The organism is Bacillus sp. LQ01 (assembly GCF_057624735.1).
The window spans coordinates 1,386,483-1,617,168 of record NZ_JBYEZL010000001.1; the positions used below are offsets into that span (position 1 = coordinate 1,386,483).

Sequence of the window (230,686 nt, forward strand, 5' to 3'; positions counted from 1 at the left end):
GAAGCATTAGGGTTACAGTATGGGGAAGAGTTGGTTTGGATTCCGATTTCGCCATCGTATCAAGAACCACATGATTTACTTGGTTACCTTCATCCAAATGGTACTTTTATTGAAAGTGAAACGAAGTTAGTTAGGACGTTAATGAAGGCGAAAGAAAATCCAAATCAACTGTATATAATCGTTTTTGATGAAATGAACATGTCTCATATTGAACATTGGTTTACTCCGTTTCTATCTGTTCTTGAACTTGAAACAAAAAATCGTATTTTAAACTTGTATGAGGGTGTACAGGATATAGAGAATTCAATTCCATCAACAATTGAAATTGGAGAAAATATTATATTTGTAGGTACTGTGAATTTTGATGAAACAACAAAAGAGCTCTCTGATCGATTATTAGATCGAACGAACCTAATAACGTTACAGAAAATTCCGTTTTGTGAGATGGACATGGAACAGGGGAAAGTCGTATTACATCCACCTTTGAAAGTAACAGCGGGAGAATTTCGGATAAATTGGATGAGAAATAAAGCGATGATTGAAGTGTTTTCTGAAGAAGAATTAGAGCTATTAGATAAGTTGCATGTCGTATTGTCATCACATGACGCGTCTAAGGGAATTTCTTTCCGATGTGCAAATGCCATTGCGACTTATTTGCAAAACATACCGTTCCAAAATAATCATACCTATATGATCAGTAGAGAAGAGGGGTTTGATTTACAAATAAAGCAGCGTGTATTGACGAAAATCAGAGGGACCGAAATGATGGTTGGGCCTTTACTTTCTGAAGAAGCAAAAAGGGGAGCGACCTTAGTACCTCTTTTGCAATCTGCACTTGCAAACAGAGTATCTACATTTGAACACTCTTTAGCATATATACGAGAAAAACGTAGAGAACTGGAGCTGTATGGATATGCAAAATGAAGGGCGTTACGAAACAAAAATCGTTGATACGAATGAAACGCTCCCTTTTGTATTAAAGTTAATCATTGGAAATGAGGGGAAAGGAGATTATATTTTATTAAATCGTCTTTGTACATCTACTACAGCATTAGTTCAATGTATTTATAAAGTACAAGAATTAAAACCAATAAGATTGCAGTACAATTATGAAATTCCAATGAATATTACTTTTATATGGAATAAAGTATATGAGGGGCAGAAAAATATAAAAGAGGCTCAATATGAAATAAATGAAAAAAAACAAAGAGTATTAATATATGAACATGGGAAAACAGAATTCTTTTATCCATGGCGCTGTGGTTTATACCATTTTGAAGTGCGTATAGAAGATACAACGTATTATGGCGCATTTCAAATCGTACCGAAAAACTTTTTTGATGATCAATTTGAAATGATTCAAGACTATGTGAAGTCAATTTTAAATGAGTTGATTTTGGATAGAGGTTACTATAAAAAGACCTTCTCTGCACTTAGCGATATTGAGGATTCTTCTTATTTAGTGTTACTTAGAAAGTTACCCCAAAAAATGAAAATGATAAAGCAAATCTTTAAGAAAATAGAATCAAGCTCAAAATTTATAAATGAATATAAATGGGAAGGAAAAGAGCGAAGGCCAACAAGAAAAGGAACTATAGTGGCAGAACGAAAACCTTATGCCAAACATTATAATCGTAAGTTTATGGAACAAAAAAATAGTAAGGAAAATGCATTTCTTAAATATAAAGCGATGCAATTCTATCATTATTTAATTGAAGCAAAAAGTTTTTTACGTCAAACAATTGAAATCTTAGAAAGAGAAAAAAAGAAAAAATCAGAAGAGTTTCAAGCCGTAAAAACGATTATACAAACAATTGAGCGTAATGGATCGGTAACTGATAGAGAGAAGCAAAAATATAAAAATATACATTTACTAAAAGAAGCCGATTTACGAAAGAGCTCAATGAAAATACAAGAATATAAAATATTGGCGCATATTGTGCGTGAAAATGTACAATACTTTCAAATGTTAATGCATTCTTCGTTTTGGAGGGAAGTTACTGAAACAAGTAACATGAACTTACATGATTTACCGATACCACATCAACAATTACTACATCATTTAGAAGTACTCCCGCAATATACGGATCAATCTCCATCGTTATTATTTGTTTATAAGCCAACGTTTTTAGTGTATGAATATTACGCTTTTTTTATCGTTATTTCAATTTTAGAGCAAATTGGTTTTGAAGCTAGAAACTCTATCCGTGAACAAATACAAGAACATTTTTATGTAGATGGATTACAAGATGGAACGACAGTAGTTTTAGAACGAGATGATATAAAGGTGCATGTTGCATTTAATGACTTAATTGAAACACATCCTCTTATTGCATTAAGTAAAGGTAGTAATTTTTACAATGGTGAGGATACGAAGAAGCCAGATATTCGCTTAGACTGTTATGTAAAAGAAGATGGGAAATACGTATATAAATCTTCTATTATTATTGAAGTGAAGTATAGTCCAATGTACAATATTTTTCAGCACGTCGGAAATACGAAAGCAACTGAGCAAATGTATAAGTACTGGTCTATAAAGTATGTAGAAGAACAGGATGGAAAGCGAGTCTATTATCGAAGGTCAATTTATGAAGTCATTTGTGTATATCCAGGAAGCCATATGCATAGTAAAAAAATTGAGTCTGGATGCGGTGTTTTCTTGCAGTTATATCCATATAAGACGAAACAAGGGGAAGAGAAATTAGCTGGAAAACATGGGATGGTACAAATTTTTGAAAAATGGTTAAAAAGCATTAAGAAGTAAAAGAAATCCTTTTTCATAAAGGATTTCTTTAGATTAAGAAGAATTATATGCTGTATGGAAAGAAACATAATGTAATTTAGATTTGAAAAGTGATACAAATGTGTTATTAAAAGGAATGTGAGCGCGGGATAAAAGTCGATTAAATTGGAATCTAATTCATTTTGCAGAATATAATAAGTCATAAATATTTTTAGTTGCATACGAAGATTTGTTCTTATATGATAGATAGTGAAAGCGTTATCAAAAACAGAGCGACGATGGGAAAGGCGGTTAAATATGTTCCAGCGTGTTCAAACAAAGGAAGAACATTTTGGGTTCGAGCAACTATGGGGAGATTTTTGTGAAGAAAGAAACTTAATGTTCGTAGAACGTAATTTAAATCCATCACGATTTTTATTAATAGAAGATGAACATCCTATTGGTACAGTGGAATGTATTAAGTATACGGTACCTGAACAATCAAATTCTGAGTTTTTCTATCCGTTTTCTAAAAATGATTTAGTAAAAGATTTGAAGAATGTATATGAAATAGGCAAGTTAAGTATTTCGAAAACGTCTCGTGGGAGAGGACATTTCAAAAGGCTAACAGCTATTTTATTTATACATGCGTTAGAAACAAAAGCTGAATGGTACATTGCAGCAGTAACAAAAAGAATGTATATGTATTTACTTACACTTGGTTTTCCAATTGAGCCAATAGATAATCCATTTCAGTTTCATGATACTTTACAAGGTGTACCAGTAAGAATTCATGCTCGAAAAGGGGTTACGCATTTGTATTCTTTAAAAGAATTTCGTGATGTGATTCAAGGGAATGCTCATGCACAGGCATTAATTGCAGAATACAGTAAAAATATTATGTTAACGAAATAAAGCGAAGTGAATATGTATAATAAAGAGAATAATATTTGTATAGGATATAACTCTTCATTAAAAAAGACCCTTATTATTTTAATAAGGGTCTAAAAATTATAATCCAAATATACTAAAAATCATTTTGCGGCGCTTCGGTTTCTTTTCTCGTTCATATGTTGGTTTTGAATCAGGAGTAATATAAATGGGTTCTTCTTTCGTTAGGGCAGCTTCTAACTTTTGAATTCGCTCTAACATTTCCTCCATTTCACGACGGTGTTGTAAAAGTTGGTACGTGACGACATCATTTGCCTTATCTTGCATTTGTTCTTCCATTCGATCAAGTCTTCTCGTAATAGTGTTTAATTGATCAGCTAATTGCTCAAAATCATTGGGTAATATGTTTTGAACAATTGTATTAACTTGAGTTTTTAATTCCTCAACTTCATTTGAGGAAGCCTTTTGAGTAGATTGAGAATTTTGAGATTGCTCTATTTGAAATCGATGGTGTTCTAACATTTGATCGACATCCTCTTGTGTGAAAATAAAGTGGCCATATTTGTTTTTCTCTATCGTAAGATTTAATTGTTGTGCGATCCGGACAACAGCCTTTGGGCTAACACCTAATTTCTTTGCGATAAATGGTGTTTTATATTCCAAAATAATCCCTCCTATATATATCCTGTTGAATGATTTCGAGCTATGAAGTAAGTTCCCTTCTAGTGCGACAAAAGAAGTGTGGAATCGGCAAAGAAAGTGTTTTTTCACGAAATTGAGTTGAGAAGAATAGTTCGTTTAAATAAAAATGTTTTATCGTAACATTTAGAATAATTTGACGAGTGTAAATGAATTAGATTATCATAATGATAAATATCTTTTTTATGTATGCATATAATATATAAAAAGGTGGTTGCTAATGTAGAATTTTGTTAGAGTATTAGAATGCTTACTTCACTTGAATAAAATTAAGTAGGAGGTGGCTTCCTTGCTTACAAAGTAAGTAAGGAAAAGTATTTGGACATATATAGTATAAGTATAGTGATTGTTTTAATTGCTTTAACGGCATTTTTCGTTGCAGCAGAATTTGCAATTGTTAAAGTGAGAAGTTCACGAATTGACTATTTAATTGCAGAAGGAAATAATCGTGCAACATCGGTCAAAACAGTCATTACAAACTTAGACGAATATTTATCTGCTTGTCAGCTGGGAATTACTGTTACAGCTTTAGGAATTGGGTGGTTTGGTAAACCTGCGTTAAAGCAAATGTTTGATACGCTTTTTGCAAATTGGAATATCTCTACTCAACTAGCAGACATTTTTGCTGTAATTTTAGTGTTTTTGTTAATTACTTTTTTACATGTTGTAATAGGTGAATTGGCCCCAAAAACATTTGCAATTCAAAAATCTGAACAAGTGAGTTTACTTGTTTCTAAGCCGTTAATTTTCTTTTCTCGTATTGCATTCCCATTCATTTGGCTATTAAATGGTTCAGCTCGAATCATTACGAAGCTGCTAGGGCTGAAACCGCCGAAGGGACATGATGAGGTTCATTCAGAAGAAGAATTACGGTTGTTAGTTTCAGAAAGTTATAAAAATGGTGAGATTAATCAATCTGAATATAAATATGTGAATAAAATTTTTGAATTTGATGATCGCATTGCAAAAGAAATAATGGTACCTCGAACTGAAATGAATATTATAAGTAAAGAGATGCCTGCTGAAGAAGCTTTGCAAAAAATGTCTCGTGAAAAATATACAAGGTATCCAGTTGTTGATGGCGACAAAGACCACGTAATAGGTTTTGTGAATTTTAAAGATATTTTTACTGAATTTGTACAACATAAAGCTGTTAATAAGAAGACAGTAGAGCAATATATGAGACCAATTATTTTAGTTATCGATTCTATTCCAATTCATGATTTGTTTTTAAAAATGCAAAAAGAAAGAACGCATATTGCTATATTGATAGATGAATATGGTGGAACATCTGGACTTGTTACTGTTGAAGATATTCTGGAAGAAATTGTTGGAGATATTCAGGATGAGTTTGATACGGATGAGCAGCCAGAAATTCAAAAGGTTAGTGAAACGAAGACGATACTAGAGGGAAAAGTACTTGTTAGTGAAGTGAATATGTTATTTGGTTTAGGGATTGATGATGATGGTGTTGATACAATCGGTGGTTGGATTTTAACGAAGAATATAGAGATTGCTGAAGAGGATTCCATTGAAATTGAAAATTATAAGTTTTGTGTGAAAGAATTAGATGGACATTATATAAAAAGATTAGAAGTTACAAAGATAGTAGAATCGATTGTTATTTTAGAAGATGAAAAACAAATTTCGTTACAAGAGCAAATTAGCTCGTAAACTCTGCTATATAGCAGAGTTTTTTTGAGCATAATGTTTTTTGAGGGATAAGGGCTATGATACAATGACATAAGTCAAACCTTTCACTAGGTGAAGTATTGTTGTATACATATATTTGGAAGGAGAAGAAGTATGAAAAAGCATTTATATATAAATGGAGATTGGAAATCTGTAAACACGTATAAACCATTATATGCACCATATTCTGAAGAAACATTAGCGGAAATTGCACAAGGCACGGAAGAAGATGTAAAAGAGGCTGTTACCGCTGCAAAAAATGCAATGACAAAAATGAATACATTATCTGCATATGATCGTGCGACTATTTTAGAGAAAGTTGCACAAAAAATGGATGAAAGAAGAGAAGAATTTGCAGAGATTATTGCAAAAGAAGCTGCAAAACCAATACGTGCTGCAAGGGGAGAAGTAGATCGTACTGTTCAAACATACAAATTTGCAGCTGAAGAAGCGAAGCGTATATATGGTGAGACATTGCCATTAGACGCCGCACCTGGTGCAGATGGGCGTATTGCATATACAATCCGAAAGCCGATTGGGGTTATAGGGGCTATTACACCATTTAATTTCCCATTAAATTTAGTAGCGCATAAAGTTGGACCAGCAATCGCTGCCGGAAATACAGTTGTATTAAAGCCAGCTGATCAAACGCCATTATCATCTTATGCATTAGTTGAGTTATTTGAAGAGGCAGGATTGCCAAATGGAGCTTTAAATATCATTTCTGGTCCTGGCTCCACGGTTGGTGAGGCAATCGTCAAAAATGATTACGTTGCTTCTATTACTTTTACCGGAAGTCCAAAAGTTGGAATCGGAATAAAACAAAAGGCTGGGCTAAAACGAGTTACGTTAGAACTAGGCTCAAATGCTGCTGTTATCATTGATGAAGATGTAGAGTTAACAGATGAAATAATTGAACGTGTAAAATGGGGAGCATTTGTTAATAATGGGCAAGTTTGTATTTCAGTACAACGTGTTTTTGTACATGAAACGAAAATGCATGAATTTCTTTCGAAGCTAAAGAAAGCGATGGAATCAGTTGTTGTTGGTGATCCACTGCTTGAGGAAACGGATGTATCAGCTTTAATTTCAAAAAGAGATGTAGAGCGAATTGATATGTGGGTTCAAGAAGCAATTAAGGAAGGAGCAACTGTTTTATGCGGTGGTAAGAAGCGGGATGCACGAATTTTTGAACCGACTGTATTAAAAAATGTTCCAAATCATGTATCTGTGCAGTGCCAAGAAGTATTCGGTCCACTCATGACAGTAAATACATTTAAAGAATTTGATGAAGCGATTGAGCAAGTAAATAATTCGCGTTACGGCTTACAGGCAGGAGTATTTACAAATAATTTATTTAAAGCAATGCGTGCAATTGATGAGCTAGAGGTTGGTGGTGTCATGATTAATGATATTCCAACGTTCAGAGTAGATCATATGCCTTATGGTGGCGTGAAAGAAAGTGGCACGGGGCGTGAAGGAATTAAATATGCAATAGAAGAAATGACAGAAATGAAATTAGTATGTATTAAAAAATAAAGTAGAAAAACTTAAAACTTGCACTAAAAAACGAGTAGGAAATGTTTACGATTCCATACTCGTTTTTTACGCTTCTAGTAACTATTTAATTAAGTGTAACTTTTACTTCATTTCTTGTTTGAAAATAGTATCTTCTACATAAATTTGTTCTTTATCTACAGCAGTAGCATGAGTTAATACTAAACCGATTGGTGTTTTTGTATCTTTATTCTGAACAATTGTAAAAGGAACATTTTTTTCGTTTGCTAATTTAATGTATTTTGATAAATGTGGGTAAGCAATGCCACCATTTAGGAGGAGTTGTAATGATTGAGAAGGGCGCATGCTACCCGCCACTTCAGAGTATACATTACTTTGCATTACTTGACCGATCGTTAAAGCGATTTCCACACGCTCACGTAATGTAGTTAAATACATATTACGTTCTTCTGGTTTGTTTTGCTTTTGGCCGTAAATGCCTTCTTGGAGATAATCTTCCACATTTTTATTTACCATATTTTTCACACCTTTCATTTTCTATTGTACGCAAGAATTAAAAATGATGCAAAAAAAGTCGTTTTGACTACGGAAATAATGAAAATATGTGAAGGAAAAAGGGGATTTGCATACAATTAGTTAAATAAGAAAGAAAAAATAATTTTATCAACAGAAATTAACAAAATGTGACAAAAATCTATTAACGAATCGTATTTTTTGTGTTAATATTCAAAATATAAAGGGTATTCGTCGTATGGAAATGGAGGGAATGGAGGTTTTTCCAATCGATAAGGATATTAAAGAAATATTTTGTTCACACTTGAAAAACAATAGGCACCAATTCGTAGAGAACTGGAAAAACAAAATGATAATTTCCGAAAAAGATCCATTTAAACTAGAAGTAGTTCAAAATGGAGAGGATTTACTAGAGTTAATTATCGAACTTACTATGGAAGATAAAGATATAAATTATCTTCAACCGTTATGTGAGAAAATTGCTATTGAACGTGCTGGAGCAGATGCGAATATTGGAGATTTTGTTTATAACGCAAACGTGGGAAGAAATGAACTTTTCGAAGCGATGTGTGAATTAGATGTTAGCGCTCGTGAATTGAAACCAATTATGGCAAAAATACATACTTGTTTTGACAAATTAATTTATTATACCGTTTTAAAATACTCGGAAATTATATCGAAGAATTTAGAGGAAAAACAGCAATATATTAACGAAACACATAAAGAAAGACTGACGATTTTAGGACAAATGTCAGCTAGTTTTGTACATGAATTTCGTAATCCGCTTACTTCCATTATGGGGTTTGTCAAATTATTAAAGGCAGATCATCCGAGTTTATCGTATTTAGATATTATTTCGCATGAATTAGATCAATTAAATTTTCGTATTTCGCAATTTTTACTCGTATCAAAAAAAGAAATGTGGAATGAATCGGAACGGTTTTGGCTTAATGACTTGTTTCAAGACATTATACAATTCTTATATCCGAGTTTGGTCAATGCGAATGTTTTGATTGAAAAGAATTTACCGTATCCAATTCCGCTTGTTGGTTATCGGAGTGAAGTGAGACAAGTATTTTTAAACATATTAATGAATTCAATTGATGCTCTTGAATCAATGAAAGAAGAACGAAAAATTATCATTGATGTATTTGAAGAAGATCAAGCTATTCGAATTGTGATAAAAAATAATGGACCAATGATTCCAGCTGAAAATGTAGAAACGATTTTTGAACCATTTGTAACTACTAAAAAGTTAGGAACTGGTATTGGATTATTTGTATGTAAACAAATTGTGGAAAAACATAATGGATCCATTATGTGTCGATCAGATAACGATTGGACAGAATTTCAAATTGCATTTCAAAAATAAACAGTCTACACCAAATGAATGGTGTAGACTGTTTTAATTTGTGAGTATAACGGCTTCTAATTTATGATCTTTAGTTGAATAACCTACTATTGAAATTGTATAAATAACATTTGGTTCAACATTAAATTTCGGTATAGTCAATAAAACGTTTTTATTATCTGCGAGTGAAATTTCAATATCTGCTGTACCAGGGCTAACTTGCAAAAAATCGGTTATTTGTTTAAAGAGTACATTTTCAAATAAATGATCTCCATCTTTTAAATCTACATTTACAACAGGGGTATCTGGAGAGAAATGTGCAAAGCGTATTTTTGCTTGACCAGCTGGTAAATGTGTATTATCAAGTATAGGTTGTAATTGTAGGTGATTATCACTATTTATTGCAGCAAGAGTATAAGTATGATTTCCCATTATTGGTACCAATGCTGAAAAGATTGGAGTTTCATTTCCGACAGGAACAATATCTATACGGTATTTACCTTGCACTAATGATAAATAAGGGCTGAATTGCTTAAATGAAATATTTTTAATAACCTTTTGTCCGTTTACTAAAATGTCAACCGCCGGTATATTTGGATCGGCATGAAAAATTCTTATATGTGATGGTAAAGCAGCTTCTTGTGAGTCTCTTGTTTCATACGCCTGTACAAGTTTTGATAGTGCATCGTAATATTTCATATATAATTCTATATATTTTTTAGGGTTACGAAACTGATAGTAACGTGCGAGCTGTTCGTATTGCGTAACTTCTTGTCCATATTTTTCGATTTCAGATTGAGACATGAACATTCCTCCTTTGTCATCATTAAAACTATATGCGAAGCAAGAAAGCGGTTATGCAAAAAAAATGATTTTATAAAGGGAAAATTAAAAAGTCACAACAAATATGTTTTCATAAAGAGGTGCTGGTGCTTACGAGAATTTCACAGAGTAAAGCAGTACATATGACTGTACGAAAGTAAAATAAATGCCAAATTGAAAGTGCATTTCAATTAACATATTGAATACATGTCCAAAAATCGCTAGAAAACTAGGGATTTTTTTAATTATAGGCAAATACACATACAAAGTGATAATTGTCCTACATAAATTATAAAGGAAAGATACTTTGAATCTGAGGAAAGGAGTGCCACTTCGGGATAGGGATATCCCGATAGTAATTGTGAATGAAGTTATGAAAAGGTTTTGTGTTATAGACTGTAGGATGAATTTGTAAACTTCATTTTTCTATTTATTTTAGCAATTGACAGTATTAACCCATAAGAGAGCGTCATGACGAACTGATTAGTGTGGTTAATCGGTTCTTTTTTTATAGTTTAAAAATGAAAAGTTTACATAATGAATAGGAATCTGAATTGATTAGTAAGGTGGGTGTCGAAATTTGTTTTAAAATATGCAATTTAAAGTAGGATAATAGGAAGGAGTTTAACGGGAGTTCCGTCGAAGTGTACAGAATGTCGGTATTTAAGGACAGCTGGCATTATGCTATAAAAACATTTGGTGATGCAGTCATTTCATATAAAAAGGAGGGTCATTTGGGCGTATAGAAAAGGGTTGGTCTTCGGTTTTTTAGTTCTGAATTTTCTGTTTTATAAAATTTTTTAAGCACTCATTTGTATATTTTATAATAGTTTTTTGATAAATTCACTGCTTTTGCAGAGGATTCTTTTTTATGAAAGAAACGTCAATTTTCTTCATATATATATACAAATTGGAGAAATGGGGGAGCGCTATGCGCGATTACTTAATTAAACCACTTGTTGGTCAGCCGTATCCAATGATTTCACATGGAAAAGGTGTTTATTTGTATGATCAAAATGGCAATAAATATTTTGATGGTTCGTCAGGAGCAATTACGGCAGGTATTGGGCATGGCGTAAAGGAGATTGCAGACGTTATTAAAAAGCAAGCTGAGGAGATTGCTTTCGTTTATAGATCACAGTTTACGAGTGAACCAGCTGAAAAATTAGCGAAGAAGTTAAGTGATTTAAGTGTAGGAGATTTGAACTGGAGTTTTTTTGTAAATAGTGGTACGGAAGCGAATGAAACAGCTATGAAAATTGCAATTCAGCATTTTCAAGAGCGAGGTATTCAAGGGAAACATAAAATTTTATCAAGATGGATGAGTTATCACGGTATTACGATGGGTGCTTTATCAATGTCTGGGCATCCACTACGTAGACAACGTTTCGTATCTATTTTGGAAGATTATCCGACTATACCAGCTCCATATTGTTTCAGATGTCCTGTTCAAAAGGTATATCCAACTTGTCAGCTGGCATGTGCGACTGAACTAGAAAGATCAATTGAAAGAATTGGTGCAGAGCATATTGCTGCTTTTATTGCTGAGCCGATTATCGGAGCAGCTGGAGGCGCGGTTGTTCCGCCGAAAGACTATTATAAAGTCATTAAAGATATTTGTAATCATTACGATATTTTATTTATTGCGGATGAAGTAATGACTGGGCTTGGTCGTACTGGAGCATGGTTTGCGATGGAGCATTGGGGCGTAGAGCCGGATATTATGACACTTGGTAAAGGGTTAGGAGCGGGATATACACCGATGGCAGCGACAGTTGTAAGTGATCGTGTTATGGAACCAATATTACGTGGATCACGTTCAGTAATGAGCGGTCATACGTTAAGTGCAAATCCATTGTCTGCAGCAACGGCTTTAGCTGTTATTGAATATATGGAGAAACATAATCTTCCTGAAAAAACAGCAGAAAAGGGAGAGTATTTAATAAAAGGCTTACAGAAAGTTCAGCAACAATCGACAATCATTGCTGATGTGCGCGGAAAAGGGTTGCTAATCGGAGTAGAATTGCAACCGTTTACAAAAGCGTCAGAGCTTATTTCAGTTGCAGCTAAAAATGGTCTGCTTTTATACCAAGCAGTTTCAGGGCAAGCAGGAAAAGAAGATAGTGCACTGCTTGTAGCACCGCCAATGACAACTACATATTCCGAGTTAGATGAATTACTTTCAATTTTCTCTAAAAGTGTGGAAGAGATGATGCAAAAAGGAGGGCATAGTATCGCATGACAACTATTACAAATACATTCGGTAAATTAAAAGAAATTGAGGAAGTAATTTCTTTGTTCCATGATGATATGACATTGATGTTTGGGGGATTTGGAGGGATTGGATCCCCTCCATCTTTAATACAGGCAATTTTAGAAAAAGGCGTTACAAATTTAAATTTAATTGGAAATGACACTGGATTTCCTGATGTAGGTATCGGTCGTCTTGTTACAAATGAAAGAGTTAAATCAATAATTACTTCTCACATTGGCTCCAATCCAAATGCAGGAAGGCAACTAAACGAGGGAAGATTACAAATTGAGTTTTCTCCGCAGGGAACATTAGCAGAGCGTATTCGCGCTGGTGGCGTTGGTCTTGGTGGTGTTTTAGTTGATGTTGGTGTTGATACGATTGTGGAAGAGGGAAAACGAACAGTTGAAATGAATGGTAAGACCTACTTAGTTGAAACAGCATTAACTGCTGAAGTTTCAATTGTATATGCAAAAAAGGCAGATCCGTTTGGTAACCTTGTATTTGACAAAAGTGCACGAAATATGAATCCTCACGTAGCGATGGCTGGGGATATAACAATTGTAGAAGCGGAAGAAATAGTCCCGCTTGGAAGTTTAGATCCAGAGGAAATTGTCGTTCCAGGTGTTTTCGTAAATTATATTGTACCGTCGGAAGGAGTGAACTGGAAATGGGTATGGGCGTAGAAGTGAGGGATAAGATTGCTAGGCGTGCGGCGAAAGAAATACAAAATGGTATGATTGTAAATTTAGGTATTGGCATACCATCGCTTGTACCAAATCATTTGCCTGACGATATAAATGTTATGTTTCATGCGGAAAATGGAATCGTGGGCATGGGACCAACGCCAAGTAAAGGGAATGAAGACGAAAATTTGTGTAATGCAGCAGGTTTACCAACTTCTCTTATAACAGGAGCGAGTTATTTCGATAGCTGCACAGCGTTTGGGATGATTCGAAAAGGTTTGCTAGACATAACGATTCTTGGTTCATTACAAGTAAGTGAAAATGGCGATTTAGCAAACTGGATTGTACCTGGAAAACGTGTTCCAGGTATTGGTGGAGCAATGGATTTAGCACAAAAAGCGAAGCGGGTCGTTGTTGTGATGAATCATGTTGATAAGTACGGAAATGCAAAAATTGTTTCAGAGTGTACATTGCCATTAACTTCAAAGAAATGTGTAGATTTAATTATTACTGATATGGCAGTCATGGAGGTAACTCCGAGTGGACTTATATTACAAGAATTAATGAGCCCATACACAGTAGAAGATGTAAAACGACATACAGAAGCTGATTTTCAAATTAGTTCTAACTTACTAGTAATTGAATGAAGGGAGATGTAATATATGGAGCAATTAAAAAAGCAAGTTTGTGATTATATTGAGAGCCATGAAGAGGAAAGTGTGAAATTTTTAAAACGATTAATTCAAGAAAAGAGCGTATCTGGTGATGAAAGCGGTGCGCAGGCAATTGTGATTGAAAAATTACGTGAATTAGGTTTAGATCTCGATATATGGGAGCCCTCTTTTTCTAAAATGAAAGATCATTCTTATTTTGTATCACCCCGTACAAGTTTTTCAGATAGCCCAAATATTGTAGCAACTTTAAAAGGAAGTGGCGATGGGAAATCTATGATATTAAATGGGCATATTGATGTAGTTCCAGAAGGGGATGTGAATCAGTGGGAACATCACCCTTATAGCGGTGAGAAAATAGGGAATCGTATATATGGCCGTGGAACGACGGATATGAAGGGCGGAAATGTCGCACTTATGCTTGCGATGGAAGCGATCATTGAATCTAGTATTGAATTAAAAGGAGACATCTATTTTCAAAGTGTAATAGAAGAGGAAAGTGGTGGAGCAGGGACATTAGCAACTATATTACGAGGATATAAAGCAGATGGTGTCATTATTCCAGAGCCTACTAATATGAAGTTTTTCCCGAAACAACAAGGTTCCATGTGGTTTCGTCTACGTGTAAAAGGGAAAGCTGCACACGGTGGAACGCGCTATGAAGGGGTTAGTGCAATTGAAAAAAGCATGTTTGTTATAGAACATGTAAGAAAGCTAGAGGAGAAAAGAAATAGTCGAATTACAGATCCGTTATTTAAAGGAATTCCAATTCCAATTCCAATTAACATTGGCAAAATTGAAGGAGGGAGTTGGCCAAGTTCTGTTCCCGATGAATTAATTTTAGAAGGAAGATGCGGTGTTGCGCCGAATGAGACTATAGAGGCGGCAAAAGAAGAGTTTGAGAATTGGATTGTTGAATTAAATGATGTGGACAATTGGTTTGTTGAAAATCCGGTAGAAGTAGAATGGTTTGGAGCGAGATGGGTTCCTGGTGAATTAGAAGAAAATCATGAACTCATTACAACACTTCATCATAACTTTGTTGAAATCGAAGGGAACGAACCAATTATTGAAGCATCTCCGTGGGGGACTGATGGAGGTTTATTTACACAAATTGCAAACGTACCAACAATAGTATTTGGTCCAGGAGAGACGAAAGTAGCACACTATCCAAACGAATATATAGAAGTTGATAAAATGATAGCTGCCGCAAAAATTATTGCATGTACATTACTAGATTGGTGTGAGGTGAAAAAATGAAATACTATGAATCTTTTAGAGAACAGACGAATTGTTATACAGTAGAAGGCGTTTTAGATTATTTTAATAAACGTATCCGGGTAGATCACTATACAGGAAATGTTGAAAGCATTATACAGACAATTGACGAACTAGCAGAGAAACATTCTTTCACTAAATGTATTATTAAAGGAAAGGGAGAGCATGTTTCAACATGGCTCTCTTTCGGTTTTTTGTTGGAAGCAACGATACCTCATTATTTTCAAGGACACGATGCATACTTTTTTGTGAAATATAATAATGATGAAAGACGAAATAGTATGCATTGGACTGAGGAAGATACTATATTAAGCGGTGTAAAAGGAAAAGAAATAAAAGAAAAAGTAGTTCCAGAGAAATTTTTGCTGAGAAAAGCGACTGAAGAAGATGCAGAAGAATTAGCAATTGTCTTCGGAAAAGTATTTGAAGTGTATCCGACACCTTTAAATGAAGCGAGTTATGTATTACAGACGATGAAAGAAGACGATACAATTTACTACGTGTATGAATTTGAGGGGAAAATTATTAGTACAGCATCTGCAGAAATGAACATAAAGGAAGGGAATGCAGAATTAACGAATTGTGCTACTTTACCTGAATATCGTAAACATGGATTTATGAAAAGTTTACTAATTAAATTAGAGGAAGAGCTTCGAGAAAGATCTATTTTCTGCTCCTATACAATTGCTCGATCGCTTTCTTTCGGAATGAATGCTGCCTTTCATCAATTAGGCTATACGTATACAGGAAGACTGGCGAATAATTGCTACATTTTCGATAAGTTGGAAGATATGAATATATGGGTGAAAGATCTATCTAGTTATTCGAAAGCAGTAAAACTTCCGTCTCAAAATTTGGTTGTAAAGCAAAACAGTTAGGTGGAGCTGGGTGTTCGAAAAGCTGTACTAATTAGAGTTTCGAGTTATCTAATTAAAATATAAAATTGGTCAAAATTATAGAACGGAATCGTCATGCTTACAATCGCACATAGGTGTGCCGAAAATTCGGCATGTAATTGCCGGATTTTCGGCAAGAGGGGGGATGACATTGCTAGCAGTTTCGACACAAGAAGTCATTGAAGCGATTTTGGGCAGTATTGATGAGGCTATACACGCTGTAGATGAAAATGGAATTACAATATTTTATAATTCTGTAGCTGCAAAACACGATGGATCCAAGATTGAAAAAGTGTTAGGGAAACATCTCTTAGAAGCGTTCCCGTCTTTATCAAGGGAAACGAGTACATTGATGAAAGTACTAGATACAAAAAAACCTATCGTACATCAGGTACAACATTATCAAAATTTAAATGGTGAAGATGTTTGTACAGTAAATACGACGTTACCTATTTTTATAGATGGGAATATTGCTGGGGCTGTTGAAATTGCAAAGGATTACTCTACAATTCAAAAACTTACTGACACAATTGTTGACTTACAGTCGAAAATAAAGCGATCATCTAGAAAAAAAGTGATTAAAAAGCACGCTGCATTTGAGACGATAGTGACAAATGATACGCGGTTTAAACAGACGAAAGAGTTAGCACAAAAAGTAGCACCAACAGACGCGAATGTTTTAATATATGGTGAAACAGGAACAGGAAAAGAACTGTTCGTACAAGCAATTCATGAAGCTTCTAAAAGAAAAAACAAGCCATTTATTGCACAAAACTGTGCAGCTTTACCAGAGTCGCTATTAGAAAGTTTATTGTTTGGAACGACAAAAGGAAGCTATACGGGAGCGATTGAAAGAGCTGGGCTATTTGAACTTGTTGATGGTGGTACATTATTTTTAGATGAACTGAATTCAATGCCACTTGATTTGCAGGCAAAAATGTTACGAGTGTTAGAAGATGGAGTCATTAGAAGAATTGGTGATAATAAGACGAGAAAAGTAGATGTTCGTGTTATTACCGCAATGAACCAGCCTCCAGAAATATGTTTACGAGAGAATAAAATTCGCACTGATTTATATTATCGCTTAAACGTATTTTCATTATATATCCCACCGCTTCGTGAAAGAACTGAGGATGTACTATTATTAGCATCTTATTTTTTGAAAGAATATAATAAAAGTTATAAAAAAGGTGTACTTCAAATTGATGAGGAAGCGAAAGATAGACTGCAAGCTTATCAGTGGCCTGGAAATGTCCGGGAGTTAAAACATACGATTGAACATGCTGTTATTATTGCAGAAGGGAATACATTGACAGCCAATTGTTTACCACGTACATTCCGGAAAGAGAAGTTTTCGAAGAAGAAGGGTATAATGCCACTTAGAGAAGCACTTCATCAAACAGAAAAAGAATTAATAGATCAAGCGTTGATTGAAACGGAAGGGAATATATTACAAGCCGCAAAAATGTTGGGTATCCCTCGTCAAACGCTTCAATATAAACTGAGCAAGTACGACAAAACCGCCGAATAATCGGCGGTTTTTGTGTGTTTGCACCAATAAAAGAGCGTTTACATATATAAAAAGTAATGAATATGATGTTAAGTATTGATTTCATACAACGCTTAAAAATATTTTTTCGCTTATGTAATAGGGTTCTCCGCACATTTACTTATCAACAATGTAAAGTTGGCATAACTATTGCTTATATAAAGGATGAGCGTATAAAAAGGGGGAATAGCAATGTTACATGATGTATACAAACCAAATCGTCACTGGAAGGATATCGAATTATGGAAAGATGTTACTGAAGAGCAATGGAATGATTGGGTTTGGCAATTAACGAATACGATCAAAACGTTAGATGACTTAAGAAAAGTGATTAACTTAACACCTGAAGAAGAAGAGGGCGTTAAAATTTCAACGAAAACGATCCCGTTAAACATTACACCGTACTATGCTTGGCTAATGAATCCTGATGATCCACGCTGTCCGATTCGGATGCAATCAGTACCGATTTCGGAAGAGTTATATAAAACAAAATATGATTTAGAAGACCCACTTCACGAAGACGAAGATTCACCAGTTCCAGGGCTAACACATCGTTATCCGGACCGTGTACTATTCTTAGTAACAAATCAATGTTCTATGTATTGTCGTTACTGTACACGTCGTCGTTTTAGTGGACAAATTGGAATGGGTGTACCAAAGAAACAATTAGATGATGCAATTGCTTATATTCGTGAAACGCCACAAGTACGAGATGTATTAATCTCCGGTGGTGACGGACTTCTAATTAACGATAAAATTTTAGAATATGTATTAAAAAATTTACGAGAGATTCCGCATGTTGAGATTATTCGTATCGGAACGAGAGCACCAGTAGTATTCCCACAACGTATTACAGAAAACTTATGTAACATTATTAAAAAATACCATCCAGTATGGTTAAATACACATTTCAATACATCTATTGAAATTACTGAAGAATCGAAAAAGGCATGTGAAATGTTAGCGAATGCTGGTGTTCCAGTCGGAAACCAAGCAGTAATTTTAGCTGGTATTAACGACAGCGTTCCAATTATGAAAAAACTTATGCATGACTTAGTAAAAATCCGTGTACGTCCATACTACATTTATCAATGTGACTTATCTGAAGGTATCGGTCACTTCCGTGCACCAGTATCTAAAGGTCTTGAAATTATTGAAGGTTTACGTGGACACACATCTGGTTATGCTGTTCCGACATTCGTTGTTGATGCGCCAGGCGGAGGCGGTAAAATTGCACTTCAACCAAACTATTTAATCTCACAAAGTGCAGATAAAGTTGTACTTCGTAACTTTGAAGGTGTTATTACGACGTATCCAGAGCCAGAGAGCTATATTCCAGGAAGAGCGGAAGGATACTTTAAAGAGATTTATCCGAACTACGAAGAAAAACGTTCAGATGTTGGTATCGCAGGTCTTATGAGCGATAAGAAATTTAACCTCGTTCCAGACGACTTACAGCGTATGAACCGTCGTAAAGACTACGAAGATAATGATACTCATGCATCTTTAAAAGATAAACGTGATAAGCGCGATCAATTAAAAGATAAAAAATATCAAGCACAAATGGCTAAGTTAGAAGAAAACGACAAAAAAACTGAGGGTGATGCAGTATGAATTGTATGTGGTGTGACAGTACAGAAGCGAAAGAAAGCTTGAATACTGTATATTGGGAATTACCAGATGGTACGAAAGCCATTGAAATCCAAGAGACACCATGTATTTCTTGTTCCTCGTGCGGGATGGACTATCAATCAGACCATACAGTAAAAGAAATTGAAGATCAATTATTCTTAATTTACACGAAAGATTTACCAAAACAACTAACATATGAAGAATTAATGGGAAGACCGCGTCTATTAAAAAGAAATTATTTCGACTTTTAACCAGCTTTTATGCTGGTTTTTTTCTTTTTTGCCTTGTATAATGTACCCAAGTTAGAAAGGTAGGGAATATTTTTGAAAAAGACATTTTACCATTATATGATGAAGCATCGTGCAGCTTTATTTAGAAATGAAATTTCAGATTTAGCAGAGGCGATGTATGATGATTTAAGTTTTCCGAAGCAATCTGAAGACTATGATGAAATTAGTTCATACTTAGAGTTGAGCGGAATGCTAGAAAGTATGTCTATATTTGATGAAGCCTGGGATTTATACATACAAGATAGATAAAAACTATTTGAAAACATACAGAATACATTACTTTATTTAAAGTGAAGTATTCTGTATGTTTTTTTATTATGAAATTTGTTGATTTGAAGCTAGTCTAGTTACTAGCTTTTGTTTGAGTGTAATTTAAATTTTATAAGATTATATTTTTTATTGAAAAAATTTATGAATATAAGCTTCTGTGATAAGCGTTTTTATGTAGGTTGCATATACTGATATCAAAATCACGACGTCAAAAAAAGGAGAGATAGAGATGGCAAGAAAAAAACAACCTAAATACAACGTAGGGGACATAGTCGTGATTACGCTATATGGAACCGTTGGGAAAATCACAAATATGAAGGTTTTAGATGGAGTTTATGTATACGAAGTCAATAATCACGATGGATTTTACGTAGAGCAAACTTTGCAGCACGTTACAGAGCAAGATATGAAAAAGGGCGATACGGAGTGGATTGAATTAAATTATAATTTCACGTTTGGTGATCTTGTGCAAGTAACTGGATATGATAAAGATGTTTTCCGTATTGTTGGTTTTCGTACAGAAGTATGGAGATATAAGAATGACGCATGGGAAGATACAATTTATGAATTGTCACGGATTACGGATGGTGAATGGTTAGAAGCGGATGAATCAGATTTAACGTTACTCGCCAATGCTCAAACGGCAAATGCAATTTTGAAGAAAATGAAACAAGATAAAGCAGGTATGAATAAATTAGATTTAGGAAAGTTAAAGTCAATTAACAACTCGAAAAAAGTGAGTGTTAAGACGAATCGTCAAGAAATCATTGATGGATTACTTGACATTTATAACGATTATCAATTATTGTTCGATACATTTAAAGATGAAGAATATAAAATTGTAATGGATGTTGTTCATAATTATTTAGTTAAATTGACAGAGAAAAAATAGTTAACTAGAAAGAGAGAATAAATTGAACAACAACATATGCAGTATAAGGTATGCCTACAACTATTAAAAAAATAAAAAGCCACTTTATAAGAGAGTCTGCCCATTGATCCTCATGCATGAACTCTTCTTTTGTTTGTCCTACTTCATATTGATTTTCCATTATTATTTCCCCCTTTGAATAGCTTGTACTACAATCGTATGCATCTCGTCCAAAGCTTATGACCTATAAAAAAATAAAATCTATTTTTCTAATCTCATATACATAATTTTGAGATTTTTTCATAAAACAGAAATAAAGGAGTGATGCTCATGAAGGAAATTGAAGTCGTGATTGATACGGAAGAGATTGCGGAGTTTTTTTATGAGCAACTAATTGAAAGAGGGTACGTCCCAAAACGAGAAGAAATTGAAGATCTCGCAGATATTACATTTGAGTATTTATTAGAGAAATGCATGATTGATGAAGTTTTTGATGAAGAGGATGAATGAAAGTAACGACGGGCATAACTCGTCGTTTTTTACTCTTTACAAACCTGTCACAAGTATAGTCAATAATTATTGATATAATGAAAAGGAAATTTTACTCAAGAGGTGAAGGAATGTTCAAAAAAATTATTGATTCTTTATTAGGAAAGAAAAAATATCGTTCGTATTCAAGTAGTGATTATCGTCGTAGAGGGCGCTCGTATTCAAGTAGCGATTATAAACGACGTTCATCTGGTTATGGACATCAACATTATAAAAGAAAACGTAAAAGCCGTAGCTTCTTTTCAAGTAGCTGATGAAATGGCGTCGTGTACTAGCATTATTTGATAGACCACTGCGAAAAAATACAATTGTTGCAGAGCATTATAAAATTGAATCAGTAATTGGAATGGGCAGTTATGGGGTTACATATGTCGTTAATGATTTGCAAATAAATAGATATAAAGTCTTAAAACAATTAAGACAAAGTAAACAAAGATATGAGTCTGGTAGAAAATCATTTGAACAAGAGAAAATGATTTTACAAACATTAAATCATCATGCAATTCCTAGTCTATATGATCATTTCATATGGGAGAAAAAGAGCTTCTTTGTGATGGAGTACATGTCTGGTAAAAATTTTGAAGATTATATTTTCATAGATGGGTATGTATATACAGAACGTGAAGTTTTTGAGATTTTATATGAAATATTAGAAATTGTATCGGTGTTTCATAGTGAAGGCATTATTCACCGAGATTTACGCATTCCAAACATATTAATGAAAGAAAATCAAATTAGTATTATTGATTTTGGATTAGCTAAATGGAAAGGTGAGGATGATGAGCGAGCTACAACTTACGAAGGTGAACAAGCTTTGATGCGAGAAGTTCAATTTCGTAGCGACTTTTATGCGCTCGGTCATTTCTCATTATTTTTATTATATGCAGGATATGAATCTAATGAAAAACAGGAAAAACCATGGTACGAAGAATTAACTTTGGAAAATTATAATCGCGAAATGCTTATGCGAATGTTACAAATAAAAACGCCGTACTATGAGAATGTACAAGATTTAAAACAAGATGTAGCTTCTGCTTTAGAAAGGATGGAGACTCCATGTTTCAAAAGTTTTTAGCAAGCGTTGGTATTGGAAGTGCAAAGGTAGATACTGTTCTTGAAAAAGATGAGTATATTGTTGGGGAAGAAATAGTTGGAAAGGTTCATATAACTGGAGGTTCAGTTAGCCAACAAATTGAAAGCATTTACTTAACATTATCGACGTCGTATGTACGAGAAGTGGATGATAAAAAAGTAACAGCAACATATGATTTAGAGCGAGTACGCTTAACCGAACCTTTTTCTGTAGAACCAAATGAAACAGTTGACATTCCATTTTCTTTTCCAATGCCAATTGAAGCACCACTTACACTTGGTATGAAAACGGTATGGATTCATACAGGTCTTGATATTAAACGTAGTATAGACCCAAGTGACCGCGACTACGTTCAAGTGTTACCTAATGCATTATTAAGTAGTGTTTTAGATAGTGTAAATGAATTAGGGTTTAAAGCACGTCATATAGAATGTGAAGAATTACCGCACCGATTACGTAAACAAGTTCCATTCGCACAAGAATTTGAGTTTATTCCGGTTTCTGGAGAGTACTACGGCAGATTAGATGAATTAGAATTATTAATTTTGCCACGTGCATACGACCGATTAGAAATAATTATGGAAGTAGATAGAAAATCACGTGGATTAGCTGGTTTATTCGCTGAGGCACTTGATCTTGATGAGAAGGTTATTCGCTTCACTGTAACAAGAGAAGATATCCCTGAGATGAAGCAAAAAATTAATAATTATATTTTTTAATAAACTATGCATAAAAAAGAAATGGAGAGGAAAACTAAAACAACCGCTCCATTTTTTTGCATAGTGAGGTTATGTATGTGAAACGATATCGACATTTATACTTGCTAAGTTTTACGTTACTCATTTGTTTTGTCGTATTATCACTTTCGTATCATACCGCTTGTATTGAGAACTTTGACAATATAGTCGCACATTTTATTCAAAGCTTTCGAAACGATTATTTGACGACCTATTTTACTTGGGTGTCTTTTATCGGTTCCAAAAGAATATATTTTCCATTACTCATTATTCTTGTAATGTATTTTCTCGTTAGAAAAAAGTTGCTTAGTGCGTTACTTCTAACAATTAATTACTACGGATCTCGTTATTTAAACAGTATGCTTAAACTATGGTACGAACGAGCAAGACCTGATGTCACGCAGCTTGTTACTGCAACTGGATATAGTTTTCCGAGCGGTCATACGATGAATGCTACTGCTTTTTTAGGATTTATTGCATACGTCACAATTACTGAAGAGCGTATTTCGTTGCATAAAAAATTGTTAATTATTCTTATAGCAAGCTTTGTTGTATTATCTATTTCAGTTAGCCGAATATATCTTGGCGTGCACTATCCATCTGACATATTAGCAGGATGGGCAGCTGGTGGTAGCTGGCTCGTTTTATGTGTTATATTCCATAAAACGTTCATAAAAAAAGAACCTATGTCATAATAGGTTCTTTTTTCATTGGCTCAACATGAATGTGTGCATGGTAAATTCCAAACTTTTTGCGAAGCATAGCTTCGATGTTGTCGGTAATACAGTGACTTTCTCCAACATCCATGCGAGCATCTACTTCAATTGTAATATCAACGTACGTTTGATTCCCATACATACGTGCTCTAATATCTACAATGTTTTCCACACCGCCAATATGCTCAATAGCATCAGCGTATTCTTCCATTTTATCAGGATCAATTCCATCTGTAAGCATATGAGAAGATTCTACGAAAATCTCCCATGCAGTTTTACAAATAATAAGACCGACAATTAAAGCGGCAATAGGGTCTAAAATAGGCATTTGGAACTGAGAACCGACAATACCTACTACGGTACCAATACTTACGAGTGCATCTGATAAATTATCCTTTGCAGCGGCTTCTAATGATTTACTTTTTGTTCGTGCTGCAATTTTTTTCGTATACAAATACACGCAGTACATAACGACAGCAGAAAATAAAGCAACCCATGCAGCGAGTATATTAGGCGCTGCTTGTTTCGGATTTAAGAAAGATTGAATGGCACTAATAACAACTTCTAATCCGACTGTTGCCATAATGAAGGACGCAACAAGTGATGCGATTTGTTCGGCCCGCGAATGCCCATACGGATGATCTGGGTCACGAGGTTTACGAGATATTTTTAGACCAATTAATATCGCTAAAGAAGCACCGATATCCGTTAAGTTATTTAAACCGTCAGCACGTAATGCGCTAGAGAGGGTAATATAACTGATGATGATTTTCATAGAGGATAAAAATATGTAGGCCATAATGCTGACAATAGCACCTTTATCAGCTTCTTTATGAGAAAGAGTATCCATTTTAATCACTCACCTTTCTTTAAAGGAATTTCTTTCTATAAATAGAGTATCAAACGAAAGTCGTGTGGGTCTATACAAACATTGTTGACGTTTTATAGCTTTTTAAGAAGGGGATAACAAAGTTTCGTGAAGGAAAAATATGTTGAAAAGTACAAAGTTAGGGTGTGAACCTAATTAGAGTTTATTTACTAAAGAGATAGGAGGGTAGATGGATGAGGAAACGAGTACTTTTCTTACTACGTATTATTCTTATCATGACAAGGTGTAATTCATTAAACGATGAAAAACGTCAAAAGATAATTATGAAAACAGATGAAAGCCCTCTGAAAAATATTTTCCAGAGGGCTTTCAACTTAGTATGCTTCTAAAAACTCAGTAACTTGCTCTTCAGTTTTTGCATTAGCACTATGTAAGTGGCCTAGCTTCTCACCGTTTTGGTATACAAGTAAACTTGGAATACCCATTACTTGATACTCTTCAGCGATACTTGGAAACTCATCTTTATTAATAGAATACCATTCAAATTTATTGAACTCTTCCATTACATCTCCGATAAAGTTGTCCATACGTACGCAATCTGGGCACCATGTAGTAAAGAACTTAACAACTACTGGCTCCTCGCTTGCGATGATGTCTTTGAATTCTTGTTCTGTTTTAATTTCTTTCATAAGTAAAACTCCTTTCAATATCACACGAATTTATATGCAAAATTCGTATTTGCAAACATGTTGCAAACTTATTATTTGTTTTTTAGTTTTGTAGTTCGTTCACACTTATAAAATTGTATGTAACATGACTGCGCTACTAAGTGTGAAAATAACGGAACCTCACTTTTCTTTATAAGCTTTTTCCAGGATTGTGTCAAACTTTTGAATTTTATACAGAAATTAAAGAAGCCCAAACTTTGATTGAGTATGGGCAGAGTGACTAAAATTAATTGCTTATTAATTTCGAATAAATATTTAAATCGATAAGCTTTCCAGCTGATTTTTCGCTTTTTCTCAGAGTACCTTCAAAAGTAAAGTTTAATTTTTCTAATACTTTTATGGAATTTACATTTGCTGGTTTAACTTTTACAAAAATTGAATTAGGTTAGAAATTATATGGTTGTAATGGGAATTGAGGGATATGAATAAAAAAATTGTATCCCGCATTAACGGGCAGTAAGACCCCCACTGATTAAAGTTTCACTTTATTAGGGATTTGCCTTAAACATTTATTACAGTCAAGAATATTTATAATAATATGAACTAAAAAAGGTCCAATTTTTGTAATGTTGGAGGGGAGTATTGTGGACATAACTCAAAGCGTGGCAAGAATAGTGGTTAATGGGAAAGACCTTTCTTTCACTTCAGTTCAAACCTCTGCATGGAATCATGGACCTGTAAATGATCTAATCATTACGACGAATCAGAGGGTGAATGAGCTTTTTCAATTCATGTGGTCACAAGTACCGGTTACGATGTCGATATATTTTCTTCAAGGGGCGGATTTACTTAGGTTCGTTAGGGTTGCTGGAATCGATGAGCGTGTAACCGGAGAATATGTATATCATTTCATTTGGTAATAAGAAGAATTCAAAGTAGTCTAGCAGCTACTGTTTTATTTTGTCATTTGAATATAAGCGAGCGGACTAGCTTATAGTACCTACTGAAATAAAGAATCATAATATAATTTGTAATAAATTATACGGAAGTGAGTTGAAGATCATGTTTTATTCATATTTTAATTCTGAAGCTGGCATACGACCAGCGTATGGTACGTCTATAACGTATAGTGGAGCACAAAGTACAGTCCAAGCTATTCAACAAGCATTGCAAATGCAACAACAAATGCAAATGCAGCAGCAAGGAGTACAACCATATTACTCATCCGTAGAGTATTTTTATCCAGTACATCATGTTACACCGTACGGAAGTTCTTTTCTTACTATTCCATATGGAACTATATACAACTTATAACTAGTAAGGAATGAAGTGGTTTATATAAATAAGGGTGTAGATTAATAGCGCCCTTATGAATAAGAAAAATAGCTAGTCCAAACCTTATAAATCAATCTTACATAATATGTAGTAATAAGTTTGAAAGGGGAATTAGTATGTCTTGTTATTACTACTGTAAGTATTGTAAGGAGTATAAAAAGAAGCATCATGATTGTTGTAAGAACACTAGTAAGTGTCATGATAATAAGGACAATCTTGTTAGAGCATCGGCATTTAGAGCTAGAAATACTGTGAATCAAAATGTTCCTGCTAATACTTTTGTGAAAGTGTTATTTCAAAATGAACAATTTGATTTAGCGAATGAGTATAATCCAGCAACATCTATTTTTACGCCGAAGACTAAAGGTGTATATTCTATTATTGGAACGATTGGTTTCTTTCCAAACGATCCAACTTTAAATTATAGAGCGCGTGTAGAAATTCGTGTGAATGGAAACGCAGCGATAGCTATAGATAATGACTTTTTTGGTCCAATAAGTTTTGGAAATGTCGTAAGTGTTTCGACGATTGTTCAATTGAATGCAGGGGATGAAGTTGAGATTTATGCACAAAGTAGTATAGATGGGGTTTTAAGTCCTTTAGAAGATGGGGCACATTTTGAAGCAGCAAGATTTCCTTCTCCAATTAAATAAAACAGACTATTAAATGCTTTTTAGTAGGTTTAGTTAATCCCCTTACCAAATGGTGGGGGATTATTATTGTTTTTCTAAAATATATAAGTAAATAGGTAAAGCGTAGTTTAATTTGTAGGGGCTTCAACCTTCTTCAGATAATAAACAGAATAATAAGTAACATGCTTGTGAAAACTCATTGTTAGTAAGTTTACTAGTTTTCTTATAGAACAAGAAAGACGGAATACATAAAAGATCGTATCATTACGTTTTTTCTTTACTATATAGAAATTATATATTGAACATAGATTTGTGTAGGGAATGCTAATACACTGAAAAGAATAGCGTAAAGGCGATTACACTATATAAAAACAAAATCAATCCTAAGATGAGTAGTATCGGATGCAGCTTGAACATATTTGACCTCCTTGAGTATATAAAGAATTTTAATATATTGTTGGCCAATTTAGAAGGGGGACGGTTACATAAAAAAAGAGCATACATAATAAGTACGCTCCAAAGAAAGATAGGTTTTATGAGTGGATAATCTCCATACGATAATATATGTTCTTTTAATAAAAACGTGTAAAAAATCAATGAATTATCAATGGAATATCATAAAATGAGTAATTTTAGTCTAGGAATGCAGTTATTTTCTTTCTCAGTTATTTTTAGGTAACAAAGTTGTGAAAATCGTGCATTATGCGGACTAACAACGGGATAACGATCGTACTTCAGTTACATATTTCTTAAAGTCTGGATATTGCGTGATAGTTTGACATTTAGGGGTGCATAGTTGATTAATTATAGACACATTTGTAATTACTTCGTTACAAGGACCGAAAAATGTAACTTTTAGTTTTGAATTTGGTGGAATTTTAAACACGATAGGTTTTTTTTCCATGAAATCAGCTCCTAATATTGAGTATTATAATTTAAAGGATATAGAGTCGTATTAGTATAATATGAAATTTCAGTGGATTTGCTTATAATAAAGAATTTCATAGTAGTAAAAGTGCTTAAAGATGTAAAGGGGAAATTGAGAATGTGAAATAAAATGTTTAATTAATATAACTAATGCATTTTTTAGTTTGTTACATATTATGTTAGTAAGAATGGTATAAGGAGGTAGTATAAAATATTGGAAGAAAATGTACAAGTTCAGCTTTCACCACCTTGGATCACAAATTTTAATGAATTAAAAAATTCAACATTTGACTTAATAATATATAGAAAATGAGTAGTGATTTTTATTAACTGAAAGGGAATTGATACTGGAAGTTTTAAGTTAATAATATAAGAGGATTTTTTCTAATATCTATAAAAATGTTCAATACCTAAATTGATAGGATGAGACTACATAACAAATAGTAAGGTATATTTCGAATATGAGAATATTTTTTGTGACATACATGTTAAAGCTAATAGAAATATTTCTGAAAGAGAATATATTTTGAAAAACAGTAAAGATTCTTTTTACTTATATTATAGATAGCTAGTTTTAGAGAGAGGAGGCTTACAATAAAACTAGCTATGAATAGGACATTCAAAAGGAGCTGGAATGTATGGGGTATATTGTAGATATTTCAAAATGGAATGGAACTATCAATTGGGATATTGCAGCATCTCAGCTAGATTTAGTGATTGCTAGAGTTCAAGATGGCTCTAATACGGTGGATTTTATGTATCAAAATTATGTTAGTGAAATGAAAAAGCATAGTATCCCATTCGGTAATTATGCTTTTTGTCGTTTTATATCTATTGCTGATGCAAAGAAAGAGGCACAAGATTTTTGGAATCGTGGTGATCAATCTGCTAAGTTTTGGGTAGCGGACGTAGAAGTTCAAACGATGGTAGATATGCAAGGCGGGACACAGGCGTTTATTGATGAATTACGCCGTTTAGGTGCGGAAAAAGTAGGATTATATGTAGGGCATCACACGTATCTATCATTTGGAGCACGTAATATTGAAGCTGATTTCGTATGGATCCCTCGTTATGGAGGGAATAAGCCAGCATATCCATGCGATATGTGGCAATATACGGATTCAGGGAATGTTCCTGGGATTGGGAAATGTGATCTGAATCGATTAGTAGGAAATAAGTCACTTTCTTGGTTTATAAATTCGAACAAAGCAAATCAATCTAACATAGTGTATACACAGCAACCGAATGGCATTGGTATTGCAGTTTCGAAATATCCTGATGGATATGGAATAAATTTATATGAAAACCCCATGAATCCTCAATTTACAGGTACACTCACTCAAAAAATTCCATATTTAATCTTAGCAGGTTATTGGGGAGGCGGTGAGCAAGATATGATTTGTTTAGGGAACGATAAGCAGTGGGTATATTTAAAACATTTTAATGTGAAATGGTTTTATGCAACTTCAAAATATCCTGTCGGTTACGGAGTAAATTATTATGAAGAGCCTGAATGTATGAATTATAAAGGAAACATAGATGGATCGACATCTTTTCGAGTGTGGGGTAGAGTGGGAAATGCGGTAGATATCGGACAGAATAGTTGGATACCTGAAAAACATGTAATTATTAAGCAACTATAGAAGCTATATTTTTTTGAGAATTATATAAAGAGCCTTCTTACTATGCATAGTAAGAAGGCTCTTTATATTTAAAAATGAAAATACATGATACATAGTCAACTCATATGAAATGAATTACATGTAGAAAACACACTGTTTTCACAATGACTGTGTATAGTTAATTTGCATAATGATAAAAGTGAGGTATTTGAATTGAAAAAGAAGAAAATATTTATTGGAACAATTATTTCATGCATGATGCTAGCATTATCTGCATGTGGTTCCTCAGACAACGTAGTAACATCAAAAGTAGGAAATGTTACAGAGAAAGAATTAAGTAAAGAATTACGACAACAATATGGAGAAAGTACTTTATATCAAATGATGTTAAGTAAGGCATTGCTAGATAAATATAAAGTTTCAGATGAGGAAGCAAAAAAGAAAGTAGAAGAAGCAAAAGATAAAATGGGTGAAAACTTTAAATCGACTTTAGAACAACTTGGGTTGAAAAATGAAGATGAATTAAAAGAAAAAATGAAGCCAGAAATTGCATTTGAGAAAGCAATTAAAGCAACAGTTACAGATAAAGATGTGAAAGATAACTATAAACCAGAAATGAAAGTAAGTCACATTTTAGTGAAAGATGAAAAAACGGCTAAAGAAATAAAGGAGAAAGTAAATAATGGTGAAGATTTTGCTGCCTTAGCAAAACAGTATTCAGAAGATACTGGTTCAAAGGAACAGGGCGGGGAAATATCTGGTTTTGCCCCTGGACAAACAGTGAAAGAATTTGAGGAAGCTGCGTATAAATTAGATGCAGGCCAAGTAAGTGAGCCGGTTAAAACAACTTACGGTTACCATATTATTAAAGTGACGGATAAAAAAGAATTGAAGCCATTTGATGAAGTAAAGGATAAAATTCGTAAAGATATAGAACAACAAAGACTACAAGATACGACAGGTAAATGGAAACAACAAGTAGTCAATGATTTATTGAAAGATGCTGATATTAAAGTGAATAATAAAGAATTTAAAGATACATTTAAATTTCTAGAAAAGAAATAATGACTGTAATCATAATTAGAAAAGGGAACTCATATAGAGTTCCCTTTTCTAATTAGTGTGTGAGTTATAAATAGATAGTAAGACAATACAATATTACATTTAAATATTAAGAATTACAATGGAAAATTATGGATTATAATTTTTTCAACGAAAGTGGATATTCTACGGTTTTCATTATGCAAGTTTATTACATATATTTACTCTTTAATAATGGATATCGAACATAATTTAAAAAATAATACATATAATGTCTTTGAATAAATATTTAACATGGATAATTAGTAAAAAGCTGAGCATTCGATTGGAAAGGATGTTCTTTTTCATATGAAAATTTTAGGATAAAGAATGAATCGTTTTAAACGCGTCATTTACCACATCAATAAATTAAGGTGGTGGAGAATATATGAAAGTAATCTTTCAAGGAGAGGGCGGCGCGAAAATTTTTGAGTCATATGATGAAAATGTAAGTGATTTATTAGCTATATTAAAAGAAACGAAAGGGATTAAAATCGGGATGGTTGAGTATAAAGTGTTAAAGTACGAACTTAATTATTTTCGTCATCCGAAAAAAGCGGATACAGAGAGAGAGTTACATATAATAGTACAACCTAAGTATATGTAATAAAATATAATAATAAAAATCATTGATTCAGTTTTGTAAAGTTCCATAGAGTATGTAAGAAAAGAGAGTGTTGTAAATGCTCTCTTTTCTTATGCTTTGTGAGTTCGTTCATCATAGTATATGTTTTCAGTTATAGATGGTTAATAAACGATAAAAATTTAAAACTTTTTCGTTTAGGCAGGGATTTTATATTTAAATAAATAAATATACTATGAAGTATTTTTTATACGAATACTGGAGGAGTATAAAATGAGTTTAGCAAGTTACACAGGCTGTAATGTAGAAATTCCGTTAACGGATCCGGATTCTAATAATCTAATTGTTTTTGGACCGTGTTTTTCAGATGAAAGTATGCTTGAAATTGTACAAGATTATCAATTCCAAACAAATTACACATATGAGGTTTCAACTAGTTGGGGAATTGAACTTGTCGAGTGGCAAAATGTAAAGGAAAAAAAGAAGCGAAAGAAAAACTTTTAACTTTATGGAAGGTTATTTGGAAGATAGAGACTATTTCGAATTATTTAGTTGTTGGGTTGGTGATGAAGATAAGGAACGAGTAGGGGAATTGAACTTAAAAATAAATCATTTTAATATAGATGAATTATGTATTCCAGAAAGAACATTAGTTAGGATAGAAAAATAAGCTTTGAAATATTTTTTAGAAAAAGGCGATTTCACTTTGGGTGAAGTCGCCTTTTAGTTGTTATATGCATGTTATATAAGAAATGAGAAATTTATTTGATAAAGGAAAAAAGTATGGAGATAAATAAAATTATGTTTTTTGTTAAGAAATAATAAGTATGGCTCTTCTCAAAAGAACGTAAGTTCGTGTATAATAGGAACGAATGTTCTTTTAAGAAGTAACCTAATTATAGTTTAGAAGTAAATCCGAGTTTAGTGAGTATTAAAAATAACTAAGGGATAGTATGGCTAAATAAATGTATAAATGATCAAGGAGATAAAAAATGAACGATGTAAAGATACAAAAAGAAGAAAGAGAGTGGGTTCCGTTTACAGTAATGTCCGAACAACTTTTAAATATGAGAAAGATTATTGGAGAGAAATTAAAAGTACAAAAACCGCTTTTAACAAATGAAGCAAAAGAGAGAATTTCTGATAAATTATTAACGTCATTACTGTCTGAGAAAGAAATATTGGTAACATATTTTGAAGATGGTTACATACTAACAAGCTACATGACTGTTGTACATATCAATCCGGTAAAACAAATTGTAATTTGTACAGACGCCTTTTATAAAACTTACGTATTTAACGCTATGGATATTATTGAAATAACGTAAAAGAAGCTGAATATTAAATGGCAGCTTCTTTTATTTCTGATTTATGAGACAAATAATACAAGAAAAAGCAGCTAGCTTCGTGCTAGCTGCTGAGCCCCAGGGAAAGGGAGAAAAAGATAGGGTACTCCAAAATCAACAAGAGCTGTCAAACAGCCTGATTATAGTATAGACAAATTAAAATTTTCTATACAGAAAGTTGAACATAAGATTAGGCTGTACCCACTTGGTTTTGATCTGCAAGGTCAGAATCAAATGTATTGGTCGCGCTAACACCGTTAAAAGTATTAACAACAAAACCAACGTTTGATGCGCCGGAACCATTATAAGCTTTCGTATTTTCTTTCGGAGATACGTTGTAGAAATCACCTAAGTTAAATGATCCATTGCTATTTTGTACAACTAAATTTCCTACAACTGATGGCATAATTTTCACCTGCTTTATAATAAGTTGTTAACATTACTATATGGAGTTATAGTCCAGATGGTTCATACAATAAAAATTGTGGAATAGTAAAACGTTTGGAGCGTGGATTTCAATAAAAGTGTGTTAAAATTAATATAATAAAGTTGAGTAATTTTTTTAAAAAATTTGTATAATTGATATATATGAAAATAAAGGAGGCAAAATGTAATGAAAGATATTATGAAAAAAGTTGATTTAACAGATGCCAAATCAAGTAATCTTGTTGCATTAATTTATAGTAATGAAGTTATATTAGTTGAAGACGCATTTTGTCCAAATGAAATAAAATTAAAGTTTAATGAAATTGCAATTTTATCTGCAATTAAAACAGCTCATATTGCGAAAGTGTCTATTAGGAAAGAACTTGAAGCGCTTTTTCATGACACGGGTGTTATATTAGTGAAACAAAATGTTGATTATGGCAGTAGCCAATCTATTACCATGCATTTTGAGCAATTTAAAAAATTGCAAGATGAGATTGAACATTTAAATAAAAGTATGTAATAAAGCAGCTAAATAAAGGTTCTATCATAAAGGTGGAATGTGTTGTGTTGAAAAAGTGGTTTAAAAATTATTTGGGTGAATCGCATTGTAAACATAAATATATTTTTATTAAGATGCAGGATAATGAGGATTTTAAAAAAGGTATATTAGGTGTAGTTTATATTTACCAGTGTGAGAAATGTGGAAAAGAGAAGTTGAAATGTAAAAACAATAATGAAATAAACAATGAATTTTTAGATATATAGCAAAAAGTAACCATGATGGTTACTTTTTTTGCTTATGTATGCAATATCAAAACCATTACTAAAGTATGAGTTGAGTTGATACTATAGTAAATCGCTGAATAAAAATGAAGAGAGTAAGATATAGGGAAGGAGGATGAGAGAAATGAAGCGAAAAGAAATTAGTAAATCTGTAATTATTACAGGTGTGACACAAGGGTTAGGACGTGCGATGGTTGATCGATTTCATGAATTAGGGTGGAACATATATGGTTGTGGACGTTCAAAAGATAAAATTGAAGAACTAAAAAAACAGTACAGTAAAATACATGATTTCCAAGTAATTGATGTTTCAGATTCTCAGCAAGTTAATAACTGGGCAAATTATATATTTAATAGACATACGGCTCCCGATCTGATAATAAATAATGCATCGATTGTAAATCAAAATGCACAACTTTGGAAAATTACGGCTCAAGAATTCGAAAATGTAATGAATGTAAACGTGAATGGTGTAGTAAATGTAATAAGAGCGTTTGTTCCCGCAATGGTAGCTAGGAAAGAAGGAATTATCATTAATATGAGTTCTAGTTGGGGGAGAGAAGGTGAAGCTGAGCTTGCGCCATATTGTGCCTCGAAATTTGCAATTGAAGGTATCACTAAATCTATGGCCCTGGAATTACCCCATGGCATGGCTGTAGTTGCTTTAGATCCTGGGGGGAGTATTAGTACTCCAATGCTGAAGTCATGTGCGCCACAATATATAAATGAATCGCCTACACCTGAAACTTGGTCACATAACGCAATTGAATATATATTGAATATAACAATAGATAAAAATGGAGATTCATTGACATGCCCAGCATGCGTATAAAAAGCACCTTTAAGGTGCTTTTTATATTAGTAGCACATTAGATCATTCACAAAATTACATCTGAAAAATAAAATAAAAGATTAAGGGTGAGATTTGTTTGTTTTGAAAGCTTTAGAAAATATTTGAATAGGTGATAAAAATGAATCCAAGCAGTTTAAAAGTGACAGGGGCATGGTTTCAAGTAGGGGGGAATCTTACAGCTGCTATTGGAACGACAAGAGGATTTATTGGAGAAGAGAAAGTTGAATCGGAACTTGTTATTGTAGGAAGCTCATTACAAGCCCTCGGGTATATATTACAAATCATTGCGAGCAATTATGATGATGGGGAAGAAAAAAGAGAGAATCAAAGTAAATTACTTGATCAAATAGGAATTGAGTTATTAGCATTAGGAAATATATCAAATGTAATAGGAATATATTTTAATATAAATGAACAATTGAAAGAAAATGATTATCTTATCATTACAGGGAACAGTTTACAATCGATTGGTGCTTTTTTAGGAGTAGAAGCAGCTTTGGTGGATATAAATGTATTACAGAAAATTATTATACTGGGTAACTCCATGCAAAGTTTAGGAGCTGGATTACAAGCGTATCAAGGTGTTTTAAATGTATTGAAAGATGAGAAAGAAAATAAAGATAGTATTTTTGATAAGAAGGATGAGAGAATCATTGCACTCATTGGTATTTGGATACAAGCGATAGGAACGTTAATTTCCGCAATTGGAATAACTGCAATAGAGGAAGAAAATAGGCTAGAAAACAATGAAAAGTCTGAAATACTTATATAAATAGAAGGAGATACATTGATTTTAGAGGCAGGTTAAGATTAAAATGGTAGTAGGTTTTTTTGCGTATATTTTGAAAAGTGATATATAAAATACAAAATAAGGAGTTTTCAAGGGATGATGTATTTATTAGCAATTTTTCTTCCACCTGTTGCTGTATTATTTTGTGGAAAACCAATTCAGGCAATCATAAATTTCATATTAACATTAATATTTTGGGTTCCAGGAGTTATACACGCAATTCTTGTAGTGCATGATAAAAAAGCTGATCAGCGTTTGAAAAAACAAATTCAAGCATATGATGAAATTAATAAGAGAAATCGAAGATAATTCATCTGCCAAATGTTTTTAAAAGAAAGGAGGATTAACCTCCTTTCTTTTTTTAGTGGGTGTTAAGTTTAAATTTTTGTGTGGCGGAAAGAATTTTTAATGTAAGTATTATGATAATAACTTTTAGATTGTGCATGTAATAGGCCAGTATAAATGCTTTCTGGTACATTAAAGAAATCATACATACCATGCTTTAATTGGATTCGCAAAATCATAGAAAAAGGATTATAACCAACAGCAACTATATTTTTTGAGGTAACCGGAGATAGCTTCATTATTATGCAACTCCTTATTTTTCATTTTTAATAATTCTTTGTAGGTAACGGTATTGTGGTGTTGAAATCTTTATAATTAAAGAGGTATTATACCTATATTCAATATATTTAATATTGGTTATACGTAATTATAAGTAAGTTCACACGAAGTTCATATCGATATGCTATTTTTATTTCACCTTTGATTTATTAATAAGAAAATATTGACCATTTGAAAAAAAGGTATATTATTTATACGAGGTAATAAAAATTCACTTCTTTCATTATTATGCTAAAAGGGGCAGCATTATTAGAAAATTAGAAGTGAAAATAGTATGTATAAGAGCCATTCTAAAATTTGTAATCTGTGAATTAGGAAAATATTGAATGCTCCAGGTCAGTACACTTTCTTGCCTAAACGTATTTACGAAAGTGACCTCAATATTTTTAATTAAATCAACGGGAGAATTGAAAGGCAGGAGAAAGTAACATGTCAGAAAATTATCGTTCTCGCGAGGAGCGACGACAAGTTAAAAAGAAAAAACAACCAGCTTCTAAAACACAAAAACCAAAAGGTAAAACATCATTTTTCCGCAAGTTTTTAATTACTTGTTTATTACTTGGTATTGTAGGTTTAGTGGCGGGGGTTGCTACCTTTTTCGTAATGATTAAGGACGCACCAAAACTGGAAAAAGCAAAACTTGTTAATCCGTTATCCTCAAAAATTTATGATAAAAACGGGGATTTGGTATATGAATATGGAAAAGAAAAAAGGACGAATGTTACGTATGATCAAATACCTAAATTAGTAGAAAATGCATTTTTAGCGACAGAAGATTCACGTTTTTATGAGCATAGCGGAGTAGACTTTAAAGGTACTGCCCGTGCTGTTTTAGTGAGTCTTAAAGGAGATTATGGCTCTCAAGGTGGAAGTACGATAACGCAGCAAGTTATTAAAAACTACTTCTTATCTATGGATAAAACACCAAAGCGTAAGGCGCAAGAAATATATTTAGCTTATAAGCTAGAACAACAGTATTCAAAACATGAAATATTAGAGATGTACTTAAATAAAATTAACTTAGGTAATCGTTCATATGGTATCGCAACAGCAGCACAAAACTACTATGGTAAAGAATTGAAGGACTTAACATTACCAGAAGTTGCGATGCTTGCAGGTTTACCGAAAGCACCGAATAACTATGATCCAACGAAAAAAGAAAATGTTCAAAAAGCAACAGAAAGAAGAAATGTTGTTCTAAACTTAATGAATCGACATGGATATATAACAAAACAGGAAATGGAAGAAGCAATAAAAGTTGACGTAGAAAAGGGACTCAAGCCTGCAGCTCAACTACAAACAATGCCATACCCTGCATTTATGGATGCAGTTGTGAAAGAAGTAGAAAAAGAATTGCCAGATGCTAATATTGGTTCTGACGGTTTAGAAATTTATACAACGTTAGATCCGAAAGCACAGAAACTTGCTGATAATATTTTAAATAATAATATCATTGATTATCCAAACGATAAATTCCAAGGTGCATTCACATTTATGGATACGAAAACAGGAGAAGTTCGTGCTATAGGTAGTGGCCGTGGAGAAAATAAAGCTGTATTTAAAGGGCATAATATGGCAATTGAATTAGATCGTGCAGCTGGTTCAACGATGAAGCCAATTTTCGACTATGCTCCTGCAATTGAATATTTAAAATGGGCTACGTATCATCAAATCGATGACTCTCCATTTAAGTATTCAACGGGTCAAGAAGTTCGAAATGCAGATAGAAGTCATATGGGTCCAATTACGATGCGTGAAGCATTAAAAATGTCGCGTAATATTCCTGCAATTAAAACTGCAAAAGAAGTAGGGATTAGTAAATCAAAAGAATTCTCTGAGAAACTAGGTATTACATTTAATACAGCACCGACGGAATCGACAGCGATTGGTACAAATGAAGTATCGCCAACTGAAATAGCGGGTGCTTATGCAGCATTTGGTAATGAAGGTAAATATACGAAACCGCATTTTGTTAAGAAAGTCGTTTATCCAGACGGTAAGTCACAAAGTTTTGGACAAAAACCAAAACAAGTTATGACAGATTCTACCGCATACATGATTACTGATATGCTTCGTTCTGTAGTTACATCGGGTACTGGTACATCGGCAAATGTAGGCTCTTTAGATGTAGCTGGTAAAACGGGTACGACAAACTATTCATCAAAGCAATTAGCTCAATATAAAATTCCAGAAAGTGCAACTCGTGATAGTTGGTTTGCTGGATATACACCGCAATATACGATGGCAGTATGGACTGGGTATATGAAAGATGGTAAAGACGAGTATATTAGTAGTAAAAATACGAAAATTGCACAGTTGATCTTTAAAGAAATGATGAGCGAAATGGCTACAGATAAATCACGCTTTAAAATGCCAAGTAGTGTTATTCAAGAAGGTAGTGAGCTACGTATAAAAGGTGAAAAACGTGATTCATCGCCAAATACTAGCGTACCGGATACAACGGAGCAACCAAAACAAGATCAACAGCAAAAAACTGAAGAAGAGAAAAAGCAAGAAGAATTAAAGAAACAAGAAGAACTGAAAAAACAAGAAGAACAAAAGAAACAAGAGGAACTTAAGAAGCAAGAAGAACAAAAGAAACTAGAAGAGCAAAAGAAACAAGAAGAAGAAAAGAAACAAAATGAACAAAATAACGGAAATGGTCAAGGAACGACACCTCCAGCAAATAACGGAGGAGGCCAAGGAACGACACCTCCAGCGAATAACGGAGGAGGCCAAGGAACGACACCTCCAGCGAATAACGGAGGAGGCCAAGGAACGACACCTCCAGCAAATAACGGAGGAGGTCAAGGAACGACACCTCCAGCGAATAATAATGGAGGTCAAGGAACTCCAACCCCACCTGCAACAGTACAACCAAATAATGGTGGAAATGCAGGAGAGGTTCCTGCCAATAATGGACAATAAGAAAAATTTATAAAAAATATTAAAAAGCACTTAAGATTTGTGAAAATTACAATCTTAAGTGCTTTTTTCATTTTGCTACAGAAAATGTAATGTTAAGGGCTAGATAGAAGAAAAAGAGTGAATTAACGTAAAGAGAGAAAAGTCTACTTGCAAATGATGGTATGTGTTGGTTATCCCGCAAAGGGACTAACTATGATGAATCATATAAAGTATTAAATAAGTAAAAATTATATTCAAATCTTTAATAAATGTCTTTCTTTAACGGTTACTTTAGTTTGGAAAACAATTAAAAAGTCGAATTTCTTATTTAAGGAATTCGACTTTGTTATGTTGAAACTGGATTAAAGGTTCGCCTTATTAAAATGTAGGGGTAATACAGTGATAGCTATTAAATGTTAAACGTACCATGAAAATTTTGGAAAAAAATTGAAGGGAAATGATAAAAGACTTGAGTCGGAGGTAGTGGAGGATAACTATGGCTATGAATGGGAGTACTACTGGGGTGTGTACCATGATGCCAAAATGATGGGGTAACTTGACCGGGAATTTGATATTGCTGCCAAGTTGCGGGAAGTTCAATTCCTACATCGGAGCTAGCTGTATGAACTGCAGGAACATGTATCCCAGGAGTCGAAGGAACTACGGCAGTTACTCTTAATAATACCCACATGAAATATTCACTCCTAAGTTGAGTTAATAAATTAGTATATTCTTTTCACACGTATAAAGGTACATATATAGGACTTTCGTTTAAAACATGCGTACAAAGTCTTAAGACTAATGTAAGCTGATGGTGGACTATTTAATATGAAAAGATACGTCTATTTGCGGAGGGAAAAGAGATAAAAAAAATATACAATGAGGGTGTTAATCGTAATATTTTACGAGTGTATGGAGGTATTTTTATGGAACGATTATGGACGAAATCATTTATTCAAATGACTTTCGCAATGTTATTTTTATTTACAGGATTTTATTTACTTGTTCCAACGCTCCCGCTCTTTATTAAAGAGATAGGTGGCAATGAATCGCAAGTTGGACTTATGATGGGGATGTTTACAATAGCTGCTGTTGTAATACGACCGATTATTGGAGGAATGTTAGATCAATATGGTAGAAGATCCTTTATTATTTTCGGACTCATCTTTTTTGGCTTAACGATGTACTCCTATAATATAGCATCGACTATTGTCCTTTTAGCTGTTTTACGTGTTATTCACGGAGTAACATGGGCTGTTTCTACAACAGCTGTTGGAACAGCAATAACGGATATTATTCCAGATTCACGCCGCGGTGAAGGTATGGGTTGGTATGGGATGGCGATGACAATTGCAATGGCGATTGGACCTATGATTGGATTATGGGTTGTGCAAAATTATTCATTTGATGGTCTATTTTTATTAGCGACGTTGTTATCTTTTATGGCAGTTGTATTATCATTAATAACGAAGATCCCATTTACGCCACAAAAAGAAAAAGGGAAAATTCAGCTATTTGAGAAATCCGTATTAACAATCACGATTGTAGTATTCTTTTTATCGTTTGCATATGGAGGAATAACAACCTTTTTACCGTTATTTGCATCATCAATTCATGTAAACCCGGGAACTTTCTTTCTTGTATATGCAATTGCATTAACAATTGTAAGACCAATTTCAGGGAAACTATTAGATAAGTATGGAGAAGTATTCATCATACTTCCAGCATTATGTATTACTATTTTAGCTATAGTTGTTTTAACTATCTCAAATGGTTTGATAGGTGTAATTATCGCAGCAACATTATACGGTATTGGATTTGGTTCAGCGCAGCCAGCTTTGCAAGCGGCAATGCTTACAATTGTCGATCCGAGTAAAAGAGGAGTTGCAAATGCTTCATTTTTTACAGCGTTTGATTTAGGAATCGGGTTAGGTGCTATTTTACTTGGAGTTGTTTCACAAATGTTTGGTTATCGTATTTTATTTTCAGGGAGTGCAATTTCAGCATTGATAGCCTTAATTATTTTCGTCTTCTTTGTAAAACAACGATTAGGAAAAAAAGAGTTTGCGTAAACTGGAGGAATAAAGATGAGAATTTCAATTGATCGTAAAGCTCTGCAATGGTTCCAGGAAGAATTACGTATAAAGCACGGTGAATCTGTACGTTTTACTGTAAGGTACGGAGGGGATAGTTCAATTCAGCCCGGATATTCTTTAGGGGTTGTTGCTGAGAAACCCGATGGCGAAATAGTGTCAGTTGAGAAGGAAGGTATTATATTTTTTGTAGATTCTGATGATCTTTGGTATTTTCAAAACTATGATTTATTTGTAAGTTATCATGAGGAAATGGAAGAAATTCAATTTAATTATGTAAAATAATAACTTTATTAAAAATGAATAAGTTTTATATAAAAATTATATTTAAGAGATAGTGAAATAAATATCATATAGTAACGAGCTGTATTTATGTACAGCTCGTTTTTTCTATTTCTCAAATAAAATTAGAATAATTGTATATTTGGCGGTGTTATATGAAAAATCTTTATATTTTGTTTTTGAAAATACGCAAAGAAGTCTATCCTTTCTTTATAAAATATAAGAATTATTTTCAAAAAATTGTATTGTTACAGTAAGAAAAGTGTAGGAAACTTATCATTATAAAATAAATTGAAATCTTCTAAAAACTCTGATACATTGAAATAGAAATGTAGTTTCACAATATTGTAAAGGCTTACAGTTATGTGCACGAAGATCTATTAGGATTGGAGGAAATAATGATGAAAGCTGAAGAGAAATTTTCCCCGGGATTAGATGGTATAGTGGCAGCGGAGACGAAAATCTCGTTTCTTGACACAGTAAAAGGTGAAATTGTAATTCAAGGGTATGACTTAATCGAACTCTCAAAAACAAAAGAGTATTTAGACATTGTGCACCTTTTATTGGAGGAACATCTACCGAATGAAGATGAAAAAGCAACACTTGAAAAGAAATTAAAAGAAGAATATGCAGTACCAGAAGGTGTGTTCAACGTACTAAAGGCATTGCCTAAAGAGACGCATCCCATGGATGGATTACGTACAGGTGTGTCAGCGTTAGCTGGTTACGATAATGATATCGAAAACCGCTCGTTAGAAGTGAATAAAAGCCGAGGGTACAAGCTGTTAAGTAAAGTGCCAAACATTGTAGCGAATAGCTATCATATTTTAAATAATGAGGAGCCAATTGAACCTCTTAAAGAATTATCTTATAGTGCGAATTTCTTCTATATGTTAACTGGTAAAAAACCAACTGAACTTGAGGAAAAGATCTTTGATCGTTCCCTTGTTTTATATAGTGAGCATGAAATGCCAAACTCTACATTTACAGCTCGCGTTATTGCATCAACACAATCAGATTTATACGGTGCTTTAACAGGTGCAGTTGCATCTTTAAAAGGAAGTTTACATGGCGGTGCAAATGAAGCGGTTATGTACATGCTTTTAGAAGCTGGTAATGTTGAGAAATTTGAAGAGTTATTACAGAAGAAACTATATAACAAAGAAAAAATTATGGGCTTTGGACACCGTGTTTATATGAAGAAGATGGATCCAAGAGCACTTATGATGAAGGAAGCTTTAAAACAGTTATGTGATGTAAAAGGTGATTATACACTATATGAAATGTGTGAAGCTGGAGAAAAGATTATGGAGAAGGAAAAAGGAATTTATCCAAATCTTGATTATTATGCAGCTCCAGTATATTGGATGCTAGGTATTCCAATTCAACTTTACACCCCAATCTTCTTTAGCTCTAGAACAGTGGGGTTATGTGCGCACGTTATTGAGCAACATGCAAATAATCGTTTGTTCCGTCCACGTGTAAATTATATTGGCGAGCGACATGTACTTAGTAAATAAGAACAACTGGGGAGTTGTTAGCGCCGCCCGCCAGATGGGTGTTTGACCGACACCCATCATTAATAATAACGAATTTTCGACAGAAAGGGAAGGATAGCATGATTAAAACAAATGAAATTAAGCAAAAAGATGCATTATTAGAAGAGATTACCGATTATGTATTAAATAAAGAGGTTACTAGTGCAGAAGCATTCAGTACAGCCCGTTACGTATTACTTGATACACTTGGATGTGGAATTTTAGCACTGCAATATCCAGAATGTACGAAATTACTAGGACCAGTTGTGCCAGGAACAATCGTGCCAAATGGTACACGTGTACCAGGTACGTCTTATGTACTAGATCCAGTAAAAGGTGCATTTAATATCGGATGTATGATCCGTTGGTTAGACTATAACGATACTTGGCTTGCAGCAGAGTGGGGACATCCATCTGATAACCTAGGCGGAATTTTAGCAGTTGCAGATTATATTAGCCGTGTTCGTATTTCAGAAGGAAAAGAAGCTTTAAAAGTACGTGAAGTATTAGAAATGATGATTAAAGCACATGAAATTCAAGGCGTGCTTGCTTTAGAAAACAGCTTAAACAGAGTTGGTCTTGACCATGTATTATATGTAAAAGTAGCAACAACTGCAGTAGTTGCGAAAATGCTTGGCGGAACACGTGAAGAAATCTTTAATGCATTATCACATGCGTGGATTGATAATTCTAGTCTTCGTACATATCGTCATGCTCCAAATACGGGCTCACGTAAATCATGGGCTGCAGGTGACGCAACGAGCCGCGGTGTTCATCTTGCAATGACTGCTCTAAAAGGTGAAATGGGTTATCCAACAGCATTATCTGCGCCAGGATGGGGATTCCAAGATGTATTATTCAATAAACAAGAATTAAAATTAGCAAGACCACTAGAGTCATATGTAATGGAAAATGTATTATTTAAAGTGTCATATCCAGCAGAATTCCATGCACAAACGGCTGCAGAATGTGCAGTGAAGTTGCATCCGGAAATTAAAGAGAGATTAGATGAAATTGACCGTATTACAATTACAACTCATGAATCAGCAATTCGTATTATTGATAAAGAAGGTCCATTAAATAACCCAGCTGATCGTGATCATTGCTTACAATACATTACGGCAATTGGTTTATTAAAAGGAGATATCGTTGCAGACGATTATGAAGATGCAGTAGCAAACGATCCACGTGTAGATGAATTACGTAATAAGATGGTTGTTGTTGAAAACAAACAGTACAGTTTAGATTACCTTGACCCGAACAAGCGCTCAATCGCCAACGCTGTTCAAGTTCACTTTAAAGATGGCACAGTAACAGAAAATGTGGAATGTGAATATCCACTTGGTCACCGCTTCCGTAGAGACGAAGCAATTCCAAAAGTTGTTCAAAAATTCACTGCAAATATGGCAGGTCATTATTCTAGTAAGCAACAAGAACAAATTCATGAAGTTTGTTTAAATGAAGAAAAACTAGAAAATATGAATGTAAACGAATTTGTAGATCTATTCTTAATTTAATAATAGGGGGAATTTAGAATGGCTTGGGTTGTGAAAAAGCAGTCAACACAAGAGGAGCTTGCGAATCGATTCCGAGCTTTAGTAGAAGCAAATGAAATTTTGCAAATTCCAGGTGCTCATGATGCAATGGCAGCTCTTGTTGCAAAAAATACAGGTTTTTCAGCTCTTTATTTATCAGGAGCTGCTTATACTGCAAGTAAAGGCTTACCAGATTTAGGTATCGTGACGTCTACTGAAGTGGCTGAGAGAGCAAGAGATTTAGTAAGAGCTACAGACTTACCTGTTCTTGTTGACATTGATACAGGATTTGGTGGTGTACTAAATGTGGCGAGAACAGCTGTAGAAATGGTGGAAGCGAAAGTAGCAGCTGTCCAAATTGAAGATCAGCAATTACCAAAAAAATGTGGACATTTAAATGGTAAGAAACTTGTTACTACAGAAGAATTGGTTCAAAAAATTAAAGCGATTAAAGAAGTTGCACCGAGCTTATACATTGTAGCACGTACTGATGCTCGCGGCGTTGAAGGATTAGATGAAGCAATTGAAAGAGCAAATGCATATGTAAAAGCAGGTGCAGACGCAATTTTCCCTGAAGCGCTTCAATCAGAGGAAGAATTCCGTCTATTTAATAGTAAGGTAAATGCACCTTTGCTTGCGAATATGACTGAATTCGGAAAAACTCCATATTATAGTGCAGAGGAATTTGCGAATATGGGCTTCCAAATGGTTATTTATCCTGTAACTTCACTTCGCGTTGCAGCGAAAGCATATGAAAATGTGTTTGCTTTAATTAAAGAAACAGGTTCTCAAAAAGATGCACTTTCTAATATGCAAACGAGAAGTGAATTATACGAAACAATTTCATATCATGACTTTGAAGAGTTAGATACTGGTATTGCAAAAACAGTATTATCAGAAGATCAATAGATAAAGCAGCGAAGGCGATGAAAATACATCTTTGGCAAAATAAAATGCTTGATGTGAAAAATCATCGCCTTCTATTTTCAAAAAAGATATTCCACTCATCGTAGACCGAGCATAAGCAAAAAGCTATGACAGCCGAATGATAGGGGGATACATATGGAGAAAACGAAGTTACCATGGGATGAATTTTTTTCACTTAATAAAGATATAAATCATACTTACTTTACACCAGAAGATTTTTCAGGTGATGAAGATTTAATCGCAAAAACGACAGAACAATTCGTTAAACAAGAAATTGTTCCACAAATGGAGAATATTGAACAACATAACTATAAAGTTTCTCGTCAATTATTTGAGAAAGCTGGGGAACTTGGATTATTAGGCATTGAGGTACCAGAAGATTATGGCGGGTTCGAGTTAGGAAAGGCTGTCTCAGGTCTTGTAGCAGAGAAAATGGGTTACGCTGGTGCGTTTAGCGTTTCTTTTAATATACACGCTGGTGTCGGTACATTGCCTTACATATATTATGGAACGAAAGAGCAAAAAGAAAAATATTTACCGAAAATCGCATCGGGAGAATGGATTGGGGCTTATGCTTTAACGGAGCCAAATGCTGGTTCGGATGCATTAAGTGCAAAAACAAGCGCCGTATTGAATGAAGAGGGAACAGCTTGGAAGTTAAATGGTGAGAAGCAATGGATTACAAATGCTCATATGGCAGATGTATACGTTGTTTTTGCGAAGACAAATAAAGGAATGACAGCGTTTATTGTCGAAAGAACATGTGAAGGTGTATCTATTGGATTAGAAGAAAAGAAAATGGGGATTAAAGGTTCTTCAACAGCGACTCTTATTTTAGAAGATGTTGTCATCCCTGCTGAAAATGTTTTAGGGGAAGTTGGGAAAGGGCATCACGTAGCCCTTAATATTCTTAACTTTGCTAGACTTAAACTTGCTTTTGGAAATATTGGAACAGCAAAACAAGCAATTGGTTTGTCGGTTCAATATGGAAAAGAGCGAAAACAGTTCCAAACGGAATTAGTAGACTTTACGATGATTCAAGAGAAAATTGCAAATATGATTATTGCTACATATGGAGCCGAAAGTGCAGCTTATCGTACAGCAGGTGTAATCGATGAAGCAATTCATGAGAGCGATGAAGATCTTATGAAGAAAATGTCCCAATTTGCAATTGAATGTGCACTGAATAAAGTAAATGCTTCTGAAACACTTGCTTATATCGTAGATGAAGCTGTACAAATTCATGGTGGTTACGGTTATATGCAAGAGTATGAGGTAGAACGATTATATCGTGATGCAAGAATTAGTCGTATTTTTGAAGGAACGAACGAAATTAATAGATTAACAGTTGCTAAAATGTTAATGAAGCAAATCGAACAATTAGAAGACACTGAAGTAGAAAGTGATGTAGCAAATGTAGAAAGAAACCATCGTTACATTTTATTAGCGAAAAAATTGTTGAAACAATCTTTGAAAACGCTCTCTAAAACTCCAGGTCTAAAAATTGACCAAGAACAAGAATATTCACGTGTAATATCAAATATGTTGACGGACGTGTACATCATGGAATCAGCGTTTTTACGTACGAGAAAAGCAGTACGTAAAAATGGAGAGGAAAAAGAACGTACGAAGCAACTCATAACGGATGTTATTTGTGAAGAAGGATACCGTAAAGTAGAAGAAGCGGCGATTTCTGTACTTTCAGCAGCTGTCACAGAAGAACAAGATAGAAATGTGATTTTAGCTGAAATCCGTCAATTATTAGTACCTTTATACACGAACGTATTTACGAAGAAGAGAGAAATTGCGAAAGCTATTATAAATCGTGGGAAATATATTGTGTAAATAGGAGGAAAGCGATATGAAAAAGATTGGTTTTATCGGTTTAGGTAACATGGGTCTTCCAATGTCAAAAAATCTAGTTAAATCAGGTTACACAGTATATGGCGTGGACTTAAATAAAGAGGCGGAAGCGTCCTTTGAAAAAGAAGGCGGAATTATCGGTCTATCAATCTCAAAACTAGCAGAAACATGTGATGTAGTTTTTACAAGTTTACCTTCACCTCGCGCTGTTGAAGCGGTATATTTTGGAGCAGAAGGATTATTTGAAAATGGTCACTCGAATATAGTTTTCATTGATACAAGTACGGTATCGCCGCAGTTAAACAAACAATTAGAGGAAGCTGCAAAGGAAAAGAAAGTAGACTTTTTAGCAGCACCTGTGAGCGGTGGTGTAATCGGAGCCGAAAACCGAACATTAACGTTTATGGTTGGTGGATCAAAAGAAGTATATGAGAAAACGGAATCTATCATGGGCGTACTAGGCGCGAACATTTTCCACGTTAGTGAGCAGATTGATAGTGGTACAACTGTTAAGTTAATTAATAACTTATTAATTGGTTTTTATACAGCTGGTGTGAGTGAAGCTTTAACATTAGCGAAAAAGAACAATATGGATTTAGATAAAATGTTTGATATTTTAAATGTAAGTTACGGTCAAAGTAGAATTTATGAACGTAATTATAAAAGTTTTATAGCACCTGAAAACTACGAGCCAGGATTTACTGTGAACTTATTGAAGAAAGATTTAGGATTTGCAGTTGACTTAGCTAAGGAAAGCGAACTCCATTTACCGGTAAGCGAAATGTTATTAAACGTATATGACGAAGCGAGTCAAGCTGGATATGGTGAAAACGATATGGCTGCTTTATATAAGAAAGTTAGCGAGCAATTAATTTCTAATCAAAAATAAATTATACAAAGGAGAGAATACAATGATTACAACTGAAATTAAACGAGTAAAAAATCACATTAACGGTGAGTGGGTTGAATCGACAGGTACGGAAGTAGAAGCAGTTCCAAATCCAGCGACTGGAAAAATTATCGCTTACGTTCCACTATCTCCAAAAGAAGATGTTGAAAAAGCTGTTGAAGCGGCAAAATCAGCATTCGAAACATGGTCTAAAGTACCAGTTCCAAATCGTTCAAGAAATTTATATAAATATTTACAGCTATTACAAGAAAACAAAGATGAGCTTGCAAAAATCATTACGCTAGAAAATGGTAAGACGCTAACGGATGCAACAGGTGAAGTACAGCGTGGTATTGAAGCGGTAGAACTTGCAACATCTACGCCAAATTTAATGATGGGTCAAGCACTTCCGAATATCGCTAGCGGAATTGATGGATCGATTTGGCGCTACCCAATCGGAGTTGTTGCTGGTATTACGCCATTTAACTTCCCGATGATGATTCCGTTATGGATGTTCCCACTTGCAATTGCTTGCGGTAATACATTCGTATTAAAAACATCTGAAAGAACGCCACTTTTAGCGGAGCGACTTGTAGAATTATTCTATGAAGCAGGTTTCCCAAAAGGCGTATTAAATTTAGTACAAGGCGGAAAAGATGTTGTAAATAGCATTTTAGAAAATAAAGATATTCAGGCTGTTTCGTTCGTTGGCTCTGAGCCGGTAGCTCGTTACGTATATGAAACAGGTACGAAACACGGAAAACGTGTACAAGCGTTAGCAGGTGCGAAAAACCATGCGATTGTAATGCCAGATTGCAATCTTGAGAAAACAGTACAAGGTGTAATTGGATCTGCATTTGCAAGTAGTGGAGAGCGCTGCATGGCATGCTCAGTAGTAGCAGTAGTGGATGAAATTGCTGATGAATTCATTGATGTATTAGTAGCAGAAACGAAAAAATTAAAAGTAGGCGATGGCTTTAACGAAGAGAACTATGTTGGACCATTAATCCGTGAATCTCATAAAGAGCGCGTTTTAGGCTACATTAATAGCGGTGTAGCAGATGGGGCAACTTTATTAGTAGATGGCCGTAAAATTAATGAAGAAGTTGGAGAAGGTTACTTTGTAGGTGCGACAATCTTTGATGGCGTAAATCAAGAAATGAAAATTTGGCAAGATGAGATTTTTGCTCCAGTATTAAGCATTGTACGAGTTAAAGATTTAGAAGAAGGTATTAAACTAACAAATCAATCTAAATTTGCAAATGGTGCAGTTATTTATACGTCAAACGGTAAACATGCACAAACGTTCCGTGATAATATCGATGCTGGTATGATCGGTGTAAACGTAAATGTTCCAGCACCAATGGCATTCTTCGCATTTGCAGGAAATAAAGCGTCATTCTTTGGTGATTTAGGTACAAATGGCACAGATGGCGTTCAATTCTATACACGTAAAAAAGTTGTAACTGAGCGCTGGTTTTAATATAAAATAAACAGCCAAATTAGTTATTAAATGAAAACCACCACTATTAATAGTGGTGGTTTTCATCTTGTTAATTACTTTTTTCAAAAGCAAGTTTAATACCAAAACCAATTAAGACGACTCCCGTTAACCCTTGAATATAACGCTGCGTCTTCGGTTTTTTCATAAAAGCACTAATTTTATCAATTAAAAATATATAAAAAGCGAACCAAATGGCTGTTAAAACGAGGTAAGTAAGGCCCATTACGAGTAGTTGGATAAACGTATTATGATTTGGATTTAAAAATTGCGGTAAAAACGTTAAAAAGAATACTGCAACTTTAGGGTTTAATAAATTCGTAAGAAACCCTTGTCGAAAGCAAGAGGTGTGTTCATCTTCATTATTTAAAGATATATCGTTCGTATCAATGCCTTCTTTATTTCTTACTGCTAAAAGGGCTTTAATACCAATATAAATTAAATATAGAGCCCCAACGTACTTGAAAATAGAAAATAAAAGAGCTGACTTTACAATAAGTGCAGAAAGACCAATTACAGCAGCTAAAGTATGAATTAATAGTGCAATACATGTACCAAACACTGTTTTCACTCCACCGACTTTACCAGCAACCAATGTATTTTTCGTAGCCATTGCTGTATCTGGACCAGGTAAAATGATAAGGCAAATAGACATAATGATGAAAAGAAGATAATTTTCTATCATAGCCGCCCCTCCTTTTTATTTTTAGAATATTTGATTAAAATCAGCGTAGCACAAAAATGGATTTAATAAAATTAAATTTTGTTAAAAATAATTAAATAAAAAAGGCTATATAGTAGCTGTAATTACACTACTATATAGCTTCGATTTTATCCCGCTATTTGCGGGTAGTAAGATTTTCACCGCACAAGATTTAGCTGAAGCAAAGAAGTTAGGTAGGGGATGAACGAAACACCCCCTCATGACAATTTCATTTTATGCATTAAGTAAGTTAAAGAAACGATTCACATCTTCTTCTGAAACGTCACTTAACTGTTTATATTTATAATTCGGATTTTGATCTTTATCAACGACAACGGAGCGTACTCCTTCGAAGAAATCTTCATGTCTCATGAAATTTTTAGCAAGTATAAGGTCCGTAGCGAAACATTCTTCAACGGATTTATCTTTTCCATCAATAAACTGTTTTAATGTTACTTTTAGTGAAATAGGGGATTTTGATAACAGTGTTTCTTTCGTTTTTAGAGCAAAGGAACTTTCATCTTTCTCCAATGAATGGATAATTTCTTCAATTGTATCGAAAGCAAAATGTGAATTGATTACTTCTAATGAAGGAGCGAGCTCGCTTTCTAAGTTTGGAGCAGTTGCAAATGTACGAATAACTTCTTTTAAATTAGTATGTACATCATCTTCTTTATGCCAATTTACACTTTCAAGTTCAGTAAGAAACTCTGGTAATGAATCAGATGTCATAAAGTAATCAGCAGCATTAATAAATAATACGTCAGAAGCTTTTAAAATAGATGCTGTTAAAGCAACGAATCGTCCTGTATATCCAGGCGCTTTATTTAAGAAATATGCAGCTCCGACGTCTGGGAAGAAGCCAATATTCATCTCTGGCATTGCCCATTTCGTACGCTCAGTTACAATGCGATACTTCGCACCATTTGTAAGACCGACACCACCGCCCATTACAATTCCATCTAAACAAGCAATAATCGGTTTTGTATATTGATAAATATATGTATCAATTTCATACTCTTCTTCAAAAAAACGTTCTGCATGTTGCAATGCCACTTCATTGGAACGCGCTTCATAAAGAGTTTTAATGTCGCCGCCTGCACAAAAACCTTTTGTGCCAGCTCCTTTTAACACGATAAGTGCAATACGCTCATCGTGTTCCCACTCTTTAAGTTTTTGTCCGATAGGTTGTAACATGTCATAAGATAAAGAATTAAGTGCTTTTGGACGGTTTAAAGTAATTGTCGCAACGCCGTTTTCACTAACAGAAAATAAAACTTGTTCAGTCATAATGCATCCTCCCTTACATATCTTCTTATTCTTAATTCTTGATATGTACTGAAATGTCCTTTATAAATTTTGTCAAAAGTTGACGGTAAATATTAATTTGGTCACTGCATATTTTGACGAGTTATCTTTGCAGGATTTCAGAGACTGAGGGGGAATATTACAACATTACTGTAAGTGTAATTATTTGAAGTTATAATGATAAAAGCGCTATTATATAGGTGTGAAATGTTCATTATCAATTCTAAAAGTGTGTTTGAAGAAAAAATAAATCGTACAATTGTAATAAAAAATTTTACACTGAATTAGAAATAGAGAAAGGAGAAATCGGAATGCCAGGACCTTTACTATTGTCGGTTATTATTTTGTCTTTTTTAATGATAGGAATAACGCAGTATTTTCATCATACAGATACGACAGAAGAAGTGAAGGATAAAGTACGTCTCGTATTTCCGATTTTTATAATATCTATTTCATTCTGTATTTTATTAAATAAAGATGGCTACATTGTCGCAGTGTTCTCATTTTTCGTCGCAATCGTCTTAATTACCGTTTTATATTATGTAATGAAAGACTTTATACAAAAATAAAGATGTCATAATAGACATTTTTATTTTGGGGAAAATATAAAATTTCACATACCGTATTTTATATAAAATACATAAAACATATAACAATAGAAAAGTGTGTACTTTGCTGTGTATGTACTTGTCAATCTTGCATAGCCACTATACTATTAAAATGTAGAGATTATAAAAAGGGGTTGTATCTATCATGAAATTTGAGATGCACACAAAAATTATTTCAAATGAAAAAGAAGTAAGATTACATATTGAAGAAAATATATTTCAATTAATATTGGATGGTTATCACTTATTTACAGTTCAAGAAATATTGCCTTTATATAAATCAAATGAAGAAAGAATTGGAAGTGCAACGATATTGAAGCTAGAGTGGGAGAACGGAAAAACTACAATAAACTATCAACTCGTTTCACTAAAATCAGTAAATTAAAAGGAGTAGAAAAATATGAAGTTATTTCATACAGCGGATTGGCATTTAGGTAAGCTTGTTCATGGCGTGTATATGACTGAAGACCAAAAGATTGTATTAGATCAGTTTGTACAGGCTGTTGAAGAAGAAAAACCAGATGCTGTAATTATTGCAGGGGATTTATATGACCGAGCAATTCCACCTACAGAAGCAGTAGACTTATTAAATGATGTGCTGCAAAAAATAGTTATTGATTTGCAAACACCAGTTATTGCGGTAGCTGGTAATCATGATAGTCCGGATCGTATCCATTTTGGAAGTAGTTTAATGAAAAAACAAGGATTACATATTGCAGGTCAATTTCAATTCCCGTATGAACCTGTTGTACTAAATGATGAATATGGAGAGGTTCACTTCCATCTAATACCGTATGCAGACCCAAGCATAGTGAGGCACGTGTTGAAAAATGAAGACATACGTTCTCATGATGATGCGATGCGCATTTTTATGAATGAGCTCTCTGAAACGATGGATAAAGAAGCTAGACATGTATTTGTTGGACATGCATTTGTAACTTCTTCAGGAGAAGCGGAGGAGAATACAAGTGATGCAGAACGACCACTTTCAATTGGTGGTGCTGAATATGTAAATAGTCATTATTTTGATAAGTTTCATTACACAGCGCTTGGACATTTACATCAAGCGCATTTCGTACGTAATGAGACGATTCGATATTCTGGTTCACCACTTGCCTATTCAATTTCTGAAGAGAAACATAAAAAAGGCTATTACATTGTACAACTGAATGAAACTGGTGAAGTAGCAATTGAAAAAAGGTTACTTTCACCACGTCGTAAAATGCGAACAGTAGAAGCGAAAATAGATGAATTATTACAGCACCCAGTAAGTGAAGATTACGTATTTGTAAAATTATTAGACGAAAACCCTGTCTTACAGCCAATGGAGAAAATACGATCTGTATATCCAAATGCAATGCACGTTGAAAGAGCGATGCAAAGGCGAGAACTCACAGATACAAATGAAGTAACTGTTTCAAGACATAAAACGGATGATTTATCTCTTTTAAAGGCTTTCTATAAAGAAATGAAGGGGTTAGATTTATCAGAAGAGAAAGAACGCCTATTTATAGATGTATTACAAACAGTGCAAGAACGGGAAGGTGAACGAGGATGAGACCGATTCAGCTTATTATGACAGCATTCGGGCCATATAAACAGAAAGAAATAATCGATTTTGAAGATCTTGGAGAACATCGTATTTTCGCTATTTCTGGGAATACAGGAGCTGGAAAAACAACGATTTTTGATGCGATTTGTTATGTGTTATATGGTGAGGCTAGTGGCGAAGAACGTAGTGATACGAGCATGCTTCGAAGTCAATTTGCTGATGATAATGTTTATACAAGTGTTGAATTAACCTTTCAGTTAAAAGGGAAACGCTATGAAATAAAACGACAACTTGGACATAAAAAACAAGGGAATAAGACTATTACAGGACATGCAGTAGAATTATATGAAGTTATTGATGGAGAAAACGTTCCAGCCGTCGATCGTTTTCATGTAACAGACGTAAACAAAAAAGTGGAAGATTTAATTGGGTTAAGTAAACATCAATTTAGCCAAATTGTTATGTTACCCCAAGGGGAATTCCGAAAACTATTAACATCTGAGACGGAAAACAAAGAAGAGATTTTACGTCGTATTTTTAAAACGGATCGTTATAAATTAATGCGTGAGTTACTTGATCAAAAGAGAAAACAATGGAAAGACGTCTTACAAGAAAAACAAAAAGAGAGAGAGCTCTATTTCCGTAATGTTTTTAAATTACCAATCCGTGATGGAGCATTATTAGAGACATTAGTGGCACAAGAACATGTAAATACGCATCAAGTAGTAGAAGCGTTAGAACAAGAAACAACCGTGTATAAGGCAGAGGTTGAGCAATTACAAGTAGAACAAGATGTTCAAACGAAGCAATTAAAGGATGCAGAAATACGTTTTCATGCAGCAAAATCTGTAAATGAGAAATTTATAGATTTACAACAAAAGAATGAGAAATATAACACTTTACAAGAGAACCGTGCAGCAATTGAAAGGAAAGAAAAATTCTTTAAACGTGCGGAACAAGCAAAGCACTTATTACCATTTGAACAATGGTATGAAGAAGCGATGGAAAATGAGCAGAAAGCTGAAAGTTTGTTAAAACAGATAATCGTCAAACAAGAACAGATAATGAATAGCTTTGAACTTGCTCAGGAGAAGTATGAAGTAGTAAAGAATAAAGAAGCTGAACGAGAAGAGGCTAAAAAACTTGTTCAAAGATTAGAAGAGTTACAAGCGATTATTGAATCATTAGCTGAGAGAAAGCTGAATTTACAAAATGCCGAAATTCAAATAGGGAAATTAAAAGAAAGTATGCAAAAGTTAGATCAACAACTAGAAGAGCATACAAACCAAAAACAGAGAATGTCTGATGAATTGCAGCAATTAGAACAAGCACTTGAGCAATATGTAGCTAAAGTGGAAGAACTAACGAATATGCGAGAAGATGCAAAAGTTTTAAAACAAGCATATGATGTTTGGCAAGAAAAACAAAAATTCGAGCAAGAAAAAGAAGCGGCAAATAATAAAATGCAAGTGGCAGTTCGTGCATATGAAAACATGGAGCGCCGCTGGTTAAGTGAACAAGCTGGTATATTAGCTCTTCATTTACATGACGGTGAATCTTGTCCGGTATGTGGTAGTACGAGTCATCCACAAAAAGCTACAGAGCAAAGTAATGCGATCGATGAAAAAGAGTTAAACGATTTAAGAGATAAGAAGAACATTGCTGAAAAATTCCATGTGCAAGTAGAGGAGAAATGGAATTTCTATCGACTACAATATGAACAAGTGATAGAAGAAGTTGTGAAGCGCGGCTACAATTCGGAAAAATTAGCTGAAACATATAGTGCACTTGTTCAAAAAGGAAAACAATTAGCTGCAGATGTTAATACGTTAAAAGCAAGTGAAGAAACACGTAAGCAGATTGCTGCGAACATGAAAAGCGTAGAAGAAAAAATAGAAGAACTTCAGAAACAAAAACGAGAATTGGAAACAATGCAGCACCGTACAGAAATGGAGTGTATGCAACTTCGTACGTCATATGAACATGATAAACGAAATATTCCAGAAAACTTACAAACAGTACAAGCTTGGAAAGCACAGTTTGACCAAGCTATGCAGGAACTTAGGTTAATGGAGGACGAATGGAAGAAAGTGCAGGAAGCGTATCAGCATTGGCAAAATGAAAATATACGTATTCAAGCAGAACAAAAAGGTGCTTCTAATCAATTTGAAAGTGCAAAATTAAAGAAAGAAGAGACTTTCGCACGCTTTATGAAAGAGCTAGAACAAAGCGGGTTTACAGATGAATTCACGTATAAAAAAGCCAAATTAAGCGATCCCGAGGTGGAGATGTTACAAAAAGAAATTCAAGGTTATTATTCATCGCTTGAAGTGCTTGCAAAACAAATTGAAGAGTTAAACTCAGAATTAAAAGATAAAGAGTATATGGATATTACATCTTTAGGTGAACACATAAAAGAACTAGAAATTAATCTCGATATCATTAAAGAAAAACGTCAACGTGCGCAAAATGCGGTAACATATATTTCTGATTTACATGAAAACATTAGACGTATTGACGAACAAATTCACGAGGAAGAAAAAGCCTTCCAAGAACTTGTTGATTTATATGAAGTAATGAAAGGTGATAACGAAAGTCGTATATCATTTGAACGTTACATCTTAATTGAGTATTTAGAACAAATTGTTCAAATCGCAAACGAACGACTACGTAAATTATCAAATGGACAATTTTATTTAAAACGAAGTGAGCGAGTTGAAAAAAGAAACCGTCAAAGTGGATTAGGTTTAGATGTGTACGATGCATACACTGGCCAAACACGCGATGTAAAAACACTATCCGGTGGAGAGAAATTTAACGCATCACTTTGCCTAGCGCTAGGAATGGCAGATGTCATTCAAGCATATGAAGGCGGTATTTCCATCGAAACGATGTTCATCGATGAAGGGTTCGGTTCATTAGATGAAGAATCGTTAACGAAAGCGGTAGATGCCTTAATTGACTTACAAAAATCAGGCCGATTTATCGGTGTCATCTCACACGTTCAAGAGCTGAAAAACGCAATGCCAGCTGTATTAGAAGTAACGAAGCAGAAGGATGGGTGTAGTCAGACTAGGTTTGTGGTGAAGTAAGCTTAGAAAATGGAGTAGGGAATCTACCGATACTTTTAGTGTCATATGTATGAATAATAAAACGTCGTCTCTTCATATTGGAGGCGACGTTTTATTTTATAAAATATCTATGAATTATCTGTAGAAGGCGGCGTATTCTCCAAACGATTATAAGTTTTAAAGGCTGAAATTGCTGAGATAACCCCGCCTACTAAAAATAAAGCGGATCCTCCAACTAAGATGATACGACTGACATATGTTTCCCGTGCTTCTTCGACTTCTTCTTGTAACGCTGTAGGCATATGAATCCCCCCTTTATAAAAGTTGTTTTATAAATAGTATATACAAACGCCTAAAATGTGTTAAAATAACTGATGATTTTATGCAGTGGGTAATTAGATGAGTAGGATGCGAGTGGCTAAGTAAATCTTCATCATAAATTTATGTGAACTTCACATAGAGCACATATTAACATTGTATTATGTATATGTACCAAATAAATAAATAAATAAAGTGAATGTAAGTTCTGTTTTCAAAAATTTAAAATCCTTTTATTTCTATATGAAAGTTTTAATCAAGGGTTTTAAAAAATTTGGAAATAGATCTTATGAATATGGAATTCATATAAAAGGGGAATGTCTTATGACAACATATACGAGTGAAATGAGAAAAACTTTAGTTTCAGAAGAAGATGTAGATATTTTAAAAATTATGGCGCATCCAATCCGACTGCAAATTGTAAATGAATTAAGTACGAGAAAAACTTGTAATGTAACACAATTAACAGAGTTACTGAATATTCCGCAATCTACTGTTTCACAACATTTATCAAAAATGAAGGGTAAAGTGTTACGAGCAGAGAGAAGAGGTTTAGAAATTTATTATCATATTAACAATTTAAAAGCGAGTAAGATTGTTAATGTTTTAGGGTATATAAACTAGTGAAATATTTTTATATAAAATAGCCCCTGCTGTTGAGCAGGGGCTATTTTGTGTTGTTTTATGTATTTGTATTTAAAACTTTATAGTTTTTATGATTTACAATTGTTCGATCAAATTCAAAAGTACCACCGCTTACATTTGTAATTTCAACTAAGACCGATTCAGTATAAAGTTTTAATACAGATCCTGTAATCTTTAAATTATTTCGTTGAAAAAGTATAGTATCCCCTACGTTTGCTTTCATAGTACCTCCTCATTAAAGACAGAAATATTTTTTTATTATATATATTAAACCACGGATAGATATATTAGTGAATATTTAGTTTTATTTATTGGAAAAAAATTTGTGATTTTATAAAAAATAAGGTGGATTGAAGTATAAAAAATTTTTCTATTGTATCTAATCAGTAGTTTTTTGTATTTCATCCTTCGTTTTTTGTAACTGATTCCATGTTTTTGACGCTCTATCTTGTAAGTGCTTACATAAACAAAAACATCTTATACAATGAAGGTGTCAAATCAAAAGAGGTGACCAAAATGAACATAAAAAAAGTAAATTTAGCGAATAGCATTGAAATAGAAAGAGGAGGCGGAAAGGTATGAAAAAATCAACTGTTAATCCATGGCTTGTTGTCCTTGGCACAGTTATAGTACAAATGGGGCTTGGGACGATATATACATGGAGTTTATTCAATCAGCCTTTAGTTAGTAAATATGGTTGGAGTCTTAACGCTGTTGCGATAACTTTCTCAATTACTAGTCTTTCTTTAGCATTTTCAACTTTATTTGCGAGTAAATTGCAAGAAAAATGGGGACTTCGTAAACTTATTATGATAGCTGGATTAGCATTAGGACTAGGATTAATACTTAGTTCACAAGCATCCTCACTAATATTACTTTATGTACTAGCGGGAGTTGTTGTAGGTTATGCAGATGGTACAGCATATATCACTTCACTATCAAATTTAATAAAGTGGTTTCCAGAGCGTAAAGGTTTAATTGCTGGTATTTCTGTCTCTGCATATGGTTCAGGTAGCTTAATCTTTAAATACGTTAACGCACAGTTGATTGAATCAGTTGGTGTATCCCAAGCATTTATATACTGGGGTTTAATTGTTACAGCTATGATTGTAATTGGTGCTTGTTTAATCCATCAAGCTGCAGATCAAGGAGCAGTTCATGAAACAAAAACTGAGGAATACACAACGAAAGAAATGTTAGGCACAAAACAAGTATACTTATTATTTATCATGTTATTTACATCATGTATGAGTGGCTTATACTTAATTGGTATGGTAAAAGACATTGGTGTTCAACTTGTAGGACTTAGCGCAGCAACAGCAGCTAATGCGGTGGCTATGGTTGCAATCTTCAATACATTAGGTCGTATCATTTTAGGACCGTTATCGGATAAAATTGGGCGTTTAAAAATCGTTACTGGTACTTTTGTTGTTATGGCGAGTTCAGTCTTAGTTCTAAGTTTTGTAGATTTAAATTATGGTATTTACTTCGTATGTGTAGCAAGTGTAGCGTTTTGCTTTGGTGGAAATATCACTATTTTCCCAGCTATTGTTGGTGATTTCTTCGGTATGAAAAACCATAGTAAGAACTACGGAATTGTGTATCAAGGATTTGGATTTGGGGCGCTTGCAGGTTCCTTTATCGGTGCACTTCTAGGTGGATTCAAACCAACGTTCATGGTAATAGGTGTATTATGTGTCGTGTCATTCATTATCGCAATTTTAATTCAAGCACCTAAGCAGAAAAAAGAAAAAGAAGAAGAGTATCGCAGCGTAGCATAAGTATATAAATCTTCTATAACAATATGATTACGAAAAAGCATCCTATTCTATTAATTAGGATGCTTTTTTTATGAGTTATTTTAACAAGGTTAAATTACTTTTATGATTTTCATAGATGTAAAAGTGAGTGAAATGCCTATTTGGATTATATTGAAATACAATAAATTGATACATCGTATTCGAAATATATATTAAATCTTAAATGACAAAAAAGACATTCATTAGTATTTGTAAGATATATTTTCAGAAAAATATTGAGAAAATATATACTTGAGTTTTTCATAAAGCATTGTAAATGAACGTATCTCTAGTTTAGTTTCTTCAATTTTAAAAAGAGGACTTTGAATTTTATTTATAATATAAGTACTTTTAATGCGTTTACATATGATTTTATTAAGAAGCATTAAAATGGTTTATCTGAAAAATAAAAAAAGATTGACAAGTTTATTGAGAAACATTATCATTTCGGTGTAAGATAGTAAATGAAAAACATTATCAATAAAATGGATTTTAAAGTAATGCGCACTTGACCAATTAGTTTAGTAAGTGTATTATTTTTTACAACACAACTGATAATGAAAATCAATATCATCGGTGTTACTTAATGAAATTAATGTTTATGTGAAAGGATAGAGAAAATGAACTTAGGGGAATTTGATGGGAAAACAGTTTTAGTAACAGGTGCAGCACAAGGCATAGGCAGTGTCGTTGCCAAAATGTTTTTAGAAAGAGGAGCCACAGTTATTGCGGTTGATCAAAATGAAGAGGGGTTAAATGTACTCTTAAATCAAAATGAATTAAACAATACACGTATGAAAACGTTTCGTTTAGATGTGAGTGATAGCGCCGCTGTTGAAGACATGGTAAATCATATTGCAAATGAAATAGCGCCAATAGATATTTTAATAAATGTTGCAGGGGTTTTACGTATGGGACCAATTCATTCGTTAAGTGATGAAGATTGGAATAAAACATTCTCTGTAAATACTACAGGGGTTTTCAATATGTCCCGAGCGGTAAGTAAAAATATGATGTTAAGAAAATCGGGGGCAATTGTTACAGTCGGTTCAAATGCGGCAAATACGCCAAGAATGGAGATGGCTGCGTATGCTGCGTCAAAGGCCGCAACGACGATGTTTATGAAATGTTTAGGACTAGAGCTTGCGGCATACAATATACGCTGCAACTTAGTTTCTCCAGGTTCTACTGAAACTGAGATGCAAAGATTACTATGGGCTGATGAGAATGGAGCTAAAAATATAATTGCTGGTTCTCAAAATACATATAGACTCGGAATTCCATTACAAAAAATTGCACAACCTTCAGAAGTTGCTGAAGCAGTGTTATTTTTAGCCTCAGATAGAGCAAGTCATATTACAATGCACAATTTATGTGTTGATGGCGGTGCTACGTTAGGAGTTTAATAAAAATTCAGGAGGTTATTATATTATGAATGAACATATAGCTGTAAAGGAATTGTCAGAAAAACTTTTAGAAGATTATAAGACTGAATCTTCATTCTTTTTCGCTTCACCAACTCGAACGATATTAGCAGAAGGAGAGTTTACTACAGTAAAGCATCGTGAAATTGAAAGTTTCCCAGAGCTTGTGCAAGCGACATTAAGTAATGCGAAACAAGCTGGAAATCCAAATCCTATCGTTGTGGGTGCTTTGCCATTTGATCGTAGAAAAGAAGTCCAACTCATCGTACCAGAATATAGCAGAATTTCTGAGCGTTTACAATTGGATACAACAAATCAGCTTGAAACAAATGAGAATGTAACATTTGAAATGACACCAGTGCCAGACCCTGAAGTTTATATGAATGGTGTGAAGCAAGGAATTGAAAAAATACAGGACGGTGATTTAAAGAAAATCGTTCTATCCAGATCGTTAGATGTTAAATCTTCCGAAAAGATTGATAAGCAAAAACTTCTGCGAGAATTAGCAGAGCATAATAAGCATGGTTATACATTTGCTGTAAATTTACCGAAAGATGAAAAAGAGAACAGTAAGACGCTAATTGGAGCAAGCCCTGAATTACTTGTTTCACGTAATGGTATGCAAGTTATTTCTAACCCGTTAGCTGGTTCAAGGCCACGTAGTGAGGACCCAGTAGAAGATAAAAGAAGAGCAGAGGAATTACTTTCTTCGCCAAAAGATTTACATGAACATGCGGTAGTAGTTGAAGCGGTTGTCGCTGCACTTCGTCCGTATTGTCATACATTACATGTTCCAGAAAAGCCATCAGTTATTCATAGTGAAGCGATGTGGCATTTGTCTACAGAAGTGAAAGGTGAACTTAAGGATCCAAATACTTCTTCTTTACAATTAGCAATTGCCCTTCATCCTACGCCAGCAGTTTGCGGAACTCCGATGGAAAAAGCAAGAGAAGCTATACAGCATATTGAGCCATTTGACCGCGAGTTCTTTACAGGAATGCTAGGATGGAGCGATTTAAATGGAGATGGAGAATGGATTGTTACAATTCGTTGTGCTGAAGTACAAGAAAATACACTTCGTTTATATGCAGGAGCTGGAGTTGTTGCTGAGTCAAAACCAGAAGATGAGTTAGCAGAAACATCAGCTAAGTTCCAAACAATGCTAAAAGCTTTAGGGTTAAGAGATAGTTCACTTAATGAAAAATAGGGGGAAGAAAGAATGCTAGTAGGTTATACAGAATGGCCAAAAGAATTTGCCGATCGTTACCGAGAAGCAGGATGTTGGCTTGGTGAAACATTTGGAGGAGTGTTAAGAGAGCGGGCTGAGAAATATGGAGATCGAATCGCGGTTGTAAGTGGTAAGAAGCATATAACATATAGTGAACTTAATAAAAAGGTAGATCGTTTAGCAGCAGGTTTACTGAATTTAGGAATAAAGAAAGAGGACAGAGTTGTAATCCAGTTACCTAACATTATCGAGTTTTTCGAAATATGTTTTGCACTATTTCGAATTGGAGCGCTTCCTGTCTTTGCACTACCTTCACATCGAAGCAGTGAAATTAGTTATTTTTGTGAGTTTGGCGAGGCGAGCGCTTACGTTATTTCAGATAAGGCTCTCGGTTTTGATTATCGAAAATTAGCAAGAGAAGTGAAAGAGAAAGTGCCAACGTTACAACATGTAATTGTAGTGGGAGAAGAAGAAGAGTTTGTGAACATAAATGATCTGTATATGGATCCCGTCTCATTACCAGAAGTTCAGCCAAGTGATGTTGCATTTCTCCAATTATCAGGAGGCACAACAGGTCTTTCTAAATTAATTCCTAGAACACATGATGACTATATTTATAGTTTACGTGTTAGCGCTGAAATTTGTAATTTGAATGCAGAAAGCGTCTATATGGCAGTTCTTCCAGTAGCACACAATTACCCAATGAGTTCTCCAGGGACATTTGGAACTTTCTATGCGGGTGGAAAAGTGGTATTGGCAACTGGTGGTAGTCCAGATGAGGCCTTTGCTCTTATCGAAAAAGAAAAAGTTACAATTACAGCGCTCGTTCCGCCATTAGCAATGATTTGGCTTGATGCTGCATCTTCTCGTAATGCCGATTTATCAAGCCTAGAGATTATTCAAGTAGGTGGTGCTAAGTTTAGCGCTGAGGTTGCAAAACGTATACGTCCTACATTTGGATGTACGTTACAGCAAGTGTTCGGTATGGCGGAAGGATTAGTGAACTATACAAGATTAGATGATCCGGAAGAATTTATTATTTATACACAAGGTAGACCAATGTCTGCACTCGATGAAGTACGAGTTGTTGATGAAAATGACAACGATGTACAACCTGGCGAAGTAGGTAGTTTATTAACAAGAGGTCCATATACAATTCGTGGTTACTATAAAGCCGAAGAGCATAATGCACGATCATTTACAAAGGATGGATTTTATCGCACAGGTGATCTTGTAAAAGTAAATGAACAAGGATACATCATTGTAGAAGGAAGAGATAAAGATCAAATTAACCGCGGTGGTGAGAAAGTTGCTGCGGAAGAAGTTGAAAATCATCTATTAGCACACGATGCGGTCCATGACGTAGCAATTGTATCTATGCCTGACGATTATTTAGGTGAACGCACCTGTGCTTTTGTTATAGCTCGCGGACAAGTTCCAGCAGTAAGTGAATTAAAAATGTTTTTAAGAGAACGTGGTATAGCGGCTTATAAAATTCCAGATCGAATTGAATTTATTGAAGCATTCCCGCAAACAGGAGTCGGAAAAGTCAGCAAAAAAGAACTACGTAAAGTCATTGCTGAAAAGCTTATTACAGTAAAACAATAATAAAAACCGGAAGGAAGTGATTAGATGGCTATCCCATCTATTTCAGTATATAAAATGCCAATTGAATCAGAACTACCAAAAAATAAAGTGAATTGGACACCAGATCCGAAACGTGCAGTACTTTTAATTCATGACATGCAAGAATATTTTCTTGATGCATATAGCGATAAAGAATCACCAAAAGTAGAACTTATTTCAAATATAAAAATGATAAGAGAAAAATGTAAGGAACTTGGTATACCAGTTGTTTATACAGCACAACCTGGTGGGCAAACGTTAGAACAACGAGGTTTATTACAAGACTTTTGGGGTGACGGTATACCTGCTGGACCAGATAAAAAGAAAATTGTTGATGAACTTACTCCTGATGAGGATGATATATTCCTCACAAAATGGAGATATAGTGCATTTAAAAAGACAAATCTATTAGAAATTTTAAATGAACAAGGAAAAGATCAACTCATTATTTGCGGTATTTATGCGCATATTGGCTGTCTTTTAACAGCTTGTGAAGCATTTATGGATGGTATAGAGCCGTTCTTTGTAGCAGATGCAGTTGCTGATTTTTCACTAGAGCATCATAAACAAGCATTGGAGTATGCATCTAATAGATGTGCAGTAACGACATCAACAAACCTACTGTTAAACGATTTACAAAGTGTAAAAGATGATGAGAGTGAAGGAATCACTATACAGGAAGTGCATGAACTAGTTGCACAACTACTTCGTGAGCCAGTAGAGAGTATTGATATTGATGAGGACTTATTAAATAGAGGGCTTGATTCGGTCAGAATTATGAGTTTAGTAGAGAAGTGGCGTCGTGAAGGGAAAGAAATCACGTTTGCACATTTAGCAGAACGTCCAACTGTTGCAGGTTGGTACAGTTTACTATCTTCACAAACAGCACAGGTGCTGTAACAAATAGACTACATAATAAAGGGGTAGTAAAGAATGCCTAACAGTCAAAAGATTCGTCATTCGTTATCATCTGCGCAGTCTGGTATGTGGTTTGCGCAACAATTAGATCCGCTTAATCCAATTTACAATACTGGGGAATATGTAGAAATAAACGGAAATATTCATCAAGAAATTTTCGAATTAGCTGTACGTAAAGTTGTAATGGAAGCAGAAGCACTTCATGTTCGCTTCGAGGAGGATGAAATTGGCCCATGGCAAGTTATTGAAGAATCACAGTTTCATATGCATTTTATTGACGTTCGGAAAGAAGAAAACCCTGAAGAAGCTGCTAAAGTATGGATGAAAAATGATTTATCTATGCCAGTCGATTTGAAAAAAGATACATTATTTACTGAAGCACTTATTCAAGTTGAAAATAATCGTTTCTTTTGGTATCAGCGCATCCATCACATTGTGATGGATGGCTATGGATTTTCACTTCTTAGCCAAAAAGTGGCGAATGAGTATACATCACTTATAGAAGAAACAAACAAGAATGAAAAGCCGTTTGGTTCTCTTACAAAAGTCGTGCAAGAAGATATTGAGTATCGTGAGTCTAAAAAATTTCAGGAAGATCGTACTTTTTGGTTAGAAAAATTTGCGGATGAACCAGAAGTTGTAAGCTTGGCAGAGCGAGCACCGAGAACATCAAATGGATTTTCACGAGAAACAGCTTATTTATCTAGTTCTAGCACGAAAACTTTATTAGAAGATATCAATATTTCGTTAACAAGTTGGCCGGAATTCATTGTCGCTGTAACAAGTATTTATATGCATAAGTTAACAGGTGCAAATGATATTGTTTTAGGTTTACCGATGATGGGACGTCTAGGTTCGGTATCTATTCATACACCAAGTATGGTAATGAATTTAGTGTCACTTCGTATTACAGTAACTCCAAATATAACTCTTGCGGAATTATTGCAGCAAGTTTCTAAAGAAATCCGAGATGTACGTCGCCATTATAAATACCGTCATGAGGAATTAAGAAGAGACTTAAAGTTACTAGGTGAAAATCAAAGGTTGTTTGGACCGTTAGTGAATGTTATGCCTTTTGATTACGGGCTAAATTTTGCTGGAAATCGTGGTATTACGCATAATTTATCAGCAGGACCTGTCGATGATTTATCAATAAATGTATATAAACGTTTTGATCAAAATGAGCTAATGATTCATTTTGATGCAAATCCTGAAGTATATAATGGCGCGGAGCTAGCATTGCATAAAGAAAGATTTATGAGTCTATTTGAATTAGTAGTAAATAATTATGAGAAAAACGAGTCGATTGGAAAAATAAACATTACTCTGCCTGAAGAAAATCATAAAGTTTTATTGGAATGGAATGAAACGAAGGAAGACGATGAGTTAATCAGTCTGCCTATATCATTTGAAAAACAAGTGCAAAAAAATCCCAATAAACTAGCCATTACTTGTGACGGTGTAAACCTTACGTATAAAGAGCTAAATGAACGAGCGAATGAACTAGCACATTATTTAGTAGAAGAAGGAATACGACCAAACCAGTTTGTAGCTTTAGTATTCCCTAGATCAATAGAAATGGTAGTTAGTATGCTAGCAGTCTTAAAGGCTGGTGCAGCGTATTTACCAATAGATCCAGAATACCCAGCAGAAAGAATTAATTATATAGTAAATGATGCAAAACCAGTTTGTATCATAACACATTCATCTGTTTCATCTAAGTTAGTTATAGAAAATGATATGAAAAAAATTGTATTAGATGAAGAAGAAACGAAACTAGCGTTACATACATATTCTCGTATGAATATAGCATGTAAGAATGATGTATCACTTTTAAACCCAGCCTATACAATATATACTTCAGGCTCAACAGGAAACCCAAAAGGTGTAATTGTTCCTATGAGAGGTTTAAGTAACTTTTTAATGGCTATGCAACAAAAGTTTTCATTAAATGAAAATGATCATTTATTAGCAGTTACAACGTTTGCGTTTGATATTTCTGCTCTAGAAATTTATTTACCTCTTATTAGTGGTGCAAGTTTAACAATTGCGCAAAAAGAAGACATACAAGAGCCATCAGCATTAACGACACTTTTACAAGAAGAAAGAGTGACCATTATGCAGGCTACACCGACGCTTTGGCAGGCGTTAGTAACTGATTATCCAGAGAAGCTACAAGGGCTAAATATACTAGTTGGTGGTGAAGCTCTTCCAGCGCATTTAGCAAATAAATTAAAAGAATTAGGTTGCTCAATAACTAATTTATATGGACCAACTGAAACGACGATTTGGTCTACTTTTATGAACATTGATGAAGGTGAAAAGGGTATACCTCCTATTGGAAAGCCAATTTGCAATACAGAAGTGTATGTATTGGATGCAGGGTTACAACCAGTTCCACCTGGAGTTATTGGGGAATTATATATTGCAGGGGAGGGACTTGCAAGCGGATATTTAGGAAAACCTGAGTTAACAGCTGAACGGTTTATTGCAAATCCTTATGGAGAATCAGGGAAGCGCATGTACCGTACAGGAGATCTTGTGAAATGGCGTAGTGATGGTGCGTTAGAGTACATTAGTCGCGCAGATCATCAAATTAAAATTCGTGGATTCCGAATTGAATTAGCTGAAATTGAAACGGTATTACAACGACATGAAAATATTCAACAAGCGGTAGTAATGGTACGAGAAGATCGTCCAAATGATAAACGCATCATTGCGTATATCGTTGCAGAAGAAAAGGAACCGATTAATCTTTCAGAAATTCGTTCTTATGTTTCAGAAAGTTTAGCGAATTATATGATACCATCGGCATTTGTTGTGCTAGAAGAATTACCATTAACGCCAAATGGTAAGGTTGACAGAAAGAAATTACCTGCTCCTGATTTTAATGGAATGCACAATGAGAGAGTTGCTAGAAATCCGAAAGAAGAAATATTATGTGATTTATTTGCAGAAGTACTTGGTGTTTCTCGAATTAGCATTGATGATAATTTCTTTGAAATGGGTGGACATTCACTTCTCGCATCTCGTTTAATGGCAAGAATTCGTGAAACGTTAAGTGTGGAATTAGGAATCGGGAAACTATTTGAATCACCAACTGTTGCCGAACTGGCGAAACAATTAAACGATGCAAAAAGCGCAAGACCAGCTATTCAGAAAGCAAGTAGGCCAAATGAAGTTCCACTTTCATTTGCACAGCGCAGGTTATGGTTCTTAAATTGTTTAGAAGGTCCAAGTCCTACTTATAATATTCCGCTAGTCATTCGTATGAATGGAATATTGAATCGGGAAGCATTACAAGGTGCTTTTTATGATGTAGTTGAGAAACATGAAACACTTAGAACAATTTTCCCTAACGTATTAGGTAGTTCCTATCAGAGAATTTTAGATATGGAAAACTTAAATCTAGAAATGGTTATAACTAATACATGTAAAGATGAATTAGAAAGTGTACTTTCAGAGGCGGTAAGATATAGCTTTAACCTCGATTTTGAGCCGGTAGTTCGTTTACAACTTTTTACAGTGAGTGAAAACGAACATGTATTATTAATTTTATTACATCATATTGTAGGTGATGGCTGGTCATTACAGCCGTTAACGAGAGATTTTACAGTGGCGTATAAAGCACGATGTCAAGGTGACAGAGTTCAGCTGGAGACACTACCAGTTCAATACGCGGATTATGCACTTTGGCAACAGCAATTGCTAGGTGATGAAACGACACCAGAGAGTCTTATTTCAACACAATTAGATTTTTGGAAAGAAGAACTTAAAGGTTTACCAGACCAAATGGAGTTACCTACAGATTTCCAGCGTCCAATTGAGACGAGTTACCGCGGGGAAACAATTCATTTTCATATAGATGAAGGTATGCATAGTAGGTTAGTAGAGCTTGCACGTAAAAATGGAGTTAGTTTGTTTATGGTATTGCAAGCAGGGCTTAGTGCACTATTTACAAGATTAGGTGCAGGCACTGATATACCAATTGGAAGTCCGATTGCTGGAAGAAATGATGATGTACTTTCAGATATTGTTGGTTTATTTGTAAATACATTAGTGTTACGTACAAATACGTCAGGAGATCCAAGTTTTAAAGAATTATTAAATAGAGTGAAGCAGGTAAATCTTGCAGCTTATGAAAATCAAGATGTTCCATTTGAAAGGCTTGTTGAAGTGTTAAATCCAGTACGTACTCGAAACAGCCACCCGTTGTTTCAAGTTATGTTAGCTTTTCAAAATACACCAGAAGCAACGTTTCATGTACCAGGTTTAGAAGCGAGCCTTGAAATTCAAAGCGTCGGTTCTGCAAAATTTGATTTAACATTTGAAATTAGTGAGAGTAACGGGGTTGATGGTACTCCGAACGGTTTACATGGATTACTAGAGTTTAGTACCGATTTATATAAACGTGAAACGGTTCAAAAACTAATAGAACGATTCATTTTGTTATTAGATGATGCAGCTACAAATCCGGATCAATCAATTGGCAGATTAGAAATATTAACTGTAGCAGAGAAAAATACAGTGTTAGAAAAGTGGAATGGTGGTTTTCAAATTGCACCAGAAATGACATTGCCACAATTGTTTGAAAAGCAGGTTCATATAAATCCGAATTCTATTGCTGTTGTCTTTGAAGATAAGAAATTAACTTATGAAGAGTTAAATAGAAAAGCAAATAAAATAGCTCGATTCCTAATAGCAAAAGGGATTGGTCCTGATCAACTCGTTGCTTTAGCGATGCCAAGATCATTAAACATGGTTGTAAGCTTATTAGCTGTTCTTAAAGCTGGTGCTGGATACCTTCCGTTAGATCCAGATTACCCAGCAGACCGCATTTCATTTATGCTACACGATGCGCCATCATGTGTTTTAACGAATTCAGAAGTGGAAATTGAATGTGATGAGGCACTAAAAGTTTTAGTTGATGATGTAAAAGTAATAGCAGAAGTTGAGAAATATAGTGAAGAAAATATTGATGAAGTGGAACGCATTAAGCCATTATCTCCATCACATATTGCTTACGTTATTTATACGTCAGGCTCAACGGGTAGACCGAAAGGCGTTATGATACCTCATCAAAATGTAGTAAGACTTTTAGGAGCAACTGATCATTGGTTCCAGTTTGGCGGAAACGATGTTTGGACGATGTTCCATTCATACGCTTTTGATTTCTCTGTTTGGGAAATTTGGGGACCTTTATTATACGGAGGGCGTTTAGTTGTAGTGCCACATACTGTAAGTCGCTCACCGAAAGAATTTTTACAGCTTCTTGTTAAAGAAAAGGTTACGGTTTTAAACCAAACTCCATCAGCGTTCTATCAATTGATGCAAGCAGATCGTGAAAATGAAGAGATTGGCCAAAAATTATCTTTACGATATGTTGTTTTTGGAGGAGAAGCACTTGAGCTAAGTCGCTTAGAAGATTGGTATAGTCGACATCCTCATAACGCACCAAAGCTTATTAATATGTACGGTATTACGGAGACGACAGTACATGTTAGTTATATTGAATTAGATGAAACTATCGTCTCTTTACGAGCAAATAGTTTAATTGGGTGCAGTATATCTGACCTTAAAGTGTATGTGTTAGACAACTATTTACAACCAGTGCCACCTGGAGTAGTTGGAGAAATGTATGTTGCAGGTGCAGGGCTTGCGCGTGGATATTTAGGAAGAGCAGGATTAACGGCTGAACGCTTTATCGCAGATCCATTTGGCAAGCCAGGTACAAGAATGTATCGTACAGGAGACTTAGCTCGCTGGCGTAAAGATGGGACGCTAGATTATATAGGACGTGCAGATCATCAAATCAAAATTCGTGGGTTCCGAATTGAATTAGGAGAAATAGAAGCAGTCATAATGAAGCACCCTAAAGTTGAGCAAGTAGCTGTTATTGTACGGGAAGATCAACCAGGGGATAAACGGTTAGTTTCTTATATCGTTGCATCAAATAATGAAGCGATTGATACGAATGAAATGCGTCAGTTTGCTAGTGGTAGTTTACCAGATTATATGGTTCCATACGCTTTTGTAGTAGTAAATGAGTTACCTTTAACTCCAAACGGTAAATTAGATAGAAAGGCATTGCCAGCTCCAGAATTTATCGCATCATCTTCTAGTCGTGGTCCAAGAACACCGCAAGAAGAAATGTTATGCGACTTGTTTACAGAAGTGCTAAGTGTACCTCAAATTGGAATTGATGACGGATTCTTTGATCTTGGTGGCCATTCACTCCTTGCAGTGCAGCTTATGAGCCGCATGAAAGAGGCGCTTGGAGTGGAACTAAACATTGGCACTTTATTTGCAGCACCGACTGTTGCAGGGTTAGCTGAAAGACTTGAGATGGGGAATGGTCAAAGTGCACTTGATGTGTTGCTTCCATTACGAGCAAGCGGGGATCAATTACCACTATTTTGTGTACATCCAGCAGGTGGATTAAGTTGGTGCTATGCAGGACTTATGAAATCTTTAGGAAAAGATTATCCAATCTATGGTGTACAAGCACGTGGTATTGCTAAAAATGAAGAACTTCCAAAAAGTTTAGAGGAGATGGCGGCGGATTACTTGAAACATGTTCGTGAAGTACAGCCTTATGGACCATATCGTTTATTAGGTTGGTCGCTTGGAGGAAATGTTGTGCATGCAATGGCGGCGCAACTACAAAATGAAGGGGAAGAAGTAGAATTACTCGTTATGCTTGATTCTTATCCTGGACACTTCTTACCAAATACGGAAGCGCCTACTGAAGAGGAAGCGTTAATTGCATTACTTGCTTTAGGCGGATATGACCCAGATAACATGGATGGTAAACCACTTACAATGGAAAGTGCAGTTGAAATCCTTCGTAAAGATGGAAGTGCATTAGCAAGTCTTGAAGAAGAGACTATATTGAACTTGAAAGAAACATATGTAAATTCAGTAGGGTTGTTAGGGAAATATGTACCGAAAGTTTATAACGGAGATATCTTATTCTTTAGATCTACTGTTATACCAGACTGGTTTGATCCTATTTCTCCAAATACGTGGCTAAATTATTTAGACGGGCAAATTGTGCAGCACGATATTGATTGTAGACATAAAGATCTATGTCAGCCAGGTCCACTTACGGAAATTGGGCAAGTATTAGCGAAATATTTGCAGAATAAGAAAGGGGTAAGTAGAGTATGACGAATCCATTTGAAAATGATAATTACACATATAAAGTATTAATAAATGAGGAGGGCCAGTATTCTCTCTGGCCTGCTTTTCTCGATGTACCTATTGGCTGGAATGTCGTATATGAAGAAGCTAGTAGGCAGAGCTGCTTAGAATATGTTGAATATAACTGGAAAGATTTGAATCCACAAGGTAATCAAGTTCGCGAAAAAACATTAGTAGGAAAACGATAATGAAAGAAAAACTAAATCCAAAAGTAGTTGTAAGTATCGTTTATATAACTGCGATGTTTATGGCTGCGATGGACGCAACGATTGTAAATGTAGCACTGCAAACGATAAGTAGAGAACTACAAGTACCTGCATCTGCAATGGGGACGGTGAATGTTGGGTATTTAGTTAGTTTAGCTGTTTTCCTTCCGATTTCTGGTTGGTTAGGAGATCGTTTTGGTACGAAAAGAGTATTTTTAATTGCTCTTTTCGTATTTACAATTGCATCTGCTTTATGCGGAATGGCTAACGATATTACTTCATTGAATATTTTCCGTATTATTCAAGGTGCTGGCGGAGGGCTTTTAACACCGGTTGGAATGGCGATGTTATTTCGAACATTTTCACCCGAGGAAAGACCGAAGATTTCCCGGTTCATTATACTTCCAATTGCTGTAGCACCAGCAATTGGTCCTATCATCGGTGGTTTCTTTGTAGATCAAATGTCTTGGCGTTGGGCATTTTATATTAATCTACCGTTTGGAATCGTTGCATTGCTATTTGGACTTCTATTTTTAGCAGAACATGTTGAAAAATCAGCTGGTCGCTTTGATTCGCTCGGCTTTATTTTATCAGCACCAGGATTTGCGATGCTCATATATGCACTCAGCCAGGGACCATCAAAAGGGTGGATTTCTCCAGAAATTATGAGTACTGGGATAGCTGGGGTTGTATTCATTACATTGTTTATAATTGTAGAACTGAAAGTAAAGCAACCGATGTTAGATTTACGCTTATTAAAAGAACCAGTCTTTAGAAAGATGAGCATTATATCATTATTTTCATCAGCTGGTTTATTAGGAATGTTATTTGTTTTTCCTCTTATGTATCAAAATGTGATAGGAGTTTCCGCACTGGAATCAGGACTTACGACATTTCCAGAGGCGATTGGATTAATGATTTCTTCACAAATTGTGCCATGGTCATATAAGAAATTAGGAGCTCGAAAGGTAATTTCTATTGGATTAATATGTACGGCGGTTATATTTGTTTTATTGAGTTTTGTAAATCACGATACGAATCCGTGGCAAATCCGGGCATTATTGTTTGGTATCGGTATTTTCTTAGGCCAATCTGTCGGTGCGGTTCAATTTTCTGCCTTTAACAATATCACGCCGCCTTCTATGGGGAGAGCGACTACTATATTCAATGTGCAAAATCGACTAGGTTCAGCAATAGGAGTAGCGGTTTTAGCTAGTATACTAGCTGGTTTTGGAGGTAATAACGTTCAATCCGATTTTTTACCATATCAAGCAGCATTAATTGGGTCAGCAATATTTTTGCTCATAGCACTACTATTTTCTTTACGTATTTCCGATAAAGAGGTAATGTCAAAGAAGAAAGAAAAAACATTATCTGTATCAGAAAAAGAGAAAGTACTTGTCAATGAATAACAATATACGCATGCTTTCTTATGAAAATTGATATTCGTTGAATAAAGGAGAGTTTACATGATAGAAAGTAAAGTTGTAGATTCTATTCCAACTTTGAATGAGAATGATTGTCAAATATGGTGGGCAAGAATTTCAGATTTACAATCATGGCATTACAATTTACTAAATGATATAGAGCGAGAGAAAGCAAATTCGTATCACCATTCGGCAGATCGAGCTCGTTTTATAATAGGTTGCGTAATAAGTAGATTAGTTCTCGGTAAGATACTTTCTATGTCACCAGTCCAAGTACCAATTGATCGAATGTGCTCAGTATGTAAATTGCAGCATGGAAGACCACAATTACCAGAAGGTATGCCGCAATTATCCGTTTCACATTCAGGTGAGTGGGTTGTCGTTGCTTTTACAAAATCTGCACCTGTTGGCATAGATGTAGAACAAATGAATCCAAATGTAGATGTTATGAAAATGGCAGAAGGTGTATTAACAGACATTGAAATAGCGCAAGTTATGAAACTGCCAAATAAACAGAAAATAGAAGGTTTTTTAACATATTGGACTCGAAAAGAAGCGGTGCTGAAAGCGACAGGTGAAGGACTAATGATTCCGCCAGTACATATTACAGTATCAGCTCCAAATGATCCTCCAAACTTGTTGGTTTTTAAGGATAGACAAGAGTTAGCAAGTAATACAATGATGGAAGATGTAAGGCCTAGTTTAGATTATAGGGCCTCTGTTGCAATATTCAGTAAGGAAGTGACTGAAATTACGCAATTAGACGCGGCAGCACTTTTAAATCTTAAATAAAAAAATTATAGAAGAGGTGTTCCTCATGTTAGTAGCGGAAAATAGAAAGAATGAATTCACTTATAACGTACAAGCAATTAAAAATATTTTATTTTCTGGAGATACATCATCCATTCATGCTTTAGAAAAGCTTTTAAATGATACAGTTCAGTTTGATGTTCTTGAACAAGAGGCACTTGGTAGACAGTACATTCCGAAAGAAGCAAAGAATTTCTTTGATAAAGATGGAACATTTCTTTACCGTGTATCTAATGTTAGTTATAAAGGAAAGGTGTTATCTGAAAATCTAATTTTTGCAGACACTTCGTTTTTACCGGACGCAATAAAGAGTGAATTAGAGAGTGGAAATATTCCTGTTGAAAAGCTTATAGAAAAGATGGAAGTAAGAAGAAACGTATTATATGAAGGATATCAGCCATCTGGAAATATTATTGAATTGTTTGATGGATGTTCTGTTACAGCGAATGTGTATCCAACTAGAAAGTATCAAATTGTAAGTAACTGCAAATGTGTATTTTATATTTGTGAAGTGTATCATGCAGAGAATATAAAGCAATTGCTTAAATAAAAACAAGAAACCAGCCTATAAAATGGCTGGTTTCTTGTTTTTATTTAACAGCTTCTTTTAATTCTTTACCTGCTTTAAATGCAGGAACTTTACCAGCGGCGATTTGAATTTCTTCGCCAGTTTGCGGATTACGTCCTGTACGAGCAGATCTTTCGCGTACTTCAAAAGTTCCAAACCCGATTAGTTGAACTTTATCTCCAGATTGTAATGCATTAGCAATTGTGTCAAATACGGATTGTACAGCTGCAGAAGCGTCCTTTTGAGAAATATCAGCTGATTGAGCTACGTTTTTAATTAATTCTGTTTTGTTCATGTTTTCACCTCATAAAAAAATTTTTGGAATGAATGTTTTAGTATAATAGATAGTAAAGATAAAGCTATCACTATGATTAGAAAGAATACTATATAATTATGTTAATTTCGTTGCAAGAGACTGAATCCCTTCTATTATTTAGGGATTAATTAAGAATCGATGCATATAAAAAGCTTTAATATGAGGATGAGGGGGAGTATACGAATGATTTTTCGTGAAAAAAATGAGAAGGAAAGTATTTTAATTCGTCAACATGATCATGGTTTTTTGGCTGGAGAGATTGCAAAGCATATAAAAGAAGACTTTTTTGAAGATAAAACATATTTAAAAGAAACAGTTGATGCAATATATGAGCATGACAGAGGATGGATAGAGCTTGATAAAGTACCAATTTTGAATGATGCTAAAAATATTCCATATACATTTATGGATTGTCCAAGCCCATTACGTTTTGTTTTTTATACGATTGGATTGAATGAAATTGAAAATTCTAATCCATACGGGGCATTGCTTTGTAGTAAACATTTTTTATCATTTCCACTAAACGAGGAAGATGAAGAGATGATGTCATTTTATAAACATGAATTAGAACGACAAAAAAGAATTTTGAAAACGTTAACAAAGAAACAGTTTGCGATGTTCGATAAGCATTATAGATTATTAAAGTTTTGTGATGAACTTTCTTTATACGTATGTATGAATAAGCCTGGTGTCAAAAAGAAAGATGAAATTGACTTATTTAAAGATGGTTTTGAAGGAACAGAAATGTTTAATAGTAAAGAGGAGAAACTTATTCAAGCTGAATGGGTGGACGAGGAAACAATTCGGATTACACCATTTCCATTTCAAACAGAATTTTATACGTATGTAAAATATAAAACGATAAATAAGCATGAAATGAAAGAAAAAGGGATTGCAAAGGCTGATAGAGAATCAGAAATGAAGAAACAAACCATTCGTTTCATACAATAAGGAGGTAATATAAATTGAAAGATTATATATTAAAACAGTGTGATTATCATGCTTGGGCTAATACTAGATTATTCAATCGATTAAAAGAGTTACCAAACTATGAGACAATTTTTAATGAGCAGATACAGAGTGTATTCCCATCCATTAAGGATACTTTTGTGCATATTTATATTACAGATCAAGTGTGGTTACATATATTGCATGGTAAAAGTATGAATGAAGCAATACAAGACCGAGAAGATTTACGAAAACAAATTGAAACTAAATCGTTACATGAATTAGAAAAAATGTTTGAAAACATGGCAAATCAATATAAAGAGTTTTTAATTACAATACAAGATGTGAATGCTGTATTTGTTATTGAGAATCCATACGTAGGGAAATTAGAAACTTCGATTTTAGAATTAGTGCAACATGTCGTAAATCATGGTACATATCATAGAGGAAATATAACAGCGATGATTCGTCAACTTGGTCATTCATCGACAATGATGGATTTTGTACTGTATTTACATATGGTTAAAAAGCAGGGAGAGTAATATAGTTTGTAAGAAGGAGAGGCTTTAATTATAGAAGTCTCTCCTTCTATTTTATTCTGCATTCATGGTAGATCGACTGATTAAAGTTTTCTTAAGAAGCTTTATTTTCTTGTAATTGCTTAGCGTATTGTACAGCCTTATATGCATTGACTCTACCGTTTTTCCAGTACGTACCTGTACCACTAATTTTATCAGTAGTAGACTCAATAATTTGGCGGATTTGTGTATTGCTATATCCTTGATTTGCTAAAAGAGCTGCGACTCCTGCAACATGAGGTGTTGCCATAGATGTACCACTTAATGATTGATACGTGCTTCCTTTATATGTTGAATATATATTTGAACCTGGTGCTGCAACATCTACCCAGCTACCATAAGTAGAGAATGAAGATTTTCTATCTGATTGATCTGTAGAAGCAACTGCAATTACTTCGCTGTAATAAGCAGGGTAATTAGCTTTTGTATTTCCAGCATTTCCAGCAGCTGCAACTATAACAGACCCTTTATTCCATGCATATTGAACGGCTTGTTGTAATGCAGTACCACCATTTGGAGCTCCTAAGCTTAAACTAATTACTTTTGCACCCGAATCAGCAGCTTCTCGAATACCTTGCGCTACAGCATCAAGAGTACCACTTCCTTGATTATCTAATACGCGGACAGCATAAATTGAAGTTTGTGGGGCAACACCAGCAATTCCGACGCTGTTATTCGTAAGTGCTCCAGTAATTCCAGCGCAATGTGTACCATGACCATTACCATCATCAGATGTATTGTCGTTATCAACATAATCATGCCCATAAATTACTTTCGAAGCCAGATCAGGGTGTGAGCCTTGAACTCCTGTATCAATAATAGCTACTTTTACACCAGGATCACTTCGTTGGCTATCCCAAGCTTGTGGAGCTTGAATCTTTTGTAACCCGTATTGATTATTAAAATATGGGTCGTTTGGAGTCCAAAAGGCGTGAACGTAATAATTCGGTTCTGCATATTCCACATCTGGATTATTTTTATAGCTCTTTATTTTTTCTTTTACAGTACCTTTTGAAAATTGTACGACTTCAAAACCTAACTTATCATCTTTAGATAAGACATTAGCTCCGACAGATTTATGAAAAGATTGCACATTACTTAAAGATGCATTTTGTTTGAACTTAACGATTAATTGGTTAGGAACATAATCAGTAGATGATGCTTCAGCGCTTGAAGTATTCGTGTTAAAGAAGAAACCACCAATAATAAATGACAAAACAGATAGGAAAACGATGATTTTGTTTTTCAAAAGATTTTTCCTCCCTTTTCTTGGATGAGTTTTTCAGTGACACCTTAATGTCGCATTCCTTTTCAACTATATAGTTAGACCATACGATTTATGACATTTATGTGAAAAACTTTTGAAGGAATAAAAAGGAGTAAATATTGATATAAATATATTTTTAATGATAGTAATTAAGTAAAAGAGGGGATGAAAAAAGGAACGCTCATCATGTATGAGTCATTCCTTTTTTCATAGATTAACTTGCCTGTTTTTTATTATTTTCTTTCAATTTCTCTGCTTGTAAAAAGCGATTCGTTTCAGCAACAACAATACTACTTAATCCAATTAGACCAATCAAGTTTGGAATTGCCATAAGTCCATTTGCAATATCAGCAAATGTCCATACGATTCCTAGCTTTAAATTAGCACCAATTGCAATCATAACAATAAAGATTGCTTTATAATATTTAACTGCACTTTCTCCGAATAAATAAGCTACACATTTTTCTCCATAATACGACCAGCCTAAAATAGTAGAGTAGGCAAATAAAATAATTGCGATACCGAGAATCATACTACCAGCAGTACCAAATACAGATTGGAATGCAAGTGTTGTAGCTTCAACGCCAGTTTTACCAGATTTCCAAGCACCTGTAGTAATTAATACTAGTCCTGTAATTGTACATACAATAAACGTATCTAGAAAAGTACCAGTCATTGAAACTAAAGCTTGCTTTGCAGGCGAATCAGTTTTTGCCGCCGCGGCGGCAATAGGTGCACTTCCTAAACCAGCTTCGTTCGCAAATACACCACGCGCCATTCCGATTTGGATAGCTGATGCAACTGTTGCCCCAATAAAACCACCAGCAGCTGCTGTACCATTAAATGCACCAGAAAAAATAAGTGAAAATGCTTCTGGAATTTGGTCGTAGTGATAGAAAATAATTATAAGACCAGCAATTATATAAAAGAAAGCTTTAATAGGAACGACATATCCCGTCACTTTCCCAATTTTTTTTACACCGCCTAAAATAACAATTGCGATTAAAAATGACATTACTATACCAGTTAAAGCAGGAGGGAAAGAGAAATTAATTCGCATTGCCTCTGCAACTGAGTTAGATTGCACCATATTACCAATACCGAAAGAAGCAGTTGTGCCGAATATAGCGAATAATACTGCCAGCCATTTCTTACCTAAACCACGCTCTAAATAATACATTGGTCCACCTGAATATTCACCATTTTCATTACTAACACGGTATTTCACTGCAAGTATTGCCTCGGCATACTTTGTTGCCATACCGAATAAAGCGGTAATCCACATCCAAAATATTGCACCAGGACCACCAATTGTAACAGCTGTTGCAACACCGGCTATATTTCCCATACCAATCGTTGCGGCCATAGCTGTCATAAGTGCTTGGAAGTGACTAATATCTCCAGAAGAAGAGGTATCTTCTGATTTTTTAAATGCTAGTTTGTGAGCGTATAATAGTTTACTAAACTGTAAACCTTTTAAACGCACTGTGAGAATGATACCTGTTCCAACGAGTAGCAACAAAGTTGGTAATCCCCACACGTATTGATTCAGTTGTTCTAATACTTTACTTACTGTCTCCATCTTTATTCTCCTTTTTTAGAAAAAATAAAAACCACTTCAAGTAAATGAAATGGTCTCTGGAGAAACAAGGGATAGAAAAATAAACCGATACAATCGGCTTTTTCTTTCGCTTGTCTCTGTCCTTTTACCTGAGAGATTATCCGCTGTAGTAGCGGATTTGCTCCTTCGGTGCTCGTTTTCCTCCGCGCTCTATGAAAGCGAGAGGGAGTCTCTCCAGAGATTCGTCCCCATGCAGTTCTACTTGTAACCAAGACCTGAGAGTTTCAAAGCTGGTATAACAACTTTTTGCCCCGTCGGTAGATCAATAGACCTTCTCCTGAATGGTTCATCCGAATTATAAAATTTATAAACACATTGATTGTAAATCAATAAAAACATTATAGACATACAAATTGTGAATTGCAATCATTTTTTATTTTAAAATAGTAAATAGTTTTATTTTTTTGTAAGTCCTAATTTATCTTCAACTTCATTTAAAGTAGATAAAGCGATGACAATATGTTGATCCGCAAGTCCTAAAGCTTGTTTTGTTTTTTCAATAGTTTCATCGGTTGGAGTAGAGTTATTTGCTCCGTCTATAATTAAATTTGCTGCATTTTTCATGAAATTTGATGCGGATTTAAACTGAGTTGTGAACTGAAGTAGTTGTTTTTGTATATCTATATCTGTTATGTTTTCTTCAATTTTAAGCGTGTCTATTTCGTTCATAATTGTTTCGTACTGCTTGGAAACAGCACTCATTGTAACTAATAGTTTATTTCGATCTACTGAATCTCCATTCGTGTTAATCTCTTCCCAGGCAGGTAACCAATCTTTTTCGATGATGTCATTATAATGAGTAGTCAATTCATTAATTTTAGGTTGTAATTTAGTTTTGAAAGTTTTTGTCTCCGCTGTTTCTACAGTTGCTTTTTCGTGGTTATTTTTAACATTAGTAACGTAGAAAATTGTACCAAAAATGATGAAAATAGAAATAACAACTGTCCATTTAGTAAAAAGTAATTTCTGCAATATGTAACGCCTCCAAAATTTAAAAACTTATAATTATAATATATAATAATAATGTTGTTTTAAGTAGAGAAAATAGGTTAGAAATAATTAAAATTATTTCTTCTCTATACATAAATAATTAAAGTTAGTAAAATGATGAAAGTTATATGTGAGAAAAGAGGGTTTTTAGTGAAAATGAATAGAAGAAAACTAGTTTCAAGTATTTCAATGGCTATGTTATTAGTTGGTGTAATTGCATTCATATTTATGAATAAAGAATCTAAAATTAAAGGTTTTCCAGTACCAATGTCAGCAATTCATATTAACGATGATAAGGAAGAGGACTATCAATATATAAGTGTAATGCCGATTACAAAGGCGAGTGGATGGGAGAACTTAGGGGAAAACGGGCATACTGTTAGTTTTAAAAAAGGGGAGCGGAAGGTAACAGTAGTACATTATCCAGGAGACATTACGTATTATTTATTTGAGAAAAAGATGAATAAGGGAGATTAGCTAAAGATGTAATTCATTAAGAGTTACATCTTTTTTTATTCTGAATCATTTGAAATTAAATTCGATAGATGTTTTGATAGATGTAGTGATAGATGTAGTGATAAATATGATTAGTTCTATATGTCTATAAAGAGTATTAGGGTGATTATAAAAATATTATGTGAACTAATTATTGTGAGAAGAAGATAAATTATATGCTAAAGGGGGAATTAAAAATGCTACTAAAAACAATCTACTGTAAGGTGGAAGAAGAGAAAAAGGAATTGTTTTCAAATGCGCAAGGAAAATGGCGTGATATACGGCACCTAGATGGGTTTCATGGACAATTTGGTGGATGGTATGAAGATGAGGCATGTGTATTTACTTTATGGGAAGATAGAAGTGCATATCAATCATTTATGAATGGTGCTCACGATACAATTTATTTAAATAGTAATCAAGAGGATACGTTTCTTTCATGTGAAATTGAATTATTTCAAACGTTGTATGATATAACTGATACGCATTTGAAAGACGTTGTTACAGAAGGATCATTCGTAAGAGTTGCTATATGTGATGTAAAGATGGAAAAGGAAAATCATTTTTTACATAAGCAAGAAACAATTTGGAATAAAGGAATGGAAAAAGCAAAAGGAATGTTAGGTGGAGTAGTTGGGAAGTCTTTAAAAAATAAAAATCGTTACATAGTGTTAACGTATTGGAAAGATGAAAAGACGCATCAACATTATGTGGAAGAGATTTTCCCAGGTTTATATAAATTAGCTAATATTCATGAAGAGATAGAAGAGATAAAAGGAAAACAAGCTGTATGTAAGGAAGAATGGCTTGTATATTAAACGCTGAAAAAGTGCATAAATGAATGTATAATAAAGATATTTTCTTATAAACAAGTAATTAATAGAAGACGTTATATACCCTTTCATGTTAATATATTTAAGTTATAATAGGAGGCTTACCCTTTTGTATTGTACGGTAGAAGCAGTGTGAGCTTGAAATTTTTTTAGAAAAGGATGTGCCTAATTTGCGTATCAATAAATTTATTAGTGAAGCTGGAAAAGCGTCTCGACGTGGAGCGGATAAACTAATTAATGAGAGAAGAGTAATTATTAACGGTAAGGTTGCAAAAATTGGTGACCAAGTGAACCCAGGTGATGATGTACGAGTAAATGGAGAGCAGCTTCGAATTGCTCGAGATCACGTATATATCGCTTTAAATAAACCAGTAGGTATTACATGTACGAGTGAAAAATCAGTAAAAGGTAATATTATTGATTTAGTGAATCATCCTTTACGAATTAGTCACATTGGACGTCTTGATAAAGACTCTGACGGTTTAATTTTGTTAACGAATGATGGCGATATTGTTAATGAGATTTTACGTGCTGAAAACAAACATGAGAAAGAATATATCGTTTCAGTAGATAAGCCAATTACACCTGATTTCTTAGAGAAAATGGCAGCGGGTGTTAAAATTTTAGGAACAAAAACGCTTCCTTGTGAGATTACACAGTTATCAAAATATGAGTTCCAAATTATTTTAACACAAGGGCTAAATCGTCAAATTCGCCGTATGTGTGAAGCTTTAGGTTATCAAGTATACACGTTAAAACGTACGAGAATTATGAATATTGAATTGAATAATTTACCAGTTGGGCAGTGGAGAGATTTAACGAAGAAAGAGAAAAGACGTCTATTTGCAGACTTAAATTACGAACCACAAGATTGGTAAAATTGTGAAGTGAAACCAAAAAAAATTGGTTTCACTTTTTTAAATTAAATAAATAATTTTTTTAAACACTTGCAAAAATAAAATGAATAAGATATATTAAATAACAATAAATGGATGTTTTACAAAAAGCAAAGAAAAGGACACGAGTTATTTTACCCGGTTATACAGAGAAGGAAGGAAAGCTGAGAACTTCCTAACGCAGAAAAATAACTTACCACCTTAGAGCTGCACTAGGGAAATGAAGTATCTAGTGCCGTGTATGCGACGTTATCGCAAAAGAAGCCATTATGTTTTTTGTGATGGGAATCTGGGTGGAACCACGGATATAAGCATATTCGTCCCTATATTTAGGGATGAATATGCTTTTTTGCATTCAATTTCATAATAAGCGAAGAAAAGGACACGAGTTATTTTACCCGGTTATACAGAGAAGGAAGGAAAGCTGAGAACTTCCTAACGTAGAAAAATAACTTACCACCTTAGAGCTGCACTAGGGAAATGAAGTATCTAGTGCCGTGTAAACGACGTTACCGTAAATGAAGCCATTGTATATTTACAATGGGAATCTGGGTGGAACCACGGGTAAAAGCACGCTCGTCCCTATTTTAGGGATGAGTGTGCTTTTTATTATGAAATGGAGAGATGAAAAATGAAAGAACAAATGATTGAAATTAAATTTCCAGATGGTAGCGTTAAAGAATTTGTAAATGGAGTTACTTTAGAAGAAATTGCTGGATCCATTAGCAGTAGTTTGAAAAAGAAAGCAGTCGCGGGGAAAGTAAATGATGGATTATATGATTTACGCCGAAATATTGAAGAAAATGCGGAAGTGGAAATCATTACTATAGATTCAAATGAAGGGGTAGAAATTGCAAGACACTCCGCGGCACATATTTTAGCGCAAGCTGTAAAAAGATTGTATGGTGATATAAATCTTGGAGTAGGACCTGTTATTGAAAATGGATTTTATTATGATATGGATCTTCCAAGTAGTGTAAACATAGAAGATTTACGAAAAATCGAAAAAGAAATGAAAAAGATCATAAATGAAAATATAAAGATAGAACGAGTTGAGGTTTCTCGAGAAGAAGCAGCTAAACTGTTTCAAGAAATGAACGACCGCTTGAAATTAGAACTTTTAGAAGCAATTCCTAGTGGGGAAAGTGTAACACTATATAAACAAGGTGAATTTGTAGATTTATGTAGAGGACCACATTTACCATCTACAGGTTATTTGAAAGCATTTCAATTAACTCACGTTTCCGGTGCATATTGGCGAGGTGATAGTAATAACCAAGTGCTTCAGCGCATATATGGTGTTGCATTCTCTTCTCAAAAAGAATTAGAAGAGTATTTACATTTCGTTGAAGAAGCAGCAAAAAGAAATCATCGTAAGTTAGGCAGTGAGCTTGAGTTATTTATGTTTTCTGAAGAGGCTCCGGGAATGCCGTTTTATTTACCGAAAGGACAAATGATTCGTAACGAATTGGAAGCATTTTTAAGAGAAATTCAAAAAGAGTATAAGTATCAAGAAGTACGCACTCCGTTCATGATGAACCAAGAAGTATGGGAGAGATCAGGGCACTGGGGACATTATAAAGATAATATGTATTTCTCTGAAGTAGATAATAAAAGTTTTGCATTAAAACCGATGAACTGCCCAGGGCACATGCTTATGTTTAAAAATAAATTGCATTCTTATCGTGAATTACCGATTCGTATGTGTGAATTTGGTCAAGTACATCGTCATGAATTTAGTGGTGCGTTAAACGGATTATTAAGAGTACGTACTTTCTGCCAAGATGATGCACATTTATTTGTAACTCCAAAACAAATTGAAGATGAAATTAAATCAGTAATGGCGCAAATTGATTACGTATATAAAACTTTTGGATTCGAATATGAAGTAGAGCTTTCTACTCGTCCAGAAGATTCAATGGGTGATGATAAATTATGGGAGCAAGCAGAAGCGGCATTAGAAAATGTATTACAATCGCTAAATTATAAATATAGACTAAATGAAGGTGACGGTGCATTTTACGGGCCGAAAATTGATTTTCATATTAAAGATGCTTTAAATAGAAGCCACCAGTGCGGAACAATCCAGCTTGATTTCCAAATGCCAGAGAAATTTGATTTAAATTATATAGATGAAAATAATGAAAAGAAAAGACCAGTTGTTATTCACAGGGCAGTTTTAGGGTCATTAGATCGCTTCTTAGCAATATTAATTGAGCACTTTGGAGGTGCGTTCCCGGCATGGGTGGCACCAGTTCAAGTGAAAGTAATTCCAGTTTCAAATGCAGTACATGAACAATATGCCAATGAGATTGCACATAAATTAGCACAAGCTGGAGTTCGTGTTGAACAAGATGCACGAGATGAAAAATTAGGATATAAAATAAGAGAAGCACAAATGCAAAAAGTACCGTATGTTCTTGTTATTGGTGATAAGGAAATGGAAAACGGAGCTGTAAATGTACGTAAATATGGGGAAGAGAAGTCAGAAGTTATTGCGCTAGACGTATTTGTGGCAACTATTGAAGAGGAAATAAAGAATAGAAAATATTGATTGTAAAGAAAACACACTATTAGCAATTAGTGTGTTTTCTTTTTTATCTTACAAAAATGTAAGGTAAATGTAAGCGAAATCGAGGGAACGAGTTGTAGAAAAATGAGAATATGAAGTAGGAAAAAGGTTCATGTTACAGGTGTAACTCTTCTTGAATGAATAATTAAAAAATTCTTAAGAATTCACATGACAAAATAATAAGAAATATGTGAGAAATTAATTTTATACAAAAGGGATGGAGTGAAAGAGATGTCAACAAATGTAGTTACTGTAGAAAGTGTAGAAAAAACGTATGGGAAAAGAAATGAGAATCAGTCAAAAGCATTAAGGGGTGTATCGTTAAGTATTAAAGAAGGAGAATTTGTCGGGATCATGGGACCTTCTGGGTCTGGAAAAACGACTTTACTTAATGTGATAAGTACACTTGACCAAGCGACAGGTGGTAGTGTGACGATAGCTGGTACAAATATTACTTCTATGAAGGGCAATGCGTTATCTGATTTTCGCTCTCAAAAATTAGGTTTCATTTTTCAAGATTTTAATCTTCTAGAAAACTTATCAATTTATGAAAATATAGCTTTACCACTTTCTTTGCAAGGCGTACCGTCAAGTGAGATTACTGGAAAGGTAAATGACGTTGCGAAGAAATTAGGCATCACCGAAATTTTAACAAAATATCCGACGGCTGTTTCTGGAGGACAAAAGCAAAGAACAGCGGCGGCAAGAGCTTTAGTACATAATCCAGCAATTGTATTAGCAGATGAACCGACAGGTGCGCTTGATAGTAAAAACGCAAAAAGTTTATTAGAAGCGATGCAAGATTTACATGAAAATCACAATGTAAGTATTTTGATGGTTACACACGATGCATTTAGTGCAAGTTATTGTGAGCGTATTTTATTTATTCAAGATGGTCTTCTTTATAAAGAATTAAACCGTCAAGGTACTCGAGAGAATTTCTATCAAGACATTTTAGGTGTGCTCGCTCATATGGGCTCAGCTGCTGAGTCTAAGTAGGGGGTGAAACTATGTTATTTAAATTATCACGTCATAGTATGAAAAAGATGTTAAAAGATTATATGGTTTTACTTATTGGCCTCGTTATTAGTATTAGTATTTTCTACATGTTCCAAACGATGGCGATGAATAGTGAATTTACAAAAGATAATAGTCTAATTAGTAGTATAAGGCTCGTCTTTTGGGTAGGTGCAATACTATTATCTTTCATTACTGTATTTTATATTATATATGCCAACTCTTTCTTGCTCACATTAAGAAGAAAAGAACTCGGTATGTACATGATGCTTGGTGCAAAAAAGAAAAAAGTAGCACAGTTATTATTTATTGAAACATTCGGTATGGGTATTGTCAGTATTATTATCGGTATTTTAGTAGGGATGTTACTTGCAAGTGTAGCAGGAAACTTTTTAATGAATGGAATGGAAATTTCAGCAAAAGGTAGTTATGCATCTGTATACACACCAGCAATTTTAGTCACAGTTATTTTCTTCTTAATACTATTTTTCATTACTGGCTTAATGAACAGTGTCCGCTTGTTACGTAAAACTGAATTAGAGTTAATTCGTGAAGATGAAACACTAGATGAAGTGAAGAAAAGTAAAACTCGCATTATAATAATGACAGTACTTGGTGTATTACTAGTAAGTACAGGGTACTATTTTATGATCAATGTAAAAATATATGCTGAATTAGGTTTTATTATAGCAACCATCGTTACAACACTTGGAACATATTTTATCTTTAGTTCATTACTTCCATTTTTTGTGATGAAAATTAAGGGGAATAAAAAACGAAATGAAACTGGTCTAAATAGTTTTACATATGCACAGCTACGCTTTCGAGTAAATAGTTTATCGAGAGTATTAGGTACTGTAGCAATGTTAATTGCATTAGGCGCAGGTGCGATGACGGCAGGTATGGCGTTCCAAAAAAATGTAGGTATTATGACAGACTTTTCTCGTGTATATGATGTTGTAATTCATGATCCGAATGATCAAGATAAAGCTGCCTTGAAAGAAATGGAAATTGTTGAAGAAAGCAAGTACAAATATAAAGTAGATGGAGAAGCGGTTTATTATTTACGTAACGACTTAACTGCGAAACCGCCACTTGTTTCAGACCATTTTGATACAAAAACTTTAAAAGAGCCTGTTCGCAAACGTGTGACTGAACCTTTAACTGAACCTGTATATTCAGCTTTAGAGGCTCCTGAATTAGCAAAATTCCCTCATATGCCAAAGGATTGGGAAGACGCAGTTGTAAGAGAGATACAAATTACGCATAATCAATTTAGCGGAAAACCAGTAAGAATTGCAGACGAAGAGCATTATAAAGGGATTCAAGGAACAGAACATACTGTAACATTAGCAAAAGTAGATGATATGAAAAAATATAAACCGTTATTGATCGAAATAGACAAGAGACAAAAAGCACAAATTGAAAAAGCAACAGGTGAAAAGGTAGACTTATTTACGAAAATGACAATTTATCAGTTTATGAACAGCTTCATGAGCGGAACAATGTTTATGGGATTTTTCCTCGGAATTGCGTTTTTAGCAATGATGGCAAGTTCCCTTATGTTCAAAATATTAACAGGTGCTTCTCGCGACGTACGCCGTTATGAAATGTTACGAAAAATTGGTGTGAGACGCAGTATGTTAACGAAAAGTATATATAAAGAAATTTCATATTTATTTATCTTCCCAGCGATCATTGGCATTTCCCACGTATTAGTAGGGCTTAACTTATTCAGCTTTATATTAGTTGACCCGTTTGTAAAAGTATGGGTGCCAATAGGAATCTTCTTAGTCATTTATTTCATGTATTACTGGATAACTGTTCAACTTTATAAAGGTATGGTAATGCCGAAAGAAGAGGTAGCTAAATAGTTTATGAAAAGAGTCCTTGTGTTGAAAGCAAGGGCTCTTTTCTATGTGTTTTTATAAAAATGTGTATGCGAGATGTTTTCAAATCTTTCTGTAATGAATATAACTTGTTAGACGTAATTCGTTATAACGTTGGATTATCACATTCTCAAACTGTCTTATTAGAAAAGGATTAAAAAAATCCATTGCCTACTAAGGTGATTGAAATGAAGCTACCGTTTTATTGCCTTATGGGGAAATATGACTATAACACTTCATTCCATGCAGCAAAAACATATTTTGATAAGATAGAAGCAGATCAAAAACAATTTATTACTTTTGAGAAATCAGCTCATTATCCACAATTTGAAGAGAAAGAAAAATTCTATAAGTGGATGTGCGATACATTCATAAAATAAAGTATATCCGAACTTTAGAGAATTGAAATAGTTAGCGAGATGTATAAAGATTTTTAGATGCATAGTATTACATAGTATTAACTGAAGCGAAATTAAATAAAAAGACTCTTGATAAAAAATAAGAGTCTTAAGTACAACCAACTATGAATGACTTTTCTTTTTATAAAGAGATACAAAAATAAAAAAAGATAGCTGAAGACAAATTGTTTTCAGCTATCTTTTTTCGTTTAAAGTGGAGGTAAATCAATCTTACCTTCTTCAAATAATTCTTTTATCATATGCTTCGTATAACCAGCGGCTTGACCAAATGTGATTTTTGCTGGCATTGGTGCTTCGTTAGCATCTACAACTACATCAATAATACACGGTTTATTTTGTTTTACTGCATTTTCGAAAGCGGGAAGGAGTTCATCTAAATTCTCAACACGGTATCCAATACCTCCACACGCCTCTGCATATTTTGCAAAATCAGGGTTCGTTAAATCTGTTTCGAATTCGATATTACCCATGACTTCTTGCTCGAATTTAATCATCGCAATTTTATTATTGTTTAATACGACGACAACGATTGGTAATTTATATTTTACAGCTGTTACGAAGTCATTCATCGTCATTCCAAATCCGCCATCACCACAAACTGCAAATACTTGTTTATCCGGGAATGCAATTTTTCCAGCAAGAGCACCAGGTAAACCGCAACCAAGTGTTGCGAGCCAGCTAGAAATGACAAATTGCTGGTTTGTCATACGGAAGTGTCTTGCGGTCCATACTGTTACATTTCCAACATCGACTGATAGAATTGCGTCATCATGTGCTACTTGCTGCAGAGCATGCATAACGCGTTGTGGTTTAATTGGAATGGAAGAGTCTTCTTCTTGATCGTGTAATTTATCTTCCCACTTTTTCATCATTTCTTGGTGCTGTTCTAAGAAGGAATGATCTGTGTGTTCTTCAACATTTTCAATTAACCATCGTAATGTTTTATCAGCATCACCAGCTAAACCAATATCTGTCGCATAACGTTTCCCAATTTGGGCAGGATCTGTATCGATATGAATTGTTTTTGCTTTTTCAGGTAAGAAGCCGGTGAACGGATAAGAAGTACCGACCATAATTAAAGTATCTGCATGCTTCATTGCTTCATAAGAAGGTTTCGTTCCAATTAATCCCAATCCACCAATACAAAGAGGGTGTTCATCAGGAATAATTCCTTTAGCTGGTAATGTAAGTACGATTGGAGCACCAATTTGTTCTGCCAATGCAAGTAAAGATTCTCTCGCATGTTTTGTTCCTTTTCCAGCTAAAATCACAGGCTTTTTCGCTTCATTTATTGCGAGTTTCGCTGCATCTAAATCTTCTTTTTGTGGAAACAACTCAGGCAAAGTAAAAGAAGTATTTGTAACACGGGCACCATTTTTCACTTCAAATTTCGGGACATCATCTGGAATAGTAAGAACGGATACACCTTTTTTCGTATAAGCCATTCGAATTGCTTGATTCACTACGGCAGGTAGTTGCTCTGCTGACATAATACGCTGGTTATAAACCGCAACATCATCAAACATTCTTTCTAAATTTACTTCTTGGAAAAAGTCCGTTCCAAGTAAATCGGTTTCTACTTGACCTGAAATTGCTAGAACAGGGGCTTTATCGAGTTTCGCATCATATAAACCATTTAATAAATGAATAGCACCAGGTCCTGCAATTGCCATACAAACGCCAAGTTTTCCTGTTAATTTCGCATAGGCAGCCGCTGCTAATGCACCAGCTTCTTCATGGCGAACTTGAATGAATTTAATTTTATCTTGTTTTTTTCTTAAAGCTTCAATGATAGAATTAATGGAATCTCCAGGCATACCGTATATGTGCTCTACTCCCCAATCAATTAATAAATCAACTAATGCTTCACCTGCTGTTTTCCCAAACATAATTGTTCCTCCTTATAATAGGTAGATAACATTATGTTTTGAATAAAAAGGAAAAATATACAAGTAAGAAATTTATCTAGTTATTTGTAATCCAAGAATCAGTGTGGGAGGAACAAAAGCTTCACTTTAGCAACTTTAAAGATGACCAGCGAATAAAGTGAACACTGTTATTAGTAAAAAACCACTAGTTGCCCACATTAGAAATGTAAGGAAAGAGAGCTGTTTCTTAGCTTTCCAAAGCATTTCATGAATTGTGACATATCCAAGTGAACCAATAGCACTTCCCATAATGAGGCCTTGCAGGTGAAGAGCTTTTCCTTCCATCAAAATGCCAAAAACTGTGCCAGTACCGAGAATAAGAGAAAGTAATAAAGTCGTTAATAAAAAGGAAATATATTTATGTTTTGTAAAAAGAAATGGAATAATTAAAGCTAATCCTTCTGGAATATGGTGAACGACGATTGCTATTAAAAAGGGAATGGCAGAGTCATTATGATTTATAAAAGCTGTACCTAACGCAAATCCACTCGGTATATTATGAATAAATATAGCGAAAGAGAGAAAAAGAAAGGTTTGCCATGCTTGTTGATCTTTTTTATGTATCATTGGATGGTGACAATAGTTATCTAATAAGCCCATAACTAAAATACCGATAGCTATACCAAGTATAGGTCCAATCATTTCATAGCTTGAAAATGTTTCAGGAATAATTTCAAGTGACAATAACCCAAACAAAATACCGCCACATAATGCGTATAAACGATGCATCTTTTCTTCAATGAGTTGGCGTGTTGCTACTCCAACAGCACCGCCTAATAGTAATCCACCGAACGAAAAAAATGTTACAATCATTGGGATCCATAAACGTTCCATAGTATCACACTCCGATTCTATTCCCTTATTTTTAGCTTACGAAAAGAAAAGTTAGATTAGTCCAAGTAATTGTGTTTGAGTATAGAGAAAAAAGTAGTGATTCGTTATAATCTATATATTAAACTTAAGTGAGGAAATGAAAAGGGGAATTGGTTATGCAACAAATTAAAAAAATAGGAAACTCATTTTGGTATATGACACCTGTTTCTGAAACAGATAGACCTATATTAGGAATGGTTGTTGGAAAAGAAAAAACGTTAATGATCGATGCAGGGAATTCAGAAGAACATGCACAATTATTTTTAGAAATGTTAAAAGAACAAAATGTATCAAATCCTGATTTTGTAGCACTAACGCATTGGCATTGGGATCATATTTTTGGATTATCTGTATTACGGAATGCATTAACTATTTCGCACGCTGAAACGAAAAAAGAAATGCAGACAATAGTATCTTATGAATGGACAGATGAAGCGTTGGATGCACGCGTAAAAGAGGGTACTGAAATTGAATTTTGTGCGGATTGCATCAAGAAAGAGTTTGAAGAAAAAGCGAGAAATATTAACATTATTCCTCCGGCCTTAACGTTCCAGGATCAAATGGAATTAGATCTTGGTGAGGTGACATGCGTGTTAAAACATGTGGGCGGAGATCATGCACATGATTCAGTTGTTATGTACATAAAAGAAGAAAAGATATTATTTTTAGGGGACTGTATATATGCAGATATTTTTTCCTCGAAGTGGAACTATACGACGAAAAGAACGTTTGCATTAATAGATGAATTAGAAAAATTTGATGCTGAGACATATATTCTTTCTCATGGGACAGCTATAAATCGAGAAGAGTTTTTACAAGAAATTCATTTGCTAAAAACAGTAGGAACATATACAGAAGCTCATAAAGGCGATGAAGAGAAGATAAAGGCAGCGTATAAACAAGAGCTAGATAGAGAATTAAATGAAGATGAGTTAGAAACAATAACGTATTTTGTCAATGGTTATGAAATGAATAATCTGTAAGACACTACATTAATCAAATATAATTAAATTGCACAAAAAGAGTATTGAAATTTAATTCAATACTCTTTTTAATAGTTAAATATCTAGTTACAACCAATTTTTAAAATTGGGGCTCGTTATCTGAAGTTATATCACTTTATAGGGGTTCAGATAGCAGCTTTCTTTGCTAATTCAGTAATATATTCAAAGAAAACATCATGTTTTACATCATAAACGACATTTACAGGTCGTCCATCAGTAGTTTCTTCTGTACGTCCTTGGCTTGGTCCGTATGTATGAACGATACTATTAATCGTTTCAGTTTTTGCAAGGCTAGTGTTTCCGACAAAAGCGGTAGTTAGTACATCCCATAAATAGTAAGTAGAGTTCGTTGAGAAGTGAACGAGAGGAGGGACCATTGCATAGCATTGACCAAGGAAATCCATACCAATATACTTTCGTTCTTTTGCCCATTGTTCACGTATGTTTATAGTTAACGGAACTTGGTTTGTACTTTCTAGTGTCACTAAGTCGATTTTAATTTTTGCATCCCATACACGAGCCACTGCTTCAGGGTCCCAAAACGAATTCCACTCAGCTGTTCCATCATGCTCTGGTTCATGTACATTGCCAGCTTTAAGAAATGTACCACCCATCCAAACAAGGCGTTCAATTTGATCTTCGATTATGGGAGCTTCATATAATGCACGAGCAAGGTCAGTTAGGGGCCCAGTAAATAATAAAGTTGTTTTTTCTTCCGTTTGTAGAAGCGTTTCTATTAAATGATGATGCGCAGGTTTTGCCGTCACGGGTGTTACAACTTTTCCAGACTCATTTAAAATTGGTAAAGCATCTACATAAAATGCATGCATCCGCCAGTCTTTCGGAAACGGGTTTTGCCCGCGAGAGTTTGAAGCGGCTACGGCAAAATTACCTTTGCCGAAGCGATCGATAATTTTACGACTGGCAGACATTGCGGGTTCTAAATAGCAGTCTGCTGGGATAACAGATACCCCCGTAAGTTCAATGTTTTCCATTTGAAGTAATAAAAATAATGAAATTAAATCATCTACGCCGCCATCATGATTGAAGTACACTTTTTTCTTCATTGTAATCTCCATCCTATATGATTTAGTTAGAAATTAAATATGAATTGAGGAAAAGTCATCAATAATTTCCACCACTTCAATTTCTCCATTAATCAGTAGCTCAGGAAGCTCATTTCTAATATTTCCTTTCCAATACTCTCTAGCTTGTTCGATTTTTTGAGAAAAAGGAATTCCATCTTCTTTCGGTAAAAGATTCCCGTCACCTTCAAAAGAACTTCCGATCACTCGTAGTTTAACAATCTGTAAAACTTCTCGATTGTAAGAATCAAATAGCGCTCTCCATTTCAAAGCATCCTCATAGCTTTTAGCAGCATATAAGCAAGATAATCTGGAAGGGTATTCAGGGAATTCTTGTAGTCTAACCATTTCTACAATTGTTTCTCTAACTGCTCTAATTGTTTGATCCATATAACTCATAACTACTTTAGTATTTTCATTATTTATATGTAATTCGTTATTTTTATAGTGTTTATTTAAAATTTGTATGCCATCTTCACCACTAGCATTTAATTGTTCTCTTTCAAAAAAGAAGTGATATAGAGTATTGTGTTGATTTTTGTTAAAAGGAATGATTTGTCCGATATGCATTTTTTTCCTTGTTACGATGTGATATGCGTAAAATTCTGCTTCATTCATGGTTGTCCTCCTAGTAATAATGTAATGAAATGTTAAATTTAGTAATTCAACATTGCGATATATATAACCTCTATAAGTAAAAGTGAGAATTAGAGTAGAAAGGAAAAAATATGAAAGCGTTTTAAATTTGTTCACAAAATGTTCACTTACGAAGGGGTTTCCAATGTCGATATAATGACAAAGACTCAAAGAGAAAGGATGATGAAATTTGCCAACAACAAGAAAGGAAAACCTCCAATTTGGCATGATGATGTGCCTTGGGATGGTTATCGTAATGACGTTTTACAATTTACTAATGAATGAAACAGGAGGACCAATTTATATTAAAGAGATTGCATTAGAACTATTAATTGGCTTTATTATTGCACTATTAATTGAAATATGTATCGTTGGACCTTGTGCGAAAAAAATTGTATTCATATTGCCATTTGATAAATCTAAAAAAATAAATATTATCGTTGCAATGGCGACAACTATGGTAATTGGAATGGTGTTCTTTATGTCATTTTTCGGTATGGCTATGATGTATTTACATGGTGGACTACAAGGAGATTCATTTGTTTCCATTTATTTTTCGATTTTTATTAAAAATTTCATAATGGCATATCCATTACAATTAATTATTATGGGACCGCTTGTACGTTTCTTATTTGCAAAGTTTGTTATGAAAAAGAAATCTTTTAATGTAGCGTAATTTTTATTTATAAAACATTATATATAAATAATAAAAAATAAACACATCTCGCATTTTTGAGGTGTGTTTTTTTGTTCATTCCAAGTTATTTTCATAGTGATGTGACATTTGTCCTTTTGCCATTATAGGATGATGGTTTTTAATTAAGTCAGAAATAAAGGATGAGGAGATGATTTTTTGAAAGGTATTATATTTGCTGTTTTTGCGGGGATATTTATAACACTTCAAGGAACCTTTAATGCGAAACTTAGTTCACATATCGGTATATGGTCGACGAGTATTATAACCCATTTAATTGGATTCATTATTGCAACAACTGTATTTTTGTTAAAGAAAGAAGAGAAAATAACGGATTTAAAGAGTGTGAAAAAAATATATTTAACAGCGGGTGCATTTGGTGGATTCATTATTTGTGCAGAAACTATGGCGATATATGCACTAGGAGTTACATTGACAGCTGGCACACTTATGGTTGCTCAATTGTTAACGGCAACAGTTATTGAAATGAAAGGACTGTTTCATATAAAAAAGATACAGATGGAGAGATATCATATTGTGGGAACAATAATAATGATTATAGGTATTGTTGTATTTAATATGTAAATGAAAGGAGAAATGAATATGGAGGATAGATCAGGTTTAATTACGCATTATTTGAAAACCAATAAAACGCTCGAGGTTTTTTCAGAAATAGATACAGCTTATTTTCAATTAAATCACTTTGAAAAAGACGAGCTCATTTGCAATATAGATGACGAAATGGATCGTTTATATTTTGTTGTTAAAGGTAAAGTAAAAGTTTACACGATTACATCTGAAGGGAAGAAACTAATTCTTCGCTTTATCAATCCATTGGCCATTGTTGGTGATATTGAATTAATTCAAAATAGCAAAGCGCATAATGTCGTTGAAGCTTGTTCAGATGTTGTAGCAATCTCTATTTCTAATACGGTTATTAGAAACAAGTTATTACATGATCCTATATTTATGAAGTTCTTGCTTGAAAACATTGCGAACACGTTAAAAATATCGACTCGTTTTACTGCTCTTAATTTACTTTATCCTGTAGAAGTACGTGTAGCTAGTTATTTGCTTTCAATTTCAACAGATAGTAACGGGAATATGTATAAAGGGGATTTGGATGCAACTTCAGTAACGAGTATTGCAGATTTTATAGGGGTAAGTTATAGGCACGTAATTCGGGTATTACAAAGATTTTATAATGAAAAACTAATTGAAAAGAGTAATGGAGTTATTGTAATTAAAGATTTTTCTAGAATGAAGGAAGTCGCTAAAGATAATATATATGAGCAATGAAAGGGAGAGGAAGATTTTGATTGGATTTAGTTTAGCTATATTAGCAGGAATATTAATTAGCGTACAATCTGTTTTTAATGCAAAAGTAAATGAAAATGTAGGGCAGTGGTTAACGACTACATGTGTCCTTGGGATAGGTCTCATTAGCTCTATTCTATTTTATATCATTACAGAAAACAGTATTAGCATTAAAGTGTATACTGCAAATTATTTGTTTTATGTAAGTGGACTGTTTGGTATCGGGTTAATTATTTGTATAATGGGTGCAATAAAGAGTCTAGGTCCAGCATATACGGTGCTAATTAGTCTTATTACTCAATTGGTTGTTGCGTTATGCATTGATACATTTGGATTATTTGGAATGGAGAGCATTCCATTACAAATAAATAAATTAGTTGGTATAGGTTTATTAATTGTGGGAGTAGGAATTTTTAAAAATCTATTTTTGAATAAGAAAGCTATTCATATAAATGAGGATAGTGTCTAAAGGATATAAAGGGGAAAAGTGTGAATGGTCAGAACTTATACATTTAGATAGTAATAAGTGAGCGATGAGGAGAGAGGATAAATGAATCAGTTAATGTTGCAAGATGGTGTACACTATTTGAAAAGCAATGGGGTATTGCATTGGTGTAAAGTTGCAGGGGCAGCTCATAATACAGTTCCTCTCATTATTGTACATGGTGGTCCAGGTGGCAATCATTATGTATTCGAAAGAACACTTGGGTTGAGGTTAGAAGAAAATATGACTGTTGTTTATTATGAACAAAGAGGATGTGGTAGAAGTGAGGCACCACAAGATGACGGTGAGTACTCAATCAATACTCTAGTCGAAGATTTAGAGGAATTAAGAAAGCAATTACATGTAGAGAAGATAAATTTGTTAGGATATTCTTTTGGTGGACAACTTTGTTTAGAGTATGCTTTGAAATATCCGAAAAATGTTGAACAAATGGTATTACAAGCACCATCGTTAGATGATTTAAATGATATGTATACTGTGCAGATAGAAGGTTTTCTACAAGTAACGAAAGGAGAAATGAAAGAAGAAATATTGATAATAAGTAAGTCAGAAATTCCTTTAAAAGAAAGGTATAATCAAGTTTGGAGTATAGTTGATACAAAAGCTGTAGATCGATTATTGTTTAAAAATGAAGAATTTGCAAAGCTAAATCGGAGTCTTTGGGAGGAAAGTCAGTTAAGTAATACAGGGAAGATGAGCAAAGTTATTTTTGGAACAAAATCATCTTTACCGCTTATTGAGCGTATTAAAGGTTTAGAAATTGATACGTGTGTCATAGTTGGAGCGCATGACTATAACACGGGTGTAGGAATGAGTTATAGAATAACGAGACAATTGAAAAATGGTAAACTTGTTATATTTGAAAATAGTGGACATTTCCCAGATATCGAGGAGACGGATAAAGTATGTGAAACAATTATTGAGTTTTTGGAATAAAAGGGGGATATTAAGGTCGAACCGAATTAATAGAGTTGAATTGGTTATTGGGATATTAAATCATGTAATATGCTAATTGTTTACTTGTAATTGAGGAAGAATCAATTAGTGTATTTGGAAAATAAGTAAAAAAGACCTCGTAAGGTGGAGGTCTTCTTGATTTATTATTTAATATTTTGAACTTATATGAACTGAAGTAGAAGAGTATGATAAGCAATTTCAGGGAACGAGAATATAACCGAATATAAAATATTACTAAACGTATATAACTAATGAATACAATGTCTTTTTCAGTTATTAAGTTGTAAATCATTTTATGATAAAATCTTTTACATAATTTAATAAAGGGGTAGTATTTAATGGGTTATTTCTCAAATGGTTTATTAGTTTTGTTTGTGCTTATCGTATGTAGTTGTATAATTTTTGGTTGATAATATAATGAGAGTCTTATATAAAAGAAGTTATCTCGCTTGAGATAACTTCTTTTTATTTTATATTGAGAAGGAATTCTATCTTTCTTATTGAAGTTTGTTCTAGTTATTTTTACATCGATCAGATTTGTGTAAAGGGAATTTTATGAAATATAAACAAGCCAGAGAATAGGGAGTGTTTACATGGAAAATAGTATACGCTACACAAGTGAACACCCTACAGATTTTAATGGATTATTATCCTTATACGAATCTTTAGGATGGAATTCTCTTAAATTAACGGTTAACGAGTTAGAACGAATGTGTAAGCAAAGTTGGTATGCAATTTATGTTTTTGATGATAAGAGGTTAGTAGGGATGGGGCGTGTCATATCAGATGGAGTCATAACAGGCATTATTTGTGGAGTTGGTGTATTGCCAAAATATCAGTCTAGTGGCATCGGAAAAGAAATAGTGAAACGATTAATCCAGCACTGTGAACAAAACAAGGTTATTCCACAACTTATGTGTGTAGAAAAATTGCAATCTTACTATGAATCTATAGGGTTTGAAGCATTCTCTATTGGGATGACAAAACATATTATAAGATAGAGGTGCTTTATCCTGCTATTTGTCGGGTAGTAAAACCCCACGGATTAAAGTTTCACTTTATATTTTCAGTTTACTTGTACATATTTTCAAACTTCAACATAAAGGAGAATGGCTGTATGGAGATTGCTAAAGGAGTAGAAATGTTACAACTTGAATTTCAAGAATTTGTTATTCATCCAATTCTTTTATGGAATGATGAAATGGCAGTATTAATAGATACGGGTTTCCCAGGACAAATTGAAGATATACAAGTAAAGATGGAAAAGGTTGGGGTATCATTTGATAAGTTAAAAGTCGTGATTTTGACGCATCAGGATATTGATCATATAGGTAGTCTGCCAGAATTGTTGCAGCGCTGTCGAAGTAATATTAAAGTTTATGCGCACGAACTAGATAAGCCATATATCGAGGGGGATTTACCTTTATTGAAGGACGGAAATGTAGAGAACCGCCCAAAAGGAAAAGTGAGTGATACTGTGATTGACGGGCAAGAACTTCCGTATTGTGGTGGAATACTAATTCTTCATACTCCAGGGCATACTCCGGGTCATATTAGTTTATATTTGAAACAAAGCAAAATTCTTATTGCAGGAGACTCTATGTATAGTGTGAATGGGATGTTAGGAGGAATTCACGCCCCAACAACTATAAATATTAAGGAAGCACAGCAGTCTTTGAAGAAGTATTTAAATTTACATATTGAATCTGTAGTTTGTTACCATGGGGGATTTAGTAAGGGGAATATAAATGTTCAACTTCAAAATTTGTAAAAGTTAAAGTGAAATTTTTTGTTAAACAGCATTGAAGTATAATCTGATTATTAGTATATAAATAAATTATAAAAGAGCATGTTTGAAAAAAATCAAACATGCTCTTTTATTAAAGCAAATCAGTTTAATATGAATGACCTAATCCGTTCCAATAAAAAGAAACGATTTCTTGTGATAATTCATCTATATTTGCAAGAATAGGATTGTGATTTTCATCTTTAAAATTCCCAATTGATAATAAAGATACGAAAGCATGAGCCGCAAATTTAGCGTTTCCTTTTGGGATTTCTCCGATGTGCATCGCATTATCGAGTGCTTTTTCTAGTACTTCATACATATTATCTTCAGCATTTTTTAATTCTTTCAATTGTTCTTCAGATAACGACAGTTTTGCATCTTTCATAAAATTTTTCATATCAATATCCATCGTTGCGTGTAAGTAAACTTTAGCGAAGTCTAATAATCTTTCTTCTAACGTTTTGTTTGTAGAGAGTATTTGAGACATATTCTCACGTATACGTACCATCATTTCGATCATAGTAGCAGTAAATAAATCGGCTTTTGTTGAATAGTAATAGTAGACAGTTGCTTTCGTAACACCACAAACTTTTGCGACCTCATCCATAGAAACGACTTGATAATTTTGTGTAAGAAATAAGCGGGTTGCTACTTCTAAAATGGTTTCTTTTGTAGATTTTGTATTTTTATTTTGACGCGGCCTTCCGATAGGACGTTGTTTTTGTTCCAAATACATTCGCTCCTGACATTTATGATTGAGATAATTATAACATAATTTTCAATCATTCTTGATTAATTAACCGACCAGTATATATAATTAATAATGGAGGAAAAAAGGAAGGTGGGTTTTTATGAAAAAGCACCCGTTACATATGTTAGGGAGGCTTGTGGCAGGGAAAAATACGCAATGGATCACTTTATCGGTGTGGATTCTTATTACATTATTACTTTCATTTACGTTACCACAAGTAAACAGTACGAAAGAACCGAATCCGAAAAATTTACCTGAAACAGCTATGTCACAGCAAGCGGAAGCGCTTATAAAAAAAGAGTTTCCGAATAATGCAGGGAATCCGTTGTTAGTAGTATGGTATAGAGATGGTGGATTACAGTCACAGGATTATAAACTCATACAAGATGTTTATAAGGAGTTAAAAGCTAGTCCTTTAAAAGAACAATCAACGTTACCACCATTTGATACAATCCCAGAGCAAGTATTATCAAAAAGTGCGTCAAAAGATGGTACATCATTTGTTACACCGGTATTTTTTAATAAATCTGCTGGTACGGATATATTAAAAGGAAATCTTGAAGAGTTTAGAAAAATAGTGAATAGTAAGGTGGATGAAGATCCATTTAAACAAAAAATAAGTGAATCTGGTTTACATGTTCGATTATCAGGACCTGTAGGTATTCAAACGGATGCAGTTAGTTTATTTAGTCAAGCAGATGTGAAATTGTTAGTGGCTACTGTACTACTAGTGTTAGTTTTGTTAATTTTACTGTATCGTTCACCAATTTTAGCGATTTTACCTATACTTGTTGTTGGCTTTGCATACGGTATTATTAGTCCTACACTCGGTTTTTTAGCTGATCACGGATGGATTAAAGTAGATGCCCAAGCGATATCAATTATGACAGTATTATTGTTTGGCGCTGGAACGGACTATTGTCTATTTTTAATTTCGAGATATAGAGAGTACTTGTTAGAAGAAGAAAGTAAATATAAAGCATTGCAACTTGCGATTAAAGCATCTGGCGGTGCAATAATAATGAGTGCGTTAACTGTTGTACTTGGATTAGGAACATTACTACTTGCTCATTATGGTGCCTTTCATCGATTTGCAGTACCATTTAGTGTTGCTGTATTTATAATGGGAATCGCGGCTTTAACAATTTTACCAGCACTATTATTAATTTTCGGTAGAATTGCATTTTTCCCGTTTATACCGAGAACAACTTCAATGAATGAGGAGTTTGCAAGAAAGAAAAAGAGGGCTGTAAAAGTTAAAAAATCAAAAGGCTCCTTTAGTAAAAAACTTGGAGATATTGTAGTACGAAGACCATGGACAATAATTATGCTAACTGTATTTGTATTAGGCGGATTGGCTTCATTCGTACCACGTATTCAATACACATATGACTTATTAGAGTCGTTTCCAAAGGATATGCCTTCTCGTGAAGGGTTTACGTTAATTAGTGATCATTTCTCAGCTGGTGAACTAGCACCAATAAAAGTTGTTGTTGATACGAAAGGCAAAGAGCTTCCTATTAAACAAGAACTAGAGAAATTTTCTTTCGTAAATACAGTGAAAGAGCCAAAAGAGGGAAAAGAAAATAAGCAAATACAAATGTATGAAGTTTCTTTAGCGGAAAATCCATACTCAATTGAAGCGTTAGATCAAATTCCTAAATTGAAAAGTAGTATAGAAAAAGTATTAAAAGGTGCTGGGATTAGTAATGCTAAAGATCAATTGTGGATTGGTGGGGAAACAGCTTCATTATATGATACAAAGCAAATTACGGAACGTGATGAATCAGTAATTATTCCAGTAATGATTAGCATTATCGCTTTACTATTACTTGTCTACTTACGATCGGTTGTTGCGATGATTTATTTAATTGTAACTGTCGTTTTATCATTCTTCTCAGCGTTAGGAGCAGGATGGATATTACTTCATTACGGTATGGGTGCGCCGGCCATTCAAGGTGCGATACCGTTGTACGCATTCGTATTTTTAGTTGCTTTAGGTGAAGATTATAATATCTTTATGGTTTCAGAAATATGGAAAAACAGAAAGACACAAAATCACTTGGATGCAGTAAAGAATGGTGTAATACAAACAGGTAGTGTTATTACATCGGCTGGTTTAATTTTAGCAGGAACTTTTGCAGTGTTAGGTACACTTCCAATTCAAGTATTAGTTCAATTTGGTATTGTAACTGCAATTGGCGTATTACTAGATACGTTTATCGTAAGACCGTTACTTGTACCCGCGATTACAGTAGTTTTAGGCCGATTTGCTTTTTGGCCAGGTAAACTTTCAAGAAAGAGTGAAGAAATACAAAAGGTGGATGCATAGTTAAAAAAGCCAAGGATATTTTCCTTGGCTTTTTTCAATGTAGTTAATTAATTTTTTGAAGTCAAATCATCAGATGCAGCGTGATCAGCATCTTCAATTGTTGTTTCGGGCATTCCGTATAAGCCGTTCATTGCTTGTTCTTCGATAGTAAGATTTGCAGTATTATTATTTTGAATAGATGTAGTGTTTTCAGTAACATTTTCTTTTTTATTCATATTTTTGTTATTCATGTATGTATCCTCCAAATTTCATTTGATTTATCTATAGTATGTGGATGGATTTCCAGAAATATGTGAATTGATTCTTACATATGTTATATAATTAAATGAATAATTAGGGTGAATTGTAAACTGTTAGGAGTGAACAAGTATGGTGAGAGCAAGGGAATTAGCCTTCTAAAATAAAAAGAAAATTTTAGGAGGCTATTAGAATGAAGTTTCATGTAATTGATAGAGAAGATTGGAATAGAGAGCGGTATTTTGAGCATTATTTAAAGTTGAACTGTACATTTAGTATGACTGTGAATGTTGATATCACGATGTTATTAGAGGAAGTATATCAAAAGGGAATAAAATTTTATCCCGTTTTTATATATTTAATTTCTAGAGTAGTAAATAATCATAAAAAATTTCGAACATGTTTTAACGATGAAGGAGTTTTAGGCTATTGGGAGGAAATGATACCGAGTTATACAATCTTTCATAAAGATGATAAGTCTTTTTCAAGTATATGGACGGATTATTCAAGTGATTTCCGCACTTTCTATAAAAATTATGAAGACGATATGAGATGCTATGCTAGTGTTCATGGTCTTTTCACGAAAGAAAATATTCCTCCTAATGTATTTCCGATTTCTAGCATACCTTGGACTAGTTTTACTGGATTTAATCTTAATATTAATAATGATGAAAATTTTCTATTGCCAATTATAACTTGTGGGAAATATTTTAACGAAGGAAATAAGGTTATGCTACCAGTTTCATTGCAAGTACATCATTCGGTTTGTGATGGATATGATGCGAGTCAATTTATAGAAGATTTACAGCAGTTAAGTAACACTTGCAACGATTGGCTTAAGTAATATCTAATTTTTAATTATATAAAGTGAAACTTTAATCAGTGGGGTGTCAGCCCCGCTGATTATTAGCCCAACCCCCACCTAACTTCTTTGCTTTCGCTGAATTTTGAGATGGGGGTCTTACTGCCCGGCAAATAGCGGAATAAAATTGAAAATGAATAAAAGAAGAGACCATGTTGATATTACATGGTCTCTTCTTTTATTCATTAATACTAAGTAATTGTGGAAAATATAGGGTGATTTGTAGTTTAATAGTAAAGAGAGTGATTAGTATTAATTTTCTTTGTTTTTAAAATTTTAAGTATGTAAATGTTTAACAGGGGGGAATAAAGTGAAATTCGTAAGCATTGAAAAAGATGAAATCTTAATTGGGGATATGGCAAAATTGTATTGTAAAGTATTTGAGAAAATAAATTTCAATGAAATAATCGAGCGAATGAATAGGCATATAGAATATACAGGTTTTAAAGGTATAGTAGCAATAAATGATGAAAATGAAGTAGTTGGCTTTACTTATGGTTATCGCTCAATGGAGGGACAGTACTATAATCAATTAATGAGAGAAGCGTTACATCTAGAGCAAGTAGACGAATGGTTACAAGATTGTTTTGAATTTGTAGAGTTAGCAGTCCACCCACAATATCAAAATGAAGGTCTTGGAACGAAATTACATAATGAATTACTAGAAGGGATTCCAAATAGAACGAGTGTTTTAACAACACAAATAAACAATGAAAAAGCACGTTCGTTATATGAAAGATTAGATTGGATAAATATATTGGAGCCATTTCATCCAAGTACAAATGATGTTCCATATGTAATAATGGGAAAAGCATTAAAAATAAAAGTGAATTGATAATTATGGCATTCACAAAAATGGTTGGTTTGTAATAATGAAGGGGAAAACGAAAATGACGAGAATATCTATAGAAAAAGCTACAATTTTAGATGCTGAGAAATTAACAGAAATAATGAAAAGAACATTTGATGCAGAAGCAAAACAATGGCTATACGGCCAAGATGATGTCATTGATTATAACATTCAACCGCCAGGGTATTCTTCAGTTGAAATGATGGAATATTCCATTGAAGAATTGGATTCTTTCAAAGTTGTAATGGATAAAGAAATAATTGGAGGGATAATAGTTACGATTTCTGGTAAGTCGTACGGTCGAATTGATCGTATTTTTGTAGATCCTGTTTATCAAGGAAAAGGAATTGGATCACATGTTATGAAATTAATAGAAAAGGAATATCCAAACATAAAGATTTGGGATCTCGAAACATCTAGTAGACAAATTAATAATCATCACTTTTATAAAAAGATGGGCTACCAAATGATTTTTGAATCGGAAGATGAGTATTGTTACGTGAAAAGAATAAAAACAAGCTCAAACAAAGAGAGTGTAGTTACAAATAAAGATATGAAAAATAGTCAATACGAAAACTGTAATTTAGCGAATACAGGGTATTATCAAGTGAATTTAAAAAACAGTTCATTTGTTGGTAGCAATATAATAAATATGAATATGAGTAATTGTAATGTAAGTCAATCAAAGTTTAGAAATATAAATTTTAGATGGTCATCATATGCAGATTTAAATCTTTCTGGCAGTAAATTTAATTTGGTGACTTTAGGTGGAGTGCAATTTAAAAATACAAGTCTCGGAGATGAGAAGGAACCTATTGTATTCGATAAATGTGATTTGGAAGGCAGCACTATAAGTAATAGTAATCTGAAAAATATTGAAATAGAAAATTGTAATATAGTCGGCATGAAACTAAATGGTATTCCAATTGAAAATTTGCTTAATTTATATAACGAGGCGAAAAGTTAACCAAATCCATATAGTTGTTAATCTTTTTGGAAATTAAGTATTATATCGAAATAATTATGTAAAAATGACATAAAGAAATACGAGTGAGAAGGTCATTCATACACGTTTCTCTAGAATACACACAAACAAATATATTGTTATTTATATGGAGGAGAGAAAGATGGGGATCAACGTTAGAGCAGTAGAAATACAAGATGCTAGAGCAATTCATCGTATATGTATACAGGATGACGTTTTACCGTATATGGTTTTCTTACCTAGCATGCGTGTAGAAGCTATGGAAAATAGAATTCGAAATTTAGCACCAAATCAATTTGAATTTGTTGCAGAATATGATGGAGAAGTTGTTGGATTTGTAGGTTTAACACAAAGTCCGGGCCGAAGATCTCATTCAGGCGATTTATTCATTGGGGTAGACAGTGAATATCATAATAAAGGAATTGGGAAAGCACTTCTTATGAAGATGCTTGATCTGGCTGATAATTGGTTAATGTTAGAGAGAGTAGAACTAGGTGTGTTAGAAACGAATCCAAAAGCAAAAGCTTTATATGAAAAATTTGGATTTGTAGAAGAGGGAGTAAAGATAGGGAATTTGAAAGCTCACGGAAAGTTTATTAATGAAATTATGATGAGTCGTTTTAGACCGAATGGTTTAATTGTACATAATGAATAGTTAAAAGCATGACAGTATACTGTCATGCTTTTTCATTAGAATTTGGCTGTAATAAAAATAATACTAAACCAATAAAAATAACGGTAATTCCTAGTCCTTGTTGTAAAGAAATAGTCTCATGTAATATAAAGTACGCTAGCATACAAGTGCCAATTGTTTCACCTAAAATACTCATTGAAATTACAGTAGCACTCATCCATTTTAATAACCAATTAAAAATGGTTTGTCCTAAAATTGTAGCAATGAAAGCTAATCCAATAAAGCACAACCAAGTTTGTGTAGAGTAATGGATGAAAGATTCTTGTTGCATGAAAGCAAATATGCTAAGAAAGCCAGCACTACTTCCATAACTAATTACCGAATATGGTATAAGTGACAAATCTTTACGAACGTGTTGGCTAATGAAAAAATAAGCAGTAATGATACCGGCAGCGATAAATGCTAAAATATCTCCATATAAAGCTTCTCCACTAATTTTGAAATCTTGCCAGCCAATGATGATACTACCTGAAATAGCGATGAGGCAACCAATAACCGCTCCTTTCGTAAATCTCTCCTTAAATAAAAAATAACCACCAATCATTGAGAACAAAGGTTGTAACGTTACGATAACTGTAGAGCTTGCTACAGAAGTATATTGTAATGATTCAAACCATAGTACATAATGTGCAGCTAAAAATAGCCCAGATGTGAATCCGAATGTCCATTGTTTTTTCGTTAAAGTTTTTAGCTCATTTCGACTATTTTTATTAAATAGTAATAACGGTAACAGGATCAGTGTGGCAAAGAATAATCGGTAAAAAGCAATGATTGTCGCAGGAGCATCTGCCAATTTTACAAAAATTGCTGAAGTTGATAAGGCGAATACACCAAAAAATAAGATGAAATATGAAAGAATAGGTGATTTCAAAGTTTGTCCCTCCGATAGAATGTTTATTATAATAAACTTAATGCGATATAATGTACAAAAGTAAGTATATAAGTCCCGGAGATAATAGGAAAGGATTATTTGCCTTTGTTTAGTATGTCAGCACAAAGACAATGAAATATGCATTATGATGGACGAAAGGAAGTTTTACTATGATACATGATAGGCTTGGACAAACAGTATTAAGTTATCGTAAGAAAAATAATATGACAATTCGTGAATTTGCTGATTATGCAGGGATTAGTACATCACTAATTAGCCAAATTGAAAGAGGACATGCTAATCCTTCTTTAAATGTTTTGGAGTTAATTGCAAAAGCATTAAATGTACCGCTGTTTACACTTTTTATTAATGATATCGATACAGATTCGCTCATTTCTAAGAAAAAAGATCGAAAAAAAGTATATCGGGAAAACAATGATCACATTGTATATGATGTATTAACACCTGATTTTATGAAAGCACGTATTGAAATGTTAATGATGGATTTAAATAAACAAGCAAACACAACAGAAAGTCATTATTCCCATGAAGATAAGGAAGAGATTGCTGTTATTATGAAAGGGGAAGTGTACGTAGAATTGGAGGGAAAAGAATATTTTTTAGAAGAAGGCGATGTTGTACGTATTCCACCAAATGTGAAGCATCGATTTTTGAATAAAAGTGATGAATCGAATCACATTTTATTTGTACTGACACCATCTTTAGGATGAAAATATAGTGATTTTAACTAGAGGAGAAAGAAAATGGAAAACAAAAGTATTTTAAAAGGCGGCCTTTCAATTATTTCTCAATGTAAAAAAGAAACAAATGATATTTGGCATGCGCATTTTGGAGCAGCTGCAATTGCCAGTTATTTTAATCATATAAAGAGAGCTCCAAATTATAAAGATATAATATTAGAAAAATTATTCATTCTTAATGAACGTCAATAATCTGTAAAAGAAAGCTTAATCTAGTTTCTTTTTTTGTTAGTAGTATATTATTTTTTCAAATATGTAAGATTTTACATGCGTATTTTACTTTTACTAATTATGTAAGTAGGCTATACTGAAATACATACATTTTATTTTTGGAGAGATGTAAAACGACATGGAACTAGCGAAATTGGAAAAAGTAATTGAAATAAAAAAAGAAGAACTTTTATATTTAGTATCGGATTATGGAATTCAACATGAAAAAGTATTGGCATTGAGTCAAGAACTAGACAAATTAATCAATTACTTTATGTTTTTAAAATAAAGAGAACTATGACGTGGTTTGTATATGTTATAGTTCTTTTTTATTAGGTAATTTGAAAATATATTCAAATATATTGTCTAATTTCTTACAGAATGCGCAACTTGCTAGTCGAATATAAGGACTTTTGGTTATAATAAAAAGGAATTATTAATTGTATCGGTTAGGAGCGCAGCACATATGAAAACAGTTGTTGTTATCGGTGGAGGTATAACGGGACTTTCTACTATGTTTTATTTAGAAAAATTAAAAAAGGATTATAATATCGATTTAAATTTTATTCTTATTGAGAAAGAAGAGTATTTAGGTGGTAAAATCCATAGTGTGGAAGAAAAGGATTTCATTATGGAGTCAGGAGCGGATTCAATCGTTGCTCGTAATGAATATGTTATGCCACTTGTAAAAGATTTAAATTTAGAAGATGAAATGGTATATAATGAAACGGGTATTTCTTACATATATTCTGAAAACATGTTACATCCGATTCCTTCTGATACTATATTTGGGATACCGATGAGCGCCCAGTCTTTGTTTAGCAGTACGCTAGTCTCAACGAAAGGGAAAATCGTAGCTTTAAAAGATTTCATAACGAAAAATAAAGAGTTTACGGAAGATACATCACTTGCTCTATTTTTAGAAAGTTTCTTAGGGAAAGAGTTAGTGGAAAGACAAATTGCTCCTGTACTTTCAGGCGTATATTCTGGTAAGTTGAATGAGCTTACAATGGCATCTACATTACCGTATTTACTGGATTATAAAAATAAGTATGGAAGTATTATTAAAGGTTTTGAAGAGAATAAAAAACAATTTCAATCAGCAGGAAATAAAAAATTCGTATCATTTAAAGGTGGACTATCTACGATAATTAATCGCTTAGAAGAAGTGCTCACTGAAACTGTCGTAAAAAAAGGTGCTATAACGACGGCTGTAAGTAAACAAGAAGATCGATATGAGATTTCTTTTGTAAATCATGAAACAATACAAGCTGATTATGTTGTTTTAGCAGCTCCGCATGATATAGCACAAACTTTATTACAGTCTAATGAGTTAAATGAGCAGTTTAATACATTTAAAAACTCATCTCTTATAAGTATTTACTTAGGATTTGACATACTAGATGAACAACTACCAGCTGACGGCACAGGGTTTATTGTAACGGAAAACAGTGATTTACATTGTGATGCTTGTACATGGACAAGTCGAAAGTGGAAACATACATCGGGTAAACAAAAATTATTAGTAAGAATGTTTTATAAGAGCACCAATCCGGTATATGAAACAATCAAAAATTATAGTGAAGAAGAATTAGTACGAGTAGCTTTATATGATATTGAAAAGAGTCTCGGAATTAAAGGTGAGCCAGAAGTAGTCGAAGTTACAAATTGGAAAGATTTAATGCCGAAATATCATTTAGAACATAATCAAGCGGTTCAAGCATTGCAAGAAAAAATGACGAATCTTTATCCAAATATATATTTAGCTGGTGCCTCATATTATGGTGTCGGAATTGGTGCGTGTATTGGAAATGGAAAGAATATAGCCAATGAAATAATGGCTACATTAAATAAATAATACTGTAGAATAAATAAAAACTGTTCCTTCAGCAAAATGGAGGAACAGTTTTTATTTATTTTATTTGAATGGAAATTGTATTGTTTTTTACATTGTTTTCTTTTATTGTTAATGTTATTTCTCCAGACTCTTTAAATGAATACGGTGATAGTTGATAAATATCTTTTATATCATGTTTTTCTTGTAATTTATTTACCGGTATTGATACGATATTTGGCTTCCATGTTTCTTGTTTTCCTGAAGGATATTCTATAAGTATTACCGGATTTTTTAACTGTATTGTTTTCCAAGAGACGAAATATAGTTGTACTTCTGTATCTTTTTTTAATAATTCTTCGGAGAAATAACCGAATTCGCCTACATTACCGAAAACAGTATAGTTTTGATTTTTTAATTTAATATCTAAATAACTAGGTTGATATGTTACCGCATGATAAGTTCCATATGAAAGTGAGAGTATGGCAGCGATTAAAATACCGATTGAAAATGTCCTAAAGCTATTACCTTTAAAGCTAGTCATCATGAATGAGTTTGGTGTGAATTTTTTTGCGAATAAAAAAATAAGTAATATGAGTAAGAGGGATAAGCCGATGAATATATACATAGGAAATCTTCACCTCCACAATAAAATAATATATTAACTATATTTTACCATAAATGTATGGGGTAGGTTGGTTGTTTAGAAAGAGAAAATGAAGAAACAATTTCTTTACAGTTCTTGATAATTTAAAATTCGATTTATGGAAATTATAGCGTCATGTTTGAGGTGCAATCAGAAGGTATCTAATTCGTGTATATAGAATTAAGAGAGAATGTACCATTAGAAATGTTTGATTTATGGAACAATAAGGACTTTACTAATTATACATATTTTTTCTGATATAATGAATGAGTAGAGAGAAAGGAGTGATCCTATGGCATTTCCTATACTAGAAACAGAACGCTTACGTTTAGTTGAAATAGAACAATCTTATTGTCAAAAAATATATGAAATCTTTTCATTGGATGAAGTGACGTGTTACTACGGTATGAATTCTTTTACGGAGTTTGGACAAGCTTCACGTATGATCGAATCTTTTTCAAAAAATTACTTTGAGAAAAAGGCAATACGATGGGGAATTGTGTTAAAAGAAACGAACGTTTTAATAGGAACAATTGGACTAAACAATTTACAATTATGGAGTAAACGATCTGAGATTGGATATGATCTGCATCCTCGCTATTGGGGAAATGGTTATGCTTCAGAAGCAGCTGGAGAAATTATTAATTATGGATTTAAAGATTTAGGTTTGTTTAGAATTGGAGCTATTACATATCCTGAAAATGTTACTTCTTGTAGAATGTTATCTAAAATTGGCTTCCAAAAGGAAGGGCTATTGCGCGGATATATTCATCAAGGAAATAAGCAACACGATGCATTATTGTATTCTATAGTGCGAACTGATGTTGAGGACATAAATTTATAATAAAAAAAACCTCTTAATTAAAAGAGGTTTTTTTTATTATAAATTAACCTAATTTAGGTAATAAACGTTCTCCGCTTTTCATGCTACTTTTACATAAAGGGCATTTAGGCTCTTCTTCAAATGAAAAGTTCTTTCTCATCCATCCTAAACAATCCTCTGATTCACATTCCCAAACAGGGGTTTGTTCTGGTGGTACTTCTGCTACATCGTTCTTTCGATTGCGATACATGTAACCACTCCTTTTATGTAAAAAATTTTAGTTATATATTAAAAAGGTTGTTAACCTTGCTGGTAACAACCTTTTTATTGTTTGAATTATAGCTTTACAACGTTTTTAGCTTGAGGTCCGCGGTTACCTTCTTCAACTTCAAAGCTAACTTCTTGACCTTCGTCAAGAGACTTGAAGCCGTCGCCAGTGATAGCTGAGAAGTGAACGAATACATCGTTACCGTCTGCAACTTCGATGAAACCGAAACCTTTTTCGCTGTTAAACCATTTTACTTTACCTGTTAATGTCATGGTAATGCCTCCTAAAAGTAGAAAAATTACAATATGATCGGCCTTATTTGAATGAAAATAAAATTTCACATATTATCAAAAACCCATAAGGAGTACAAACTGTCCCCGATTGATACTTGATAATATGCAAAGAAAATATAGTGTTAAATTGACCTTAATTACTATCTTACAACAAATGGTGGGAAATAGCAAGTGCTGGTAATACCACTGAGTAATCTGGGTGATAATAGTAAAGGCACAAAGGCACCTCTTTTATTTATATATTATTCCTAATTGGGATTTATGCAAAATCATGTAAGAAAAACTTAGAGTAAATATTAATAATATATTTTTCGTGGTAAAATATGGTTGGTTACTGTTGGTAGTTAAATATTATAAAAGGAGAAAAGAAAGTGAAAAATAATTCATTTATAATAATTGAAGCAGCAAAAGCAGGGAGAAAAAAGGTCCATCCAGTCTTTGCTGTAATATTAGCCATTATATTTTTGACTTTAGGCGAACTTTTTATGTTATTTATGTTATTTTTACCGAAAGCTGAAACGATATTCATGAAAGGTATTTATGACAATGTTAGAATGGTGTTAACGTTTGGCGGAGCTATATTTATTTTATTTATATGGGTTCGTTTTGTAGAAAAAAGACCTTTTTCATCCATTGGCTTTTGGAAAGAGAATTGGATGAGAAAGTATTTAAAAGGTGCGTTAATAGGGTTTTTATTTATTTCAACGCCAGTTATTCTACTATTATTAATGGGGAGTGTGAAATTGCAAGTACAACATATTACCTCAACAGTGATAGTAGGAATAGTAGGATCTCTAGTTGCATTTTTAATACAAGGGGCAACGGAAGAAATTATTGTACGAGGTTGGTTATTCCCGGTTCTTTCTGTTAGAAGTCGTATATGGGTTGGAATAATTGTAACTTCATTTTTATTTGGATTTCTTCATCTACTTAATCCAGGAATTACAATATTATCTATATCGAATATAATATTAGTGGGTGTTTTCGCAGCTTTATATGTATTGAAAGAAGACGGTCTGTGGGGAATATGTGCATGGCACTCAATTTGGAACTGGGCTCAATATAATGTATATGGTTTTGCAGTTAGTGGCACAACTGTATATTCTACTCCAATTTTTAAGTCTATAACAAATGGACCAGAAACATTGCATGGAGGCACGTTCGGAATTGAAGGTAGTATCATTACAACAATCATGCTCACTGTCGCTTCAATTGTTTTATGGAGAAAGTTATGGGGAAGAAAAGCGAAACAACGAAATTTTAGTTAATGAAAGAGGGAGAAACTATGGGGATAATAGCATTTGAGGGAGCAAGCGCTGTTGGTAAAAGTACCACGTGCCGTGAATTAGAAAAGAATTATGGTGCTTATATAATACCTGAAGTGAATTCTTTATTTGAAAGGCCAAAAAATGAACATAGAACATGGTATTTTGAAAAACAAGTTGAGCGCTGGAATATAGCTGTTCAGAAGTCAAAGCAATATGAATTAGTAATACTCGATGGCGATATTTATCAGCCACTTAGTTATAATTGGTGTTTTCATTTTGATATATTTAATCAGCCATTATCTTTAATAGAAAATTTTTATAAAGAAAAGATGATAAATAGGGAAATTGGCTTTCCGGATCAATATTTTTATTTATATACGAACGATGAAGAACTTAGAAAGCGGAAAGTATCTGATGAGACGAAAAGAAGAAGAAACTTTGAAAAACATTTACATATATCAAAATCGTTTCAGCGTTATTATGAAAATTTAAATACTGTTACAGATGGGTATTGTAAATTAATTGAGGCAAAAAGTGTAAGAAATAATGAATTAGAAATAGTGAGAAACTCACAAAATTTGAACGTGTGTGAAGAAAGACGTTTTGATGTTTCGAAGTTAGATGCTATTACGAAGTGGTTAAAAGAAAATCGTGCATAAAGTAAAAACAACGAGTGTTGTAGAACGCGCTCGTTGTTTTTTTGTTTCTTTATAAATATAAAGGAAAAATTTGTAGAATATTTTCATTATTTAACAGAATAATCTTTCAATTTTAAAGAAAAAGAAATACAATATGAGGAAGTATATATAAATAATATGATAGGGGATGGGATGCGATATTTTGAATGAAGTAACAGTTTTTATATAAGAAATAATTAGGTAGTCAGAACGGAGATATTTGGGAGGAAACAAGCGAGATGAAAACATTTTTGAAAATAATAGGTGTTATAGCTGGTATGGCGGTAATTGGAGTAGGTTTAACATATGGTATGCTGCATTATTTAAATAATAGTAAACCAGCTGCGAAAAAGGCATCACCAGCTGCTCCAGCAGTAGAAGTATTAGCTGATAGTAACGTAAAAGCAGAAGATGCAAAGCTTTTAGAAAATGGAAATTATTCATTGCCGAATAGTGGTTTTAATAAAAATTTTAAATGGACAGATGAGAACATACAGACAGCATTACATGAAATGGCACATCAAAAAGCGAAAGCTGATCAAAAGTGGGGCTATATTTTTATTACACAAGAGCGGATTGAAAGCTTAATTGATATTGTAAAGAGTAATGATCTTGTACAGGGAAGTACATATGTAGAAATTTTAGAACGATGGAAACAAGGAAAATATGAAAAGGTTGATGGGGATCACAATAAGATTTGGAAATTACAAAGTGGGAATTTAGGAGAAGGAAAAGGAGTAATGTCGCAAGCTGAGCAAAAAGAATTAATTAATCAAGTGTTTATGAACAAAGGTACATATTCAGGTAGTAAATTAATTGCAGGTGGGGAACAGACTAATAAATAGTATACTAATTAATGAAAGAGAGTAATTACTTATTAGGCAATTACTCTTTTTCTATGTACGTCTTAATATTTTAGTCTCGTTCAAGTAAGGAAAGGAACGATTGTAATACCGGGGAAATCCATCTAGATTTATGATAGATTACATAACTTTGAATAACTGTTGGAGTTTCGATAGGTTGAAAACATAGTTGTCCTTTTTGGCAACTTTCTTGTACAACGATATAAGGAAGAATTGAAATGCCTAACTCACACATAACGGATTGTTTAATGACTTCAACATTGGAAGTTTCAAATGTTTTAGCTGGAATATTTCCACTTTGACATAAAAAACGATCTACCATTGGCCTATAGCCGCAGCTTTGTTCTGTAAAAATGAACTGGGTGTCCTGTAATAACTGGAATGGATTTGTATGCGCAGAGGAATAAGCTGGTAAAATCCATCCAAATGTTTCATTACTAAAAGTACGCGTAATAAAATCATTATGTTCTATACTTTCTCCAATTATGAAGACAACGTCTGTTTCTCCTTCACGTAATTTTTGTAATGCTTGTTCATTTGTGTTTGTTTCAAGTACGATATTTACTTTCGGATTTTTCTGTTTGTAAGTACGTAATAATTGTGGTAATCGGTATACCGCTAATGATTCATTAGATGTAATACTTAATGTACCTTCTAAATAATCTGTATTTTGGGGGATTTCTCGCGCTTTTTCATATATTGAAAGTAATTCTAATGCATAAGGATGAAATTGATGACCTGCTTTTGTAAGTAGCACTTTTTTCCCTAACCGATCGAAAAGAGGAATATGTAAATCGTTCTCTAAAGCTTTCATATGTGCTGTAACAGTAGATTGCGCATAACCTAGCGCATGCGCAGCCTTAGAAAAATTACCATACTTCACAATGGCGCAAAATGTTTTAACATGTCTCATTTCCATAAGCAATCCCTCTTTTATTATCATGATTTGTGAATGATTATATCATGTATTTTAATTTTCCAAATGATTAAATTCTGTATAAAATGAAATTGTAGAAATATTCATTCAGGTGATATTGGAGGAGAAAAGATGAAAAAAAAGGGCTATCATGTAGCTGTTGTTGGGGCTACAGGTGCGGTAGGACAAAAAATTATTGAACTGTTAGAGAATGAAATGAAGTTTAATATAGTTGAAGTTACATTGCTTTCGTCAAAACGATCCGCCGGTAAGAAAGTAAGATTCAAAGGACGAGAGATAATTATAAAAGAGGCAAAAACAACTAGCTTTGAAGGTGTAGATATTGCCTTTTTTAGCGCTGGGGGAGAAGTATCTAGACAATTTGTAACTCATGCAGTTTCTAGTGGTGCGATTGTAATTGATAACACAAGTGAGTACCGAATGGCGCAAGATGTACCGCTCGTTGTTCCGGAAGTGAATGCGCATACTTTAAAGCAGCATAAAGGTATCATTGCAGTTCCAAATTGTTCAGCATTACAGATGGTAACAGCACTTCAGCCGATTCGAAAATCATTCGGTTTAGAAAGAATTATCGTTTCAACATATCAAGCCGTATCGGGTTCTGGTATTCATGCGATTCATGAATTACAAGAGCAGGCTAAGTCTATGCTTGCTGGTGAAGAAGTGAAAAGTAATATATTACCGGCGAAAAAAGATAAAAAACATTACCCAATAGCGTTTAATGTACTGCCTCAAGTAGATATATTTACAGACAATGATTTTACTTTTGAAGAAGTAAAAATGATTCAAGAAACGAAGAAAATATTAGAAGATGAAAACCTGAAAATGGCAGCTACTTGTGTACGTGTTCCAGTTGTATCAGGGCATTCAGAATCGGTTTATATAGAACTGGAAAAAGAAGCAACCGTTACGGAAATTAAGGAAGTATTAATGGATGCACCAGGTGTTATTTTGCAGGATAACCCTAGTAAACAGCTGTATCCAATGCCATTATATGCAGAAGGGAAAATAGATACATTTGTCGGAAGAATACGTAAAGATCCTGATATGCCAAACGGATTCCACCTCTGGATTGTTTCTGATAACCTATTAAAAGGTGCGGCTTGGAATTCAGTTCAAATCGCAGAGACTTTAGTAGAAAAGGGAATACTTTAATCTAGTTTGAAAAACCGGGGAATCGATAATCATTTTCCGGTTTTTATCCCGCTATTTGCTGGGCAGTAAGACCCCCACTGATTAAAGCTTCACTTTATTTAATAATTGTTTTCTTTATTTCGCCCAACTTTAATTTAAATTAGTCGTTATTGAATTTTTATAAATATCTACTTTATGTGCAGTGAAGCGTAAGGTTTTGGATTCTGCATGAATTGTTAGGTTAATAATAATCGATAACGGCATTTCGACCGTTTTCACAATATCTTCTATAGCAATATACTCATTTTCTGCTTCGTTATAATAAACAACAGAACGAATTACTGCCTCGTTATTTTCAATGTCAATTTCACACATCATAGGGAATTTTTCACCATTATGTAAGAATAGTTCGCCTAGTACGATTGAACCGTTTAGCTCCTCTGTAAAATTAGTAGTTGCTGCTGGTTTTACCCATGTTTCGTCATGTTCTTCGTTTTCCTCTTCATCTATTGCCCATTCCCAAATGGGGTTTTGTTTTAGGTCTTCAATAGTTAATTCATCAATTGGTTTGCAATTGCTCATACATAAATTCTCCTTTTGCTTTGATAAATAAGTTTCTTAATCTCAAAAATTAGATGATTGCTTACGAGTAAGTTCAATATAGTATTTTGCTCATTTGATATTAAACTATTTTATTTTGAAGTAAAGCTTCTGTAGCAATATTAACAAAAAAATAATTATTAGTGGAGGTTTTAAAGTGGCATGGAGTTAAGGTAAGGTAGTAAAAAACATCAAGAATGAATGGGATTCATTTGGTACGATATGGATATGTTTAATAAGAGGGGGAATTTGATGTATCAAGTAAAGGGGTATTTTTCATCGCTCAAAGGAAGTCATTATGAAATTGGTAAGCAACAAGGTGAATTTGTGAAACAACATTCTTATCTTATTCCGCAATTTATAGAGCAAGAAAACTTAATATCGCATAACCATTGGACAGAATCTAGAAATATATTAAATCAATATTGTTCTGGAATTAATGAAGAAATTGAAGGTTTTTGTGAAGTGTTAAAAATTCCTTCAAAAAATATGATGTATTACTATCAAACACTATTGAAAGCAGGTTGTAGTCATTGTGCAGTATTACCTAAAAAGACAGATTCAACTCACACTTATGTATTAAGAAATTATGATTTATCACCAGTAATAGATGATATGCGTTTTTGCTCGACGCATGTTGAAGGTGCGTATGCACATAGTGGCTTTTCTACTCAATATTTTGGTCGAACAGAAGGGGTTAACGAACATGGATTATCTGTTACATTTTCAGCATGTGGTCAACCAGTAGGAAACATTGCAGGTTTAAGAAAGCCAATGGTAAATGGTTTACAGTGTTTTGCGGTAATTCGATTGTTGTTGGAGAAATGTAAAAATGTGCAGGAAGCTAAATCACTAATAGAAGAAATACCAATTGCTAGTAATATTAATTTAATAGTAGCTGATCCTTTAAACGCAGCACATATTGAAATATTTGACGGTCATAAATCCACAACAACGATTGATGGTGACAACCAAACTTTTATTGTATCAACAAACCATGCAGTTAGTTCATCAATTCAGAAATTAAATAATAGGAAATTAGAACAATCTACAAAGAGATATCATGTTTTACATGAGCATTTAAATGGATATGAACAAGTGAGCATAGAGTCTTTAAAAAAGTTAGTAGAAGAATATCCTGATGGACTGACTGTACATAACTATGAAGAATGGTTTGGAACTTTACATTCTGTATTATTCGATTTACATGATCGTACAATGAAGATTTGTTTCGGATCACCACTTTTAAACGACTGGTACTCATTGAAAGTTGGAGGAAGTATGCCGTTTTCTGAGGTGAACGTGAACTTTAAAAATAAAACTTATACTGACTTTTGGAGGGAAGATAAGAATGAATTGATGCCTAAAAGATAAATGAGATAAGATGATAATGAAGAGAGTGCATTTACACTGGAGGGATTACCAATGCTAAAAGTTATGTTACCATTTGTTCTTATCTTTTTTCTTGTTATTGCGATGTATATTGCTTATCAAAAGAGAAAAAAATCTGGGATAAAAGGATTGAAAAGTGCGTTAACTTCTATTTGCTTCTTTTCACTCGCAATTTTAAATATGTTTGCATATTGGTTTCACTTTGGCGGTGCTTTTACTTGGTTATTTTCAATTGTATTATTGCTAGTTGGTGCATATTTTACTAAATATATTCCAATATCTAAAAAGGTACATTAAAATCTATAAGAGTTTAATATAATGTTTACTTTGTTTTGAAAAGAGATTATTCTACTAGATCGTTGTGAAACGGTTTCATAGGATAATCTCTTTTGTTTAGTTTTGGAAAGAACGTACTGTACTTTTTAGTTGCTCAATAAATTCTCGAGTTGCAGCACACATATATTTATCTTTTCTATAAATTAGCCCTATTTCAATTGTTGGAGTAGGGTTTTCTATTTTAATAGCTTGAATGTTTTTATTTTGTAAAAAGTCTATATATGGTTTGGGTAACACTGTAATTCCCATTCCTTTGGAAACCATTTGGATTAAAGATTCCATCGTGCTAATTTCTAAAATTGGTCTTGGTTTAAAGTTGAATTTTTGACAATGAGATGTAATTAGTTCGGTTAAAAAGAAATTTTTAGGTAAAAGAATTAAAGGGTAGTTCTGTAATTCAGCAATAGATACATGATTACGTTCAGCTAATCGATGACCAGTTGGCACGACTAATGTAAGATCGCTTTTGTATAGAGGGATAGAGATAATCTCTTTATCTTGCACCGGGAGAAATGTAATTCCAATATCTAGTTCGTTTCGTAATAATTTTTCACGAATATCTCCTGTGCGAAGCCCTAATACAGAAAGCTCTATATTGGGATATAAATTATTGAAATTTAAAATAGCTGTTGGTAGTAAATAATTTACGACGGTTAACAAAGCCCCTATTGTTAAGGAACCTTGCTGTAATCCGTTTAGGTCTTGAATAGCTGAACGAGCTTGTTCGACTTCATGAAAAATGGTTTTACTATGTGATAATAAAATCTTCCCTGCTTCAGTTAAAGATATTTTTTTACCAATTCGATCGAAAAGTGGCATTCCTACTTCATGCTCTAATGCACGTATTTGTTGACTTAGAGAAGGCTGTGAAATATTTAATTTCTCAGCTGCTTTTGTGAAATGTAATTCTTTTGAAACAGCTAAAAAGTATTCAAGTTGTCGTAATTCGATTGGAATCACCTCAAGTATAATAATAGGTTATACCTATCATTATTATATAAATAATTGAATTGAACAATGATTTTAAAGGTTTTATAATCATCTTTATATAGCAGAGAGGGTTGTAAAAATTAATTGAGAGAAAAATACATGTAACACCTTTAAAGGAGGAAATAGAATGGCTAATGAATATCAATTATTATCTTTAAATATAGGATTACCAAAAGAGGTTACATACGGTGGAAAGGTAGTTCATACAGGCATAAATAAGAAACAAGTAAAGGAACCGGTATATTTATCCTTTGTAAAATTTAATGGGGATGGACAAGCTGACTTAGTTCATCATGGAGGAGTAGATAAAGCAGTTTGTGTTTATACTGGTGATCACTATCCATACTGGGAAAAAGAATTGAATCAAGATCTTGTATATGGGGCTTTCGGAGAAAATATAACAGTTAGTGGTATGAGCGAAGAGGATGTTTGTATTGGTGATACATTTGAGCTAGGACAGGCAATCGTACAGGTAACACAACCAAGGCAACCTTGTTTTAAATTAGCAAAAAAATATAATATTCCAAAGTTACCACTATATTTTCAAGAAACAGGATATACAGGATTTTATTTTCGTGTATTAAAAGAAGGATGGGTATCATCAGTCGACACCTTAAAAAGACTACAGTCTGATCCAAAAGGTGTTTCAGTAGCATTCGCTAACCGTATTATGCATAAGGAAAAACAAAATATTGAAGGGGTAAAAAGGATATTAGAAGTAAATGCACTTTCAAATAGTTGGAGAAAGTCTTTTGAAAAGCGTATAAGTGGAGAAGAAATTAATACGAAGGAAAGACTTGAAGGGATAAAAGAATAAAAATATTTTATTATAAATAGTGTATTTCTATTAGTAAAAGCTAATTAGAAAGCGCTATTTTTATAAAATAAACTAATTAATATCCGAAAATCTTAATATTTTTTTATTCGATTTATTTTCAAATAGTCGAAACATAAAATTAATTAGACTTTTTTTTTATGTTTTATGATAGTATATTGATTGGTAAGACCTCTATTTTTAAGAGTAGGTCATATAAGTATATCTAATTTAATGGAATTTAACATTTGGAGGTACAACATGGGGAATGTTGAAAAATTGGCAAGTCTTCTAATAGAAGAACCGAAAAGAGAGCAGTTATTTCCTTTATTTGAAGAAGTGTTTGGAATTACAACTCAAACATTGAATGATTTTTCGGATAAAGGATATTGGGATGATACATATAAAGCTTTATCATTTTTACAAGAAGATAAAGTGATTGCAAATGTTGCGGCATTTTCACTCCCATTATTAATTAATGGTGAAAAAATAAATGCGGCGGGTATTCAATCAGTAATGACACACCCTAATTTCCGTAGACAAGGGCTAATGACACAATTAATGAGTAAAATGATAGAAGAAATTGATAAGAAATGTGAATGTGCATTATTGTTTACGGAAAAACCTGAACTATATACAGCATTTGGATTTAAAGTTGTGCAGGAATATTTGATGACTATACCATATGATAAAAATATTAATAATAACCATTCACTACTTAAAAAGTTAGATTTCTATAATATAGAGAATAGACAGTTAATACATGAAACGATTGATAGTAGCCAAAGACTTTCAAATAGTTTTTCAACTTTAAACTTCCATCCTTCATTTTATTTGAATATGTATGATTCGGAATGGAATGAGAAATTGTATTATTCAGAGAAACTAGATGCTTTAATCGTTTATGAAGTAGACAATGAAAAGTTGAAATTATTTGGAGTATTTGCGCCAGTACTTCCGGTTTTAGATGAATTATGTGGAGAAATCAATGAAAGGTTTACGGAAATCGAATTTTATTTTTCACCGGATCAATTAGGGGTTGAGGATGTACAGTTTATAGAATTACAGTCTAGCAAGTATTTAATGGTTCGAAGTGATAAAGAGTTAGATTTTAAAGGTTATAAATTCCCAGTATTAGCGGAGTTTTAAATGTCTATATAAATGCTTTATTATGGAGGAGCTATGAATATATCGTATATACCAGAACGTATTGAGCAACTCACTATAATGAATGTACCTGAATACTATAAAATTAATGATAATCATGCGTTTATTGTCCGTTCGAAAGCAGAAACCGATTTTTGGCTTAAAACACATTATGGTTTTGAAGTAATGAATGGTCATGTATTTTATAATGAGATGATGACAGACTTTCAAGCTGAAGTTCAGTTACGTATGAATCCAAATTCAAAATTCGATCAAGCAGGTCTTTTTGTTATGATTTCGGAGAACTGTTGGCTAAAAACATCTTTAGAATATATCCCTGAAGGGCCATCTCACTTAGGTGCTGTCGTAACGAATAATGGATATTCTGATTGGTCAACGCAGGATTATCCAACAGAAGCAGCTAAGCAACAACTTCGTTTTCGAATTATTCGAAAACGCGGTGATTATACAATATATGTGAAAAAGAGCCATCAATGGGAACAAATAAGAATCGCTCATTTAATGGAGGATATAGGGAGTGAGCCTATTAAAATAGGTTTTTACACGTGTAGTCCTTCTAAAAATAATGGATTTGAGACTGAGTTTTTAAATTTTACAATTGAAGAATTATAGATGAAAAACCGTATTCTTTTCATTAAGAATGCGGTTTTTGTATTTACATAATATAAAGCATATGTATTGACCAGAAAGTCATTAATACTTATCATTTAATAATGTTAAATGTTAATTTGCATAATATAATAAAAGTAATGAAGAAATTACAAAAAATATCGCTTAAATAAGGAGGGATATGAATTATTCAGTGGTAATTTCATGGGAAAAGGAGATTATGTATGAAATCATTTCGTAAGTTATTACAGTATTTAAAACCATACATGTTCTTCGCTATTATTGGACCGCTATTTATGGTACTTGAGGTTGCGATGGACTTAATTCAACCGACTATTATGCAACATATCATTGATGTTGGGATTGCAAATCGGGATTTAAATTATGTAATAAAAATGGGGCTTCTTATGATAGGAGCAGCAGCACTCGGTTTAGTTGGAGGGCTTGGGTGTATGATGTATTCTACAAAAGCAGCTGTTAATTTCGCTACTGACATACGAAAAGATGTGTTTGCGAAAATAGAAACATTTTCTAGTAATAATCGTGATTCATTTGGAACAGGTAAATTATTAACGATCGTGACGAATGATATCACTTCCATTCAATCAGCAATGACAATGACATTACGTGTTCTCGTTCGTGGTCCGCTGTTATTTATGGGAAGTATAATTATTGTTTTTGTAACAGCAAGAGAGTTATTTCCAATATTACTTGTAGTTGTTCCGATTTTATTACTTGCGATTATTTTAATTGCAAGTAAAGCAAGTGGTACATTTAAAAAGGTGCAAGAGGCATTGGACAAAGTGAATACAAAGTTACAAGAAAATTTATCTGGTGTACGTGTTATAAAAGCGTATGTAAGACAAAAATATGAAATCGCTCAATTCGGAAGTGTAAATACAAATTTAACGAAGATAAATATTCGAGCTGTGCAACTTATTTCTTTAATGATGCCAATCATTATGCTAGTTGTAAGTGGCGGGATTGTCGCAACATTATGGATTGGTGGAGAAAAAGTATTCAATGGAACGCTTCGAGTAGGAGCGATTTTGGCATTTATTAATTACTTGAATATCATTTTAATGTCACTTATGTCGATTAGCATGGTATTTATTCAAATTGCGCGAGCTTTTCCATCTGCGGATCGTGTACAGCAAGTGTTAAATACCGAGGTTGATATTATAAGCGCAGCTAATGCAATCGAACCTGAGAAAATCGAGGGGAATATCGAATTTAAAAATGTTAGTTATAGCTATACGAAAAATAATGAATACGTTTTAAAAGATATTTCGTTTAGCATACAAAAAGGTGAAAAAGTAGGGATTATTGGATCAACTGGAAGTGGTAAATCTACCTTAGCGAAACTGTTACCACGTCTATATGATGTGGATCAAGGTGAAATATGTATAGATGGAATAGATGTTAAAACATATGATTTGCAAAAACTCCGTGCTTCAATAGGGTTTGTACCTCAGAAGGCTTTGTTGTTCTCAGGTAGTATAGAAGAGAATTTACGTTATGGTAAAGAAAATGCAACACATGATGAGCTGGAAGTAGCAGCTGCATCAGCTTGTGCGACTGAGTTTATTAATAAGCTGGAAGAATCTTATCAATATAATTTAACACAAGGTGCGACAAATCTATCAGGTGGACAAAAACAACGTGTATCAATTGCAAGGGCACTTGTGAGAAAACCACCGATTCTCATATTAGATGATTCTACATCAGCAGTTGATGCAAAATCAGAGGCTACTATTCAAACAGCTTTAAAAACAAAATATAAAGGCACAACGACATTATTAATCGCGTCCAAAATTTCTTCCATAATGGATGCGGATAAAATACTTGTATTAGATAATGGTGAATTAGTTGGCAATGGTACACATGAACAATTGTTAGAACGAAGTGAGGTTTATCAGGAAATTTATCTTTCCCAAGGTGGTAATTTGCATAAAGAAGGTGGGGAAGAACATGCGTAATTTTCAAGGGCAATTTGCTAATAAAGGTGGACGAAACACACCAAAGATGGGAAAAGCTAAAAATGCCCAAGGAACTGTAATGCGGATATGGAACTATATGGGCTATCAAAAAGCTGCTCTAATGTTTGTTATATTTCTAGTCGTTGTTACTACTTTACTTGGATTATTAGGTCCCTATTTTATGGGAGTCATTATAGATCAATATATTGTACCGAAAGATTTAAGTGGTACAGCAAGAATGTGTATGTTACTTATCGCGATTTACGGTGTAACTGTACTTTTAACATGGTTACAAACATTTGTCATGATTAACGTTGCATTAAAAACAATTCAAAAAATACGACAAGATATTTTTGAGAAAATCCAAACGCTTTCTTTACGGTTCTTTGATGTGCGTTCTCAAGGTGATTTAATGAGCCGTGTGACAAATGATATAGATAATTTGAACCAAGCTTTGACACAAAGTGTTGTACAAATTATTTCATCAGCGCTAACTTTTATAGGTGTAACGATTGCGATGTTCGCCTTAAATTGGATTTTAGCAATTGTAACTTTAATTACAGTACCTATTATGTTTTACGTTACAAAAAAACTAGTTGCATATAGTGGTAAAAACTTTGCGAAGCGTCAAAAAGATTTAGGTGAATTAAATGGATTTATTGAGGAAGCAATTACAGGTGCGGATGTTACGACGTTGTATGGAAAAGAAAAAGAAACTGTACAAAATTTCAATAAAATTAATGAACAGCTAAGAGTTTCAGCTACGAAGGCTGATACATTTTCAGCTTTTATTTTTCCAAGTATGAACTTTATTAATAACTTAGGTATGGGGCTTGTCATTGGGACTGGATCAGTTATGGTCTTAAACGGAATGACAACAGTAGGTGTTATTGCGGCTTTTATTAATTATTCTCGTCAATTCTCAAGACCGTTAAGTCAATTTGCGACTTTAATGAATACAATTCAAGCGGCAGTTGCTGGTGGAGAACGTGTTTTTGAGATTATGGATGAGGTACCAGAAATTCAAAATAAAAAAGACGCATTTGTTGTACAAAATTTACAAGGGCATGTTGCACTTGAGAATGTTTCATTTGGCTATGCAGAGAATAAAACGATTTTAAAAGAAGTGAGTCTTAAAGCGCAGCCAGGAGAGACAATTGCTTTAGTTGGCCCGACTGGATCAGGGAAAACAACAATCATTAATTTGTTAACTCGCTTTTACGATATACAGCAAGGACAAATTCATATTGATGGAAAAGATATAAAAGATTATGATATTAATTCTTTACGAAGTAAAATAGGAGTAGTTTTACAGGATACGTATTTATTTGCTGGTTCGATTATGGATAATATCCGTTATGGACGCTTAGATGCTACTGATGAAGAAGTTATCACTGCAGCTAAGGCAGCATCTGCACATTCTTTTATTAAGCATTTGCCAAATCAATATGAAACAGAAATTGCTTCAGAAGGATCGAATTTAAGTCAAGGACAAAAACAACTTCTTGCGATTGCACGAGCAATTTTAGCAGATGCAGATATATTAATTCTCGATGAAGCGACATCTAATATTGACACAAGAACAGAATTACAAATACAAGCAGGGCTAAATAATTTAATGAGAGGTCGCACAAGTTTTGTGATCGCTCACCGACTTAAAACAATTGAAAAAGCAGATCAAATCCTTGTTATAAAGGATGGAAGAATTTTAGAAAGAGGGAATCATGAGTCTCTTATGGAAGATAGAGGGTTTTATTTTGATCTGTATACGAGTCAGTTTAAAATTTAATAAAAAAAATGAGGTTTCTCTAGAAAAGAGAAGCCTCATTTTTTTATTTGTAAACTTTATGAATTACTTTTCTAACCAAATTAATTATCCGACCTGAAAAATACTTATACTTGCAGATACATTTGTTAAAGAGCCACCATCACTATTTGAGAGAGTGATAGTACCTGCTGAAGAGGTGTTATTTATTAAAGTCAATGTTGAAGGAACAACTGTTACGGTAAAAGCAGCAGTACCTTGATTTATTGTATGTGGTGACCCCGTACCAAAACGTCCACCTGAAATTGGTGTACCATTTAGTTGGAGGGAGAATTGGTTTTCGCGAGAAGCTTGTAATTGAAACTCTGCTACATATGTTCCTAGTGTATTAATTATAATATTTCCAGTACCTGTGATGTGGCTAAGGGCAGTTCCTGTTATAGGTCCATTTGTGTTAAAAGTAACACTACTTCCTACTGCAATTGATTGGTTAGTAGTATCAAAAACATATAGATAGTTTGTTAATCCTACACTAGCCGCCCCGGTAGTCCCAGTGGAGCCAGTAGCCCCAGTAGGCCCGGTGGAACCAGTGAAGCCAGTAAGTCCAGTGGAACCGGTAGCCCCGGTAGCTCCAGTAGCCCCAGTAGTCCCAGTAGCCCCAGTAGCCCCAGTAGTCCCAGTAGCCCCGGTAGTCCCAGTGGAGCCAGTAAGTCCAGTGGAACCGGTAGCCCCAGTAGTCCCAGTGGAACCGGTAGCTCCGGTAGCCCCAGTAGTCCCAGTGGAGCCAGTAAGTCCAGTGGAACCGGTAGCCCCGGTAGCCCCGGTAGCTCCAGTAGCCCCAGTAGTCCCAGTAGCCCCGGTAGTCCCGGTTGAGCCAGTAAGTCCAGTGGAACCGGTAGGCCCAGTGGAACCAGTAGGTCCAGTAGTCCCAGTAGCCCCGGTAGTCCCAGTGGAGCCAGTAAGTCCAGTGGGACCGGTAGCCCCAGTAGCCCCAGTAGCCCCGGTAGTCCCAGTGGAGCCAGTAGGCCCGGTGGAACCAGTGAAGCCAGTAGGCCCGGTGGAACCAGTGAAGCCAGTAGGCCCGGTGGAACCAGTGAAGCCAGTAGGCCCGGTGGAACCAGTGAAGCCAGTAGGCCCGATGGAACCGGTGAAGCCAGTAGGCCCGGTGGAACCAGTGAAGCCAGTAGGTCCAGTGGAACCGGTAGCCCCGGTAGCTCCAGTAGCCCCAGTGGGACCGGTAGCCCCGGTAGCCCCGGTAGTCCCAGTAGTCCCGGTAGTCCCAGTGGAGCCAGTAAGTCCAGTGGAACCGGTAGCTCCAGTAGGTCCAGTGGAACCGGTAGAGCCAGTAGCCCCGGTAGCTCCAGTAGCCCCGGTAGTCCCAGTGGAACCGGTAGCTCCAGTAGCCCCGGTAGCCCCGGTAGTCCCAGTAGGTCCAGTGGAACCGGTAGCTCCAGTAGCCCCGGTAGCTCCAGTAGGTCCGGTAGAGCCGGTAGTCCCAGTAGTCCCAGTAGAGCCAGTAAGTCCAGTGGAACCGGTAGAGCCAGTAGCCCCGGTAGCTCCAGTGGAGCCAGTAGCCCCGGTAGTCCCAGTGGAACCAGTAGCTCCAGTAGAGCCAGTAGCCCCAGTAGAGCCAGTAAGTCCAGTGGAACCGGTAGCCCCGGTAGCCCCGGTAGGTCCAGTGGGACCGGTAGCTCCAGTGGGACCGGTAGCCCCGGTAGTCCCAGTAGTCCCAGTGGAACCAGTAGCTCCAGTAGGTCCGGTGGAACCGGTAGCTCCAGTAGGTCCGGTAGAGCCGGTAGCCCCAGTAGGAGAATGTGGGAGAATAATACGGTTAATATCTAAAAGTGAAAAGTTAATGAACATATCTTTGTTTTGATAATCTATCGAAATCACCTCACTAGCATGTTTAAAGAAATAGTAAAGTAATAATTTTTATAGGTATTTCATTTCTATATTATTAATGCAACTTATTTTGGAAACAGTAAATAGCTATTATGACTATAGGGTATTAATTTTTAACCTAAATTTTAATAAAACCTTTATTAAAGATAAAGAGCGCTTTTAAAGGCGCTCTGAGACAAGTTTCATGTTGAAAAAGGGAATGGAGGATATTATGTGCATACTGTATTAGAATGTTGTAAATTTTTAATTAAAAATAAAAGGATCTTATAAAAATTTAAAATTTGTATTATTAGATAGTCACCATACAATAAAATATGCTTGTTTGATATAAATGTGTGTCAAATTTACCAAAATATATTTTGGCATGCATAAGAAAATTAAAATACTTTATTAGTAAATAATAGCGGCTTCAGTGACAGATGGTAGAAAGAGTTTATGTGGTATTGTAATAATTTCAAGCGCAATTTGCGCTGAATATAGGAGTATTTGAGTTAAATCTAAAGCGAGTGTTAAAAGTATTATGAAGCTTGTAAGAATTACAAAACTACCCCAAAAGAAACTTTTTGAAGTGTTGCGGAAATCTTTTATTAAGGAAAAGAAAGAAAAAGATGCGGTAACAATAAGAATGAAAATTTTATACTTATCAGACATTATAACCCTCCCAAAGAACAGTAATTTATATTATACTGTATTTTTCAATATTATTATAAAAAGATTTTAAAGTGAATAATAAGAAAAAAATAAAGCCATAACTTAAGACATTAGTTTAGGTTCTATTGTTTGAATACTTTGTTTTAGAAGGTATATAATCTGAAATTGAAAATTTTCCAAATGAATTGCCATTTTTTATTTCTAATCCAACATCAGGTACTCAATGAAATGGTATGAAAGATTATAGGCTGGTGATACGACATTAAATAAGAGGAATCTGCGCGCAGCAAGAGTCCTAGCTCAGATTTCTACTAGAGAAAAATATTTAGTTGGAGTTGATATGTTAATAAAAAACGGATGGATGTGGAAACTAAATATTCATGACATTAAGGATAAAGGTCAGGAAATATAATTTGGTATTCTGGGAATAACCGGAGGTCCGTAGTTAAAGTTGCATAGAATTTGTATTTTGTTTCTAATTTTTCAATTGTTGTTAAGTGATGAGAACCTAGTCCACGCTGTACACTATGTTGAGAAAGAGTCGGCCCAATTTGTAATTTTCGTTTTTTCATTGCATCGTTCCATGGACTATAAAAAAATTTAAAAATAAAAGCAGGTTCCATGTAAATGCTATAAGGATAATGCGAACCATGTCTCCCGACTCTATAGTTCCCGTGCGAATTATTGTGAATTAATCTACCGTTAAGATATAGTTGGTTTGGATTAGGTTGAATTATTATGCCGTGATAACGTTGTTTAACAAGCGGAGAGCTATATCTTGGATTAGTGTAGCCATGAGTCGGTTCGTCAATCATCATAATCATTCTTATTGAAAACATATTGCCACCCATAGTGCTAAGTGATTTGAAAAATTGTTCTTTATTATAACAGCACAGGAATTCTGTCGTATTCAATACCATTTTCCATCCTGTAATTTCTCTTTCAATTTCCATAATTTCTTGATCAACTAAATAAGCATCAAATTCGAGTGATTTTGAGTTTCGTATTTCCCAATTAGGAGCGAATGTTTTACAGATTTCAACTGAACGATCAGTGGATCCACGATTAATAAGAATGCCATGATCAAATAGCTTTGTATGGTGCATTAACCACCATGGAAGTAAATATTCTTCATTGTAAAAATGAGAAATTAAAGTAGTCTTAATCAAAATCACCTCCGTATTTAACCTGCTTCTTATTTAATATGATATGGAAGGAAACCTATTGTTAGAAGGTTTCCTCTTAAAAGTTTTAAACCACATAGGGTATGTGGATGGATTAGTATATAAAGTAGTCTAATTGATAAAGAGTGGTATTAAAAAGTACAAAATCTAAAATGAGCATCGAATTAGTGTATAACGATTGAAACGGCACTGAAAACTAATAAAACAGCCATAATGATGTTGAATAATTGGTTATGTTTTACTAATATTTTTTGGAATATTGAACCAAATAAACTCCAACTAAATGTACTTAGTAAACCGACTATACCTAGAAATAATGAGAAAAGCAGAAAACTTGAATATGAATTGTAGTAGGGGAGTATGAAAGTCGATACTACAGTCAGTCCGAATAATATCCCTTTAGGATTAACGAATTGAAGAGAAATCCCCACAGTGAATAAGTTTTTATTATCTTTTTCAACGGGATTCGTACTGCTTTTACTAGTAAGTATTTTAATAGCTAAATATAACATATACGCTACACCTAAAATTTTTAAAGGGAATTCGATTATGGGTAAGATATTAAGTAGTACAACATTAAAGAAACTACATAAAGAAGTGAGGATGAAAAAACCAAAAGCTACTCCGAAGCAAAAGTTTATGCTTCTCTTTAATCCATGTTGATTTGCGTATGTCATAGCTAAGAAATTGTAAGGACCAGGTGTGAAGCTACTTATAAATACAAATAACAAAAAAGAAAATATAGGCATTTGAACCCCCAATTATTTTTGTATGTTATAATGACCGAAAAGAACAATATAACGTGTGCTTTTTATTATACATAACGGTCGTTATATTGTATATAGTGTGGGAGTGTTTTTTATGGAAGAAATTCAACTTATACTAGCGGAAAATTTAAAAACTATAAGAGAAAAAGAAAAATTAAGTTTGGAAAAAGTTTCCCAATTAACAGGTGTGAGTAAAACGATGATTGGACAAATTGAAAGAGGAGAATCAAGCCCGACACTAACAACAATATGGAAAATTGCAAATGGCTTGAAAGTTTCTTTTACCTCTTTAATCAACAATCCTCAGCCTGATACGAAAGTGATTTTAAGAAAAGATATTCAAGCATTGTCTGAAGACAATGGAAAATATAAAGTGTATCCTTCTTTTCCTTTTCAAGATGATAGACATTTTGAAATGTATACAGTAGAAATAGAAACAGAAGGGAAATTAAGTTCAGAAGGGCATAAAGAAGGCGCAGAAGAATTTATTACGGTATTTGAAGGTGAATTGACAGTAGAAGTGAATAACTGTCAATATACATTAAATAGTGGAGATTCAATTCGTTTTAAGGCCGATAGATCACACTCTTATTATAATTTAGGGGAATCTTTGACTCGATTAAGCATGACAATTTATTATCCAACTGCATAAGTTTACATTTATAGTAACAAAAGATAAAACCATCTTTAAGAGATGGTTTTTATTTTTTATTACTCACAAAAAAAGACACTCATCTGAGTGTCAACATAGTATTGCTCTCGCGTATAGGATTGGAGTACGTTTCTCAAATACGTATTGAGATGGTTCGTAAAAAAGAAACTGTCTTCATATTTAATGTAACATCGGTGGAAGTCAGTGTAAATTGATAATATATATACGGAAAATTTAGTATAGATAGTTTCTACTATGAATATAGTGCAATTTGTTCTTTAATGCGCCATCACTTTTATGAAATAATTGGGAGGTTCTTATCATGACAGACTTAGTATTTAATAATGTTTATTAGAAAAAGAATGAATCATTTTTAAATCGATTCGTATAATTGTTAGAGAGGCACCTGTTGAACCACCTCCAACCAAATTAACGATGTATAATACGCCGAATAATTGAAGTGAAATTGTAGTATCGGCAATTAAATTATTGTTATAATTTGAAGTTGATATAGCGGGAGAAAAAATAGAACCAGGAAGTGGAGTAGAAGCGTTTAATAGTGTTTTGTTCCAGCGAGTAGAGCAGTTGTCGTATTAACTTGATAGGTTAAATGATATCTTCTGGTTACAGGAATTGTAAATATATCGTTTGAGGCGTTAACTGTAAAATTACCGAGGCTTTGGTTATTAGAAAGAGGAATATTAGTTCCGCCTAATATCACAGTGATGGGATCACCTAATGTATTATTAGCGAACATAGAGTTTGTTGTAACTATTGACCCAGTATTTCTGGTAGGTTCAGTAAGTCTGTATGGAAGAATAATTTCAAGAGCCATTGATACTAGTTTTTCTATTCTTTTTTCATTTTTATCTTGAGTATAAATTACCTCATTTTTAAATTAGAATGCAATAAGTTTCGTGTTTTTGGAATGGGACTATCATTTTATTATATTAATAGGAGTTATAGCAACGGTAAAATGTTTAATAACTGTATGAATTATTTGGAAAGAAAAAAGAATAGTTATGAAAGCATTTCTTAATAATAGACTCATACTTATGTAAGTTAATTAAAAATATGTGGAATGAGGAATTAAATTGAAGCGGAATGATAAATTATCAATAAATAAAGGTAAGATAGAACCTGAGAATATTGGACCTACATTTTCAGCTCTTCCTCCAATATATATTCCAACAGGAGCAACAGGAGCAACAGGAGCAACAGGAGCAACAGGAGCAACGGGAGTAACAGGAACAACGGGAGTAACGGGAGTAACGGGGGCAACAGGAATAACAGGAGCAACGGGAGCAACAGGAATAACGGGAGCAACAGGAACAACGGGAGCAACAGGAACAACGGGAGCAACGGGAGTAACAGGAGTAACAGGAGCAACGGGTGTAACGGGAGCAACGGGAGTAACAGGAACAACGGGAGTAACGGGAGCAACAGGAACAACGGGAGCAACAGGAGCAACAGGAGCAACAGGAGCAACGGGAGCAACAGGAGCAACGGGGGCAACAGGAATAACAGGAGCAACGGGAGCAACAGGAGCAACAGGAGCAACGGGAGCAACAGGAGCAACGGGAGCAACAGGAGCAACGGGAGCAACAGGAGCAACAGGAGCAACGGGAGCAACGGGAGTAACAGGAGCAACAGGAGCAACGGGAGCAACGGGAGCAACAGGAGCAACGGGAGCAACAGGAGCAACGGGAGCAACGGGAGTAACAGGAGCAACGGGTGTAACAGGAACAACGGGAGCAACAGGTCCTACTGGGGGGATTGGCCCTATAACAACAACTAATTTGCTATATTACACTTTTTCAGATGGAGAGAAACTTATATATACAGATGCAGATGGCATAGCTCAATATGGTACAACGAATATACTATCACCTACTGAGGTTTCATATGTAAATTTGTTTATCAATGGAATTCTGCAACCACAACCATTCTATGAAGTTAGTACTGGTAAACTAACTTTATTGGATAACCAACCACCATCGCAAGGTTCTTCAATTATTTTACAATTTATTATTATTAATTAAAAAAGACAGATTCTTAATGTGAAAAGGAATCTGTCTTTTTTGTTCTGAATTACATTCGGTAACATTAAGTGACGATAAATTCAATTGTAATTGGAATTCCGCCGTCTAATGCATCCCCACCAGGAATTGTAATAGCACCAGTAGGACCAGTAGTAACACTGGAGTTCACGCTTGGTTGAAGAATACCGTTCACATATAAGTTGTAATACGTGAAAGTCGGAAAAGCGGTTGCAGTAGTACCCGCATCGTTTAAACAAGCTGTGGCAGCAATTGCAAAAGCTGCACCTGTACCTGTGCCGGCTCCTAGTGTAGATGTAAATCTTCTAGATGCCATAAATGGTTGAATGATAGGCAATTAATTTTCACTCCTTACAATATTTTATTAGAACGAAGTATAAAATAACTTGTCCACTATATTGTATGAGAGTTTTTTATAATAGAAACGGCTTCACCTTTATAAGGTGAGCCCAATTTTAGTAAGGAAATGTTCTTTATTTATATGAAAAAATGATGTTGTTACTTGCGGAATATATGTAAATCGTAAATTCGGTTTTTGTATTCAAATTAAAATGTGTCTTTGAACCTAAGAGATAAACGTGGAAAAATAAAATAAACTCTTAAGTTTAGGTATTTAATCTAAGCAGTCAATTATTAAAAACATATAATTAATATGTGAGTCATGAACATAATTAAATGACGTTTTCAAGTTTGATTATCATTCATGTTTCCTATTTTAAGAGAAACATATAACTCAACTACATTTTTCAATGGCATCTTTTATAGTACTTAGAATAGGAAAACACTCAACTATAAGAAAAGTAAGGAGGAAATAAATGAAACATAATGATTGTTTTGATCATAATAACTGCAATCCGATTGTTTTTTCAGCAGATTGTTGTAAAAATCCACAGTCAGTTCCTATTACTAGGGAACAATTAAGTCAATTAATTACTTTACTAAACTCATTAGTATCAGCTATTTCAGCATTTTTTGCAAATCCAAGTAATGCAAACAGATTAGTGTTACTCGATTTATTTAATCAATTTTTAATTTTCTTAAATTCCTTATTACCTTCCCCAGAAGTTAATTTTTTGAAACAATTAACTCAAAGTATTATAGTTTTATTACAATCTCCAGCACCTAATTTAGGACAATTGTCAACATTATTGCAACAATTTTATAGCGCCCTTGCACAATTCTTCTTCGCTTTAGATCTTATCCCTATATCCTGCAACTCAAATGTTGATTCTGCAACTTTACAACTTCTTTTTAATTTATTAATTCAATTAATCAATGCTACTCCAGGGGCGACAGGTCCAACAGGTCCAACAGGTCCAACAGGTCCAACGGGCCCAGCAGGAACCGGAGCAGGGCCAACGGGAGCAACAGGAGCAACAGGAGCAACAGGAGCAACAGGAGCAACAGGAGCAACAGGAGCAACAGGTCCAACAGGCCCAACAGGAGCGACAGGTCCAGCAGGTACTGGTGGAGCAACAGGAGTAACAGGAGCAACAGGTCCAACAGGAGCAACAGGGGCAACAGGTCCAACAGGGGCAACAGGTCCAACAGGGGCAACAGGAGCAACAGGAGCAACAGGAGCAACAGGTCCAACAGGGGCAACGGGCTTAACAGGAGCAACTGGTGCAGCTGGTGGCGGAGCTATTATTCCATTTGCTTCAGGTACAACACCATCTGCGTTAGTTAACGCGTTAGTAGCTAATACAGGAACTCTTCTTGGATTTGGATTTAGTCAGCCTGGTGTAGCATTAACAGGTGGAACTAGTATCACATTAGCATTAGGTGTAGGTGATTATGCATTTGTAGCACCACGTGCAGGAACTATCACGTCATTAGCAGGTTTCTTTAGTGCAACAGCTGCATTAGCTCCAATATCACCTGTTCAAGTGCAAATACAAATATTAACTGCACCTGCAGCAAGCAATACGTTTACAGTACAAGGCGCACCTCTTTTATTAACACCAGCATTTGCCGCAATAGCGATTGGTTCTACAGCATCAGGTATCATAGCTGAAGCTATTCCAGTAGCTGCTGGAGATAAAATACTACTGTATGTTTCATTAACAGCAGCAAGTCCAATAGCTGCAGTTGCTGGATTTGTAAGTGCAGGTATTAATATCGTTTAATTTGTTACAATGTTTAGTAGGAAATTAAACAGGGGTTTGTATATAGTCCTTCCTAATAAATTTAGGAAGGACTATATTTTTTGGGGAAATAAGTAATAAATCAATTGAACAATTACTCTTTGTTAAGTTCGTATAAAAAAGTATAATTTACCCTTTCTCATTTTAGTAATAAGTTATGTAACTTTAAAAATTTCCGGTCAGTAAAAAAAGATGAATTCTTTTAAAAAAGAATTCATCCATAAAATAAACTATTTATTTTTATTACAGTTACATCCTTTTTTCTTTACATAGCCTTGCTCGGCTAATTCTCTTTGCGATTGGGAATTGGAAGATTGAGAATTGGAAGATTGAGAGGATGCTGAAGAGCTACTATTTTTATTATAAGAGTAGTTTTTTCGATAGTTATAATTACTCATAGTACTATCACCTCCAATTTAATATATAAATATTATATGTATGTACACTATCAATTGTTACTATTTTTAATAGGAAGAGAAGATACAATAAAAAAATCTCCTCGGTATTTTCCTAGGAGATAAATGATGATTCTTTTGAAAATTTACAAATTAATAGCCCCAGTAAAGAGGAAAGTAATAAGAATCTTGGTGATACAGATTATGTTGTTGAGCGAGGGGCTGGGTTGGATAATTTTTCATTTCACGGTTTTGATTGCAGTTTGCCGGAGGACCAATTACAGTAGTTGATTGAATAGGGGAAACCGCTTGTTTCCATTGTTGTTCATTGAGACAGTAAGTATGGGCCATCATATGAGCTGGAGTTAACCTTAAAATGTCAGAACCGAAAATAACTTCTGGAGTTGGAGCATTGAAAATAGCTAATAAATGAGTATTATTTGCTGTAGCAATTTCGTAATGCCACCACGCTTGTGGAATGTTGGCAACTTGCCCGGGTTTTATCGGTAAGTTTAATATTTGATTCGTAAATGGATTAAGTAAAGAAACAACAGCAGACCCTGAAATACAATAAACAAGTTCAGCTGCATTTTGATGAATATGTGGTTCTACAACATTTCCTGTACTTAAATAAATATCTAATAAAGAAGTATTTTCTAAAGTATTTAATTGTTTAATACCAAGTACATTTATATAATTTTGGGCATCTTTCCGAAAAAAATTACTTTTATTTACATCATAAGTAAAATTGGTTGTGGGGGAGGTATAGTCGATGTTGGCAGTCAATTGTATTACCCGCCTTTCTATAGGTAAGTTAGGTTACAAAATTAGGATATGTGTCTAGTCTTTGTTTTGTGCTGTTGTCGGTAGCTTAATAAATTCACTTATTCCATAAAGAATAAGGTGTTAAGACCAAACTATATTCGTATTCCCATTCATACTTTGGATTGATGGAAAAAAGTAATGAAAATGTTAATTTAAAATTACATCAATCATTTATAAGGAGTGAATGTTCATGTCATTTAGTGAAATGATTAGAAATGAAGTACTCAGCTGGGCGGGTGTTTCTGAAAAACCGCATCGATTTGGTGGTATTGAAATAAATTATGGCAAGAAAGAACTTGGCCATCTTCATGGTGATAAATTAGCTGATTTACCATTTCCGAAGTTAAAGCGAGATGAATTAGTGAAGCAAGGCTTGGTAAAACCACATCACGTATTACCTGAATCAGGATGGATCAGTTATTATTTAAAGAGTGAAGAGGATATTCCATTTGCAATTGAGTTATTTCGTATGCAATATGATCGAATTAAAAAGTAATGAAATAAAGTAGGATAATAAAAATTTATTTTTATGTCACATCCCTCCTTAATCGTTCGTCTTGTATGTAGAACGATTAAGGAGGGATTTTATTATGAATACATTTGATATAGCAATTGTTGGCGGTGGGCTTGCTGGATTAACAGCATCTATATATTTAGCGAAAGCTGGAAGGAAAGTGATTGTATTAGAAAAGTCCAGTCAATTCGGTGGCCGAGGGATGACTACAAATAAAAATGGAATCTGCATGAATCTTGGTGCACATGCTTTATATAGAGGCGGGGCAGCGTTTATAACTTTTAATGAGCTTGGTATGACTCTTCCAGGTGGAATACCATCTACAAAAGCACATGGAATATGGAAAGGGGATATATTCACTATCCCAACAGATTTTTACTCAATTTTATCAACACCACTACTTTCTTGGTCTGCAAAAGTACAATTCTCACGTCTTATGATTCGTTTAGGAAATTTAGATGTAGGAGAAGTTCCGAAAATGAGTCTAACTACATGGGCAGAAAATGAAATAAAAGATCCAATGGTTCGCAATATATTTTATGCGCTATGCCGAACAACAACATATACGTTTGCTCCTACAATACAATTAGCATCATCTGTACTAAAGCAAATACAGCTTTCTATAAAAGAGGGAGTGCTTTATGTAGATGGTGGTTGGGAGACGATAATAACAAAATTAAGAGCTATAGCGAATGATATCGGGGTGCAGTTTTTGGCTAAAAAGCATGTTGTGGAAATTGAGCATTCCGAAGGTAAACAAAGAATACATTGTGTTGATGATGAGGTTTTTGAAGTAGGCGCAGTCATCGTGACGACTCCGCCGAAAGAAGCTTGTAAAATAATAAAAGGTGCAGAAGGAACAAGTCTGCATAGATGGAGTGAACAATCGGTACCGGTTACTGTTGCTGCATTAGATATTGGCTTGAGACAATTACCCAATCCTACACATCAATTTGTATTAGGATTAGATCAACCTATATTTTTCACAAATCAATCGAGAGCAGCTAAATTAAGTGAAGATGGATCAATTGTAGTGAGTCTAATTAAGTACTATAATCCTGTACTCGAGATGAATCATATTCGTGATGATAAAGAACAGTTGGAAAGTACGATGGAGTTGTTACATCCAAATTGGAAAAGAGAAGTTGTTGCACAGCAATATTTACCGAAAATAACAGTAGTACATGATTTTCCTCATATTGACCGTGTTGAAAAAGCGGGCCCTAATATACCTGAAATGCCAGGTGTTTATGTTGCAGGAGATTGGGTAGGGCATGATGAAGTATTAGCTGATGCTGCGGTAGCAAGCGGGAAACGTGCAGCGTTACACATTTTAAAGCAATATGAAAGTGAGGCAGTTCATCATGGAAACGGAGCAGTTATATGAAGCGTATCAACTATTATTATTTTCGTTAGCATACAGAATCCTTGGGAGTGTTATGGATGCTGAGGATATCGTTCAGGATGTATTTATCTCGCTAAATAATATAGAAGATCTTCAATCTATAAAAAATATGAAAGCATATTTATGTAAGATGACGACAAATCGTTCAATTGATAAATTACGATCGGCAGCGCATAAACGTAACGTGTATGTAGGGATGTGGTTGCCAGAGCCAATTGTAGAAGAGAGTGATGAGCCATCAAAGTCATTTATAATGAAAGAATCCCTTTCCACCGCATATTTATTACTTTTACAACAATTATCTGAGGTAGAAAGGATTGTTTTCATATTAAGAGAGGTTTTCAGTTATGAATACGAAGAAATAGCTTCAATTGTTGATAAGAGTAGTGTGAACTGCAGGAAGATCTTTCAACGTGCACGAAAAAGCATGTTGGAGAAACCGAAGCAATCAAAATTAAGCACGGAGAAAATGGCTTCTTATATTGAAAAGTTTGTATCATCATTACAGTGTGGGGATGCGGAAGGTATGTTAGAAGTATTAAAAACAGATGCTATACTCAAAGCTGATGGTGGTGGTAAAGTTACGACTGCGATTAACCCGATTTATTCTGCGGATCGAATTATACGTTTGTTCTTTGGGATTGCACAACGATTGACAGAAGAGTACACTGTTGATTTCAAAATGGTCAATGGTATACCAGGAGTTATAGTTACAATAAACAATAAAGTAACTTATGTTCTTTCGTTTGCATTTGAGGATGAGAAAATTTCAAATATTTATATGATGGTTAACCCTGAAAAACTTATGCATTTAAATGTAAAAATATAAAAAAGCGCATTTCTTCAGAAATGCGTTTTTTATTATTTTTCCAACATTTCAAGAGGTACATCTTTTTCGCCAGCTACCTCAAATTTAATTTCCCCGTCTTCTTCATAAATACGTGTAATAATCGGTATAGTAATCATTAATTTTTTATGCTGCTTTCGTTTTCGAGCAGCATCTAAGCTAATCACGTTCATTTGTAAGCATCCTTTCTTCTGGAAATATATAAACAAAGAAAATGCGTCCGAAAAGGGCGCTTAATTGAATTTGAAATACCGATTCATTTAAATGGGGTTTATATAATTTAATAACTGCAATTTTAATATGAAATAATATGAATGGAATAATTGCACGTAGAAATTAACTTTACCAAAAAACGAAACAATATGCTATAAAAAAATTCAAATCTTTGTCATATAACAGGAAAAAGGTTTTTGTTTCGCATATAATGAAAGTAGACGGGCAGCAAGAGCTTTTTCATCATATTGCTTTGGAAAGGCGATGAAAAAAATGGATACGTTAGATTCATTATTATTTCAACTTGAACAATATGGAGAAGAGCATGATCGAAATAAAAAAACAAGGGAAGAAAAATTACGGAATATTACTCGTGAGATGGGGCAATTTTTATCAATTTTAGTAAAAGGGTGTAGCGCAAAAAACATTTTAGAAATCGGAACTTCTAATGGCTATTCTACATTGTGGTTAGCTAATGCGGTAGAAGAAACAAATGGAAATGTAACAACTGTAGAGCTTTCTTCAGAACGAGTTGGAGAGGCACTTGTCAATTTTGAAAAGGCAAACCTTTTACAAAGGATTGATGTTCATAATCAAGAAGCAGGGGCATTTTTAGATGCGCAATTAGATCATTCATTTGATTTTATTTTCCTAGATTCAGAGCGTACGCAATACATGTGGTGGCTTGAGCATATAAAACGCATTTTACAACCAAAGGGTTTTCTTGTTGTTGATAACGCAACCTCTCATGCAAATGAATTAGCCGAGTTTAAAAAAATGATAGAAGAAGATGAAATGTTTGAAACGGTGTTATTGGCATTTCAAAATGGAGCATTCGTAGCGCGCAAGAAGAAATAGGAGTGAGCGCAATATAATTATCACATTGAAAAAGGGTGTATGTCAAAAGATTGAGTACAGAAGGATAGGAGAACATAATTTATAGTAACATACGAAGAATCCGCCTTCAGCATGTCGTTCTCTAGGTCTTAAGTCTGAGGAAAATTATGTTGTTTACAGGTATACTTATAGTAAGAAACAGGGAATGACTGCATAAACAGGCATTTCTAAAAAAATCGATTTCAAGCAATCAGAATGTATATGAAGTACGATATAATAGATGAAATATAGTGCATATAAATTCGCACATATAAATAAAGGAGCGATTTTGTTGACTGAACTCGAGAAAAAAGAACCTGTATCGATCGTGAAAGATAATAATGTAGAAGTAGTGGTTGATACAGTTATAAAAGATGCAGAATTAGAGGAACTGAATAAAGAAGCTGATCTTTATGTACAAAAGTTAAATAGCGAGCAAAATACAGATTTATCAAAAGTATTGTCTCAGCTAGGAGATTTAGGAGATAAAGAGCAACAAGCAGCAGGACAAACGTTGTCAGCATTAAAACGTCCTGTAACAGCGATGATGAATGGAAAGAACGAAGAAATTCCAAATACATTGTTAGAATTACGAAAAGTGGTATCAGAACTTGATCCGAATTCATTAAAAGCAAGTGGTATGAAGAAAATTATGTTTAAAGTATTCAAGAAAAATCCACTTGAAACATACGTGCATAAATATCAATCTATAGATAAGCAAATTGAGGAGATTATAAGATCCCTTCTAATTGGTCGTGACAACTTACAAGAAGATACAGTTGGTCTTGAAATGCTTAAAGAGCAATCGCATGATAAAATTCACGCTCTTGATAAGCAAGTATACTTAGGGAAAAAACTTGCTGGCATGCTGGAAGCTGAGAAACAAAATCCAGAACGTCAAAGAGATATTCCATTAATTAACGATGCGTTAGAAAAGATACTTGTACGTACACGTAATATGCAGCAAGCGAAAAGTGTTTTATTACAATCTATCGCATCTGTAGACATTATTAAGAAAAATAATGAAAAGTTAACAGAGGCAATTCGTAATGCAATTACGATGACGCAAAACGTTGTAACGGTTTCAGCTGCTATTCAGTTAGCGTTAACAAATCAACGGAAAACAATCGATGCAGTGAATGCGACAAATGAAGCAATTGAATCGATGGTATTAAGTAATTCTCAAGCGTTAAAACAAAATACAGAAGAAACGACAAAATTGCTTGAAAACCCTGCTATTAGCATGGATAAATTACGTGAATCATTCCAAAATGTGTTCGCTGCAATTGAAGCATCTGAAAAATCGTCAGAACGTATTATCGAGTCAAGTAAGAAGTTCGTTATTGAACTAGACACATTTAATGATGAGATGAAGCAGAAACTCATTCAGCGTCCAAGGAAATAACGGATTATTAGAGGAGGTGAACAAATGAGTTTCATTCAAACAGTATTATTACTACTCGGTACATTGCTTTTAATAGCATTTACTGTCGTTGTTTTAGTCGTATATTTCGGACGGAAGCTGTATTTTTCATGGACGAAGCCATATAAAAGAGCGCAAGATTCTTTAGACAAGTTATCAAACAAATCAATACCGTTTCTACAAGAATTTACACAACATCCACTGTTTTATCGCTGGATTCGCACTGAAGGAAAGAAAGAACAAAATACATTAAATACTCTATTTTGTGCATCAGGTCAACGTACGAGAGAACAAGTCTTCTCGATGTTACCGAAAGAAAAGCAGAAAAAAGTGCATGTAATGGCAAAAACTACGAAAAAGCTTACGAATGAAGATATTGATGTAGCTGCGATGAAAGTGAAAGATTTCTTAAGACAAGAGACACAGCAAACTGTAAAACCGACAGACTTATCATTTTACAAATTGTATTTTTATGACCGTTATCCAGACGCATTAAATACAATTCAAGCGTATAAACGCTCAATAAATCCTTCATTACAAAGAACGGTTGATGATATTACAATTTCAGTATTGAATGCACTTCCGTACTATCAAGAGCAACGCATGTTTGAACAACAACATAAACTTGAAACGTTCTTAATGAAAGATTTAACGGCCATGTTATCGTTGGTAGTACAATTACCACCTTCACAAAGACCAGAGAAAGAAGAAGAACTGAAAATCTACTTGGAAAATTTCCAAAAAGAAATGGAAGTAGTAGAGCGAGATATTCGCGACTCAATTGATCACGATTTAAATGTGAAGATGAGAGCAGCGACTGAGAAGTTTAAGAATAAATAACAAAAAGCGCCTTAAAAGCTAAGTATCACAGCTTTAGGGCGCTTTTTGTTATGAGATTTTATTTTGCACTAACGGTAGTATGACTAGAAGCCACACTTTCATTATGCAATCGATCAACTGCAGTTACGACATACGTATACGTTTCTCCAGAAATAACGGTTTTATCTACATAAATTTCTCCAAGTTTTGTTTTTCTTACAGTAGTAAGTAAATTTTTCGGATTTTGTATATCCACTTCATTTTTCCCATTCGCGCGGTAAATAGCGTAATAAGTAGAATCATTATCTCTATTGTCAATGATACCGATTGCAATACCTTCATCTCTTGGAATGGCACCTTTTAAAGTCGGTTGTTTTGGTGGATCATGATCAAGCCAAGGCATAGGCGGAATTAATGCAGGATATTTATATATGTCTTTTGAGAGTCTATCTTTAGCTCCAAGTGGATTGTTATTAATATCTTTTAAGCTAAAATGCATACTACCTTTTATTTCAGGATATAGCCGGTTTAATGCAATTTGTCTTGGATATTCTTCTGGATCAGACCAAGCAGGGACGGAGTTATTATTAATTTTATAGGCCGCTTGACCGATGTATAGGTGAATCGGTTTGTTATTTGTTTCTTTAACCCACCAATCTACTAATATGTCATATGCAGCTGGGGTGAAACCTATATTCCAATATATTTGCGGTGTAATGTAGTCAATATATCCTTTTTGTATCCACTCACGTGTGTCAGCATAAAGGTCATCATAGTTTCTTTGGCCTGCGGTTGTGTTAGAGCCAGTCGGATCGTCAGCTATATTTCTCCATACGCCGAACGGACTAATGCCAAACTTTACATATGATTTTTCTTGTTTTATAGCAGTATTTAAATCTTTTACAAGTTCATTTACATTGTTACGTCGCCAATCTTCTATATTTGTAAATCTACCGTTATTATATGTTTCGTACGTTTTCTGATCTGGAAATTCTTCACCGGCTACTTTATATGGATAAAAATAATCATCCATATGCAGCGCATCAATATCGTAATTTTGCACGATTTCTAAAGCACCTTCTGTTATAAATTTTTTCACTTCTGGAATACCGGGATTGTAATATAACTTTCCGCCATAAGGGACAACCCAATTGGGATGTTGCCTTGCAGGGTGATTATTTGATAATCGATTTATATCGGTGTGATTCATCGTTATTCGGTATGGGTTAATCCAAGCGTGGAATTCTATATTTCTTTTATGAGTTTCTTCAATCATAAATGCAAGCGGGTCATAACCAGGATCTTTTCCTTGTGTTCCTGTAATGTATTCAGACCAAGGACCGTAATTTGAAGGATAGAAAGCATCAGCGGTTGGTTTAATTTGTACAACAACTGCATTCATACCAGTGCTTTTTACATCGTCTAATAATCTTATAAATTCTTGTTTCTGTTTTTCAATGGGTAAGCCAGTTTTTGAGGGCCAATCAATATTCAGAACAGATGCAATCCATACAGCACGTAATTCATGTTTTTTGTATGCAGTATTTACTTCAGCATAAGTAGAGTGAGGGGGAATGAAAGAGAAAGGGATGAACAAGATGACGATACAACATATCATTAATAAACGTTTAACGATCATTTATACGCCTCCCTATCATATGATTATTTAAAATAATATAGGAGGCGAGGTTGACTTTGCAATAGAGAAAATTGCATATTGAAACATTAATTTAATAGGAAAAATATTTTTAATGAAATTTACTTTCATTATAACTAAATTCATTTACTACTTCATATGCTTGTTAGTAAAGTGAAACTTCCTTTCATTTGAAGGGTAATAAATTATAAGTATAGGAGGATTAATAAATGAAAGTTTTGTTCGTCTGTTCTGGAGGAATGTCCAGTGCAATTGTTGTAAACGCTTTAAAAAAAGAAGCGGAGAAAAATGGTGTGAACATGGAAGTGCATGCAATTGGAACGAATGAGGTAGAGGAAGAAGTAAAGAATGGCTGGGATGTCGTAATGGTGGCACCTCAAATAAGACACCGATTTGACTCTGTAAAAAAATTTGCAGAGGAGGAATCTATTCCGTGTGGCATCATTCCACCGCAAGCATACACGCCACTTGGAGGCCCGACTTTATTAAAAACTGTAAATGAATTAATTAGTTAGGAGGAAGCGTTATGAATAAGTTTGTCACGTTTCTTGATAAAAACTTATCTGGCCCGATGGCAAGGCTTTCTGAGCAGAGGCATCTACAAGCAATCCGTGATGGAGTTATTTCGGCGTTACCATTTATTATAGTAGGAAGCTTTTTTTTAATAGTAGCATTTCCACCACTGCCGAAAGATAGTTTCATATCAGTTTGGGCATTAAAGAATCAAACAAGTATATTGATACCATATCGTTTAACTATGTTTATTATGTCCTTATATATAGCATTTGGAATAGGATATAATTTAGCGAAAAGTTATAAATTAGATGCTTTATCAGGAGCACAGCTTGCGGTATGTTCACTACTTTTAACATTAACGCCTGAGTTAATTGATAAAAAAGGATTCATGCTTCCGATGACAAATCTTGGAGGTCATGGATTATTTGTGACGATGATCGTCTCTATTTTATCAGTTGAGATTTTAAGGTTTTGTAAGAAGAATAACGTAACGATAAAAATGCCAGAACAAGTACCACCGTCAGTATCACGTTCATTTGAAGCACTTATACCTGCAGCATTCGTTATTATTATGATGAGTCTTATTACAGTCGTTTTTAAAGTTGATTTACATTACGTTGTAGATAAACTAGCCGCACCGTTAGTAAAAGCTGGTGATAGTTACTTTGGCGTTATTATACCTGTATTTTTAATTACGTTTTTCTGGTCTTTCGGGATACACGGAGTATCAGTTGTAGGTACTGTGGCAAGGCCACTTTGGGATGTGTATTTAGGAAAGAACGGTGAAGCTGTAGCAAGTGGAGCGAGTCATTTTCCGTTTATTGCACCAGAACCGTTTTATCAATGGTTTATTTGGATTGGTGGTTCGGGCGCAACGTTAGGGCTTGTGTTAGCTATGATTGTATTTGGTCGATCAAAATATTCGAAAGCATTATCGAGAACGTGTATTGTTCCGGGGATTTTTAATATAAATGAACCGGTTATATTTGGTTTGCCGATTGTATTAAATCCAATTTTAATTATTCCTTTCGTCATTACCCCGTTAGTAACAGCTACTATAGCGTATGCTGCAACCGCAATGGGATTTGTAACACCAACGCATATTATGCCGCCATGGACATTACCTGCTCCAATTGGTGCATATTTAGCAACAGGTGGAGATTGGCGTGCGATTGTATTAGTTTTTATAAATATAGCAATATCGTTCCTTATTTATTTACCATTCTTTAAAATGTACGACAAAAATATGCTTGAAATCGAAAAGAATGGTGACGGAGAGTCGGTTAATCCTTAATCTGCATGCTGTTATTTTGAGTGATAGACTTTTTGTCTATCACTTCTTTCACATTAAAACTAGAAAGGGGGAAATAGAATGAATATAAAATTTAGTTATAAAGGTGTGTTTTTATTACTATTTGGAGTGATTTGTGCAAATTTACTTTTTGTCCCTTTATTAGGCATGCTAAATTTATCACAAATGCATAGTATTTGGCTCGTTACAAGTATTGCGGCAAGCGTTTTGCTTACGGTAGTTGTTTCTTTCATTGATGGATCGTTTGCATCGAAAGCTCAGTTGTTTTTTAGATTTATATTGTTTTCGATTGGTTGTACGTTGGTTACTTACATGATTGTTTTTTAGTAAATAGGAGGTCATGCATGTTATGTATGTTGCAGGGGTAATGTCCGGTACTTCGTTAGACGGAATAGATGTAGCACTCGTTCATATAGATGGAAGCGGTGTAGATTCTAAAGTTGAACTCATCCATTTTACTACTGTGCCATTTTGTAATGATATGAAAAATGATATCCAGCAGGCATTATCAATAGAAAATTCAAATGTACAACTTATATGCAGTTTGAATTTTAAACTCGGTTTACGCTTCGCAAACGCTGTAAAGGAAGTTTGTAAAGAGGCCAATTTTCCTTTGAGACAATTAGATTTAATTGGTTCTCACGGACAAACGATTTATCATCAGCCACAGCAAGATGGAGGTAGGATTCCTTCTACATTACAAATTGGAGAACCAGCAATTATAGCGTATGAAACGAATACGACGGTTATTTCTAATTTTCGAACGATGGACATGGCAGCTGGAGGACAAGGAGCACCACTTGTACCATATTCAGAGATTATTTTATATCGTCACCAAACTAAAAATAGACTACTACAAAATATCGGCGGGATTGGTAATGTGACTGTAATACCAAGTCAACTAAGTGAGAAAAGCGTTATAGCATTTGATACAGGTCCAGGTAATATGGTAATGGATGAAGTATGTCAAAGGTTGTTTCAGTTGTCATATGATCAAAATGGTAACATTGCAAAACAAGGAGTAGTTGTAGAAGAGGTTTTGACATATTGTATGAATCATCCATTTTTGAAAATGAATCCACCGAAATCAACTGGTAGAGAACAGTTTGGAGAAGAATTTGTCAGTGAGTTATTAAAGCGGTTTGAAAAGCATAGTAAAGAAAATATATTGACGACTGTCACAAGGTTTACAGCAAGTTCAATTGTTTATCATTATAAGGAGTTTATTCTGCCGTATTATGAAATCGATGAGGTAATTCTAGGTGGTGGCGGAAGTTATAATGATACACTTGTAGAAATGATACGGCATGGATTGAAAGAAGAAAAATGTGCATTATTCCTTCAAGAAGATATAGGCTATTCTTCAGAAGCGAAGGAAGCAATCGCCTTTGCCATTTTAGCAAATGAAACATATCATCGTAATCCGAGTAATGTGCCGAGCGCAACAGGTGCAAAGGAATCTGTAGTTTTAGGGAATATAACATTCCCTCCAATTTGAAATGAATGAGGCGAATAGATGAAATATATGATTGGAGTAGACGGCGGGGGAACAAAGACAGAAGCAATTGCATTTGATAAAGACGGAAATGAACTTGTAAGAGCTACAAGTGGTTTTGGAAATATATTAATAGATTTTGAAGAAGTTCTTGTGCATATTATGGAGGTGATTGATCAATGCCAGAAAGGTGTATTAAATGGGCATTGCGTTTGTATTTGTTTAGGGTTAGCGGGTGTAAGTGGAGTAAATACGAATGAATTAACATTACGTCTAAAGAAGAAGTATGGAACACCAATTGAAGTTTTTAATGATGCGATGATTGCACATGCAGCTGTTTTAAAAGGAAAAGATGGAATTTTAACAATTGGCGGCACAGGTGCAATTTGTCTTGGAAAGAAAGGAGAAGTGTACGAGTATAGTGGTGGATGGGGACATATTTTAGGAGATGAAGGAAGCGGATATTGGATTGCATTACAAGGTTTAAAAAGAATGGCGAATCAATTTGATCAAGGAGTTGCACTTTGCCCATTAAGCTTAAGGATTCAAGATGAGTTTCAACTTTTGACGTCGTCTCATATAAAAAGACTAGTTTATAGTTCTTCAAAAGATAAAGTTGCAGCAATCGCGCCATTAGTTATTCAGGAAGCGAGAAATAAGAATGATGATGCACGTGAAATTATCTTGCAAGCTGCTAAGGAATTAACGAGAATTACAGTGAATATTTACAATAAAATGAAATTTGATGTACCAACTTCAATTGCAGTAAGTGGTAGCATAATGCGTTTCGTTCCAGAAATATATGCTGAATTTAAGAAATGCTGTGAGAAAAGTATAGGAAAAGTTACATTTGTATCACAATCCGAACCAGCAGTGAAAGGAACATATTATTTAATGAAGAATTTATATTTAAATAAATAGCTGTATGAGAATTTTTGTATGATTTGTAAAAATATGATGTTAAAATGTATAAAGGGATGTATGTTAAAAACGTACAATATACGTAGTAATTGAATATTGTATATGTAATCCCATGTAGAAAGTGAATGATTACATGATTAATAGTATGCAGTTTTTATATTTGGTGGCTTCTTATTTAATTGGAAACATATTGACCGCTTATATAGTAACAAAATTGAGACATAACGTTGATATTAGGGATGAAGGAAGCGGAAATCCTGGCGCAAGAAATATGGGGCGCGTATATGGAAAAGGGTATTTCATCGCTACATTTTTAGGTGATGCGATTAAAGGGGCAATCGTTGTTGCTGTAGCAAAATATCTTTTTGAAGATCCTACATTCGTAATGTTAACATTATTGTCCGTTATTATTGGACATATTTACCCAGTTTTATTTAAAGGCAAGGGCGGTAAAGGTATTTCAACATTTATAGGAGGACTAATCGCATTTGATTATTTGATAGCGCTTACCCTCTTAGGCATTTTTATTGTATTTTATTTAATATTTAAAGGGTTTACGAAGCCAGGACTAATTACAATTGCTTGTTTACCAATTTGTATGATTCTTTATTCTTATTCTATTGTTACCACTATATTAAGTGGAATGATTATTGTACTTATTCTATATGTGAATCGAGAATAAAATGAATGTTTAATAAGTGGGGATAATCTCCACTTATCATTTTTTATTAAATAGATAAAGGAGATAAGGCATGGGGTTAATTTATAAAGTTGCTGATCAAGATTGGGAATTTGAAAGTATACATAAATTAAATTATAAAACTTTTGTGGAAGAGATACCACAACATGAAGAAACGAAAGACCGGTTTCGTATAGATCGGTTTCATAAAGAAAATACATATTTAATTTGTTTAGATGAGGATAGATTAGTAGGTATGGTCGCAGTGCGGGGAAAACGACCATTCTCGTTAGATTATAAAATCTCAAATTTAGATGTTTATTTGCAAGAGCATGGAGAAAAAATGTATGAAATTCGTTTACTTTCAGTAGAACGTGAATATAGAAATGGAAGAGCGTTGTTAGGATTAATTCGTTTTCTACATCGTTATTTGCTTCTAAATGGATATGAATTAGCACTCATTTCTGCAACAACACGTGAACTAGCTTTATATGAGCAAATGGGATTCAAATCTTTCCATACGTTAGTTGGTACAGAAGAAGCAGCCTTCCAGCCAATGTATGTTACCCCTACTATGTTTGAAGAGTCGAGTGTTGGGGGGGGTATGACGAAAGAATATACGTTTTTACCTGGTCCAGTAGATATTGAAGAGAACGTTCGAAAGGCATTTTCTACGCGGCCTATTTCGCATCGCTCTAAGTCATTTCAAGTGATGATGGACAATGTGAAAAAACGGTTACTTTATATGACAAAAGCAAAACATGTACAGCTTATGTTAGGAACAGGGACGTTAGCAAATGATGCGATTGCTTTACAGTTACGTTCTTTAAAAGGGAAAGGACTAGTATTAACAAATGGGGAATTTGGTAATAGATTAGTTGGACATGCAAAACGAGCACAGTTACATTTTGATACGTATAAAAAGGAAATGGGAGATCCATTTATTTATACCGAATTAGAAGAAATCATGACAACTGGAAATTATGAATGGATTTGGTTTGTTCATCATGAAACATCTACTGGAATGTTAAACGATTTAAACGAGCTACATACTCTTTGTAACGAGAATCAAATAAAACTATGTGTAGATTGCATAAGCTCAATTGGAGCAATACCATTAGACTTGAAGGATGTGTATTTTGCGAGTGGTGTTAGCGGTAAAGCGATTAAATCATATACAGGAATTTCTTTCGTTTTTTATAACCACATTGTAAAAATAAACGAGGCTGTGCCAGCCTATATGGACATTGGCATGTATGAAGAAAATGAAAGCATTCCATACTCACAATCATGGAATTTAATTTATGCATTGCAAGAAGCGTTGAAGAGATTTGAAGATGAAAAGGTATTTGTAAAAATTAAAGAGACATACGAATATGTTGAAGAAGTTATTACTGATATGGGCTTAAAGCTTGTTTCACCTAAAGAACATGCCGCGCCAATTATACTTACTATTGTATTAAGCGAAGACCATTCTTCTAAAGTAGTAGGCGATGCATTAGCATTACAAGGATACATCGTTCATTATGAGTCATCTTATTTACAAAAGAATAATTGGATCCAAATTGCATGTTTAAATCATTATAAAGAACGCGATATGAAGAGGATGTTAAATTGTTTGCAAATGTGTTTATTTCAGAGTGGGGTACATATATAAAGATTTTTTCTTTTCGTATAAAGGAGCTACGACTTACGAAAACTTAGAAATAGAACTTTGGAAGAGGTGTCAGTATGATAACTAGAAAACTACCATTACATATAGACAATATTAAAAAAGCTCACAAGATTCTAGATAGAAATGCTCGTAAAACGCCATTAGTAAAATCTTTTTATTTGACTAGTAAAACGGGCGGAGAAATACATTTGAAATTAGAAAATATGCAATTAACGGGTTCTTTTAAATTTCGTGGCGCATTTAATAAAATGTCACGGCTCACGGATCAAGAAAAAGAAAGAGGTGTAATCGCATGTTCAGCAGGTAATCATGCACAAGGAGTTGCATTATCTGCTCATTTACTCGGTATTAAGAGTAAAATTGTTATGCCAATTTCTGCACCTCAGGCAAAAGTTGAAGCAACAAAAGGATATGGATCTGAAGTGATTTTACATGGTGAAACCTTTGATGATGCAAAGGTAAAATGTGAAGAAATTATAAGGGAAACAGGTGAAACATACTTACATCCATATGATGATGTAGAGGTAATGGCTGGTCAAGGTACAATTGGATTAGACATTCTTGATGATATGTGGGATGTAGATACTGTCATTGTACCAATAGGTGGAGGCGGAATTATTTCTGGTATTTCTGTAGCATTAAAATCTTTTAATCCATCCATTAATATAATTGGTGTCCAAGCAGATAATGTTCATGGAATGAAGGCATCTTACGATAAAGGCGCAATCGTAGAACATTATGAGGCTCCTACTATTGCAGATGGTTGCGCAGTTAAAATACCAGGAGAATTAACATTTGAAATTGTAAAAGAATTAGTAGATGATATTGTAACTGTATCAGAAAAAGAGCTGGAAGTAGCGATGAAAGATTTATTACAACGTGGGAAAGCTGTTGTAGAAGGTGCAGGTGCATTAGCAACTGCTGCACTTCTTGCGGGAAAAGTTGATAGTTATATAAAAGGGAAAAAAGTAGTGGCTGTTATATCTGGTGGGAACGTGGACTTACAGCGCATATCAAGTGTATGTGAGCACTTTTTTGTCGCTAATGAAGTGAAATAGTTTTATGAAAGAAGAGCTAAGAGAAATGATCTTAGCTCTTACTTTTTGTCTACCATTTACTGTAAGTAGCAATGAATTTACTGTTTAATGAATGGTTTTATTTAAGCGCCAATTTTTACACATATCTTGAATGTTACAATAATTATTTCAATATTGTCGAAACGTAAGCAGAAATTTAATATAATAGTTTTAATGTGCTAATGAGCGGTGAGGAGGGCAGGTCATGAATAAAGAAGAACAGGTCATGAACGGTTTCAGGGAATTATATAATAAGCTGGTTTGGCTTAATAAAGATAAGATGGAAGAAGGTCTTAAAGGTTTTAAGTCTTCTGAAGTTCACTGCATTGAATATATTGAAAACAATGCAGATTCTAACGTGACACAACTCGCAGAGGCTTTTTATGTGACTCGCGGTGCTATAAGTAGAATGACTAAGAAGCTCATACAAAAAGGTTTTATTGAAAGCTACCAAAAGTCAGAAAATAAGAAAGAAATTTATTTTAGGCTTACCGAACAAGGGAAAGAAATTTATAAAATCCATGAAAATCTGCACAAAGAGTTTCATGAGCGGGATAAAGCTGTATTTGAGCAAGTAACTAAAGAAGAATTCGACAGTATAATTCGTTTCGTGGAAAAGTATAGTAGACATTTGGATGCAGAAATAAAGAAACAAGGTATACATATTAAATCGTAATACATTTTAATAATGAAATGGCAGCCCTACTCTAATGCGAATAGGCTGCTTTTTTATTATGTCATTTTTGTTGACTAATCAACAAAACGGAGTTATTATTTTGTTGACGAAGCAACAAAGTATTTTAAGGAGAGAAGTTAAATGTCTATATTTAGATCACAAAATGAAAGGGAAACTGAAAAAAGCATAGATAAACATGCTTTACTATTCGGACTTATTTCTGTATTTCTTTGTGGTATAGGTTTCAGTATCATCATGCCTGTAGTCCCATTCTTAGTACAGCCATATATAAGTAATCCGGAAGAACAAGCATTAGTTGTAACACTACTAACTTCCGTATATGCGGCTTGCGTGTTTTTAGCTGCCCCAGTACTCGGGGCTTTAAGCGATAAGTATGGCCGTCGTCCATTACTTTTAATATGCTTATTTGGTTCTGCAATTGGGTACTTAGTTTTTGGAATAGGAGGAGCTTTATGGGTACTATTTGCTGGACGCATAATAGAAGGAATAACAGGCGGGAGCATAAGTACTATCTTCGCATACTTTGCAGACATCATTCCGAAAGAGCAGAGAACGAAATACTTTGGATGGGTGAGTGCAGTTGTAGGTGCGGGAACTATCATTGGTCCAACCATTGGGGGGGGACTTGCCAAGTTTGGTGATACTGTACCTATGTATTTTGGTGCAATCATAACGTTAATAAATGTTGTATATGGGATCAAATATATGCCTGAGAGTCTTGAAAAAAATAATAGGTTGAAAGAGATTACTTTTGTAAGGTTAAATCCTTTTGCACAGCTAGCAAACATACTTTCCATGAAAAGTTTAAAATGGTTACTTGTCTCAGCGTTTTTACTTTGGATACCTAACGGATCTTTACAAGCAATTTTCACGCAATTTACAATGGATACTTTCAGTTGGAAACCTGCATTAATCGGACTTATGTTTTCAATTTTGGGCTTTCAAGACATCTTTTCACAAAGTTTTATCATGCCAAAGCTTTTGATCCAGCTTAGTGATAAACAAATAGCAATTCTTGGGATGGTTTCGGAGATTATAGGATACAGTTTTATTGCGGCATCAGCTTTGTTTTCACTCTATCCACTACTTATCGTTGGAATGCTGATGTATGGTTTTGGGGATTCAATTTTCGGGCCTTCATTCAACGGGATGCTTTCAAAGTCTGTTAGTTCTAGTGAACAAGGAAGGATTCAAGGTGGAAGCCAATCTATTCAAGCTTTAGCAAGAATGATTGGTCCTATTCTTGGAGGACAAATCTATGTATCACTTGGTCATGCCGCACCTGCTTTTATGGGTATGATTCTTATAGTAGCGGCAATAGCAGTTTTGTATAAGGGAACGTATGAAACTGTATAACAGATAGATATAAGAACAAATAAAAGGGAGTCAGAACTTAGGAACAAGTGCTGATTCCCTATTTGTTTACGGTTTGAGAGCTAAGAGAAATGCTTTTGTTTAGGAATTTATTCTGCTATGCTCTCATGGTGAAGGGTAATATTCAGTGAGGTGGAACTATCATTAATTACAGTTAGCTTTATTTGAAAGTAAAAAGGTAGGTAAATGACTAGATAATTTCATTATGCTTGTGCTGAAGTAAATAATGATTCCATCTTTACTTTGCTCTTCTCTCGAATTTCAGCATCTGCATGGCGCATCACATATTTATGCGCTACAGCGATTGCTAAAACATCATCTAATAAGCCAATCCCAATAATAGCAGCTATATCTGGAATGAAATCGATTGTTAATACGTAATAAGATAAAGCGGCTAATATTATGAATTTCGCCTTAGTAGGTAATTCTTTCTTTTTCATTGTGTAGAATAAAATAATACTTTCATATACGCTAGATTTACCGAGGTTTACAGAGCTTTTTTTGAACTTTTTCCAAAGTGTCTGTTTCTCCATATAAACACTCCTTTTACAAAACATAGATTTTTTAAAAGGATGGACAAAGAAGTGAGAGATTAATCAATTTTATTGTTTTTCTTAATTATATATTTCCATAAAAATAGGGGATTACCTGTTTAAAATAATATAATGTGGATTATGTAACGATTCATAGTGTTCCGTTACATAGTATATATATTGTAAAATGTATGTGGATGATTTAGTTATTATTATGCATTTTATAAGCGGTATGGGGGAAGCAAAATGAAAATAATAGAACTACCAATTGAATTCGAATTTAACGGGCAAAAACAATGTGTTTATCCAAGTTTAATTATAGTACATAATGAATTAACATTAGTCGATACAGGATATACAAGTTTTTTACCTTTAATTGAAAATGCAATATTAAAACATGGATATGAGATGAAAAACTTAAAAAATATAATTATTACTCATTATGATGATGATCATCTAGGGGCTTTATATGATTTCAAAGTGAAATATCCTCACATTAATATTATTGCTAGTGAAATTGAATCTAACTATATTAGTGGTGATATAAAATCAGAGAGGTTAGTTCAAGCTGAAGAAATGTTAGAACGTATGCCAAATGAAGAAAAAGAATTTGGTAAATGGTTTATACAACAGTTAAAAAATATAAAACATATTTCCGTCGATGAAAAAGTGCATGATGGTCAAATGATTTTGAATAATGAATGTCAAATAGTAGCGACGCCAGGACATACTTCGGGGCATATTTCATTATATTTTCCGAATTTAGATTGTGTAATTACGGGAGATGCGGCTGTTCAAGAGAATAGTGAGTTAGTAATAGCTAATCCGAATTTTTGTTTAGATATAGAAAAAGCGAAACAGTCTTTAAATAGGATTAAAAGTTTTAAAGCAGCAGAGTATTATTGCTATCATGGAGGAAAGCTTACTGTATAAACTAATGAAAACCGGTCTTTCCTAAATCGAAAAGATCGGTTTTTTAGTTCATATATTTTGCGATTTCAACCAAATCAGTAACATTATATTTCGGTAAAATTGAAATATATATGTAAAGAAGAATATATATAATTTGAGCAAGGGTATAGGGGGGAGAAGATGGGTTCGTTATTTGATGTAATAGCAAAATTAAGAAGTTCATTTTGTCTTCTACTAACATGGAAGCATTAATAAAATCTGAGAAAAAGCAAAAAGAATTTGTTCATCTAGTACAGGATGAATATAAAAAAAGAAGATAAGAATTTTTTTATTTTTCATATTTGGCGAAACAAATGGTACAATGAAAGCTAATGTGAAAAATAAGGAAAAGAAGTGGTCTATTTGAAAAATTTTTTAGAATTAGGAATTAGTGAAACTTTTAATCATACATTACGTGAAAATGGAATTACAGAAGCAACACCAATTCAAGAGCAGGCAATTCCTGTTATTATGTCTGGTAAAGATATTATTGGGCAGGCAAAAACAGGTACGGGTAAAACGTTAGCATTCGTGTTACCGATTTTAGAAAAAATCGATTCAGAGTCTAGTGATGTTCAGGCTTTAATTGTTGCACCAACAAGGGAACTAGCCCTGCAAATTACAACTGAAATTAAAAAAATGCTTGTTCAAAGAGAAGATATTAATGTACTAGCGATTTATGGTGGGCAAGATGTAGCACAACAATTGAGAAAATTAAAAGGTAATACACATATTGTTGTTGCAACACCAGGACGATTATTAGATCATATACGCCGTGAAACAATTGATTTAAGTAATCTTTCAACGATTGTACTAGATGAAGCGGATCAAATACTTTATTTTGGTTTCTTATATGATATTGAAGATATTTTAGATGAGACACCAGGTAGTAAACAAACGATGTTATTCTCAGCAACGATGCCAAAAGATATTAAAAAATTGGCGAAGCGTTATATGGATGAACCGCAAATGATTCAAGTACAAAGTGAAGAAGTAACGGTTGATACAATTGAGCAGCGTGTCATTGAGACGACAGACCGTGCAAAGCCAGATGCACTTCGTTTTGTTATGGATCGTGATCAGCCATTTTTAGCTGTTATTTTCTGCCGTACAAAACTTAGAGTAAGTAAACTGTATGATAATTTAAAAGGACTAGGTTATAATTGTGCTGAACTTCATGGTGATATACCACAAGCGAAACGTGAAAGAGTTATGAAGAGTTTCCGCGAAGCTAAAATTCAGTACTTAATCGCAACGGATGTAGCAGCTCGTGGACTTGATGTAGATGGTGTAACGCACGTATTTAACTTTGACATCCCTGAAGATGTAGAAAGTTATATTCACCGTATTGGCCGAACAGGACGTGCAGGTGGATCAGGTCTTGCAATTACGTTCGTTGCAGCGAAAGATGAAAAACATTTAGAAGAAATTGAAAAAACGCTTGGTGCACCAATACAAAGAGAAATAATCGAACAACCGAAGATAAAACGTGTAGATGAAAACGGAAAACCGGTACCAAAGCCGGCTCCGAAGAAATCAGGTCAAAATCGTCAAAGAGATAGCCGCGAAGGTTCAAGAAGTGAATCAAGACGTGATTCAAGAAATAGCTCAAGAAGTGAATCAAGACGTGATTCAAGAAATAGCTCAAGAAGTGATTCAAGAAATAGTTCGAGAAATAGTTCGAGAAATGAAAATAACCGATCATTTAATAAGCCAAGTAATAAAAAAGGTAGTACAAAGCAAGGTCAGCAAAGACGTGGCCGTTAAATAGTTATAATTGTAAAAGAGTCGCAAAATATTGTGGCTCTTTTTTGTTTGTATACAACAAGGATGATGGCAAGAAAAAAACAAAATTTCATTCACCGCATTTGAAATTTATAAAGGGAATTTTATAGTCCAAAACCATTAGTGCAAGGGTATTACTATCATTCAGCAGAACACTTTGGTTAAAAGAAAAGGTATTGAAGCGAGCGAGTATTTTCATTATACATTCCGCAATTATTGAAATAGAACAAGAGAAGTTTATGAAGGATTAAACTCGTATTGGTGTACGATCGTTGGAAACTGGAAAACTAATTTGTTAGTTTTGATCGATGAGGAACTCGAGAAGCACCACTGCCATCCTTATGGGGAAATTGCTTACGACGACGATGAAGGTAATGTAGTGATAATATGCGAAATAAGAAAAAAGGACTAGCAGTCGTACCTGCCGTCCTTTAATAGGAGAAAAAGTAATCTTGTTTAGAACTACGCATAAACAGAAAATCTGCTTGTAATTAGTTTTACCCTAAATATACGTGTCTATACAAAAAAGGGATAAGTAAAAGATACTTATCCCCGGAAGGGAAATCCCAAGCACCAAAATGGCTCGTATTGGTCTGCAGGTTCAAAAGTAGTATATGTAAAACGAAAAATCTCATACAAAAAGCAGACAACGATTTTGGTTGTCTGCCAGTGAGTTCAATGAGTTAGCTAATTGTGATAATTTGCATCCCCATTGCGAGAAGAGTGAAGCTGCTAGTTCAAACAGCTTGTTGGTATTATTTTCGATTTCTTAAAAAATATACAGAGAAAGTAGATAAGTGGAGAACCTACCTGTTTTTGCTGTAACAAAAGAAAGAGGTATTAGCCGTGGACACGGCGGCTTGAAAATAGTATGTATTTTTATTTGGAAAATATTCACGGGGTGAAGAAACGTGGAATGTTTGATAAAGGTGTTTGTGAAATTAATCAGCTAATTAGTAAAACAAAATAGTTATTTGGAAGAAAAGGAAAATGAATATGAGATGAATTGAAGCTGTTGAAAAATTACTTGAAGTGATGAAAGAATGCTTTTGGAACGGAACATCTTTAAAGGGTGAAGCTAATGATTTTAATATTGTATCTTGGCTGATTGAAGAAGCGACGCGTAAAACAAAATAAAGATTTCATTTTGTAGCAATGGAGAATAGATATGTGTACTTATTGGGGGAAAGTAGATAAAGAGTTCTTTAAGAGGCAAGAACCGGAACAAAATAAAAGAGCGGCTAGCAAAAGCTAACTGCTCAATACAAGGAGATACAGAGAAGACTACTTTAAATGAATGTTGGCATACAGCCCACATTCAGTATTGACCGAATATTTATTTTAAATTCAATTTATTTAAAGTAAACATCCCAACAGATAAAATGGTTGCGCCTGCTACAGAACCTAGCCAGTCTCTCCAGCCTAATGTATTTAAAGATGCATCTGTTAAATCCGTAATTAAGAAGATAGCAAACATTAATACACCAAATGCTAAGCATCCCCAAAATGTTTGCAAATATTTAATCATCTTCTTTCGGAACTTGCTCATATAAATCACCCTTATTAATAATTTATATTTTTATAAATAAATTATCACATATACAAAAATTAAAAGTGCGAAATATGCAATATTACATATTGGAACTCAACAAAATACTCCATTGATAAGTACATAGATCGAACGGAGGCATCGTTCTTTTCCTAAAATGAAAGGTGACGATAAGAAACATGAGATACGTTTTAAACAAATTGAGCGGACGTTAAAAAATAAAAATTTATAAAGGAAATAGAAAGTATGGTGTTGTATATGTACGATAATAGGAAACTTTTTGCAAACTAAACATATAATTTTAATAGACCGACAGTCGGTCTGATGGGAAGGAGAACTTGAATGCGAATTGTAAAGGAGTATGAGGAGCGTAGAAAGGAAATTTTAGAAACAGCTGAGCGTTTGTTTCTTACGAAAGGTTATACGAAAACAACCGTGAATGATATTTTAAAAGAAATTGGTATAGCAAAGGGGACGTTTTATCATTATTTTAAGTCGAAGGAGGAAGTAATGGATGAAATCATTATGAGGATTATTAAAGAGGATGTCACTAAGGCGAAAAGGATTGTCTCCAATCCCGATATCCCCGTTTTAGATAAGTTATTTAAAATTTTAATGGAACAATCACCAAAATCAGGAGATGTCAAAGAAAAAATGATTGAACAATTCCATCAACCAAATAATGCAGAAATGCATCAGAAAAGTTTAGTGCAATCCATTATACATTTATCTCCTGTATTAACGGAAGTTTTAGAGCAAGGAATAGAAGAAGGCATATTTTCTACTCCATACCCACAAGAAACAATTGAATTATTACTCTCTTCAGCACAAGTCATATTTGATGATGGTTTATTCCAGTGGAAACCGGAAGAAATGATGAGAAGAGCTAAGGCTTATATTAAAATGATGGAAGTATCTGTTGGAGCGAAAGAAGGGTCCTTTGATTATATGATCGAGGTTTTAATGAAACAGAAATAGCTTTTTTCTGTTTGGGTGTTATAGACCGGCAGTCGGTCTAGACTAAATGAAGGATGTGATGAAGATGCCAGCAAGTATTCAATCTTCCTTGAAAGATTTTCACTTAATGGTAAGTGGTCAAATTATTACTATTTTAGGTTCAACACTATTACGTTTTGCACTGTCTTTATATGTGCTAGATATAACAGGACGTGCCGATATATTTGCAGGGTTATATGCCATAACGAGTATCCCGTTTTTGTTAGCTCCTCTTGGCGGAGCGATAGCAGATCGTTTCAACCGCCGTAATGTAATGGTCATTTTGGATTTTATAAACGCTGCTATTGTATTAAGTTTTATAGTTTTGTTATTAACTGAATCGGTATCTATTTTATTGATTGGAGCAATTATGTTTTTACTAGCAGTCATTAGTGCAATGTACTCACCAGTTGTTATGGCAAGTATTCCGCAATTAGTTCCAGAGAAAAAGTTAGAACAAGCAAACGGTATCATAAATGGTGTGCAAGCATTATCTAATATAGTTGCACCTGTACTAGGAGGAATATTATATGGCATAATTGGTTTGAAAATGCTCGTAATAACAAGTTGTCTTGCTTTCTTTTTATCTGCAATTTTAGAAATGTTTATTACAATACCTTTTATAAAAAGAGCGCAAGAAAGCCATATCATACCGACAATTGTAAAAGATATGAAAAAAGGTTTTCTTTATGTTTTAAAGCAACCTTTTATTTTGAAGGCTATGTTACTTGCAGCTTTACTAAACTTAATTTTGACACCGTTATTTGTTGTTGGAGGACCTATTATGTTACGAGTAACTATGCAGAGTAGCGATACGATGTATGGAATTGGAATGGGATTAATTGATTTTGCAACCATATTAGGGGCATTGTCAATCGGTTTCTTTGCTAAAAAGTTACAGATGAAAACATTATATAATTGGATGCTTATCATAGCTTTATTAGTAATGCCAGTGGCACTATCAGTTACACCGTTTATTCTTAATTTAGGATACTATCCACCATTTATCCTCTTTATACTGTCTTCCCTTCTAATCGCAATGATTATGACAATTGTATCCATTTATGTGATTACTGTAGTCCAAAAGAAAACACCAAATGAAAATCTAGGAAAAGTGATGGCATTTATAACAGCGGTATCTCAATGTATGGCACCAATTGGGCAAGTCGTATATGGTTTTATGTTTGAAGGATTCAGTACGAAAATTTATTTACCTATATTTGTTATTAGTTTCATAATGATAATAATAGCGGTGGTGACGAAGAAAATATTAAGAAATGAAGGGAACTAGCTTCATATGCTTAGAGTATTAGCGAAACCCAATCCTAATCAATTCTTCATCATTTATTTCAATTACGAATCTATATTCTTTGTCTAATAGCCAGTAATAAAAACTGACTGCATCAACGTCAACTAGTGATTGGAATACTTTATCAAGATTTGTACTTACTACAGGGATTTCATAGTTATCCCGTATTATAAAAATCTGTTCGTCAAAATCTAGTTGGTTTGCTCTAATAAGGGAAATTAGTTGTTCTTTGTTCGAAGCTATGAATTGATTATCTATCTGTTCCCAATCTATTCTTCCCGAGACAATTATAGGAAATGAATTCATTAAAATAGTAGCAATATGCTGGCTTTTTTCTTGGGAGAAAATGAGAGTTTCGTTTCCTAGGGATTCAAGGCATTCACTAAACAAAGGGTTTGTGTCATTGTTGTTTTTGGTTTTCAGTGCTCTTAACTTTTGTCGCAATTTCCATTGTCTTGACGATCTATCATCCATTTTTAACATTCCTTATACAATTATTTAAGAATGAGTATAGCATATAAGGGAAGTCTTTATGAAAAGGAACTTTTTAAATATAAATTAAACAAAAGCGTTATTTGAAAAAAAGCCTTTTAAGGAAAGATAAGAGGCCATCAAAAAATATAACAACATGAAAATTTTATATTATGTATATACAATTTAAAGAGTTAGTGGAAATAATAAAATGTATAAAATTCTTATAAAAAAGCCCTAGGATTAGGGGATCTAGGGCTTCCTCTGTTGGTATATCTCACACGACATTATAAAAAGAAAAGAACTTAATGAAGATAACACATGAATGTTTCGTAAATGTATCAAAAAAGTGAACAAAAACGTTATTTTATTAGAAAAATATGATTGTATGAAATATCATGTATGAAAGAAGAGGCGTTAGCAAAAATATACCTTAACGAAATCGACTTTATTTTTCAGCAAAGTATTCTTCTTAAGTGACTCATGTTGTAAAGGTAGCAGCGAAAACAGAAAGAGTTCTTTTTTTGCAGACTGAGAAATTTTTAGTGAAATACGGATGGGGAAATATGAACATGATTATTTGAAAGTACGGGAAGAGAAATTGCTAAAATGGCAAGATGTACTTGGATTTTAAAGAAAAAACTCCTATTGAATGTAGGAGTTTTTTCTTTGTTTGAAAGTTCAAAAAGATATATAATAATTTTCTGACTATTAATTTGTGGAGGGGTATTAATGAAAAATGAAACGTTACACACACAAGAAGACATTTTAAAAATGCTTGATTCATTATTAAGACCTGCAGAACCATTTTGGAATGAATTTTATGAGAATAGAGAAAAGGATGTTCCGTTTTTTGGAAATGTCCCAGATGAGAACCTAGTTTCGTATATACAAAAAGAGAGAGTTTCAAAAGGGAAAGTATTAGAACTTGGGTGTGGTCCAGGTAGAAATGCCATTTATTTAGCGACTCAAGGATTTGATATAACAGCAGTGGATTTATCTGTAGAAGGCATTAATTGGGCTAAAGAAAGGGCATTGGCAAAAGAGGTAGCAATTCATTTTATTTGTGATTCAATTTTTAATTTAGAGGTTCAAAACGAATTTGATTTTGTATACGATTCGGGCTGTTTGCATCACATTCCACCGCATAGAAGAATAAATTATGTGGATTTAATTAAAAACTCATTAAAATCGGGTGGTTATTTCGGATTAACATGTTTTGCGGCAGGTGATTTAGATGAGCGAAATGGATCGGAAATAACAGATTGGGACGTATATAGAGGGTGGAGTCTACAAGGTGGTCTTGCATACTCGGAAGAAAAGTTAAGAGAGATATTTAAAGAATTTGAGGTAATTGAGATTAGAAGAATGAAACAAATGAAACAACCGAAAGAAATGTTTGGAGAATCATTTCTTTGGACAGCATTATTTAAGAAGAAATAATAAAGTAGATAATTGACAAACTCATCGTTTTTATAGACAATATATTAAAAGGAACGTACGTTTGGTTTTGTTGGCGTATGTTTTACATAAATACATAACAAGGGGCTGTCTCCATATGAGTAACGCAAATCAAAAAATTACTACGTTTTTAATGTTTGAGGGCAAAGCTGAGGAAGCAATGAATTTTTATACGTCACTATTTGATCAATCAGAAATTGTAAGTATTTCTCGCTACGATGAAAATGGACCTGGTAAAGAGGGAACTGTAATTCATGCAACTTTTACGCTAAATGGCCAAGAGTTTATGTGTATTGATAGTTATGTAAATCATAATTTTACATTCACTCCAGCTATGTCTCTTTATGTAACTTGTGAGACAGAAGAAGAAATTGAAACGGTCTTTCATAAACTAGCGCAGGATGGAGCGATTCTTATGCCTTTAGGTTCTTATCCGTTTAGTAAAAAGTTTGGCTGGTTAAATGATAAGTATGGTGTATCTTGGCAGTTAACTCTTGTTGAATAAAAAAGAAAAAGCGTAGCTTATTTGTTTGTCAAAGATGTTCATCTTGTATGGAATGAAGTTTCTAGGGTTTTAAAGAATAAAGGTGTTCTTATTGCTGGATTTACAAATCCGTTACTATGGATTTTTGATGATAACCAAGAGCAAAAAGGTATTCTGGATGTTAAACATTCAATTCCTTCATCAACATTGGATTATTTACCAGAGGATGAAGTTCAAGATTACATCGATTCAAATCAAACAATAGAATATGCGCATACTTTAGAAGACCAAATCCAAGGCCAAATTGATGCTGGTTTTGCTATAACAGGTTTTTATGAGGATGATTTTGGTGGAACAAGGATATTGGATAAGCATATTAAAACATTTATTGCGACAAAAGCTATAAAATTAAAGATGGATTAAGAATTTTTGCTTGTCGCACGGGGCGTTAGTCGAAGAAGGCTCTTAAAATAGAAAAGGATGGTACTTTCCATCCTTTTCCTTATGTATTTTGAGTGTCGAAACTATTCTCAAAACAAGTTTTACACTACTAGTTGTATAATTAGGTTATGCTTTTATATTAAGAATTTTGCTGACCGAATCTTTTCCCGAGTTTAGCTAACAATTCAGGTTGATCGCTTTGGCTCATTATAACTTCAATAAAGATAAGTTGATTCTTATTAAAAATTATATTTGTTAAGACTTCTGCTAATTCTGCTTCATTTTCTACTTTAAATGTTAGACTTTTTTCTTCTGATCCAAATATCATTGATAGTTTATTGTAATCCCACATCTGTATGTCATTATAAGGTTGGTTTTGTCCGTGAATGGCACGTTCAACAGTGTATCCGTTGTTATTGATTAAAAATATAATCGGTTTTAAATTTTGACGTAGTATAGTTGATAACTCTTGGGCAGTTACTTGGAAAGAACCATCACCAATAATTAAAATGTTGCGCCGTGATAAATTGGCGAGCTGTGTACCAAGTAGAGCGGGCAGTGTATATCCGATAGATCCCCATAACGGTTGTCCTACATATGCAGTGTCATTAGGTAGAGGGATAGCAGCACTACCAAAGAAAGGTGTTCCTTGCTCTACAATTAAGACGTCGTTTTCTTGTAAGAAATGGTACATTTGCTGCCAAAAACGTTTTTGTGTGACCATTTGTGCTTTTGGATTGAACTCTTCAGTAAAAGGTGATGATTCTAAAATAAATGGCTTAACGTCAAGGGTATCTTTATTACGATGCTCAATTGAATCACTTAAATGTTGTAAAACATCCTGCATTACAACTGGACCGTATTTTTTATCTATAATTTTCACAGTGTAGGGATGGATTTCTATAACTTGTTCTTTTGTAAAACCTTGTGTGAAGCCGCCTGTAATAGTATCAGTTAACTTCACACCAATACTAATAATACAATCAGATTCATCAATTCTTTTTCGCAAGTACGGAGAACTTACATCACCAGTATAAACACCTATAAATTGAGGGTGTTTTTCTGGGAATATTCCTTTTCCCATACTGAACGTCGCGATGGGAAACCCAGTTTTTTCTACGAATTGATGTAAACTTTCTTTAGCATGAAATCGATCTACTTCAAAATCAGCTAAAATAACAGGTTTTTTGGCACTATTTATTTTTGAAATGGCATGTAGAAGCATTTTATTTAATGCTTCTTTATTACTTAAAATAGGTTTATTTATAATAGGTTCTGTCGGTTTATTAATTGGTTTATTATACACATCAATCGGCAAATTAATATGAACAGGGCGTTTTTCATTCCAACATGCACGTAAAACACGGTCAATTTCCTCAGCAGCATGCTCAGGTGTTACATTTGTTTGTGCTATAGTGATTTCTCGATACATATTGGAAAAGTGATCGAACTTTCCATCTCCTAACGTATGATGGACGATTGCTCCATTTTCCATTACTTTTGTTGGTGGCGTACCTGTAATTTTTATAACTGGCACGTTTTCCGCATATGAGCCAGCAATACCGTTAATAGCGCTTAATTCTCCAACACCGAAAGTAGTAATAAGAGCGGCGATTCCTTTTATGCGAGCGTACCCATCTGCTGCATATGCAGCATTTAATTCATTACAATTGCCAATCCATTTTAAACTTTTATGTGCTATCACATCATCTAAAAAGGCAAGATTATAATCACCAGGAACCCCAAATATATGTTCAATTCCTAATTCGTGTAGTCTATCCAATAAATATGTACTTACAGTATATTGTTTTTTCAAATGAATCATCTCCTAATTATGCAATGAATGTTTCAATAGACTAAAGAAGTTCTAATGCGTTGATTAAAATATTCATTACTAGATTGTGGTATAATTTACATACAGGGGGAAAGTAGATGACACAACATAAAGAAGAACAGATGAATGAGGCATTAGCATTATTTTATTTTGCATATAAAACATTTACTGAAAAGCCAGATGAAATTATAAAAGAATATGGCATTCAACGAGTACATCATCGAATTTTATTTTTTATCGCACGTTTTCCAGGGATAAGTGTAAATGAGTTATTATCACTATTAGAAATAAGTAAACAAGCTCTCCACGGGCCGCTACGTCAACTTGTGGAAAAGGGCTTAATTGAGAGTAATGAAGCTATGCATGATCGACGTGTGAAACAGTTGTCTTTAACAGAAAAAGGTACAGATTTAGAGAAAAAACTGAGTGATGTACAAAGACAACAAATGGGTGCTATTTTTTCAAAATTTGGTGAATCATGTGAGGACAATTGGCACCAAGTTATGAATGAAATGGCAAATAGCCGATCAGGTTTTGATGCTTGGATATCGAAACGTGAAATACCAGTCGATCAAAAATAATGAAAAAACTTCTGTTTTTATCGTTTGAAAAAGAGCAAATTTTATCCATACATTTGGCAACTATGATTTGGTCATAGAGTGAATGGATAAAAAGATACATTACTAGATACTTTATACGTGTACGCAATGGAACAATAAAATTCACATTTCCGAAAGGGGAATTATAATGATAAAACTTGTACTTATTCGTCACGGACAAAGCTTATGGAATCTTGAAAATCGCTTTACTGGATGGACAGATGTTGATCTATCAGAGAATGGATTAAGTGAAGCGAGAGAAGCAGGAGCAATATTAAAGAAAAACGGATATACTTTTGATGTGGCTTATACATCTGTATTAAAACGCGCAATTCGGACGTTATGGATTGTACTTCATGAGATGGATCTTACTTGGGTTCCAATACATAAATCTTGGAAGCTAAATGAAAGACATTATGGTGCATTGCAAGGGCTGAATAAAGATGAAACTGCTCAAAAGTATGGTGAGGAGCAAGTTCATATTTGGAGAAGAAGTGTTGATGTAAGACCACCGGCTCTTACTGAAGACGATCCTCGATATGAAGCGACCGATCCAAGATATAAAACACTCAAAAAAGGTGAATTTCCATTAACTGAATGTTTAGAGGATACGGAGAAGAGAGTACTTGCTTATTGGCATTCAGAAATTGCGCCGACATTAAAAAGTGGTAATAAAGTAATTATTTCATCACACGGTAACACAATTCGCTCGCTAGTAAAATATTTAGACAACCTTTCAAGTGATGGTGTAGTTTCATTAAATATTCCAACTAGCATTCCGCTTGTTTATGAATTAGACGAAAACTTACGTCCGATTCGTCATTATTATTTAAGTATGGATGGAGAAGTACCTGAAGGGGAAATTCCGAAACATATTTCTTTTTAATACGAAAATTTGAAATGAATGCTTGTCTACATATATAATATAGACTCATGGTAAAGTGAAATTTTAATCAGTGGGGTCTTACTGCCCACAAATAGCAGGATAAAAGACGTGGTACCTTCTAATATATATGCGATGTAGCTAATTTTAGAAGCTTGTCCACGTCTTTTGTCATAAAGAGAGCAGCTTGCGCATGTAATGATATCGTGAGTAGTTTTTGAATGGAGGGTGATGTGATTAATGATCTCTAACATTCGAATTGGCTTATTTGTTTTAGCGATTGTCTTTGTAGTCCTTGTTTTCTTTTATTGGAAAAATGAAGAGTTGTACGAGGAGAAGAAGCAACGTATTAGAAAGACTTGGTATGGTTTGTTTATCATATCTGTCACCGTGTATTTCATGATAAAAGGAATCGATTTAACCCTCTGGAAAAATCTTTTAATGTTTACTGCAATGGTTATTTTTGTTGATATTTCGTTCATTTTAACGCCTAATATTTCAGAAATATGGGGTGCAAAATTTAGCGATATTGGCAAGACAGTTCAATCCATAAAACGATCATTAATTGCATCTAAAGCAAGAGGAGAAATATACACGACAATTATTCAAAATGTTAATCCAGCAGTATTCGGTACGATGGAATGGCATACGGAAGAGGAATATACAAAGAGCTTAAATGCATTTTTAGATTCATATGGGGAAAAGATTGGCGCGAAAATTGTTGTTTTTGAAGCTGCGAAGGAATTAAATACAAACTTTCGTGGTATTCGCTCACAATTTAGTATTATCGTCCCGTTAGAACATATCGAGCAATTGAATGAGCAGAAAGCGGTGCAAGTAGAAAATGTCGGGATTATACCAGCAAAAATAGTAAGTGACGTTTTCATTGTTATTGATGGAAAGAAAAATAACCTGCAAGATCGGGATTTTGAAAATGTATATAATTTAACAATACATCATAGTTATTTTAGTAAATAAGGACAGAATCTTTTTCTGTCCTTTTCTTCTATACATAAATTAAAAACAAAATCCGACAAAGTTGAATAAAATTGGACAATCATTCCTACACTAGCATGTAGAGGTGATTGTAGTGGTAAAAGATTATGACAATGATTTTTTTAAAGAAGATAACGAAGATACAACAGATTTCTCTTTAATAAAAGGGGATACGTTGCAGCAAGTAGAAGAATTAGAAGAAGAATTAAAAAGAAAATCATAAGTGTACACTCTTTCTACATTTGCTATATAATATAAATAAAAGGTTGTATCTTTTTGAAAAGGGGGAGAAGAGATGGCTGAAGTCAATGTACAAAAGTCTTCGTTTTTTAAAGAAAAAAAAGAAGAATCCAATACAGATTTCTCTCTTGTGAAAGGTGCATTAACGGAGAATATAAATCGGTTAGAGAAACTGATGAATAATAGTAGTTCAAAATATATACAGGTGAAAAGAACAAAAGAAAATGCATAGAGCATTTTCTTTTGTTTTTTTATTTAATAGTAAACTTATCTTTTACTTTTTTAGGTAAATCTGTTTTCTGAATCTCTTCATAGGACTTTACTTCAATTGATGATATTTCATTGTTGCTATTATCATCTTGATCTACATAAAGGCGTAAAAACGCGTCTTCATTTAATTTATGATTGTTTTCTTTTTTTGTACTTCTAAATGTAATTTGTTTTTTGACGCCATCTTCATCAAATGCGGACAGCGTATAGTTTCGTAAGTTTCTATGATCTACTTTTTCGATAGTTCCTTCGCCTTTTATCTGCATGTAATATACATCTTTACCAATTCTATTTAGTGACGCTCTCTCACAGCCAATAGTAAAACTAAAAAATAATAAACATAGTGTAATAATTGCTAAAAACTTTTTCATTTTCTTTATCTCCTTTAATGTGTTTCTTTAAAAAGTATACGACTATTATTAAATGAGAAAAATCGATGTAGATTACAACGCCCTTACAATGTTGTAAGAGTGTTGTACATAAAATGAACAATAAAAGTTAAAAGAAAGATAAAATAATGAATCATGGTATAATGATATGAGACTTACATATTATTTTTTCATTTTGAGAGGAGCTTGAAAAATGTATTCTACTTTAGAACAATTAACAAAGCACCCTGTATTTTTTCATTTTGCAGAAATTTCAAAGATTCCTAGAGGATCAGGTAATGAAAAGGAAATTAGTGATTATTTAGTGGGCTTTGCAAAAGAGCGTAACTTAGAAGTCATTCAAGATGAAGCATTAAATGTCATTATTAAAAAAGAAGCAACAGCTGGTTATGAAAATGTACCAGCTATTATTATTCAAGGTCATATGGATATGGTTTGCGAAAAAAATCAAGCAACAGTACATGATTTTGAAAAAGATCCAATTGAATTACGAATCATTGGGGACATGTTATATGCAAATCAAACAACTTTAGGTGCTGATAATGGTATTGCAGTTGCGTATGCATTAGCTTTATTAGATTCAAAAGAAATTCCGCATCCAGCACTTGAAGTCGTTATCACTACTGAAGAAGAAACGACAATGGGCGGAGCTTTTGCTATTGATCCAAATCATTTTGAAGGAAAGATATTTATAAATATTGATTCTGAAGAAGATCATAAATTACTTGTAAGTAGTGCAGGTGGTGCGAAAGCTGTTGAAACAATTCAAGTAATTTGGGATGAAACGCCAGCGAATATGGATGCATACCGTATATATGTTGGTGGTCTAAAAGGCGGCCATTCTGGTATGGAAATTGATAAACAACGCGGTAATGCGAACAAAGTATTAGGACGAGTATTACGTGATTTATCAGTACATACGGAGTTTTACATAAGTGAAGTTCACGGCGGATTAAAAACGAATGCAATTCCGCGTGAAAGTGTAGCTACAATTTTAATTCGTACAGAAGATGTAGGACAAGTAGAAGAAAAACTAGAATCATGGACACGTGTATTACAAGAAGAAATGCGTGCTGTTGATCCAGATGTTCATGTTACACTGACAAAATTGGATGAAAAAGTTGAAAAAGTATTTGCTAAAGAGACACAAAAGCAGCTTATTTCATCATTATTCTTAATTCCAAATGGCATTCAAAGTATGAGCATGGATATTAAAGGTCTTGTAGAAAGTTCAACAAATTTAGGCGTTATTGAAACGTTGCAAGATGAAATTAAATTACGTAACGAAGTGCGAAGTTCTGTAAGTAGTTTAAAACAACATGTTGCAGAAGAAATCAAATATATTGCTGAATTAGTTGGTGCTACATTTGAAATAGAGTCAGAGTATCCAGAATGGCCATACAATCCAAACTCACAAATTCGTAATTTATTTGAAAAAGTACATCAAGAAAAATACAATAAAGAAATTGAAATCTTCGCTGTACATGCGGGGATTGAGTGTAGCGCATTCGTTCAAAAGATGCCTGAATTAGATGCAATTTCATTCGGACCAGACATTTTCAACGTCCACACTCCAGATGAACATATCAGTATCTCTTCTGTAGTGAATAACTGGGGATTCTTCATTGATGTAATGAAGGGTACGAAAGAATTAGCTAAGTAATAACGACGAAATAAAAAGGAGTCTATAAAAATTTATAGGCTCCTTTTTTGTATTGGAATTTATCCCACTATTTGCCGGGCAGCCCGATTGGTTCAACTAATAATCAGTGGGGGATGAATAAAACCACTACTGATTAAAGTTTCACTTTATGAGAAGTCATTTTTCGTTAGTATGTAATATTAAGCTTGAACAATTAATAAGGATGAATTGTTGATGTTTTTTAGTACTGATAAAGGGGTGGAGAAATGAAGGGAAGAAATCATTTTATTGTTTGTATGTTTTTATTGTTTTTCACATTTAGTTTTATTGGTGTTCAGAAAATAATAGCAGAAGAAGTTGAATTTTCAGGAACAACAGCTCCATTGAATGTAAATGTTAGAGAGGCAAAAAGTTTAAATGCAAATATTGTAGATGTGATTCCCGGAAATACAAAAGTATCTTTTAAAGGATGGGAGTATGGTGAAGCGGTTAAAGATTACTGGACAGGAAATTTAGATAATCGTTGGTTTTATTATTTTAAAGATGGAAAAAAAGTATATGTAACGTCAGCGTATATTAATGGAAATCCCCCAAGTACACCAACAGACCGTAAATTATCTGTACCTAACATATTACAAGAAAGATCAAATTGGTGTTGGGCAGGCACTTCGGTTTCAGTTTTAAATTATTTTGGGAAAACTCCTTCACAAGATCAGTACGTTAGGTATGTTAAGGGTGGATCATATAATAATCCTGCAACTTCACGTGAAATACAATATGGATTATCGGGATATGGTGTTAGCTCAGTTATAAGTTCTGGAGCAAAATCTTATGATTGGTTCAAAAGTCAAATTAATAGTAATCAGCCGATGATTGCACTCATTATGTGGCAAAATGGAGCTAACATCGGACACTTTCTAGTACTTGATGGATTTTATAAAGGGACAAATGGAACAGATTATATAACATACATGGACCCTTGGTATGGTGATCATTATAATCATAATTTCAGTACGTTCCATAACAATAATAATTTTTGGTGGAGTGAAACTGTTTATAATATCCATGCAAACTAATAATATTAAAAGCGGGGGTTCATAAATGGGAAAACTACTTAAGCTTGTGATACTGTGCATGTGTTTAATGACTGTTATTATTTTCGCTAGTAAAATTAGTTATGCATCAAAAAATAAAAGTGAATCAGTACAATCGATCGCATTAAAAGATTATCAATATAGTAAGGGAAGTTCTTCTGAAAATTTAAGTTTTGAAAAAATAACAACATCTCCATTTTCGTTACCAATCTATGAAACAATTCCAGCACAGCAAATTTTAAATAGCTCTGAATTTAAGAATTTACTATTACCAACAAATGAAAAGCTGTGGTTTATTATGAAGGGTGAGCAGCCAGAAGGACTAATTGTTGCGAATGATACTGAACCGATTCGAACGGGCGGAGAAAATAGAAGTAAAGATTTATATGGATTATATAAAGCAATAAAAAATAATACAAATGAAACAAAAGATATTAGTTATTTCGAATTTGAAGGGCAAGGAATATTGGTAGTAAATCAAAATAATGATCAAGAAATATACCTTAGTAAAGGTGCCGCTGCCATATTAAAACTTCCTGCTGGTCAAAAAGTATTGAGCAGTGAAGTAATACAGAAAATGAAAGAGAGAATTGTAACTGGTTTTGAATAGTGGTAATATTTGATTTTTTTTGTTTATACAAGGTTGAATAGGGAACAGGATCAATGGTAGCATTAGGGCATCTTTACTGTTTGAAACCTAATAGTGTATATAAAAAGGTTAGAGAAGTTAATTCTCTAACCTTTTTATATTAATGTCTGAAATTTAAAAAGTGATGGAGTAAACCAAATAATAAAAGTTTGTCTGCTCTTCTATTTTTATTTGCAATTTAAACTCGTTATATTCAGCTATCTATTGTACAACCTTTTTACATAGCTGAATTTTTTTATTTGAAAATAAGGGTGCATCTATAAAACCATAATGATAAACTAAAATACCTAATTCCACTCTAGAATTAATATGCCATTTTTCTTTAATATGATTAATTATCGTTGAAATTCTTCGAGGGGTAACATATATTTTTTTTGAAATTTCTGCATCTGTGTATCCTTTTGCTACATAAATAGCCACTTCTAACTCTCTTTCGGTCAACATTCTTTTCATAAAATACGCTCCTTCGAAATTATTTATATAAAAATCAAAAGAAACTATTAAAAGAAATAAAGGTGAAAAATCATATTTATTTTAATCCGGCTATTTGCGGGTAGTAAGACTCCGACCTCAAAATTTAGATGTGGCAAAGAAGTCGGACTCCCTGTAAAAGCCTGCCTGGGGTGGACTAATAATCAGTGGGGGTGAATAAAACGCACATTGATTATTAGTGAACCATACTTTAATAATTTCTCGTATTGTGATACAAGTTTGTAAAAGAAACTATAAATCCATATAATTAGTAATTGTAACTATATCAATTTTACATTACATTAAAAGTTGGAAAATATTCTTATACTCATAAAGTGTTACATTTGAGGGAGGAAAGATGGAATTCTACAATCTTGGTATTATTATTAAAGAACTTAGAAAGAAAAAAAACATGTCACAATCTGAATTATGTCATGGAATATGTTCACAAAGTCAAATTAGTAAGATAGAAAAAGGTATTATTTATCCATCTAGCATATTGTTGTATCAATTATCTGAAAGACTTGGTATTGATCCAAATTATATATTCGCACTAACCAAAAATAAAAAAATAAAATATATTGAAAATGTAAAATGTGTAATGAGAGATTGTGTAAAACAAAAACAATATAATGAGCTTTATGAAATAGTAAAAAAAGAGAAAAATGATAATAATTTCCAATCAAAAGAGGATAAACAATTTTTATTATGGCATGAAGCGATTGCTATATATTATGTAAATGGAGCAACAAGTAATGCTTTTGACATTTTAAATAGAGCACTAAAACAAACCTTAAGTAGTACTAACTTTTTATCAGAAAAAGAAATAAGCATAATGAATTCAATTGCTATAATACATGCAGAAAATGAAGAGTATGAGAAAAGTATAAATATATTAAAACAAAGTTTAATTAATTTTAATAAGATAGAATTTCCTAGAGAAAAAGAAATCAAATTAAGACTCATTCATACGTTAACAAAATGTTTACACCTTGCAAATCAATATGAAGAAGCAATAAAGTATAGTGAAATAGGTATAAAATTAGCCATAAATATGAATACTTTATACTTATTAGGTGAATTGTTTTTTGAAAAAGGTGCAATTTTATTGAAAGTTCAGCACTCTAATGAAGTTGGTTTAACAGACATAAAAAAAGCATTATTTATATTTGAACTAACTGAAAGAAAACAATATATAAAAATGATCAAGGAAAAATATATTAAAAATCAAGAATAAACAAGAAAGAATTTTAACATAAACTATTCCTAATTGTTATTTATTTCTAAAAAAAGTACTGTAATACGAACTATTCCTAATTGTTGTTTATTGCTAAAATGAATACCGTAATATTAGATAAATATAAAGGGTGGCATTTTATGAAATCAAGAGGAATTACTCGTAAAGCAGATAGTATGGGGCGTATTGTTATTCCAATGGAAATAAGACGGAGTTTAGGAATTGTAGAAAAAGATTCTCTTGAAATGTTTATAGAAGAGGATCAGATTATTTTACGAAAATATCAATCTCCAAGAGCTTGTGCACTTACAGGAGATATTTCAGACAGCAATATTTCGTTAGCGAATGGGAAGATTATCGTAAGTCCAAACGGGATGGAACTGTTAATAAAGAAGTTACAGCAATATCTTTTAAAGTAAAAGATAAGTAAGAACTTTAAAATAGAATATACTTGGAAAAAGTCCTCTATTCATTTAGGGGGCTTTTTTATTGTTATCAATAAAATTGAGAGGCCGTAGTTGGTTCAATGGAATACGGATTACCTTATAAATAGTCTGACTATTTTTTATAAAAAAACTATTTATTTACATTTTTTTGTTTCGTGTTATATTTTTAATGTTAACATAGTTGTATTGAAAATTCTGATTTTAAAATTAGGAAAACTTTAGAAAATGAAATACTCTTACTTGAATTGAAAATCATATAAACATAGTTTGAAAGTAAAGTATGAAAATGAATCAGATTTTCAAATTAAATTTGCCAAATCAATGGAGGTTCGTGGGGGAAATGTAACTAAGAAGAAATCTCTTATACTCCATGTTTTTTATTTGTAAATCGGTAATTCTAATAGCTCTGACGAAAAGTAAAGGAGTAAAAAAGAAGTGGATAGTTTGTTTAATAGAAGATAGGGTGTAAAAAATAAAACAACGGAGGTTTTATAATGAATAAAGGAATACTGCAGATTACAGAAATTGAAGAAATTACCATTCCGAATCTATTGAAGGATAAAATGAAGAATCTGATAGAAAATGAATTAAAAACTCATAATCCTTATACTTGTGATCAAGAAATAGCAGCATATTTTTCAAAAGAGTGGCTTAATTGTTTGATTGACTATTCAAAGAAAACTCCGAATTCAGACATGAAAAATCTACTACATATGATAAAAATAGCGAATTGTGGTGGGAACGTACCGCCTATCCTTATTAAAAATACTCCATGTGATCCTATAGAAACACTATTACCTGGGGAAAATCGCAGAGGTTTTAATTATGGTGAAGACGAACACGATAGAATGAAAAAATATTTTTATGCAGAATGGGTCACATGGCTTTTTGCCACACTTTTTAATTATGATGCTTTAATTCACCCATCCGAACATGCAGGGAAAAATAGATTTCATCTCATTTCACCTTTAAACAACGATGAAGTTTTGCGAAATGTCGGTGCAAGCACCGGTGGCGGGAACTTTTATCAACATAACGATGCCACAGTGTATACAGATATGAAAGACCAATCAGATATTGAAGCAAGATTGAAAACATTCAATACGAATTTAGAAATTGTATCAAATAGACTTAATAAATCCGTGGAACGAATAGTGTCTGAAATTACTTGTGGAAAATTTACTAGAGTTGATGCTCTTTTATTAAAAGGAGTGTTAAATTTAAAAACTCAAACTCATATTGGAACGCCAAAATTACTTCAAAAGCATCTTGAAGAAAATTTCTTCAGTAAAGATGACATATTGGCGATAAGTAAAATGCCTATTGCTCATATCGCAGGAATGGCTGATGGTGAAATATCGGGATTTGTAGGGGAAATAAACCAAATTATATTTTTAGATGATAAGGGTGATATTATTGCAACTTGTTTAAATGGAGCAGAGAATAGATTGATTTATGTAGGAGAAAGTGAAGAAGAAAAATTGAAATTTGACATGTTTTTAGAACTCTTACGAACAACGCCTACTTATAAGGTTCCACTTACATCTGAAGATTTATTAATTATCCCAAATTCATACTATGGTAAACAAACAAATGTAACTCATGGTAGAGAAAGGTTATCTGAGGAAGAATATAAAATCCCGATTGGAAATAATAAATACGGAAGAAGAATTGTTTGCAGGCAATACGTTTCCAGCCGATTACGTGATCAGAAAGAAAGTTACTTTAAAGATTTAATTAACTAGTTTAAAGAGAGGAGGGAAGATGGGGAGGTTTGGGGTATAATAGCTCAAGCCTTCCCATATTCTTTGTATGGATTTTACTATTGAATTACTCATACTACTATTTTTAGTAGCTGTATTAGCAGGATGGATAGATACGATTGCTGGAGGCGGTGGTATGATAACTATCCCGATAATGTTATTAGTAGGTATGTCTCCTTCTGTAGCGATAGCAACTAATAAACTGCAAGGGAGTAGCGGAACTCTCATGGCAACAGTGTTTTTTATTAAGAAGAAAGAAATTAATCTTAAAGAAATGCGTTTGTCCATCTTAATGACCTTTTTTGGATCAGTTTTCGGTGGATGGCTTGTTTTACAGATACGAGCAGAATATCTAATTATGATATTACCTTTTTTACTTGTTTTTATTGGCATTTATTTTCTATTATCTCCAAATATAGCAAACGAAGATCGACCGAGAAAAATAAGTATGTTGTTGTTTGCGTTAACAGTGGCTCCGTTACTGGGATTTTATGATGGTTTCTTCGGCCCAGGAACAGGTAGTTTAATTGCTTTAGCATTCATTCTTTTATGTGGATATAGTGCTACACGGGCGACTGCAAATGCTAAGATTTTGAACTTTACAAGTAATTTCGCTGCTTTGTTGTATTTTATTATTTTTGGCCAAATCGATTGGACAATTGGATTGATTATGATGCTTGGTCAAATAATAGGATCATATATTGGGGCGAAGATGGTGCTTACAAAAGGGACGGCATTAATACGACCAATAGTGGTTATTGTTTGCTTTGTCATGGCAATTAAGATTTTTTTACAAAATATGAACTAAATGTAATCAATATATTATTTGTATCAAAGTTAGAGTGTTTTCATGTTCCTATTGCAGTATTACGCTGTTTAAGATGTGTTCAAAATTACACAATTTGACTAGTGTAATGTATTGCGTTATGCTTTTTTATAGTATAAAAGAAAGGCTTGAAGATAATGATTCGTCGTTTGAGAAAGCTAAAAAATGTAGCAGTCGTAGTAAGCTTCTAAGTAAATAGCAATATATATAATACTTAGAAGCGAGGAATAAAGTTATGAAGCATCCATTATTTAATCATTGGTCAGAAACAAAGTATATAAAAGATATAGTAACAAATCCACTCATTGAAGTAGGAGAGTACTCCTATTATTCAGGCTATTATAGTTATCAAAATTTTGAAGATGGCTGTGTAAGGTATTTGTGGGGAGATGCTAAGTCCCAAGCACTGTTCAATCCAATTGAACAGATGGGATGGCACCTTGACAAACTCATTATTGGGAATTATGTTTGCATAGCAAGCGGGGTAGTCATTTTAATGGGTGGTAATCATAATCATCACTCAGAATGGATTACAGTATATCCATTCGCTGAGCAAATTAAACAATCATATGAACCTAAGGGAGATACAGTCATTAAAAGTGATGCTTGGATTGGAATGAATGCTATAATAATGCCTGGCGTTACTATTGGTGAAGGTGCAATTGTTGCTGCAGGATCAGTCGTAAGTAAAGATGTTCCGCCGTATACAATAGTTGGTGGAAATCCTGCTAAGGAAATAAAGAAACGATTCACTGATACAGAAATAAACATGTTAATGGAAATGCGTTGGTTTGATTGGGATAGGAAATTGATTGAGAAGGCAATTCCGCTGTTATCTAGTCCATCCATCGAACCATTATTTGCTTTTTATAAAAATGAAGTGAAAAATAAATAAATCAGTTAGAAAAACTACATCCAGTATAGGGTGTAGTTTTTTATTTTTTGTAAATGTGGAACAAATGTATTATTTAGATTGTCTATTAACTGTAATCCTAAAAAAATATGAAAGTGTGAATCATTTTGAAAAATATAAGGGGATTAAAAATAAGGATATGTGTGGGAATACAAAGTATTAGCGCACCTAAAAATGTCGGATGAGATGGTCTATATGAAAGCGATTCTAACGTTTTATATGTATATACAATTTGAGAACACTTTCTATTTTTTTGCGGGATTATGTTAGAATAACGCTTTTTTTAAGTACAAAGAAATTGGAGGTAACAGAAGTGAAAGGTATGTTTTGCAATAGAGTTATTGCAATAGTAACAGTGCTTACAATATTTTGTAGCATGGTCGTTACAATTGGAAAAGCAGCAGCGGAAACAGATCCTGCTATAGACGTTGAAGCAGGGTCAGCAATTTTAATAGAAGAAAATTCCGGAAAAATTTTATATGAAAAAAATGCAGATGAATCATTGGCAATTGCTAGTATGACAAAAATGATGAGCGAATACTTAGTTCATGAAGCGGTGGATAAAGGAAAACTTAAATGGGATCAAAAAGTTAAAATCTCTGAATATGCACATAAGATTTCGCAAGATCGTTCACTATCAAATGTTCCATTAGAAAATGGTGGCTCTTATACGGTAAAAGAGTTATATGAGGCAATGGCAATTTACTCTGCAAATGGTGCAACAATTGCTTTAGTTGAACAGATTGCTGGTAAAGAGGTCAATTTTGTAAAAATGATGAACGATAAGTCAAAAGAGTTTGGTATGAAAGATTATAAGTTTGTAAACTCTACTGGCTTAACAAATCAAGATTTAAAAGGATATCATCTAGAAGGGACAACTCTAGAAGAGAAAAATAAAATGTCTGCAAGGGATTGTGCAATTTTAGCACAACGTCTTATTCAAGATTTCCCCCAAATATTAAATACAGCAAAAATTCCTAAAAAAACATTCCAAGAGGGTGGTAAATATCCAATTGATATGGCGAACTTTAACTGGATGTTAAAAGGCTTAATTAAGCAATATGAAGGTGTAGATGGTTTGAAAACAGGAACGACTCCAGAAGCGGGAGATTGTTTCACTGGTACAGTAGAAAGAAATGGTATGCGACTAATTTCTGTAGTGATAAAAGCAAAATCTCATACGGCACGTTTTGATGAAACAAAGAAATTATACGATTATGGATTTGCGAATTTTGAAGTGAAGAATGTCTACGGAAAAGATTCAGTAATAAAAGGACATGAAACAGTTCGAGTGGCAAATGCAAAAGACAAAGATGTAGTAGTTCAAACGAAGCAAGCTGTTTCACTTCCAATGCCGAAGGGCAATAAAGACATTTATAAAAAAGAATTTAAAGTATCGAATAGGGAACAAGAAGCGCCTATTAAAAAAGGTGTAACAATTAGTAAAATGATTATCTCGTCTAAAGATAATACAGATCCTGGGTTCTTATCAGGTAATTCATTACAAATAGACCTTGTAACAAAATCTGATGTGGAACAAGCAAATTGGCTTACACGTTTTATACGTAAAACAGGATCTTTTTTTAGTGGTATGTGGGATCGTACGATTGATATAGTAAAAAGCTAATTTTATAGGATACAACTAAATATTAGTTTGAAACAAAAGGTTTCCAAGCACTATAGATTCTTATGTGGATAGCTTGGAATGTCAGGGTGTAATTTTTTCTTCTTACTTTGTGCATTGCAATGACACTACTTTTTTCTATAGTTTCGTATCATTTAATCGAAAAGAAATGTATCAACTGGGCAAAACAAAGAACAACAAATTTTTTGAAAAAAGTATAATTCCTAGAGGGATTTTATTTCTTTAGTAAATATACGAATATGACCGATTCCTTAGTATACTTGGGAATCGGTCAATTTTGGATTCTAAATGTAAATATAGTAAAGTGGAATATAATTGAAATCGAAAACCACTTAGAAATAACAATTACGGTGTGAGCTATTGTATAGTATAGATATGTTTAAAAATAAAGGGGGAATACATATGTGGAAGCGATTTGTAGCAATTGGTGATAGTTTTACAGAGGGGATAGGGGATGAAGTTGAGGGAATTGCATTAAAAAGCTGGGTAGATCATTTTGTTCAACTGTGTGAAAAAGATATAGAATATGCCAATTTTGCAAAGCGTGGGTTAGTAACTGAAGAAATTCGCTTGCAGCAATTGGAAAAGGCGTTAACTTTTAATCCAGATTTGGTTAGTCTCATTGCAGGGGCAAACGATGTTTTAAAAGGACGTTGGAATCATGATGCATATAAGAACGATATGGAATTTATGATAGATACATTAAGTAAAGCAGGGGCTGATATTATTATAGCAAACCTTCCTGATTTTACAGTTAGGCTTCCTTTTGCTTCTGAAAAAAAACAAGAAATAAAAGAACAATTATTAGAGGCAAATGAAGTTATACATTCACTGAGCAGAGAGTATAAGCTTCATCATGTTGATTTTTGGAATCATCATTTAGTTAATGACAATACGCTTTGGTCTAAGGATTTAATTCATCCAAACTCAAAAGGATATGTAAAAGTTGCTGAATTGATTTTTAGTAGTTTGCCTGTACAGAAGACAAAATAATAGTTTGCAATGTAACGAATATGATATTAAGTGTATGAAGCTATGTTTTTTAGTAAATGGAAAGAACTAAACATTTAGCAAACAAAGCGTTTCTACGATATATTTCTACAGTAGTGCACAAATACAGAATCACAAAGAAAGATCACTTATGGAAATAGGTGGTCTTTAAATGTTTTTATAACTAAATTAGTATATACTGTATTACTAACAGTTTCGTACTACAAAAAAATTAAGTTCTCTTATAGAAAAACTGATTTTATATTATCTTAAAATATAATAACATGTTCAAATCATATTTTAGGTATGTATCCTAATTGTGAATGATGTGTAATTTTTTTGAAGTATAAATATCCAATAAATAAAATAGGTAGTAGGTGCAGAAGTATTAATACTATATTATTTAATTCTTGTTATGAGTACATTAGTGATTAGTAATATTATATTTTTATTATCAACTTTAGTTATTGGAATTAATTTGAATAGAAAATATGTAGGATAGGGAAAGGTACATATACTTTAATGTATATGTACCTTTTTATTTAGTAGGATTTATAGTCTCTATAAACTATTATATTAATAAAATTAAAAAACTTTATTCTTAATATTCCTATGGTTAAAGCTATCTATAAAATGAAAATATAACCAAATAATAGTTTTGTTATGATTTGTGGATTTGGTTTTTTTATCCGAATTTTCTGATTCAAATATTTCAACTTTATGAATATAGTAGGTGAAATATTTGTGTGATAGTATTTGAGATAGAAAAAAGCCAACTTTAAAAAGGATGTGAATTGAATGTGCAAACGACTGTAAAGGGTTATATTAAGGCAACGTTTAGCTGTTATTAGTGTAAGGTAAAGATATATTTTGTAACAGTTGATATAAAAATGAAGAAATAGGTACGCTTTCTCTTGTCTGACTATTTTAAATATATGAAAAATAAGAGCGGTTTGAGTTTTGACGAAGTTAAATTCTAGGTGAGATGTCAATAATGATTAATTAAGTTTAATAAAGAGGTACCTTATACGCAAAAGCGTTTATATTAGTAACCTAAGGAGCTTGCTTTTATGAAAACTACTGATTCAAAAGGCCTATTAGGAAATAGGGTTTATTTACAAGTTTTCTCTGCCTATTCATTGCTTATGCTTGGTGTTTTTATTGATATGTTAGCGATTATGACTATAGTTGGGTTTGAATGGGAAGTAGATCCTACTATGATTGGATTGATTCCTGTTGCATATGCACTTCCTGGAATTATTTTTGGCTCATGGGCAGGTGTTATTGCAGATCGTTTTAGAAAAATTCCAATTATGATGTTCTGTAATCTAATGGTTGGTCTAATAACAATTGCTCTTTTATTTGTACAAGATATCCACTGGCTCTTAGTGGCATTAATGATTCGTTCCATTTTTATTGTTTTCTATTATCCTGCACAGCAAACACTAACAAGACAGATTGTATCCCCGGACTTGCTTACTAAAGCAGTAAGTATCAACGGAATAGTAGAGCAGGGTACAAAGATAGTAGGCCCACTTATAGGGGGCATGTTGTTGAGCTGGTTTCAACCAGAGTTCTGCCTCATTATAAGAGCTATAAGTTGTTTATTAGCTACTTTAGTTTTGATACCCACAATAAAATTTAAAGAAACTATATCGAAAGAATTTGTTGAAAAGCAAAAACAAAGTACTTGGACCGCTTGGGTACAAGGGTGGGGTTATGTGTTATCTAATCGGATAATATTATCAACCATGATTTTCGTTACAATAGCCATGGCGGTATTACAATTAGTAGACTCACAATTCCCAACTTTATTTAAGAGCTTATTCCCACATGATAAAAGTAAAATGGGATATATCATTTCTATTATTGGTCTTGGCGGAATACTTGGTGCATTACTAACTCAGAAATTAAAACAATTTCAATATGGCTGGGTAGTATGTGGAGGTATGGTTTTAATGGGAATTGGTTTTGGGGGGATTGGTTTGATAACGCCCGGTACGGTCTTCGTTTTAGCCTATTTAATTAGTTTTATCGCTGGTATCGGAAGTGGGCTGATGCTTGTATCTAATCAAGTCATTTTACAAATAGAATCGGATCAAGATCAAGTAGGAAGAGTATTTGGTATACAAAGCAGTTTAACAAACGCAGTTCTAATTATTTCTCCTGCTATGAGTGGTCCATTAGTGCATTTGTTTGGAGTAACTCAACTCTATGTTTATGGAGGAATTGGGCTTGTTATTATTGGAGTAATTGGAGTTTCACTGCAGAAATATTTATGGGCTAAACATAAACACGAACCTATAAGAGCAAATAATTTTTGAAGGGAAGATTTTTATGACCAATGAGGAATGTTATCCATTAAGCCATCCGCAGCGAAGAATATGGTATACAGAAGTTATTCATTCTGATAAAGGAATATGTAATTTAAGATTTTTATTTAAACTTCATCGAAAAATGAACTATTCAAAATTAAACCAAGTTGTGAATCGCGTTATCAGTGAAAATGACGGTCTGTGCATTAGGTTAAAAGAAAATGGGCATCAAGAACCTAAACAATATTTTATTAAACATGAAGAACAAGAATTTGAGTTTTTTGATTTCAGTAATGTGGAGAATACAAATTTGCTTGAGGAATGGATTGAGCAGAAAACAAAAGAAACGTTTACATTATTTAATTCGAATTTATACTATTTCGCTTTAATAAAATTAAACGATAATGAATGTGCGGTCTTTGGAAATGTTCATCATATTATTATGGATGGTTTATCAATTCAAATATTTACTGAGCAGATTGCAAAATATTATTATGACATGCATAACGAGAATGAGGAAGGCGAAATTAAAAATTCATATGTTCAATTTCTGACTAATGAACAAACATACTTGAATAGTAGTCGTTTTCAAAAAGATCAAAAATTCTGGTTAGAGGAATTTAAAACACTGCCATCTGTGACCGGGTTGAAGCCTTATAATACGTACCAAGTTAGTACCAAAGCATCACGTGAGACGTTTATATTAACGGAACATTTGAAGAGAAAGATAGAAAAATTTTCTGAAGATTACAAAATTAGTTTATATACTCTTTTTGTTGCTGCTTTCTCGTTGTCCATGTATCGGTGGACCTCATCGCTTGATATTGGTTTAGGAATGGCTTACGGCAACCGTATGACTAAAATGGAACGAAAATTGATTGGAATGATGGTGAGTACAGTTCCTTTAAGAATGGATATTGATCCAGAAGAAGAAGTACTTTCATTTATTAGTAGGGTGTCCAGAAAACAAAGTAAATCATTAAGACACCAGAAATATCCATTTGATTTGTTATTAAAGCAGATTAATAAAGAGAGTAACAGTAATGTGAGACTTTTCGGAACTACGATTGATTATAGGGATCGTGATGAAAGTGGTGACTCACTATGGATTCCAAACCGTGAAGAAGTACAAGATTTTGCAGTGCATATTGAAAATCTAATTGATATAGACTCTTTACATGTACATATTGATTATCGTGAGGAGCTATTTTCTAAGGAAGAGATAGAACGATTCTTTAACGTTATGCTAGTGATACTGGAAAATATTTTTGAAAACCCAAAGCAGAAGGTTGCTGAAATAGAAATCATTTCTGAGGAAGATAAAAGAAAAAGTTTAGTTGAGTTCAACAATCCTAAACTGGATGTCCCGCCTCAAGCAACTATTCATGAAATGTTCGAACGGCAAGCGATGATTTATCCAAATGCTATTGCAGTTACGTATGAAAAAGAAAAAATTACTTATAAGGAGCTTAATGAACGTGCAAACCAGTTAGCTCATTATCTGCAGAAAAAAGGAGTAGGACCTGATACTTTAGTTGGACTGTGCGTTGAACGTTCCCACGAGATGATTGTAGGTATTTTAGGGATTTTGAAGGCTGGTGGGGCTTATGTCCCACTTGATCCAACATATCCAGAGCAACGACTTCAATATATTTTAGAAGATGCTAGCATTCAGTTATTCGTAACGCAAGAAAGTTTAAAAGAATTGAACTGGTTACCAGAAAATGTTGAGTCGATTTGCCTGGATCGTGATCAAGATGAGATTGGGAAAGAAAGTAAGACTTTGCCGGTTTCTAGTGTCGGTCCCCAAAATCTGGCATATGTAATCTATACTTCGGGATCAACGGGAAATCCAAAGGGCGTTATGATAGAGCATCACAATGTCATTCGGTTATTTAAATCGACGGATTGTTGGTATCAGTTTAATGAAAAAGATACTTGGACGCTTTTTCATTCGTATGCATTTGATTTCTCAGTATGGGAAATTTGGGGAGCATTATTATATGGTGGAAAATTAGTTGTTGTTCCGTACTGGATTAGTCGATCACCTAAGGATTTTTATCAATTATTGGTGGAGGAAGAAGTCACAGTTCTAAATCAGACACCTTCCGCATTTCGACAATTAATACAAGTGTGTGAACAAGAAGATAAGAATAAAAATTTGCAGCTGCGTTATGTCATATTTGGCGGAGAAGCGTTAGAACCTACTAGCTTGTTACCGTGGTTTCAAAGGTATGGGGAGAAAAACCCACAGTTAATTAATATGTATGGAATTACAGAAACTACAGTTCATGTTACATATTATCCAATTACTTTAGATGATGTGCAGCAGGCTTCAAGAAGTAATATTGGAAAGCGGATTCCCGATTTAGAAGTGTATATACTAGACGCTTATCAACAACCTGTTCCTATAGGTGTTGATGGTGAACTTTATATTGGCGGGGCAGGGCTTGCACGTGGGTATTTAAATAGACCTGAATTAACAGCAGAGCGTTTTATATCTCATCCATTTAGTAGTGATCTGAAAGCAAGATTATACCGGACAGGAGACTTAGCGAGGTATTTGCCAGATGGGAATCTAGATTATCGTGGAAGAATTGATCATCAGGTTAAAATACGTGGTTTCCGAATTGAGATTGGGGAAATTGAGTCTACTTTACATACATATGCATATGTAAAAGAGGTAGTTGTAATTGTAAGAGAAGATCAGCCAGGCGATAAACGATTAGTAGCATATGTTGTAGGAGATGGAAATGTAGATGCGTGGAGAGAGTATCTTAAAGCGAAACTACCAAGTTATATGGTTCCTTCGGGATTTGTGGCGATGGAAGCTATTCCACTTACAGCTAACGGTAAAGTTGATCGTGAGGCCTTACCTATGCCGGAGGAAACGCAGATTAATAGTGAATGTGTTGGCCCTCGGAATAGTAACGAACAGATACTAACTACCATTTGGAAGAGAGTATTAGGTGTTAAAAAGGTGGGAATCTATGATAATTTCTTTGAAATTGGTGGCGACTCGATTCTCAGTATTCAAATCATATCTCAAGCAAGTCAAGTGGGGTTAAAACTTACTCCAAAGCAAATGTTTGAATGCCCAACTATCGCTGAGCTGGCACAAGTGGCTATAGAAACGCAGGGAGTACAAGCGGAGCAGGGAATTGTGATAGGTGATGTGCCTCTTACTCCAATTCAGTGCTGGTTCTTCGAGCAAGAACATCCACATACAGAGCATTGGAATCAATCAATGCTTTTAAGAGTAAAAGAAAGATTGGATGTGAAATTACTAGAGGGAGCGATATTAAATTTACTGAAACATCATGATGCTTTACGTTTCCGGTACGAACAGTTACCAAACGGAACGTGGAGGCAGAGAAATGAAGGGACTGATGAGCTGTCAGTACTCCATGTTGTAAAACGGAATCAAGTTAATGAAAAAGAGTGGAATAAAATAATACAAGAAGAGATGAATATTCATCAAGCTAGTTTCAATTTAATTACTGGTCCGTTAATGAAAGTAGTGTACTTTGAAGATAACTTGATTGAAAATGATCGAATATTCTGGGTGATACATCATTTAGTAGTAGATGGAGTGTCATGGAGGATTCTATTGGAAGATTTACAGGTGGTATATAACCAGATGAAACAAGGTCAAGAAATTCGCTTACCTGCGAAAAGTACATCTTTTAAAGAATGGTCTGAACGACTTCAGACATACAGTGATTCGGGTATTTCAAAAGAAGTAAAGGATTATTGGAATGAACAAGTAGAAAAAGAAACGATGAAAATTCCAATGGACTATCCAATACAAGAAACGACAGAAGAATCGATTGATCAAGTGACGAGGACTTTAGGAATAGAAGAAACACAAGCATTGTTTCACGAAGTTCTAGTCACTCATAAGACAAGGATTGATGAGGTACTATTAACGGCATTAGGACAAGCTATCGTCGATTGTACAAATCAGCAAACCGTTTCTATTCATCTAGAAGGACACGGGAGAGAAGAGATGATTGAAGGTATTGATTTATCAAGGACAGTGGGCTGGTTCACGAGTATTTATCCCGTTCATCTCAATTTTCAAGGAACTCAGACACCTATTGAAGGGTTAAAGGCAGTCAAAGAGCAATTGCGTCGAATCCCAAATCGCGGAGTTGACTATGGTATTTTACGTTACTTGAATAAAGGATTACTTCCGTTTTATCAGCAAAAGCCTTCAATAAGCTTTAACTATTTGGGCCAATTTGATCAGGTGTTTTCAAGGGACTCTTTGTTTATGCAAGAGACAGGATTTACATTTTTAGATCATGCTCCAGATTCCAAACCATCTCATCTAATTGATGTTATCGGAATGGTGAAAGATGAAAAGTTACATTTTATTTGGATGTATAGTAGGGAACAGTTTTCTAAATTAAAAATTCAAGTGATAGCAGATGGTATGTTGAGGCATCTTCGTCAACTTATAAATAAACCAACAACAGAGTCTGCTTTTACGGTATCAGATTTTGCTGATGCAGAGGATCTTACGGAAGAAAGCTTGAGCAAAGTATTACTTAAATTAACAAAGAAGAGGGTGTAAAAATGGGAGACGTTATTGATATATATGGTTTATCACCTTTGCAAAAAGGAATACTGTTTCATACTTTATACGATCAAGATGATGAACATTCTTTTTCCTATATTGTACAAGTAGGTTTCTTGCTCGGGGGGCAATTGGATGTTGATACTTTTGAAAAGGCTTGGGAATATGTTATTAATCGACATGAGGTTTTACGTTCAGTATTTGTATGGGAGGAAGTAGAAAAGCCACTACAAGCGGTTTACCAACGTCTTCCTTTTACTATTCATCAAGAGGATTGGAGCACCTATCCACATGAGGAAAGGGTGAAGAAATTACAACAGTTTTTGAATGTAGATCGTAGAAAAGGATTTTTATTGGATGAAGCACCATTGATGAGAGTCACTGCGATCAAAGAAGCAAAAGAGGAAACGAGAATTATTTGGACACATCATCATATTTTGCTAGATGGATGGAGTGTGTCATTGGTCTTTAGTGAAGTGATGGAAGTTTATCTCAAGATGATAAAGGGAGAATTATTGACTCTTCCTAAATCTCTTCCTTATAAAAAATATATCCAGTGGATAAATAAACAAGATCAAAGTCAAGCAGAGGAATTTTGGAAAGAAGAATTAAAAGGGTTCTATGCACCTACGCCATTAGCAATGGAAAGAAAGGATCAAGGACAAGAGAAGGGCTATGGAGAGTGTGTTTATCAAGTATCTGAGAAACTTACTGAGAAGTTACAAGAGTGGGTACGAAATAGTCGATTAACGTTGAATACGTTAGTACAAGGTGCATGGGCTTATTTGATGAGTAGGTATAGCGGTGACAGTGACGTCGTATTTGGCGTAACTAGCGCTGGACGTCCTACTGATTTAATGGGAGCAGAGAATATGGTGGGGCTATTTATTAACACATTACCTACCAGAATTCGATTAACGGATAATACATCAGTAGTAGATTGGCTTCGTAAAATACAAATGAAAGAAATGGAACGAAGACAGTATGAGTATAATTCGTTGATAGATATTCAAGGCTGGAGTGAGGTTCCGCGAAATAGCTCCTTATTCCATACCTTGTATGTGTTTGAAAATTATCCAATTCAAGGTGAGAGAAATGATGATTTAAGATTACTAGATGTTACAAGCACGGAACAAACAAATTATCCTTTAACACTCATTGTAATGCCCGGTAAGAAAATTACTTTAAAGTTGATGTATGATCGAAGCTATTTTAATGAAGAAACAATAAATCTGATTCAGAATCACTTATTGCAAATATTAATTCAGATGACGAAGAGCCTAGATTCAAAACTATTTGAAATTACTCATTTAACAGAAGAAGAACAGATACAGTTACTAGAGGAATGGAATCATACTCAATTTAATTATTCGGCTGAAGGCATGATTCATACGATGTTTGAGGAGCAAGTTAAAAAAACACCGGAAGCAATCGCGGCTAGTTACGAAAATGAACAAATTACCTATAAAGAGTTGGAGAAGCGTGCAAATCAGCTAGCTCATTATCTACAAAAGCATGGTGTAGGCCCAGAGTCTCTAGTTGGAGTATATATGGAACGTTCATTACAAATGATGATAGCGTTATTAGGTATTCTAAAATCAGGAGCAGCGTATGTTCCACTTGACCCTACTTATCCAGAGAGTCGACTTCGATATATATTAGAGGATGCTGGAATCGAAGTACTAGTGACGGAAGAGGATTCTAAAAATTTGTTTGTATCTGAAAATATAGAAACGATTTGTATGAATAAAGATTACACTGCAATTGAAAAAGAAGAATCAACCCCATGTATAAGTGGTGTAACAGGAGAAAATTTAGCGTATGTTATGTATACTTCAGGATCTACAGGGAATCCAAAGGGAGTAATGATTGAGCATCATTCAGTAATTAATTATCTAGAATGGATGCAACATAAATATCCGCTTTCTGAAAAGGATGTGGTCTTGCAGAAAACGCCATTCTCATTTGATGTCTCTGTTTGGGAATTGTTTTGGGGCATTCACGTTGGTGCAAGTGTATCTTTCCTACCTCCAGGTGGAGAAAAAGATCCTTCTATTATAGCTGAAGTGATTAAACAACATCAGGTTACTATAGTTCAATTTGTACCTTCGATGTTATCTGTTTTCTTAGACCACTTCAATCATATTGAATTGAACATGAATTGTTCGGCCGTACGCCATGTATTTTCTGGTGGAGAAGAACTAAGTTCAGGGTTGGTTAGACGATTTCAACAGAAATGGAATTATAGTGGACAAGTGAAATTAACCAACTTTTATGGGCCAACTGAAGCCACTATTTATGTGAATGCATTTGATATTCAGCCTAATCAAGAATTTGTTTCTATTGGGCAGCCAATACAGAACACGCAATTATATGTATTAGACCAAAATCAACGCTTGCAATCAATAGGAATTGAGGGTGAGTTATATATTGGTGGTGCTGGTTTAGCACGTGGATACTTAAATCGTCCGAATCTTACTGCTGAAAAATTCGTTTCGCATCCATATCGATTTGGGGAACGACTATATCGAACAGGAGATTCAGTAAGATATTTAACTGATGGGAATTTAGAATTTATAGGTAGAATGGACCACCAAGTCAAAATGCGTGGTTTTAGGATTGAATTAGGAGAAATTGAAGCGACTTTAGAAAAATGTTCGTTTATTAAAGAGGCTGTCGTATTAGTTAGAGAAGATCGTCCAGGTGATCAACGATTGGTTGCATATGTAATAAGCGATGGAAATACCGAGGAGTGGAGAGAGTATTTACAAAAACAATTACCAAATCATATGATTCCAGCGCACTTTATAGATTTAGAACACTTCCCGCTTACTCCAAATGGGAAAATTGACCGAAAGGCCTTGCCAGCACCTGATGAGCAAGCTATTGAAGATTTAAATGTGCTACCTCGGACGCCATCGGAAGAGCTTATTGCCTCGGTTTGGAGTCAAGTGTTAGGAACAGAAAATATTGGCATTCAGGATTCCTTCTTTGAACGTGGTGGGCACTCACTACTTGCTACTCAAATTGTCTCTAGATTGCAAGAAATGTTCCAAATTAAAATTCCATTACGTGAACTTTTCAAGCACGATACAGTGGAAGCATTGGCGAAACGAGTGGATCAGTTACGAAAAGAAGATAAAAAACGAGAGGTTGCTCCTCTTGTACCTATGAAACGAGAAGAAGTTATCCCACTTTCCTATGCGCAGAAACGTCTATGGTTTATTGATCAATTAATGCCAAATAGTGCTATGTACAATATTCATGCAGCGTGTCGCTTAACAGGTAAATGGTCAATTGAAGCATTGGAGGTCGGATGGAATCAATTGTTGGAGCGTCATGAATCATTAAGGACGACAATTCTAGAACAAGAGGGTGAACCTTTTCAACAGGTTCAATCTCATGTGTTCAGGCATATTCCTCAAACGAATCTAACAGATCTTTCTTTGGAAGATAGGGAAAGAGAAATGAAACGCCTTATTCAAAACGAGGCGGAGGAACCATTTCATTTTGGACAAGGTCCTCTGATTCGAACACGAATATTGAAAGTGGACAGGGAAGAATGGGTTCTCATTTGTACGATGCATCATATTATTTCAGATGGATGGTCAATGGGAATCTTACTTGAAGAATGGATGGCTTTTTATGAAGGAGCACTAACCGGAAAACCAGTGGAATTGAAGGAGTTATCTATCCAATATGCAGATTTTGTCATGTGGCAGAAGGAATGGCAAAAAGAGGAGAGTTTGAATCAGCATCTTCAATATTGGAAGGAAGAATTATCTGGGGAACTACCGGTTTTACAATTACCGATGGATCGTCCTCGACCTGCAGTTCAAACCCATCGTGGTGCAAGTCAGTCCTTAATAGTGGCGAATTCCTTACAGGAAAAGCTCAAAGATTTAAGTTTGCAAGAAGGATGCACTTTATTTATGACATTGATGGCAGCGTATCAAAGCTTCCTTTCTCGTTATACAGGACAGGACGACATTATAGTTGGAAGCCCCATCGCTAATCGAAATGTGAAAGAGATTGAGGGATTAATAGGATTCTTTGCAAATACGTTAGTTTATCGAGCTGATTTCAGTGGAAATCCGACGTTCCAAGAACTATTGTCGCAGATAAGAAAAAAAGCACTAAAAGCATACGAGTATCAGGACATCCCATTTGAGAAAGTGGTAGAATCCGTAAAACCTGAACGGAATACAAGTCATTCACCAATATTCCAAACTATGTTTACTTTACAGAATACGAAACAAGAGTTTCTTCAGCTATCCGAAAGACAAATGGAACTCATGGAAAGCTATGTTTCTGTTGCCAAATTTGATTTGAGTTTATTTGCTTCTGAGACGGAAGAAGGATTATCACTAACCTTTGAATATAATACTGATTTGTTTAATGATACAACCATTAAACGTATGGTAAATCATTTTGAACATTGGTTAAATCAAATTGCCTCTTATCCAAAATGTTTATTATCAGAATTGAATATGTTATCGAAAGTGGAATATAAGCAACTACTAGAGGAATGGAATGAATCAGCCGTTATAGATATAGAAGATAGTACGATTCATACAATGTTTGAAGAACAAGTGGAAAAAACACCAGAAGCAATTGCAGTAGTGTGCGAAGATGAAGAACTAACATATCGAGAGTTGGACGAACGCTCGAATCAGTTGGCACATTATTTACAAAAAAATGGTGTAACATGCGAAACATTGGTTGGGATTTGCGTTACACGTTCATCCGAGATGATTGTCGGTCTCTTAGGAATTATGAAGGCGGGAGGAGCATATGTCCCAATTGATCCAGCGTATCCGGAAAGTCGACTGCAGTACATTTTAGAAGATGCTCAAATAAAGGTACTGGTGACACAGGAAAAGTTACAACAAAAAATGGTTATACCTACATTCGTTAACGTCATTTGTATTGATCGTAATCGAGCAGAAATAGAACAAGAAGTTACTACGGTATGCACGAGTGAAGTGACGGGTGATAACTTAGCCTATATTATCTATACTTCAGGTTCCACGGGAAATCCAAAGGGAGTAATGATTGAGCACAGGAATACAGTAACAATGATTCATTGGGCGCATCATACGTATTCTCGAAAGGAATTAGCGGGAGTATTAGCTTCAACTTCACTATCTTTTGATTTATCTGTTTTTGAAGTATTTGTTCCCTTAACGATGGGTGGTAAGGTGATTGTCGCTGAAAATGCTCTACATCTAGACAAGTTGTCTACCAAAGGTGTGACTTTGGTTAATACTGTGCCATCGGCAGCAAAGGAACTGGTTCGAGCAAAAACAATTCCTTCTTCAGTAAAGGTAATGAATTTGGCTGGAGAACCGTTACCATATCCGCTTGTTCAAGATTTATACGAGAGAAGTACGATTGAGAAGGTGTTCAACTTATATGGACCGTCTGAAGATACTACGTATTCCACGTATATGGAATTAGAAAAGGGTGTCATGCATAGGGTACCACCAATTGGTAAACCAATCTTCAATACAGAAGTATATGTATTGAGTGCTGAACAAAAAATGGTTCCAATTGGTGTAGTTGGTGAGTTGTACATTGGTGGATCAGGGTTAGCACGTGGATATTTAAAACGCCCTGACTTAACGAAAAATCGATTTATACCGCATCCGTTTAAAGAAGACGAGCGAGTATACCGGACTGGAGATCTAGTAAGGTATTTGCCGGATGGAAATTTGGAGTATGTTGGACGAATTGATCATCAGGTGAAAATTCGTGGGTTCCGGATTGAACTAGGAGAAATCGAAGCGGTATTACAAAAGCATACATTAGTTAACGAAGCTATTGTGATGGTGCGGGAAGATTATCCTGGCGATCCACGTTTGATTGCCTATGTTGTAGGAGACGGGGATGCTCAAAAGTGGCGTGATTATCTCAAGGACCAACTACCAAATTATATGATTCCATCCTATTTTGTTGGATTAAATGCATTTCCACTCACTCCTAATGGAAAAATTGATAGGAAGGATTTACCAGCACCAGAGAAGCAGGAGATAGCGAGTTGTTATATTGCTCCTCGTACGTCTACGGAAAAAACAATTGTTTCGATATGGCATGAAGTTTTAGGCATAGAAAACATCGGAATTCAAGATTCGTTTTTTGAAATTGGTGGACATTCATTACTTGCTACGCAAGCTGTTTCCAATCTTAAAGAGGCTTTTGGAATCGAGATACCATTGCATGATTTATTTATGTTTCATACGGTGCAGCAATTGGCAGAACAGATTGATCAATTGCTCGATAACAAAAATCAAGAAATGCAGAATGATAGTAAGGAGAATATAAGCCTTCAAGATTATATTCAAAAAGAAGCAGAAGTGAGTAATGATGAAGAATTACTGGAACTGCTTAAGCAATTAGAAGAGTTATCAGAGGAAGAAGCACAAGGGATATTTGAGAGTAATTTGATTGAGGAAGGGGTAAAAAAATGAGAAGTGATTTACTTGCAAAGCTGAGTTCACTTTCTCCTGAGAAGAGAGCATGGCTTCAGAAGCAAATGCAAAAAAAGGAGAATAAAGAAGCACTCCCGTTGTCTTATGCACAACAACGTTTGTGGTTTATGGACAGATTTAACCCAAACAGTTCTTTATATAATATTCCAACCGTATGGCATCTAAAAGGAAATTGGATACCTGAAGCATTAGAGAAGGGATTCAATCGACTCATTGAACGTCATGAATCATTACGAACTGTTTTTAAAGAAATAGGAGAACAGCCTGTGCAACAAATTGTCGAATTCCTTCCTAGAGCATTACCTGTAAGGGATTACTCTCAACTTCCTCTAGAAGTAAAAGAAAAAGAGGTAGATAGTTTAATTGCGAGAGAAGCGCAAGAACCATTTGATTTAATGAATGGTCCTTTAATTCGTAATCAGCTTGTTCAATTAGAGAAGGATGAATGGTTATTACTGTGTACGATGCATCATATTATTTCTGATGCTTGGTCCATTGGTATATTCATGAATGAATTCCTTGCTTTCTATGAAGAAGAAACGGGCGGAAATCCTGCTAAATTAAGTTCATTATCTATTCAATATGCAGACTTTGCGAAGTGGCAAAAGGGGTGGTTGCAAGGTGATGTGCTAAATCGTCAGCTTACGTATTGGCAGGAAGAATTGTCTGGTGAGCTTCCTATCTTACAACTGCCAGTGGATCGACCTCGACCGGTTAAGCAGACTTACTCTGGGGCTGCGCATCATGTGATTTTTCCTTATAAATTGCTCAGTCAATTGAAGGATATAAGTCGACAAGAAGGATCTACTTTATTTATGACTTTAATGGCCGCATACCAGAGCTTTCTTGCTCGTTATACGGGACAAAAAGATATTCTAGTTGGTAGCCCGATTGCAAATCGGAACCATAAGGGAGTAGAAGGATTAATTGGTTTCTTTGTTAATACGTTGGTTTATCGATCAGATTTGAGTGGCACCCCTACTTTTCGGGAGATTTTGAACCAAACAAAGAAAAAGGCGTTAAAAGCTTACGAATATCAAGATATACCATTTGAAAAAGTGGTAGAAGCTGTGCAACCTGAACGAAGCATGAGTCATTCCCCTATATTTCAGACCATGTTTACGCTACAGAATATAAAACAAGAACGACTAGATTTGCCTGATAGAAGTATTGAAATGGTAGAAAGTAATATGTCTATTGCTAAATTTGATTTGAGCTTAACTGCCTATGAAGTGGAAGAAGGTCTATTCGTCTCATTTGAATACAACACGGATTTATTTGATAGTAGTACCATTGCACGTATGGCAGGACATTTTGAGAACTGGCTAAATGAAGTCACGTATCATCCAGATGAATCATATACAAAGCTGTCAATGTTATCGGATACTGAGCAAAAACAACTCCTAGAAGAATGGAATGATACGGACGTAGTTTATGGTCATGATTGTACGATTCATGAGCTATTTGAGCAGCAAGTTGCACGGACACCTGACGCAGTGGCGGTAGTTTATGAGGGTGGAAAGCTAACGTATCAAGAACTAAATGAAAAATCGAATCAATTGGCACATTTTCTACAAAAACGAGGTATCGGACCTGAATCATTGGTTGGTATATGTATTGAACGTTCTCCTGATATGATTATCGGTCTCTTTGGGATTTTGAAGGCAGGTGGGGCTTATGTCCCACTGGACCCAAGTTATCCTGAAAACCGCCTGAGATATATTTTGGAGAATTCACAAATTCAAGTGCTGTTAACAAAAGAGGCACTACAGGACTGGTTACCTAAAGATATTCAAGCAATTTGTTTAGACCGGGATCAAGTGATGATTTCTAAAGAGAGTAATTTAGCTCCGGTAAGTGGAGTAACAGCAAATAACTTAGCCTATATTATATACACTTCGGGTTCGACGGGAAATCCAAAGGGGGTAATGATTGAACATCATTCCGTTATCAACCGCCTACAGTGGATGCAGAAAAAATACCCATTGTCCGAGGAGGATACAATCCTACAAAAGACACCGTTTTCATTTGATGTTTCTGTATGGGAATTATTTTGGTGGTCATTTGTAGGAGCACGTGTTTGTTTACTTCCACCAGGAGGAGAGAAAGATCCTGCGGTGATTGAGGAGTATATTGAACGATATCGCGTGTCCACCATACACTTTGTTCCGTCGATGTTATCTACTTTCTTAGATTATATGGAACTATATAATTCGAAAAGGGATGTATCGTCTTTAATTCAAGTTTTTACTAGTGGAGAAGCGTTAAACACTGAGCATGTTCGCCGGTTTAAGGGGATCTTTTACAATGTTCAGCAAACAAAGTTAATTAACTTGTATGGTCCTACTGAAGCGACTGTGGATGTGACTTATTACGATTGTGATTTAGAAAAAGAAGCAATGATTATTCCGATTGGTCGTCCAATTGATAATACAGAGTTGTATGTGTTAGATCAATATCAACAAGTGGTCCCGATTGGTGTGGCAGGGGAACTTTACCTTGGAGGAGTAGGATTGGCACGTGGCTACTTCAATCGACCGGATTTAACTACTGAACGTTTTATTCCGCATCCTTTTAAGGACGGGGAACGATTATATCGAACGGGTGACTTGGTGAGATATATGAATGATCGTAACTTAGAATATATTGGAAGAATAGATAACCAAGTTAAAATTAGAGGATTCCGAATTGAATTGGGAGAAATTGAAGCAGCTTTACATGATCACTCATCTGTAAAAGAGGCAGTCGTGTTGGTGAAGGAAGAACGACCAGGAGATAAGCAGTTAGTAGCTTATGTAGTGGGTGAAGGGGATGCTGGAGAATGGCGTGAATATCTCAAGAAGCAATTACCACATTATATGGTTCCGGCATACTTTTTCCAAATTGAAGGTATGCCACTCACTCCAAATGGTAAAGTGAATCGGAAAGCATTATTGGAATTAGAAGAACAGTTCATAAGTGAAGATATTACTTCATCACGAACACCAGTGGAGGAGCTCATCGTTTCCGTTTGGAGCCAAGTGTTAGGAATAAAAAATATTAGTGTTCAGGATTCCTTTTTTGAAATCGGTGGTCATTCACTACTAGCTACTCAAGTAGTGTCACGTTTACAGAGAATTTTTCAAATCGAATTACCAGTACGTGAACTATTTGAATATACAACGGTGGAGTCACTGGCAAAGCGATTAGAACAGTTACGTAAAGGAGATAAAAAACGAGAGATTCCGCCACTAATACCAATGAAACGAGGAGAAGCTATTCCACTATCTTATGCCCAACAACGTTTATGGTTTATTGATCAATTTACACCTAATAGTGCCCTTTACAATATGCCAATGGTATGCCGTCTTACAGGGAATTGGCTACTTGAAGCATTGGAAACGGGATGGAATCAACTAATAGAACGTCATGAATCACTGCGGACGGTCTTTCAAGAGGTGAATGGTCAACCCGTACAGCAAATTGAACCGTATGCTTTTCAATCAATTCCGAAAACGGATTTAACTATGCTTTCTTCTGAAGATCAAGAAGAAGAAGTTAAACGTTTAATTCAACAAGAAACAGAAGTACCATTTGATTTAACAGAGGGTCCATTAATCAGGACAAGTATTTTGCACGTGGGAGAGGAAGAATGGATACTCCTTTGTACTCTACATCATATCATTTCAGATGGATGGTCAATGGGAATCCTACTTGAAGAATGGATGGCATTTTATGAGAAAGCAACGGATGGAAAGGTAGCGGAACTTGAACCATTACCGGTTCAATATGCCGACTTTGCTCAGTGGCAAAAAGGATGGTTAAAGGAGGAGGTGCTTGATCAACAACTCCAATATTGGAGGGAAGAATTGTCTGGGGAGCTTCCTGTACTCCAACTTCCTGTGGATCGCCCGCGTCCTGCAATACAAACTCATCACGGGTCGACATACACTATGGTTCTGCCAAGCACGCTACATGATAAATTGAATGAACTTAGTCGAAAAGAAGGGGCTACGCTCTTCATGACGCTTTTAGCTGCATATCAAAGCTTTCTATCTCGTTATACGGGACAAGAAGATATTTTGGTCGGAAGCCCAATTGCGAATCGGAATTATAGAGAAATTGAAGGACTAATTGGTTTCTTCGTTAACACGCTGGTTTATCGAGCTAATTTGAGTGGTAGACCGACATTTCAAGATGTACTGTATCAGGTTCGTCAAAAGGCATTGAAGGCGTATGAATATCAAGATATTCCATTTGAAAAAATTGTAGAAGTTGTGCAACCGGAGCGAAGTACAAGTCATTCGCCAATTTTCCAGACTATGTTCATCTTGCAAAATATGAAACAAGAGTTACCGGTGTTATCTAGTAGAAGTATTGAAATGATAGAAAGCCATAGTCCAATTGCAAAGTTTGATTTAAGTGTAATGGCAGTTGAGACGGAAGAGGGATTACTTTTTACTTTTGAGTACAATAAGGATTTATTCAATGCTACTACTATTGAACGGATGGCAGGACACTTTGAGAAATGGCTACATGAAGTTTCTCATCGCCCACAAAATCCGTTGCATGATCTGAGCATGCTATCAGAACCCGAGCGTACTTTGTTATTAGAAACATGGAATGACACTGTAATAGAAATGTCTCATCAGGGTCTTATTTGCGACAAATTTGAGGAGCAAGTAGCAAGGCGTCCTGATGCGATTGCGATAGTTGATCAAACAAAACAGTGGACTTATGGTGAACTGGATACACAAGCAAATCAGTTGGCAAATGTTTTACAGCGAAAGGGAGTAGCCCCAGAGTCAGTGGTAGGGGTTTATCTTCCGAGGTCAGCTGAGCTAATGGTAAGTTTACTAGGCATTTTAAAAGCTGGTGGAGCTTATGTCGTTTTAGATCCGTTGTATCCAAAATCAAGGTTAGAATACATGATTGAAGATGCAGGGATTCAATTTGTAGTGACGGCGGAAGGACAAGAAGGCCATTTCGCACACGTCGAAATGGTGAGGTTAGAAGAATTAACGGTGGAAAGCGTAATCGCACCTACACGTCAAATAAATCCAGAGAACTTAGCCTATATTGTTTATACCTCTGGTTCTACAGGAAAACCGAAGGGTGTCATGGTTGAATATCGCTCATTAATGAATATGGTTTCTTGGCATCAGGAAGTTTATCATATTTCAGCAGAGGATCGTGCGACTCAGATTGCAGGGGTTGCTTTTGATTCGGCTGTGCAGGAGATTTGGCCGTATCTAACTGCTGGCGCAGCACTCTACTTGTCAACAGAGGAACTGAGAATTAATCCAGAAGCACTAAGGGACTGGCTCATTGATTCACGAATAACAGCTAGCTTTGCACCTACGCCTATTCTGGAAAGGCTCTTGAAATTATCTTGGCCAGATAAAACGGATCTTCGTTTTATCATTACTGGTGGGGATCAATTAACGCAGTACCCATCTAACGATATTCCTTTTGCGGTAATTAATCAGTATGGTCCATCGGAAAATACCGTTGTTACCACAGATTGTTATGTACCTGTAGGAGTGACAACAGGTACGCCATCGATTGGTCGACCGATTGCAAATACAGAAGTTTATGTGTTAGATTCTCATCTTCAGCTAGTACCAATTGGCGTAATTGGAGATCTCTATATTGGAGGGAAGAGTCTTGCACGTGGATATGCTAATCGTCCGGATCTTACAAAGGAAAAATTTATTCCACATCCTTTCAAGTCAGGAGAACGTCTCTATTATACAGGAGACAAAGCAAGTTATCTTTCTGATGGTAATCTCCAGTTCCATGGACGTATAGATGACCAAGTAAAAATTCGTGGTTTCCGGATTGAATTGGGAGAAATAGAAGCTGTTTTGCAGGCACATTCTTCTGTGAAAGAAGCAGTTGTATTGGTACGAGAGGATAATCAAGGTGATAAGAGATTAGTAGCTTATGTAGTTGGTGAAGGAAGTGTCCATGAATGGCGAGAACATCTACAAACACATTTACCAAATTACATGGTTCCAACAAACTTTATTGAGATGGAATTTTTACCACTTACACCGAATGGAAAACTTGATTTGAAGGCATTGCCTATACTTAGTGAACAATCCGCTGAAAATACTGTATACCCAAGAACTCCGCTGGAAGAACTTATCGCTTCAGTGTGGAGTCAAGTGCTAGGAATAGGAGACATTGGTGTTCAAGATTCTTTCTTTGAGCTTGGTGGTCACTCTCTACTTGCTACACAAGTGGTCTCGCGCTTACAGGAAGTCTTTCAAATCAAATTGCCAGTACGTGAACTGTTCGAATATTCAACGATCGAGGCATTAGCGAAACGAATGGATCAGTTACGTAAGGGGAATGAAAAACGAGAAATTCCACCATTGGTGCCGATGGAACGTGGAAATAATATTCCACTATCTTATGCCCAACAGCGCTTATGGTTTATTGATCAATTTGCACCTAATAGTGCCCTTTATAATATGCCAATGGCATGCCGCCTTACAGGGAATTGGTTACCTGAAGCATTGGAATTGGGATGGAATCAGTTGATAGAGCGTCATGAATCTTTGCGGACTGTATTTTATGAAGAGGATGGCCATCCTGTGCAGCAGATTCAACCGTACGTTTTCCGTCCGCTTCTGCAAATGGACTTAAATAAGCTTTCATTAGAGGAGCGAGAAAGAAAGCTGGAGCAATGGATTCAAACTGAAGTCGAATCTCCATTTGATTTAGAACAAGGGCCATTATTCCGTGGGAAACTCATAAGAATTTCAGAAGAAGAATGGGTTCTTCTGTGTAATATGCATCATATTATCTCGGATGGGTGGTCGATGGAAATCTTGCTTCAAGAATGGATGGCATTTTATGAGAATGCGATTGGTGAAAAACAAGCAGAGCTGGAACCACTACCAGTTCAATATGCCGATTTTGCTCAGTGGCAAAGAGACTGGTTGAAAGATGAAGTACTATATCAACAGCTTGCATATTGGAAGGAAGAATTATCTGGTGAGTTACCAGTCTTAATGTTGCCAATGGATCGTCCGCGTCCGCCAGTGCAAACCCATCATGGATTAACTCATAATGTTTTGTTGTCACGCTCATTACTGGATAAATTAAACGAACTAAGTCGTCAAGAAGGGGCCACACTTTTCATGACCTTATTGGCATCGTATCAAAGTTTCCTTGCTCGTTATACGGGACAAACGGATATTATTGTTGGTAGCCCAATTGCAAATCGAAATTATCGAGAAATTGAGGGGCTGATTGGTTTCTTTGTCAACACTTTGGTTTATCGAGCTGATTTAAGTAATGCACCGGCATTTCAAGAGTTGTTATCTCAAGTACGGATAAAAGCATTGAAGGCGTATGAGTATCAAGATGTTCCGTTTGAGAAAATTGTAGAGGTTATCCAACCTGAACGAAATACAAGCCATTCTCCGATTTTTCAAACCATGTTTACTTTGCAAAATACGGGACAGAAGCTACCAGAATTACATGGAAGAAATATAGAAGTAATGGAAAGTAATGCTCCGATCGCTAAGTTTGATTTAAGTTTAACTGCTGCAGAAGTGGAAGAGGGTTTATTACTTACTTTTGTTTATAGAACTGATTTATTTGACAGCTTAACTATTGAATCCATGGCTGAACATTTTGGGAACTGGTTGAATGTAATCGTGGAGAATCCTGATAAATCATTAGCTAAGTTGCCTATATTATCAGGATTACAGCAAAAACAGTTGGAAGAGTGGAATAATGGTGCTGTAGCATATCCACAGGAAAGTACAATTCATCAGCTGTTTGAAGAGCAAGTAAATCGTACACCTGATGCGGTAGCAGTGGTAGATGAAAAACAGCAGTTAACGTATCGAGAGCTGAATGAAAAAGCTAATCAATTGGCCCACTATCTTCAGCAATGCGGAATTGGGAATGAATCATTGGTTGGACTTTGCTTTGAGCGTTCAATTGAGATGGTTGTTAGTATTATGGGGATTTGGAAGGCTGGAGCAGCCTATGTTCCATTAGACCCATCATATCCAGAAAGTCGCCTACGATATATTTTGGAGGACACTGGAATTCAAGTATTAGTTACGAACGAGTCATTGAAAGATTGGATACCTAAAGAAATCAAGATAGTTTGTCTAGATAGGGATCAAACAATGATTTCGCAAGAAAGCATTCTTTCACCAAAATGTGAAGTAACAGGAGAAAACCTAGCGTATGTTATCTATACTTCGGGATCGACAGGGAACCCAAAGGGTGTCTTGATACAGCATCATTCTGTAATAAACTTGTCGCATGGTTTACAAAAAGAGGTTTTCGAAGATGAGATACCATCTAACATGCATGTCGGTTTAAATGCGTCAATTGCATTTGATGCATCTATTCAGCAATTACAAATGCTGCTTTATGGTTCAAGTTTGTATATTATTCCAAGCGAAGTACGAAGTGATCCGGAGCAGTTTGTAGCTTATATTAGGGAGAACAAGTTAGAAATCTTTGATATAACACCTTCATTGCTTCAATTACTTATAGATGTCGGATTGTTAGAAACGTGCGATGGCGTTCATGTTCCAAGTAAGGTACTGGTTGGTGGTGAAGCAATTATGCCGTCATTATGGGAACAGCTAGTAGAGACTGATAAAATCCAGTTTTATAATGTATATGGTCCTACAGAATGTACGGTTGATGCAACATGCTATCATATCAAGAAAGATAGTAAGAGAGTAACAATTGGACGTCCATTGCCTAACATCCAAACTTATGTATTAGATAGAAATAGGTTGCCAGTTCCAGTTGGTGTAATGGGGGAACTTTATATCGGAGGAGCAGGTCTAGCAAGGGGGTACTTGAATCGTCCAGAGTTAACATCCGAACGATTTATTTCTCATCCATTCAAAGAAGGCGAGAGGTTATATAGAACAGGTGATCTTGTGAGATATCTTCCTGATGGTAATATAGACTACTTAGGAAGAATGGATAATCAAGTGAAGATTAGAGGATTTCGAATTGAACTTGGAGAGATTGAGTCGACTTTACAAGAGCATGACTTAGTAAAAGAGGCAGTTGTAATGGTTAGGGAAAATCAGTCGGGAGATAAGAGGCTGGTAGCTTATGTAGTGGGCGAAGGCAGTTTAGAAGAATGGCGAGAGTATCTTAAAACAAAACTGCCAATCCATATGATACCTTCCTACTTTGTCGAAATGAAAGAATTACCGCTAACCATAAATGGAAAGATTGATCGGAAATCGTTACCTATACCAGATTATCAAGGAACACAAGAAGGATACGTGGCCCCAAGAAATGAACGTGAACATAAGCTTTCTATCATTTGGGAACGTGTGCTAGGTTCAAAACGTATTGGTATGAATGATAACTTCTTTGAAATTGGTGGAGATTCAATTCTTAGCATTCAGATTGTCTCGCGCGCGAAGCAAGTTGGTTTACAATTGACACCAAAACAAATATTTGAACACCAAACAATTGCTGAGTTGGCGCAAGTAGTCAAAGAAGAACAAGGTGTACAAGCTGAACAGGGAATTATAACTGGAGAGACGATACTTACACCTATTCAGCAAAGGTTTTTTGCACAAAATCATCCTAACCCACATCATTGGAATCAATCCATGTTCTTTAGAACGAAAGAGAAATTGGACATAGGATCACTGGAAAAGGCGGCAGGTAACCTTCTACTTCATCATGATGCTCTGCGTTTAAGATATGAACGTTTACCTAATGGGGTTTGGAAACAGTGGAATGAAGGAATAGAAGAACAATTGATGCTTACTGTCATTTCATTAGACGAAGTGCCGGAAGCTGATTGGCATCAGGTTATTCAAAAAGAGATTAATATTGCACAAGAAAGTTTGAATTTACATGATGGTCCGCTAATGAGAATGGTGTATTTTGATGAAGGTGAGCACGCTGGCCGATTATTTTGGACAATTCATCATTTAGCCGTGGATGGTGTTTCTTGGCGAATTTTATTGGAAGATTTGCAAACAGCATATACGCAAGTAGTCCAAGGGCAGAAAATTCAATTACCTATGAAGAGTACATCTTTTAAAGAATGGTCGGAGAAATTACATCATTACGCTGAAACTGGCCTATCAAAAGAAGTGCTACATTACTGGGAGGAGCAGGCTGAACAAGACGTAGTTAAATTGCCGGTAGATGGTACTATAAGTAATCCAGTAAGCGCAGTAACTGAGGAAATTACTGTGGTGTTAAATGAGAATGAGACCCGTATGTTATTGCAAGAGACTTTAAGCACTCACCGTGTCCAAATCAATGAAGTATTATTAGCAGCATTAGTACAAGCTACGGCAGCATGTACGGGGCAGCCGATATTGAGCGTAGATTTAGAGGGACATGGTCGAGAAGAGATTATTGAAGATGTTGATTTATCGAGAACTGTGGGATGGTTTACAAGTATTTACCCAGTTCATTTAAATATTACTAGTGCTAATACGCCAATTGAAGCATTAAAAGCAGTTAAAGAACAAGTTCGCAAAATTCCTAATAAGGGTGTTGATTATGGGGTGTTGCGTTACATGAACGCAACAATGTGTGAGCAATTAAGCTCCCAATATACACCGTCTATTAGTTTTAACTATCTTGGACAATTTGACCAAATGTTTTCTAGCGATGCAATGTTTATTCCGGAGAACGAATTTAAGCGTTTAGATCATGCTGCCGGTTCCAAGCGATCGCATGTAATTGATGTAATTGGGGTTGTAACGGATGGAAAACTTCAGTTCACTTGGGTATACAATGTTGGACAATTTTCCAAATCAACGATTCAAAGTATTGCACAGAATATGCTATATCAACTGAGTACATTGATTCAATTTTCAGATAGAGAATCTGCACTGACCATTTCGGATTTTGCAATGGCTAATCTTGGCCAAGAAGGTTTGACAAATGTACTAAACAAAATGCATCGCGGAAAGAACAATCAGATTACTGATTTATATCCACTATCACCTTTGCAAGAAGGTATGATTTTCCACACATTGCATGACCAAGGGGATGAACATGTTGCACCGTATATAGTGCAATTGAGTTTTATGATTCGAGGAAAAATGAATATTCCTACATTTGAGCAGGCGTGGAAATCTGTAATTCAGCGGCATGAAATTTTTCGTACAGGATTTGTATGGGACGAAATTGAAGAACCTGTACAAGTGGTGTATGAAAATATCCCATTTAAAGTGAATAAAGAAGACTGGCGTACAATGACAAGTGAAGAGATAGAGGAAAAAAGAAAAGTCTTTTTGGCATTAGATCGAAAACAAGCCTTCCAATTTGATGAAGCACCATTGATGCGGGTAACAGTCATTCAAGAAGGTGAGGAAGAATATCGGATTGTTTGGACCCATCACCATATTTTACTGGATGGATGGAGTTTACCATTAGTATTTAATGAATTACTTACAGTCTATCAGAAGAGAATGAATGGAGAAGCTGTGAAGTTACCTAAGTCCTCACCATATAAGAAATATATCCAATGGTTAAGAGAGCAAGATAAGGAGCAGGCGGAACAATTCTGGAGAGAGAAGCTAAAAGGTTTTACTGCGCCAACTTTGCTGGGCTTAGAAAGTAAAGAGGAAGAAAAAGGTTACACAGAGAAGGTTACGTATTTATCAGAAGAGCAGACTCAAGCGTTACAAGGATGGGCGAAACGCAATAAACTTACTTTGAGTACAGTAATTCAAGGTGCATGGGCATATCTCATGAGCCGATATAGTGGAGAAAATGACATTGTTTTTGGTGTAACAAGCTCAGGACGTTCTACGGAGATTATTGATGTTGAAAACATCGTAGGTCCTTTCATTACAACGTCACCGACGCGAATTCAATTGATGGATGATATAAAATTAATAGATTGGTTGCAGAAGATACAAGAGGAAGAGATAGAAAGAAGACAATATGAGTATGCTTCTTTGACAGAGATTCAGGGGTGGAGTGAAGTTCCTAGAGGAATACCGCTGTTCAATAGTTTATATGTGTTTGAAAATTATCCAGTGAAAGAGGAGTCTTCAGAAAATCTGGAAATTGGTGAATTGGAAGGGGTAGAACAAACCCACTACCCATTAGGGTTAGCTGTAGTTCCAGGAATCCAGTTATCGTTAAAGTTAATGTATGACCGTAGTAAGTTTAATAGAGTAACCATTGAACGAATGCTGGGTCATTTACACAAAGTGTTAATGCAAATGCTCAAAAACATTGATCAAAATCTATCGGAGCTAGTATATATTACGGAAGCTGAACAAAGAAAGCTATTGGAAGAATGGAATAATAATACTATATCCTATCCACGTGAGAATGCAATTCATCAACTATTCGAAGAGCAAGTAAATCGTACGCCTGACGCGTTGGCAGTGGTAGATGAAAAACAGCAACTAACATATCGAGAGCTGAATGAAAGAGCTAATCAATTAGCCCATCATTTACAGAAATGTGGAATTGGGACAGAGTCATTAGTTGGCCTTTGCTTTGAGCGTTCAGTTGAGATGGTTGTTGGTCTCATGGGAATTTGGAAGGCTGGAGCAGCCTATGTTCCATTAGATCCATCGAATCCGGAAAGCCGCCTACAATATATTTTAGAAGACACAGGAATTAAAGTGTTAGTTACAAATGAAGTATTACTAGGCTGGATTCCTAAAGACATTAAGACAGTTTGCCTAGATAGGGACCAAGCAATGCTTTCTCAAGAAAGCAAACTTTCACCAATATGTGAGGTAACAGGGGAAAACTTAGCGTATGTTATCTACACTTCTGGTTCGACAGGGAATCCAAAGGGAGCTTTAGTACAGCACCATTCTGTAATAAACCTATCATATGGTTTACAAAAAGAAGTTTTCTCACATGAGATACCTAGTAATATGCGCGTCGGTTTGAATGCATCAATTGCCTTTGATGTATCTATTCAGCAATTACAAATGCTGCTTTATGGTTCAAGTTTATATATTATTCCAAGTGAAGTTCGCACTAATCCAGAACAATTTGTGTCCTATATTAGGGAGAATAAATTGGAAATGTTTGATATGACACCTTCATTACTTCAATTACTAATAGATGGAGGATTGCTAGAAATAAGTGCTGATGTTCATGTACCAAGCAAGATATTGGTCGGTGGTGAAGCAATCATGCCGTCATTATGGGAACAGCTAGTAGAGACTGAAAAGATTGATTTTTATAACGTATACGGTCCTACAGAATGTACGGTTGATGCAACATGCTATCATATCAAAAAAGATAGTAAGAGAGTAACAATTGGACGTCCATTGCCGAACGTTCAAACTTATGTATTGGATAAAAATTTGTTACCTGTTCCAGTTGGTGTAACAGGTGAGCTATATATTGGGGGTGCAGGTATAGCGAGAGAATACTTGAATCGCCCAGAATTAACAGCAGAGCGATTCATCTGTCATCCATTTAATGAAGAAGAGCGTTTATATCGTACGGGAGATTTGGTTCGTTATTTACCTGATGGTAATTTAGATTACTTGAGAAGAATTGATAATCAAGTGAAAATTAGGGGCTTTCGTATTGAACTTGAAGAGATTGAAGCGAGTATAGAGAGGCATCCATTGGTAAAAGAAGCAGTAGTTTTGGCAACAGAGGATAAATTAGGAGAGCAGAGATTGGTTGCTTATGTAGTTGGAGATGGTAGTATGCATGAGTGGCGTGAGTATCTCAAGACACAAGTACCAAATTATATGGTTCCCGCACACTTTATTAAGGTAAACGAGATTCCTCTTACAACGAATGGCAAAGTTGATCGAAAGGCATTGAACAATTTAACTATTCATAGAGAAAATAACTTCTCTACACCAATCATTCCAAGGGATGAAATTGAATATCAGTTGATTAAAATCTGGCAGGATGTGTTACAGATAGAAGATGTCTATGTAAATGATGATTTCTTTAATAGAGGAGGACACTCTCTCCTTGTAATTAAATTAGTTTCAAAAATTAGGGAGAAGTTTGGAAAAGAGATTAAGGTTTCAACATTGATTAAGAATCCAACATTGGAAGGAATCGCATGCCTTATTCGTGATAAGCATGATATGACGAAATCAGTAGCAGCGCTAGTTCCACTACAAGAATCAGAAAAAAGCCCTTTCTTCTGTGTTCATCCGTTTATGGGGAATGTATTCTGTTACATTCAACTAGCAAGATTACTTAAGAACCATTGTTCATTTTATGGTTTACAGAATCCTCTTATAGAAAAGGAAGAAATTGATGAATTGACCTTGCCGGAACTAATTCAACTTTACATTGAAGAAATCAAACGTGTTCAGCCAGAAGGCCCATATCGTCTTGGAGGATGGTCTTTAGGCGGTGCAATTGCTTATGAAATCGCAACTGTGCTAAAGAATCAAGGTGAGGAAGTTGAGTTGTTGATACTAATGGATACTAAAGTACCTTCAGAGCAAGATCGTAAAACAAGGGAGGATATGCTCTCATATATATCTGAACATTTCATTCCTAGAGATCTTACTGAGCAGGAAGAAGGGCTCGTTCATAAGCAAGATATGCTTGTGGAGCGATTAATTATGGAAGGAGTACTCCCGCCTGATGCAAATCTTATGAATTTGAAGCAAGTTATCAATGCTCATAGGAAATGCCTGAACTTAATGGCAGAGAATGATTTGATACCATACTTTGGAGAAGTTATCTACTTTAGTGCTGAGGAAGGAAAAGAGTTGTTTACAGATTGGGGACCTTTATTAAAAGGAAGAGTAAATAGGTATTCAGTCCCTGGATCACATGAGGAAATAGTAGACTTCCCCGCAGTTGAAAAGATAGCTAAGTACCTATTAAATGAATTTGAAGGGATAAAAGAAACATCCCTTTCATTAACTGAAAAGTAGAGAGTGCAAAAGATGCAACGCTATGAATGAAAAGGGGAGACCAATAACTGCAAATAAAGTGTAGGCAATAATGAATATATCAAGAGTATTAATTTTTAAGAGGATAATGGAAAATTTACTTGATAGAGACATAGAAACCTATATGAGTTGCTCATAGAATGATGTAAATCCTCTCTATTTTTTGTAATAGAAACTAATGCTTTGATGATATTATTGAGGAAAGGTGTATATTTTCATTGATATGTAAATATGCACCTTTTCTATTGTATTTGCAATTTAATAAAGTTAATTTGAATTTATGTAACGCACATATATGAAGCCATCTTTAAAAAAAGGAAGTGATTTATCATACACATTCAAGCTGTGAAAATACCAAAGAATATTGAAAGTCATTTGTTTAAGCAACTTAGTAACTTGGTTTCAAATGAGAAGAAAGAACGAATGAAGCGTTTATTAAACTCATGCGACGTTAATAGGACACTGATAGGGGATTTACTAATCCGATCTCTAATCTGCCAAAAGTATAAAATTAATAATGAAGAAATTAGATTTAAATATAATGAGTATGGAAAACCTTTTGTTGAAAATTTTTCTGACTTTCATTTTAATCTGTCACATTCAGGAGAATGGGTGGTTTGTACTACTGCTAATTTTAATGTGGGTATTGATATAGAAAAGGTTTCAGAGATAGAGGCGCTTAAATTAGCAAAAGAATTTTTTTCAGCGGATGAATTTTATGATATATCTAATATGAATTCTGATGAACAAATTAACTATTTTTATGATTTATGGACATTAAAAGAAAGCTATATAAAAACGATTGGAAAAGGGCTTTATACCCAATTAAATTCATTCTCTATAAAAAAAGAATCACGAGCTTTAATTTTATACAAGAATATACCTAAGAATTTTTACTTTAAACAGTATAACATTGATCCAAATTATAAGTTATCTGCTTGTGCAACAAGGGATGAATTTCCGCAAGAGATAATAATTAAAGACATTTATGCAATTTTCCAAAAAATATACAAATTTGAAAGTAAGGAGAAAATCAATGCAGAAGACTAAACTTTTTTGCTTTCCACATGCTGGAGGATCTGCTTTTAGTTACGCAAAATGGAAAAATTACTTTAATCCATATATTGAGGTAGTTCCGATAGAGTTAGCTGGTAGAGGATATAGAATTGAAGAAAACTTGTACCAAAGTATGGAAGAGGCAGTAAATGATGTCTACAATAAAATAGTTATGCAGATAGATGATTCGCCCTACATTCTATTCGGGCATAGCATGGGAAGTTTGATCGCCTATGAAGTAGCCAGAAAAATAAAAGATTCTAAAAACGTATCGCCTGAATTTCTTGTTTTGTCCGGTAGAAATCATCCAAATAGTAAAATAAAAAATATCAGACATAATCTTTCTAATGAGCAATTTAAAAGAGAAGTTATTGCAATGGGAGGTACACCATCTGGGGTACTGCAATCAGAAGAATTAATGGAGATTTTTCTCCCTATTCTAAGAGCAGATTTTAAAATCGTTGAGACGTATATTCATGACAAAAATACACAACCATGTGATATTGATTTTCTTATATTTAATGGGGAAAATGATGAATTTACTACATATGATCAAGTAATAAAATGGGAACGATACACAAGTAAAACGTGTACTTTTCATTCTTTTGAAGGTAATCATTTCTTTCTAAATGAAAATATTGAAGAAATAGCAAATAGTATTAAAAGAAAGTTAGATTCTAAAAGATTATCAAATAGTTTTTAGTTTTTTAAGTATACTCATAGCTAACAAAGAAAAATATGAAAGATGAAAAATACAGGCATTGCTGAAATTTTATTGAATATATGCATAGAATCCTAAACGAACTGTTTAAAGGCAGAGACTCTAAGCAAAATGTATATGAATTAACTTTAGTTTAAGTTGGCTTTACCTATAATACCATTTAGAGTCTTTATTATACTTAGTACAAAGTACATAACAGTTAGGGATGCTGTATGTAAAGCTAATGAATATGTGAAGTGAAAAGGCCGACTCTTATAATTATGAGTGGGCCTTTTGGTTTTATGGATATCAAATTAGTGAGCAACATTTCAAAGCGTATCTTGTGATATAACTAAGTAGATTTTTTTAAACAAGGGGATGATGAGATGAATAAATTGAAGGGGAAAATTGCATTAGTAACAGGGGCTAGTAGAGGGATAGGTCGAAGTATTGCCTTACATTTGGCACAGGCTGGTGCGTTAGTCGTTGTTCACTTTAGTAAAAGAAAAGAAGAAGCAGAAAGTGTAGTGGATAAAATTAAAAAAGATGGCGGTTCCGCATTTGCGATTCGTGCAGACTTAAGTACTTTTAATGGCATTAATAAATTGTATTCAATGATGGATCAATCTCTTCAAAAATATATAGGTGATACTACATTTGATATCCTTGTAAACAACGCTGGAATTGGGCAGGTGTTAACGATAGAGGAATCTACGTTTGAAATATATGTAATGTTTAGATACCTAAAGGAGTCTACGTTTTTTAGTAGGGTCTTTCTAGCTAATGATAAGGTACCAGCAAATAAACTATTTTGTCTAATTGACAAATAGAAAGTTTACATAACGTTTTTCTGGTAAATAATTATGAGTCAAATAGTGTGATCAATTAAGTTATTTAGTCCTAAATCATAAGATTTTAATACAAAATACTATAATTTGATTAATAATAGTAGTGAAAAAATATTAAATATATCTAAGTTTTAAAGCGAATATTAGAAACCGGTGTACCGCATTCTTATTTCAATAGCACATATGCAAGTATTAAAGTCCAGAACTCATCTGGTAGCGTTATGTACAATAAGGAAATTATGGGAAATAGACAACAAAATGCTGAAACGCAAACAGTACCTGTAAAAGAGGGAGATTATATAGAATTTACTCATATAGGAGGGGAAGCAGCAAAGGAAAAAACACGCGCGACTTTAACTAACCTTGAGAATGGAAAACAGGAATATATCGGAAAGAAAAGAACATATGGGGTTACATCTACAGGATTAATAAGACAATAAACGTATAAAAAAGTTGGGGAAATCCCCAACTTTTTTATACGTTTTAGTCAAGAAGATTCCTTCTTCAAGGAATGCGAAGTGAGTAGGTAGAGGTAAATTGGCTTCGAATAAGGTATGGCAGGAAGCTTTATCAATAAGTATGCAAATATTTAAAAAACTAATTTTTATACAAAAAGTGTATACTTACGACAAAAAAATTTACCTTAACCAACAATTTTGCTTTTAGTAAATTTAAGGTGTGTAATTAATATACATTTTTCGAGGAAAACGCAGAATTCTGTCAAATTATCTTCATTTACATGACTGTGAACGTGGTATAAAAATGAAGCATATCCAAAATTATTAAAGGGGCTGAAAAAATGATTAAAAAACTTATTATTGGTTCTGTTGTTTTAGGAACAGCAATAGGAGTAAGTAAACCTACATTTGCTTCAACAAATTATTCTCCATCACAGTTTCAAGATAGGGGAGATGCCCAAGTTCAATCAATACCATCGCCATGGCAGTATTTAGGGCAAACCTCTAGGGAACTTCAAATTAAAACTAAGGATCCAAAAGTGCTTGCTTTTGAATTAGCAAAAGAAGCTCCATTTTACGAAGATGAATTAGTGGATGTGTGTTTTGCAATCTTAAGAGAAAATGTAGATGTAGTATATTGGACAAGTAAGGAATGGGCTAGATTTGAAGTAGGAAATTACGAGTTTAAACATGAAATGAAAATTTATAGAGATAAAGAACGTCAGCAATTAATTACTTCAATAGAATCATAAAAAAAGAAGCTATCTTTAGTAAGATATGCATCCAATAATGTAGACAGGAAAAGAGAGCACATAAAACTGTTGCGATATTGGAAAGTAAACTAAAAAAACAAGTATAATTACTTGTTTTTTTAGTTACAGTAATTATTTAGAAGGCTTAGCTTGTATATGTTCACATATATTTATTGGATAACCATAATCCTCTCTATACTATGATTGGGATACAAAAGCTAGAAAGGTATCAATCCATTTATTCTTAAATTGAATTACCATTCCTCCGTCATGGTAGGTTTCGTTATATTTTGAAAAAACACTTCACAAACAATATGTATTACTTTATGGGAACATTATTAAATTTGAACGATATTAACAATGCTTTGTTGATAATTAGCTAAAAAAGTATTGTACGATTAAATGTATTGTGTTACATTTGTGTTACAAGTTTGTTGCAAAATGTTATAATTATTTCTATATCATTTCCTTTTGTTTCCTTAATGTTACGAAAGGTATAGATGTTTTATGTGTATAGGAGTGTGTGTAGTAAAGAGTCTGAGTTGAAAATACGTGCACACTTTAAATTTCCTTTCTGTCTGAATGAAGAAGACTACCAACTAATTAAAGGGTTCAAAGTAACAACTTTAAATAGAATGTGCTTCCTTTCCCACACACAATTGAGTACATATTTAAAGTACAGCCTAGTTGCTACACTGACTCTTGTACATATAAACATTAAGGTGAAATAGAGATAAGGATTTATTACATAATAAGCATTACTTAGCTAAACGTAAAAATATTATCTGTGCATTTTTATGAAATGTTAAAATGTCTAGATGATATTTTTTGAAGATTTCTTGGATGTGTTTATGAATAAAAATTTCTAATACTTAATGATTCTCTACTACTGCAATATCCAATAATTTATGTAATAGGATTTATAAGGTGTATGTACATTCACTTATATAGGGAAAATGAGGTTTTTCATATGAAGTATAGTTATAAAGTGTTTATATTTATTTGGACAATTATTTTATTGTTTTTTCTGCTTTATTATGGTTACAGTGAAATTTCCGAAAACGAGCAAGTGCCAGTCATAACAATCAAACAATAAAAATAAGAAATACTACAAAAGCAAAACATAATAAAAATAGATACCCGAAAATGTTTAAGAACAGGAACAATTACATGCATAAACAACCTTACGATTTCCATGCATACCCCACGTCATTTGGGCAATAGGGGAAAAGTATTATTATTTGGCGTGCGCAATCTTCCATCACTAGTAGAAACGGAAAGTTCCGTATCCCTGCTGAAGGAGGAAGATGTCTACCTGCCAGGGGGCGGATCTATTCAGCATCTAGAAATATTGGAATTAAAAGTGTAGAAAACAAATAGTGAAAAGGGAACATATCTTGTGTTTCCTTTTTTATTCTTGTAGATAAGTCTGGGGAGAAAACGGGGATTTCTGCACGTAACATAGATCTCATCGGTATACTAATTGTGTTTTACGTATAGCTGGGAGTTGGTGTGATGGTATTTGCAATGGATGTGAGATTCCGTCATTCTTTTCATGAAATTGAATCATTAGACATTCCAAATATATTGTTTCCGAGTCAGTGCAGGAAATTGTATCAAGTGATTGGAATCGGCATTCAAGAAGAATTCCGCAATCCCTATGTCATTATAAAAGAGCAACATGGTTCCGTTACATTCCGATTACCAGAAGAATTATCAACATGGGTGCAGAACAAATTATTACTTGTTAAAAGGGGGCCAGTTTGTTTCCATACTGCATTTCAATTAGCCATGCGAAGTTTTGTGCCATTTTTTGATCTCGGATATAAAAAGAATAGTCTGTCAGGTTAGGTGAGGAGATGCCACCTCTGACTTTCACATCATACGTAGGATGTGGTGTAACTTGAATCAATTCAGATTTATGATTCTGAATAAACATTCTAACCTTTTCAAACTTGTTAATTACGGGCTGTATCTCCATTTTAAACCGATCATAGGGATATGTTTTATTTTTATTGTAATACCTATCCAGTTCAATCAACTCTGACACTGCTGTATCAAATTCACTCTTTACTTCAGGATTTACTTTTTGCAACCATTCTTTTGCATAAGAGCGGAATGAAGATTTATAAAACAAATTCATATCAAAACCAGCTAATGTGAGTGGCTTTCCTTTTTCTTTTTGTTCTTTCATATAGGTAAATAATTGTTCAAGTTCCTCAGTTTTCCATACAGAGTATAAGGATTGTTTCATCGCTTCTGTAGCGGTTGAGTTATCAAAATTTTGCTGAACAGCTGCTGCTTCCAAAAGCCCTGTTTCAAATGCAATCACATCATATTCAAGGTGTAACAGCTTGGGAGGAAGTGCTGGAAGACGGGATCCCTAAGAAAGCAAAAAAACTAGGTGTGAAATAATCAGTTATTTGTGATGGTGGATTCTCCTAGGTGGAGGGTTCGCCGTTTTTTATTATATGTTATGTTGTGGTTTTTATATAAAGCATATTGAAAAGATGGATTAAATCTTCTGGAATGATGTCTCCATAATTAATAACTTGTACAATAACCTTTCAATTATCACTAAATCCATTCATATCAACAAGTTGTCCCATATATCCCTTTGTAGCAATATCTTTTAAAGTACGCTAAAAAATACCCTTTATTTTATCTTTATCTTATCTTTACCTTATCTTTAAATTTTTATATTAAACTTGAAACCTTAAAGTATTGATGTATGAGTCTAAAAGGGTGGGAGATAGATGTTCATTACATAGTTTATATATAACCAATTACCTTTGAAAAATTGCATTTCTTATACGAGGAGGAATATATGAAGGATACAAGTAAAAAACAAATTATAAAAGTGTTCCTTATTAGTATTTTAGGCTTAGGAACAATACTTGGAATGCTATATTTTAATCATAAAACCAATATTCAACAAAATAAAGCGCTAGCCACCGAAAAACGTGTATTGCAATATGAATCTACCTTGAAAAAAGAATTAGAAAAATATAATTTAGGAGAGAAAACAGCAGTTTTATTAGGAATTATGTACCAAGAGAGTAGAGGTGAGGGAAACGACCCTATGCAGTCATCCGAATCACTTGGATTAAAGCCAAATGAAATTCAAGAGACAAGCTTGAGCATTAAACAAGGGGTAAAGCACTTTGTTAAAATGTACAAGTATGGAACGGAAAAAGATGTTAGCATGGATACAATTATTCAAAGCTATAATATGGGGCCAGGGTATATTGATTTTATTGCTAGTCAAGAAGTTAAACAACACTCGGAGGATTCGGCCAAAAAATTTTCTAAGATGAAAGTTGATCAAAATCCAGCAATGTATACTTGTGGTGGAAATAAAAATAATTTTAGGTATCCATATTGTTATGGTGATTTCACATATGCCACAAAGGTAAATGGAAAAACAAAACTTATTGAAGAACTTCTTCGAAATGTACATAGCTCTTCTAAATAAGTTGCAGAATGAAATATAATGATACCGTCAGTCATTAACAATAATATCTAAGAAAAAACTATTTTATTTCTTAATTCACATAATTTTCAAAAATAAATTCTGTAGATGTTAATATTTGTTATATAATATATTTGTCAAAGCATTACCCTTGAAGTTTCTACGGTCAATCTGTAAGATAGTTTGTTTGGTCCTTATATTCGCCTTAAACTAAAAAGAACTTGTAGAGATTCCTACAAGTTTTTTTGTTTTAAGGGTTAAATGTGGATTTCAAATATACTTGTAATTTTTTGAGGGGGAAAAGTAAATGTTTATAAAAACAGAAAGGTTATTAATACGGAAATTTGAGTTCAAAGATTGGCAAGCTGTTCATGAGTATACATCAGATATCAATGTTATGAAATACATACCTGAAGGGGTTTTTACTGAAGAAAATACAAGAAACTTTGTGAATGAAAACATTGGTGAAAACGCTAAGAACTTTCCTGTAGTATTAATTGATAAAGATATTCTGATTGGTCATATAGTTTTTCATAAATATTTTGGTGAGCATACATATGAGATTGGTTGGGTGTTCAATCCTAAATATTTCAATAAAGGATATGCTTCTGAAGCAGCACAAGCTACATTGGAATATGGCTTTAAGGAAATGAAATTACATAGGATTATAGCTACATGTCAACCACAAAATACCCCATCATATCGAATAATGGAGAAGATTGGAATGAGAAGAGAAGGCTATTTCAGGAAGTGTATACCACATGGGAATGAATGGTGGGATGAATATTATTACGCTATTTTAGAAGAAGAGTAGTGTTTCAGAATGCATCATTTAAATTGACACTCTTATTCCTAAATAGGCAAGTTGACTATCTTTATTGGGGATTCTTGCTACTAAAGGCGAAGTTTATTTTCAGTATCGCTGACGTGCAAAACTTTGTATAATCTGATCTTATCTCTAAATCACAACTGTTACCCCATCACCATCAAGTTAAAGTTTCATTTTATTTTGCTAACTTGATCGTGATGTGACGTAACCTTAATTATTTAAAAATTTTAAAAAGGCCCCTTAGTCATGTTAAAGGGACCTTGATCACGCAAATGATCTGTAAACCAATTCATTTTTTATATATAGATCATTTGTATAATAATTTTTATAAATAATTGCTAAATAGTGAATTTACATAAATGCTTTTAGTAGTTCTTGAATTAATGGGATTGCTCCACCTATAAATTTTAAAACTGCCATTGCGATTTCCATATTATTCTCTCCTCTTTTTCGTATTAAGATGTAATAAATCTTTATAACCTTATTATAGTAAGCGCTTACAATTATAACAATACATTTTCGTATGCAATATTGCATATTTATACATTAGATCTCTATTATTCATTTTTTAATGGTACTATAGCGAGGTGAGAGTCTTTAAGGGTTCTGCTTAATAGGAGGAAATATGGAAAGAGTGCAAGCGATTTACAGTAATCAAAAATTTAAGAGTTGGGTTAAACAGGTATTAGCTGTAGGAGGAGTAATAGGGTGCTGTTATTTGGTGTTATATGTTTTCTGTTTCTTAGTTATCATGTAAATAGTATACAACTAAACTAGTAGAGTCTTGCCTAGAAAGGTAAGGCTCTTTTATTGTAGTACCTGGAGATGAGCAAACTACATACAATATCTCTCAGGTTTTTCAGATCACTTTGTACGGTTTCTTGTTTAGAACACTAATTCCTAGCATTGAAAACAGAATTCTATGGATAAAAAATATGTTTTTACTAGATACATATTAAAAAGACAAGCATAAATTATATTAGATTTTGACAAAGTCTTTTTGATTTCGAAAAGGATTTAAATCTTACTTATAGATTTGATTCCTTTTTATATAATATAATCCTTATATTGATACGTAAATATAATACAGTAATAATGATTTAAAAGCAAGAATTTTAGTAGCGGTACATTCACACATCCATCAACTTAAGATTTTAAAGTAGCTCTTAAACAAAAAAATTCTTTTTTTAATTAATTAATAGTAAACAAAAAAGATTGGCAAATTAACAACTAAAGAGATTTATTCAGGTAAAATCTATCAAAAGGTCCTTTACAAAATTTATACATAATTCAATTACAAAATAATGTAAAAATTATTCATTTTTGTAAAATAAATTCATTGACACTTGTGTATATAAGTAACTATACTCGTTACATCAAATTGGATGCGTGTTAATACGATTTCATTATTATGACAAACATGTAAATATAAAAATAGAAAATCTCAATTTGATAAATACAATGGTAGAGGTGTTTATTTTAATGAAGCACAAATTAATTGCAACAGGTATCCTTGCAGGAGCTATATTATCCTATTCTTCTAATATTTTAGCAGATACTCATAAATTCCCTGATGTTCCTACATGGGCTGATAAATCCGTTAATTATTTAGTTGATAAACAGGTATTAAATGGTTATCCAGATGGAACTTTTGGTTCAAATGACTCATTAGACAGAGCTTCGGCTACAAAAATTATAACAAAAGTTTTAGGTATACAAATTGATCCTAATGCAAAACCATCTTTTACAGATTCACAAAACCACTGGGCTACTCCTTATATTGCTGCTGCTGAAAAAGCTGGGATTGTTAAAGGTGAAGGTAATGGAATCTTCAATCCATCCGGAAAAGTAACTCGCGCTGCTATGGCTACGATGCTAGTAAATGCATATAAACTACAAAGCACACCAAATCATAATGATCAGGTTAGATTTGAAGATTTAAAAGGGCATTGGGGAGAAAAATATGCCAATATTTTAATAGATTTAAAAATCTCTAATGGTACCGAGAACGGTTGGCAACCAAATAGATTTATAACACGTGCTGAAGCTGCTCAACTTACTGCAAAAACAGATATGTTACAACAAAATTTAAACGATGAAAAAGAGGTTATTACTGCTACCTCATATGAAGATTTAAATTTAACAGTGGCTTCGAAAATTACAGCTCAAGAGATTGATAGTTTTATTGCGAAATATCACTCGGATAGTCCTTTAGTTGGACATGGGCAAGATTTTATCAATGCGCAAAATCAATATGGCGTGAGTGCTCATTATTTAGCAGCGCATGCGATTTTAGAATCTGGATACGGAAAATCAGAAATCGCATATCAAAAACATAATCTATTCGGTCTACGTGCATATGATGGAGATCCGTTTAAATATGCAAAATATTTACCAAGCTACGGGGATAGCATTGCTTATAACGCTAATTATGTACGAGAAAGATATTTAGAAGAAAGTGGTATGTATTATAACGGCCCAACATTAACTGGCATGAATGTGAAATATGCATCAGATAAAGGCTGGGCTAAGAAAATTGCGGGTATTATGGAACGTATTAAACCGTTTCATGTAGAAGACTATACATATGCAAAAAAATTACCAAAGAATCCTGAAACATTAGATGTCGACGCGTTATCGAATGAAATTCCATATAAAATGTATGCAGACGGTTCAAGCTCAAATGTTGTATCATCAGCTGCTTACTACCAGGTACCTTATCCATTTAATTTAAAAATTAAAAGTAGACCAGATGTAGCTGTCGAGGAGAATAAAGTTGGTACAGTAACCCCTGGAACAACCATCTTTATTTATCGTGAAGATCCAAATGGATGGGTAGAATTCTCTTTTGAAGCTAATGGAGAAAAATATTGGACATTAAAAAATAAATTAAGTATGTAATTAAAAAGATCTATTTCATTAGTTTTAATCGTTTAGATTTTAATCTCATATAATTGGGAGACAAGTTTTTTAATTTCTTAAAATAAAATTAAGTATACAAGAAAAGTTAGAGAATTATTTTCTCTAACTTTTCTTCGCTAGTATTTGAAATTAAAAAGATGGTGGAGTTACCCCAAATATAACAGTGACTTTGTTTAAAGAAGTGTTTTCCCATTTATGCTTTGTATAAGGTGGGATTTTAACACTATCACCTGTATTGAGAAGTAAAACCTCATCATTTAGATATAGTTTTACTTGTCCCTCCATAATAAATGCTATTTCTTCCCCTTTATGTGCCACAGGCTCCATAGATGAAGCAGTTTCAGGGAACAGATTCATTAAAGCCAATTCTAGTGCTCCATCTAAATTAGGAGATAATAACTCATATGAAACATTGCCGCTTTCAGGAAAAGTTATTTTTTTCCTTTGGTTAGCTCTTACAACTAATTCTTCTGTATTGGTATCCTCTAAGAAAAAGTTAAACAATGGAATATTTAGTGCTACAGAAATTAATTTTAGTGTTTGTAATGAAGGATTTGTGATTCCTTTTTCAATCTGACTTAACATGGAAGGTGTTATATCAGCTAACTCTGCTAAACGTTTACTGGTTAATCCGGCCCCTTTTCTAAATGCCCTAATTTTGTGACCAACATTAATATCGTTCATATATGTAATCCCCTTTAAATAAGTAAATAAAATTAAATTATTATTAATTTTATTTACTTATACTTAATATATTGTTAATATATACTTAATTATAATAAATTATTATTAATTTTAAAACATCATATGTACATATGGCAGCAGCTGCGAAAAAATGGGAAAAAGATTTAATTAGAAACAAAGGGGTTACTATTTTTAAATATACAGCGGGCTATAGTAAAGCAGTAGAAGAAGGAAGAATACAAGTTAATAAGAATCAAATGTGCTATTTGATTGATGATGAAAAATCAAAGCATTTATTTTAAGGTTATGCAGTAGCTGATACTCGTCTGAATAATTGATATACAAATAAAAGTTGGTGAATGGCATCCTCTATTTGTATATCTACCATGTGGAATAGGATTTGGTGGAGTTTCATTCAGTTTAAAAATTATGGTATGTGATCATGTACATGTAATTTTTGCTGGGCCTACCCATTCTCCGTATATGCTATTAGGTATGATGACCGGATTATATGATGGGATTTCCATACAAGATTTTTAATGAAAAGGAATCTAATAAGTAAAGGACAACTTAAGAGTAGACTTCAATGCTGTATTGTAAAATTTTTAAGGAAGTGAAAATAGTATGAAATCAGCTTTAAATAGTATTATGATCTCTTCGATTCTTGCAGTAGGAGGGATCATTGCGCTTTTGTTTAATTTAATGGGGGATCAAGATTGGATCTGGAATTGGGTAGGGCTATTACTGGCATATCTATCTTTGGGCATTTTAATCGGTTTATATAATAAAACTGTGGATCACAAAACATTTCCTAAAATACTAAAAAGAACTTTGTTTATTTCCTTTAATGCTACTATATTAGGGATAATAATAGGGGTAACATACCAACTATTAGGAAAGTGGAATCTTACTATAATGATGTATTATTGGTTGATAATTTTATTACTACATTTAATTACTATAATAACATTAGTCATCCTAGTATTTGAAAACCGTAATAGTAAAAATTATAGCTTACTATATAGTTTTATTATAATTTTAAACATTGTCCTTACCTTAGGACCAGTATTATTTCCAGTAGTTCTGACTATTATAGGAAATGCCATGAACGCTAGTGCAGGGCACTAATTTTCACCTATACAGATTATTATTAAGATAGAAAGAAGATTATAATATGAAAATTAAGCTTAAGAAAAAGAGAATTATAAGTGTATTGTTGGCTATTACTTTAGTAGCAATAGGGTATTACGTGTTTCAATCTATTACGAATCCTAAGCTGGTAAATGCGGAAGAGGCAAATAGTGTTCAGCAAGTGAGCAGTCTACCTAAAAATGAATTAAAAAAATTGATACCTAATCGTTTTGATGGTAAAGAAAGAAAAGTTGCATATTTAACTTTTGATGATGGACCTGGAAAATATACAGCTAATCTATTAGATGTACTAAAGAAAAATGATGTGAAAGCAACATTCTTTTTAATTGGCGATAATGTGAAAAGGTTCCCAGATTTAGTGAAACGAGAGCATGTAGAAAACAATTATGTGGGCATGCATAGTATGACACATGATTTTAAAAAGCTATACACCAATCAGGAATATGTGAAGGAAATGAAAGAAGATCAATCTTTAATTAGAAACGTTATTGGATACACACCGAAATTAACACGTCCACCATATGGATCAATGCCTGGCTTAAATGAATCACTTCGAAATGAAGTGGTAGGAAATAATTTGAAAGTATGGGATTGGACAATTGATTCTTTAGATTGGAAATACAATAAATTACCCGTTGATGTAGCAGCTGCAAAGATTGTTCAAAATGTCTTAGCAGGTGCGACGTCTTCAAAGGAAATTGTTTTAATGCACGATATTCATCCACAATCTGTCGCGGCAGTTCCAGCAATTATAAAAGGGTTAAAAGAAAAAGGGTACGAATTTGAAGCTTATGATGAGAACAATCATTTTCCAATAAACTTTTGGCATGATAATCGTATATAAAGAGATATATTAGTTAAAAGAAAATCAGAATGGAATAAGCAATTCATATAGGGTTTAAATATTTGTAAGAGCGTGTTTAGATAGATGAAAACACGCTCTTTTTACTGAACTATTTTATTGTAGATTTAAGTATAGGCTTTCTAATTTTAGAAAAATTTATATGATTTTTTCATTCATTTCTACATAAGCGTTGGATATTTCGTATGTTTGGCCAGAATGAAAAGAGTTTATTAAACCATTCATTATTCACGTTCTTCTTCATATATTTGTACCACAATTATTTTTTTTTGTTAAAACTAGTTTTTAAGAAGCATATGTTTTAGCAACTGCAGAAATTCTGTATCACTTTTATCATTTTTTATATAATCCTGTTCGTAGTTAAAAATCATTCGTACTAACATAAAAGCTGTAAGCGGTAATGGTACCTTATGCAAAGCTCCTTGCTGATAACCTTTTTCGAGCAAATTACTTATCATGTTAATTGCTTCTTCTTCAGATTGTTTAAAACAAGTTGTAATTTCAGGTGAATGGTACTCTTTATATTCTTGAAAGAGTGTAGAAACAAACGGATCTTGATGATATTCTAGGCTGATATAATGAAGAATTTTTTGTATTCGAAGTAAAACATCTTTTTCTTCTTTATATAAATTAAATAATTGTGAGCGTTTGAGCTGAATATGACGCATATAGCAGTCACATAATATTTCAGTTTTATCTGTATAGTAATAATAAATAGTACCTTTACCAACTTTAGCTGTCTTTGCAATTTCATCAACCGTTGTGTTACGGACACCACGCGTAGAGAACAGTATTGTGGCAGATTGAATGATTTTCATTTTTTTATTTTCTTTTTCTAATTTGATCATTGTCTACACCCTATCCTTGAAATATTTAGCGAAGTTTTCTATCTTTACATTCTGTATTAGTTCATTTGTAATTTTGTAACTCCTAATAGAAAGTCCTCTATTTGCTTCTTATAGAATAACATACACCATTCTTATTTCTAGTATATAACTATAATAGAATGCAACTGTATCACTTAAGATAAAAATGAAAGTTTAAGGTAATAATTTTTTAATCGGACGATGATTTCTTTCTTGATTGAATTATTTGATTTTTTATTCAATTCATTTTATTATATAAACATGACTAAAAGATGTTTTTAGTCGGATTTTTTTACGGAAAACCGACTGATATTCAATTTTAGTCGGTTTCTATACTATTTGAGAGAAGGTAGACACTATGTGTGGAATTGTAGGGTGGATAGACTGGTCTAAAGACCTGTCTAATGAACAAGAAACGTTAAAAAAAATGACAGATGCTATCATTCACCGAGGACCTGACGCAGAGGGGCATTGGTTTTCAAAACGAGCGGCATTAGGTCATCGACGTCTCATCGTCATTGATCCTGAAGGTGGCCTTCAACCTATGCTCTATAAAGATGGAAATGATATGATTGGCCTTACGTTCAATGGAGAAATTTATAACTATCAAGAATTACGTAAAGAACTTGAGGAGAAAGGTCATAAATTTCAGACCAAGTCGGATACAGAGGTATTACTACATGCTTACTTAGAATGGCAAGAAGATTGTGTTCAACATCTAAATGGGATTTTTGCTTTTGGTATTTGGGATGAAAGATTTGGGAAATTGATGCTTGGTCGTGATCATCTAGGTGTGAAGCCTTTATTTTTTGCTCAAAGGGGAAGCGCAATTCTTTTTGGTTCAGAGTTAAAAGTTTTACTTTCGCATCCATTTGTAGATGCAGAGGTAGATAAAGAAGGACTTTCTGAAATATTCTGCCTTGGACCAACACGTACTCCTGGTCATGCTATTTTCAAGGATATACATGAAGTGCGTGCTGGCCATTATATGACGTTTACCTCTAATGGCTCGACTACGACACAGTATTGGAAACTTGAAAGTAAAAAACATGTAGATGATATTGATACAACAGTCGAGACAATCCGCTCCATTTTACAAGATACGGTTAAACGGCAGTTAATTGCTGATAAACCAGTGGTATCTATGCTTTCCGGAGGTTTAGATTCCAGTGGTTTAACAGGTTTAGCAGGAAATGAATTTGGGAATAAAGGGGAACGCCTTCATACATATTCCCTGAATTTCATCAATGATGAAAAAGACTTTGAGCAAGACTTCCTTCGTTTTGATCGTGATGAACCTTGGGTGAAACGTGTGGCTGAATATGTAGGAACAAAGCATCATTCTATAGAGTTAGGATCAGATAGTTTAATAGAGTATTTATTAACTCCAATGCGAGCGCGTGATCTACCTGGAGTTGGAGAACTGGAAACGTCTCTTTATTTGCTATTTAAGGAAATGAAAAAAGACGCAACAGTTGCACTTTCAGGCGAATCCGCAGATGAAGTATTCTCAGGATATCCATGGTTCCATCAAGAGAAGTTTCTAGATGCAGAGATATTCCCTTGGAGTGTTAATTTATGGTATAGTACAGAAATTTTATCAGATGATTTTAAAGCGAAGATTAGCCCTGAAAAATATCAAAAACAAAAATTTGAAGATGCAGTTGCTGAGGTTCCCTTTTTAGAAGGTGAAAGTGATTTGCAAATGAAGCAACGTCAAATGTCTTACATGTTTATTACACGTTTCTTGCCATTTATGCTAGAACGAAAAGATCGCACAAGTATGATGAATGGCTTTGAAGTACGAGTTCCATTTTGCGATTACCGGCTTGTAGAATACCTATGGAATGTCCCATTCGAAATGAAAAGCATAGACAATATTGAAAAAGGTATTTTACGTAGAGCTTTTGAAAATGTACTTCCAGAGGATGTACGTTATCGCAAAAAAAGTGCATATCCAAGCACTAAGGATGCCTCTTATCTACAAGGTATTAGTGATTGGATGTTACATGTGTTGAACAATCCTGAATCACCTATTTTGCCATTAATTAATGTAGAAAGAGTTCGTGCTATTGCAGAAGGAAAAGACGAAGTAATTTCAGGTAATGATGCACGAGGTATAATAGATTATTTACTTCAAGTTAATAGTTGGCTAGAGGAATATAATATTAAATTAATATGGTAGATGTAATTTTCAAATAAAGAGAATAGCTGAAACATCAATGACCTAAGTGAACCGCACCTCCAATGTATTAGATAGTTATCTAATAATTGGAGATGTGGTTTTATTATTTTGATTTGCAATAACCCTAATCAGTTAGTTAATTAGAATCAAATAAGAAACATAGAAATAGGGGTAATAATATGAATTGGAGGTTCCTTCCTGAGAATAGGGAGTCTCTTGAATCTCGCTACCGATAATTAAATAATATGTTAATTAGATTTGATTATTGTATGCATCGCCTTTTCTTCAATAAATATTAAGTGATAAACTTCATATATAGTATATAAGGAGATTATCTCATGGGTTATTTGTAAATATTAGATGGGGAGTATTTGACACATACATAACCTAAAGATTTAGATGAAATTAATATAGATAAGTATTTACTACGATTGCCTTCCTATTTTTCTTAGAATTTTTTTAGTGAATCAAAATTTAAATTGCGTATACATCTTTTGTACTAGTAGACCTAAGTCTAAAAGTATGTACAATTACACCATTTGACTAATGGGTAAACTTCACAAACTGATATATACTAGTATTGTGTCTTGCCTTTTTAGGTGTAGTACACAGCCGGTGATTGGCTAGTGGATGTTCTTCCATTTTGCCAGTGCCGGTTTTTTGTTGGATAATAGAGAAAATGAAGTTTTTATAGGGAAAGAAGGGGTTGTTTTGAAAGATGTAAATTCTATCTTTATGAGAGAAAAGATTGCTAGTTTTTATCTTTATTTTATTTCTTTTCTTGGTTTGGTTACTATAACTATATCTTTACTTGAAATTAAAATCCCTTCTCATCTAACAATACTAATATTGTTGTTACTTTTTATGGGGATTGCAGAGTATTTTCCTGTAAGATTTTGGAGAGGAACTAGTTCGCTTACCTTTCCGATAATTTACGCTATGAGTTGGCAGTTTGGAATCCATATAACTATTGTTGCTATTGTACTTGTGACGCTAATTATTCACCTGCATCGTCGTTCACCGATACAAAGAATGTTATTTAATAGTACTCAACATGCACTTAGTTTGATCTTTGCCAAATGGTTTTCAGACAAATGTATGTCCTTAATAATTAATAAGATAGGTATGTCAGTTCTGTATGAGAATTTAATATCTTTGTTATTATTTTGCATGTTTTTTTGTTTTTTCAACAATCGCTTTTACGATTTGTTAATGATACTTCTTCCGCAGCCATATTCAATTTATCAATGGTATAAAAAAACTATTACGGTATTTCTTTGCGAAACTTTTGGTTTCTCTTATGCGGCACTGATGCATGTACTAATTAGTACATATAGTGTGGAAGTAAACGAAGTTACAGTGCTGTTTTTCTTTTTTCCACTTGTAGCAACTTCCGTTATTAGTTCTTTTTCTGTACGGATAAGGATGGAGAAAGAACGATTATATGAGTTATTTCTTATTACGACCGAAATTAGTCGAGGATTAACTGGAGGAAACTTGAAGCATATTAAACAAGCACTTAAAGGTTTTTTTGGCATACAAGCATATGTAATATGGACAAAAGATGATGGAAACTGGAATATTCTATTAAAAGATGGGAAAGTTCGCCCTGATATTTCTGATCATTTAGAAAATTACGATGCGTTTGAGGGACTTTCTAAAAATCTTGTATTTAATGATTGGAAAATTGGTACGGCTCCTGGAGATGAAATATTTGAAAGTGTCATACGCTCACTTGTATATTTTCCTCTTATTGTTAATGATGAACTAGTCGGAATGTTTGTTGCAGGGAAAAGTAGAAATGCGGGCTTCTTTCCAGAAGATGTACAGTCGTTAGCTACATTTTCTAACCAATTAGCTAACGTAGTTAAAACAAGGATATTAATTTCTGAACAGGAAAAAAGAATGATTTTAGAAGAAAGAAATAGAATTGCTCGAGAAATTCACGATGGTATTGCGCAAACATTAGCCGGGGTGATATTCCAACTAGAATCCGCGCAGAAAAAATACCGTGATAAACCAAAAGATATGCAACAAGTAGTAGAGAAAAGCATAAAAGATTTAAGAGGAAGCCTAGGAGAAGTTCGCTATTCTATTTATGCTTTAAAACCATATCCGACACAACAATTGGGACTTAAGCAGGCGATAGCAAGTAAAATAAAATCTTTAAGACAAGAATATGAACTAGACATTACATATCATGAAAGAGGTCATGCACGTGCGCTTAGTTTTTCAAAAGAAAGAATTATATTTGATACATTACAAGAGAGTTTGCAAAACATTGTAAAACATGCACAGGCAAAAAAGGCTGATGTTTTACTCAGCTATCAAAGTGAACACGTGCTTTTAAGGGTTAAGGATAACGGAGTTGGCTTTTCACTATTTGAGTCTATGGTTAAAACGAAGAATGAGCCACATTATGGTATATTACATATGAATGAACAAGCTGACCAATTAGGGGCTACTTTACAGATTGATAGTTCTGTAGGAAAAGGGACAGAAATTACACTGTTAATTCCAGATTCACAAACAAGGGGTGCGTAAAATGATTAAAATATTAGTAGTAGATGATCATGCTTTTTTACGGGATGCAATTCGGAGCATACTAGAGGATGAATCTGATATGAAAGTGGTTGGAGAAGCTAGCTCTGGGGATGGAGTATTGGGAAAAGTAGAAGAATGCCGACCAGATTGTATTTTGATGGATATTAATCTTCCAGAGAAAAATGGGATTGAAGCTACAGAGTTAGTGAAAAAAAAATATCCGAGTTGCCGTGTACTTGTGTTTACAATGTATGAACATGACGAGTATTTAATGGATGCACTCCAGGCCGGTGCTGATGGTTATTTATTGAAGGATTCATCATCAGATCAGGTAGTAGCAGCAATTCGAATGTTATATCGAGGCGATTCAGTCATTCATCCGCGTATGACTAAAAAATTAATTACATATCATCAGCAAAAAATGAAAGTAGAATCAAATGAAAATGAACTGACGGAACGTGAAAAGGAAATTCTCTTTGAACTAGTAAAAGGACTTAGTAATAAAGAAATTGCTGAAGTTTTATATATTAGTGATAAAACAGTTAAAATTCACATCAATAAAATTTTTAAAAAGCTAAATGTGAAAAGTCGATCGCAAGCAGTGATTTATGCAGTCCGAAATCAATTAGTTCCGCTAGATTAAATAAGAAATCTATCAAAGAACTATCGTGTCGCTTTATTCTGTATTACAAAGAATAAAGGACAAGGTAGTTCTTTTGTACTATGTAGGCATAGAATCCTTAGAGAAAAGATACTCCTTTTGTTTAATTTTCAGAATAATCAAAATGTGAAATAATAAAAATAGAATTACATTTTAATCTTGTTAATAATTCATTTTGTGAAAATCTTTTGTTGGAAATAAATGACGGAGGGCTCTTATAGAAAGAGTAAAGTGAGTGGTTAGCTATGTGAGGTATGGGGATGGTAGTAGTGTTGGAAATCTTTCATGATACAAAAGATTAAGATTAATAGAGTTTCCAATGCTACATGGGAATTTAAGAATCAATTTGTTTCAAAAAATAATATTAATAATGGGGAGATGTAATATGAAACGAGGGAAATTTGGAAAGATTCTTATTGGAACGTTAACAGTTGGAATGTTATTGTCTCAAGGAATTCCATATAACGTATTAGCGGAAGAGGTAAATACATCTACTTTAACTGGAATTGATGATGCAAATGCTATCTTAAAAGGTCTTACAAAGGAACAACGTAATGCCTTAAAAACGTTAGATACAAAACCAGGTTTTGTTATTTCGCCAGGTATCAATACAACAAGTCCTAATAATGTGAATGTGATTATAGAATTTAAGCAAGCGCCTAGCAAAATAGAGGTATTAAAACAAGCGGCTAAAGGGAAAAAATTAGCTCTTTCAAATGCGGAACAAAAGGTAGAGGCATCACATAAAGGATTTAAAGCAG

Annotated in this window: 202 protein-coding genes, 9 pseudogenes, 1 riboswitch and 2 other annotated features (2 of these 214 only partly in view); of the genes and pseudogenes, 159 read left to right on the plus strand and 52 right to left on the minus strand. The window is 34.1% G+C overall.

Annotation, left to right across the window (positions count from 1 at the left end; translation table 11 throughout):
• The 3 genes from AC22L0_RS07325 to AC22L0_RS07335 all read left to right on the plus strand — a co-directional run.
• A protein-coding gene (locus tag AC22L0_RS07325) for an AAA family ATPase (RefSeq protein WP_000766197.1) crosses the window boundary here: on the plus strand, window positions 1–924 show its 3' portion. It extends 894 nt beyond the left edge of the window; the window shows 924 of its 1,818 coding nt (coding positions 895–1,818); the start codon falls outside the window, past its left edge; its stop codon occupies window positions 922–924.
• A complete protein-coding gene (locus AC22L0_RS07330) occupies window positions 914–2,764 on the plus strand; it encodes a hypothetical protein (protein WP_001178734.1) in 1,851 nt (616 codons plus the stop codon). Before AC22L0_RS07325 ends, AC22L0_RS07330 begins: the two co-directional genes overlap by 11 nt.
• Window positions 2,765–3,040: 276 nt before the next feature.
• On the plus strand, window positions 3,041–3,637 hold the full coding sequence (locus AC22L0_RS07335; protein ID WP_000487795.1) for a hypothetical protein: 597 nt from the start codon (window positions 3,041–3,043) through the stop codon (window positions 3,635–3,637).
• Between the two features lie 96 nt (window positions 3,638–3,733).
• On the opposite strand, the gene racA is transcribed toward AC22L0_RS07335, so the two are convergent.
• On the minus strand, window positions 3,734–4,276 hold the full coding sequence (racA, locus tag AC22L0_RS07340) for a chromosome-anchoring protein RacA (RefSeq protein ID WP_000456021.1): 543 nt from the start codon (window positions 4,274–4,276) through the stop codon (window positions 3,734–3,736).
• A 354-nt stretch (window positions 4,277–4,630) separates the two neighbouring features.
• Here racA and AC22L0_RS07345 point away from each other — a divergent pair, with 354 nt between their 5' ends.
• Both AC22L0_RS07345 and AC22L0_RS07350 read left to right on the plus strand, forming a co-directional pair.
• Window positions 4,631–5,986, plus strand: a complete 1,356-nt coding sequence (locus AC22L0_RS07345; protein ID WP_087967879.1) for a hemolysin family protein — start codon at window positions 4,631–4,633, stop codon at window positions 5,984–5,986.
• 132 nt (window positions 5,987–6,118) lie between these two features.
• Entirely contained in the window at window positions 6,119–7,543 is a 1,425-nt protein-coding gene (locus AC22L0_RS07350; RefSeq protein WP_000716458.1) for an aldehyde dehydrogenase family protein, read from the plus strand.
• 102 nt (window positions 7,544–7,645) lie between these two features.
• On the opposite strand, the gene AC22L0_RS07355 is transcribed toward AC22L0_RS07350, so the two are convergent.
• Complete coding sequence (locus AC22L0_RS07355; protein WP_000247557.1) at window positions 7,646–8,038, minus strand: YueI family protein; 393 nt, start codon at window positions 8,036–8,038, stop codon at window positions 7,646–7,648.
• Between the two features lie 235 nt (window positions 8,039–8,273).
• On the opposite strand from AC22L0_RS07355, the gene AC22L0_RS07360 reads away from it, so the two are divergent.
• Entirely contained in the window at window positions 8,274–9,407 is a 1,134-nt protein-coding gene (locus tag AC22L0_RS07360) for a BA2291 family sporulation histidine kinase (protein WP_000425086.1), read from the plus strand.
• A 33-nt stretch (window positions 9,408–9,440) separates the two neighbouring features.
• Here AC22L0_RS07360 and AC22L0_RS07365 read toward each other — a convergent pair whose 3' ends face one another.
• Window positions 9,441–10,190: a DUF4397 domain-containing protein gene (locus AC22L0_RS07365; protein ID WP_087967877.1), complete on the minus strand. Its 750-nt coding sequence runs from the start codon at window positions 10,188–10,190 to the stop codon at window positions 9,441–9,443.
• 949 nt (window positions 10,191–11,139) lie between these two features.
• On the opposite strand from AC22L0_RS07365, the gene AC22L0_RS07370 reads away from it, so the two are divergent.
• The 10 genes from AC22L0_RS07370 to AC22L0_RS07415 all read left to right on the plus strand — a co-directional run bounded on the left by AC22L0_RS07370 (window position 11,140) and on the right by AC22L0_RS07415 (window position 20,623).
• Entirely contained in the window at window positions 11,140–12,450 is a 1,311-nt protein-coding gene (locus AC22L0_RS07370) for an aspartate aminotransferase family protein (protein WP_001205879.1), read from the plus strand.
• Entirely contained in the window at window positions 12,447–13,145 is a 699-nt protein-coding gene (gene atoD, locus AC22L0_RS07375; RefSeq protein ID WP_000208102.1) for an acetate CoA-transferase subunit alpha, read from the plus strand. Before AC22L0_RS07370 ends, atoD begins: the two co-directional genes overlap by 4 nt.
• The gene (locus AC22L0_RS07380; RefSeq protein WP_000525278.1) at window positions 13,130–13,792 is read left to right on the plus strand and encodes a CoA transferase subunit B; all 663 of its coding nucleotides are present in this window, start codon (window positions 13,130–13,132) and stop codon (window positions 13,790–13,792) included. The genes atoD and AC22L0_RS07380 overlap by 16 nt, the downstream gene beginning before the upstream one ends.
• Window positions 13,793–13,807: 15 nt before the next feature.
• A complete protein-coding gene (locus AC22L0_RS07385; protein ID WP_087967875.1) occupies window positions 13,808–15,076 on the plus strand; it encodes a peptidase in 1,269 nt (422 codons plus the stop codon).
• On the plus strand, window positions 15,073–15,972 hold the full coding sequence (gene ablB / locus AC22L0_RS07390; RefSeq protein WP_000878597.1) for a putative beta-lysine N-acetyltransferase: 900 nt from the start codon (window positions 15,073–15,075) through the stop codon (window positions 15,970–15,972). Before AC22L0_RS07385 ends, ablB begins: the two co-directional genes overlap by 4 nt.
• A 163-nt stretch (window positions 15,973–16,135) precedes the next feature.
• Window positions 16,136–17,521 carry an arginine utilization transcriptional regulator RocR gene (gene rocR / locus AC22L0_RS07395; RefSeq protein WP_011110073.1) on the plus strand — a complete coding sequence of 462 codons (1,386 nt, stop codon included), beginning with the start codon at window positions 16,136–16,138 and terminating at the stop codon, window positions 17,519–17,521.
• A 210-nt stretch (window positions 17,522–17,731) separates the two neighbouring features.
• Window positions 17,732–19,153 (plus strand): lysine 2,3-aminomutase, encoded by a 1,422-nt coding sequence (gene kamA / locus AC22L0_RS07400; RefSeq protein WP_000902142.1) that lies wholly within the window; start codon window positions 17,732–17,734, stop codon window positions 19,151–19,153.
• The gene (locus AC22L0_RS07405) at window positions 19,150–19,422 is read left to right on the plus strand and encodes a YokU family protein (protein WP_000995763.1); all 273 of its coding nucleotides are present in this window, start codon (window positions 19,150–19,152) and stop codon (window positions 19,420–19,422) included. The genes kamA and AC22L0_RS07405 overlap by 4 nt, the downstream gene beginning before the upstream one ends.
• 72 nt (window positions 19,423–19,494) lie before the next feature.
• Complete coding sequence (locus AC22L0_RS07410) at window positions 19,495–19,710, plus strand: YozE family protein (RefSeq protein ID WP_000750717.1); 216 nt, start codon at window positions 19,495–19,497, stop codon at window positions 19,708–19,710.
• A 250-nt stretch (window positions 19,711–19,960) separates the two neighbouring features.
• Window positions 19,961–20,623, plus strand: a complete 663-nt coding sequence (locus AC22L0_RS07415; RefSeq protein WP_000101499.1) for a hypothetical protein — start codon at window positions 19,961–19,963, stop codon at window positions 20,621–20,623.
• 4 nt (window positions 20,624–20,627) lie between these two features.
• Here AC22L0_RS07415 and AC22L0_RS07420 read toward each other — a convergent pair whose 3' ends face one another.
• A complete protein-coding gene (locus AC22L0_RS07420) occupies window positions 20,628–20,783 on the minus strand; it encodes a DUF3930 family protein (protein WP_000431486.1) in 156 nt (51 codons plus the stop codon).
• A gap of 149 nt (window positions 20,784–20,932) precedes the next feature.
• Here AC22L0_RS07420 and AC22L0_RS07425 point away from each other — a divergent pair, with 149 nt between their 5' ends.
• The 5 genes from AC22L0_RS07425 to AC22L0_RS07445 all read left to right on the plus strand — a co-directional run bounded on the left by AC22L0_RS07425 (window position 20,933) and on the right by AC22L0_RS07445 (window position 23,676).
• Window positions 20,933–21,112 carry a YozD family protein gene (locus AC22L0_RS07425; RefSeq protein WP_000658451.1) on the plus strand — a complete coding sequence of 60 codons (180 nt, stop codon included), beginning with the start codon at window positions 20,933–20,935 and terminating at the stop codon, window positions 21,110–21,112.
• A gap of 110 nt (window positions 21,113–21,222) precedes the next feature.
• Window positions 21,223–21,405, plus strand: a complete 183-nt coding sequence (locus AC22L0_RS07430; protein ID WP_000473371.1) for a hypothetical protein — start codon at window positions 21,223–21,225, stop codon at window positions 21,403–21,405.
• The gene (locus AC22L0_RS07435) at window positions 21,405–22,226 is read left to right on the plus strand and encodes a serine/threonine protein kinase (protein ID WP_000872051.1); all 822 of its coding nucleotides are present in this window, start codon (window positions 21,405–21,407) and stop codon (window positions 22,224–22,226) included. Before AC22L0_RS07430 ends, AC22L0_RS07435 begins: the two co-directional genes overlap by 1 nt.
• Entirely contained in the window at window positions 22,208–22,963 is a 756-nt protein-coding gene (locus AC22L0_RS07440; RefSeq protein WP_000486631.1) for a sporulation protein, read from the plus strand. The genes AC22L0_RS07435 and AC22L0_RS07440 overlap by 19 nt, the downstream gene beginning before the upstream one ends.
• 77 nt (window positions 22,964–23,040) lie before the next feature.
• Complete coding sequence (locus AC22L0_RS07445; RefSeq protein WP_000833370.1) at window positions 23,041–23,676, plus strand: phosphatase PAP2 family protein; 636 nt, start codon at window positions 23,041–23,043, stop codon at window positions 23,674–23,676.
• Here the strand turns inward: AC22L0_RS07445 and AC22L0_RS07450 are convergent.
• The 3 genes and pseudogenes from AC22L0_RS07450 to AC22L0_RS07460 all read right to left on the minus strand — a co-directional run.
• Window positions 23,666–24,547 carry a cation diffusion facilitator family transporter gene (locus tag AC22L0_RS07450; RefSeq protein ID WP_000380380.1) on the minus strand — a complete coding sequence of 294 codons (882 nt, stop codon included), beginning with the start codon at window positions 24,545–24,547 and terminating at the stop codon, window positions 23,666–23,668. The two genes, AC22L0_RS07445 and AC22L0_RS07450, sit on opposite strands and share 11 nt — an antisense overlap.
• 353 nt (window positions 24,548–24,900) lie before the next feature.
• Window positions 24,901–25,215 carry a thioredoxin family protein gene (locus AC22L0_RS07455; protein WP_000658787.1) on the minus strand — a complete coding sequence of 105 codons (315 nt, stop codon included), beginning with the start codon at window positions 25,213–25,215 and terminating at the stop codon, window positions 24,901–24,903.
• Between the two features lie 265 nt (window positions 25,216–25,480).
• A pseudogene (locus AC22L0_RS07460) lies at window positions 25,481–25,636 on the minus strand (GNAT family N-acetyltransferase); the annotation flags it as partial.
• A gap of 202 nt (window positions 25,637–25,838) precedes the next feature.
• Here AC22L0_RS07460 and AC22L0_RS07465 point away from each other — a divergent pair.
• The 3 genes from AC22L0_RS07465 to AC22L0_RS07475 all read left to right on the plus strand — a co-directional run bounded on the left by AC22L0_RS07465 (window position 25,839) and on the right by AC22L0_RS07475 (window position 27,182).
• The gene (locus AC22L0_RS07465; RefSeq protein ID WP_000355689.1) at window positions 25,839–26,114 is read left to right on the plus strand and encodes a hypothetical protein; all 276 of its coding nucleotides are present in this window, start codon (window positions 25,839–25,841) and stop codon (window positions 26,112–26,114) included.
• A 142-nt stretch (window positions 26,115–26,256) separates the two neighbouring features.
• Window positions 26,257–26,508: a DUF3947 family protein gene (locus AC22L0_RS07470; RefSeq protein ID WP_000500091.1), complete on the plus strand. Its 252-nt coding sequence runs from the start codon at window positions 26,257–26,259 to the stop codon at window positions 26,506–26,508.
• Window positions 26,509–26,645: 137 nt separating this feature from the next.
• Window positions 26,646–27,182 carry a C1q-like domain-containing protein gene (locus tag AC22L0_RS07475; RefSeq protein ID WP_002100961.1) on the plus strand — a complete coding sequence of 179 codons (537 nt, stop codon included), beginning with the start codon at window positions 26,646–26,648 and terminating at the stop codon, window positions 27,180–27,182.
• A 688-nt stretch (window positions 27,183–27,870) separates the two neighbouring features.
• Here AC22L0_RS07475 and AC22L0_RS07480 read toward each other — a convergent pair.
• Window positions 27,871–28,065: a hypothetical protein gene (locus tag AC22L0_RS07480; protein WP_000412557.1), complete on the minus strand. Its 195-nt coding sequence runs from the start codon at window positions 28,063–28,065 to the stop codon at window positions 27,871–27,873.
• Between the two features lie 661 nt (window positions 28,066–28,726).
• Here AC22L0_RS07480 and AC22L0_RS07485 point away from each other — a divergent pair.
• The 6 genes from AC22L0_RS07485 (at window position 28,727) to AC22L0_RS07510 (ending at window position 32,701) form a co-directional block, all read left to right on the plus strand.
• A complete protein-coding gene (locus tag AC22L0_RS07485) occupies window positions 28,727–29,731 on the plus strand; it encodes a glycoside hydrolase family 25 protein (protein ID WP_000540659.1) in 1,005 nt (334 codons plus the stop codon).
• Between the two features lie 192 nt (window positions 29,732–29,923).
• Window positions 29,924–30,775 carry a peptidylprolyl isomerase PrsA gene (locus AC22L0_RS07490; RefSeq protein ID WP_000727342.1) on the plus strand — a complete coding sequence of 284 codons (852 nt, stop codon included), beginning with the start codon at window positions 29,924–29,926 and terminating at the stop codon, window positions 30,773–30,775.
• A gap of 403 nt (window positions 30,776–31,178) precedes the next feature.
• Window positions 31,179–31,397, plus strand: a complete 219-nt coding sequence (locus AC22L0_RS07495) for a hypothetical protein (protein WP_000864279.1) — start codon at window positions 31,179–31,181, stop codon at window positions 31,395–31,397.
• A gap of 249 nt (window positions 31,398–31,646) precedes the next feature.
• On the plus strand, window positions 31,647–31,877 hold the full coding sequence (locus tag AC22L0_RS07500; RefSeq protein ID WP_000050527.1) for a KH domain-containing protein: 231 nt from the start codon (window positions 31,647–31,649) through the stop codon (window positions 31,875–31,877).
• A 4-nt stretch (window positions 31,878–31,881) separates the two neighbouring features.
• The gene (locus AC22L0_RS07505; RefSeq protein ID WP_002005030.1) at window positions 31,882–32,043 is read left to right on the plus strand and encodes a hypothetical protein; all 162 of its coding nucleotides are present in this window, start codon (window positions 31,882–31,884) and stop codon (window positions 32,041–32,043) included.
• A gap of 322 nt (window positions 32,044–32,365) precedes the next feature.
• Window positions 32,366–32,701, plus strand: coding sequence for a YolD-like family protein (locus tag AC22L0_RS07510; RefSeq protein WP_001999741.1), 336 nt, complete (start codon window positions 32,366–32,368; stop codon window positions 32,699–32,701).
• Window positions 32,702–32,909: 208 nt separating this feature from the next.
• On the opposite strand, the gene gerPF is transcribed toward AC22L0_RS07510, so the two are convergent.
• Entirely contained in the window at window positions 32,910–33,125 is a 216-nt protein-coding gene (gene gerPF / locus AC22L0_RS07515) for a spore germination protein GerPF (protein WP_001141565.1), read from the minus strand.
• A gap of 207 nt (window positions 33,126–33,332) precedes the next feature.
• On the opposite strand from gerPF, the gene AC22L0_RS07520 reads away from it, so the two are divergent.
• From AC22L0_RS07520 to AC22L0_RS07540, 5 genes are all read left to right on the plus strand, one after another.
• Window positions 33,333–33,668, plus strand: coding sequence for a hypothetical protein (locus AC22L0_RS07520; RefSeq protein WP_000651907.1), 336 nt, complete (start codon window positions 33,333–33,335; stop codon window positions 33,666–33,668).
• Window positions 33,669–33,712: 44 nt separating this feature from the next.
• The gene (locus tag AC22L0_RS07525) at window positions 33,713–33,913 is read left to right on the plus strand and encodes a hypothetical protein (RefSeq protein ID WP_000915140.1); all 201 of its coding nucleotides are present in this window, start codon (window positions 33,713–33,715) and stop codon (window positions 33,911–33,913) included.
• A 142-nt stretch (window positions 33,914–34,055) separates the two neighbouring features.
• Window positions 34,056–34,763 carry an SDR family oxidoreductase gene (locus AC22L0_RS07530; RefSeq protein ID WP_000823058.1) on the plus strand — a complete coding sequence of 236 codons (708 nt, stop codon included), beginning with the start codon at window positions 34,056–34,058 and terminating at the stop codon, window positions 34,761–34,763.
• 139 nt (window positions 34,764–34,902) lie between these two features.
• Window positions 34,903–35,556 carry a DUF6944 family repetitive protein gene (locus AC22L0_RS07535; RefSeq protein ID WP_001070041.1) on the plus strand — a complete coding sequence of 218 codons (654 nt, stop codon included), beginning with the start codon at window positions 34,903–34,905 and terminating at the stop codon, window positions 35,554–35,556.
• Between the two features lie 114 nt (window positions 35,557–35,670).
• Entirely contained in the window at window positions 35,671–35,883 is a 213-nt protein-coding gene (locus AC22L0_RS07540) for a YqaE/Pmp3 family membrane protein (protein WP_000990218.1), read from the plus strand.
• Between the two features lie 68 nt (window positions 35,884–35,951).
• Here the strand turns inward: AC22L0_RS07540 and AC22L0_RS07545 are convergent, their stop codons facing one another.
• Entirely contained in the window at window positions 35,952–36,158 is a 207-nt protein-coding gene (locus AC22L0_RS07545; RefSeq protein ID WP_000777843.1) for a KTSC domain-containing protein, read from the minus strand.
• A 469-nt stretch (window positions 36,159–36,627) separates the two neighbouring features.
• Here AC22L0_RS07545 and AC22L0_RS07550 point away from each other — a divergent pair, with 469 nt between their 5' ends.
• Entirely contained in the window at window positions 36,628–39,126 is a 2,499-nt protein-coding gene (locus AC22L0_RS07550) for a transglycosylase domain-containing protein (protein WP_001293942.1), read from the plus strand.
• Between the two features lie 388 nt (window positions 39,127–39,514).
• Here the strand turns inward: AC22L0_RS07550 and AC22L0_RS07555 are convergent, their stop codons facing one another.
• The gene (locus AC22L0_RS07555) at window positions 39,515–39,796 is read right to left on the minus strand and encodes a hypothetical protein (protein WP_000270088.1); all 282 of its coding nucleotides are present in this window, start codon (window positions 39,794–39,796) and stop codon (window positions 39,515–39,517) included.
• 235 nt (window positions 39,797–40,031) lie between these two features.
• Between AC22L0_RS07555 and AC22L0_RS07560 the strand changes: the two genes are divergently transcribed.
• From AC22L0_RS07560 to AC22L0_RS07595, 8 genes are all read left to right on the plus strand, one after another.
• Window positions 40,032–41,177: an MFS transporter gene (locus AC22L0_RS07560; RefSeq protein ID WP_000440662.1), complete on the plus strand. Its 1,146-nt coding sequence runs from the start codon at window positions 40,032–40,034 to the stop codon at window positions 41,175–41,177.
• A gap of 15 nt (window positions 41,178–41,192) precedes the next feature.
• Window positions 41,193–41,483 (plus strand): HesB/YadR/YfhF family protein, encoded by a 291-nt coding sequence (locus tag AC22L0_RS07565; protein WP_001222842.1) that lies wholly within the window; start codon window positions 41,193–41,195, stop codon window positions 41,481–41,483.
• 395 nt (window positions 41,484–41,878) lie between these two features.
• Complete coding sequence (mmgD, locus tag AC22L0_RS07570; RefSeq protein ID WP_001987369.1) at window positions 41,879–43,000, plus strand: citrate synthase; 1,122 nt, start codon at window positions 41,879–41,881, stop codon at window positions 42,998–43,000.
• Between the two features lie 98 nt (window positions 43,001–43,098).
• Window positions 43,099–44,535 carry a 2-methylcitrate dehydratase gene (prpD, locus tag AC22L0_RS07575; RefSeq protein ID WP_000598123.1) on the plus strand — a complete coding sequence of 479 codons (1,437 nt, stop codon included), beginning with the start codon at window positions 43,099–43,101 and terminating at the stop codon, window positions 44,533–44,535.
• Window positions 44,536–44,553: 18 nt separating this feature from the next.
• Window positions 44,554–45,462, plus strand: coding sequence for a methylisocitrate lyase (gene prpB / locus AC22L0_RS07580; RefSeq protein WP_000312639.1), 909 nt, complete (start codon window positions 44,554–44,556; stop codon window positions 45,460–45,462).
• A gap of 153 nt (window positions 45,463–45,615) precedes the next feature.
• Window positions 45,616–47,325, plus strand: coding sequence for an acyl-CoA dehydrogenase family protein (locus AC22L0_RS07585; protein WP_000415991.1), 1,710 nt, complete (start codon window positions 45,616–45,618; stop codon window positions 47,323–47,325).
• A gap of 16 nt (window positions 47,326–47,341) precedes the next feature.
• Entirely contained in the window at window positions 47,342–48,232 is an 891-nt protein-coding gene (locus AC22L0_RS07590; RefSeq protein ID WP_000719408.1) for an NAD(P)-dependent oxidoreductase, read from the plus strand.
• Window positions 48,233–48,254: 22 nt separating this feature from the next.
• Window positions 48,255–49,715 carry a CoA-acylating methylmalonate-semialdehyde dehydrogenase gene (locus tag AC22L0_RS07595; protein WP_000633364.1) on the plus strand — a complete coding sequence of 487 codons (1,461 nt, stop codon included), beginning with the start codon at window positions 48,255–48,257 and terminating at the stop codon, window positions 49,713–49,715.
• Between the two features lie 70 nt (window positions 49,716–49,785).
• On the opposite strand, the gene AC22L0_RS07600 is transcribed toward AC22L0_RS07595, so the two are convergent.
• Both AC22L0_RS07600 and AC22L0_RS07605 read right to left on the minus strand, forming a co-directional pair.
• Entirely contained in the window at window positions 49,786–50,418 is a 633-nt protein-coding gene (locus AC22L0_RS07600) for a LysE family translocator (RefSeq protein ID WP_000572358.1), read from the minus strand.
• Window positions 50,419–50,670: 252 nt separating this feature from the next.
• The gene (locus AC22L0_RS07605) at window positions 50,671–51,726 is read right to left on the minus strand and encodes an enoyl-CoA hydratase/isomerase family protein (RefSeq protein WP_000139776.1); all 1,056 of its coding nucleotides are present in this window, start codon (window positions 51,724–51,726) and stop codon (window positions 50,671–50,673) included.
• Between the two features lie 329 nt (window positions 51,727–52,055).
• Here AC22L0_RS07605 and AC22L0_RS07610 point away from each other — a divergent pair, with 329 nt between their 5' ends.
• The 4 genes from AC22L0_RS07610 (at window position 52,056) to AC22L0_RS07625 (ending at window position 56,996) form a co-directional block, all read left to right on the plus strand.
• Window positions 52,056–52,313, plus strand: coding sequence for a hypothetical protein (locus AC22L0_RS07610; RefSeq protein ID WP_001119404.1), 258 nt, complete (start codon window positions 52,056–52,058; stop codon window positions 52,311–52,313).
• 184 nt (window positions 52,314–52,497) lie between these two features.
• Window positions 52,498–52,737, plus strand: a complete 240-nt coding sequence (locus tag AC22L0_RS07615) for a DUF2584 family protein (protein ID WP_000667346.1) — start codon at window positions 52,498–52,500, stop codon at window positions 52,735–52,737.
• A gap of 15 nt (window positions 52,738–52,752) precedes the next feature.
• Entirely contained in the window at window positions 52,753–53,910 is a 1,158-nt protein-coding gene (locus AC22L0_RS07620) for an exonuclease SbcCD subunit D (protein WP_000765146.1), read from the plus strand.
• Window positions 53,907–56,996 (plus strand): AAA family ATPase, encoded by a 3,090-nt coding sequence (locus AC22L0_RS07625; RefSeq protein WP_001247413.1) that lies wholly within the window; start codon window positions 53,907–53,909, stop codon window positions 56,994–56,996. The genes AC22L0_RS07620 and AC22L0_RS07625 overlap by 4 nt, the downstream gene beginning before the upstream one ends.
• Window positions 56,997–57,103: 107 nt before the next feature.
• On the opposite strand, the gene AC22L0_RS07630 is transcribed toward AC22L0_RS07625, so the two are convergent.
• Entirely contained in the window at window positions 57,104–57,277 is a 174-nt protein-coding gene (locus tag AC22L0_RS07630) for a hypothetical protein (protein WP_001141667.1), read from the minus strand.
• Window positions 57,278–57,617: 340 nt separating this feature from the next.
• Between AC22L0_RS07630 and AC22L0_RS07635 the strand changes: the two genes are divergently transcribed.
• Window positions 57,618–57,917: an ArsR/SmtB family transcription factor gene (locus AC22L0_RS07635; protein WP_000214801.1), complete on the plus strand. Its 300-nt coding sequence runs from the start codon at window positions 57,618–57,620 to the stop codon at window positions 57,915–57,917.
• Window positions 57,918–57,975: 58 nt separating this feature from the next.
• Here AC22L0_RS07635 and AC22L0_RS07640 read toward each other — a convergent pair whose 3' ends face one another.
• Window positions 57,976–58,161, minus strand: a complete 186-nt coding sequence (locus AC22L0_RS07640; RefSeq protein ID WP_000646793.1) for a YkvS family protein — start codon at window positions 58,159–58,161, stop codon at window positions 57,976–57,978.
• Between the two features lie 355 nt (window positions 58,162–58,516).
• Between AC22L0_RS07640 and AC22L0_RS07645 the strand changes: the two genes are divergently transcribed.
• The 10 genes from AC22L0_RS07645 to AC22L0_RS07690 all read left to right on the plus strand — a co-directional run bounded on the left by AC22L0_RS07645 (window position 58,517) and on the right by AC22L0_RS07690 (window position 75,129).
• On the plus strand, window positions 58,517–59,719 hold the full coding sequence (locus tag AC22L0_RS07645) for an L-lactate MFS transporter (protein ID WP_000750126.1): 1,203 nt from the start codon (window positions 58,517–58,519) through the stop codon (window positions 59,717–59,719).
• Window positions 59,720–60,357: 638 nt separating this feature from the next.
• A complete protein-coding gene (gene dhbA / locus AC22L0_RS07650; RefSeq protein ID WP_001048430.1) occupies window positions 60,358–61,143 on the plus strand; it encodes a 2,3-dihydro-2,3-dihydroxybenzoate dehydrogenase in 786 nt (261 codons plus the stop codon).
• A 25-nt stretch (window positions 61,144–61,168) separates the two neighbouring features.
• Window positions 61,169–62,368: an isochorismate synthase DhbC gene (gene dhbC, locus AC22L0_RS07655; protein ID WP_001002076.1), complete on the plus strand. Its 1,200-nt coding sequence runs from the start codon at window positions 61,169–61,171 to the stop codon at window positions 62,366–62,368.
• 12 nt (window positions 62,369–62,380) lie between these two features.
• Window positions 62,381–63,997: a (2,3-dihydroxybenzoyl)adenylate synthase gene (locus AC22L0_RS07660; protein ID WP_000960118.1), complete on the plus strand. Its 1,617-nt coding sequence runs from the start codon at window positions 62,381–62,383 to the stop codon at window positions 63,995–63,997.
• A gap of 24 nt (window positions 63,998–64,021) precedes the next feature.
• The gene (locus tag AC22L0_RS07665; protein WP_001007253.1) at window positions 64,022–64,915 is read left to right on the plus strand and encodes an isochorismatase family protein; all 894 of its coding nucleotides are present in this window, start codon (window positions 64,022–64,024) and stop codon (window positions 64,913–64,915) included.
• A gap of 33 nt (window positions 64,916–64,948) precedes the next feature.
• Window positions 64,949–72,103 carry an amino acid adenylation domain-containing protein gene (locus tag AC22L0_RS07670; RefSeq protein ID WP_487272182.1) on the plus strand — a complete coding sequence of 2,385 codons (7,155 nt, stop codon included), beginning with the start codon at window positions 64,949–64,951 and terminating at the stop codon, window positions 72,101–72,103.
• A complete protein-coding gene (locus AC22L0_RS07675; protein ID WP_000184059.1) occupies window positions 72,100–72,324 on the plus strand; it encodes an MbtH family protein in 225 nt (74 codons plus the stop codon). The genes AC22L0_RS07670 and AC22L0_RS07675 overlap by 4 nt, the downstream gene beginning before the upstream one ends.
• On the plus strand, window positions 72,324–73,754 hold the full coding sequence (locus tag AC22L0_RS07680; protein WP_000660192.1) for an MDR family MFS transporter: 1,431 nt from the start codon (window positions 72,324–72,326) through the stop codon (window positions 73,752–73,754). The genes AC22L0_RS07675 and AC22L0_RS07680 overlap by 1 nt, the downstream gene beginning before the upstream one ends.
• A gap of 57 nt (window positions 73,755–73,811) precedes the next feature.
• Window positions 73,812–74,561, plus strand: a complete 750-nt coding sequence (gene sfp / locus AC22L0_RS07685; RefSeq protein ID WP_000572997.1) for a 4'-phosphopantetheinyl transferase Sfp — start codon at window positions 73,812–73,814, stop codon at window positions 74,559–74,561.
• A 25-nt stretch (window positions 74,562–74,586) separates the two neighbouring features.
• Complete coding sequence (locus AC22L0_RS07690; RefSeq protein WP_000959126.1) at window positions 74,587–75,129, plus strand: hypothetical protein; 543 nt, start codon at window positions 74,587–74,589, stop codon at window positions 75,127–75,129.
• A gap of 40 nt (window positions 75,130–75,169) precedes the next feature.
• Here AC22L0_RS07690 and AC22L0_RS07695 read toward each other — a convergent pair whose 3' ends face one another.
• Complete coding sequence (locus AC22L0_RS07695; protein WP_001043905.1) at window positions 75,170–75,442, minus strand: HU family DNA-binding protein; 273 nt, start codon at window positions 75,440–75,442, stop codon at window positions 75,170–75,172.
• Window positions 75,443–75,646: 204 nt separating this feature from the next.
• Here AC22L0_RS07695 and AC22L0_RS07700 point away from each other — a divergent pair, with 204 nt between their 5' ends.
• Entirely contained in the window at window positions 75,647–76,414 is a 768-nt protein-coding gene (locus AC22L0_RS07700) for a DUF3891 family protein (protein ID WP_000577284.1), read from the plus strand.
• Window positions 76,415–76,428: 14 nt separating this feature from the next.
• Window positions 76,429–76,953, plus strand: a complete 525-nt coding sequence (locus AC22L0_RS07705; protein ID WP_000656270.1) for a DinB family protein — start codon at window positions 76,429–76,431, stop codon at window positions 76,951–76,953.
• 91 nt (window positions 76,954–77,044) lie between these two features.
• Here AC22L0_RS07705 and AC22L0_RS07710 read toward each other — a convergent pair whose 3' ends face one another.
• The 3 genes from AC22L0_RS07710 to AC22L0_RS07720 form a co-directional block, all read right to left on the minus strand.
• Window positions 77,045–78,238 carry a S8 family peptidase gene (locus tag AC22L0_RS07710; protein WP_000790924.1) on the minus strand — a complete coding sequence of 398 codons (1,194 nt, stop codon included), beginning with the start codon at window positions 78,236–78,238 and terminating at the stop codon, window positions 77,045–77,047.
• 232 nt (window positions 78,239–78,470) lie between these two features.
• Window positions 78,471–79,838 (minus strand): alanine/glycine:cation symporter family protein, encoded by a 1,368-nt coding sequence (locus AC22L0_RS07715; RefSeq protein WP_000451039.1) that lies wholly within the window; start codon window positions 79,836–79,838, stop codon window positions 78,471–78,473.
• Window positions 79,839–79,944: 106 nt separating this feature from the next.
• Window positions 79,945–80,065, minus strand: a riboswitch (glycine riboswitch).
• 208 nt (window positions 80,066–80,273) lie between these two features.
• On the minus strand, window positions 80,274–80,849 hold the full coding sequence (locus tag AC22L0_RS07720) for a hypothetical protein (RefSeq protein WP_001170884.1): 576 nt from the start codon (window positions 80,847–80,849) through the stop codon (window positions 80,274–80,276).
• Window positions 80,850–80,981: 132 nt separating this feature from the next.
• Between AC22L0_RS07720 and AC22L0_RS07725 the strand changes: the two genes are divergently transcribed.
• From AC22L0_RS07725 to AC22L0_RS07755, 7 genes and pseudogenes are all read left to right on the plus strand, one after another.
• Window positions 80,982–81,344, plus strand: coding sequence for a hypothetical protein (locus AC22L0_RS07725; RefSeq protein WP_002061304.1), 363 nt, complete (start codon window positions 80,982–80,984; stop codon window positions 81,342–81,344).
• Between the two features lie 215 nt (window positions 81,345–81,559).
• Window positions 81,560–82,180, plus strand: coding sequence for a YdbC family protein (locus AC22L0_RS07730; protein ID WP_000925166.1), 621 nt, complete (start codon window positions 81,560–81,562; stop codon window positions 82,178–82,180).
• A 185-nt stretch (window positions 82,181–82,365) separates the two neighbouring features.
• On the plus strand, window positions 82,366–83,073 hold the full coding sequence (rluF, locus tag AC22L0_RS07735) for a 23S rRNA pseudouridine(2604) synthase RluF (protein WP_001222170.1): 708 nt from the start codon (window positions 82,366–82,368) through the stop codon (window positions 83,071–83,073).
• Window positions 83,074–83,195: 122 nt separating this feature from the next.
• Window positions 83,196–83,419 (plus strand) — a binding site (T-box leader).
• Window positions 83,420–83,455: 36 nt separating this feature from the next.
• Window positions 83,456–83,678, plus strand: a binding site (T-box leader).
• A 44-nt stretch (window positions 83,679–83,722) separates the two neighbouring features.
• The gene (thrS, locus tag AC22L0_RS07740) at window positions 83,723–85,645 is read left to right on the plus strand and encodes a threonine--tRNA ligase (RefSeq protein WP_000663093.1); all 1,923 of its coding nucleotides are present in this window, start codon (window positions 83,723–83,725) and stop codon (window positions 85,643–85,645) included.
• Between the two features lie 249 nt (window positions 85,646–85,894).
• Window positions 85,895–86,662: an ABC transporter ATP-binding protein gene (locus AC22L0_RS07745; RefSeq protein ID WP_000106426.1), complete on the plus strand. Its 768-nt coding sequence runs from the start codon at window positions 85,895–85,897 to the stop codon at window positions 86,660–86,662.
• Between the two features lie 11 nt (window positions 86,663–86,673).
• Entirely contained in the window at window positions 86,674–88,554 is a 1,881-nt protein-coding gene (locus AC22L0_RS07750; RefSeq protein WP_000897869.1) for an FtsX-like permease family protein, read from the plus strand.
• A gap of 92 nt (window positions 88,555–88,646) precedes the next feature.
• Window positions 88,647–88,949: pseudogene (locus AC22L0_RS07755) on the plus strand (hypothetical protein); the annotation flags it as partial.
• A gap of 227 nt (window positions 88,950–89,176) precedes the next feature.
• Here the strand turns inward: AC22L0_RS07755 and AC22L0_RS07760 are convergent.
• Together AC22L0_RS07760 and AC22L0_RS07765 are read right to left on the minus strand one after the other, a co-directional pair.
• Complete coding sequence (locus AC22L0_RS07760) at window positions 89,177–90,877, minus strand: pyruvate oxidase (protein ID WP_000467239.1); 1,701 nt, start codon at window positions 90,875–90,877, stop codon at window positions 89,177–89,179.
• 135 nt (window positions 90,878–91,012) lie between these two features.
• The gene (locus AC22L0_RS07765) at window positions 91,013–91,750 is read right to left on the minus strand and encodes a ZIP family metal transporter (protein ID WP_000440616.1); all 738 of its coding nucleotides are present in this window, start codon (window positions 91,748–91,750) and stop codon (window positions 91,013–91,015) included.
• A gap of 155 nt (window positions 91,751–91,905) precedes the next feature.
• Here AC22L0_RS07765 and AC22L0_RS07770 point away from each other — a divergent pair, with 155 nt between their 5' ends.
• A complete protein-coding gene (locus AC22L0_RS07770) occupies window positions 91,906–92,772 on the plus strand; it encodes an MBL fold metallo-hydrolase (RefSeq protein WP_001184099.1) in 867 nt (288 codons plus the stop codon).
• 146 nt (window positions 92,773–92,918) lie between these two features.
• Here the strand turns inward: AC22L0_RS07770 and AC22L0_RS07775 are convergent, their stop codons facing one another.
• The gene (locus AC22L0_RS07775; protein WP_002196477.1) at window positions 92,919–93,872 is read right to left on the minus strand and encodes a nucleoside hydrolase; all 954 of its coding nucleotides are present in this window, start codon (window positions 93,870–93,872) and stop codon (window positions 92,919–92,921) included.
• 21 nt (window positions 93,873–93,893) lie between these two features.
• Window positions 93,894–94,496 carry a DUF2441 domain-containing protein gene (locus AC22L0_RS07780; protein ID WP_001001048.1) on the minus strand — a complete coding sequence of 201 codons (603 nt, stop codon included), beginning with the start codon at window positions 94,494–94,496 and terminating at the stop codon, window positions 93,894–93,896.
• Window positions 94,497–94,704: 208 nt separating this feature from the next.
• On the opposite strand from AC22L0_RS07780, the gene AC22L0_RS07785 reads away from it, so the two are divergent.
• The 7 genes from AC22L0_RS07785 (at window position 94,705) to AC22L0_RS07815 (ending at window position 99,758) form a co-directional block, all read left to right on the plus strand.
• Window positions 94,705–95,190, plus strand: coding sequence for a DUF2798 domain-containing protein (locus AC22L0_RS07785; protein ID WP_002103059.1), 486 nt, complete (start codon window positions 94,705–94,707; stop codon window positions 95,188–95,190).
• Between the two features lie 177 nt (window positions 95,191–95,367).
• The gene (locus tag AC22L0_RS07790) at window positions 95,368–95,793 is read left to right on the plus strand and encodes a DMT family transporter (RefSeq protein WP_000676014.1); all 426 of its coding nucleotides are present in this window, start codon (window positions 95,368–95,370) and stop codon (window positions 95,791–95,793) included.
• 18 nt (window positions 95,794–95,811) lie between these two features.
• The gene (locus AC22L0_RS07795) at window positions 95,812–96,507 is read left to right on the plus strand and encodes a Crp/Fnr family transcriptional regulator (RefSeq protein ID WP_000390197.1); all 696 of its coding nucleotides are present in this window, start codon (window positions 95,812–95,814) and stop codon (window positions 96,505–96,507) included.
• A 16-nt stretch (window positions 96,508–96,523) separates the two neighbouring features.
• On the plus strand, window positions 96,524–96,994 hold the full coding sequence (locus AC22L0_RS07800; RefSeq protein ID WP_000579027.1) for a DMT family transporter: 471 nt from the start codon (window positions 96,524–96,526) through the stop codon (window positions 96,992–96,994).
• Between the two features lie 81 nt (window positions 96,995–97,075).
• A complete protein-coding gene (locus tag AC22L0_RS07805) occupies window positions 97,076–97,966 on the plus strand; it encodes an alpha/beta fold hydrolase (RefSeq protein ID WP_001072690.1) in 891 nt (296 codons plus the stop codon).
• A 614-nt stretch (window positions 97,967–98,580) separates the two neighbouring features.
• Entirely contained in the window at window positions 98,581–98,988 is a 408-nt protein-coding gene (locus tag AC22L0_RS07810) for a GNAT family N-acetyltransferase (RefSeq protein ID WP_000431735.1), read from the plus strand.
• 116 nt (window positions 98,989–99,104) lie between these two features.
• Window positions 99,105–99,758: an MBL fold metallo-hydrolase gene (locus tag AC22L0_RS07815; protein ID WP_087967871.1), complete on the plus strand. Its 654-nt coding sequence runs from the start codon at window positions 99,105–99,107 to the stop codon at window positions 99,756–99,758.
• Window positions 99,759–99,882: 124 nt separating this feature from the next.
• Here the strand turns inward: AC22L0_RS07815 and AC22L0_RS07820 are convergent, their stop codons facing one another.
• On the minus strand, window positions 99,883–100,506 hold the full coding sequence (locus tag AC22L0_RS07820; RefSeq protein ID WP_000435996.1) for a TetR/AcrR family transcriptional regulator: 624 nt from the start codon (window positions 100,504–100,506) through the stop codon (window positions 99,883–99,885).
• A 121-nt stretch (window positions 100,507–100,627) separates the two neighbouring features.
• Here AC22L0_RS07820 and AC22L0_RS07825 point away from each other — a divergent pair, with 121 nt between their 5' ends.
• The gene (locus AC22L0_RS07825; protein ID WP_000716543.1) at window positions 100,628–102,859 is read left to right on the plus strand and encodes an MMPL family transporter; all 2,232 of its coding nucleotides are present in this window, start codon (window positions 100,628–100,630) and stop codon (window positions 102,857–102,859) included.
• A gap of 47 nt (window positions 102,860–102,906) precedes the next feature.
• On the opposite strand, the gene AC22L0_RS07830 is transcribed toward AC22L0_RS07825, so the two are convergent.
• Window positions 102,907–103,089, minus strand: coding sequence for a DUF4021 domain-containing protein (locus tag AC22L0_RS07830; protein ID WP_001060660.1), 183 nt, complete (start codon window positions 103,087–103,089; stop codon window positions 102,907–102,909).
• Between the two features lie 200 nt (window positions 103,090–103,289).
• Between AC22L0_RS07830 and catA the strand changes: the two genes are divergently transcribed.
• From catA to AC22L0_RS07850, 4 genes are all read left to right on the plus strand, one after another.
• Window positions 103,290–103,940, plus strand: coding sequence for a type A chloramphenicol O-acetyltransferase (catA, locus tag AC22L0_RS07835; RefSeq protein ID WP_000668544.1), 651 nt, complete (start codon window positions 103,290–103,292; stop codon window positions 103,938–103,940).
• 328 nt (window positions 103,941–104,268) lie between these two features.
• Window positions 104,269–104,793 (plus strand): GNAT family N-acetyltransferase, encoded by a 525-nt coding sequence (locus tag AC22L0_RS07840; protein ID WP_000673963.1) that lies wholly within the window; start codon window positions 104,269–104,271, stop codon window positions 104,791–104,793.
• 37 nt (window positions 104,794–104,830) lie between these two features.
• Window positions 104,831–105,775 (plus strand): GNAT family N-acetyltransferase, encoded by a 945-nt coding sequence (locus AC22L0_RS07845; protein ID WP_002061342.1) that lies wholly within the window; start codon window positions 104,831–104,833, stop codon window positions 105,773–105,775.
• Window positions 105,776–105,935: 160 nt separating this feature from the next.
• Window positions 105,936–106,448 (plus strand): GNAT family N-acetyltransferase, encoded by a 513-nt coding sequence (locus tag AC22L0_RS07850; protein WP_000512617.1) that lies wholly within the window; start codon window positions 105,936–105,938, stop codon window positions 106,446–106,448.
• 22 nt (window positions 106,449–106,470) lie between these two features.
• On the opposite strand, the gene AC22L0_RS07855 is transcribed toward AC22L0_RS07850, so the two are convergent.
• Complete coding sequence (locus AC22L0_RS07855; protein ID WP_000841812.1) at window positions 106,471–107,358, minus strand: DMT family transporter; 888 nt, start codon at window positions 107,356–107,358, stop codon at window positions 106,471–106,473.
• 170 nt (window positions 107,359–107,528) lie between these two features.
• Here AC22L0_RS07855 and AC22L0_RS07860 point away from each other — a divergent pair, with 170 nt between their 5' ends.
• The 4 genes from AC22L0_RS07860 to AC22L0_RS07875 all read left to right on the plus strand — a co-directional run bounded on the left by AC22L0_RS07860 (window position 107,529) and on the right by AC22L0_RS07875 (window position 110,187).
• Complete coding sequence (locus AC22L0_RS07860; RefSeq protein WP_000581029.1) at window positions 107,529–108,089, plus strand: helix-turn-helix domain-containing protein; 561 nt, start codon at window positions 107,529–107,531, stop codon at window positions 108,087–108,089.
• A gap of 33 nt (window positions 108,090–108,122) precedes the next feature.
• A complete protein-coding gene (locus tag AC22L0_RS07865; RefSeq protein WP_087967869.1) occupies window positions 108,123–108,311 on the plus strand; it encodes a hypothetical protein in 189 nt (62 codons plus the stop codon).
• Window positions 108,312–108,468: 157 nt separating this feature from the next.
• Window positions 108,469–108,618, plus strand: a complete 150-nt coding sequence (locus AC22L0_RS07870) for an aspartyl-phosphate phosphatase Spo0E family protein (RefSeq protein WP_000417698.1) — start codon at window positions 108,469–108,471, stop codon at window positions 108,616–108,618.
• A 177-nt stretch (window positions 108,619–108,795) separates the two neighbouring features.
• Window positions 108,796–110,187, plus strand: a complete 1,392-nt coding sequence (locus AC22L0_RS07875; RefSeq protein WP_087967867.1) for a protoporphyrinogen oxidase — start codon at window positions 108,796–108,798, stop codon at window positions 110,185–110,187.
• A 55-nt stretch (window positions 110,188–110,242) separates the two neighbouring features.
• Here AC22L0_RS07875 and AC22L0_RS07880 read toward each other — a convergent pair whose 3' ends face one another.
• Window positions 110,243–110,791, minus strand: a complete 549-nt coding sequence (locus AC22L0_RS07880) for a hypothetical protein (protein WP_000275250.1) — start codon at window positions 110,789–110,791, stop codon at window positions 110,243–110,245.
• 310 nt (window positions 110,792–111,101) lie between these two features.
• Here AC22L0_RS07880 and AC22L0_RS07885 point away from each other — a divergent pair, with 310 nt between their 5' ends.
• The gene (locus tag AC22L0_RS07885) at window positions 111,102–111,653 is read left to right on the plus strand and encodes a GNAT family N-acetyltransferase (protein ID WP_000885392.1); all 552 of its coding nucleotides are present in this window, start codon (window positions 111,102–111,104) and stop codon (window positions 111,651–111,653) included.
• 43 nt (window positions 111,654–111,696) lie between these two features.
• Here the strand turns inward: AC22L0_RS07885 and AC22L0_RS07890 are convergent, their stop codons facing one another.
• Together AC22L0_RS07890 and cspD are read right to left on the minus strand one after the other, a co-directional pair.
• The gene (locus AC22L0_RS07890; protein ID WP_000286203.1) at window positions 111,697–111,882 is read right to left on the minus strand and encodes a cold-shock protein; all 186 of its coding nucleotides are present in this window, start codon (window positions 111,880–111,882) and stop codon (window positions 111,697–111,699) included.
• An 86-nt stretch (window positions 111,883–111,968) separates the two neighbouring features.
• On the minus strand, window positions 111,969–112,172 hold the full coding sequence (cspD, locus tag AC22L0_RS07895; RefSeq protein WP_000176366.1) for a cold-shock protein CspD: 204 nt from the start codon (window positions 112,170–112,172) through the stop codon (window positions 111,969–111,971).
• 392 nt (window positions 112,173–112,564) lie between these two features.
• On the opposite strand from cspD, the gene AC22L0_RS07900 reads away from it, so the two are divergent.
• The 3 genes from AC22L0_RS07900 (at window position 112,565) to AC22L0_RS07910 (ending at window position 114,983) form a co-directional block, all read left to right on the plus strand.
• The gene (locus tag AC22L0_RS07900; protein WP_087967865.1) at window positions 112,565–113,461 is read left to right on the plus strand and encodes a CPBP family intramembrane glutamic endopeptidase; all 897 of its coding nucleotides are present in this window, start codon (window positions 112,565–112,567) and stop codon (window positions 113,459–113,461) included.
• Entirely contained in the window at window positions 113,461–114,120 is a 660-nt protein-coding gene (locus tag AC22L0_RS07905) for a nucleoside/nucleotide kinase family protein (RefSeq protein ID WP_002005064.1), read from the plus strand. The genes AC22L0_RS07900 and AC22L0_RS07905 overlap by 1 nt, the downstream gene beginning before the upstream one ends.
• Window positions 114,121–114,377: 257 nt before the next feature.
• On the plus strand, window positions 114,378–114,983 hold the full coding sequence (locus AC22L0_RS07910) for a PRK06770 family protein (protein ID WP_000846983.1): 606 nt from the start codon (window positions 114,378–114,380) through the stop codon (window positions 114,981–114,983).
• Window positions 114,984–115,053: 70 nt separating this feature from the next.
• Here AC22L0_RS07910 and AC22L0_RS07915 read toward each other — a convergent pair whose 3' ends face one another.
• Window positions 115,054–115,920, minus strand: a complete 867-nt coding sequence (locus tag AC22L0_RS07915; RefSeq protein ID WP_000425905.1) for a LysR family transcriptional regulator — start codon at window positions 115,918–115,920, stop codon at window positions 115,054–115,056.
• A 129-nt stretch (window positions 115,921–116,049) separates the two neighbouring features.
• Here AC22L0_RS07915 and AC22L0_RS07920 point away from each other — a divergent pair, with 129 nt between their 5' ends.
• Complete coding sequence (locus AC22L0_RS07920; RefSeq protein WP_061654644.1) at window positions 116,050–117,093, plus strand: aspartate-semialdehyde dehydrogenase; 1,044 nt, start codon at window positions 116,050–116,052, stop codon at window positions 117,091–117,093.
• A gap of 129 nt (window positions 117,094–117,222) precedes the next feature.
• On the opposite strand, the gene AC22L0_RS07925 is transcribed toward AC22L0_RS07920, so the two are convergent.
• Window positions 117,223–117,654 (minus strand): hypothetical protein, encoded by a 432-nt coding sequence (locus tag AC22L0_RS07925; RefSeq protein WP_000063764.1) that lies wholly within the window; start codon window positions 117,652–117,654, stop codon window positions 117,223–117,225.
• A 270-nt stretch (window positions 117,655–117,924) separates the two neighbouring features.
• On the opposite strand from AC22L0_RS07925, the gene AC22L0_RS07930 reads away from it, so the two are divergent.
• The gene (locus AC22L0_RS07930) at window positions 117,925–119,046 is read left to right on the plus strand and encodes a C45 family autoproteolytic acyltransferase/hydrolase (protein ID WP_487272183.1); all 1,122 of its coding nucleotides are present in this window, start codon (window positions 117,925–117,927) and stop codon (window positions 119,044–119,046) included.
• 51 nt (window positions 119,047–119,097) lie between these two features.
• On the plus strand, window positions 119,098–119,361 hold the full coding sequence (locus tag AC22L0_RS07935; protein ID WP_000921858.1) for a hypothetical protein: 264 nt from the start codon (window positions 119,098–119,100) through the stop codon (window positions 119,359–119,361).
• A 96-nt stretch (window positions 119,362–119,457) separates the two neighbouring features.
• Here the strand turns inward: AC22L0_RS07935 and AC22L0_RS07940 are convergent, their stop codons facing one another.
• Window positions 119,458–120,360 carry a LysR family transcriptional regulator gene (locus AC22L0_RS07940; protein ID WP_000612243.1) on the minus strand — a complete coding sequence of 301 codons (903 nt, stop codon included), beginning with the start codon at window positions 120,358–120,360 and terminating at the stop codon, window positions 119,458–119,460.
• A gap of 157 nt (window positions 120,361–120,517) precedes the next feature.
• Between AC22L0_RS07940 and AC22L0_RS07945 the strand changes: the two genes are divergently transcribed.
• The 5 genes from AC22L0_RS07945 (at window position 120,518) to AC22L0_RS07965 (ending at window position 126,748) form a co-directional block, all read left to right on the plus strand.
• Window positions 120,518–121,207: an MOSC domain-containing protein gene (locus AC22L0_RS07945; protein ID WP_001263003.1), complete on the plus strand. Its 690-nt coding sequence runs from the start codon at window positions 120,518–120,520 to the stop codon at window positions 121,205–121,207.
• A gap of 258 nt (window positions 121,208–121,465) precedes the next feature.
• The gene (locus AC22L0_RS07950) at window positions 121,466–122,353 is read left to right on the plus strand and encodes a GNAT family N-acetyltransferase (protein ID WP_098218528.1); all 888 of its coding nucleotides are present in this window, start codon (window positions 121,466–121,468) and stop codon (window positions 122,351–122,353) included.
• Window positions 122,354–122,386: 33 nt separating this feature from the next.
• Window positions 122,387–122,983, plus strand: a complete 597-nt coding sequence (locus AC22L0_RS07955; protein WP_001027681.1) for a DUF1349 domain-containing protein — start codon at window positions 122,387–122,389, stop codon at window positions 122,981–122,983.
• A 221-nt stretch (window positions 122,984–123,204) separates the two neighbouring features.
• Window positions 123,205–124,959 (plus strand): ABC transporter ATP-binding protein, encoded by a 1,755-nt coding sequence (locus AC22L0_RS07960; RefSeq protein WP_087967861.1) that lies wholly within the window; start codon window positions 123,205–123,207, stop codon window positions 124,957–124,959.
• Complete coding sequence (locus AC22L0_RS07965) at window positions 124,952–126,748, plus strand: ABC transporter ATP-binding protein (RefSeq protein WP_001243556.1); 1,797 nt, start codon at window positions 124,952–124,954, stop codon at window positions 126,746–126,748. Before AC22L0_RS07960 ends, AC22L0_RS07965 begins: the two co-directional genes overlap by 8 nt.
• A gap of 84 nt (window positions 126,749–126,832) precedes the next feature.
• On the opposite strand, the gene AC22L0_RS07970 is transcribed toward AC22L0_RS07965, so the two are convergent.
• From AC22L0_RS07970 to AC22L0_RS07985, 4 genes are all read right to left on the minus strand, one after another.
• Window positions 126,833–128,617, minus strand: a complete 1,785-nt coding sequence (locus AC22L0_RS07970; protein WP_487272184.1) for a collagen-like triple helix repeat-containing protein — start codon at window positions 128,615–128,617, stop codon at window positions 126,833–126,835.
• A gap of 399 nt (window positions 128,618–129,016) precedes the next feature.
• Window positions 129,017–129,277: a hypothetical protein gene (locus tag AC22L0_RS07975; RefSeq protein WP_001281135.1), complete on the minus strand. Its 261-nt coding sequence runs from the start codon at window positions 129,275–129,277 to the stop codon at window positions 129,017–129,019.
• A gap of 386 nt (window positions 129,278–129,663) precedes the next feature.
• Entirely contained in the window at window positions 129,664–130,446 is a 783-nt protein-coding gene (locus AC22L0_RS07980) for a glycosyltransferase family 2 protein (protein ID WP_140160756.1), read from the minus strand.
• A 179-nt stretch (window positions 130,447–130,625) separates the two neighbouring features.
• Window positions 130,626–131,210, minus strand: a complete 585-nt coding sequence (locus AC22L0_RS07985) for a LysE family transporter (RefSeq protein ID WP_087967854.1) — start codon at window positions 131,208–131,210, stop codon at window positions 130,626–130,628.
• Window positions 131,211–131,265: 55 nt separating this feature from the next.
• Between AC22L0_RS07985 and AC22L0_RS07990 the strand changes: the two genes are divergently transcribed.
• Window positions 131,266–131,880: a helix-turn-helix domain-containing protein gene (locus AC22L0_RS07990; protein WP_140160755.1), complete on the plus strand. Its 615-nt coding sequence runs from the start codon at window positions 131,266–131,268 to the stop codon at window positions 131,878–131,880.
• A gap of 338 nt (window positions 131,881–132,218) precedes the next feature.
• Here AC22L0_RS07990 and AC22L0_RS07995 read toward each other — a convergent pair.
• Window positions 132,219–132,715, minus strand: a pseudogene (locus AC22L0_RS07995) (BclA C-terminal domain-containing protein).
• A gap of 259 nt (window positions 132,716–132,974) precedes the next feature.
• Between AC22L0_RS07995 and AC22L0_RS08000 the strand changes: the two are divergent.
• Window positions 132,975–133,922: a DUF4183 domain-containing protein gene (locus AC22L0_RS08000; protein WP_487272185.1), complete on the plus strand. Its 948-nt coding sequence runs from the start codon at window positions 132,975–132,977 to the stop codon at window positions 133,920–133,922.
• Between the two features lie 64 nt (window positions 133,923–133,986).
• Here the strand turns inward: AC22L0_RS08000 and AC22L0_RS08005 are convergent, their stop codons facing one another.
• Complete coding sequence (locus AC22L0_RS08005) at window positions 133,987–134,277, minus strand: DUF4183 domain-containing protein (RefSeq protein WP_001121647.1); 291 nt, start codon at window positions 134,275–134,277, stop codon at window positions 133,987–133,989.
• A gap of 478 nt (window positions 134,278–134,755) precedes the next feature.
• Here AC22L0_RS08005 and exsJ point away from each other — a divergent pair, with 478 nt between their 5' ends.
• The gene (gene exsJ, locus AC22L0_RS08010) at window positions 134,756–136,066 is read left to right on the plus strand and encodes an exosporium protein ExsJ (RefSeq protein ID WP_487272186.1); all 1,311 of its coding nucleotides are present in this window, start codon (window positions 134,756–134,758) and stop codon (window positions 136,064–136,066) included.
• 566 nt (window positions 136,067–136,632) lie between these two features.
• On the opposite strand, the gene AC22L0_RS08015 is transcribed toward exsJ, so the two are convergent.
• The gene (locus AC22L0_RS08015) at window positions 136,633–137,265 is read right to left on the minus strand and encodes a cupin domain-containing protein (RefSeq protein ID WP_000126334.1); all 633 of its coding nucleotides are present in this window, start codon (window positions 137,263–137,265) and stop codon (window positions 136,633–136,635) included.
• Window positions 137,266–137,494: 229 nt separating this feature from the next.
• Here AC22L0_RS08015 and AC22L0_RS08020 point away from each other — a divergent pair, with 229 nt between their 5' ends.
• From AC22L0_RS08020 to AC22L0_RS08030, 3 genes are all read left to right on the plus strand, one after another.
• Entirely contained in the window at window positions 137,495–137,800 is a 306-nt protein-coding gene (locus AC22L0_RS08020; protein WP_000010319.1) for a luciferase domain-containing protein, read from the plus strand.
• A 94-nt stretch (window positions 137,801–137,894) separates the two neighbouring features.
• Window positions 137,895–139,205, plus strand: coding sequence for a phytoene desaturase family protein (locus tag AC22L0_RS08025; protein WP_087947594.1), 1,311 nt, complete (start codon window positions 137,895–137,897; stop codon window positions 139,203–139,205).
• Window positions 139,183–140,052 (plus strand): sigma-70 family RNA polymerase sigma factor, encoded by an 870-nt coding sequence (locus AC22L0_RS08030; RefSeq protein WP_087967845.1) that lies wholly within the window; start codon window positions 139,183–139,185, stop codon window positions 140,050–140,052. The genes AC22L0_RS08025 and AC22L0_RS08030 overlap by 23 nt, the downstream gene beginning before the upstream one ends.
• Window positions 140,053–140,084: 32 nt before the next feature.
• Here AC22L0_RS08030 and AC22L0_RS08035 read toward each other — a convergent pair whose 3' ends face one another.
• The gene (locus AC22L0_RS08035; RefSeq protein WP_001100984.1) at window positions 140,085–140,243 is read right to left on the minus strand and encodes a hypothetical protein; all 159 of its coding nucleotides are present in this window, start codon (window positions 140,241–140,243) and stop codon (window positions 140,085–140,087) included.
• Window positions 140,244–140,547: 304 nt separating this feature from the next.
• On the opposite strand from AC22L0_RS08035, the gene AC22L0_RS08040 reads away from it, so the two are divergent.
• From AC22L0_RS08040 to AC22L0_RS08050, 3 genes are all read left to right on the plus strand, one after another.
• Window positions 140,548–141,141: an O-methyltransferase gene (locus AC22L0_RS08040; protein WP_002005067.1), complete on the plus strand. Its 594-nt coding sequence runs from the start codon at window positions 140,548–140,550 to the stop codon at window positions 141,139–141,141.
• Between the two features lie 310 nt (window positions 141,142–141,451).
• Window positions 141,452–142,564 carry a toxic anion resistance protein gene (locus AC22L0_RS08045; RefSeq protein ID WP_000137396.1) on the plus strand — a complete coding sequence of 371 codons (1,113 nt, stop codon included), beginning with the start codon at window positions 141,452–141,454 and terminating at the stop codon, window positions 142,562–142,564.
• A 24-nt stretch (window positions 142,565–142,588) separates the two neighbouring features.
• On the plus strand, window positions 142,589–143,422 hold the full coding sequence (locus tag AC22L0_RS08050) for a DUF3974 domain-containing protein (protein ID WP_000008378.1): 834 nt from the start codon (window positions 142,589–142,591) through the stop codon (window positions 143,420–143,422).
• A gap of 58 nt (window positions 143,423–143,480) precedes the next feature.
• Here the strand turns inward: AC22L0_RS08050 and AC22L0_RS08055 are convergent, their stop codons facing one another.
• Entirely contained in the window at window positions 143,481–145,040 is a 1,560-nt protein-coding gene (locus AC22L0_RS08055) for a glycoside hydrolase family 10-like protein (protein WP_000636006.1), read from the minus strand.
• 227 nt (window positions 145,041–145,267) lie between these two features.
• On the opposite strand from AC22L0_RS08055, the gene AC22L0_RS08060 reads away from it, so the two are divergent.
• The 10 genes from AC22L0_RS08060 to AC22L0_RS08105 all read left to right on the plus strand — a co-directional run bounded on the left by AC22L0_RS08060 (window position 145,268) and on the right by AC22L0_RS08105 (window position 154,785).
• A complete protein-coding gene (locus tag AC22L0_RS08060) occupies window positions 145,268–145,573 on the plus strand; it encodes a PTS sugar transporter subunit IIB (RefSeq protein ID WP_000865907.1) in 306 nt (101 codons plus the stop codon).
• 11 nt (window positions 145,574–145,584) lie between these two features.
• Entirely contained in the window at window positions 145,585–146,868 is a 1,284-nt protein-coding gene (locus tag AC22L0_RS08065; protein WP_001032295.1) for a PTS sugar transporter subunit IIC, read from the plus strand.
• Between the two features lie 78 nt (window positions 146,869–146,946).
• Entirely contained in the window at window positions 146,947–147,213 is a 267-nt protein-coding gene (locus AC22L0_RS08070; protein ID WP_001021966.1) for a hypothetical protein, read from the plus strand.
• 22 nt (window positions 147,214–147,235) lie between these two features.
• The gene (gene anmK / locus AC22L0_RS08075; RefSeq protein WP_087967843.1) at window positions 147,236–148,384 is read left to right on the plus strand and encodes an anhydro-N-acetylmuramic acid kinase AnmK; all 1,149 of its coding nucleotides are present in this window, start codon (window positions 147,236–147,238) and stop codon (window positions 148,382–148,384) included.
• Between the two features lie 18 nt (window positions 148,385–148,402).
• Complete coding sequence (locus AC22L0_RS08080) at window positions 148,403–149,302, plus strand: BadF/BadG/BcrA/BcrD ATPase family protein (RefSeq protein WP_087967841.1); 900 nt, start codon at window positions 148,403–148,405, stop codon at window positions 149,300–149,302.
• 133 nt (window positions 149,303–149,435) lie between these two features.
• Window positions 149,436–149,984, plus strand: coding sequence for a glycerol-3-phosphate 1-O-acyltransferase PlsY (gene plsY / locus AC22L0_RS08085; RefSeq protein WP_000610873.1), 549 nt, complete (start codon window positions 149,436–149,438; stop codon window positions 149,982–149,984).
• 70 nt (window positions 149,985–150,054) lie between these two features.
• On the plus strand, window positions 150,055–151,638 hold the full coding sequence (locus tag AC22L0_RS08090) for an aminotransferase class V-fold PLP-dependent enzyme (protein WP_487272187.1): 1,584 nt from the start codon (window positions 150,055–150,057) through the stop codon (window positions 151,636–151,638).
• 74 nt (window positions 151,639–151,712) lie between these two features.
• On the plus strand, window positions 151,713–152,714 hold the full coding sequence (gene tdcB / locus AC22L0_RS08095; RefSeq protein WP_087967836.1) for a bifunctional threonine ammonia-lyase/L-serine ammonia-lyase TdcB: 1,002 nt from the start codon (window positions 151,713–151,715) through the stop codon (window positions 152,712–152,714).
• Window positions 152,715–152,937: 223 nt separating this feature from the next.
• On the plus strand, window positions 152,938–153,408 hold the full coding sequence (locus AC22L0_RS08100; RefSeq protein ID WP_001030895.1) for a MarR family transcriptional regulator: 471 nt from the start codon (window positions 152,938–152,940) through the stop codon (window positions 153,406–153,408).
• Window positions 153,409–153,549: 141 nt separating this feature from the next.
• Window positions 153,550–154,785, plus strand: a complete 1,236-nt coding sequence (locus AC22L0_RS08105; RefSeq protein WP_087967834.1) for an MFS transporter — start codon at window positions 153,550–153,552, stop codon at window positions 154,783–154,785.
• A gap of 221 nt (window positions 154,786–155,006) precedes the next feature.
• Here the strand turns inward: AC22L0_RS08105 and AC22L0_RS08110 are convergent, their stop codons facing one another.
• Window positions 155,007–155,336: a YkvA family protein gene (locus AC22L0_RS08110; protein WP_000415089.1), complete on the minus strand. Its 330-nt coding sequence runs from the start codon at window positions 155,334–155,336 to the stop codon at window positions 155,007–155,009.
• A gap of 246 nt (window positions 155,337–155,582) precedes the next feature.
• On the opposite strand from AC22L0_RS08110, the gene AC22L0_RS08115 reads away from it, so the two are divergent.
• Together AC22L0_RS08115 and AC22L0_RS08120 are read left to right on the plus strand one after the other, a co-directional pair.
• Window positions 155,583–156,269: an MBL fold metallo-hydrolase gene (locus AC22L0_RS08115; protein ID WP_000691173.1), complete on the plus strand. Its 687-nt coding sequence runs from the start codon at window positions 155,583–155,585 to the stop codon at window positions 156,267–156,269.
• Between the two features lie 372 nt (window positions 156,270–156,641).
• A complete protein-coding gene (locus tag AC22L0_RS08120) occupies window positions 156,642–158,054 on the plus strand; it encodes a DEAD/DEAH box helicase (protein ID WP_098522413.1) in 1,413 nt (470 codons plus the stop codon).
• Between the two features lie 1,354 nt (window positions 158,055–159,408).
• Here AC22L0_RS08120 and AC22L0_RS08125 read toward each other — a convergent pair.
• Entirely contained in the window at window positions 159,409–159,621 is a 213-nt protein-coding gene (locus AC22L0_RS08125; protein ID WP_000033159.1) for a hypothetical protein, read from the minus strand.
• Window positions 159,622–159,963: 342 nt separating this feature from the next.
• On the opposite strand from AC22L0_RS08125, the gene AC22L0_RS08130 reads away from it, so the two are divergent.
• Both AC22L0_RS08130 and AC22L0_RS08135 read left to right on the plus strand, forming a co-directional pair.
• On the plus strand, window positions 159,964–160,599 hold the full coding sequence (locus AC22L0_RS08130) for a TetR/AcrR family transcriptional regulator (protein WP_001223580.1): 636 nt from the start codon (window positions 159,964–159,966) through the stop codon (window positions 160,597–160,599).
• A gap of 64 nt (window positions 160,600–160,663) precedes the next feature.
• A complete protein-coding gene (locus tag AC22L0_RS08135; RefSeq protein WP_487272188.1) occupies window positions 160,664–161,908 on the plus strand; it encodes an MFS transporter in 1,245 nt (414 codons plus the stop codon).
• 18 nt (window positions 161,909–161,926) lie between these two features.
• Here AC22L0_RS08135 and AC22L0_RS08140 read toward each other — a convergent pair whose 3' ends face one another.
• Window positions 161,927–162,400, minus strand: coding sequence for a CDI toxin immunity protein (locus AC22L0_RS08140; RefSeq protein WP_140160754.1), 474 nt, complete (start codon window positions 162,398–162,400; stop codon window positions 161,927–161,929).
• Between the two features lie 473 nt (window positions 162,401–162,873).
• Between AC22L0_RS08140 and AC22L0_RS08145 the strand changes: the two are divergent.
• From AC22L0_RS08145 to AC22L0_RS08160, 4 genes and pseudogenes are all read left to right on the plus strand, one after another.
• Window positions 162,874–163,031: pseudogene (locus AC22L0_RS08145) on the plus strand (ABC transporter ATP-binding protein); the annotation flags it as partial.
• A gap of 98 nt (window positions 163,032–163,129) precedes the next feature.
• The gene (locus AC22L0_RS08150; protein ID WP_487272189.1) at window positions 163,130–163,840 is read left to right on the plus strand and encodes a class I SAM-dependent methyltransferase; all 711 of its coding nucleotides are present in this window, start codon (window positions 163,130–163,132) and stop codon (window positions 163,838–163,840) included.
• Window positions 163,841–163,955: 115 nt separating this feature from the next.
• Window positions 163,956–164,363, plus strand: coding sequence for a VOC family protein (locus AC22L0_RS08155; RefSeq protein ID WP_487272190.1), 408 nt, complete (start codon window positions 163,956–163,958; stop codon window positions 164,361–164,363).
• A gap of 12 nt (window positions 164,364–164,375) precedes the next feature.
• Window positions 164,376–164,765: pseudogene (locus AC22L0_RS08160) on the plus strand (SAM-dependent methyltransferase); the annotation flags it as partial.
• Window positions 164,766–164,922: 157 nt separating this feature from the next.
• Here the strand turns inward: AC22L0_RS08160 and AC22L0_RS08165 are convergent.
• Complete coding sequence (locus AC22L0_RS08165) at window positions 164,923–166,608, minus strand: alpha-keto acid decarboxylase family protein (protein ID WP_002196497.1); 1,686 nt, start codon at window positions 166,606–166,608, stop codon at window positions 164,923–164,925.
• A gap of 107 nt (window positions 166,609–166,715) precedes the next feature.
• Between AC22L0_RS08165 and AC22L0_RS08170 the strand changes: the two genes are divergently transcribed.
• The 5 genes from AC22L0_RS08170 to spoIISB all read left to right on the plus strand — a co-directional run bounded on the left by AC22L0_RS08170 (window position 166,716) and on the right by spoIISB (window position 169,567).
• Entirely contained in the window at window positions 166,716–167,198 is a 483-nt protein-coding gene (locus AC22L0_RS08170) for a MarR family winged helix-turn-helix transcriptional regulator (RefSeq protein WP_000191888.1), read from the plus strand.
• Between the two features lie 166 nt (window positions 167,199–167,364).
• A complete protein-coding gene (gpmA, locus tag AC22L0_RS08175; protein ID WP_000594152.1) occupies window positions 167,365–168,102 on the plus strand; it encodes a 2,3-diphosphoglycerate-dependent phosphoglycerate mutase in 738 nt (245 codons plus the stop codon).
• A gap of 237 nt (window positions 168,103–168,339) precedes the next feature.
• Window positions 168,340–169,077, plus strand: coding sequence for a type II toxin-antitoxin system SpoIISA family toxin (locus AC22L0_RS08180; RefSeq protein ID WP_000624983.1), 738 nt, complete (start codon window positions 168,340–168,342; stop codon window positions 169,075–169,077).
• A gap of 112 nt (window positions 169,078–169,189) precedes the next feature.
• Window positions 169,190–169,318 carry a hypothetical protein gene (locus AC22L0_RS08185; RefSeq protein ID WP_000237818.1) on the plus strand — a complete coding sequence of 43 codons (129 nt, stop codon included), beginning with the start codon at window positions 169,190–169,192 and terminating at the stop codon, window positions 169,316–169,318.
• A 72-nt stretch (window positions 169,319–169,390) separates the two neighbouring features.
• Window positions 169,391–169,567: a stage II sporulation protein SB gene (spoIISB, locus tag AC22L0_RS08190; RefSeq protein ID WP_000852629.1), complete on the plus strand. Its 177-nt coding sequence runs from the start codon at window positions 169,391–169,393 to the stop codon at window positions 169,565–169,567.
• A 19-nt stretch (window positions 169,568–169,586) separates the two neighbouring features.
• Here spoIISB and AC22L0_RS08195 read toward each other — a convergent pair whose 3' ends face one another.
• A complete protein-coding gene (locus AC22L0_RS08195; RefSeq protein ID WP_000713865.1) occupies window positions 169,587–169,976 on the minus strand; it encodes a YxeA family protein in 390 nt (129 codons plus the stop codon).
• Between the two features lie 211 nt (window positions 169,977–170,187).
• Here AC22L0_RS08195 and pepD point away from each other — a divergent pair, with 211 nt between their 5' ends.
• The 3 genes from pepD (at window position 170,188) to AC22L0_RS08210 (ending at window position 173,340) form a co-directional block, all read left to right on the plus strand.
• Entirely contained in the window at window positions 170,188–171,657 is a 1,470-nt protein-coding gene (gene pepD / locus AC22L0_RS08200; protein ID WP_000287515.1) for a beta-Ala-His dipeptidase, read from the plus strand.
• A 245-nt stretch (window positions 171,658–171,902) separates the two neighbouring features.
• Window positions 171,903–172,712, plus strand: a complete 810-nt coding sequence (locus AC22L0_RS08205) for a C39 family peptidase (protein WP_000678510.1) — start codon at window positions 171,903–171,905, stop codon at window positions 172,710–172,712.
• Between the two features lie 25 nt (window positions 172,713–172,737).
• Window positions 172,738–173,340 (plus strand): hypothetical protein, encoded by a 603-nt coding sequence (locus AC22L0_RS08210; RefSeq protein WP_000517260.1) that lies wholly within the window; start codon window positions 172,738–172,740, stop codon window positions 173,338–173,340.
• A 240-nt stretch (window positions 173,341–173,580) separates the two neighbouring features.
• Here AC22L0_RS08210 and AC22L0_RS08215 read toward each other — a convergent pair whose 3' ends face one another.
• Window positions 173,581–173,832: a response regulator transcription factor gene (locus AC22L0_RS08215; RefSeq protein WP_000827560.1), complete on the minus strand. Its 252-nt coding sequence runs from the start codon at window positions 173,830–173,832 to the stop codon at window positions 173,581–173,583.
• A 376-nt stretch (window positions 173,833–174,208) separates the two neighbouring features.
• Here AC22L0_RS08215 and AC22L0_RS08220 point away from each other — a divergent pair, with 376 nt between their 5' ends.
• The 17 genes and pseudogenes from AC22L0_RS08220 (at window position 174,209) to AC22L0_RS08300 (ending at window position 213,748) form a co-directional block, all read left to right on the plus strand.
• Entirely contained in the window at window positions 174,209–175,087 is an 879-nt protein-coding gene (locus AC22L0_RS08220) for a helix-turn-helix domain-containing protein (RefSeq protein ID WP_000397984.1), read from the plus strand.
• Between the two features lie 140 nt (window positions 175,088–175,227).
• Window positions 175,228–175,506 (plus strand): AbrB/MazE/SpoVT family DNA-binding domain-containing protein, encoded by a 279-nt coding sequence (locus tag AC22L0_RS08225; RefSeq protein WP_000842216.1) that lies wholly within the window; start codon window positions 175,228–175,230, stop codon window positions 175,504–175,506.
• A 521-nt stretch (window positions 175,507–176,027) separates the two neighbouring features.
• Window positions 176,028–177,278 (plus strand): hypothetical protein, encoded by a 1,251-nt coding sequence (locus tag AC22L0_RS08230; protein WP_087967826.1) that lies wholly within the window; start codon window positions 176,028–176,030, stop codon window positions 177,276–177,278.
• A gap of 67 nt (window positions 177,279–177,345) precedes the next feature.
• Window positions 177,346–178,104, plus strand: coding sequence for a TSUP family transporter (locus AC22L0_RS08235; protein ID WP_000347986.1), 759 nt, complete (start codon window positions 177,346–177,348; stop codon window positions 178,102–178,104).
• A gap of 253 nt (window positions 178,105–178,357) precedes the next feature.
• The gene (locus tag AC22L0_RS08240) at window positions 178,358–179,017 is read left to right on the plus strand and encodes a CatB-related O-acetyltransferase (RefSeq protein ID WP_000682540.1); all 660 of its coding nucleotides are present in this window, start codon (window positions 178,358–178,360) and stop codon (window positions 179,015–179,017) included.
• Between the two features lie 331 nt (window positions 179,018–179,348).
• The gene (locus AC22L0_RS08245) at window positions 179,349–180,662 is read left to right on the plus strand and encodes a D-alanyl-D-alanine carboxypeptidase family protein (protein ID WP_000677709.1); all 1,314 of its coding nucleotides are present in this window, start codon (window positions 179,349–179,351) and stop codon (window positions 180,660–180,662) included.
• A 92-nt stretch (window positions 180,663–180,754) separates the two neighbouring features.
• Window positions 180,755–180,880 (plus strand): annotated as a pseudogene (locus AC22L0_RS08250) (acyltransferase family protein); the annotation flags it as partial.
• A 202-nt stretch (window positions 180,881–181,082) separates the two neighbouring features.
• Complete coding sequence (locus tag AC22L0_RS08255; protein ID WP_000265873.1) at window positions 181,083–181,673, plus strand: SGNH/GDSL hydrolase family protein; 591 nt, start codon at window positions 181,083–181,085, stop codon at window positions 181,671–181,673.
• 1,067 nt (window positions 181,674–182,740) lie between these two features.
• A complete protein-coding gene (locus tag AC22L0_RS08260) occupies window positions 182,741–183,994 on the plus strand; it encodes an MFS transporter (RefSeq protein WP_000858613.1) in 1,254 nt (417 codons plus the stop codon).
• Window positions 183,995–184,007: 13 nt separating this feature from the next.
• Window positions 184,008–188,564 carry a non-ribosomal peptide synthetase gene (locus AC22L0_RS08265; protein ID WP_000180431.1) on the plus strand — a complete coding sequence of 1,519 codons (4,557 nt, stop codon included), beginning with the start codon at window positions 184,008–184,010 and terminating at the stop codon, window positions 188,562–188,564.
• A 2-nt stretch (window positions 188,565–188,566) separates the two neighbouring features.
• Window positions 188,567–195,037, plus strand: coding sequence for a non-ribosomal peptide synthetase (locus tag AC22L0_RS08270; protein WP_087967825.1), 6,471 nt, complete (start codon window positions 188,567–188,569; stop codon window positions 195,035–195,037).
• Window positions 195,034–209,916: a non-ribosomal peptide synthetase gene (locus AC22L0_RS08275; protein WP_087967823.1), complete on the plus strand. Its 14,883-nt coding sequence runs from the start codon at window positions 195,034–195,036 to the stop codon at window positions 209,914–209,916. Before AC22L0_RS08270 ends, AC22L0_RS08275 begins: the two co-directional genes overlap by 4 nt.
• A 363-nt stretch (window positions 209,917–210,279) precedes the next feature.
• Window positions 210,280–210,984 (plus strand): 4'-phosphopantetheinyl transferase family protein, encoded by a 705-nt coding sequence (locus tag AC22L0_RS08280; RefSeq protein ID WP_000701220.1) that lies wholly within the window; start codon window positions 210,280–210,282, stop codon window positions 210,982–210,984.
• On the plus strand, window positions 210,971–211,693 hold the full coding sequence (locus tag AC22L0_RS08285) for a thioesterase II family protein (RefSeq protein ID WP_001172949.1): 723 nt from the start codon (window positions 210,971–210,973) through the stop codon (window positions 211,691–211,693). The genes AC22L0_RS08280 and AC22L0_RS08285 overlap by 14 nt, the downstream gene beginning before the upstream one ends.
• Window positions 211,694–212,076: 383 nt before the next feature.
• Window positions 212,077–212,418, plus strand: a pseudogene (locus tag AC22L0_RS08290) (SDR family NAD(P)-dependent oxidoreductase); the annotation flags it as partial.
• A 251-nt stretch (window positions 212,419–212,669) separates the two neighbouring features.
• Window positions 212,670–212,978 (plus strand): annotated as a pseudogene (locus tag AC22L0_RS08295) (putative mucin/carbohydrate-binding domain-containing protein); the annotation flags it as partial.
• 359 nt (window positions 212,979–213,337) lie between these two features.
• Window positions 213,338–213,748, plus strand: a complete 411-nt coding sequence (locus tag AC22L0_RS08300; RefSeq protein ID WP_000592189.1) for a hypothetical protein — start codon at window positions 213,338–213,340, stop codon at window positions 213,746–213,748.
• 198 nt (window positions 213,749–213,946) lie between these two features.
• Here AC22L0_RS08300 and AC22L0_RS08305 read toward each other — a convergent pair.
• Window positions 213,947–214,033, minus strand: a pseudogene (locus tag AC22L0_RS08305) (DUF2278 domain-containing protein); the annotation flags it as partial.
• A 1,462-nt stretch (window positions 214,034–215,495) separates the two neighbouring features.
• Complete coding sequence (locus AC22L0_RS08310) at window positions 215,496–216,080, minus strand: erythromycin esterase family protein (RefSeq protein ID WP_002103105.1); 585 nt, start codon at window positions 216,078–216,080, stop codon at window positions 215,496–215,498.
• A 495-nt stretch (window positions 216,081–216,575) separates the two neighbouring features.
• Between AC22L0_RS08310 and AC22L0_RS08315 the strand changes: the two genes are divergently transcribed.
• A complete protein-coding gene (locus AC22L0_RS08315; RefSeq protein WP_000655726.1) occupies window positions 216,576–217,223 on the plus strand; it encodes a lysozyme family protein in 648 nt (215 codons plus the stop codon).
• A 304-nt stretch (window positions 217,224–217,527) separates the two neighbouring features.
• Window positions 217,528–218,034 (plus strand): GNAT family N-acetyltransferase, encoded by a 507-nt coding sequence (locus AC22L0_RS08320; RefSeq protein WP_097998732.1) that lies wholly within the window; start codon window positions 217,528–217,530, stop codon window positions 218,032–218,034.
• A 366-nt stretch (window positions 218,035–218,400) separates the two neighbouring features.
• On the opposite strand, the gene AC22L0_RS08325 is transcribed toward AC22L0_RS08320, so the two are convergent.
• Complete coding sequence (locus tag AC22L0_RS08325; protein ID WP_001987408.1) at window positions 218,401–218,586, minus strand: hypothetical protein; 186 nt, start codon at window positions 218,584–218,586, stop codon at window positions 218,401–218,403.
• Window positions 218,587–219,531: 945 nt separating this feature from the next.
• Here AC22L0_RS08325 and AC22L0_RS08330 point away from each other — a divergent pair.
• Window positions 219,532–220,950 (plus strand): S-layer homology domain-containing protein, encoded by a 1,419-nt coding sequence (locus AC22L0_RS08330; protein WP_487272191.1) that lies wholly within the window; start codon window positions 219,532–219,534, stop codon window positions 220,948–220,950.
• 150 nt (window positions 220,951–221,100) lie between these two features.
• Here AC22L0_RS08330 and AC22L0_RS08335 read toward each other — a convergent pair whose 3' ends face one another.
• On the minus strand, window positions 221,101–221,655 hold the full coding sequence (locus AC22L0_RS08335; protein ID WP_000997924.1) for a helix-turn-helix domain-containing protein: 555 nt from the start codon (window positions 221,653–221,655) through the stop codon (window positions 221,101–221,103).
• 131 nt (window positions 221,656–221,786) lie between these two features.
• Between AC22L0_RS08335 and AC22L0_RS08340 the strand changes: the two genes are divergently transcribed.
• From AC22L0_RS08340 to AC22L0_RS08350, 3 genes are all read left to right on the plus strand, one after another.
• Window positions 221,787–221,957, plus strand: a complete 171-nt coding sequence (locus tag AC22L0_RS08340; protein WP_002063312.1) for a hypothetical protein — start codon at window positions 221,787–221,789, stop codon at window positions 221,955–221,957.
• Window positions 221,958–222,279: 322 nt separating this feature from the next.
• Window positions 222,280–222,783 (plus strand): DUF3902 family protein, encoded by a 504-nt coding sequence (locus tag AC22L0_RS08345; protein WP_000833545.1) that lies wholly within the window; start codon window positions 222,280–222,282, stop codon window positions 222,781–222,783.
• A 46-nt stretch (window positions 222,784–222,829) separates the two neighbouring features.
• The gene (locus tag AC22L0_RS08350) at window positions 222,830–223,651 is read left to right on the plus strand and encodes a peptidoglycan-N-acetylglucosamine deacetylase (RefSeq protein ID WP_000694605.1); all 822 of its coding nucleotides are present in this window, start codon (window positions 222,830–222,832) and stop codon (window positions 223,649–223,651) included.
• 296 nt (window positions 223,652–223,947) lie between these two features.
• On the opposite strand, the gene AC22L0_RS08355 is transcribed toward AC22L0_RS08350, so the two are convergent.
• On the minus strand, window positions 223,948–224,517 hold the full coding sequence (locus AC22L0_RS08355) for a TetR/AcrR family transcriptional regulator (RefSeq protein ID WP_000593070.1): 570 nt from the start codon (window positions 224,515–224,517) through the stop codon (window positions 223,948–223,950).
• A gap of 376 nt (window positions 224,518–224,893) precedes the next feature.
• Here AC22L0_RS08355 and asnB point away from each other — a divergent pair, with 376 nt between their 5' ends.
• The 4 genes from asnB to AC22L0_RS08375 all read left to right on the plus strand — a co-directional run.
• Window positions 224,894–226,720, plus strand: coding sequence for an asparagine synthase (glutamine-hydrolyzing) (gene asnB / locus AC22L0_RS08360; protein ID WP_000334323.1), 1,827 nt, complete (start codon window positions 224,894–224,896; stop codon window positions 226,718–226,720).
• 711 nt (window positions 226,721–227,431) lie between these two features.
• Window positions 227,432–229,264: a GAF domain-containing sensor histidine kinase gene (locus tag AC22L0_RS08365; RefSeq protein ID WP_087965915.1), complete on the plus strand. Its 1,833-nt coding sequence runs from the start codon at window positions 227,432–227,434 to the stop codon at window positions 229,262–229,264.
• Between the two features lies 1 nt (window position 229,265).
• Window positions 229,266–229,907 (plus strand): response regulator, encoded by a 642-nt coding sequence (locus AC22L0_RS08370; protein WP_000590674.1) that lies wholly within the window; start codon window positions 229,266–229,268, stop codon window positions 229,905–229,907.
• 403 nt (window positions 229,908–230,310) lie between these two features.
• Window positions 230,311–230,686: the 5' portion of a S8 family serine peptidase gene (locus AC22L0_RS08375; protein ID WP_487272193.1), read on the plus strand. The gene runs 3,866 nt beyond the window's last position; only the first 376 of its 4,242 coding nucleotides appear in the window; its start codon is at window positions 230,311–230,313; its stop codon lies beyond the right edge, outside the window.

Bases quoted from the DNA above. Each gene is read 5' to 3' on its own strand.
- AC22L0_RS07330 (WP_001178734.1), top strand. From the start codon at position 914: ATGCAAAATGAAGGGCGTTACGAAACAAAAATCGTTGATACGAATGAA.
- AC22L0_RS07335 (WP_000487795.1), top strand. From the start codon at position 3,041: ATGTTCCAGCGTGTTCAAACAAAGGAAGAACATTTTGGGTTCGAGCAA.
- AC22L0_RS07350 (WP_000716458.1), top strand. From the start codon at position 6,119: ATGAAAAAGCATTTATATATAAATGGAGATTGGAAATCTGTAAACACG.
- AC22L0_RS07355 (WP_000247557.1), bottom strand. From the start codon at position 8,038: ATGGTAAATAAAAATGTGGAAGATTATCTCCAAGAAGGCATTTACGGC.
- AC22L0_RS07360 (WP_000425086.1), top strand. From the start codon at position 8,274: ATGGAAATGGAGGGAATGGAGGTTTTTCCAATCGATAAGGATATTAAA.
- AC22L0_RS07365 (WP_087967877.1), bottom strand. From the start codon at position 10,190: ATGTCTCAATCTGAAATCGAAAAATATGGACAAGAAGTTACGCAATAC.
- AC22L0_RS07370 (WP_001205879.1), top strand. From the start codon at position 11,140: ATGCGCGATTACTTAATTAAACCACTTGTTGGTCAGCCGTATCCAATG.
- atoD (WP_000208102.1), top strand. From the start codon at position 12,447: ATGACAACTATTACAAATACATTCGGTAAATTAAAAGAAATTGAGGAA.
- AC22L0_RS07380 (WP_000525278.1), top strand. From the start codon at position 13,130: ATGGGTATGGGCGTAGAAGTGAGGGATAAGATTGCTAGGCGTGCGGCG.
- AC22L0_RS07385 (WP_087967875.1), top strand. From the start codon at position 13,808: ATGGAGCAATTAAAAAAGCAAGTTTGTGATTATATTGAGAGCCATGAA.
- ablB (WP_000878597.1), top strand. From the start codon at position 15,073: ATGAAATACTATGAATCTTTTAGAGAACAGACGAATTGTTATACAGTA.
- rocR (WP_011110073.1), top strand. From the start codon at position 16,136: ATGACATTGCTAGCAGTTTCGACACAAGAAGTCATTGAAGCGATTTTG.
- kamA (WP_000902142.1), top strand. From the start codon at position 17,732: ATGTTACATGATGTATACAAACCAAATCGTCACTGGAAGGATATCGAA.
- AC22L0_RS07405 (WP_000995763.1), top strand. From the start codon at position 19,150: ATGAATTGTATGTGGTGTGACAGTACAGAAGCGAAAGAAAGCTTGAAT.
- AC22L0_RS07415 (WP_000101499.1), top strand. From the start codon at position 19,961: ATGGCAAGAAAAAAACAACCTAAATACAACGTAGGGGACATAGTCGTG.
- AC22L0_RS07420 (WP_000431486.1), bottom strand. From the start codon at position 20,783: ATGGAAAATCAATATGAAGTAGGACAAACAAAAGAAGAGTTCATGCAT.
- AC22L0_RS07425 (WP_000658451.1), top strand. From the start codon at position 20,933: ATGAAGGAAATTGAAGTCGTGATTGATACGGAAGAGATTGCGGAGTTT.
- AC22L0_RS07430 (WP_000473371.1), top strand. From the start codon at position 21,223: ATGTTCAAAAAAATTATTGATTCTTTATTAGGAAAGAAAAAATATCGT.
- AC22L0_RS07435 (WP_000872051.1), top strand. From the start codon at position 21,405: ATGAAATGGCGTCGTGTACTAGCATTATTTGATAGACCACTGCGAAAA.
- AC22L0_RS07440 (WP_000486631.1), top strand. From the start codon at position 22,208: ATGTTTCAAAAGTTTTTAGCAAGCGTTGGTATTGGAAGTGCAAAGGTA.
- AC22L0_RS07450 (WP_000380380.1), bottom strand. From the start codon at position 24,547: ATGGATACTCTTTCTCATAAAGAAGCTGATAAAGGTGCTATTGTCAGC.
- AC22L0_RS07455 (WP_000658787.1), bottom strand. From the start codon at position 25,215: ATGAAAGAAATTAAAACAGAACAAGAATTCAAAGACATCATCGCAAGC.
- AC22L0_RS07470 (WP_000500091.1), top strand. From the start codon at position 26,257: ATGTTTTATTCATATTTTAATTCTGAAGCTGGCATACGACCAGCGTAT.
- AC22L0_RS07475 (WP_002100961.1), top strand. From the start codon at position 26,646: ATGTCTTGTTATTACTACTGTAAGTATTGTAAGGAGTATAAAAAGAAG.
- AC22L0_RS07480 (WP_000412557.1), bottom strand. From the start codon at position 28,065: ATGGAAAAAAAACCTATCGTGTTTAAAATTCCACCAAATTCAAAACTA.
- AC22L0_RS07485 (WP_000540659.1), top strand. From the start codon at position 28,727: ATGGGGTATATTGTAGATATTTCAAAATGGAATGGAACTATCAATTGG.
- AC22L0_RS07495 (WP_000864279.1), top strand. From the start codon at position 31,179: ATGAAAGTAATCTTTCAAGGAGAGGGCGGCGCGAAAATTTTTGAGTCA.
- AC22L0_RS07500 (WP_000050527.1), top strand. From the start codon at position 31,647: ATGAGTTTAGCAAGTTACACAGGCTGTAATGTAGAAATTCCGTTAACG.
- AC22L0_RS07505 (WP_002005030.1), top strand. From the start codon at position 31,882: ATGGAAGGTTATTTGGAAGATAGAGACTATTTCGAATTATTTAGTTGT.
- AC22L0_RS07510 (WP_001999741.1), top strand. From the start codon at position 32,366: ATGAACGATGTAAAGATACAAAAAGAAGAAAGAGAGTGGGTTCCGTTT.
- gerPF (WP_001141565.1), bottom strand. From the start codon at position 33,125: ATGCCATCAGTTGTAGGAAATTTAGTTGTACAAAATAGCAATGGATCA.
- AC22L0_RS07520 (WP_000651907.1), top strand. From the start codon at position 33,333: ATGAAAGATATTATGAAAAAAGTTGATTTAACAGATGCCAAATCAAGT.
- AC22L0_RS07530 (WP_000823058.1), top strand. From the start codon at position 34,056: ATGAAGCGAAAAGAAATTAGTAAATCTGTAATTATTACAGGTGTGACA.
- AC22L0_RS07535 (WP_001070041.1), top strand. From the start codon at position 34,903: ATGAATCCAAGCAGTTTAAAAGTGACAGGGGCATGGTTTCAAGTAGGG.
- AC22L0_RS07540 (WP_000990218.1), top strand. From the start codon at position 35,671: ATGATGTATTTATTAGCAATTTTTCTTCCACCTGTTGCTGTATTATTT.
- AC22L0_RS07545 (WP_000777843.1), bottom strand. From the start codon at position 36,158: ATGAAGCTATCTCCGGTTACCTCAAAAAATATAGTTGCTGTTGGTTAT.
- AC22L0_RS07550 (WP_001293942.1), top strand. From the start codon at position 36,628: ATGTCAGAAAATTATCGTTCTCGCGAGGAGCGACGACAAGTTAAAAAG.
- AC22L0_RS07555 (WP_000270088.1), bottom strand. From the start codon at position 39,796: ATGTGGGTATTATTAAGAGTAACTGCCGTAGTTCCTTCGACTCCTGGG.
- AC22L0_RS07560 (WP_000440662.1), top strand. From the start codon at position 40,032: ATGGAACGATTATGGACGAAATCATTTATTCAAATGACTTTCGCAATG.
- AC22L0_RS07565 (WP_001222842.1), top strand. From the start codon at position 41,193: ATGAGAATTTCAATTGATCGTAAAGCTCTGCAATGGTTCCAGGAAGAA.
- mmgD (WP_001987369.1), top strand. From the start codon at position 41,879: ATGATGAAAGCTGAAGAGAAATTTTCCCCGGGATTAGATGGTATAGTG.
- prpD (WP_000598123.1), top strand. From the start codon at position 43,099: ATGATTAAAACAAATGAAATTAAGCAAAAAGATGCATTATTAGAAGAG.
- prpB (WP_000312639.1), top strand. From the start codon at position 44,554: ATGGCTTGGGTTGTGAAAAAGCAGTCAACACAAGAGGAGCTTGCGAAT.
- AC22L0_RS07585 (WP_000415991.1), top strand. From the start codon at position 45,616: ATGGAGAAAACGAAGTTACCATGGGATGAATTTTTTTCACTTAATAAA.
- AC22L0_RS07590 (WP_000719408.1), top strand. From the start codon at position 47,342: ATGAAAAAGATTGGTTTTATCGGTTTAGGTAACATGGGTCTTCCAATG.
- AC22L0_RS07595 (WP_000633364.1), top strand. From the start codon at position 48,255: ATGATTACAACTGAAATTAAACGAGTAAAAAATCACATTAACGGTGAG.
- AC22L0_RS07600 (WP_000572358.1), bottom strand. From the start codon at position 50,418: ATGATAGAAAATTATCTTCTTTTCATCATTATGTCTATTTGCCTTATC.
- AC22L0_RS07605 (WP_000139776.1), bottom strand. From the start codon at position 51,726: ATGACTGAACAAGTTTTATTTTCTGTTAGTGAAAACGGCGTTGCGACA.
- AC22L0_RS07610 (WP_001119404.1), top strand. From the start codon at position 52,056: ATGCCAGGACCTTTACTATTGTCGGTTATTATTTTGTCTTTTTTAATG.
- AC22L0_RS07615 (WP_000667346.1), top strand. From the start codon at position 52,498: ATGAAATTTGAGATGCACACAAAAATTATTTCAAATGAAAAAGAAGTA.
- AC22L0_RS07620 (WP_000765146.1), top strand. From the start codon at position 52,753: ATGAAGTTATTTCATACAGCGGATTGGCATTTAGGTAAGCTTGTTCAT.
- AC22L0_RS07625 (WP_001247413.1), top strand. From the start codon at position 53,907: ATGAGACCGATTCAGCTTATTATGACAGCATTCGGGCCATATAAACAG.
- AC22L0_RS07630 (WP_001141667.1), bottom strand. From the start codon at position 57,277: ATGCCTACAGCGTTACAAGAAGAAGTCGAAGAAGCACGGGAAACATAT.
- AC22L0_RS07635 (WP_000214801.1), top strand. From the start codon at position 57,618: ATGACAACATATACGAGTGAAATGAGAAAAACTTTAGTTTCAGAAGAA.
- AC22L0_RS07640 (WP_000646793.1), bottom strand. From the start codon at position 58,161: ATGAAAGCAAACGTAGGGGATACTATACTTTTTCAACGAAATAATTTA.
- AC22L0_RS07645 (WP_000750126.1), top strand. From the start codon at position 58,517: ATGAAAAAATCAACTGTTAATCCATGGCTTGTTGTCCTTGGCACAGTT.
- dhbA (WP_001048430.1), top strand. From the start codon at position 60,358: ATGAACTTAGGGGAATTTGATGGGAAAACAGTTTTAGTAACAGGTGCA.
- dhbC (WP_001002076.1), top strand. From the start codon at position 61,169: ATGAATGAACATATAGCTGTAAAGGAATTGTCAGAAAAACTTTTAGAA.
- AC22L0_RS07660 (WP_000960118.1), top strand. From the start codon at position 62,381: ATGCTAGTAGGTTATACAGAATGGCCAAAAGAATTTGCCGATCGTTAC.
- AC22L0_RS07665 (WP_001007253.1), top strand. From the start codon at position 64,022: ATGGCTATCCCATCTATTTCAGTATATAAAATGCCAATTGAATCAGAA.
- AC22L0_RS07670 (WP_487272182.1), top strand. From the start codon at position 64,949: ATGCCTAACAGTCAAAAGATTCGTCATTCGTTATCATCTGCGCAGTCT.
- AC22L0_RS07675 (WP_000184059.1), top strand. From the start codon at position 72,100: ATGACGAATCCATTTGAAAATGATAATTACACATATAAAGTATTAATA.
- AC22L0_RS07680 (WP_000660192.1), top strand. From the start codon at position 72,324: ATGAAAGAAAAACTAAATCCAAAAGTAGTTGTAAGTATCGTTTATATA.
- sfp (WP_000572997.1), top strand. From the start codon at position 73,812: ATGATAGAAAGTAAAGTTGTAGATTCTATTCCAACTTTGAATGAGAAT.
- AC22L0_RS07690 (WP_000959126.1), top strand. From the start codon at position 74,587: ATGTTAGTAGCGGAAAATAGAAAGAATGAATTCACTTATAACGTACAA.
- AC22L0_RS07695 (WP_001043905.1), bottom strand. From the start codon at position 75,442: ATGAACAAAACAGAATTAATTAAAAACGTAGCTCAATCAGCTGATATT.
- AC22L0_RS07700 (WP_000577284.1), top strand. From the start codon at position 75,647: ATGATTTTTCGTGAAAAAAATGAGAAGGAAAGTATTTTAATTCGTCAA.
- AC22L0_RS07715 (WP_000451039.1), bottom strand. From the start codon at position 79,838: ATGGAGACAGTAAGTAAAGTATTAGAACAACTGAATCAATACGTGTGG.
- AC22L0_RS07725 (WP_002061304.1), top strand. From the start codon at position 80,982: ATGATGAAAGTTATATGTGAGAAAAGAGGGTTTTTAGTGAAAATGAAT.
- AC22L0_RS07730 (WP_000925166.1), top strand. From the start codon at position 81,560: ATGCTACTAAAAACAATCTACTGTAAGGTGGAAGAAGAGAAAAAGGAA.
- thrS (WP_000663093.1), top strand. From the start codon at position 83,723: ATGAAAGAACAAATGATTGAAATTAAATTTCCAGATGGTAGCGTTAAA.
- AC22L0_RS07745 (WP_000106426.1), top strand. From the start codon at position 85,895: ATGTCAACAAATGTAGTTACTGTAGAAAGTGTAGAAAAAACGTATGGG.
- AC22L0_RS07750 (WP_000897869.1), top strand. From the start codon at position 86,674: ATGTTATTTAAATTATCACGTCATAGTATGAAAAAGATGTTAAAAGAT.
- AC22L0_RS07760 (WP_000467239.1), bottom strand. From the start codon at position 90,877: ATGTTTGGGAAAACAGCAGGTGAAGCATTAGTTGATTTATTAATTGAT.
- AC22L0_RS07765 (WP_000440616.1), bottom strand. From the start codon at position 91,750: ATGGAACGTTTATGGATCCCAATGATTGTAACATTTTTTTCGTTCGGT.
- AC22L0_RS07770 (WP_001184099.1), top strand. From the start codon at position 91,906: ATGCAACAAATTAAAAAAATAGGAAACTCATTTTGGTATATGACACCT.
- AC22L0_RS07775 (WP_002196477.1), bottom strand. From the start codon at position 93,872: ATGGAGATTACAATGAAGAAAAAAGTGTACTTCAATCATGATGGCGGC.
- AC22L0_RS07780 (WP_001001048.1), bottom strand. From the start codon at position 94,496: ATGAATGAAGCAGAATTTTACGCATATCACATCGTAACAAGGAAAAAA.
- AC22L0_RS07795 (WP_000390197.1), top strand. From the start codon at position 95,812: ATGGAGGATAGATCAGGTTTAATTACGCATTATTTGAAAACCAATAAA.
- AC22L0_RS07805 (WP_001072690.1), top strand. From the start codon at position 97,076: ATGAATCAGTTAATGTTGCAAGATGGTGTACACTATTTGAAAAGCAAT.
- AC22L0_RS07810 (WP_000431735.1), top strand. From the start codon at position 98,581: ATGGAAAATAGTATACGCTACACAAGTGAACACCCTACAGATTTTAAT.
- AC22L0_RS07815 (WP_087967871.1), top strand. From the start codon at position 99,105: ATGGAGATTGCTAAAGGAGTAGAAATGTTACAACTTGAATTTCAAGAA.
- AC22L0_RS07825 (WP_000716543.1), top strand. From the start codon at position 100,628: ATGAAAAAGCACCCGTTACATATGTTAGGGAGGCTTGTGGCAGGGAAA.
- AC22L0_RS07830 (WP_001060660.1), bottom strand. From the start codon at position 103,089: ATGAATAACAAAAATATGAATAAAAAAGAAAATGTTACTGAAAACACT.
- catA (WP_000668544.1), top strand. From the start codon at position 103,290: ATGAAGTTTCATGTAATTGATAGAGAAGATTGGAATAGAGAGCGGTAT.
- AC22L0_RS07845 (WP_002061342.1), top strand. From the start codon at position 104,831: ATGAAGGGGAAAACGAAAATGACGAGAATATCTATAGAAAAAGCTACA.
- AC22L0_RS07850 (WP_000512617.1), top strand. From the start codon at position 105,936: ATGGGGATCAACGTTAGAGCAGTAGAAATACAAGATGCTAGAGCAATT.
- AC22L0_RS07860 (WP_000581029.1), top strand. From the start codon at position 107,529: ATGATACATGATAGGCTTGGACAAACAGTATTAAGTTATCGTAAGAAA.
- AC22L0_RS07865 (WP_087967869.1), top strand. From the start codon at position 108,123: ATGGAAAACAAAAGTATTTTAAAAGGCGGCCTTTCAATTATTTCTCAA.
- AC22L0_RS07870 (WP_000417698.1), top strand. From the start codon at position 108,469: ATGGAACTAGCGAAATTGGAAAAAGTAATTGAAATAAAAAAAGAAGAA.
- AC22L0_RS07875 (WP_087967867.1), top strand. From the start codon at position 108,796: ATGAAAACAGTTGTTGTTATCGGTGGAGGTATAACGGGACTTTCTACT.
- AC22L0_RS07880 (WP_000275250.1), bottom strand. From the start codon at position 110,791: ATGTATATATTCATCGGCTTATCCCTCTTACTCATATTACTTATTTTT.
- AC22L0_RS07885 (WP_000885392.1), top strand. From the start codon at position 111,102: ATGGCATTTCCTATACTAGAAACAGAACGCTTACGTTTAGTTGAAATA.
- AC22L0_RS07890 (WP_000286203.1), bottom strand. From the start codon at position 111,882: ATGTATCGCAATCGAAAGAACGATGTAGCAGAAGTACCACCAGAACAA.
- cspD (WP_000176366.1), bottom strand. From the start codon at position 112,172: ATGACATTAACAGGTAAAGTAAAATGGTTTAACAGCGAAAAAGGTTTC.
- AC22L0_RS07905 (WP_002005064.1), top strand. From the start codon at position 113,461: ATGAAAGAGGGAGAAACTATGGGGATAATAGCATTTGAGGGAGCAAGC.
- AC22L0_RS07910 (WP_000846983.1), top strand. From the start codon at position 114,378: ATGAAAACATTTTTGAAAATAATAGGTGTTATAGCTGGTATGGCGGTA.
- AC22L0_RS07915 (WP_000425905.1), bottom strand. From the start codon at position 115,920: ATGGAAATGAGACATGTTAAAACATTTTGCGCCATTGTGAAGTATGGT.
- AC22L0_RS07920 (WP_061654644.1), top strand. From the start codon at position 116,050: ATGAAAAAAAAGGGCTATCATGTAGCTGTTGTTGGGGCTACAGGTGCG.
- AC22L0_RS07925 (WP_000063764.1), bottom strand. From the start codon at position 117,654: ATGAGCAATTGCAAACCAATTGATGAATTAACTATTGAAGACCTAAAA.
- AC22L0_RS07930 (WP_487272183.1), top strand. From the start codon at position 117,925: ATGTATCAAGTAAAGGGGTATTTTTCATCGCTCAAAGGAAGTCATTAT.
- AC22L0_RS07935 (WP_000921858.1), top strand. From the start codon at position 119,098: ATGCTAAAAGTTATGTTACCATTTGTTCTTATCTTTTTTCTTGTTATT.
- AC22L0_RS07945 (WP_001263003.1), top strand. From the start codon at position 120,518: ATGGCTAATGAATATCAATTATTATCTTTAAATATAGGATTACCAAAA.
- AC22L0_RS07950 (WP_098218528.1), top strand. From the start codon at position 121,466: ATGGGGAATGTTGAAAAATTGGCAAGTCTTCTAATAGAAGAACCGAAA.
- AC22L0_RS07955 (WP_001027681.1), top strand. From the start codon at position 122,387: ATGAATATATCGTATATACCAGAACGTATTGAGCAACTCACTATAATG.
- AC22L0_RS07960 (WP_087967861.1), top strand. From the start codon at position 123,205: ATGAAATCATTTCGTAAGTTATTACAGTATTTAAAACCATACATGTTC.
- AC22L0_RS07965 (WP_001243556.1), top strand. From the start codon at position 124,952: ATGCGTAATTTTCAAGGGCAATTTGCTAATAAAGGTGGACGAAACACA.
- AC22L0_RS07975 (WP_001281135.1), bottom strand. From the start codon at position 129,277: ATGTCTGATAAGTATAAAATTTTCATTCTTATTGTTACCGCATCTTTT.
- AC22L0_RS07985 (WP_087967854.1), bottom strand. From the start codon at position 131,210: ATGCCTATATTTTCTTTTTTGTTATTTGTATTTATAAGTAGCTTCACA.
- exsJ (WP_487272186.1), top strand. From the start codon at position 134,756: ATGAAACATAATGATTGTTTTGATCATAATAACTGCAATCCGATTGTT.
- AC22L0_RS08020 (WP_000010319.1), top strand. From the start codon at position 137,495: ATGTCATTTAGTGAAATGATTAGAAATGAAGTACTCAGCTGGGCGGGT.
- AC22L0_RS08025 (WP_087947594.1), top strand. From the start codon at position 137,895: ATGAATACATTTGATATAGCAATTGTTGGCGGTGGGCTTGCTGGATTA.
- AC22L0_RS08030 (WP_087967845.1), top strand. From the start codon at position 139,183: ATGGAAACGGAGCAGTTATATGAAGCGTATCAACTATTATTATTTTCG.
- AC22L0_RS08035 (WP_001100984.1), bottom strand. From the start codon at position 140,243: ATGAACGTGATTAGCTTAGATGCTGCTCGAAAACGAAAGCAGCATAAA.
- AC22L0_RS08040 (WP_002005067.1), top strand. From the start codon at position 140,548: ATGAAAAAAATGGATACGTTAGATTCATTATTATTTCAACTTGAACAA.
- AC22L0_RS08050 (WP_000008378.1), top strand. From the start codon at position 142,589: ATGAGTTTCATTCAAACAGTATTATTACTACTCGGTACATTGCTTTTA.
- AC22L0_RS08055 (WP_000636006.1), bottom strand. From the start codon at position 145,040: ATGATCGTTAAACGTTTATTAATGATATGTTGTATCGTCATCTTGTTC.
- AC22L0_RS08060 (WP_000865907.1), top strand. From the start codon at position 145,268: ATGAAAGTTTTGTTCGTCTGTTCTGGAGGAATGTCCAGTGCAATTGTT.
- AC22L0_RS08065 (WP_001032295.1), top strand. From the start codon at position 145,585: ATGAATAAGTTTGTCACGTTTCTTGATAAAAACTTATCTGGCCCGATG.
- AC22L0_RS08070 (WP_001021966.1), top strand. From the start codon at position 146,947: ATGAATATAAAATTTAGTTATAAAGGTGTGTTTTTATTACTATTTGGA.
- anmK (WP_087967843.1), top strand. From the start codon at position 147,236: ATGTATGTTGCAGGGGTAATGTCCGGTACTTCGTTAGACGGAATAGAT.
- AC22L0_RS08080 (WP_087967841.1), top strand. From the start codon at position 148,403: ATGAAATATATGATTGGAGTAGACGGCGGGGGAACAAAGACAGAAGCA.
- plsY (WP_000610873.1), top strand. From the start codon at position 149,436: ATGATTAATAGTATGCAGTTTTTATATTTGGTGGCTTCTTATTTAATT.
- AC22L0_RS08090 (WP_487272187.1), top strand. From the start codon at position 150,055: ATGGGGTTAATTTATAAAGTTGCTGATCAAGATTGGGAATTTGAAAGT.
- tdcB (WP_087967836.1), top strand. From the start codon at position 151,713: ATGATAACTAGAAAACTACCATTACATATAGACAATATTAAAAAAGCT.
- AC22L0_RS08100 (WP_001030895.1), top strand. From the start codon at position 152,938: ATGAATAAAGAAGAACAGGTCATGAACGGTTTCAGGGAATTATATAAT.
- AC22L0_RS08105 (WP_087967834.1), top strand. From the start codon at position 153,550: ATGTCTATATTTAGATCACAAAATGAAAGGGAAACTGAAAAAAGCATA.
- AC22L0_RS08110 (WP_000415089.1), bottom strand. From the start codon at position 155,336: ATGGAGAAACAGACACTTTGGAAAAAGTTCAAAAAAAGCTCTGTAAAC.
- AC22L0_RS08115 (WP_000691173.1), top strand. From the start codon at position 155,583: ATGAAAATAATAGAACTACCAATTGAATTCGAATTTAACGGGCAAAAA.
- AC22L0_RS08125 (WP_000033159.1), bottom strand. From the start codon at position 159,621: ATGAGCAAGTTCCGAAAGAAGATGATTAAATATTTGCAAACATTTTGG.
- AC22L0_RS08130 (WP_001223580.1), top strand. From the start codon at position 159,964: ATGCGAATTGTAAAGGAGTATGAGGAGCGTAGAAAGGAAATTTTAGAA.
- AC22L0_RS08135 (WP_487272188.1), top strand. From the start codon at position 160,664: ATGCCAGCAAGTATTCAATCTTCCTTGAAAGATTTTCACTTAATGGTA.
- AC22L0_RS08140 (WP_140160754.1), bottom strand. From the start codon at position 162,400: ATGGATGATAGATCGTCAAGACAATGGAAATTGCGACAAAAGTTAAGA.
- AC22L0_RS08150 (WP_487272189.1), top strand. From the start codon at position 163,130: ATGAAAAATGAAACGTTACACACACAAGAAGACATTTTAAAAATGCTT.
- AC22L0_RS08155 (WP_487272190.1), top strand. From the start codon at position 163,956: ATGAGTAACGCAAATCAAAAAATTACTACGTTTTTAATGTTTGAGGGC.
- AC22L0_RS08165 (WP_002196497.1), bottom strand. From the start codon at position 166,608: ATGATTCATTTGAAAAAACAATATACTGTAAGTACATATTTATTGGAT.
- AC22L0_RS08170 (WP_000191888.1), top strand. From the start codon at position 166,716: ATGACACAACATAAAGAAGAACAGATGAATGAGGCATTAGCATTATTT.
- gpmA (WP_000594152.1), top strand. From the start codon at position 167,365: ATGATAAAACTTGTACTTATTCGTCACGGACAAAGCTTATGGAATCTT.
- AC22L0_RS08180 (WP_000624983.1), top strand. From the start codon at position 168,340: ATGATCTCTAACATTCGAATTGGCTTATTTGTTTTAGCGATTGTCTTT.
- spoIISB (WP_000852629.1), top strand. From the start codon at position 169,391: ATGGCTGAAGTCAATGTACAAAAGTCTTCGTTTTTTAAAGAAAAAAAA.
- AC22L0_RS08195 (WP_000713865.1), bottom strand. From the start codon at position 169,976: ATGAAAAAGTTTTTAGCAATTATTACACTATGTTTATTATTTTTTAGT.
- pepD (WP_000287515.1), top strand. From the start codon at position 170,188: ATGTATTCTACTTTAGAACAATTAACAAAGCACCCTGTATTTTTTCAT.
- AC22L0_RS08205 (WP_000678510.1), top strand. From the start codon at position 171,903: ATGAAGGGAAGAAATCATTTTATTGTTTGTATGTTTTTATTGTTTTTC.
- AC22L0_RS08210 (WP_000517260.1), top strand. From the start codon at position 172,738: ATGGGAAAACTACTTAAGCTTGTGATACTGTGCATGTGTTTAATGACT.
- AC22L0_RS08215 (WP_000827560.1), bottom strand. From the start codon at position 173,832: ATGAAAAGAATGTTGACCGAAAGAGAGTTAGAAGTGGCTATTTATGTA.
- AC22L0_RS08220 (WP_000397984.1), top strand. From the start codon at position 174,209: ATGGAATTCTACAATCTTGGTATTATTATTAAAGAACTTAGAAAGAAA.
- AC22L0_RS08225 (WP_000842216.1), top strand. From the start codon at position 175,228: ATGAAATCAAGAGGAATTACTCGTAAAGCAGATAGTATGGGGCGTATT.
- AC22L0_RS08230 (WP_087967826.1), top strand. From the start codon at position 176,028: ATGAATAAAGGAATACTGCAGATTACAGAAATTGAAGAAATTACCATT.
- AC22L0_RS08235 (WP_000347986.1), top strand. From the start codon at position 177,346: ATGGATTTTACTATTGAATTACTCATACTACTATTTTTAGTAGCTGTA.
- AC22L0_RS08240 (WP_000682540.1), top strand. From the start codon at position 178,358: ATGAAGCATCCATTATTTAATCATTGGTCAGAAACAAAGTATATAAAA.
- AC22L0_RS08255 (WP_000265873.1), top strand. From the start codon at position 181,083: ATGTGGAAGCGATTTGTAGCAATTGGTGATAGTTTTACAGAGGGGATA.
- AC22L0_RS08260 (WP_000858613.1), top strand. From the start codon at position 182,741: ATGAAAACTACTGATTCAAAAGGCCTATTAGGAAATAGGGTTTATTTA.
- AC22L0_RS08265 (WP_000180431.1), top strand. From the start codon at position 184,008: ATGACCAATGAGGAATGTTATCCATTAAGCCATCCGCAGCGAAGAATA.
- AC22L0_RS08270 (WP_087967825.1), top strand. From the start codon at position 188,567: ATGGGAGACGTTATTGATATATATGGTTTATCACCTTTGCAAAAAGGA.
- AC22L0_RS08275 (WP_087967823.1), top strand. From the start codon at position 195,034: ATGAGAAGTGATTTACTTGCAAAGCTGAGTTCACTTTCTCCTGAGAAG.
- AC22L0_RS08285 (WP_001172949.1), top strand. From the start codon at position 210,971: ATGCAGAAGACTAAACTTTTTTGCTTTCCACATGCTGGAGGATCTGCT.
- AC22L0_RS08300 (WP_000592189.1), top strand. From the start codon at position 213,338: ATGATTAAAAAACTTATTATTGGTTCTGTTGTTTTAGGAACAGCAATA.
- AC22L0_RS08315 (WP_000655726.1), top strand. From the start codon at position 216,576: ATGAAGGATACAAGTAAAAAACAAATTATAAAAGTGTTCCTTATTAGT.
- AC22L0_RS08320 (WP_097998732.1), top strand. From the start codon at position 217,528: ATGTTTATAAAAACAGAAAGGTTATTAATACGGAAATTTGAGTTCAAA.
- AC22L0_RS08325 (WP_001987408.1), bottom strand. From the start codon at position 218,586: ATGCAATATTGCATACGAAAATGTATTGTTATAATTGTAAGCGCTTAC.
- AC22L0_RS08330 (WP_487272191.1), top strand. From the start codon at position 219,532: ATGAAGCACAAATTAATTGCAACAGGTATCCTTGCAGGAGCTATATTA.
- AC22L0_RS08335 (WP_000997924.1), bottom strand. From the start codon at position 221,655: ATGAACGATATTAATGTTGGTCACAAAATTAGGGCATTTAGAAAAGGG.
- AC22L0_RS08340 (WP_002063312.1), top strand. From the start codon at position 221,787: ATGGCAGCAGCTGCGAAAAAATGGGAAAAAGATTTAATTAGAAACAAA.
- AC22L0_RS08345 (WP_000833545.1), top strand. From the start codon at position 222,280: ATGAAATCAGCTTTAAATAGTATTATGATCTCTTCGATTCTTGCAGTA.
- AC22L0_RS08350 (WP_000694605.1), top strand. From the start codon at position 222,830: ATGAAAATTAAGCTTAAGAAAAAGAGAATTATAAGTGTATTGTTGGCT.
- AC22L0_RS08355 (WP_000593070.1), bottom strand. From the start codon at position 224,517: ATGATCAAATTAGAAAAAGAAAATAAAAAAATGAAAATCATTCAATCT.
- asnB (WP_000334323.1), top strand. From the start codon at position 224,894: ATGTGTGGAATTGTAGGGTGGATAGACTGGTCTAAAGACCTGTCTAAT.
- AC22L0_RS08370 (WP_000590674.1), top strand. From the start codon at position 229,266: ATGATTAAAATATTAGTAGTAGATGATCATGCTTTTTTACGGGATGCA.